Source organism: Flavobacterium algoris (genome assembly GCF_048158525.1).
GTDB classification, from domain to species: domain Bacteria; phylum Bacteroidota; class Bacteroidia; order Flavobacteriales; family Flavobacteriaceae; genus Flavobacterium; species Flavobacterium algoris.
This window is the reverse complement of sequence record NZ_JBLNKT010000007.1, coordinates 1-173,940: the sequence shown is the minus strand read 5'-3', so window position 1 is coordinate 173,940 and position 173,940 is coordinate 1. Positions and strand designations below refer to the sequence as shown.

Below are 173,940 nucleotides of genomic sequence, written 5' to 3'. Positions count from 1 at the left end.
AAGGCAATAAACAAACTTTTAGAACAATTATTAAGGCAATATTTTCAATTTTTAATAAATTTCTGCTAAATCAGGTATTCCTTAAAACAAGTAGAGGCTATCTTTTCAGACAACCTCTTGTATTTAAATAAAATTCCAAGAAAAACTATTTCCTTAACTTTTTTATTAATAAAATCAGAATATAACAAAAAATAAAGAACATTAAAAGCAGCAATAATTGCCAAGCAAAGAGACCGATTGAGAATTCTTCAAAAAATTTTCCATAACTATTTTTATATTTTGTAGTCTTTAAAAAAACCAAGTCGCCACAAAAATAGCCGTAATCACACAAATCAAATCGACTATAAGCATCGTTCCTAGTGCATAACGAGTGTTTTTAATATTTACGGAACCAAAATAAACGGCTATCACATAAAAAGTACTTTCGGCACTACATTGAAAAATACTACTCAATCTTGCCGTTAAGGAATCGGGACCAAAAGTGTTCATAGAATCAATCAAAAACCCTCTTGATCCGGCCGAACTAAAGGGACGAAGTAAAGCAACTGGCAAAGCGTCCGTAATTCCCTTACTTACTCCCATATTAGAAAAAATGAAAGCAATCCAATTGCTAATAATTTCAAATAAACCACTGTTTCTAAATAGAGAAATAGCTACTAACATACCCAACACGTATGGAAAAATAGTCACTCCGGTTTTTACACCATTGTTTGCTCCTACTACAAAACTTTCAAAAACAGTTGTAGATGCTTCTGTGAATTTTTTCTCATTTATAAACGAAAAGATCAAGGTAAAGGCAATTATTCCAATTAATATTAAAGCAGATAGATTAGCCGTAAAATAGTTTTTTCCAATTAAATCTAAATGATTTACATACATCAACAAACCTACAATTGCAGCTATTAATGTTATCAATACAATCACCAAAGAAGCACTTTTAAAATTGATTTTTTGTTTGATTCCAACAATTAGAAAGGCTGCAATCGTACCGATAAAAGAAGTGATGATACAAGGCAGCATAACATCAGCAGGATTGCTTGCATTTGCAGCAGCACGGTATCCTATTATAGAAGTAGCGATCAAAGTAAGACCCGAAGCATGCAAACACATAAACATAATTTGTGCATCACTCGCCTTGTCTTTCTCTGGATTTATTTCTTGTAAACTTTCCATGGCTTTTAGACCGAAAGGAGTTGCAGCAGAATCTAATCCTAAGAAATTGGCAGCAAAATTTAAAGTCATATAAGAAATAGAAGGATGGTTTTTGGGAATACTCGGAAACACTTTTACAAAAACAGGACTCAATGCTTTAGCTAATTTTCCTGAGGCTCCGGAAATGATTAAAAGCTCCATCAATCCACAGAAAAAAGCCAAATAAGCCATCAGCGGAAGGACTAAATCTAGCAAAGTACTTTTACACGTTGGCAATAAACCATCTGATTTTTGAACACCACTATAAATTTTTACGGTTTTGTTTTTATAAACATAAGTCGTGTCCGCATTTAGCGTATCCCGATTGATAATCATGGTTTGTTCTGGTGCTTTTTTGATGCTGTCTTTAATAAAGGCAGGAAGTTGTTCTGCAAATTTCTCAGAAATCAGAATCGGATCATCTTTCTTTCCATTCAAAACATAATCAATGGTATACGTATCGGCAGTAAACAGACTGAAAACAATAAAAATAATAGACGAAATAAAAATAACCAACCAAAATCTACTCAATACCATAATTTATAATTTTTGTAAATGTAATAAATCAATAGCAATTGCAAATGTCAATTGCAATATCAGTAACTGAATTTTCAAACTTAAAAAATTTCTTATTCAATTTCAAAAGTCAATCTCAAATAAAAAATTGATTATTGTTTTACTATTCCTTTTTCAAATTGTCATTGAATTTTGATATTGAAATTATTTTTTTTTAAACATGAATAATTTCCTCCTCAATCAACAGATCTTCTCTTCGCAATCGGAGGAAAATTTGCGCTACGGCTATCGTGTCTTTTTCACAATAGGTCACTATGCGGTCAATATCTTTATCTACATAAAAAACATGTCCCACCTGACTGCCGTCGATATCGCCTTTTGGCGAAGGAATCCCGAGAACTTTACACATTAATTTTAAAGAAGTGTAATGTTTATAATCGCCAAATTTCCACAATTCCAACGTATCCAAATGTGGAATTTCCCAAGGTTTTTTTCCAAATAGATTCAGTTTGTTGGGAATGGCAATTTGATTGATAATCATGCGTCGGGCAATGAAAGGAATATCAAATTCTTTGGCATTATGACCACACAAAACGTGCTGCGGCTGATTGAAATGATTGTTTAGCAGATTGATAAAATCGTTTAGAATTTTCTTTTCTTCACCAAAAAAAGAAGTTACCCTAAAATTCCGAATGTCGCCTTTAATCGTAAAAAAGCCGACTGAAATACAAACGATTTTACCAAACTCAGCCCAAATTCCGGCACGGTCATAAAAATCTTCGGGAGTATATTCGTCTTTGCGCTGGTATTGGGTTTTGTGTTCCCAAAGATCTTTCATTTCGGTATCCAATTCATTGTAATCAGCTGCTTCAGGAACAGTTTCAATATCAAGAAATAAAATATTATTGAGGTTGATTTTATCTATCATAATTTAGATTTTGTTAGACTTATTAGACTCCTTAGATTTTTAGACCGGCTTATAAATTTGATTAGACTTACTTAGACTCCTTTTTATCTAACTTGTCTAACCTCTAAAAATCTAAGGAGTCTCTTTTAAAACAAACTTTGTTGTGACGTTGGATTCTCATGCTCCAACAGCCATTTCTTTCGCCACAATCCGCCTGCATATCCCGTGAGTGAACCATCAGTTCCTATAACTCGATGGCAAGGAACGACAATCCAAAGCGGATTTTTTCCATTGGCGGAAGCCACAGCGCGAATGGCTTTGACATCACCTAACTTTTTGGATAAATCCATATAACTACATGTTTTCCCAAATGGAATTTCGAGCAATCCTTTCCATACTTTTTGTTGGAATTCAGTTCCTTTAGGATTTAATTTAAAATCAAAATTGATTCTTTTCCCCTCGAAATAATCGTTGAGTTGGGAGATCGCTTCTTGTAAAACAATTGGAATTATTGTTGAAACAGTTCCTTCATCGGCAACTGAAATTACCGAAACACCATTTTCATCGCCAATGATTGTTGCCATTCCTAAAGGAGTTTTGATGTAAGCTGTTTCCATATTTTAAAGATAAAAAAATTAACCACAATGTTTATGAAGAAGGCACAAAGTTCGCAAAGAAATAAAAATTGAATCGTATTAGAAATAAAAAAACCATTCGATTACACGAATGGTTCTTGTTTTATAGCCCCGATAGAAGGGAAAATCCTTTCTAGTCCTGACTTGTTTCACTGAAACAAGTTCAGGACTAGAAAGATTGGAATGATAGCGGGATTAGCTCCTTATTTCGACTATGCTAAGAATAAAAATCTATTTCAGATTTGAATACACATAAGCTTCTAATCCTTTTAACTCTTCGTCAGTCATTGTTTTTGTAAGGACAATATTTGGCTGCATTAATGCATATTGAGCTGGATCAACAATAGGTTTGCTCTCCCCTTTCAAAAAAGTAATGATGTTACCATTTTTCTCTTTGTACATTTTGGCAATGTCTTGTAAACTTGGCCCTATTAATTTTGAATCCGTTTTATGGCAAGAAACGCAAGTTCCTTTTCCTTTAAAAATCGACTCTCCTAATTGTTCCGGTGTTTGAACTTCTACTGGCATTCCTTCAGAAGGTGCAGCCTCTGTTGTAGTTGGTTCCGCTTGTTTTTCAGCTGGTATAGCTTCTTGCTTTTTACAAGAGAAAGCTAAAAATGCGATTGCAATTATTAATACTCTTTTCATTTTAGTTTTTTTAGTTTTCTCAAAAATAATTTATTTTTTGAAATTAAAATCAAAAAAAGGAATTAAAATTATTAGAATCAAAAAAATCTAAATTTATTTGTTCAAAAGTACGGCTGCTTCTTTAGCAAAATAGGTCGAAATCAAACTTGCTCCTGCTCTTTTGATACACATTAATTGTTCCATCATGATTTTGTCATGGTCGAGCCAACCTCTCTCGGCCGCGGCTTTAATCATCGCATATTCTCCCGAAACATGATATACAGTTACGGGAACATTTACCGCATTTTTGACCTCTCGAACGATGTCTAAATAGGCAATTCCTGGTTTTACCATCACCATATCGGCGCCTTCTTCTACATCCCATAACGCTTCTTTGATCGCTTCAATGCGATTGGCATAATCCATTTGATATGTTTTTTTATCTGTAGGGATATTTTCGCTATCTACCGGCGCACTATCTAATGCATCACGGAACGGTCCATAAAAAGCAGAAGCGTATTTTGCCGAATAACTCATAATACCTACATTATGAAATCCGGCAGCATCAAGACCTTCACGCAAACGCAACACGCGTCCGTCCATCATATCCGATGGCGCAACAAAATCGGCTCCGGCTTGCGCATGAGAAACGGCCATTTTTACCAAAGCATCATTAGTCGGATCATTGGCTAAATCGCCGTTTGCAATAATTCCGTCGTGGCCATAAATTGAATACGGATCCAATGCTACGTCTGGCATTACAATCATTTCCGGACAAGCTGTTTTAATGGCACGAATGGCGTTTTGCATTAATCCGTTTGGATTCCAAGCTTCCATGCCTGTATTGTCTTTTAGATTCTCGCTTACTTTTACATAAATATTGACCGCACGAATGCCTAAATCGAATAGTTCACGTATTTCTTTTACTGTTAAATCGAGCGAACGACGAAATATTCCTGGCATAGAAGGAATAGCAACCTCTACATTTTCGCCTTCTGCGATGAACATTGGGAACATAAAATCTGATGGACTTAAACTGGTTTCACGAACTAAACTTCTAATGGATTCGTTTGTTCTTAATCTTCTACCTCTGTGTAATGGGAACATATGATTTATGATTTTAGATTAGCGATTGCTGATTTATGATTCAAAACAAATTGGTGATGACAGAAAATCTGCAATCAAAAATCGTTAATCATCAATCTGCAATCCAATTTTTTGGATTTTCTAATACGTTTACTAATTTTTCTTCTTTGCTTCCGGCTTCTGCGTGATGGTCGTATACCCATTGCACATGTGGCGGCAAACTCATTAGAATGCTTTCAATTCTTCCGTTGGTTTTTAGACCAAACAAAGTTCCTTTGTCATGAACCAAATTGAACTCTACATAACGACCGCGGCGGATTTCCTGCCACGTTCTTTGCTCTGGAGTATAGGGTAAATCTTTTCTTTTTTCTACAATTGGAACATACGCTTCGAGGAAACTATTACCCACTTCGGATACAAAATTAAACCAATCTTGCATACTCATCTCTGGAGTTGCTTTGCAATAATCGAAAAACAATCCCCCGATACCGCGGGCTTCATTGCGATGCGCATTCCAGAAATAGGCATCACATTGTTTCTTATATTTTGGATAAAACTCGGAATTGTGTTTGTCACAAGTAGTTTTACAGGTTTGATGAAAATGGATTGCATCTTCTTCAAACAGATAATACGGGGTTAGATCCTGTCCGCCACCAAACCATTGCTGGATTACATTTCCGTTGTCATCGTACATTTCGAAATAACGCCAGTTGGCATGAACGGTTGGCACCATTGGGTTTTTTGGATGTAAAACCAAACTCAATCCGCAGGCAAAAAAATCAGCTTCACCTACATTGAACATCTTTTGCATGGCTTCCGGTAATTTCCCGTGGACTGCCGAAATATTAACGCCGCCTTTTTCAAAAACGGATCCGTTTTCAATCACACGGGTTCTTCCGCCGCCACCTTCCGGACGTTCCCAAAGGTCTTCACGGAATTTGGCTCGACCTTCAACGGCTTCCAATCCTTTACAGATTTGGTCTTGAAGGTTTTGTATGTATTGATAAAATTGTTCTTTCATTATAAATTTGCTTTTGCAGTAGCTATTTTACTATTGATTCCAAATGAAAATACTTTGCTTTCCTGTTGAATGTAATTGTAAATAGCAATAGCTTTTTCAGAAAAATCAAATGGATTGTCTTTCGAAGCAATCACTAAAAAATCGGCAAATTGCTCTAGCTGATTCCAGTCCAAATGACACCGTAATAAATGTGTGATTAATTCCTTTTCACTACAATCGATCAGACTTTGAATGTTAAATCCAAAGTCTTTCAATTGCTCTTCTATGTTGCTTTTATCTTCTAAATCCCAAAACTTAGGCACTAGAACTATAGAAAGCAATGTCTTTAGCACATTGTCTATTCGAATACTTTCCTGGTCTCGTAATCCTTTGTTTAGCATTGTTTAATTGTTTATTATTCAACGGATTAAAATCCGTTGCTACAAAACACGCCGTTCCTATAGAACTTTTACGTACTTGTGAGAGTCATCGGCTCGGTACATTTGGTAAGGCTGGACTTTAGTCCAGTTTTCTGAAAAATGTTTACTACTGATTGTATTCTTTCACTGCATCAATAAACGCTTTCGCATGATCCACAGGAATATTTGGTAAAATCCCGTGACCTAAATTCACAATATATTTGTCTTTTCCAAATTCGTCAATCATTTCATGAACCATTTTCTTGATAACAGGAATCGGCGATAATAATCTGGAAGGATCAAAATTTCCTTGTAACGTGATATTTCCACCAGACAAATATCTTGCATTTCTTGGAGAACACGTCCAGTCAACACCTAATGCTGATGCTCTACTTTTTCCCATTTCATTTAATGCAAACCAACATCCTTTTCCAAAAACAATAACCGGAGCATCATCTGCCAATGCTTCAATGATTTGGTTGATGTATTTCCATGAAAATTCTTGATAATCAACCGGTGAAAGCATTCCGCCCCAAGAGTCAAAAATTTGTACAGCGTTTACTCCTGCTTTTACTTTTTCTTTTAAATATAAAATAGTGGTATCGGTAATTTTTTGCAATAAAACATGCGCCGCTTCTGGATGTTGGAAACAAAATCCTTTGGCCATATCAAAGCTTTTAGAACCTTTCCCTTCCACTGCATAACACATAATTGTCCAAGGAGAACCGGCGAAACCAATTAATGGCACCTCATCATTCAGCATTTCTTTGGTCAATTTGATAGCATCAAAAACGTATCCTAATGTTTCATGAACATCTGGAACTATTACTTTCTCCACATCCTGAATCGTACGAATTGGGTTTGGCAAAAAAGGACCGAAATTTTCTTTCATCAAAACTTCAATTCCCATTGCTTGTGGAATTACCAAAATATCCGAAAACAAAATTGCCGCATCCGGAGCAATTCTTCGTATTGGTTGTACGGTGATTTCAGCAGCTAATTCTGGGGTTTGACAACGGGTAAAAAAATCATATTTATCACGCAAAGCGATAAATTCCGGTAAATATCTTCCTGCTTGACGCATCATCCAAACTGGTGGACGTTGTACTGTTTCTCCTTTTAGTGCTCTTAAAAATAGGTCGTTTTTGATCATGTATTTAAATTTTAGCAGATTGCTAGATGCTTTCCGGTGTATAATATTCAATAACTTCCTCAATCACCTCCTCGATAGTTGGTGTTTCGGCAATTACTATGTTTTTAATTTTCTTTGTTTCTAATGCTGACGCTGTTGTAGTGCCTACGCAAAAGCAAACTTCATTCTTGATTTTATTATTTGTCAAATAACTTTCAACGGCAGATGGGCTAAAAAACATGATTCCATCAAAATTTTCTTGGTCTGATATTTTAAAGGGCGCAAGTGTTGTTTGATACACTTCGATTTCATTAAAAATTATTCCTTCGCTTTTTAAGGCTTCAGGCAACGTTTCTTTACGCAAATTTCCGCTCAAAAAAGTATAGCTTTCTTTATTGTAAATTAAAGTGATTATTTCCGCTAGTTCAGAAGCGTAATCCAAATACACATCAACTGTAAAGCCATGCAATTCCAGTAATTCTTTGGTTTTGATCCCTACACAAAAAACAGGTTTCGTCTTTAAAACTTCCCAACCGTTTTGTTCTATCAAACTTAAAACAGCATTTTGGCTACTAAAAATCAAGTTGTTGTTGATTGTATTCAGTTCAAAAAGGTTGTTTTTTATTTCGATAAAATCTTGTTCTAAAAGATCAAAATTAGCATCAATAAATACTTGCCTTTGTTCTGCCGACAATGTTTTGGTGGATAAAATGCTTGTTTGGCTCATTATTTCTTCAAATTAATTTTAATTTCTCTCATCAATTCTGCTCCGCCATTCTCTAAAATTTCTTGGGCTGATGCAAATCCTAATTTTTTCCATTCTTGCAAGGGAACCGTTTTTTCTATTTCGATTTTCTGCTTGCCATCAATAGAAAATAAAACGCCCTTAAACACTATTTCATCTTCTATAAATACTGCCAAAGCGCCAATTGGTGCCGTACAACCACCTTCGAGCGTTTTTAGAAACTGTCTTTCGATGTGCGTACATACTTCAGTTTCGATATCATTCAATTCAGAAACGGCTTCTCTGCAAAACTCATCATTTGCCATGGCTACAATAACCATAGCGCCTTGAGCCGGGGCTGGAATCATCCAATCCAGATCGATATAATTGGAAGGCTTCAAGTTGATTCTTTCCAATCCTGCTGCCGCAAAAATTGCTCCATTCCAATCGCTGTCCTGCAATTTCTGCAATCTTGTATTGACGTTTCCACGCAAATCGACTACATTGTGATTGGGATATTTATTAAGCCATTGTGCCTGACGGCGCAAACTTCCTGTCGCAATTGTACCTTTTCCATTAAGAAAATCAAGATTTCCTTTGTGAACTAGGATATCTAACGTATTGGCTCTTTCCAAAACTGCTGCTTGTACAATTCCTATTGGTAAAGCCGTAGGAACATCTTTCATGGAATGCACCGCTATATCAACCTGACCGTTGATCATGGCGATATCCAGCGTTTTAGTAAAAATTCCTGTGATTCCTAATTCGTAAAGTGGTTTGTCAAGAAGAATATCTCCTTGTGATTTTACCGCTATGATTTCGGTTTTGTATCCTAAATCGTTTAATCTTTTTTCGACAGTATGGGCTTGCCAAAGCGCGAGTTCACTATCGCGGGTTCCTATGCGTATGGTTTTATTCATTATTTTGTAGTCACTCCAATTTTAAAAACTTTTTCAATCCATTCGATGCTTTCATCTACCATAGTGTCATCATCTTTCAAATGATTGGCAAAGTGAGTCGTTATTTTTTGGATGATTCGGTTGCTTATGATTTCCGCTTGCTCTTCATTGAAATTTGAAATTTTCTTACTTTGAAAATCCAATTCAGATGTTTTTATCGCATTCAACTTTGCTTTTAAAGCATTGATTGTCGGTGCAAATTTTCTGCCTTTGGTCCACGTAATAAATTCTTCTTTTATTTCTTCTATAATTGCTTCTGCTGCAGGAATGTGTTTTTTTCTGTTTTCTAAAGTTTCATCTGTTAGTTGCGACAAATAATCCATGTGAATTAGCGTAACACCTTCAATTTCTTCCACATCTTGATTCACATTTTTTGGAATGGATAAATCCAGAATCAGTAACGGTTTCTTCAAATTCAGAATTGCTTTATCGACCGTAGGGTTTTGAGCGCCGGTTGCTACCACAACAACATCTGCTTTTTGCAGTTCAAGATGCAATTCTGAATAATCTTTTACGATTAGATTCAATTTTCCGGCTAGCGCCTCTGCTTTGGCTTTGGTTCTGTTAATTAAAGTAATATGCTCGTTTTTAGTATGTTTTACTAAATTTTCACAGGTGTTTCTACCAATTTTTCCAGTACCAAATAATAGGATATTTTTATTTCCAATGTCTTCTACATTCTTAAAAATATATTGAACCGCCGCAAAAGAAACCGAAGTAGCCCCAGAGCTGATCTCCGTATCGGTTTTTATTTTTTTACTGGCTTGTATAACGGCATTCACCAATCTTTCCATAAAAGTATTGGCTAAACCCGCAGCTTTTGATTGTGCAAAACTGGATTTTATTTGAGCGATAATTTCGAAATCTCCTAAGATTTGACTGTCTAAACCGGTTCCTACACGAAATAAATGACTTATCGCTTCTTGGTTTTTATAAACAAAACCAACTTTTTGAAATGCTTCAACAGAACCTTGGCTATTCTCGCAAATTAATTTGATTAATTGAAAGGGATGTTCCGCAAAACCGTAAATTTCGGTTCGGTTACAGGTAGAAGTAACGATCAAACTCTCTATTCCTTCCGTTTTGGCCTGTTCCAGTAAACGCGTTTTTGCAGCTGCGTCTAAATTAAATTTCCCTCTAATCTCAGCATCCGCTTTTTTATAGCTCAATCCAACTGCGTAAAAATAGTGATGCTTTGATGTAATATTTTTTTCCATATTTGTACTTTTCCAGAAAGTGGGACAAAATTATCACTATAGTATTTATAAAAGTAACGCTAGAAGTTCTTTTTGTGTCGCTAAGTGATTTTTTAGTACTAAATGCTTATTTTATATTAAAAAAATCTATTTTTGTGGTGAAACCAAGTTGTTTGATACACCTTATCTAGAGTCGTTCTAAATATAATAACTTGATAAATATCATTTTCATTTAAAAAAAATATCGCTATGGGTTCTCAGGAAATTATAAAAATTGAGGATGATTTTACCCTGATTCGTTTTCAAAATGATAGTATTGATACTTTCAATGCACAACGCGAAGTGGGCAGCGGTTTGATTCAGTTCCATTTTGGATTAAAAGGAAGTGCCAAGTTCATCTTCAATCAGGGTAATTATGCTTTGGAACTGAAAGAGGAAAAATCATTGCTTTTGTACAATCCACAAAAGGAACTGCCTTTAAATCTAGAATTAGCGCCAAATTCCTGGGTGATATCGGTGATTATTTCCATCAAGAAGTTTCATGCCTTATTTTCGACAGAGGCGGATTATATTACTTTTTTAAGTGCTGACAATAAAGACAAAAAATATTACAACGAAGGCAACATCAGTCCCTCAATGGCGATTGTTTTATCGCAATTGTTTCATTACAATTTGCATCCGTCCATAAAAAATCTATATTACAAAGGCAAAGGATACGAATTATTGAGTTTGTATTTCAATAGAACCGAAGATCCAAACGCAGAACAATGTCCGTTTCTAATTGATGAGGACAATGTCATGAAGATTAAAAAAGCTAAAGAAATCATCATTACCAACATGGCCGAACCACCAGGATTACAGGAATTGGCGGATCAAATAGGTTTAAATCTTAAGAAACTAAAAATGGGTTTCAAACAAATTTATGGTGATACGGTTTACGGGTTCCTATTTGACTATAAAATGGATTTTGCCCGAAAATTACTCGATAGCGGCTCCTATAACGTAAACGAAGTGGGGTTGAAAATTGGCTACAGCACCGGAAGTCATTTCATAGCAGCATTCAAAAAGAAATTTGCCACTACGCCAAAGAAATATTTGATGTCGATAAATCCAAATATGCAGTAAACAATTGATTTCTTATATTAAACAATAAATAAAAAATAGTTAATCGCAATTTATAAAAAAGTAAGTTTATTTACTTTTGTACCAACAAAAAAAAATAACATGAAAGGTGTACTATTAGTTAATTTAGGTTCTCCCGAAAGTCCAACTCCTAAGGATGTTAAACCGTATTTAGATGAATTTTTAATGGACAAATACGTAATTGACGTTCCGTTTTTGTTACGGGCATTATTAGTTCGCGGGATAATTTTACAAACAAGACCTAAAAAATCAGCTGCCGCTTACGCAAAAATATGGTGGGACGAAGGTTCTCCTCTTGTGGTGATTTCGAAAAGAATGCACGCCAAAGTGAAGCAATTAGTTGACATTCCCGTTTCCTTAGCGATGCGTTATGGAAATCCATCTTTATTGTCTGGTTTGCAAGAATTGCATGATAAAGGTGTGAATGAAGTGTTGCTTTTTCCATTGTATCCACAACACGCTATGGCGTCTACAACTACAATTTTAGAATTAGCAGAAGAACATCGCAAAAAATATTTCCCAGAAATGAAATTTACAATAGTTCCTGCGTTTTACAACAAACCGGATTATTTAAAAAACCTTGCCGATTCTATCAAAGGTCATTTAGAAGGTTTTGATTACGATCATTTATTATTCTCCTACCACGGAATTCCGGAGCGTCACATTCGTAAAACGGATATTACTAAATCACATTGTAAAATTGACGGTTCTTGTTGCAACACGCCTTCGCCGGCTCATGAATTTTGTTACCGCCACCAATGTTATGAAACCACAAAACAAGTCGTAAAATTACTGGGAATCCCAGAAGGAAAATACAGCCAGACCTTTCAATCGCGCTTAGCGGGAGACAAATGGTTGACACCGTACACGGATGTAGAAGTGAACAAAATGCCCGAAAAAGGAATTAAAAAACTTGCCGTCGTAACCCCCGCATTCGTATCCGACTGTTTAGAGACTTTGGAAGAAATTGCCATGGAAGCCAATCATGAATTCAAAGCTCATGGCGGCGAGGAATTTTTAGCAGTACCGTGCTTAAATGACAGCGACGATTGGTGTAAAACCGTGAGTAACTGGATTACAAATTGGTCGAATGCCTCTTCATCTGTTAAAGTTGACTCTGAAAAAATAAACGCTTAAATGGCTGCTACTGCCGATGAACTAGGAACACAAGACATCAAAAGACTCTTGATAAAACAAGCAGTTCCGTCCTCTATTGGAATTTTATTCATGTCGGTTAATATTTTAATCGATACTATTTTTGTTGGACAATGGATTGGTTCTTTAGCCATAGCGGCAGTAACGGTTGTATTGCCAATTACCTTTTTGATTTCATCATTGGGAATGGCAATTGGCGTGGGCGGAGGCTCTGTTCTTTCAAGAGCTTTGGGATCTAATCAAAAAGAAAAAGCATTGCACACTTTTGGCAATCAAATTATGATGACGTTTTTATTGTCCTCTATTTTTGTGCTTTTTGGTGTGTTTTTTAGTGATGAAATGCTATTGCTTTTTGGGGCCAAAGGTGAAATAATGAAACCTGCCAAGGATTTTTTCTTTCCAATTATTCTTTCCGTTCCGTTTTTGGCACTTTGTATGATGGGCAACAATATTGTCCGTGCAGAAGGCAAAGCTAAATTTGCCATGATTGCCATGATTATTCCTGCTTTTGTAAATATTGCACTTGATGTTCTTTTTATAAAAGTAATGAATTTGGGCATGTTCGGTTCCGCAATGGCTTCAGCAATTTCCTATTTCATGTGTTTTGCATTTGTGCTGTGGTTTTTTATTTTTAAAAGTGAATTAAAGCTAAAAACAAGACATTTTAAATTTAAAATTCCCATTGTAAAAGAAATCACAGAACTGAGTTTTGTAACTTTTTCGAGACAAGGCGTAGTCAGCATTTTGGCTATAATCCTGAATCATACTTTATACATTTACGGAGGCGAACAATCTATAGCAATCTATGGTATTGTAAGTAGAATGTTGATGTTTGCTTTGTTTCCAATTCTTGGAATTACGCAAGGTTTCCTGCCCATTGCAGGCTTTAATTACGGCGCAATGAATTATGAAAGAGTCAAGGAAAGTGTCCTGCTTTCCATAAAATATGCTGCTTTTTTGGCCACGCTTATTTTTGTTGTTATTTTGTTTTTTGCCAAACCAATAGTAGCCGTTTTTACCACAGATACACTCGTAATTGCTCAAACGCCTGAAGCCTTGCGCTGGGTTTTTGCAGCATCACCCGTTATATCGATTCAATTAATCGGGGCTGCTTATTTTCAAGCGACGGGAAAGGCAAAAAAAGCATTGCTTTTGACATTAAGCAAACAAGGATTTTTCCTAATTCCATTAGTGCTGATTCTACCAAATTTTTTAGGTATTTTTGGAGTATGGATTGCATTCCCAATTGCTGATATTTTATCAACGATACTGACTGGTTATTTTCTAAAAAAAGAAATGAATACAAAATTAATTCAAACTACTGATGGACTATTATAATTACCTGAAATCTTTACACCTCATCTTTGTAATCACATGGTTTTCAGGATTATTCTATATTGTTCGCTTGTTTGTTTACCAAATTGAAGCCGCGCAAAAACCATCTCCAGAGAAAGAAATTCTTCAAAAACAATACAAAATAATGACTTATCGCTTGTGGTATATTATCACGTGGCCTTCGGCAGTTTTAGCGAGTCTATTTGCTTTTTGGATGTTGTTATTTACTGAATTAGGTCATGCATGGTTGCAAATGCCTTGGATGCAAGTAAAACTTGGCTTTGTATTTATATTGTATTTATATCATGGTAAATGCCATCAAATATTCAAACAATTGCAGAACGACGAAATAAAATACACTACAAATTTCATGCGCCTGTGGAATGAAGGGGCAACCATAATACTTTTTTCGGTGGTTTTTTTAGTCGTACTAAAAAATGCCGTGAACTGGATTTACGGGGTAATAGGAATTATTCTATTCTCTGTATTGATCATGCTTGGATTTAGATTTTACAAACGAATTCGGGAGAAAAATAGTGATTAGTGATCAGTTGTTAGTATTCAGTTGTTAAGCTGAACTCTGAATTCTGAACATTGAAAAGCTGAACACTGAACACTTATGCTAAAAAACTTCAAAATATCGATGCTTTCTTTACGAATCAGGATTTTCCTTTCGATGATTGTATTGATAGTTATGGCATCTATATTATTGGCATCTATTTCTATTATTCAATTTAAAAACGAAGCCAAAGAATACCATCAAGAACGTTTAGAACGCAAAGAAGATGCTATAAAAGAACACATCAATTATGTGCTTTCCACTACAACCTACCCTTTAACAACGAAGAATTTAGGCTTAATTTTCAAAGATAAAATTCACGAATTAGCACAAATTCACAATATTGAAATCAACATTTACAGTCTGGACGGAAAACTGTTGAAATCCTCAAAAGAATCATTTTCAGTAGATAAAGTATCCCCTCCTATACCAAAATACATTCTTAAACTAGTTCGTTCTTCCATCGAAAAAAGATACGTTGATATTAAAACAATCAATGGAATCAAGAATCGTTCTTCATACAGTCAGATTAAGGATGATAAGTTTAAACCACTTGGTATTTTGAATTTGCCTTATGTAGAAGATGACGGCTTTTATGAAAACGAATTAAATAGTTTCCTCATCCGCTTGGGACAAGTATATTCGTTTATGCTGATCGTTGCATTTGCATTAGCCTATTTCCTTTCGACTTATATCACTAAATCATTAAAAACAATTTCAGATAAGTTAAGCGAAACCAGCTTAAATCAAAAAAACGAAAAAATCGTATTAGAAGCCAGCAGCAAAGAAATTAATTTATTGATAAAAGCGTACAACGGAATGGTGGACGAATTAGAGAAAAGCGCCATAAAACTAGCCCAAAGCGAACGGGAAGAAGCTTGGCGCGAAATGGCAAAACAAGTTGCACATGAAATCAAGAATCCGCTTACGCCAATGCGACTGACAGTGCAGAGTTTTCAAAGAAAATTTGATCCTAATGATGCAGATGTAAAACAAAAAATGAAGGATTACTCCGAAACTTTGATACAACAAATCGATACAATGAGTGCCGTTGCATCGGCTTTTTCTAATTTTGCATCTATGCCGGCACAACAAAACGAAACCTTGAATGTGGTGGAGGTTGTAGAACTTGCCATGGATATTTTTAATGAAGAATATATCGATTTCCAAAGTGATTCTCCTGAAATTATTTCAAAAATTGACAGAACACAACTCATTCGAATCATCACGAATTTAGCAAAAAACGCCATCCAGTCCATTCCTGAAAATCAAGAAAAAAAATCAATACTTGTTACTATAAAAAAAGTATCCGACACTGTTTTGATTACTGTTGCCGATAATGGAATAGGGATTCAACCTAAAGACATCAGCCGCATATTCGAACCTAAATTCACCACCAAAAGTAGCGGAATGGGACTTGGTCTTGGTATTATTAAAAACATTATCGAAAATTATAAAGGAACGATTACCTTTGATACTGAATTTGGAAAAGGAACCACTTTCACGGTTTCACTTCCAATAATTAACTCCTAAAATTACACTCATGAATTACGAAAATATTTTAATTGCAAAAGAGGATAGTATCGCAACGATTACCGTTAATCGCCCTACAAAACTAAATGCTTTGAACAAAGCTACCATTACTGATTTGTATAAGGCATTCAAAACATTGGGGAAAAACAATGAAATTCGTGCTATTATTCTAACTGGAAGAGGTGAAAAAGCGTTTGTTGCAGGAGCTGATATTGCTGAATTTGCTAATTTTTCTATTGAAGAAGGAATGCAATTAGCTGCTGAAGGACAAGAAAAATTATTTGATTTTATAGAAAATCTCAAAACTCCGGTAATCGCAGCAATCAATGGTTTTGCATTGGGAGGTGGATTAGAATTAGCGATGGCCTGTCATTTCAGAGTCGCTTCTGAAAATGCAAAAATGGGCTTGCCCGAAGTTTCCCTTGGATTGATTCCCGGTTATGGCGGAACACAACGTTTGCCACAATTGATAGGAAAAGGACGTGCCATGGAAATGATCATGACCGCGGGAATGGTAACTGCTCAAGATGCTTATAGAACTGGACTGGTAAATCACGTTGTGCCTGAAGCAGAACTTTTAGATTACTGTAGTAGTCTTGCACAAAGAATAATAAAAAACTCTCCATACGCGATTGGTAAAGCTATAAAAGCTGTCAACGCCAGTTTCAAAGAAGGTAAAAATGGCTATGAAACCGAAATAAAAGCTTTTGGAAAATGTTTTGGGACTACTGATTTTAAAGAAGGAACAACGGCATTTCTAGAGAAAAGAAAAGCGGTATTTACAGGAAAATAATAACAAAAGAGAGCCAAAATAGCTCTCTTTACATTTGACTCCAATGTGAAATCATTTATAATAATCTTTCTTCAAAAAACGGATTGTTTGATTTACAAAACTTAATTTTGTAAACCCGTTTCGGAATATAATCCATCATCAAAAAATTCAACATATGTCCTTCCAACCTGTATTTGTACTTTTCTGGGAAAAGGTAAAAGAAAGTATCGAAAACCATACTTACGCTAAACTAACACTTGCCAAAACCATTGGTGATACGGAACTGAAAAATATTTATGTCCGTCCCGTTTTACTGGAAAATGACGTATTTAGTCTTTCGGTTACGGCACGTTACAAAACAGAAGAAGTAGAAAGTTTCCATACACTCGATGAAGCTTTTATTATATTGGCTCCGTATATGAATAACCCGTTTTTAACGGCTTTGTTGTTTACAACGGAGAATGATATCACCTTTAAACTCAATAAAAAAAGAGTAGGAAGCATTATTGAGCAAGCGCCAACTTTTAAAAATGCTTCGGATGTAATTATAGAAATGAAATCCAAAGGGATTTCGATTTAAGATATTTGATTAACGATTGCTGATTTTTAATTGAAAAACCAGCAATCGAAAAACCATCTGAAATTTAAAATCGTTAATCCGCAATCAAAAATCCTATTTCTCCCCTTCCCATTCTGCATAAAACTGCGAAATGAAACCTTCCATATAACGGTGTCTTTCCTTTGCAATTTGTTTCCCGGTTTCTGTATTCATTTTATCTTTTAAGAGCAATAACTTTTCATAAAAATGATTGATAGTTGGAGAATCACTTTTCTTGTATTCTTCCTTTGTCATCCTTGTGTTTGGAGCTATTTTAGGGTCATAGAGCGTTCTGTTTTTAAATCCGCCATAATTGAATGCTCTTGCAATTCCGATGGCGCCAATAGCGTCTAATCGATCTGCATCCTGCACCACATCCAGTTCTATTGAAGAGAATTTTTTTTCGAAATTGCCTCCTTTGTACGAGATGTTTTCAATGACATTCACCACATGAACGATAATCTCTTCGTCAACATTTTCTAATTCTAAAAATTCCCGAGCTATTTTTGGGCCAATAGTTTCATCTCCATTATGGAATTTACTATCTGCAATATCATGAAGCAAAGCACCGAGTTGTACAACTGTGGTATCACAAGCTTCATTTTTAGAAATCAAAATAGCATTTCGATACACTCTTTCGATATGAAACCAATCGTGTCCACCTTCGGCATTTTCTAGTTTTGTTTTTACAAAAAGAATTGTTTTACTAATTAAATCAGGGTTGTTCATTGTTATATTTTGTAAAAAAAATGTTGATTTTCAAAGACTACCTTCAAAAATCAACATCCTTATTCTTAAATCAAAAATTTAAAGTCTGGCCGGTTCTACCCATTTGAAAATATGTGACTCTTGAGGAATCACTAATCTTTCGGATATTTTTGCCATTCTGCCCGGTAATTTCATCAAATAATCACGCGCTTTCTCTGCTTCATCAGTCAAACCAGTAATTTTATCAATTTCCCATTTAACAATTAATTTTTGCATAATGTCTACATAATCCGCTGCGGTATAAACCCCAATACGTTGTGCCGAATCAGAAAACTGTTCGAAAGCAGTGCTGATTTTTTCACCGGATTCTCTCAAGAAATGCGCAGGCATAACGATTTTTGCTTTCATCATATATTGAAAAGCAAGCATCATTTCGCTAGGATCTACCTGAAAAATACGTGTTACAAATTCGCTATAGGCATGATGATGACGCATCTCGTCACCAGCAATCATTTTGCACATTTTAGACAATTTGTTATCGCCATATTTCTTAGCCATTTGTGCTACTCTGTTGTGAGAAACGTACGTGGCTAATTCTTGAAAACTGGTATACACAAAGTTTTTGTAGGGGTCTCTTCCGGTTCCAATATCAAAACCATCGTTGATAAGATGTTGCGTTGTCATTTCTACTTCGCGCATGTTTACACGACCTGATAAATACAAATATTTATTAAGCATATCACCATGACGATTTTCCTCTCCAGTCCACTGTCTGATCCATTTAGACCAACCGTTTCGCTCTACATTATCAATCCCTTCTACGTCCATTAACCAGGATTCGTAGGTTGGTAAAGCTTCTTCTGTAATGGTATCCCCTACTAAAGTCACCCAGAAATCATATGGTAAATCTTTTGCAATTTCACGTAATTCTTTGACCTCATCAAAAAAAGTATCGCTTTGAGAATTTGGCAAAAAATCGGTTGGTTGCCATATTTTTTCTACTGGAATTAGATACTGATCGACAAAGCTATCTACGTTTTTTTCTAAAAACTGCATTACTTCTAATCGAATGTTTTTTATTGACATTATATATAAATTAAATTTTTATTCCTTGAACAACTGCTGTTTCTGTTTTTTTCATTAATTCAGCAAAATCATACTCTTTAACCGCTAATGGTTTGTGTACTACAAAGGTAAGATGATTTCCTAAACCTAGGGGAAAAAATCCGTATTTAACCATTTTCCAAGAATTGTTTATGCTTATTGGAACCACGTATGCCGACGGCGCGTATTTACACAAAATTTTAAGTCCGCTTTGAGCAAACTCTTTTGGTTTCCCCGTTTTACTTCTCGTTCCTTCCGGAAAAATAACTGCCGTACGATTGTATTTTTCTATATATTCCGATAATCCTTTAATGGCTGGAATGGCTTGCTTAGGGTCTTTTCGATCAATAAGAACAGAACCACCATGGCGCAAATTAAAAGATACGCTCGGAATGCCGCTTCCCAATTCTTTCTTACTAACAAATTTACAATGAAATCGGCGGAAAAACCAAATCATAGCAATAATATCGTACATACTTTGATGATTGGACACAAAAATCAAAGGAACATTTTTAGGAACGTTTTCTATATTTTCAAATTTATAGGTGGTTCCTAAAAGATTCGTACATTTTAATAGGAAAAAATTCAGGTAATCAACACTTATTTTGTGGGCTTGGTAGCCAAAAACATGGAAGCAAACCCACTGAATTGGGTGAAAAATAACCAAGGTAATACCAAAACATAAATAATAAATTATGGATATGGGATACGAAATTAGTTTTTGCATGCTTTAAAAATTTGCCACAAAAGTAAGAAATATATTTTTAGCCCGATTTAAATCGGAAACAATATACAGGCTCAACGTTTAATCGTAACTTTGCCAATCAAAATCTATGTCTTTTTTCTATTAAAATGAACTTCACTTACCCAAAAAACGAAAAGCTAAAAAGTAAAATAACAATTGGATTATTGTTTTCTGAAGGGAAATCAGTTTCTAAATATCCATTGCGATTGGTTTATTATTCTGGCGCTTTGGGCAACCCGGAATCCCGAAGTTTCGGGACAGATGAAAAAATCAAAATGGGCGTTTCGGTTTCTAAAAAACACTTTAAGAAAGCTGTTGACCGCAACTATTTCAAACGGGTGTTGCGCGAAACCTATCGTCTCAACAAGCATTTATTAATTGATAATCTGGACCAGCCTCACGCTTTTATGTTTTTTTACCAAAGCAAGGACCGATTGAGTTATGAAGAAATCAATACCAAAACCATTCAATTGTTTGAGAAGTTTATTGCTCAAAACAATAAAAAACCTTTACCAGAAAGCGATTCAAATCTAGAAAATAAATAAGTCCAATTTTACTAAATACCGTAGAATTGCGTTTACACTTTATCTAATATAATTATTTGGTGATTTATTCTTAATTTAGTAATCTCAAATTTAGTCCAAAAGCCATGAATTCTTTTTTCCAAAAAAAAATTATAATTCCTATTGTCGCTTCAGCGTTTCTATATGTTGGCGTGAGTTTCAAAGACGATTTTTTTGAAATCGCCAAGCAAATAGAGATTTTCACCACCCTTTTCAAGGAATTGAACAAGAACTATGTCGATGAAACCAATCCTGGTGATTTAATGGACAAAGCCATCAAAGGCATGTTAGCCAGTTTAGATCCCTACACCGTTTATTTTAATGAACAGGATGTTGTGAGTTTTAAAATAAACAATACCGGAGAATATACTGGAATAGGCGCTTTACTGACCCGAAAAGACGGCAAACTCATCGTAAAAGAACAATACAAAAACTTTCCGGCTGATAAAGCGGGACTTAAAGCAGGTGATGAAATTATCCAAGTAGGAGATATTCTTTTATCTGATTTCAGAGACGATGCCTCCGAATTATTCAAAGGTGCAAAAAACACTAAAATTGACATCAAATACATCCGTCAGGGAAAACCCTACACTACCCAAATTGTTCGTGATGAAGTCGAAATAAAATCGGTTCCTTTCTTTGGCAAAATAGATGCCGAAACCGGTTATATCGTTTTGTCTCATTTCAACAACAAAGCTTCTGTAGAAACCAAAATGGCATTGGAACAATTAAAAAACGAAGGCGCTAAAAGAATTGTTTTGGACTTAAGAGGCAATCCCGGAGGACTTTTGAACGAAGCCGTAAATATTTGTAACCTTTTTGTTCCAAAAAACGAAATTATAGTCACTACAAAATCAAAGATTGAAAAATACAACAATACCTATAAAACGACTAAAGAACCCGTTGACACTGAAATTCCTTTGATCATTATTGTAAATGGAAAAAGTGCCTCGGCTTCAGAAATTGTTTCGGGAGCTTTGCAGGATTTAGATCGTGCTGTGGTTTTGGGAAGCCGAAGTTTTGGAAAAGGATTGGTACAAAAACCGGTTGATTTAACGTATGGAACCCAACTAAAAGTTACCATTTCTCGTTATTATACGCCTTCTGGCAGATGCATTCAAGCTTTGGATTATGCCCATAAAGACAAAAATGGTTTAGCTATAAAAACCGAAGAGAAGAATTACAATGCTTTCAAAACCCGGAAAGGAAGAACGGTTTATGACGGTGGAGGCATTCAGCCGGACGTGGAACTTGAAGAAACAAAACTGAGTCCAATTACAAATGCATTGGTGAAAAATGATGGAATTTTTAATTATGTAACGAGTTATTATTACAAAAACCCAACTTTAGGCACTACCATTCCAACGATTTCTGATGCGGACTATTTAGACTTTAAACAGTTTTTAAAAGCACAAAAATTCTCTTTTGACACGGATACGGAGTTGGCATTGAAAAATACTTTGGCTGTAGCCAAAAAAGAAAAAATAGACGGATCCATCACTGCCGAATACCAACAATTACTTTCTGCTTTACAAAAAAGCGAAGATGCTTTATTGGATAAAAATCAAAAAGAAATCAAGAATTTAATTTTAGAAGAAATAATTAAACGCTACCAATATCAAGAAGGTTTGTATCAATATTACATAAAAAATAATTCGGAAATTAAGAAAGCCGTAAGTATTTTGAACAATACCCCAGAATACAAATCTATTTTAAAATTGTAATGAAAAATTATTTTAAAATTGTTCTTTTTTTATTTTTCGGATACCTTTCAGCTCAAGAGAAACCAGTACAAACTGTCTATTTTGATTTTGACAAACATGCCCTTGATGATCCACAGATTAAAACCATAATCGATTTTGCAAAAAAATCAGATACCACAAAAATTGAATCCATCCAAATTTATGGCTATTGTGACGACAGAGGTGACAACGATTATAACTATGAATTATCAAAAAATCGTGTAAAAACAGTTCAGGATATCCTTACTGCAAATGGTTTCAGCAAAAATAAAATTGTAATTATCGAAGGGAAAGGACGCGTTATTTTGACCAAAGAGAATGAAGAAAACATAACTGAAATACGTTCTAAAAACAGACGCGTCGATTTATTTATTGTTGCCAAAAATAGTTTTGGAAATGGCATTTACAATTCGTTTCAGGACAATCATAAAGTTGGCGATCGCGTTTATCTAGAAAACATCTTGTTTGCGCTAGGAAGCAGTGTTTTGCCATTAGAATCTAAAAAAGAATTAGACAAAATTGCAGCAATACTTCAAAAAAATCAAAAATTGGAATTTGAAATTAGAGGACACGTATGCTGTACCCCTAGTTATTATGAGGACGCAATAGACGAACATACTCACGAAAGAAAACTTTCGTTTAATCGTGCCCGAAACGTCTATCGATACCTAATATCAAAAAAAATTAACCCGCAACGAATGTCTTACAAAGGTTGCGGGAATAGATTTCCTTTAGGAAAAGGCGATGCGCTGGACCGAAGAGTTGAATTTCTTATTTTGAAAATATAATTATACTTTCTGCATCTCTATATGCGGAATATCATCTTCTAAATACATTTCGCTGGTTTGCACAAAACCTTGGCTTTCGTAGAATTTTTTCAGGTACAATTGGGCTCCAATGGTAATTTTGCTTTCACCAAAATGAGACAAAATCCCTGCAATAGCTTCCCGCATTAAGTCATGCCCCCATTTCCTGTCGCGGTAATTTGCAGCAACGGTTACTCTTCCAATAGAAGCATTATCAAAACTGATTCCTGCTTTGAAAAGTCGAGCATGAGCCACAATTGCACCTTCAAATTCTCCAAAGAGATGCAACGCAACTTTATCTTTACCGTCAAGATCAAGATAAACACAGTTTTGTTCTACTACAAAGATCTCGCTTCTTAGTTTGAGTATGTCATATAGTTCATGAACCGTAAGCGCCTCGAAAGGCTTTATTTTCCATTCTAATACCATGGATTATTTCTTTTTTATATTAATTTTTAATTTAAAGTAATTAGACATTACCTTTTTTCAATCGCAACTGATTTTATAATGGATTCCAATTCATGCATCAGGTCTCGTTTTTCCTTTGACGGTGCATAACAAAAACCTTCCAAAACCAAAATCCTACTGTATTCCTTGTCTATAATCGCATAATTGATAAATGGACCCGCCATAAAATCATTTTTTAATTCCCAAGTTCCTTTGGTCTCATAAGCATCTTTTCCGTCAAGAGTAATCTTTGAAAGATAAGGTGCATAGGCTTCTTCAGTAATCATATTAGTTTTGGGTTCTGTCCCACTAATATATAAATTACCTATTGAATCCCGCATTTTTATGATATTGGAAATCAGATTTGGATTTTTTTTGATGTAATTCAAAGGAACCTGATAAATTAACAAACTTGTATTTCCGCCGTTGATTTCCTTTTTCAACCACATAAAATTACTTTTGTGGAGTACATACGTATAACCGGTAGGAATCTTTATCGAGATATGAAATTTATTGTCAATTACTTGTGGATTCAGTAATGATTGATTGTTAATTTTCTGGCTTTCGGCAATTTCCGCTTGCTTGATTAATTGAATCATTTGTGGGGCATTTTTTTCCAGACTGGCTATAATATCAGCACCGGTCTTTCCTGAAATATGAAACACATTTTGAGGTGATGCGTATTGATTTTTCTTTATTTCAAATTTATTTTGCGATTCTTTCTTTACCACAATAATTGCTCGGGTATCTGTCATGAAGCCTTCCAGAAGCTTGACCGGATATTGATTTATGGTAAAAAGCGGTTCTTCCTGTGGCAATCCAATGACTGGTGATGCAAACTTATTTCGAATGCTGTCCCCTATTTCACCATTCCACAACTGATCATCAATAATAACTGAAATAGTATTGATTTTTCCAGTCGTTTTACGATGCAAATCATCATTTTTCTTTGCACAAGAAAAAAACAACAGAGAAACAAGAAGCAATAAAAAATGGGTTTTATTCATTATAATTTAATTCTGAAATAAAACCCAAATTTATAGAAGTTTGTCGGATTATCCGTTTATTTTTAACTTCATTCCGGGTTTAATACCTTCACCGCGAATATCGTTCCATTTTTTAATATCTGAAATAGTTACTCCAGGATATTTTTTGGCAATACTAAATAAAGAGTCGCCTTTTTTTACATAATACTCCGCCGCCTCTTTTTTAGAAACTGAAGCTATATTTTTTTTCTTGAAAGAACTGAACGAAGCTTTATCAATAGTAATTGCAATTTCGTTTTTGGCAACAATCAAAGTAGCTCCTAGAGCAATATTATGGTCTGATAAATTATTCCATTGTTGTAAATGCGTTAAAGTTGCTCCAAACTTCTTAGCGATATTCCCTAGATTATCACCTTTTTGAACGACATATTCTATGTCCTTTCGTTCAGGATTAGAAGCTAATTCTTCTTCTTTGTTAACTTTAACCTCAGAAGTTGCTACTCTTTGATTTTCCGAAACAGTTTCAATAGGAACCTCCTCTACTTTAGGTTCTTTCTTAACCGTTCTTACAATACTTTGTTCGGTAATAATTTTTAAACTTTTACCATATGGAACTGAATTGCTTCGGAGTTTATTCCATTTCTTCAAATCAGAAACGGCGATATCATATTTATCGGCAATTTCACTCAGATTATCTCCACGTCGTACTTTGTAATAGGAAGTTTTAGGAAGTTTTATTTGTTGCAAAGCATAATTAACTGTATCTCTTTTAAAAATAGGTTTTGTAACCTGAAACGGTTTTTCCCTAAGATTTAATTCGTGGTCAGCGTAAGCATAAATTCGATCTTCATTTGAAACAAAAACAGCTATTTTTTCCTGTGGCAATCTCAAGAAATGATTTTCATCATGATAAAACGGAATCACATTTAGCTTATACGATGGATTTAATAACTGCAATTGTGCCATTGGAACATCAAGCAAATCAGATATTTGTTTGAATGTCATTTGCTTTTTAATCAGGATTGTATCCGTAGCAAAATGTTTAATTATTGCTCTGTCCGGTTTTATACCGTGCTCCTTGTGGTATTCATAAATATACATTGTTGCTAAAAAAGCAGGCACATATCCTTGCGTTTCTTTTGGAAGATTTTTTCTAATATTCCAATAATTTTGTTGACCACCAGAACGTCTGATTGCTTTAGAAACATTTCCCGGTCCAGAATTATAAGAGGCTAAAACCAAGTCCCAATCGCCAAATATTTTGTACATATTAGACATATATTGTGCTGCAGATTCAGAAGCTTTCAATACATCACTCCGTTCATCAATATAGGAATCGATTTTCAAACCATATTGTTTCCCTGTTTGATACATAAACTGCCAAAGTCCTGTAGCACCAACTCTTGAAACTGCTTTTGGGTTTAAAGCGGATTCTACCACTGCTAAATATTTTATTTCCAAAGGAACATTTTGTTTGGCTAGCGCTTCTTCAAAAAGTGGGAAGTAATATTCGGAAATACCCATCAATCGTTCAAAAGATTTCTTCCTGTATTTTAGAAATGATTTGATGATGTTTTCCAGACCTTGATTGTATTCAATATTGAAAGGTGATTTTGCATCCATCGCCGCCAGTCTTTCTTTCAAAAGTGCTGTAGGCAATTCATAATCCACTTTTTCGTCAATATTAATGTTTTTTATATCATCGGTTATATTGTTGTATAAATCTAAATTGGTCAATTCTTTCATCCACAGGCTATCAACACAAGTGGCCATGTCATCTTTCACGAAAGTTTTCTTGATAGAATCTAAATAGGATAATTTGGGTTCTATTTTTACAATGTTTTTATTTTCAACAAGTTCTTGTGAAAACACAGTTACTGACAGCAATAGAAAAAACGATAGGGTGGTATTTTTTATATTCATATTTTTATGATCAATGACCTATATTACAAATGATTACAAATGATTACAAATCTAATTTTTACAAACTTAAGAGGTTGAAACTAAAAATTTCTTTAAATATTGTTAAAAATGCAACATTTCGTTCAATTATGAAGAATTTTCCTTGATTCCATTGTAAAAACTTCTTTTAAAATACAATTCATCAAATTTTAAAACTAAAAAAACCTTAGCGACAAATAGTTCTTCGCTAAGGTTTCTTATTATTATAATTAGGTTTTATTTCTTAATCTGGATTACAGTTAAAATCAAACCATTTTGAATCAATCAATTAGTCTAATATCGCTGCAATTCCTGGCAGTACTCTTCCTTCAAGCATTTCAAGCATAGCACCTCCACCAGTTGAAACATAACTCATTTTGTCTTCTAGTCCAAATTGTTTTACAGCAGCTACTGAATCTCCACCACCTACAAGTGAGAAAGCTCCGTTTGCAGTTGATTCAGCAATGAAATTACCAAGAGCAATTGTTCCGTTAGCAAAACTCTCCATTTCAAAAACTCCTAATGGACCATTCCAAAGAATAGTTTTAGAATCCATAATTACTTTTTTGAAGTTTTCCAATGATTTTGGTCCAGCATCAAGTCCTTGCCATCCATCAGGAATTTCTTTTACGTCAACAATTTGAGTATCGGCAGTATTTGAAAAATCATTTGCTGCAACAACATCAACCGGAATGTGAATTTGAACTCCTTTTTCTTTAGCCAATCTCAAGATTTCCAATGCCAATTCTAGTTTGTCATCTTCACAAATTGAATCTCCAATTTTACCTCCTAATGCTTTCACAAAAGTAAATGTCATTCCACCACCAATAATCATGTGGTCTACCTTATCCAAAATATTCTCGATAACCGTAATTTTAGAAGAAACTTTAGATCCACCAAGAACTGCTGTTACTGGTTTTTCGCTATTTTTCAAAACTTTATTTAAACTTTCGATTTCTTTAGCCAATAATAATCCGAAGCATTTTTCCGTTGGGAAAAACTGAGCGATAATTGTAGTCGAAGCGTGTGCTCTGTGTGCTGTTCCAAAAGCGTCGTTTACATAAATATCACCAAGTGACGCTAATTCTTTTGCAAAAGCAACATCTCCAGCTTCTTCTTCGCTATGAAAACGTAAATTTTCCAATAATAAAACTTCTCCCGGTTGTAATTTTTCAGCTGCGTTTTTAGCCTCTTGACCGATACAATTTGAAACAAACTGAACAGGTACTCCAAGCACTTCTGAAGTGGTTTTCAAGATGTGTTTCAATGAATATTTTTCTTCAACACCTGATGGTCTGCCTAAATGTGACATCAAAATTACGCTTCCACCTTGAGCAAGAATAGCATCAATTGTAGGTTTTGCCGCTTCGATACGAGTAGCATCTGTTACGTTGAAATTTTCGTCCAAAGGCACATTAAAATCAACACGTATTATTGCTTTCTTAGTTGCAAAATTAAAATCGTTTAAAGTTTTCATTAAGTATATTTTTAGTTTGTTTTTTTTGAAAGAATAACAAATATAGAACTTTTCAGGAACTAAAAAATAAGAATAGTTTGAAAATTAGGGAAATCCACTAACGAAAACGTTGTAATTGTCTCAAATTATTTATTTTTTGAAATTAATTTTAAGGAACCTACTTTTATTTTTTATACTTTTAAAAGTAATTTAGCTATAAAAAAATAGCTCCTTTCATTTTGACTTTTAAAATTATGAAACATTCTTTTTTGTTTGATTTAGATGCCAGTTATATTGTGGTTTTTTTATTTTTTTTCATGCTCATAGCGATAAGAATAGGGTACACAATTGGATTCAAAAAACCGAAAAAAGATTCTGATGATTTTGGAATTTTATCCTCTTTATTAGGATTATTGGCTTTGTTATTGGCTTTTACATTTGGAATGGCGGGTTCTCGTTATGAAAACAGAAGAACAAATCTAATAAACGAAGCAAATAGTATTGGAACGGCAATTTTACGTTCGGATGTTTATCCGGATAGTTTGAAAAAGGTTTATAAAGCTGATTTTCAAACGTATTTAAACGCTAGAATCGACTATTTCGAGTCGAATAGAGATGATGATAAAATCAATTCATCGCTAAAAAAATCGGAGGAATACAGTAAAAAATTATGGAATCGAGCTAGTTTTTACGCAAAAAACAAAGATTATTTTATTCAATCTAATATGATGTTGCCAGCCTTAAATGATATGTTTGATGCCGCATCTTCTACTAATACCGTGTATAATTCGGCTGTTCCTGAATCCATCGTTTATTTATTATTGGTGTTTTCGATTATTATTTCATTTTACATTGGCTATAGTTCCGGTTCTAAAAAAGTAATGGACAAGTATTTTATCGTCGGGTTTTGCTTTCTTTCTTGTGTCGTGATTTTGGTTACTTTAGATTTAGACCGACCAAGACGCGGTTTAATTGATTTGGGAAATGAAATCAGTTTATTGAAAGAATTAAAGAGTAATTTTTAAGCATTTGGAATTTCTAAAACGATAAGAAGCGCATTTTCGGATAAGGCTTCCTATTCTAAAGAGTCAATCCCAGACAGACTTAATCCGTCTTTTGATTCTAACAATCGATTTTCAATTTCAAAAGCACCATTAATTACAAAAACAAAAACGCCGTTCGAATTGTTTTTAAGCGAATAAACCCCCTCTTTTCTTGCGTCATACATACCAATATAACCCAATGTCTTTGAAATTTCGAATAATGGAATTAATTGGTTTTTATCGGTTAAACCAAAATGAAACTGTTTGAAATTACTTTCGAAATCTTGACTTTTGGCATTGAATCCTATTTGTAAATAACTGACATTTTCTTCCTCATAAGAATTAGTAAGCTCTAAAGTCATTCCTTTTTTGGCAGAAACAATTCGGATTTGCTCGACTCCAATAAAACTTTCATTTCCTAAACTGTCTTTGTAATCTACTCCGGCAAACAGCGGCAAAATAAGCATCGTATTATTAGCTTCTAAAACCGTTTTCATCGAATGTTATGGCGCAACTATAATTTCATTCAAAAAATGTAAAATCCCGAATGGTTTTCGACTTTCTTCGAAATAACTTCCAAAATTGAAAGTAGAAAAACAGTTCTGTCCATTTGATTCCAACTTTCCTCTTGATTCAGATTTGAATATTTGTGCAGGATTTTGTTGTATCATAAAAATAGCCTTTACAATTAAACTATAAACCTGCAAAATTTTAAAATCTTACAGGTTTTGGTATTGTTTTTTATTTACTAATTCAAAAAACTTAACCCGCAACATTTATGGTGTGTTCCAAGACAAATCCTTCGGCAATACTTCCGGTAATTGTTGATAATTCATTGGCAACGCCATCTGAAAACACATTATCACTGGCATTATAAGTATAGCCCGTCATTCCTTTAGAATATCCATTGGCTGTGGATGCATTTACTAACACAACGGCACTGCTTGAACCTTCAGGAAATGCAATTTGAGTAACTAACAATGAGGTTCCCGAAGCATTATACACATGAACATCAATGTGCGTTGCTCTACCGCTATACCATCCTGGAAAAATAGATTTATAACGAACTATTCCATCGGTATTTGTAGTTTGTCTTCCTCTCAAAAAATGAACTGTTGTAAAATCGGCTGATTGCATTCCGGTTCCTCCATATTCTGAATAATAACCGTCCTTATCACAATGCCAAATATCTACAATGGCACCAGCCAAAGCAGCACAACTGGCATTGGTGTTTTTTATGGCAACATTAATGGCAAATGCTACTCCAGTTCTATCACTCACAATGTTAGTCGTTACCAATGAAGCAGGTGTTTTGGTAGGAAATGGTCCCGCTGTTTCTGAAGAAGTCACGGTACAACTTCCTGATGTAGAAGTAGAACCTGTTGAAGAATTCGCCTCATCACTGTTACAGGCCTTAATTATAGGAATGACTAAGGATCCTAATCCTATTAATCCCAATCCTTTTAAAAAATCTTTTCTTTCCATAGCAAATACCTTTTTAATATTACAATGACAAAAGTATTTAAATGTAAATAAGTGCTGAAATTTATGAGGTAACCGAAAGATTTTATGCGGTAAACAAGTAAAAACTAGATTAAATTTGTAATTTTCAACAATAACACAACAGCTTATTCTTTATGGATTGCAGCAAAAAAAGCACTTTCATAACTCGCACTTATCGGAATCTCTTCCTGATTAATGTAAATTATTTTGTTTTGCACCTTTTCAATTTTAGAAATAGGAACAATAAAAGAACGGTGTACTCTTATAAATTCGGGAACAGGTAACTTTTGAAGGGCAACAGGAAATAGATCAGAAAATAGATTCTATCGTGACCATTACTTGCTAAATTAGGTAAACTAAAAACACTTCCTGACGAAGTAAATGCATATGGCAAAAGCATAAATGCTAAGCACAAACAAAAATGCAACACATAAAAGGAAATATCTTTTTTCATAAATCAAATTAACCATTCAAATTTAAGATTCTAACCCGTAGCATTCAAATTATTACGGTGAAAACGTTAATTATTGAGGTAATTACAAATTATCTTAAACGAATGCCGTATTTGATTATGAAATTCAAACCCTTTTTAAGAATCATTTTGCAAACTTCCTAACGTGAAACTTTGCATCCTAAAATTTTAGACTAAACCATTTTCTTCTATCTTTGCTTCATGCAATTTTCAGAAATTTTAGGACAAGAACACATTAAAAGTCATTTGACAAAAAGTGCTAATTTGGGCAGAATTCCCCATGCACAATTATTTGTCGGTCCAGAAGGAAGTGGTACATTACCTATGGCAATTGCTTATGCACAATACATTATCTGCAGCAATCAAAACTCAGAAAACTCAGGTTCAAACGAAGCTTGCAATATCAAATTCCAAAAAACATCGCATCCGGATTTGCATTTTATCTATCCAACCGTAAGTACCGAAGATGTAAAAACGAAACCAAAAAGCATTGATTTTATCACAGAATGGCGGGAGTTTTTAAACCAAAATCCGTACGGAAGTTTGTTTGATTGGTATCAAATGTTAGGCGTTAAAAATAAACAAGGAGAAATAAGGGTTGACGATGCCCAGGAAATCTTGAAATCGCTCGCTTTAAAATCCTACGAAGGCGGATACAAAATAATGATTATTTGGATGGCCGATAAATTGAATATTGCCGCTTCCAATAAATTATTGAAACTATTGGAAGAGCCAACGGACAAAACGGTTTTCATCCTCATTTCAGAAAACGAAGAAGATATAATTCAAACCATTCGTTCCCGATGCCAAGTTTTGCATTTTAATGGTTTGAGCGAAAAAGTTATTTCCGAAGCCTTAATTTCAAGAGAAAATATAGAATCTAAAACGGCTATAAAAATAGCACATCAAGCACAGGGAAATTATAACAAAGCACTGCAATTATTGCAACCGGACAGTGAATCTGTTTTTTTCGAAAAATGGTTTGTTGATTGGGTTCGTGCGGCTTTTAGAGCCAAAGGAAATGCAGCTGCCATTCAGGATTTGATTCAATGGAGCGAACAAATTGCCAGTTTAGGAAGAGAAACCCAAAAGAAATTTTTACACTTTTGCATCGATATGTTCCGTCAGGCATTGTTGCTCAATTATCAAACCGCAAGTTTGGTTTACATGGAACCACAAGTGGAGAAATTCAAACTGGAGAATTTTGCCCCTTTTGTAAATGGCAACAATATAAATGATATTTTTAAAGAACTTTCGGATGCGATGTATCATATTGAACGCAACGGAAATGCAAAAATTATTTTAACCGATTTATCTATAAAACTAACCCGTTTAATTCACAAAAAATAAAAACATGAACAACATTACTTCTATTTTAATTTTGATTTTTCTGGCAATTACTTTTCTGCAATCCGGTTACGACAAGCTCTTTTATTGGAAAGATAATGTAGACTGGTTAAAAGGTCATTTTGCTAAAACCCCATTAAAAAATCAAGTGCCTTTAGCTTTATTGAATATTTTAGTTTTAGAATTAATTTCCGGTATTTTATGCATTGTTGGCTGCATCGAATTATTGATAAACAATGGAAGAATCTTTGGGTTTTACGGAGCGGTTTTCTCTTGTATCACTTTATTAATGTTGCTTTTCGGACAACGATTAGCCAAAGATTATGATGGTGCCAGAACGATTGTTATCTATTTTATTCCTGCTATAATGGCCGTTTATTGGTTAAACTAAAACCACAACTATTTTAAAAAAAACACTTACCTTTTATACAAAAAAATGACTCCAAAACATCCTTCAGAATCCCTGACGATATTAACCGATTTAGTTTTACCGAGCGAAACTAATCCTTTGAATAATCTTTTTGGTGGTGAATTATTAGCCAGAATGGATCGCGCAGCCAGTATTGCAGCCGGAAGACATTCCCGAAGAATAACCGTTACCGCATCCGTAAATCACGTAGCGTTTAACAGAGCCATTCCGCTGGGAAGTGTTGTAAATGTGGAGGCCAAAGTCTCCAGAGCTTTCAAAAGTTCAATGGAAATATATATTGACGTTTGGGTAGAAGACAGACAATCAGGAAACCGTACCAAAGCCAATGAAGCCATTTATACTTTTGTAGCTGTTGATGATACCGGAAGACCTGTAGAAGTACCACAAATAGTTCCAGAAACAGAACTGGAAAAACAACGTTTTGATGCAGCACTAAGACGCAAACAGCTCAGTTTAGTTTTAGCAGGAAAAATGAACCCTCATGATGCTACTGAATTGAAGGCATTGTTCGCGTAACAATCTTATATTAGCTTGTTATTTTTTATTACAATTTAGATTTGAAAATATTCTTGAAAGAGAAAATTTACATCAAAAAAAGAAGTATTTTTACGAAAATAAATGTTCTCACATAAACGAAATTTTCAGGATAATTAGTCATTCTGTCAGTTTCTTACAGTTATAAAATAATACAAATAGATGAAAGAAAAGGTAAAAGAGAAGATGAGTACAGAGAAAGAATCCAAATTAAAAGCGCTACAACTTACGCTTGACAAACTAGACAAAACATACGGAAAAGGAACCGTAATGAAAATGGGGGATAAAGCCATTGAGGAAGTAGAAACTATTTCTTCCGGGTCTTTAGGAATCGATTTAGCATTAGGGGTTGGAGGATATCCAAGAGGAAGAATCATTGAAATATACGGTCCGGAATCATCTGGAAAAACAACTTTGACGCTTCATGCCATTGCTGAGGCTCAAAAAGCGGGTGGAATCGCTGCTTTTATTGATGCAGAACATGCTTTCGATAGAAATTATGCAGAGAAATTAGGCGTAGATATCGAAAACCTAATCATTTCTCAACCAGATAATGGGGAACAAGCATTAGAAATTGCTGAAAACTTGATTCGTTCAGGAGCAATTGACATTGTTGTAATTGACTCCGTTGCTGCTTTGACTCCAAAAAGTGAAATCGAAGGGGAAATGGGCGATTCTAAAATGGGTCTTCATGCGCGTTTGATGTCTCAGGCATTGCGTAAATTAACAGGAACCATCAGCAAAACAAATTGTACTGTTTTCTTTATTAACCAGTTAAGAGAGAAAATTGGGGTAATGTTCGGTAATCCGGAAACTACAACGGGAGGAAATGCATTGAAATTTTACGCATCGATTCGTTTAGATATTCGTCGTTCTACTCAAATAAAAGATGGTGATAATGTACTTGGAAACAGAACCAAAGTAAAAGTGGTGAAAAACAAAGTCGCTCCGCCATTTAAAATCGCTGAATTTGACATCATGTATGGGGAAGGAATTTCAAAAACAGGAGAAATTTTGGATCTTGCAGTAGAATTTGAAATCATCAAAAAAGCGGGATCTTGGTTCAGTTATGGTGAAACTAAATTAGGGCAAGGTCGTGATGCTGTTAAGTCTTTAATAAAAGACAATCCGGAATTAGCGGATGAATTAGAAGAAAAAATTAAAGCCAGAATAAAAGAATTAGCAGAAGCATAAAAACCAAAACCCGAAATTTATTCGGGTTTTTTTTTATTTTACACGCAACCTTTTTCAAAAAATTATATCTATTAAAAAACAGCGTCAACCACATTTGATGAAGCTGAATAGTATAAATTTAAAAAATGAAAAAAATGAAAAAATTTGCTCTGTTTATTCTGTTCGTTACCACCCTGACAGGATGCTCTCTTGATAATGGCAATCAAGATACTTATACCTATGAAGTACTTCCTGTAGACAGTTATACCTTACCTGAAAAATTTACATTGGGAAATACCTATGAAATAAAATTAAAATATACAAAACCTACTGAATGTCATTTTTTTCAAGGTATTTATTACAGTAAAGAACTAAATACACGAACTATAGCCATTCAAGCTGCTGTAAAGAATGGCCAAGTTTGTACACAATCAATCCCGGCTCCGTCTGAAGCGTCTTTTAATTTTTATGTAACCAATACTGGTTCGTACATTTTTAAGTTCTATAAAGGAAAAGATGCCACTGGTAATGAGATTTTCGAAGAAGTAGAAGTTCCTGTAGTCAACTAACAACTAGAATAAATTCTGTGGGATTAGATCAAATAATTAATGACTGTAAAAAAAGTTGCTCCAAAGCTCAAGAACAATTGTATCAATTGTTTGCTAAAAAGTTTTTTGGAGTATGCTTGAAGTATTCCAGTAATTATGCTGATGCCCAAGACAATTTACAAGATGGGTTTCTAATTATCTTCAAAAAAATAGAACAGTTTAGCGGCAAAGGCTCTTTTGAAGGCTGGGCCAAAAGAATAATGATAAACAATGCGCTCCAAAAATACAAAGGGGTCCGATACATGGAGGTTATCAATGAAAATATTCCTGAAGAGGAAGTTGAAATTGACGATGAAAATATCCCGATTGAATATTTAATGCGAATCATTCAAGAATTACCTGATCAATATAGATTAGTATTCAGCCTCTACGTTCTCGATGGTTATTCTCATAAAGAGGTCGCAGAAATGCTTAAAATAGCTACAGGAACCACAAAATCGAATCTTGCTAGAGCACGGTTGATTTTAAAAGAGAAAATAGAAGCATATACAAGAATTGAAATAAAGTCATTGGCAAAATGAACGATAAAAAAAACATAGACCGACTGTTTCAAGAAAAATTCAAAGATTTTGAAGCAGAACCAAACGATCAAGTTTGGATAAACATAGAAGCCGCTTTAAAGAAAAAGGAAAAAGAGCGAAAAATAATTCCGTTTTGGATGCAGTTTTCAGGAATCGCCGCTGCCTTTATTTTAGGCTTATTTGCCTTGAACATGATCTTCAAAACAAATACTGAACCTAAAAACAGTATCGTTTTAGAACAGAAAATTTTGGATAAAAAATTAGAACAGAAGGAATCCATTCCAAATAAAATTGAAAAAAAGAGTAACCCATTCGAAATAAAAAACAGTCACCAAGTAGTAATAACTAACCCAAAAACCTTTAGAAACCATGAAAAAGAAATTACAACTTTTACTCCATCAAAATCCATTGCTGACAAAAAGAAAAATCAAAATAATACTAACCTTTATTTCTCAAAAAATAATTCACCGTTAAAACAAACAGCAACTCGTAAAGACTTGATTAATTACAGCCCATTAATTGCGGATAAAAATAAGGCGCAAAATCCAAATTCGTTTGAGAACAATCAAAATCAAACGCTGGAAAAAAAGGCACTCCAAGAAAACGAGAAAACTAAAATTGCTGCTATAGAATCTAAAAAAGAACCCTCAATTACTCCGGAATCGCCAAACGAATTAGAGGAAATTCTAAAAACGAAACAAGCCGAAAAACAAACTGTTGTTCTTAGTAACAAAAACAAATGGCAAATTATACCCAATGTTGCCGCGGTGTATCTGAATTCAAATTCAGGTGGATCTCCTATTGACCCTCAATTCTCAAAAAACGAAAAAACAGCCGATAACAGCCTAAGTTTTGGTATTGGAGTAAATTATGCTGTTTCTAAAAAAATAGCCATAAGAACAGGTATTAATAAACTTACGTTAGGATACAACACCAATAACGTTGTTTATTCATCGGGGTTATCAAACAATAATTTGGCAAATATCAATTATAGTTCAAACCAATTAATTGAAATTAAAAACGAATCTGCCCTTAATACGCTAATCACTTTTGAAAAAGACTTGCAAAAAACTAATACCGGCGCATTAAATCAAAAAATGGGTTATTACGAAGTGCCGTTGGAACTTTCGTATGCCGTTTTAAACAAGAGATTTGGCATTAACGTAATTGGCGGAATAAGCACATTATTTCTAAATCAGAATAAAATATCGTTAGTTTCTTCTGATACCAATGTAAAATTAGGAGAAGCAAAAAATTTGAACGAAATCCATTTTAGTACTAATGTTGGATTGGGATTTAAATACCAATTGGTAAAATCATTTCAAATTAATTTTGAGCCTATGGTTAAGTATCAATTGAATACCTATTCCAAAAACTCTGGAGATTATAAACCCGTTTTTATTGGACTGTATTCGGGGATTATTTATAATTTTTAATGGAATTGAAAGCAATTAATTGGGCATAAATTATTTCTCGTACTTCTTCGCGAATTTCTTTTCTATCCAATCCGGTTTTGCCTAAAGTTTCCACATGTGAATGTATTTTAACCCGCATGAGTCCGGGACTCCCACTAAAAAATTTATAAGAAAATCTTTTTTTATTGTCTGCAAAAGTAATAGGGACAATCGGAATCTCATGATCAATTGCCAATCTAAAAGCACCATCTTTAAAAGAATCCAATAGAACCGACTCATCATCCGGAACGCCACCTTCTGGGAAAATACAAATACTCAGTCCTTGATTTATTCTTTTTTGTGCCCGATTAAAAACTTCCATTTTACTTTTGGAACAACTTCTATCCACCAAAATACAGGTTCTTTTGTAGAAAAATCCAAATAAGGGAATTTTTGATAATTCTTTTTTGCCTACAAAAACAAAAGGGTTTTTAATTGTGGCAAGCATCAGCATAATATCAGCCATTGAGGTATGATTAGCAACAATCATATAGCTTTTATGCGACTCCAGTTCTTGATTTTTATCTATTTTATAATAAAAACCCATTCCAAAAAGAATACATTTTGCCCAAATACGAGCCATCTTAAAAAAATACGGATAACCACTTTCAGTCAGAATAGACAATACTAAGAAAGGAAACATTACTAGTATAGGAATGGCCATCAAAATATAAAACCATACACGCCATAACGTCCAGAAAATAATTTTTATTCCTCTCATGACATCAAAAATAAGGAATCATATGTTAATATTATTAAAAGAATTAAATTTGAAAATTATTTATAACATAAAAACTAGAAAAACCTTGCGAACTTTGCGAAAAACTTTGCAACCTTTGCGGTAAATAAAATCATAATGGCAAAAATACTTACTGGTGTTCAAAGCACAGGAACACCACATTTAGGCAACTTACTTGGAGCAATCATTCCCGCAATAGCATTATCTGACAATCCTGAGAACGAATCTTTTCTTTTCATCGCCGACTTGCATTCCATAACGCAAATAAAAAACGGGGAAACTTTAAGAGCAAACACGTATAGTACTGCTGCCGCTTGGCTGGCTTGTGGCTTGAATGTAGAAAAAGTAGTTTTCTACAGACAATCTGATGTGCCGCAAACTGCAGAATTATCCTGGTATTTGAGTTGTTTTTTCCCTTTTCAACGCTTGACATTAGCGCATTCTTTCAAAGATAAAGCAGACAGACTGGAAGATGTAAATGCTGGTTTGTTTTCCTATCCAATGTTGATGGCTGCCGATATTTTATTATACGATGCCGAGTTTGTTCCCGTAGGAAAAGACCAATTGCAACATCTTGAAATTACACGCGATGTAGCGTCGCGTTTCAACCACCAAATGGGAGAAACTTTTGTACTTCCTGAAGCCAAAATTCAAGAAGACAGCATGCTTATTCCTGGAACCAATGGTGGGAAAATGAGTAAATCTGCCAATAATATCATCAATATTTTCCTAGACGATAAAGCGTTGCGTAAACAAGTCATGAGTATTGAAACGGACAGTACGCCACTTGAAGAACCTAAGAATCCTGATACATGTAATGCTTTTGCTATTTATTCTTTATTAGCAAATGAAGAACAACTAGCGACTATGACTGCCAATTATTTGGGTGGAAATTACGGTTACGGTCACGCCAAACAAGCCTTATTTGAATTGATAACAGAAACATTCAAAACCGAAAGAGAAAAATACAATTACTACATCAACAATCTTCCTGAAGTAGACGCTTTACTCAAAAAAGGAGCCGAAAAAGCGACAGTTGTTGCCAATGGTGTTTTGAGTAGAGTGAGAGAAAAATTGGGGTTTGAAGCAATATAAAATCATTTTTTATTAAAAAAAGTCCTATTGCAATTGCATTATATTTGTAATTCACAACTTAATTTGTCACGCTGGAAGCGTCTCAATTAATTTTCTCTCGTGCATTGAGACGCTTCCAGCGTGACAAACTAAGTAGAGTGTGTTTGTTGCCCATCAATATTATTCCAACAATTTTTTTCTTGCTATTTGTCACGCTGGAAGCGTCTCTATTTTATGTTTTTTATATTCACTAAATCGCCTCAAACAATTTTCCCGGCAAAGGCCGAATCACCCCTTTCAGTTCCATATTCAAGAGCATTCCTGAGATTTTATAAATAGGAAAATCACAGCGCAAGGCAATAATATCCATTACTTCTTTTCCGGTTTTTAAAAGGTAATCATACACTTTTTGTTCCTCTTCTTCCAAAGTTACAAACAATTGTTTTTGTACTGGTTTTACTTTTTTCTCCAAGTCCCAATTCAAGATATAAATTAAATCGGCAGCACTGGTGAGCACATTTGCTTTTTGGGTTTTTATCAGGTTGTTACAACCTTGGCTGTATTTGTCCGTAACACGTCCCGGAACGGCAAAAACATCACGATTGTAATCATTCGCCATATTGGCCGTAATTAACGAACCACCTCTATCGGCTGACTCAATTACAATAGTCGCTTCGGTCATGCCGGCAACGATTCTGTTTCTTCGCACAAAATTTTCTTTATCCGGATTCGAGGAGCTCCAAAACTCCGTCATAAAACCACCGTTTTGTTCTACTTTGGCTACATACTTTTTATGCGTTTTAGGGTAAATTTGATTCAAACCATGTGCCACCACTCCTATCGTTTGTAAATTATGTTCCATTGCCAGTTGATGTGCCACGATATCAACACCGTAGGCAAAACCACTTACGATTATGGGATCCAGCGGTGCTAAATCCTCAATGAGTTTTCTACAGAATTCTATTCCATAAGAAGTGATTTGACGCGTGCCTACGATACTGATTATTTTTTTGTTTTTTAAATTGATATTCCCCGAGGTAAATAATAAAAGTGGTCCGTCGATACAATGTTTCAAACGTTCCGGATATTCTTCGTCTTGAAAATAAACGGCATTAATGTCATTTGATTTTATGTATTGAAGCTCTTGATTCGCTTTTTCGAACACTGATTTGTCTTTTAAATTTTTCAGTAACATAGAACCTACGCCATCAATGGCGGCGAGTTGCCCTGTTTTTGTATTAAAGACTTCTTCGGCACTTCCGCAATGCGTAATCAGTTTTTTGGCCATAATATCACCCACACCTTCTACTCTTTGTAATGCCAATAAATAAAATAAATCTTGTTCTAACATAATCTTTATTTGTTTGCTAGTTTAATCGTTTATTTGTTTAACCATATTGTACCCTAGACGATTAAACTAATAAATATTTTACCGATTAAACGATTTAACAAATAAACGATTAACCATTTGAAATTGAAAGCGGATTGTTAATAAAAATTGTGAATAAAATTTTGATAACTATTTTCGTTGTATAACTTTGTAAGTATGAAAATCGAACTCTACATCGCGCAGCTTTTATACCGATATCAATGTGTAACCGTTCCGGGATTCGGGGCTTTTTTGACCGAAACTCAGTCGGCTCAGTTGAATGAAAGCACGAATACATTTTCTCCTCCTAAAAAAATGATTTCTTTCAATGCGAATCTAAAGAATAATGATGGATTATTAGCAAATCATATTGCTCAAACTGAAAAAACATCTTATGAATATGCCGTAAGTGCCATTCAGTATGAGGTTTTTACTTGGAAAAAAGCATTAGAAGAAAACAACATTTTTTCTTTAAAAAACATAGGAGATTTTTGTTTGAATGCCGATAATAATTTGGTTTTCACGCCTTACGACCAAACCAATTATTTGGCAAGTTCTTTTGGTTTAGCTCCTTTTATTTCTCCTCTTGTAAAAAGAGAAATCTTCGAAAAACAATTACTAGCAATTGAAGAAAAAGAAACTATTCAATTGGTTCCTGAAACTAGAACAGCAAGTCCCTATTTAAAATATGCTGCGATTTTCGTATTAGGATTAGGTCTTACAGGAAGTGTTGGTTATTCCATTTACCAAAACCAAATCGCCTCAGAAACAATGCTTGTTGAAGCTGCTGTTCAAAAACAAGTACAAAATAAAATTCAAGAAGCTACTTTCTTTATCAAAAGTCCAGTTCCAGCTGTAACATTATCAGTTAAATCAACCGTTAAGGAAGCAAAAATGCCGTATCACATTATGGCTGGTGTTTATAGAGAAGAAAAAAATGCAACTAAGACCTTTAATCAATTAATTCATTTAGGATACAAAGCCCGTCGCATTGCTCCTAATAAACATGGATTGTTTCCTGTACTTTACGGAAGCTATTCTACTTTTGCAGAAGCGCAAAAAGCACAATCTGAGATTCAGAAAAAACATAATCCAGAAGCTTGGATATTAATTGAATCCTTATAAAATGTAAAAAACCTATTCAAATCGAATAGGTTTTTTTTAGCTTTTAATTCAAACTTGCTTTAAACATTTTTAATTCGTCCCAAGTAAACTTCTCGCCTACTTGTTCTTTCAAATTATTCAAAGATTCCTCTTTGTAGCCTCTAAAAACTTCTCCAAGTTCCCGTAGCTTATCTTCGGGTAAAACATCCGTAATGGCAATGGTTCCGGCTTGAATAAGCCGTACTAAATGCCCGTCGATGGTTTGTATCGTCAGTTTTCTGATCGAAGCGATTTCTGCAACCGAATTCTTCTCCAGCCACAATTCATAGGTTTCCTGCACCGTAGATTTCTTAGGTTCTTTTTTATCTGATTTCTTTTTTGAAGTATAACGCTCCACATCGTTATCATCATCAATCAAAGTGATATTTAATTTCTTAAATTGATTCTGGATCGCTTCCGTTTTTCGGCTGATGTAATTTTTAATTTCTGACGAAGTCAATTTCTCTTTCGAAATAGTTTCACCAGCAACAACGGTTTCAATCAATAATTTGGCTTTCATTAATCGCAAAACAGCTTTAGACTGTAATTCTTCCAAAACGATTAATTCATCATAAAAGGCTTTTACTTTCTTGATGCGTTTTACTTCTTCCAGTTTCCAAAGGATTTCAAAAACCAAATCATCCATTGGCTCCAGAAAATAACCAAATGCTGCTTGAATTCTTTCCGAAATATGGTTTAAATCGGCAGTTTCTTGGCTGAAAAGCTTATTCAATTGGGATATGAATTTTTTGGATGGATCCAAAAGTTGTTCGATGACTTCCGTTTGCTTTTTGGCCCACACCGCATGTTTGGATTTCTCTGAATTTTCTGATTTTTCCGAATAGCTGAATCTATGATTCCGCCATTCCTGAGCCAAATCGGCCCAATCGAAGCTGTTAATCAAATAATTGTGGATGAAATTTTTGGTTTCAAAGTGCAGTGCATTTTCTAAAAATGAATCCGAAGCTTTGTTGAGTGAATAATCCATCACGTCCTGGTCATTAGAAATTCCATTCATTCGCAACGGAGAAAGCAAAATAAGCCCTTCTAACGAGCGCAAACGTGATAATGCCACATATGCTTGTCCTGGAAGAAAAACTTGCGAAACATCAAGCGCGGCTTTGTCAAATGTTAATCCCTGACTTTTGTGAACCGTTATCGCCCAAGCTAATTTTATTGGATAATGAACAAAAGTTCCTAAAACCTCTTCTTCAATTTCTTTGGTCATTTCGTCTACTTTGTAGCGAATGTTTTGCCATTCGTATTTTTCGACTTCTATGGTTTTGTTTTCTTCTGGAAAATAAACTAAGATTTCATGGCTCGAAAGCGATTTGACAATCCCCATTTTTCCGTTGAAATAGTTTTTATCAAAAGACAAATCGTTTTTGACAAACATGATTTGTGCCCCTACTTTTAACTTTAATTGTTCTTCAACAGGGAATATTTTCTCTGGAAAGTCTCCCACAATTTCCGGTTTATAAACCACCAACTTTCCCTCTAAATCTTCTAAAGCCTGCGAATTCATTGAATCCGCTTTATTGTTGTGTGTAGTTAAAGTAATATATCCTTTATTGGCTTTTAAATCAAAATCCGGTTTTACGTATTGATTTAAAGTTTGTATATCTTCTTGAGAAATCTGGTTGTTTCGCAGGTTGTTTAAAACAGCAATAAAGGTATCATCAGTCTGGCGAAAAATCTTGGATAGCTCAATGTATAACGGTGGATTTTGCTGTACGACGTGCGAATGGAAAAAGAATTTTCCTTTGTAATATGTTTTTAACGTTCTCCATTCTTCATCCCGAATTACAGGAGGCAATTGTAATAAGTCCCCAATAAACAATACTTGAACGCCCCCAAAAGGGGTACTTTTTTTACGGACGGTTTGCATCATATAATCCATGGCGTCCAGTAAATCAGCGCGAAGCATACTGACTTCATCAATTACCAACAACTCCATATTGCGAATCACGGATTTCTTCAAACCGCTCATTTTGAAATGCCTGCGCAAAGTAGCTTTGGTTTCAAATTTGGTACTTTCAGAAAATTGAGGCGATGAATTATCCGGAATAAATCCTCCAAACGGCAACTGAAACATGGAATGTATCGTTACACCGCCCGCATTTAAGGCCGCAATTCCCGTAGGTGCAACAACAACGGTATTCTTGTGCGTAGTTTGGATAATTTCGCGTAAAAGGGTAGTTTTTCCAGTTCCTGCTTTTCCGGTAAGGAAAACGGATCGATGGGTTTGATTGATGAATCGTAAGGTGTAGGCGGCGGCTTCAGAAATTGTTTGCATTAGGCGTGTATATATAAAGCTAAAGTATTGAAAATAGGATTCATATTTTAATTTTTGGAAGACAATTTATATCGTGATCCACTATTTTTTAGCCCCGATAGCAGCGAAAATCCTCGAGATTTAGAAAGTGATTTTTTCTAGCCGGAAAAGAGCGACCGCAGGAAGCTCCTTTTATGGGTAAGAAAAAACGCTTTCTAAACGAGAGATTATAGCGAATAGCGGGAAATTGCTTCAAAAAAAATGCCTCCAATCTAAATTTTAGACGAAGGCATTCATTTGAATTAATATAAAAATTATTTTTTAGCTTCTTCTTTTGGAGTTGCAGATTTGTATTTGTCGTTCAATTCTTTAATGATTGCTTTTGTGATATCATATTTGTCTTCAGCATACAAGATGGAAGCTGCGTCGCCGGTTCCGTAGATGTAAGAGTATCCTTTTTCTTTACCATAGATTTTTATGAATTTTTTTACACCACTAACCAACGAATCCATTTCTTTACCGCTTTCTTGTTGCAACTCTTGTGCTAATTGTTGTTGTGCAGCACCTAATTGTTGCTCTCTTTTTTGCAATTCAGCTCCTTTTTGTTGTGCCCAAGCTTGACCGTTAGCCTGTGCTTGTGCTTGAAAACCTGCTGCTTCTTGTTTGAAACGATTAATTTCAGCTTCTAGCTGTCTTCCTTTCTCGTCTGATTTAGCTTTATATTTTGCTTCTAGATCTTTGGCTTCTGTATATTCTTTCATCAACACTGAAGTATCTACGTAAGCTGTTTTTACTTCCTTAACTTCTGCTGCTGGTTTGTTACAAGATACAAGTGAAATTGAAAGTGCGATAATTACTAATGCTTTTGTACACATATTTTTAATATTTCTTTTTTGGAATTCGTGAATCGATTTCATTTTGGTAAATTTCTAGTTTTAAGTATTGGTGACAAAAATATAAAAAAATAGATAGCATTGACATAAAGTTTGAAAATTGCAAAATATTTATGATATAAGATTTGATTATTATAATTGATAAACGTATAATTTATGACTATTAAAAATAGACTTCATATCTTTTAAATAAACGAATTAGTTTAAAAATCCGACAAAGACTTCAATTTGCCTAAAAAACGTCGTTTAAATGCGCTTAAAATGTTTTTTAGTTGTTTTTTAGGATGTAAATGTGCGAAGAATACTCAAAATCGCTCTTCGCCTCCCAATTGGATTGTAATCCGATAAAAAAGGCTTTGATGAAATTCATTTTACCAGTTTTGTATTTTTCGGAAAGCAAGCTCACATAAAAAGAGTCAAATTTCATAGGAAGTACTTTTACTAATTTCATTTCTTCTTTTTCGAAAAGCATTTTTATTGCCTTTTTAGAAAAATGCCAAAAATGAATCGGCACATCATAAGCCGCCCAAAATTTTCCGTAATGTTTTGCGTCAAATGATTTGAAGTTTGGAACCGCAATTATTAAAGTTCCGTGTGGTTTTAATAATCGTTTTAATTCTTTTAATTGCTCGTCTAAATCTGGAACATGTTCCAGAACATGCCACATCGAAATAACGTCAAAAGAATGACTTTCTAATTCGCTTGTTTCATTAACAAAGGAAACACCTTTCTGTTTTGCAATCACTTTAGCTTTATCACTTGGTTCCACTCCTATGGTATGCCAACCGTTTTCTTTGGCCACCGATAAAAAATCTCCTGTTCCTGCGCCAATGTCTAAAATGCTTCCTTTATCAGGCTGCAACGAATTAATTAAATTCAGTTTGTTTTTCAGCGCAATGCTTTTTACAAAATGATAGGCTTTTTCAAACAAGGATCGCTTACTGTCTGTATGGGAAATGTAATCCACACTTTCGTAATACTTTCCTAAATTTTCTAAACTGGGTTGCGGATGTGTGATTAACATATCCAACGCTTCGTCATGATATAAATCGAATGTTTCTTGAGAAACAGAATAATCTTTAACGGTTAAAAAATGCTTTTTGTTTGAAATATCCATAGTGTTAGTTTTCAGTTTTCAGTCGCAGTTTGCAGCTGAATCCCTTTATATAATGTAAATTTGATTTTGTTTCACGTGGAACGTATTGATTTCTGATTTTAGATTAACGAATTTTGATTGCAGATTTAAATCAAAATTCGTTAATCTAAAATCAGAAATCAAACTTACCGTCCCATATAAATCAACAACACCGAAACATCGCTTGGTGAAACGCCGCTGATCCTTGATGCTTGAGAAATGGTTACAGGACGAATCTTGCTTAATTTTTGCTTTGCTTCAATCGACATTGATTTGATTTTATCGTAATCAAAATTCTCAGGAATTTTCACATCTTCCAAGCGCGTCAATTTATCTGCGTTGTTTCTTTCTTTTTCGATATAACCAGAATACTTCACTTGAATTTCGGCTTGTTCTAAAATTTCCTGATCCAAATCGTTGGCTGCAACATAAGCAGCAACCTTTTCAAATTTCATGATATCTTCCAAATCAATTTGCGGACGCGAAAGAACCTTAAACATCTTATCGCCTTGTGTAATCAAAGCCGTATCTTTTGATTCCAAAATAGGATTTGCTTCTGCAACCGAAACACTCGTTTCTTTAAAGAAAGCTACCATTTTTTCAGATTCATTTAGTTTGTGTTCCATTCTGCGCAAACGTGCTTCAGAAGCCAAACCAATTTCATGCGACATAGGTGTTAATCTAAAATCAGCATTATCCTGACGAAGCAACGTTCTATATTCCGCACGAGAAGTAAACATTCTGTATGGCTCTTCGGTTCCTTTGGTAATTAAGTCATCAATTAAAACTCCGATATACGCTTCATCTCTTTTTAAAATTAAAGGCGCTTTTTCATGTACTTTTAAATGCGCATTTATTCCAGCCATTAATCCTTGAGAAGCTGCTTCTTCATATCCGGTTGTTCCGTTTATTTGTCCTGCAAAATACAATCCTTCAACAAGCTTTGTTTCCAAAGTATGTTTTAATTGTGTCGGCGGGAAATAATCGTATTCGATTGCATAACCTGGACGAAAGAATTTCACTTTTTCAAATCCTACTACAGAACGCAACGCTTTGAATTGAATATCCTCAGGAAGCGAAGTTGAAAAACCATTTACATAAACCTCACAGGTATTCCACCCTTCTGGCTCAACAAATAATTGATGTCTTTCTTTATCCGCGAAACGATTAATTTTATCTTCTATTGACGGACAATATCTTGGTCCAAGACTTTTTATTCTACCGTTAAACATTGGTGAACGATCAAAACCTTCTCTCAAAATATCGTGAACATCAAGAGATGTATAGGTCATGTGACAAGACTTTTGATGAACCAACGGTGAAGTTATATCCGAGTACGAAAATTTATCCGGCTTAGCATCTCCTTTTTCTTCATTCATTTTAGAATAATCCAAAGAACGTCCATCCACTCGTGGAGGCGTTCCCGTCTTCATTCTGCCTGCTTGAAAACCTGCATTCACTAAATCTTCGGTAATTCCATACGCTGCACTCTCGCCTGCTCTTCCTCCACCAAATTGTTTTTCACCAATATGAATCAAACCATTTAGGAAAGTTCCATTGGTCAACACAACCGATTTAGATCGAATCTCTACTCCTAACGAAGTGCGGATTCCTTTTATTTTTCCGTTTTCAATAATCAATCCTTTCACCATCTCCTGATAAAAATCAAGATTAGGAGTTCCTTCCAGCATCATTCTCCATTCCTCAGCAAAACGCATGCGGTCACTTTGAACACGTGGAGACCACATTGCAGGACCTTTGGATTTGTTCAGCATCTTGAACTGAATCGCAGTTCGGTCTGAAACAATACCGGAGTACCCACCCAATGCATCAATCTCACGCACAATTTGCCCTTTGGCAATTCCGCCCATCGCCGGGTTGCAAGACATCTGAGCAATGTTCTGCAAACTCATTGTCACCAATAAAGTTTTTGAACCCAAATTTGCGGCAGCGGCAGCAGCCTCTGAACCGGCATGTCCCGCACCAACAACTATCACATCATATTCATCTAGAAACATCTTTTCGTATAATTTAACCCTTCAGTTGTATTCAGGTTGTAATTTTGAAATCTATTTTTTGTTTTGTTCCACGTGAAACATTCTATTGTAAACTCTTTCGATCGCAAAAATGTTCCACGTGAAACATAACGACCCTGATATTATAAAAGCAACTTACTGTTCCACGTGAAACAACGCTAGCTTTTCATCTTCTTTACTGCGCATCAAAAGCTCGTCCGCCTCCCCTTTGTCTTTATATCCACAGTAGTGCAAAACTCCGTGAACCAAAACACGTTTCAATTCGTCTTCAAAAGGAACATTAAAATCAACCGCATTATCTTTTACTCTTTCGATAGAAACAAAAACATCACCACTCAACTCATTCCCCATCGTGTAGTCAAAACTAATGATGTCCGTTAAAGTATCGTGATTAAGATATTCTAAATTGATTTTATGTAGATATTCATCGTCGCAAAAAATGTAGTTTATCTCTCCCTCTTTCTTGTTCTCTGAAGTAATTACATTAGATAACCAAGCAGCGACTGCTTCTTCGTTGTCTAAAGCAAAGTCGGTTTCGTAATTAAAATTGATCATTTTTTATTAAAATATTCTTGAACTTTTTGATTAAAATTCGAGCGCAAAGGTAAGGATTGTCTATTTAATATTTCTATGCTATTCAAATAATCTAATAAAGCAGCGGGCAGCGCGTTAGATTGATTATTAAACTCCTTTTTATTGGTTTCTGATTGGCGTTTATTTTCTTCTCCTTGTTGCTGCAAAGCCGTATTCAATTTCAACAATTCTTGTTTCACATTTAGAATCTTTTGAAGTGTTTCGTTTTTAAATCCTTTGTTTAATAACTGCTTTTCAATTTGCTTCATTTGTTCCAAAGCATTTTGTCCATTCCCACCTAAACCTTTTTTATTTAGTTCGTTTTCCAAAGCTTCACGCAACTGCTTTTGCTCTTTGTAAATTTCCATTATTCCTTCGGCATCACCTTCATCTTGATCACCTTGTTGACTTCCGTTTTCTCCGGATTTTCCTTCCTTACCAGTCTTGCCTTTCTCGCCGTCACCCGGTTTTTGACCTTTCTTAATTCCTTCTTTCATCTTCTCGCCCAAGCCATCTTGCCTTTTAATAATGTCCGGCAATTGCATCCCTTGTCCTTGACCAGGTTTAGGTTTCCCTGAACTCATTCCGGACAATGACATTTGCATCATGTTGAGCATATCACTAAGCATGTCCGCCAATTTATTAGCAGCAGCAATTGAATATTGCTGATGGGATAAACCTTTAGGAACCTGAGCATCGGATAAACTCTCTAGAGATTTATCAATATTGTAATGTACGTTGCCTATTTCTTTAGTCACCTCTTCGGCAATTTTAGGATTTCTCAAAGACATAGCAAACAAACTATCATCAACATGTTTGAACTGCTGTTTTAAATCTTGTTGAATTTTAATATTTTTATTATACCCTGGAGAACCTGCTTTATGCCCTTTAAACTGATTCATCAAATCTTCCTGTGATAAAGAAAATGCCAATAAATTATCCAAAATTTGTCGCAACATAACAACATCTTCTTGAAGCTGCTCCTTCTCATTTCCTTCCAAAGTCTGTGCCATTTTTGCCGCCATCTCTTTCAACTTTTTCGAGGCGCTTTTTTGATTTGGCTTAGCTTTCGCTTTATTGTCTTTCTTCAATTCCTCAGAAGCTTTCTTCAAATCTTGATCGATACTTTTTTCTTTTACATCATCATTAGGAAGATCTATCGGCGATTTCAATTCCTTATTTTCTTTTTCTAAATCTTTTAAATCTTCTTGTATCTTGTCAAATTCCGAATTAATATCTTCTTGTTTATCTAGTTTGTTTTCCTTTTCATCATCGGATAATTTATCTTGTTTTTCGGAAAGCTTAACCAATTTATCCCCTAACTGTTCCGCTTTCTTTTCTACATAATACTTCTTAGTCAACTCAACTAATTGTTCTAAATTTTTAGTTTGATTTTTACTGTTTTGTTTAAATTTATCTAATTTAGAAAGTAGCTCTTCGTTTTTAATTTTGTCATTCAGTTCTTTTAATTCATCCAATAATTTTTGGTTTTTATCCAAATCTTTATCGGCTATGTCCATACGCTTTTCTAACTCTTCTTTTAGCTCATCCTTTTTATCGGTTTTGAATTTATCCAAATTATCCTTCATTTTCTCCGCAAACTGTTTCATCATTTCATCTTGTTGCTTTTGGCGTTTGATGAAATCATTTACTTTCTGCTGGTCTTTAAATTCAAGATTGTCTTTCTCTTTTCCGGTTTTTTGCAGTTTTTCAATTTCGGAAATTTGCTTGTCTTGGTTTTTTAAGGACTTCTCTAAACCGTTGATGTTATCATTTTGCAGTTGCAAAATTTCATCTTCTTTCTCTTCGTCAGTCGAAACACGATTCGAGAAAACGGAAGATTTTGTGCTTTTAAAATGATGAATGGCATCATTGTCATACACCTCAAAATAATAGTCATATGAAACTCCCTGCTCTACCGGAAGATTACTCGGGAATGAAAATACAAATTGATCAACAGCTGCTTTTTTAACAGCGATTGTTCCACGTTTAGCAGTTTGTGGTTTGTTTCTTTCATAATACACAATCTGAAGTTTAGACAATCCATAATCATCAGAGATTTGTCCCAAAACATAGTTCCGTCCTACCTTCAAACTGTCTGGCGCATTGTTTACACTAATGGCTGGAAACTGATCTTTGACAATGGTAAGCTGATAATTCAGTTTTTCGTAGTTTTTTACCTTATCATTCGAAGTAAGGATTTGATAATCTGTGTTTTGAAGTATATTTTTAGATAAAGTAAAGCTGTTTTCAGTTTTCGAAAAAGGAATATTAGACATTCCGTCAATCCAGTCTACTTTTTGTGTGGCTTGAGTATCCATATTCCAAGTAACACGAGTTCCTTCGGGAATAATGGCGTTACCAGTTCCTTTGATGTTTTCAGGTTTTTTATTCAAATAAGAAGGAAAGTTCAATTGCATTTCGAAATTAGCAATCGAAGGAACCGTAATCACTTTCAATTCATAATCCGAAGAAGAAACAGCATTTCCCTCCACGTGGAACAAAACAGCTTCAGAAGGCTTTAGAATTTTAAATTCAAACTCTCCTGCATTTGTGTTTTCCATAAAATAACTTTCGTCACCTATAAAAATCATGGCGTTCTCTGGAACAACTTTACCTACTGTTTTAACTCGAAGTATAAAATCCTTGCCTTGTTCGGTTTGCAGGTTCGAATTCAAAACCACAAACTTAAAAGGAGCTGGCGGTAAAAAAGCCGAATTGAAATGCACTACTCTATTCAGACTTTGCGAAATCACATTGCTGTTACCCGAAAAATAAAAGACGGCAAAAAACAAAATAGGAATAAATGCTAACGGTAAATATTTTTGGTTTGAATTGAAGTTTATGGCGTTGCCAAAAGGGATTGGTTGCAATGCATTGGCTTTTTGTTCAATCGATGCGAGTAACAATTCTGATTTATTTAGATGATTATCAGCATCCGCCAATTGCAGAAAATTAGTCAGCTTGTCGCTCACTTCCGTAAAATGATTTCCAATTATAGCTGAAGCCTGATTGTAATCGATTCCTTTTTGGAGTTTAAACAATTTAAATATTGGAAATAAAATAAATCTTGACAACAAATACACTTCAACTCCTACAAAAACCCAAAATAAAATCGTTCTTCCCATTGGCTTGAGCCAAAGAAAATATTCGACGAAAAGTGTAACTAGAAAATACAACAATCCTAAACCGATAAAGAAAATGATTCCCCGTATCAATTCATTGGTGTAAAACTTTCTGATAAAAGCTTCCAGTTTCCTGTAAATAATATTTGAGTGTTCCAAAATTTATAACATGTTTTTATAACCACTAAAAGTAACAATTTTTTAAATTCAGACCATGTTAAAAATATAATAATCGAAAAAAGTAGATTGCTGATTCATCATAAAGTTTACAAAGGGTTAAAAAAATTAAACCATATAAGGAATTTAAGAACATATAAGGTTTGTATCGAATTACCTTATATGCTAATTAAATAAAAAAGAACTTTGTGTCTTTGTGTCTTCGTGGCGATAAGAAGTTCTTATCTTTGCAAAAAATTTACAGCAATGTCTAAACAAGTTCGTGTGCGTTTTGCACCAAGTCCAACTGGACCTTTACATATTGGCGGAGTACGTACCGCATTATTCAATTATTTGTTTGCCAAAAAAAACAATGGTGTTTTCTTCTTACGAATTGAAGACACTGACCAAAACCGTTTTGTTCCCGGAGCCGAAGAATATATCATGGAAGCACTGGAATGGCTAGGAATTGCTCCAGATGAAACTATTGGAAAAAACGAAAAATTTGGTCCTTACCGTCAAAGCGAAAGAAAAGATTTGTACCAACAATATGCTGATCAATTAATCAATTCCGGCAATGCGTATTACGCTTTTGATACCGCAGAAGCTTTGGACGCAGAGAGAAAATTAGAAGAAGAACAAGGAAATACCTTTATATACAATCACCACAACAGAGAAAAATTAGACACTTCTTTGGCTATTTCTACTGAAGAAACTGCCAGAAGAATTGCTGATGGAGAACATTATGTAATCCGTTTTAAAACTCCGGTTAATGAAACTTTACATTTACATGACATCATTCGTGGTGACGTAAAGTTTGAAACGAGTCTTTTAGATGATAAAGTATTGTTTAAAAGCGACGGAATGCCAACCTATCACTTGGCTAATATTGTAGATGATCATTTAATGGAAACTTCTCATGTAATTCGTGGTGAAGAATGGTTGCCTTCGATGCCTTTACACGTTTTATTGTACAGAGCCTTTGGCTGGAAAGCACCAGAATTTGCACATTTACCATTGATTATGAAACCTGTTGGAAACGGAAAATTATCCAAACGTGACGGTGACAAGATGGGATTTCCAGTATTTCCACTAGATTGGAAAACTGAAGAAGGTGTTTCATCAGGGTACAGAGAAAAAGGATTTTTCCCGGAAGCAGTCGTTAACTTCTTAGCTTTATTAGGTTGGAATGATGGAACTGAAAAAGAATTATTCACGCTGGAAGAATTAGTTGAAGCATTTGATTTGAACAGAGTTCACAAAGCTGGAGCTAAATTTGATCCTGAAAAAAACAAATGGTTCAATCACCAATATTTGGTAAAACAAGAAAACATTAATTTAGCGAAATCCTTTGCTCCTATTGTAGAATCTAAGGATGTTAACCGATATTATTCTTTGGTAGAACTGACAAAAATTGTTTCTTTAATCAAAGAACGCGCTCATTTTGTTTCTGAATTTTGGGAATTAAGTGATTTCTTTTTTATGGCTCCAATATCGTATGATGAAAAAGCACGGAAAAACTGGAAAGAAGAAACGCCAACATTGATGGAAGAATTAATTTCTGTTATAGAAGAAATCACTGATTTTACTTCGATGAATATCGAAACTATTGTAAAAGATTGGATGACAAAAAACGAAATTGGAATGGGCAAAGTAATGCAACCATTTCGTTTGAGCTTGGTTGGAGCGCTGAAAGGTCCTCACCTATTTGATATCGTTGAAGTAATTGGAAAAGACGAAACAGTTAACAGAATTCAAAAAGCAATAGCTACTTTATAAAAAAAATCCTTTCAGTCCCGAAGCTTCTTGACTGAAAGGGTTAATGCTAAAAAGCTTCAAATCCAGATTAAGGATTAGAAGCTTTTTTTATGGTTATGCTTTGAAGAAAGTTACTTTATAATATTCTTCATTATCTGATTCTAGTAACCAAATTCCTTTCTCAGAAATAATAGTATTGAAAAACAATTTCTTTTTTGAATCTATATTTTTCAAATAATCTGCAACTTTTTTGTTAGTATCAATAGCAATCAAACCATCATTATCAAATACTTTCTTTTTATAACCTTCATATTCATAAAAAGAAAGGAAGAAAGCCCTATAGTCTCCTTTAAGTGTGTATATCTTATCTTCTTTATAAGAAATCTTATTTTTGTTTAAAATTTTACCCGTATTTTTATCTAAAAGACCGTAATGAACATAATCAAAAGTATTATCCGTGCCAGTTTGAAAAAGTAAATTATCATTATACATTGAAAATTTTGAAAACAAACCAACTAAATAAAATTTATGGTTAAATTCTTTTACATCATCAATTTTATTAATTGATTCCCATATTTTTTTTCCAGTTTTATCAAACTTAAAGACATAATACCCTGATGGTGTATTCATATCATTTAATTTTTCTGCTTTATTGCCAAACAAACCATAAATATATACATCTCCGGTTTTTTTATCTTCCAATAAATCATTAATTCCCATATCAGATTTAAATCTTGCCATTTCATTTGTACGACTTCGTCCAATACATACTTTACCTGTATTAGAATAAATTAAATAATCCAAAGGCAAAGAAATGCTATAATTTTTTTCGTCAATTTTTTTTCCGTCAGTATTATAAAAAGTTCTAAACAAAATAGTTGACTTATAATCTTTAGAAATGGATTTAGTAATGATTTCGAATTTATCATTGTCTATCAAATTTGCAACAAAACCTAAAGATTCTTCGGGTTTTACAGACTCTTCACCTAATAATCTATTAATATCAGGTTTTTGAATGGGTATAATCTTCTTATCTTTTGAAAAAAGATTTAAAATTTTTAAATATAGTTCATCTTTCTCATAAACAACTTTGTTTTTATCTTTTTCATCAACAATATCCAATTCATATTTATCATTAAAAAACTGATTTCCAAATGTGTAATTATGATTAAAAATACTTCCTTTAAAATTATGATAATTACGATCCTCTTCATCATCAGAAAAATTTAAAGTAGGTGTTTGTTTCCCATTAACAACATACTTATACGTTTTAGCACCTGAAAATTTTGTAAAATCAACTAATTTAAATGTATTTTCAGTTATTGAAAAAATAGATCCAGCGGTTTCAAAATTATCTGCTAAAATTTCTTTTTTTCCATTACTGTCATAACTGCTAATGTTACTTATCCTTCTGTTAATAGACATCGAAGCATATGCCCCTTTCTCGATAACAATCTTGTCACTTATGGGAAGATAATGGTATCGCATTGGAATGTTATCCTTTTCAAACTTTTCCTCTACAATCGTGGTTTGAGCATTCATATAAATGCTAGAAAGTAACACAAAATAAAAAAGTGGCTTCTTCATAAGTAAATTTAATTTTAAGTTAAAAATAGAAATCCCTCAAATGTAACACATTAGAGGGATTTTTTATAATTTTTAATATAAATTTTCTTATAAATAAAGAATCAAATCTCCATTGATAATTCCTGGATTTCCTTTGAAATTTACCCCTAAATTCTTCGTGTTCAAGTTACCCAGCATATTGTTTATTCCATATTGATAGGAAACATTAAGTCGGAAATGACGTACCCCAGCAGTTATTCCTACTGTGGGATAAAAATTAAATTTAGAAATATCCTCAATGTCTTTTGCCAATAAAGTGGTTCCTGAAATGATGTTATTTTCGTTTTGGATATCCACTTTCAATTTTCCGTTTACTTGAACTAATGGCCCAAATTCAACACTCAAATGATTTTCGATCAATTTATAACTCAACTGCAATGATATTTGACCAGAAGGCAATTTATAATTTACGTCTTCATTTGCTAAAAAAAGCGTTTTTGTGGCAACTGAAAAATTATTTTCACTAAACTGCATTGCGTAAACCATGTCCCAATTGTCATAGAAATTTCCTCGCATCGAAAGCCCGGCATTCCATCCTGTTCCTGGTTTAGTTTGGAAATTATTTGTGTTCAACGTGAATTGATTGATACCTAAACTGATACCAATTCTGTTAGAATCCCTGTATCCATATTGGGCAAAAGCAGTTATGGTAATTAAAATAAAAACCGAAGTAAGATATATCCTTTTCATAAAATTAAATTAAACAAAGACAAACCTAAAGTTTTTTTGTAATTTAACAGTAATTTTTTAAACTAAATTATTCATACTATGGACATTCCGTTGATTATTTTTCTTGTATTTGTATTATTTATTTTTCTTTCCTCCTTCTTCACGGTAAAACAACAATCCTCGATTATTATTGAACGCTTTGGAAAATTCTTAAGTGTTCGAAATTCTGGGTTGCAACTAAAAATTCCATTGATTGATCGAATTGCAGGACGTGTAAATCTAAAAATCCAACAGTTAGACGTTATCATTGAAACCAAAACCAAAGACAATGTGTTTGTAAAAATGAAAGTTTCTGTTCAATTCAAAGTGATTCAGGAAAAAGTCTACGATGCCTTTTATAAACTGGAATATCCACACGATCAGATTACGGCGTATGTTTTTGATGTAGTTCGTGCCGAGGTTCCAAAACTGAAATTAGATGATGTTTTCGAAAGAAAAGATGATATTGCAATAGCCGTAAAACGGGAATTAAACGAAGCTATGACTACTTATGGGTATGATATAATCAATACTTTAGTAACGGATATTGATCCGGATATTCAAGTAAAAAATGCCATGAATAGAATTAATGCTGCTGACAGAGAGAAAACTGCAGCTGAATTTGAAGGAGAAAGTACAAGAATAAGAATTGTAGCCAAAGCCAAAGCAGAAGCTGAAAGCAAACGTTTACAAGGACAAGGAATTGCTGATCAAAGACGTGAAATTGCTCGTGGACTTGTAGAAAGTGTAGAGGTTTTAAATCGTGTGGGAATCAACTCGCAAGAAGCATCGGCTTTAATTGTGGTTACGCAACATTACGATACGCTACAGGCCATTGGCGCCGACGCAAACTCTAATTTAATTTTATTGCCTAATTCTCCTCAAGCCGGAAGCGATATGTTGAATAACATGGTAGCCTCTTTTACAGCCTCAAACCAAATGGGGGAACTGATGAAGAAAAACAATAAAAAGGTGAAACCAAAAACAGAGGAACATCAAACAGGTCATCAAGCGCCACAACCTCCAGAAAACCCTGAAATAGAAATATAATTTTTAAATAAAAAAGAGGCTTAATTGCCTCTTTTTCTTTTTGATAACCAGTTTTTTACAAACGGAACTGCTTTATTTAGTAAAAAAGGAATCGCCGTTGATACGATAGTTCCATAAGGAATAGCGGAACTATAGGTTCCTATTAAGTCACTTACAATGTTTTGTGGTGTAAAGCTCTCTTTAGTTTTTTTAACACCATAAACCAATTTTTGATAACTGATTTCCTTTTCAATCTTTAAGATTTCCAGTTCCCTTTCTATTTGAGCATAAGAAGAGTATTTTTTAGTTTCCATAATTTTTAGTCGTTAAAAAATATTTCTGAAAATTTCTCTAAAATTGGACCTTCAACTATTTTGTCTTTAACTAAAAACAAAAGACCTGTTGCAACAAGATACGCTCCTCCTATGATTAGAAATCCAAGCGGATAACTATCTAAAGAATTGCCTATTGCCATAGCAGCCGCTACAGAGCAAAACAATAAGACCATACCGAAACATAAAAAAATCAATGAGAACTTAAGAATCATGGTAGTAGACTTCATTGCTACTTTAAAACCCCATAATTTATAATAAGCCTTGTTGTTTTTTAAATATGCCTGGATTTGTTCCTGAATATCTTCTGTATTTTCTTTTAATTCTTCAAAAGCCATATTTATTTGTTTTTAATATCAATTAGAAAATAACCAATATTATTTTTGAAGTTTAGCATTTTGTTCTTTTAAATCTGCCAACTTTGATTCTAAAAAAGAAATCACATCTTCTGTTTTATGGCTCACATTAGAAATCAATTCTTCATAAGTTTCTTGAAGTTCTTTTTTTTTGTTGTGAACAAATTTACTCTTTAACTCTTCAGATGCATTTTCAAATTTGTGTTTTAAATCTTTTATGGCATCATCATAACCATCTTTAAATTTTTCTCTTGTTTTTGTACCTTTATCTGGCGCAAACAAAATTCCAATTCCAGCTCCAATGGCTGCACCAGTTAATAGAGCCAATAATGTATTTCCTGCGTTATTCGACATGATATTCCATTTTTGATTGTTAATTATTAAAATTACGAATTTTATTAACATATCGTTGTTAACAAGCAGTTAATTTATTTTAAACAAGGCTAAAAATCGAAATAAAACGCGCTATTAAAACAAATCTTTAACAAGTATATAAGAACTCGTAAAACTTAAAAAAAGACTTTAAATCCAGTTTATTTAAGCCGTTTTTAATTAATAAATCTTATGGAAAATTAATTTTTTATATCAATTTACTATAATAAAAAAAGCGCCTTATAAAAGACGCTTTTAATCATTAAAATCTATAAGTAAGATTTAATTCTAAAATTTCAGTTCATTCAATAATTCCAAAACTTTTTCTGTTTTTTCATTCTTTTTTAATTCTGAAAGCTGCGTTTCAAAAAGACTGAAATTATTCAAATCATTTTGTAAATTTTGAATTGCCAAAATTCTAACCGCAGCCATTTGACTTTTTAACGACATCGTGTATAATTTGGTCAAAGATTCTTCTTCGATATCTTTGACTTGTACTTTATCTGAATAATGCAAAATCAAATTCGAAAATAACAAGGAGTTATTGTCATTTTTAATGTTTTTGACAATAGTCTGAATAATTAAACTGTAGTTATCAATACTTTTTATGTTATCAACAATACTGTTTAAAATTAAATTGGCATTATTTTCGTCTTTTTCCTTCACATATTTATTGATTTCTTTTTGGGTATTCATCAATAAATTTTCTTCTTTTTTGCCTTTTTCTTCCCAAGCATCTTTCAATCCTACGGTTTTATTAAAGACAATTTTATCTTCCGTCGTGTCTTTATCAACATTGAAATATCCCAAACGTTGAAACTGGAATTTTTCATCTGATTGTACCGTTGCTAAACTTGGTTCAACAAATCCTTTTACAATTTGTAATGAACTAGGATTCATAAATTCTAAGAAATTTTTCTCTTTATGACTATCTGGTGCTTCATCAATAAACAAACGATCGTACAAACGAACTTCCGCTTCTAGAGCATGTTGTATAGAAACCCAATGCAAGGTTCCGGCCACTTTTCTCTGACTGGCTTCACTCCCACTTCCACTGCGACTGTCTTCATCATAAGTCACGTGAATTTCAGTAATAGTTCCTGCTGCATCTTTTACAACACTTTCTCCTTTAATGATATAGGCATTTTTAAGACGCACTTCTCTCCCTAAACTCAATCGGAAAAATTTAGCTGGAGCTTCTTCTAAAAAGTCTTCTCTTTCAATGTATAATTCTCTTGAAAAAGGAACTTTTCTAAATCCAGCACTTTCATCTTCCTGATTATTTTCGGCTTCTAACCATTCTTCTTTATCTTCGGGATAATTCGTAATCACCATTTTTATGGGATCCAAAACCGCCATAACTCTAGGAGCTTTTTTGTTTAAATCTTCGCGCAAGCAAAATTCCAAAAGTGAAAAATCAATTATATTTTCTCTTTTGGCAACACCAATAATATCACAAAACTTACGAATAGAATTGGCTGTATAACCTCTTCTACGTAATCCTGAAATCGTTGGCATTCTAGGATCGTCCCACCCATTTACTATATTTTCCTGAACCAATTGCAATAGTTTTCGCTTGCTCATTACCGTGTAATTCAAGTTCAAACGCGCAAATTCATATTGATGTGGTCTTACTTTTGAGTCATCATAAATCTGGTCTAAAAACCAATTGTATAATTCACGGTGCATCACAAATTCAAGTGTACAAATAGAATGTGAAATTTGCTCTATATAATCACTTTCTCCGTGTGCATAATCATACATTGGATAAATATTCCAATCATTGCCTGTTCTGTGATGATGACGGTGTAAAATACGGTACATCAATGGATCACGCATCAGCATGTTTTTTGAAGCCATATCAATTTTGGCACGTAAAACATGACTTCCTTCCGGAAAATCACCTTTTTTCATTCCTTCGAATAAAGTAAGATTTTCTTCAATAGAACGGTTTCTATAAGGTCCATCAACTCCGGGTTGTGTTGGCGTTCCTTTTTGAATTGCCATGTCTTCAGAAGATTGACTGTCTATATACGCTTTACCGTTTTTAATCATGGCAAGCGCCCATTCGTATAACTGCTGAAAATAATCAGAAGAGTACAATTCTTCGGTCCAATTAAAACCCAACCATTTCAAATCTTCTTTGATTGCATCTACATATTCCTGTTCTTCTTTGGCTGGATTGGTATCATCAAAACGCAAATTAACTGGCGCATTGTATTTTAATCCTAAACCAAAATTTAAGCAAATAGATTTGGCGTGACCAATGTGTAAATACCCATTAGGCTCCGGTGGAAAACGAAAACGTAATTTATCTTGTGGAAAACCATTGGATAAACTGTCCTCAATGATTTGTTCTATAAAATGGAGTGATTTTTCTTCGGTTGACATTTTTTTGTTTAATTTTAGCAAAGATAAATAAATGGTTTAAAGTTTACTGTTTAAAGTTAAAGAGATAGCTTTAAACCTAAAAAAATTTGAACAAAAAATTAAAAAATGGGATTTATAAAATTAAAAAATATCAGAACCTACTCCTATCACGGTTGCTTGATTGAAGAAGGAAAAATTGGTTCTGATTATTCAGTTGATTTAAAAGTTAAAACAGATTTGCGACAATCATCTATTACAGATAATTTGGTTGACACAGTCGATTATGTGTTGTTAAACCAAATTGTGGTGGAAGAAATGGCAATCAGAGCCAACTTATTAGAACATGTTGCACAACGCATCATTGCCAGAATTATGAAAGAAGTTCCAGCCATTTCAAGAGTTATTCTGGGTGTTTCAAAGTTAAATCCTCCTATTGGTGGTGACGTTGAAGCGGTTACAATAGAAATGGAAGAATATAGAAGTTAAATTAAAAATGTTTCAAAGGGTTTAATAAATATTTTTTGAAATTTTTAAACTTTAAACTTTTAAACTTTAAACTTTTTAGTTACTTTTGCCATCCGTTCAACTACGGCGTCGTGGCCGAGCGGCTAGGCTGGGCTCTGCAAAAGCTCCTACTCCGGTTCGAATCCGGACGATGCCTCTAAAACCTTCAAAGCAATTTGGAGGTTTTTTTTTATGGCTAATTTTTAAGAAAAATAAAATTATAGTTCGAATCCGGACATAACTCTTATCCTTCAAAGCAATTTGGAGGTTTTTTATGTATAATTTTTAAGAAAAATTAATTAAAGTTATTGTTCGAATCCGGACATAACTCTCATCCTTCAAAGCAATTTGGAGGTTTTTTTTTATGGCTAATTTTTAAGAAAAATTAATTAAAGTTATGGTTCTAATCCAAACGAAACTCATATTCTTCAAAGCAATTTGGAGGTTTTTTTTTATGGCTAATTTTTAAGAAAAATTAAATAAAATTATAGTTCGAATCCGGACAGAACTCTTATCCTTCAAAGCAATTTGGAGGTTTTTTATGTATAATTTTTAAGAAAAATTAATTAAAGTTATTGTTCGAATCCGTCCCGAAGCTTCGGGAGATGCGGCTGAAACCTTCAAAGCAATTTGGAGGTTTTTTATGGAAAATTTTAATATAAAGATTCTCAATTGTAAACCAAAATAGCACACAGATTATACAGATTAAACGGATTAGCACAGATTCTTTGTTGGTAACAATAAGAGAAAGCATAATCATTGAAACTTAAATGAACTTATATTCCTTAAATGGTCTATAATTTTCAACATATGAGAAATATAAGTTCATATAAGAAATAGTATAATTATTCAATTTGTCAAAAAAAAAGTCTAAATCTGGATATTTCTATCGGATTTAGACTTTTTTTATTATTGAAAGAAAAACGTATTTACTTATTTATCAATCTTTTCGAATGCATCTTTAACCATTTCTTTTTCTTTTGGAAACCATCCTTGAGTGATTAAAACTATTCCGAAAATCATCATCACGATGCTGATTCCTTTCTTAATTTTAAGAATATTATTGGGTGTTAATTTTGTTTTTAATTGCTTCGCTAAAGCTATTTTAATACAATCAATCAGTAAATAAGAAAGTATTACACTGATAAAAAAAGTAATCATTCTGGAAGTTTGCATTTCTAATTTTGGTCCTACTGAAATGATAATAGCCAACCAAAAACCAAGAACGCCAATATTAATAATATTCAGAAAAAAACCTTTTATAAAAAGACTTAAATAATTCTTTTTTATAATCTCATTATCTATTGCTTCTGTATTTATTTTTTCTTCTTTTTTTAACCGGACAAAAGAAATGATACCATAAACTAACATCAATATTCCACCAAAAATAAAAAGGGCAGGTTTATCTTTTAAACTTTGAATTAATCTGTAACTGCCTAAATAAGCTATTCCGATGAATACAATATCACCTAAAACAACCCCTAAATCAAAAACTAAAGCAGCTCTAAATCCCTTTATAATACTCGTTTCAAGTAATATAAAAAACACAGGACCAACCATAAAACTCAAAAAAATTCCCCAAGGAATACCGGATAAAATATCGTTTATCATTAAAAATCAAAATTTATCAGAATAGAATGCAAAACTATTATTTTTCTATGATAGTACCACCTAACAATGTTTCTTTATTAATTTGTTTTGGTTTTCCATGAATATAAATAGAACCACCAGCTTTCACTTTTGCATCGACCAATGTAGTAGCATAGATTTCTGCCTTTCCTCCTGCAGCGACGCTTATTGATGTTTGTGCAGTATGTAAATCACTTGCTTTCAAAATTCCACCAGATGTAATGACAACATCTTGATTTAATGCTTTTCCTGAAATATCAATTATTCCTCCTGAATTTGCTTTAACATTCACTTTTTCCACATCTAAATCAATGTTTATTTCTGATCCGGCTTTTGAATTTAAATCAATACTGGTTTGTTTAAAAGTGTTCTCACTTGAAACATAACTTCCCTCGCTTGCACTGATACTTTCAATTTTTTTAAAATATAATTTAACAGTAATAGCATCACCCGATAATAATTTTGGAAAAGGCATTCTTATCTTTAATTCTCCATTTTTATTAACTATTTCAACTTCATCAGCTCTATTTCCTGTTATAATAATTTTATTTTCTGAGCCTGAGATTAATTTAACATTGATCTTATCAAATACTTTAACTGCATCAAAATCTCCTAAGTTTCTGGTTATCTGTGCATTTATTAGTTGACTTAAAAATACAAAGGCAATAATCACTAATTTTTTCATTTTTTTTATTTTATTGGTTCTTCAATTCTTCTTAAAAAATTAAAATCCAGTTGTTTTTTAACTAAATCGGCATTTTTTACTTTAACGTAAATTTCATCTCCTAATTGTAATAATTTACCCGAAGTTGCGCCAGTTAATGCATATTGTTTTTCATCAAAGGTGTAATAATCGTCTTTTATATCTCGGATTCTACACATTCCTTCACATTTATTCTCGATAATTTCTACATAAATTCCCCATTCCGTCACACCGGAAATTACTCCTAAAAATTCTTGATCCTGATGATCTTGCATGTATTTTACCTGCATGTATTTGATAGAATCACGTTCTGCATTAGTTGCTAAACCTTCCATTGTTGAAGAATGAACACATTTCGTTTCATACGTTTCTTCATCAACTGATTTTCCACCGTCAAGATAATGCTGCAACAATCGGTGCACCATTACATCAGGATAACGACGAATTGGTGAAGTAAAATGCGAATAATATTCAAAAGCCAAACCGTAATGTCCGATGTTATCCGTAGAATATTTGGCTTTACTCATACTTCTAATCGCCAAAGTATCGATTAAATTTTGTTCTTTTTTACCATTCACTTCTTCCATCAAAGCATTCAATGATTTAGAAATATCGCCTTTATTGCGGAAATCAATTTTGTAACCAAACTTGGCAATAACCGTTTGCATGGCAATTAATTTATCTTCATTTGGCTCATCATGAATCCTGTAAATGAAGGTTTTCTTTTGTTTTCCAATGAACTCTGCTACTTTTTTATTAGCCAAAAGCATGAATTCTTCGATCAGATGATTGGCATCTTTGGAAACTTTAAAATAAACACCTTGAGGCTCCCCGTTTTGATCTAAATTGAATTTTACTTCCATTTTATCAAAAGAAATGGCTCCATCAGCCATTCTTCTTTTTCTGAAAATTTTAGCTAATTCGTCCATTTTTAAAGTCGCTGAGACAATTTCTTTAGAAACTTGATACGAACTTCCAGTTATTGAAATTTCTTCCGGAATCACATCGTCCTTCGTTTCTATGATATACTGCGCTTCTTCGTATGAGAATCGTTGATCAGAGTAAATTACAGTTCGACCAAACCATTGATTGACCACTTGCGATGTTTCAGTGATTTCAAAAATAGCCGAAAACGTATATTTTTCTTCATTGGGACGCAACGAACAAGCAAAATTTGATAATACTTCCGGTAACATGGGCACTACCCTATCGACTAAATAAACGGATGTTGCTCTTTGATATGCTTCATCATCTAGGATGGTTCCTTCTTCAAGATAATACGAAACATCGGCAATATGAATACCAATTTCGTAATTGCCATTTTCTAATTTTTTAAATGATAAGGCATCATCAAAATCTTTGGCATCTTTTGGATCAATCGTAAAAGTCAACGTATCGCGCATGTCACGACGTTTGGCAATTTCACTTTCTTCTATCGAGGTATCTATTTTTTGAGCATAGGTTTCCACTTCAATAGGAAATTCTGATGGTAAACCGTATTCTGCAAGAATAGCGTGAATTTCGGTATCATGTTCTCCTGGTTTTCCTAATACTTTTATTACTTTTCCAAAAGGACTATCAGCTCTGTCTGGCCAATCTTCGATATGAACTAAAACTACATCTCCTTGCTCTGCCTCTCCTATTTTATCTTTTGGAATAAAAATATCTGTATACATTTTTGGATTGGCAGTAGAAACAAAAGAGAAATTTTTCTGGATATCGATAACACCCACAAAATCCGTTTTATTTCTTTCAATCACTTCAATCACTTCACCTTCAGGTCGTTTCCCTTTTCTTCGATTGTAAACATATACTTTTACAATATCTTTATCTAAAGCGTGATTTAAATTATTGGTGGGAATGAAAACATCTTCTTCTAGATCCGCACAAACAAAATAAGCTGTTTTACGGCCTGTCATGTCAATCTTACCTTCGTAATAGTCTTTGCTTACCGCTTTTATTAAATACTTCCCCGGTTCTGATTCTATAATTTTATCTTGAGAGGCCAGAATCTTTAAATCTTTTATAATTTGATTTCTACTTTCGGTGTCATCCAGTTCCAGCTTTGCTCCTATTTGTTTATAATTGAATGCTTTATTAGCACTTTGCGACAATATTTTTACTATTTTATCAGAGAAATCTTTCTCTTTTTTGATCGGCTTTCTTAATCTTTTACTCATACTTCTTTTCTTATTGCGCATAAAATTACGAAATAGTTAATCGTTATCAATAAACGGTTAGCAGTTTTAAAGAAAATATAACTTTACAGAATAGTTGTACCTTTATAAAAACAATTAAAATGGAAGATTTTCAAACTATTGCTATTTTTAATTATTCACATGAAATTGTTGTTCTGAAACATATTTTAGATCAAGAAGAAATTCCTTATTTTTTTGAAAATGAAACAACATTAGCTGTTGTTCCTTTCTACTCAAATGCATTAGGCGGAATTAAATTAAAAGTACACGTTAACGATTTTGAAAAGGTTCAGGAAATTTTAGATCATTTGAACAACAATCTAACCATCGTTTAATTCAATTTTTATTTTTTATTTTTTCAAAGTTGTCAACATATATTTAAATAAACAAAAAGAAAAATTAAATTTAAATTCTTTCTTGGTTGTTATTATAGCGTGTTAATAGCCACAACAAATTTATTTTAAAAGGTATTGAAATGAAGTTTAAAGTTGTTATACCGACTTATCAACAATGTTATTTTAAGGTAAAGGATTAGTTTTAAAGTATTTTTAAATTTTAATTAACAATGGTTAATAATATAAATCGAATTGATTTTGTAAATAACTACTTTTTGAGTTTTTGTTAATAAACTGTTTTTTTATAATGATAACTATTCTACAAATTCACCAAACAATATTTGGATTTCTAATGTGGGTTTTGGATTACTTATTTTTAAGTTAGAACCAAAAAAAACTTCTAATATTCTATCTAAAGTTATGAACAGGTTGTGTTAATTTAAAGTTAACTGAATATCAAGCGATTGCGTTTTGCTATTAACAATGTAAAAAATTAACATTTTAAATATAAAATGTACATTGATTCACAGTTATTTATAGATTTATTAAAATTGTTGATAACCGCTAATCAAATAGTAATCTGATAGTTATAACCGGCTATCATTTACTTTTATTTTTAAGAACTTATTTGAATTGAATTGTACCATTAAAGAATGCGAAATTTAAATTCGACAAAACTAAATTTCTTTATTTAAATTTGCACCACACAACTTAATATAGTAAAAATGAAAATATCCATAGGAAACGATCACGCTGGTCCAGAATACAAAAAAGCAATTGTTGAAATGCTTAAAGCAAAAGGGCATGAAGTAACTAATTACGGAACGGATTCAGCAGATAGCGTAGATTATCCTGATTTTGGCCATCCAGTTGCTATTGATGTTTCTGAAGGAAAAGCTGATTTTGGAATCGTTATTTGCGGAAGCGGAAATGGAATTTCAATGTCGGTTAATAAACACCAAAAAGTACGCGCCGCTTTATGCTGGATAAAAGAAATTGCAGTTTTAGCCCGTCAACATAATGATGCTAATATAATTAGTATTCCTGCGCGTTATACTTCAATTCCGCAAGCTGTTGAAATGGTAGATGCTTTCTTAAATACTGAATTTGAAGGTGGAAGACACCAAACAAGAGTAGATAAAATTTCTTGTTAGAATCTTTTTATGACAATGGTATTAGAAACGGCATTATAAATAATTTTAACCGATTGGATTCGAGAAATGATGTGGGAGATTTATGGGAAAATTATCTTGCTTCAGAAAGAGTAAAAAAGCAAAATTATCAAAAAATAAAAACAAATAATTACTTCTGGCGCACTTATGATCAGCAAGAATTAGATTGGTTAGAGGAAAAAGCGTCTACTTTAGCCGGTTTTGAGTTTAAATGGAATGAAAATAAAAAAACAAAAATTCCAACTGCTTTCGCAAAAGCCTATCCGGAAGCTACTTTTGAAGTAATCAATAAGAGTAATTATTTAGATTTTATAATGTAATTTTCATTAAAAATGTCAAAATAAAATAAAACGCCAATAATTAAAATTTGGATAAATACAATTCTGAAAAACTTAAAAAGATAGTGTTTTTTAGCAATTTTATGTCTAAAAATGTACATGGCTAATGCCGAACCAATTGTGCCGCCAACAGCAGCAAATGTTAAAAGGGTTTCTTCGGAAATCCTTTTTTTATGGGTAATGGCTAATCGTTTATCATAAGCAGTAATTATAAAAGCTAAAATATTCAAGGTTAAAAAACTATATAATAAAGTCATAAATGATATAAATTTCAAGTTTAAAGCTATTATTTTAGCTAAAAATTAATTAGACAATTTCAATTTTTTCTAATTAAACATTTTTAAAGTTAAAACATTTAAAATTATCTAATTACAGGATGACCAATATACAATTTATAGCTAAAACGGTTGCAACAGCAGCCATTAATATTCAGAAAACCGTTCAATTATTACAAGAGGATTGTACCATTCCGTTTATTTCCCGGTATCGAAAAGATACAACAGGAAATCTGGATGAAGTGCAAATAGAACAAATTGCAAAGCTTCAAAAAGAATACGAAGTGATTGTAAAACGAAAAGAAGCGATTTTAAAATCGATTACCGAACAAAATGCACTTTCGCCGGAATTAGAAAAAAAAATCGAACAAAGTTTTGATTTACAAGAACTCGAAGATTTTTATCTGCCATTCAAAAAGAAGAAAAAAACCAAAGCTGATGTTGCCCGTGAAAACGGATTAGAGCCTTTGGCAAAAATTATCATGGCGCAAAATAATGATGCTATTGATTTTATTTCTACAAAGTATTTGAATGAAAATGTCATCAATGAAGATGCCGCTTTACAAGGCGCCAGAGACATTATTGCCGAATGGATTAATGAAAATATTTATGTTCGAAAACAACTCCGAAGATTGTACGAACGCAAAGCAATCATTACCACCAAAGTAGTAAAAACTAAAAAAGACGAAGAAGCAGCACAGAAATTCAATCAATATTTTGAATGGTCAGAACCATTGACTAAAGCGCCATCCCATCGATTATTAGCGATGCTTCGTGCCGAAAATGAAGGTTTTATCAAGTTTAAAGTAGAAGTAGATATTGATGAAGCCTATGATATTATTGATACATTAATCCTAAAAAGCCAAAATAGCACAACACCTCACGTACAATTAGCCATTGAAGACAGTTACAAACGATTGTTGAATCCGGCAATTTCAAATGAAGCTTTGCAAGAGGCAAAAGCTAAGGCTGATGCCAATTCTATTCAGGTTTTTGCAAATAATCTTGGACAGTTATTATTAGCACCGCCTTTGGGCGAAAAACGAATTCTGGCAATTGATCCGGGATTTAGAAGTGGTTGTAAAATCGTTTGTCTGGATGAAAAAGGGGATTTGTTATACAATGAAACCATTTATCCGCATGCGCCTCAAAAAGAGGAAGCGATGGCGATGAAAAAAATCCGTTCAATGGTAAATTCATACAAAATTGATGCGATTTCAATAGGAAACGGAACGGCTTCACGAGAAACCGAATTCTTCATCAAGAAAATAGCTTTTGACAAACCCGTTCAAGTTTTCATCGTTTCCGAAGCCGGAGCTTCTGTTTATTCTGCTTCTAAAATTGCGAGAGAGGAGTTCCCAGATTATGATGTTACGGTTCGTGGTTCGGTTTCTATCGGGAGAAGATTGAGCGATCCATTGGCGGAATTGGTCAAAATTGACCCAAAAGCCATTGGCGTAGGCCAATACCAACACGATGTGGACCAAAATAAATTAAAAGAAGAATTGGATAACACGGTGATTCGTTGCGTGAATTCTGTTGGGATAAATATCAACACGGCGAGTAAACACTTGTTGAGTTATGTGAGTGGAATAGGAGAGAAGTTAGCCGAAAACATTGTGCAATATCGTTCTGAAAATGGCCCTTTTCAAGACCGAAAGCAACTCAAAAAAGTACCTCGTTTAGGAGAGAAAGCCTATCAGCAAGGGGTTGCTTTTATCCGAATTTCGAATGCAAAAAATCCATTGGATAATTCAGCAGTGCATCCCGAAGCTTATGGAATTGTGGAAAAAATGGCCAAAGATTTGAAATTGACGGTAAATGATTTGATTGCCAACAAAGAGAAAACAGCTTTAATAAAACCCGAAAATTACATTACGCCGGAAATAGGTTTATTGGGATTGAAAGACATTATAAAAGAACTCGAAAAACCCGGATTAGATCCAAGAAAATCAGCCAAAGTATTTGAATTTGACCCCAATGTAAAAACCATAAAAGATGTAAAATCTGGAATGATTTTGCCTGGAATTGTGAATAACATTACCAATTTTGGTTGTTTTGTGGATATTGGAGTAAAAGAAAGTGGTCTGGTGCACATTTCACAACTCAAAGCAGGTTTTGTAAGCGATGTAAACGAAGTGGTAAAATTACACCAACACGTTCAGGTAAAAGTAACCGAAGTTGATGAAGACAGAAAGAGAATTCAGTTGACGATGGTTATTTAAATCATAAAAAAAAGGCTTTTCAAATTATGAAAAGCCTTTTTTTATTTTGTTTCGTCTTCTTTTTTATCAGCTGGCTGACTGTCATCTTTGGCTGCGTTTTTGAATTCTTTAATTCCGCTTCCTAAACCTTTCATTAATTCCGGGATTTTTTTACCTCCAAAAAGTAATAAAACAACGGCCAATATAACAAGGATTTCTGTAACACCTAATCTTCCCATGATTGAATAATTTAATGCCGAAGCAAATTTGTGATAAATCTAACCACAAAGATAATTAGAATAACTTAACAGGAACTCTTTTTAAGGCAATTATTTGGTTTCAATAACGTTAAAAATTTATTAAAACAAATTTGTAGTCTTTAAAAAGGGGCAAATGGAACGGAATACTATCCATACTATAAATTGATTATATTTGTTCAATAATCAAATTGTATGTCCGCGAAAAGACAAAAAAGAAAAAAACTCAAGGAAAATCTATTCAATAAAAAACGTTTAATAATTTTAAACGAAGATACTTTTGAAGAAACATTTTCTTTAAAACTTACTTTGATGAATGTTTTTGTATTTGTCACTTTGAGTACCATTATTATTATAACAGTGACCACTTTTATCATTGCTTTTACGCCTTTGCGAGAATTCATTCCGGGATATTCTTCTTCAAAACTTAAAAAAGATGCCACCCAATTGGCTTTAAAAGCAGATTCTTTGTCGTTTGCTTTAAAGAAAAATGAAGCTTATATTAAATCCATTCAAAAAGTATTAACAGGAGAATTAGAATATGCAAAATTTAATAAAGATTCCATCCTTGCAGCAACTGAAGAAGTTTCCTCTCCGGTAAATTTATCTGCTTCAAAAAAGGAAATGGAATTAAGAGAACAAGTAGCGAAAGAAGAAAAAGAAACGATTTCTAAAAAATCAAAGTAAAAATTCACCTATCTTTTTATCTTTAATAAAGAATAAATCCAAAAAATGTCAATAAAGTCAGTTGCTGCAAAACTATTTGCACTTAAAATTTATAAAAAAACTCAGGCTTGGGTCAATAATCCTGTGGAAACCCAAAACAAAGTTTTACAACACTTAATCAAAGAAGCTAAGGAAACTCAATTTGGATTGGATCATCATTTTGATACTATAAAATCAAGTGCCGATTTTGCGAATCAGGTTCCGGTTCGGGATTATGAAGCGTTGAAACCCTATGTTGATAAGGTGGTAAAAGGTGCCGAAAATATTCTTTGGAAAGGGAAGCCCTTGTATTTTGCCAAAACATCGGGAACAACTTCCGGAGTTAAATATATTCCGTTGACCAAGGAATCCATGCCTTTTCATATTGAAGCGGCTCGAAATGCGATTTTGCATTATATTCATGAAACGGGAAAAGCGGATTTTATTGACGGGAAAATGATTTTCCTGCAAGGAAGCCCAATTCTGGAAGAAAAGTACGGGATTAAGTTTGGAAGATTATCTGGAATTGTAGCTCATTTTGTTCCAAAATACCTGCAAAAAAACCGCATGCCTTCTTGGGAAACCAATTGTATTGAAGATTGGGAAACCAAAGTGAATGCGATTGTCGAAGAGACTTTCAACGAAAACATGACGGTGATTTCAGGAATTCCATCTTGGGTGCAAATGTATTTTGAAAAATTACAGCAAAAAGGAGGGAAGCCAGTGGGAGAAATCTTCAAAAATTTCAATTTGTTTATTTACGGCGGGGTAAATTATGAGCCGTATCGCGCCAAATTTGAAAATTTAATAGGTCGAAAAGTAGACAGCATTGAATTATTTCCGGCTTCGGAAGGTTTTTTTGCGTACCAGGATTCCCAAAAAGAGCGCGGCATGTTATTGTTGTTGAACTCGGGAATTTTTTACGAATTTATAAAAAGTGACGAATTTTATACTGAAAAACCAAGCCGTTATACCATTGGCGAGGTGGAATTAAATGTGAATTATGTGTTGATTATTTCTACCAATGCAGGACTTTGGGGTTATAATATTGGTGATACAGTTCAGTTTACTTCATTAAAACCGTATCGCGTTATCGTTTCGGGAAGAATCAAGCATTATATTTCCGCTTTTGGAGAACATGTCATTGGAAAAGAAGTAGAAAGTGCGTTACAGGAAGCAATAATTGGAACTACTATTCGAATAAATGAATTTACTGTTGCGCCACAAATCACGCCAGCAGAAGGATTACCGTATCACGAATGGTTCATTGAATTTGAGAACGATCCGGAAGACAGCGTCACTTTTGCGGAAGCGATAGACAATGCCATGAGAAAGCAAAACGGATACTACGACGATCTGATTGTGGGACACGTATTGCGAAAAGTTGTGATTACAAAAGTCACTAAAAACGGTTTTCAGGAGTATATGAAATCGATAGGCAAGCTGGGCGGACAAAATAAAATCCCCAGACTTTCTAATGACAGAGCCATTGTGGATTTATTAAACAAAAAATAAAAGGGTTACATTTGAGTTTTATAAAATAGAATAATGAAAGATACGAAACATATATCACGCTCCAGAGCACAGGAATCATCGGCAGCTATTGAAAAAATGTACATCACCATGCGTCATTTGTTCAATAGAGGATTTTATAAACCAATGGGGGTTTCAGGGGATACTTTGAGGGAAGCTTTATTGGCTTTACGCCCGGAAATCTACGGTAATATTGGTGAAGAAAAAGTAGAATTGAATGGTCTTTTATACGTTATTGAGCGTTTGCCGGTAGGAATTGAAGAATGTAGATTTATCAATTTAACTTCGGATGAAGGGTATTCTAAATCCCACTTTCAAGCGATTGTTCCGCCAAAAAGACGCCGTAATTGTTATCGAATTGACGAGGAACAAATGAATGTGGAGATTACGCGTGGACGTTCGGATATTTATGATATTTTGACGCATTTAACGTTCATTTTCATCGAATCCCATAAAATAAGAAACAGGGTTTTACTAGATGATGCCGGCGAAGTTTCGCGGGATTGGTTCAAACTGGAACAAGCAGTTTCCCAAAATAAAAAACTGACTTTGGTGGAAAAAGAGAAAGCAATTTCGCATGCTTCAAATATTCTGGGAAGAACATTTGAGGAAGTTTTAGAGATATATGATGCATTTGGGTCGGTAACTGCGCCAGATCGTTTCTTGCATGTTATTTTTTGGCTGGGGAAATTAGCGATTGAGGAAGTGGTTGACAATAATAAAAGAACCATAACATTCAGCCCGATTTTGAGGGAAAGATTGGGACATCACATTCATGGTGAAATTTGGGCTACGAACATCAAGGAAGTTTTGAAAGAGAATCAGCTTCTGGACCGTCCAATTCATGTGATTAGTGCCAATATGCACAGTGTAATGAACTCTATTTTTGCTACGCCAGTTTTAAAAACCAAGTTCAAAGACAAATCAGATTTCTTTATTTATGAAGAACTGAGCAAATCTGGTGCTTATGAAGTTCGCAATCAAGTGGAAGATGTGGCATTGAAATACGGAATGATTTCGTTGCCGGATACTTCAGGAACTAATATTGATGTGCAAATTTTTGATACAGCTAAAATAGACTGGGCTAAAACCTCATTTCCAAAAGCAAATACAGGAGATAAAAAACCGGTTATAATTGTGATGGATTATGCTTTTGGCGAGCAAGCGTATGAAACGATTGACGAATTATTAAAACCGTATAAAAAAGAGACCTTATTGAATGTGGAATCAGTTTCCATCATGGGTAAAGCGGGAATTTTGGAAGGCGGAAAAGGAGATATTATGATTCCGAATGCGCACATCAATGAAGGAACGGCTGATAATTATTTTTTCCATAATGAATTGTCGGCAGAGATGTTTGAAGGTAATGATATCGCAGTTTTTGCAGGACCAATGGTTACTGTATTGGGAACATCATTGCAAAACAGGGATTTATTAAAGTTCTTTCATGAATCAACCTGGGGTGTAATTGGATTAGAAATGGAAGGTTCTTATTATCAAAAAGCTATTCAATCAGCCTCTAAAATCAGAAAGAGTGTCCCATTAGATGTAAAAGTAAGATATGCTTATTATGCTTCGGATAATCCACTGGAAACAGGAAGTACTTTAGCGTCTGGCGGATTGGGAACAACGGGTGTAAAACCTACGTATTTGATTACCATTAAAATATTGGAACAAATTTTCAACGTAAAATAAAAGAATAGCATGACTAAAAACGAACCCAATAACCAAGAGGATCAGGAGATTGATTTAACACAAATTTCTAAAAAGATAAAAAGTTTTTTTGAAGGAATTAATACTTTAATATTCAAATGCATTCAGTTTTTTGTAAAAAGAGTGATTGTGATTTCAATTTTGATACTAGTTGGAGTCGGTTTGGGAATGTTTTTAGACGAAACACATAAAACCTATGATCATCAAATTATAGTTACTCCAAATTTTGGAAGCACAGACTATTTATATTCTAAAATTAATTTGCTTGAATCTAAAATAAAAGAAAGGGATACTGTTTTTCTTAAAGAAATCGTAGGGATAAAAAAGCCGATAGAAATACTAAAAATTGAGATCAAACCCATAACGGATGTTTACAAGTTTATTGAAAATAAAACCGAAAACTTTGAATTAATCAAGTTGATGGCGGAAGGCGGGGATATAAAAAAAATCCTGGAAGATAATTTGACCAGTAAAAATTATCCCTTACATACCATTACTTTCAAAACTAAAAAGATAACAAACGATATTGAAACGGTTCAGCCTATTTTAGGCTATCTAAACCAAACGGATTACTATAAAAAAATCCAAAAAGAAACGGTAAATAATGTCCAAATAAAGATGATTCAAAATGACACTATTATTTCACAAATAAATAGTGTTTTGAATGGATTTTCTAACATGGTAAATGGAGCTCAAAAAAGTGACAAACTGGTTTATTATAATGAAAATACGCAACTAAATGATGTTATTAAAACTAAAGAGGCTTTGATTAATGAACAGGGAAATTCTAGATTAGAATTAGTTGGATTAAATAAAATTATAAAGGATAACAGTTCAACATTAAATATTGAAAACACGAACTCGGTCAATGGAAAGTTAAAATTGGTTTTACCTGTTTTGTTTCTGTTTTTATTTATTTTAATACATTTATTTATGGCTTATTATAAAAGCCAAATAAAAAAATTGATATAATTACTTTTAACCTTGTTTTAAAAGGAAACACAATCGAACAGAAATTTAATTAATTCAACCAATACAATTTTCTGAAATTTTGAAAAAAATCAATATGGATTTCAATAAAATAAAAAAAAATCCATTTGTTTTACAGAGCTTAAAAACGATGTTTTTAAGAATTATAGGGGTAATTACTCTTTTCGGGTTTTCGTTGTTTTTAACGCATAATTACGACCCAAAAATCATTGGTCAATTCGACTTTATAAGAATGGTTTTATTAGTTCTGAGCAGTATTTGCGTTCTGGGTACGGATCAATCCATATTATATTTTACGGGCATTTTAAAAAGTACAAATGAAACGGAAAAATTAAAGGCTATTTACAAAAAAATTGTAGCGCTTATTTTTATATTATGTTTATTGACATTGATTGTTTTTTTTATCATTGGTCAAAATAGAATTGCTATTTTTTTTAATGATAAAGGTACTTATTTGCTGATGGCTAAGGCAATTATTGCGTTGTTTTTCTATTCGATAACTTTATTTAATACTGAAACAATTAGAGCATTAGACAAAATTTATATTGCCGAATTATTTAGAAATACGTTTAAGTATGTTTCCGTTATTATTGGGGCGGTCGTCTTGTTTTATTATCATCAGGAAACTTATTTAATAGACACTTTTTTGATAGGATTTGTTGCACTTGCGATTATAACAACGAGTATTATTTTTCGACTTTTCAAAAAACAAAAAAAACATTCAATAATACCAAATGATATTAATCCTTTTACGTATTCCTTTATTGCTCACAAATCATATCCGATGGCTGTAAGCAATTTAGCTATTTTCTTGATGATGACTTTTGACGTGGTGTTTTTGAAAAAATTCAAAGGAGACGAAACCGTTGCCTATTATGCTGTTGCAATGAAGTTGGTTTCTATTTTGTTTATGATAAATAACTCTGTGTACATTTCGGTTTCTTTAAAAATCGCAAAACTTTATACAGACAAAAATCGCACAGAACTATTAAAAGCATTGAAACAAAGCGCCAGAATAATTGTTTTGCTAACATTACCGGTGGTTTTATTTGTTTGTTTGTTTGCCGAAAATATTTTATTTTTCTTTGGACAAAATTACACACAAGGGAAACAAGCGCTTTTGATATTAATGGTTGGTGAATTATTGGCTTCTTTTTTTGGAGTATCAGCGATATATTTGAATATGACAGGAAGGCAAAGTATTTTCCAAATCGTTTTAATTTTTGCGGTACTAGTCAATTTAATTCTAAATATTATATTAATCCCCATGTATTCAATGACAGGAGCAGCAATTGCTTTTGTTTCAAGTTTACTTTTTTGGAATATAGTTACTGCAATAATTATTTATAAAAAAGATAAGTTATTAATTGTATTTCATTAAAATAGTGGTGTTAAATAGCGCCAATTTTAATATAATCATTCACTGATAAAATGAGGTTTTCCAACAAAAAGTATTAATGAAAACACTAATAAAAAAAAACAAAGCGGTATTTTTAGGGTTGTTTTTTGGTAATTTAATCATAGCCTTATTAACACCATATATTTTACCGGAAAGATATTTTAATGATACTGTAATAATAATATTTGACAAAGGCAAAGAAATAGGCTGGTTAGGTAGTTATCCGTTTGCCATTATGTTTTATAAACTTACGGGTTTACGACATCTTCCTTTTTTTGCTATTGCCTTAATTCAATTTCCCATAGTAACTTACCTATTATATAAAATCGGTGTGCCTTCTAACTTCCATAAGTTAAATGTGAAAAATGTTTTGGTATATATTGCGCTGTTGCTTACAGGAATATACATGTCTATGCCTACTAAGGAATTTATAACCTTTTTAATGTTTTGTACCATTCCTTTTATATTTCAATCCAATAAGAAACCAAGATTTAAAATTGTTTTTTCACTAGTTTTAATCGCTTGTTTTTCATTTTTCAGACCCTATTATATATTGATGCCAATATTTGCGGTAGGGATGTATTTAGTATCGTTTATCAAATTTGAGAATAAAACATTTTCTACTATTTTTTATGGATTGCTGATTGCCATTTTTTTATCACTGAGTCATGGAGTCATAAGAGGCGAATATATTTCGAAACTAACAAGGGAAAATTATGTCATTAATAATATTAATAAAAACAATATAAATACGGCTATAGTATCGCCAATATCGCAAGATACCTGGTATGGAGAAGCATTTGGTATTGTCTATGGTTTTATGGCTGTAAACGTGCCTGTCGTCGAGGCAATTAAACATATTTTGTCTCCTCAAGTGCTCGCTTTTGTAATCTGGCAATTATTGATTTTTTATATTTTATTTGTCCGGTTTTCCAGATGTTTAAAAAACAGAAAGCAATATCAATTTGAGTTGTGGACCTTATTAATTTTATTTGCTTATTTTATCGTTCAAGGTATATTTGAACCTGATTTAGGAACTTCTATAAGACATAAAATAGGCCTTTTTCCTTTAATATATTTTGCATTGTATTATGAAAATTTCAGAAAAGACATTCAACAAAGTATTTAATTTATTTTTATTTTTAATTGCTATTACATTAATTTTCAGAAAACTCTGTACTATTTTTTTGATCGTTTTTGTGATTTTCAATTTATTGTTTTTAAAGAAAATAAAAATTTCAAAAAGCCAACTACCGATGATGTTGTTGATAGCAGCCCCATTTTTGATGGAAATGTTGTTTTTTGGAAATAATGATTCTTATGCTCTCGGTTTAAAATCATTGGAGAAAAGTCTTTCACTACTCTTTTTTCCAGTATTTATAATTGGAAATTACCAGCGGATTCAGTTTATTAAAATTTTGAAAGCCTATTGTATGGGTACAACGCTTATTATGGCATTCTTTTTTGTGCGTTTTATAATATTGTATCCTGAGCATTTTTTTAAATACCTCAATGGGATTCATCTTTGGGAAATGGGCTATGTCTTTTCCGATAGTATTGGGATTCATGCCCCGGCGCTCAATATGCACTTGGCTTTTGTAGCTTTTTCTAATCTTTATTTTTTGTTTGAAACTTCAAAAACCAATTATAGTAAATGGTCCAAAATTAGAGATTTAGCACTTTTTATTCTTTCGTTCTTTTTTGTTTTGTACGTGAACACCAGAATGGCATTATTAGCCACTTTATTTGGTTTTATGACGGTTGGTTATTTCCAAATTTCCAAAAGTTATAGTTCTAAAGTTATCTTCAAAAGGGCGATAATTATTCTGGTTTTGATTGGCTCCGTTTTATTTTTGTTCCTACAAAAGAATCCTTATATGAAAGAAAAGTATTCGACCCAGATTTTTTCGAATATGGACAAAATAGGGAAATTAGATGAAATAGATCACCCGGAAATAGCCGTTTACAGCTCGTTTGTAACCCGATTATCCATTTGGAAATCAGCGTGGGAATTGTCTCTTAAAAACCTTCCTTTTGGAGTGGGAGCTTCTGACGGGAAGATAGAATTAGTAAAGTATTTTAAAGAAACGAATCAAATATTTCTGGCAAAATATGAGTTTCCAACACACAATCAATTTTTAGATTATTTATTAAAATTTGGAATATTGGGACCTATTGTAGCCTTATTTTATATTGGATTTATTGCTTATTTAGGAATTAAGACAAAGAATACAGTTATAATTTCTTTCTTTTTTTTGTTTTTCACTTCAAACCTTACAGATGATTTCCTCCTTCGTTTTGATGGAATTGTTTTCAGCGGATTATGGATTTCTATATTTGCGAGTTATTGGCTTCAACAAAAAAGTAAGCTGATTGTTGTATAATATTTTTTAGGATGACACAAAAAAACCGCTTATTTAGCGGTTTTAATAACATCTTTTTTATATTCTAAATGGGGGTATATTTCTCCAACCTCAGGAAACTGTTTCAGTGTTTCTATTGGCACATTTTCAACTACATAATCAGGACCAGCAGGTAGTGTTTTAAGATAATCATCAGTCGCAGGAATTGAATTTGTTCTCCAACGGGCACCTTCTTTTATTAAATACCATTGCCCTGTTGAGGCATGAACTATTTTTCCTTCGTATCGATCAAAGTCAGTCAGTTCAACTTTTACTTCATTAGACGCTTTAGGCGCAACCTCTTGAATGGCATCTTGCTGTGTCGTTTCCTCTTTCTTGTTTCCACAAGACAATGAAAATAAAGCAACTAGAGTCGCAATCATAAACGTTTTTCTCATTTGAATTTATTTAAAAATGGTAAAATTAAAATTTCAGTAAATATCGTTATTTTTTCTAATCAAAGAAACTTAATAGAAGTTATATATAGTTGAATTTTTTTTAAATAGATCCTAAAGAGATAATTTAAATCAATATTTTGTAATTATTAAATTTGTGATACATTTGAGTTTTTAACAATAATTGCGCAAGTAATAAAGAACGATTATTATTATTATTATTTACATCAAATAAAATGGAAAAACTAAAGATCGTTCATTTATTACATTCCATAGGCGGAGTTGATGTGTATTTGAGACTTGTTTTAGAAAATATGAATACTGATTCGTTTGAAAACATAGTTATTCATGGAGCCAAAGACACAATTAAACCTTTTTTTGATAAAAAGGGGAATAAAGTAAAAGAATATAAAGTTTCTATTTTTAGAGATATTTCAATATTTAATGATTTTAAATCACTGGTTGAGACGTATAAAATTCTAAAAATAGAAAAGCCAAGTCTAATACACGCACATAGCGCTAAAGGGGGCATTGTAGGTCGAATTACGGGAAGATTATTAGGAATAAAAGTAATTTATACACCACACGCTTTCTCCTATTTAAGTACGCAAAATAGTCTAAAAAGAATCCTTTTTTTGAGTATTGAAAAATTTCTTGCCAATGGAAATAGTCAGCTTTTAGCAACATCACAATCTGAAAAAAAACGTGCTATTGAGGAGGTTGGTTATAAACCAAAAAATGCAATAGTATTCAATAACTGTATTGAACCAATAACTAAAATACAACCCTTAACCATTACTAAAACGTGGCCTGAAGATTATATTTGTACCGTTGGGCGTCCATCGTATCAAAAAAATATTGAGCAAATGATACGGATCTTGCACGAAGTTAATAAAGAAGCAAAAATTCATTTAATCGTAATGGGAGTTGGTCCAGTATCAGGTCAGTTAGAATCAGTTAAAAATTTGATTCAGGAGTTAGATATGGGCAATGATGTAACGCTTTTAAATTGGACTGAAAGAACCGATGTTTTTCATATAATTAATCAATCTAAGTTTTATCTTTCAACTTCCAGATATGAAGGAATGCCTTATTCTATTATTGAAAGTTTAGCATTATCTAAAGCTTGTGTAGTTAGTAATTGTGATGGAAATAAAGATTTGATTATTGATGATTACAATGGATTTGTTGTTGATAATGAAGATATAAAGGATTTTAAAAGTAAAATTTTAAAGTTATTAATCGATAAAGAATTATTGGATAAATTGTCAAAAAATGCTTTTAATTCGTATTCCGAAAACTACAACATCAAAAAAAATATTTCTGAACTGGAATCTATTTATTTGGATTAATATTGAAAAAAATAATTTTAATGTATAAAGAGTTCATCAAACAAAAGATAAAGAAAGAAAAATTTCATCCTGGGATTATTGGGTTTCTCATTAATTATAATTTTCTAATCCGAAAATCAATTCGAAGCGCTATAAAAAATAATGCGCATAAACTTGATGGCTCTTTGTTGGATTTTGGTTGTGGAACTAAACCGTATAAAAAATTATTTGTAAACGTAAAGGAATATATTGGTGTAGATTATAAAATTGAAGGAAGGGAACAAAATTATAATGAAGTAGATGAGTTTTATGATGGTAAAAAAATTCCATTTGAAAATGAACGGTTTGATTCTCTTTTGTGCACCGAGGTTTTAGAACATGTTTTTAATATCGACGAATTATTAAAGGAATTTAATAGAGTATTAAAGAAAAATGGGAAGGCACTAATTACAACTCCTTTTATGTGGGAAGAGCATGAAATGCCCTATGATTTTGCAAGATACACAACACCCGCTTTAAAACATTTGTATCAAAAAAATGGTTTTAAGGTGGTTGAGAACTTTAAAACAGGAAATTATATAGAAGTTATTTTTCAATTTAATTTAAATTACATAAAGAATATACTCCCTAATAATAAAAATGTAAGACAGGTTTTTCTAATTCCTTTTATCGTCTTTTTTAACTTTTTTGGAGTTCTGTTCAGTCTATTCTTGCCAATTGATACTACAGCTTATTTCAACAATGTATTTGTTTTAGAAAAAATAGAATAATTTGAATTGCTTCGCCAATAATTGAAAATAAAAAGTTATAAAAAAAGATTTTGCTGATATTTCTTTCACAATCCTAATGATAAGTTTATTTTTGACAGAATGCTCTTTATGACGACAAAGAGCATTGCGTTATTTGAAGTAATTTATTTACTTTTTAATAAATAAATTATTTTCATAATACCCAACCTTTAAAAATCTATATGAAAAGAATACTTATCACTGGAGCCGCTGGATTTTTAGGATCACATCTTTGTGACCGTTTTATTAAAGAAGGCTATTTTGTTATTGGCATGGATAATCTCATTACTGGAGATTTAAAAAATATAGAACATTTGTTCAAACTGGAAAATTTTGAATTTTATCATCATGATATCACCAAGTTTGTTCACGTTCCGGGTCAATTAGATTATATTTTGCATTTTGCTTCACCGGCAAGTCCAATCGATTATTTGAAAATTCCGATACAAACATTAAAAGTGGGTTCTCTTGGGACGCACAATCTTTTAGGTTTGGCACGAGTAAAAAATGCCAGAATTCTTATAGCATCCACGTCTGAAGTGTATGGAGATCCATTGGTTCATCCACAAACTGAAGAATATTACGGAAATGTAAACACAATAGGACCTAGAGGCGTTTATGATGAAGCCAAACGTTTTCAGGAATCAATAACAATGGCGTACCATACTTTTCATGGTGTAGAAACCAGAATTGTTAGAATTTTCAATACGTACGGCCCAAGAATGAGACTCAATGACGGTAGAGTTATTCCAGCATTTATAGGTCAGGCGCTTCGTGGTGAAGACTTAACTATTTTTGGTGATGGAATGCAAACACGTTCTTTCTGTTACGTTGATGATCAGGTGGAGGGTATTTTTAGATTATTACATTCTGATTATGTTCTTCCTGTAAATATTGGTAATCCGGATGAAATAACGATTAAAGATTTTGCCGAAGAAATTATAAAACTGACCGGAACCAATCAGAAAGTGGTATATTTCCCTTTACCAATAAATGATCCTTTGCAACGACAACCAGATATTACAAAAGCAAGAAAATTGCTAGGTTGGGAAGCTAAAGTAAATCGTGCCGAGGGGATGAAAATCACTTACGACTATTTTAAATCATTGTCCAAAGAAGAACTTTCTAAAGAAGAACACAAGGATTTTTCGGGTTATATTAAATAGCGAAAGGGTAGCATTTTTGAATTTATCTTTAAATTAATAGTTAGAATACATTCACTAATTATGACGGCATCACAAATAGGAAGATATTCAAAATACATACGGCCTATTAGTGTTTCAATTGATCTAATAGTTATTTCAATACTAGGTTTGTTCTTCCTCGAAGACCTCAATTTAAATATTGAGCATTATCTTATTTATCAAACAATTGGATGGATTGCAGCTGCTTTTTCTATCAAATTTTATGATGTCTATCGCTTTACAAAACCAATTGAAATTATTTCTAAAATCGTCAAACAGGGGATTTTATTTCTTTTAATAATCATTGCTTTTTTTCCGTTTTCTAAACAAGTTGTTTTTAGTGGAACAGTGATTACCCTGTTTATTTCATCAGTTATAGGATTGATTACTGTTTCAAAATTTTTATTGTTTTATTATTTAAAGGAATACAGAATAATAACTGGAAGTAATTACCGAAGCGCTGTGATTATTGGATATACACCTGAAGCAATTCGATTGAAAGATCTTTTCGAAACAAGAAATGATTATGGGTATCGTTTTTTGGGGTATTTTTCAGATAAGAAATCAAATCAAAATATTAAAGGAAAATTAGCAGATTTGAAACCTTTCGTAATTGAAAATTTTGTTGATGAAATTTATTGTTCATTGAACGAAATCTCCAACGAACATTTGAAAGATTTAATAGATTTTGCTGATGAAAATAATAAAACAATAAAATTCATTCCGGATACTAAAGAAATTTTTTCAAAAAAATTAAAAATAGATTATTACGAATTTTTCCCTGTTCTGTCTTTAAAAAAAACAATCCTGCATGATCCGGCGACTAAAGTATTTAAAAGGACATTTGATATAGTTTTCTCCATTATAATCATTGTATTTCTTTTATCCTGGTTGATTCCTTTATTAGCTATTTTGATAAAATTAGAATCTTCAGGCCCCGTTTTTTTTAAACAAGGAAGACCTGGAATTGATGAAAATGAATTTTATTGCTATAAACTTCGTTCTATGAGAATGAATAAAACAACCGAAAAAGAAGCCTCAAAAAATGACCCTCGTGTTACTAGAATCGGTAAATTTATGAGAAAAACAAGTTTAGACGAAATGCCTCAATTTATAAATGTTCTACTTGGTGAAATGTCAGTTGTAGGTCCGCGGCCTCATCTTTGGGCACAAAATAAAATTTATGGGAATAAGGTTAAGAAATATATGGTACGTCACTCTGTTAAACCTGGAATTACTGGATTAGCTCAAGTGAGTGGTTTTCGTGGTGAAATAGAAACAGATGATGATATGATTAATAGAATAAAATTTGATGTTTTTTACATTGAAAATTGGTCGCTCATATTAGATTTAAAAATAATTTCTCAAACAATAGTTAACATTTTCAAAGGCGAAGAAAAAGCATATTAAAATGGAAACACCATTAGTCTCAATTATAACACCGTCCTTTAATTCTGAAAAATTCATTGCTGAAACGATTCAATCTGTTCAGAATCAAACCTACCAAAATTGGGAAATAATTATTGTGGATGATTGTTCTTTAGATAAAACGCTTTCTATTGTTACAAAAATGGCACTTCTTGACAATAGAATCCAACTTTTTCAATCCGAAAAAAACTCAGGAACTGGTATTGCACGAAATACTGCGCTGACTAAATGTAAGGGAAGGTATATTTCTTTTTTGGATGCTGATGATTTGTGGAAACCACAAAAACTGGAGAAACAAATAGATTTTCTTAAAACCAATAATTTACCGTTTACTTTTTCTTTTTACGATTGCATCGATGAGGAGGGAAAGTCATTAAATAGAACTGTGGAAGCACCAAGAAATCTATCCTACAGACAACTATTTTTTTGTAATTATGTTGGGAATCTTACCGGTATTTATGATGTAAATTATTTCGAAAAAATTGCTATTTCTTCCATCCGTAAACGCCAAGACTGGATGTTATGGCTCACGATTCTAAAAAAAATAAAAACAGCACAGCCTCTTCCAGAAAGTTTAGCTTTTTATAGAATTAGAGAAAATTCCATTTCAGCTTCTAAATTGGACTTATTGAAGCATAATTTTGCGGTTTACAGGACTTTTCATGGATTTAATATAGTTGTTTCATTACTTTGCATGACGGGTTTTTTATTCACGCAATTAATTATTAAACCAGGTTATATTAAGAAAGTTAAATTATAACATTGAAATTTTTAATACCTAATTTTCAACCATATAAGGAACGTAAGTTCATGTAAGTTTCACTATTAATTAATTTTGACTTCAATACTTATATTTCCTTAAAGGCCTTATATGGTGTAAGTTTATGTGTCAAATCATCGATTTAAACTGTTTCAATTTTCCACTATTGCTTCTTTCTAAAGTGTCTTTTCTTGTAAATTTAAAGTTTAAATCAGGTTCCAGATATAAGGCAATAGCGACTTCTATTTTTTTAATTTGTTTAGAATTTAATTCGGTTTCACTGACATATTCAATTTCAAAAGAATCAATTTTTGTTTGTTTAATAATGAATTCTTTTACGTTTCCATCGTCTTCAATAAAGCTTTTTGTTACGTAATAAAATGTCAATCCAGGTGATTTTTTCCCGCTTGGTAAAAGGGCAACATCATTCGTTCTTCCAATTAATTTCTTGAGAATAGGTTTCTTCAACGTACTTTTTTCGTCCAGAATCCCTATATCGCCAATATCATATCGTATAAACGGATGCGCTTTGTTGAATAAAGAAGTAATCACAATTCGGCCCGAAGTACCGTTTGGAACCGCTTGATTATTGTCATCCAAAATCTCTACAAATAATGTTTCCGAATTCATTTGCCATTCATCTTGAGGATTTTGAAAAGCGATTAAATCTAGTTCCGAAGCACCGTATTCATTGACAATTGGAATTCCAAATTGTTGCTCCAAAAGAATTTTATCATCTTCAAAAAGCATTTCGGAAGTCACCATACATACTTTTAAAGTGGGACAGATTTCCTTTAAAATGATGTTTTTTTTCTTTAAATATTTGGCAAACAAAACAATTGAACTCGTGTAACCATTGATGTAATCGAATTTTTTATTCTGAAATTTTTTCAGAATGGTTTCTAATACCACATCTGACAAATCAAAAATGGAGAATCGAAACCGATGGCTCAATAAATCTTTGAAACGTTCTTTTTTGTTACCAATAAAATCCATTGGAATCCCATAAAAACGGGCCTGATACGAACAGTTAAAATCAATTCCGTACCAACCAAATCGATACATATTAGAAGCCCAAGTCAAAGCGTGACTGTATTTATCTTTGGCAAAAATAAAGGGATCACCGCTGGAACCGGACGTTTTATTCACGTAACTATTTTTTGGCGAATACCCGTTCGAAAGCCTTTCAAGCAATGGTTTTTGTAAGTTTCTTTTATTTAAAACGGGTAAATTGTCCCAATTGGTAGCATTTGAACCAACTAACTCCTGATAAAATGGATTATTCTGTAAATGAAAATGAACAATTTCTAATTTCTTATTTTCAAGAAAAGCTTCATGTTCTTTTTCGGATAAAGCGACAATTCTTCGCAATTCGGCTTTGGCTTCCTTCATCGGGAAACCATTTAGTTGCAGTGATAAGTCGAAAAGTGGAAACATTTAGGCTACTTTTTGAGTGTCAAAACGTTTTATGGATTGCAGTTCTTTTGCTTTGTGTTCTTGTTCTTCCTCAATGTCAAAATCATCCTGAAGACCAAGCCAAAATTTAGCGGAATTACCAAAATATTGACTCAAACGCAAAGCCGTGTCAGCCGTAATTCTTCGGTTTCCTTTCGTAATTTCAGAAATTCTGGTTTGTGGAATTTTCAAATCCTTAGATAATCGGTATGCTGTTATTTCCAAAGGAATAAGAAATTCTTCTAATAAAATTTCACCCGGATGTATGTTTTTTAATTTTTCCATTTCTTAACTATTTTAATGATAATCTACAATTTCTACCTGTGAAGTATTTGCATTTTCCCAAATAAAAATAATTCGCCATTGATTGTTAATTCTAATGCTACAATAGTCTTTTAAATTACCATTTAGTTTTTCTAAACGGTTGGAAGGCGGTATTTTTAAATCTGCTAAATCTTGAGAATTATTAAGCATTCTTAGTTTTCGTCTGCCTATTTGTTGAATTTCTATTGAAGGTTTCTTTACAACAATTCCATTCCATATTTTTTCAGTTTCTTTAGACCCAAATGAAATTATCATACCTTTAACGTTACTAACGTCAAAAGTAAGTAAAAAAAATTATTATTTCATCTTAAAACAAACTATTTTTGCACCACAACTAAATAAAACAACATCATGACTATTTTACTATTGGGTTCAGGCGGAAGAGAGCATGCATTTGCATGGAAAATGATTCAAAGTCCGCTTTGCGACACGCTTTTTGTAGCACCAGGAAATGCTGGAACAGCAGCAATAGCTAACAATATTGATATAAGCCCAACTGATTTTGACGCGATCAAAGCTTTTGTTCTTCAGGAAAAAGTAGAAATGGTTGTTGTAGGACCGGAAGATCCATTAGTAAAAGGGATCTATGATTTCTTTTTAAATGATGCCGAGTTAAAACATATTCCGGTTATTGGACCATCAAAAATTGGTGCTCAATTAGAAGGAAGTAAAGAATTTGCCAAAGAATTTTTGATTAAACATAATATCCCAACTGCTGCTTACGATAGTTTCACTGCTGAAACAGTGGAGAAAGGATGCGAATTTTTGGAGACACTGCAACCGCCTTATGTTTTAAAAGCAGACGGATTAGCAGCTGGAAAAGGTGTTTTGATTATTCAAGATTTGGCGGAAGCCAAAGAAGAATTAAGAAACATGTTAGTACACCAAAAATTTGGTGACGCCAGTTCTAAAGTGGTGATTGAAGAATTCCTTGACGGAATCGAATTAAGCTGTTTTGTTCTTACTGACGGAAAAAATTATAAAATCCTGCCTACTGCCAAAGATTACAAACGCATTGGTGAAGGCGACACCGGATTAAATACAGGTGGAATGGGAGCAGTTTCTCCAGTTCCTTATGTTGACGCTGTTTTGATGGAGAAAATCGAAACACGCATCGTAAAACCTACTATTGATGGTTTCCAGAAAGACGGAATTCCGTACAAAGGATTTGTTTTTATTGGATTGATTAATGTGAATAACGAGCCAATCGTAATTGAATACAATGTGAGAATGGGCGATCCGGAAACGGAAGTGGTTGTTCCAAGATTGAAAACAGATTTAGTCGAATTGTTTTTGGCTGTGGCCAATGAAAAACTAGATGAAATCACACTTGAAATTGACGAAAGAAGCGTTACTACAATTATGGTAGTTTCTGGCGGATATCCTGAAGATTTCGAAAAAGGAAAAGTGATTTCAGGATTAGAGAACATTCAAGACTCTATTGTTTTTCACGCAGGAACAAAATTAGAAAATGGAAATGTTGTTTCTAATGGTGGAAGAGTTTTAACCGTAACTTCTTATGGAAATGATTTTGAAGAGGCCATAAAAAAATCTTACCAAAACATAGATAAACTAAATTTTGATAAGATGTATTTTAGAAAAGATATTGGAAACGATTTAAAATAGTTTCCAATTATCGTTCACTTTTTTTTAAATATTATTTTAAGAAAGAGTGAGCGGTAGTATCTTGATTTTCTGTTCCGTTTTCTTCAAAAACTTTCAATTGTTTGATCCAATATACCATTGCAGACGCACAAATAATCATGAAAATCCAATTGATAGTATTAGCAGCAAACCAAGATTTAAGCTCTAATGAGCGTAAAAAATCTAGAGGAGCAAATAAAATATTTACAAATAAGTATTGTATTCCTTCGAAAAATGCTTTCATAATGTATAAAATTAATTTTATTAGTTGTTTTTAAAGAGCTCTGGATAGTAAAAAGGTCTTATTTAGTAAGAATCTTTTTGAACTTGCAGGGTTTCCTTTTTAAACAAGTATTATATTTACAAACACAAAAGTATAAAATATCCTTATGATAACAAGTGTTTTTAAAAAATCTACACCATTAAATTTTTCATTGGTTGTAATTTTAATGCTGGTTTTCTTTTTAATATACCAATTTCAAGATTTATCTTGGACTAATTCTCTTTTTTTGATTTTAAAAAAAGTAGCATTGTTCTGCATTTTATTAGCTTCAATTTTTATTACAAATTTTGTTGTAAAGAAAAACGGACTCAGTAAAGACAGTACATACACCATTTTTTTCTATTTTTTGTTGTTGCTTTTTTTTCCTTCGGTATTAGACAACACGAACCTAATTGTTTCAAATTTCTTTATTCTATTAGCCCTTCGCCGATTGATTTCATTGCAATCACTTAAAGCTTCCAAAGAAAAAATATTTGATGCTTCATTGTGGATTTTTTTAGCCTCATTATTTCATTTTTGGAGTATTATTTTTATTGTATTGGTTTTCATATCAATAATTTTCCATGTTTCCAGAGATTATAGAAACTGGTTCTTGCCGTTTATTGCCTTTTTCACTGCCGCAATTATTTTCTTGTTATATGCAGCAGTATTCAATGTAAACGTAATCGAATATATAACCAGGAGTGTAACAACGGATTTCAGAATTGATTATTTTACGAATAATTACCAAAATGCTGCTTTTTCGATCTATGCTACTATTGCCTTATTTTTCGTTATTTCAATGTTTGCAACATTGTCTAACAGACCACAGCTTTTACATGTTTCTTTCAAAAAAATAATAGCTTCCTTCTTTATTGGAATAGTAATTTTCTTGATTTCCTCCAATAAAAGTAATGATTTATTGCTATTTACCTTTGCGCCATTAGCAATCATGGCAACAAGTCATATTGAAATTGTGCAGCTAAAATTGAAACAGGAAATTGTATTGTTTGTTTTTATTCTATGCAGTCTTTTTGCTTTTTTCTCTCAATTATAGTTTCTCCCCAAAAGCTAAATCTCCTGCATCGCCAAGTCCGGGAACAATGTAACTGTGCTCATTTAGTTTTTCGTCTAATGCAGAAATCCAAAGATGACACGTATTGGGTAAATGTTGTTTAAGGTGTTCAATTCCTTCTGGGGCGGCAATTACAACTGCAATATGAATTTCCTTTGGAGTTCCTCTTTCCATTAATTTATTAAAAACAGCAACTATAGATTGTCCGGTAGCAAGCATGGGATCAATCAATAGTAAATTTTTGTTGTTTATATCAGCAATAGCTTGGTATTGAACCACAATTTCAAAATAATCATCATTATTAGGATGGTGTCTGAAGGCTGAAATAAAACCGTTTTCAGCATTGTCAAAATAATTCAAAAACCCTAAATGCAAAGGCAATCCTGCACGTAAAATGGAACATAAAACCAATTGATCTTCAATTTCGGTAGTTTTCTTGATGCCAAGAGGTGTTTGAATTTTGATGTTTTTGTAATGTAGTTCTTTACTCAATTCATAAGCCATTATTTCACCAATACGTTCAATATTTCTTCTAAAACGCATGCTGTCGTTATGAACATTTACATTTCGAATTTGTCCTAAAAAATGGTTCAGAACACTATTGTTTTCTGATAAAATATGGATTTGCATCGTTTTAATTTTGGAATTAAACTTCTAAAGTTTTTTTAATCTATAAAAGTATAAAAAAGTATCTTTGCGTTTTAATATATAAAGATATGTTTTCAAAATTAGCTTATTCAGTTTTCGAACAAAGTATTAAAGATTATCATCAATTTGATAATGTTGATCAGCCTATAAATAATCCGTTTCCGAAGGATAAATTTGAACATTTATTGTATCATAAAAACTGGATTGACACGGTGCAATGGCATTTTGAAGATATTATCCGTGATCCAAATATTGACCCGGTTGCTGCTTTGACTTTGAAAAGAAGAATCGATGCTTCTAATCAAGAACGTACGGATATGGTGGAATATATTGACAGTTATTTTCTTCAAAAATACAGCCATGTAGTAGTAAAAGAGAGTGCAAAAATCAACTCAGAAAGTCCTGCTTGGGCTTTTGACAGATTGTCGATTTTAGCTTTAAAAATTTATCATATGAATGAAGAAGCGACTCGTGCAGAAGCTTCACAAGATCACAGAGATAAATGTCAGGCAAAATTGAATATTCTTTTAGAGCAAAGAACTGATTTGTCAACCGCAATTGATGACTTAATAAAAGACATTGAAAATGGAAATAAATTCATGAAAGTGTACAAGCAGATGAAAATGTACAATGATGATGATTTGAATCCTGTTTTGTACCAAAACAAGAAGTAATTCTCATTTTTAAATTGTCCCAAAAAATCAAACATATAGCCGTCATGAGACTTTCCGCAATGGGAGATGTCGCCATGACGGTTCCTGTTTTACGCGCTTTCGTAAATCAGCATCCAGACGTTAAAATTACGATCGTTTCCAGACCATTTTTCAAACCTTTTTTCGATTTCATTCCCAACGTTTCTTTTTTTGCTTTCGATGAAAAAGAACGACACAAAGGGTTTCTGGGATTGTTGCGTTTGTTCCAAGATTTAAGAGGATTCCAAATTGATGCTTTCGCCGATTTGCATAATGTTTTACGGTCTAAAATCGTCAGAAGCCTTTTTGCTTTAAGCGGGAAAAAAGTAGCTTTAGTTGACAAAGGAAGAGCTGAGAAAAAAGCCTTGACGCAACCCGAAAATAAAGTTTTCAAACCATTGCCGACAATGTTTGAAAGACACGTAGAAGTGTTCAGGCAACTTGGTTTTAACGTTGATTTATCTCATCCAGTTTTCCCTGAAAAGCAAGCTTTAGATACTGAAATAATCAGTTTGACGGGAGAAAAAAACCAGAAATGGATAGGAATTGCTCCATTTGCACAGTATGATTCTAAAGTGTATCCGTTGGATTTGATGCAAGAAGTCATCAATCAATTAGCTAAAAATGCGGATTACAAAATACTCCTTTTTGGAGGTGGAAAAAAGGAAATCGAAATCTTAAATTCGCTTTCAGCCCACAAAAAAAATGTCATTACTATGGCAGGGAAAATTAAATTTAAGCAGGAATTACAACTCATCAGTAATCTTGATGTGATGCTTTCTATGGATTCCGGTAATGCCCATATTGCCGCTATGCTTGGCGTGAAAGTGATTACGCTTTGGGGCGCAACACATCCTTATGCCGGATTTTCACCTTTTAATCAACTATTAGAAAATGCGTTGGTTTCCGATAGAAATTTGTTTCCAAAATTACCCACTTCGGTGTATGGAAATAAAAAAGTCGAAGGATATGAAGATGCCATGCGAACGATTGCTGTAGATTCTATCGTAAAGGTTCTAAATGCCTGTAGACAAATAAATTAATATCCGTACATATATAGTTACGAGTTTTATCTCCCCAAGTGTTTATTGCCTTTGGGTAGGAATAATTTTATTAATTTTTTAACAATTGGGCTGAAAATTATTAGCATAAATAATACTATTTTTGTTTTAAGTGAGTTAGGTTTTGTAATTAAAAAATTGACTTGAGGTGAAAAACGGTCGCTTTTCAGGTTAAATTTCTTTTAGAAATCTTGAAATGCTAAAACAATAAAATAGTATTATTTATGCTAAAAATTACAGCAACAATTGCAATTTTGTTCTTATTCTCTTTTTCAGTATTTTCTCAAAAAGCAAACCTTTCGGGTGTTTTAACGGATGGTAGCGAAAAAAACCCTGTTTACAATTCAGTTGTTGCTTTATTAACCCCCATAGATTCTATTTTATACAAGTTTACCCGATCGGATAAAGAGGGGAACTTTAATCTCAAAAATGTAAAAGCAGGAAACTATATATTGATGACGGCGCATAGCCAATATGCTGATTATGTAGATGCCATAATCGTTAATGAAAATGAGAAAAACTTAGGAACAATTGCTTTGATCAGCAAAATAAAACTGCTGCGAGAAGTAATTATAAAGACGGGTTCCATTAGAATTAAAGGAGATACTACCAGTTATAGAGCAGGTGATTTTAAAGTTGATGCCAATGCCAATGTAGAAGAATTACTGAAAAAACTGCCAGGGATACAAGTAGATAAAAATGGTGTCATAAAAGCCATGGGGGAAACTGTAGAAAAAGTATTGGTTGATGGCGAAGAATTTTTTGGCGATGACCCTGGCATGGCGGTAAAAAACTTACGAGCGGATGCGGTAAAAGAAGTACAAGTTTTTGATAAGAAAAGTGATCAAGCCGAGTTTACAGGAATTGATGATGGCAACACAAAAAAAACAATTAACCTAAAATTAAAGGAAGATAAGAAGAAAGGGTATTTTGGCAAAATAGACGCTGCAAACGGACCATTAACAAATGTAGATTCCAGATACAATACTAATCTTATGTTTAGTGATTTTAAAGGTAAAAGAAAACTATCTGCTTTTTTATTAAATGGGAATACGGGTCAAGATGGACTTGGTTGGCAAGATAGCGAAAAATTTGGTGGAAGAGAGAATGATATAAGTATGAGTATGGATGATGATGGAAATGTAAATTATGAATGGACAGGAGGCAATAATGATGATGAACCTTATGTTGACACTCAAAATGGTTTTATTAAAAATACCAACGCAGGATTGCAGTACAGCAACAAGTGGAATGATAAACAAACATTGAATCTCTCGCCAAAATACAATAAGCAAATTTATAGCAACAATAATAGCAGGGTTACCCAAACACAAGTAGGGGAAACCCAACTAAACGAAAATACATCAACGATAAGCAATGTAAACAGAAGTAATTTTAAACTAAATGCTACTTACGACGTAAAATTAGATTCTATAAATTCCATAAAATTTACCGCCAAAACCAATTTTTATAATACTGATAGCGATGAATTTATAAACGGACAGACTACGGGAGATAATGGATTGTTAAAAAATAAACAGGAAAAAACATTTACTACAAAATCGGATAAGGAATCTTTGTTTGCAAGTATTTTGTATAAACATAAATTCGCCAAAGCACGTCGTACATTTTCTGTTAACAGTAGTTGGAACATTTTGAGTACAAATGCCAATAATTTTTTGAAGTCTTCCAACGAAAGTTATAATGGAGGTGTTTTTTCTTCTAGGGATGATGTGGATCAAAATAAAATAGGAGAAAAAACAAATCAAAATCTTACTGTAAACGTTGCCTATACGGAGCCTATTGGTAAGAAATTTGCATTGCAATTCGCCCATCAAATTGCTTATAATAGTGGCGAAAGCAATTATTTAACGTATGATTATTCGGACGTTACAGGCAAGTATGATTTGGTTGTAAATTCTTTGTCAAACCAGTTCAAACAGACAATAACAACAAACAAGCCCAATATAAAATTGAGTTATAATGCCAAAAAAATAAATTATAGTTTTGGAAGTGGTTTTGGTTTTACTTCGTTTGATTTGCAAGATCAAACTTTAAACAAAGAATACAAGCGCAGCTATACTAACTTTTTTCCAGCTGCAAATTTCTCCTACAAGTACAAAAGCAATAGTAATTTACGTTTCAATTATCAAGGCGCAACCAAACAGCCCACCATCGATCAATTACAGCCTTTGAGGAACAATCAAGATTTTTTCAATCAAATTATAGGTAATCCAGATTTAAAGCAATCCTTTACCAATAGTATAAACATATCAAACAATAGTTATAGTATTTTAACAGAAACACAATTTTACCAAAGTATTTCTTTTAGAACTACTACCAATTTAATTTCTTACAACAAAGATATAGATCCAGAAAGTGCTAAAACAATTACCAAACCCATAAACACAAACGGTAATTTTTCTGGAAATTTTTATTTTGGATATGGATTTAAGATAAAAAAAATAGATTTAAACGTTAACCTTAATCCATCTATTAATTATAATAAATCAGTACTTAGCATTAATAACAAAACTAACAATTCCAATACTTTAAATTCAGGATTTTCAGTTTATTTGTATAAATCAAAAGAAAAAAAATACGAATTTAGTTTAAGTAATAGTTTTTCAAATAACAGAAACAGTACTTCTCTAAATGATGAAATAAAATCATTTAACACCAATAATTTGGGTTTGGATATAGGGGTTTATTTCAGAGAAAAATGGAAATTATCCACAGACTACAATTTATACTCTCGACAAAAAACGGTCGACTTTCAAACCAATCTTACTAATCAATTGTGGAATGCAAGGCTGCAACGTACCTTCAAAAACGATGAGTTTACGGCTTATATCATGGTAAGAGATATTTTGAATCAAAATATAGGCATAAATAGATATGTTCATGAAAATGTAATAGGTGAGGAACGAAATGATAGGCTCAAAAGATATGCTATGATAGGCTTTACCTGGAATTTTAAAAACAAAGGCGAAAGAGCAAAAAAATAAATTTGTAACGGTTCTGAAATAAAACATACAAATTTGACAACGTCATTTTACTTTTTTTAAGGTAGAATAAAAGCAAAGAACGAGACAAAACGAGTTCACGGAATAACAATAAATAGTAACATATGAAATCAATACTTTTTTTTATTACTGTACTAATTTTTACAACTACATCAAAAGCACAGCAGTTTATAGATAAAGCTGTAATTGAATATGAAGTAAATACCAATCTCAAAAAAACGATGAGCAATGATAGCTGGGATGAGATGATGAAAGACAACCTGTCAGACCTAAAAATATCCTATTTTACCTATACTTTTGCAGATAATAAAAGCATATACAAATTTGACAGATGGAGCCCAAAAACAAGAATACCAAAACACGAAAAAGATGCAGATGAAGAAAACACTTGGTATTTTGATTTTAAAACAGGAAAAATGAATATGCAAAAACAAATAGTAGGAACTAATTTTGTAATAGCAGATAGCATACCAAATATACAATGGAAAATCACAAATGAACATAGAGAAATAGCCGGTTATAATTGCCGAAAAGCCGTAGGCAAAATAATGGATGACGTATATGTATTTGCTTTTTACACAGACGATATTACCATTTCTGGCGGTCCATGTTCTATAAGCGGTTTACCGGGTATGATTTTGGGACTTTCAATACCAAGATTATACACCTCATTTATCGCGACCAAAATAGATTTAAATAGCAGTACCACATCTGACATAAAACCCATTACAGCCAAAAAAACTTATGACTTAATGGGGCTAAAATCGTTAATAGAAGAAAAAATAAAGGATTGGTACACCTATGGCGAGGATAAAGAAGAAAACAAAAGGCAAAAAAATATTTTTTTGTGGAATGCTTTTTTATAATTGGTTAACTGCTTGATTTTGAATAGTGTTTTAATTTGGGACTACAACGAATAGTATTACTCCAATTCAAATTTTACGGTTATGCTTCCAGTACCTAAAGCAGAAACTAATCCTATAATATTATCAATTTTTCCAAGTCGAGTATAGCTGTAAGATGTATTTAGGTTTTCGTAAAACAATACCAAACAATTATTGCTATACAACATCAAGTCACCTGTTTGAATGTTACTACCAGTTGACGCATTGGTTGGTAAAGTTGTTGAGAAGAAATAAAATTTTTCATTCCTATTTAACTTATTCATATTAAGTGTCAACGGTAACATTGTTTTGAATGAGGCTGCTGTTGCAGTGTCATTAAGTGTGGCTGTAAAGACAGAAGTACCAGCTGTTATTTTCATTTTATTACTTGTTGGATTATTAGGGTTTCCGTTGTTGTTACTATTGTTTTGAGTAGGAGTGGCTTCATCATCTTTGTGGTAACTTGCCAAACAAAGCGTGAATGAAACTAACATCAAAACGGTTGCTACTACATATTTCATACGATTAAGTTTCAGGTAATAACAACCTACTTTAAGTGCTGTTTGAAAAATGTTTCCAACTTGTCAAATGGAACAACATCAACCTTGTCATATAAATCCACGTGAACAGCATTAGGTATAATCATCAACTCTTTTGGTTCGGAAGCCACTTTATAAATGTCTTCGCTGAAATAACGGGAGTGTGCATTTTCGCCTGCTATCAAAAGCATTGGTCTTGGTGAAATTTCTTTGATATAGGCTAAAAGCGGCATATTCATAAACGATAATGGATTGGTAGCTGTCCAAGAACCGTTTGAGTTGATAGAACGTGGATGAAAACCACGTGGAGTTTTGTAGTAGTTGTGGTATTCAGCAACAAACTGAGGTTCGTTTCCTTGTAACTTTTCAGGTAAATTATTTGATGATGGAGCAGGTGTTCCATTCTCTGCATCTTTCCAACGTTGTTGCCCTAATTGTTCCAATGTTTTCATGCGTTGTTCCAGTGTTACCACATCATTATAACCTTTTGACATAACTCGTGTCATATCGTACAAACTAGTTGTTGCCACTGCTTTTATACGTTTGTCAATAGCGGTTGCATTTAATGCCATACCTCCAAAACCACAAATACCAATAATGCCAATTTTAGTTCTATCCACATTTTTTTGTAGACCTAAAAAATCCACTGCTGCACTAAAATCTTCTGTGTTTATGTCTGGTGAAGCCAAATTACGAGGTTCGCCACTGCTTTCTCCTGTGTAAGATGGATCGAAAGCCAAAGCAATAAAACCACGTTCTGCCATCTGGTTGGCATACAATCCAGATGATTGTTCTTTCACAGCACCAAAAGGTCCGCTGATTGCCAATGCTGAAAAAGTTTTAGTTTCCGTGTTTTTGGGTAGATATAAATCGGCTGAAATGGTGATGCCGTATCGATTTTTGAAACTTACTTTTTGACGTGTTACTTTATCACCCAATTGAAAAGTATAATGTTCTACCGTTTCTGTTGTATTCATTTTTTTTGAATTTACTTTTTTTGATTTTTGACCATAAACCTGTCCCAATGTCATTAGGAATGTTATCGCTATAATTGTTATTTGCTTCATTGCTATTTTATTATTTAGAAATTGATTTGATGAATTTAGCAGGCACACCACCTACAATAGAATTGTCAGGAACATCTTTTGAAACTACTGCACCTGCTGCCACAATTGCGTTTTCGCCAATGGTTACTCCTGGTAAAATGGTTGCATTAGCTCCAATCCACGCATTTTTTTTGATGTGAATTGGTTGCGGAATGAGTGAATGTCTGTCTTCGTTCGAAATGGGATGTCCTTCTGATAATAAACTGACTTTAGGAGCAATAAGCACATTATCTTCTATAGTAATACCACCCAAATCCAAGAAAACACAGTCAAAGTTGATAAATACATTTTTACCAATTTTGGTGTGCTTTCCGTAATTGATATGAAACGGAGTAAAAACAGTTGTGCTTTCATCAATTTCGGTGTCTGTAATTTGGCTCAACAAATCCCTTATTTCTTTTGGATTTGAAGAGTTGTTCATTTGAACGAGTACTTTCTTTGTGGCAAATGAGGCTTCTATCAGTTTATAAGCTTGCGGATCGTTAGGTGATATAGTTTTACCTGTTTTTAACTTACTGAATATATTTTCTGTTGTTGTTTCTTCCATTAGTTCCTAAACTATTTGTTTACGGAACAAAATTAAAAATAAAGCCTCGCAGTAACTTTACTGCGAGGCTCAAATAATCTTTCTGAGAAGCTCAATTTTAAATTAAAAATCAAATATCTGTAGGTGAAATTCCGTATTGTTTTTTGAATGCGGTAGAAAAATGTGAAGGGTTTTTAAAACCTACTTCCACATAAACATCCTGAACTTTTTTGCCTTCGTCTTTTAGTTTAATGTATGCAGCTTCAAGCCGTCTTTTTATCAGCCATTTTTGAGGTGTATGATTGCTGATTTTCTTAAAATCTCTTTTGAATGTCGCCAAACTTCTCCCAGTAAAAGACGCAATCTGTTCCATTGTAAGTTCATCTGCATAATTTTCATTCAAAAACTCTAATATGTCCACTTTCCAAGGTTCTGCAAAGTCAAATAAGATAGGATAAAGTTGTTTATTGCTGTTCAACAAAGCATAAATTCCTTCCAATAATTTCAAATGTGTAACACCTTCAGTTGGTTTTATGTTACTATCAAAATAGGGTGTAAGCGATTGAAACAAACTTTCTATAGCCGGCGAAGGTTGTAATTTAAAAACATAATCATCTGAAACAACTATGTTCTGTGGCATTTTTGCTTTATCCATTTTACTGTAAAATTCGCGTAAAACACTTCGTTTAAACGTAAGCGAAATGCCTTTGTATAATTCTTCTCCCTTGCTGTTTTTGTACATTTTCAAACGATGGTCTCTTCTGATAAATGCACAATCACCTGCCTGTAACGTTATTTTCCTATTTCTATCTTCAATAACTTGTTCTCCCGAATACAGATAGACCAAAACGTGTTCTGGAGTTGCGTGAATACATTTTTCGCTATAATCTGAAAAGCAGGATAAAAATATACCTGAATAAGTTATGGTTTTTAAACTATCGTCCTGTTGCACATTCATAAATTTGCTGATGTTAGATTATTAACCAACAAATTTAAGTTTTTTGCTTTAGTCTGACTTTATTGCAAGGTTCATTTTGTCTTTCTGTAAGGCTCACTTTAAAATTGTGTCTGGTCAAGTTGTGCTGGTTTGCGGTGTCGCTTTACAAAACCTCCCTAAAATAAAAAAACTTCCCTTTTCAGAGAAGTTTCCGGTATCAGTTGGACTATTTGCTAAACGTCATCATAATCTACATAAATGCTTTCTGACGTTGGATGCGCTTGACAGGTTAGGATTAATCCATCGGCGATTTCTTTATCAGTAAGAATCGAGTTTTTAGTCATTTCGGCAGTTCCTGATGTAACACGAGCCAGACAACTGCTGCATATTCCGCCTTGGCAGGAATACGGAGCATCAAGACCTTGTTTTAAAGCAGCTTCAAGGATAGTTTGTTTTTGTGACATTTCAAAAGTCGTTTCATCATCATCCACCATAACAGTGATTTTCGAATGACCTTCTAATGATTTTTCGATTTTATGTTCTTTGGTTGAAGTCGTAAACAATTCGAATTTGATAGCGGATTCTTTGATATTTTTTGCTGCCAAAACACCCGAAACGGTATTAATCATTTCTTCTGGTCCGCACAAATAGAACTTATCAAATTCCAATTCCTTGTGTTTGTTATTCAAAACAAAATTCACTGCCGATTTATCTATTCGACCAAATAATGCCTGTTCTGCTTTGGCCTGACTGTAAACATAGTGTACAAAAAGGCGGCTTACATATTGCAATTGCAAATCGTGCAATTCTTGATGAAAGATCGTTTCCTCGGGAGATTTGTTTCCATAAACAAGAACAAAAGAACTTTTAGGCTCACTTTTCAATACTGATTTCAGGATAGAAAGCACGGGTGTGATTCCGCTTCCGGCCACAAAAGCCACATAATTTTTTTGTCGGTCAGCTTGTGGTTCAAAAGTAAATTTCCCTTCTGGTTTTCCTATCTCCAGCGCATCACCTGCTTTTAATTTTGTATTGGCAAATTGAGAAAAAGCACCGTTTTTTACTACTTTTACTGCAATTCGCAATTCCCCACTTTCTGGAGCGGAACAAATAGAATACGCACGACGAATTTCCTGATTGTCTAAGGTAAGTCGAAGATTGATGTATTGACCTGCAACAAAAGTATAGTTTGGTTTTAATTCCTCAGGAACATTAAAAAGTATGGAAACCGCATCTTTGGTTTCACGTTTTACTTCTTTTATTATAAGTTTTAAAAAGGATGGCATGTGATTAATTTTTTACAAAAGTAGGAAACGACAAATAAATGGGGATTATAATTGCCGATTTTTTTATATTAGATGTAACATTTCAAGAATTTTACTACCAATTACGAAACCAAACTATAAACCATGTTCAAAAAATTTATCTATCTCGAATGGAAGGCTTTCACTAGATCCGCTTCCTTCGCAACAAATTTAGGTTTAAAAATCTTGATGCTTTTTGTGGCGATTTATTTTGCTTTAGTTTTTTTGGCTTTGGGAATTGGAGCCTTTTATATTATCAAGAAAATGAATCTGGAACCATTGGTTACCGTAAATAAATTCCTGATTTACTACTTTTTATTTGATTTGATTATTCGTTTGCTCTTGCAAAAAATTCCGGTAATGAACATTCGTCCCTTCTTGGTTTTACCGTTTAAGAAACCAACAATTGTTCATTTTTCGTTGGGTAAAACCGTATTGTCTTTTTTTAATTATGGACACGCTTTTTTCTTTTTGCCATTTTCAGTAGTATTAATCATGGAAGGATATGATGTAGTGAGCGTATTGCTTTGGCATTTAGCCATGATTTCACTGATTTACATCAACAATTTTCTAAATATCGTATTGAATAATAAAGACAATTTGTTTGCCATTTTCGTGGGAATTGTGATTATTTTAGGCGGCTGTCAATATTATCATGTTTTTGATATTACTACTTATACCACCGTTTTCTTTGAGGGTTTATTCCACACAAAATGGATGTTTCTACTGCCAATTTTGGCTTTAATGGGGCTGTATTATGTTACGTTCAACTATTTCAAAAACAACTTGTATCTTGATTCAGGACTTTCAAACAAACACCAAATTGCCAAAACCGAGGATTTAACTTGGCTGAATCAGTTTGGAACATTGGGAACATTTTTGAAGAATGATATTAAACTCATAAAAAGAAACAAGCGTTCCAAAACTACGGTGATCATGAGCGTGGTGTTTTTGTTTTACGGCCTCCTGTTCTTTAAAAGTCATGCTTTATACAATCCGGTGATGCACATTTTTGCAGGCATTTTTGTTTCGGGTGGTTTTTTATTCACTTTCGGACAATTTGTACCTAGTTGGGACAGTTCTTATTATCAATTAATGATGACGCAAAATATTCCGTATCGAGGATATTTAAGTTCAAAATGGTGGCTAATTGTTATCGCGACCGTTATTTCTACGATTTTAGCTTCATTCTATTTGTATTTTGGATGGCAAGTGTATCTGACAATTGTTGTGGGTGCCATTTATAATATTGGAGTCAATTCACATTTGGTGCTTCTTGCGGGTGCTTACACAAAAACGCCAATAGATTTAGATTCCAGCAAAGGAGCTTTTGGAGATAAAAAAGCCTTTAATGTAAATACCATGTTGATTTCGTTACCCAAATTGCTGTTGCCATTGGGACTTTATTGGATTGGGTCCACTTTAATGAGCCCTAATTTAGGATTAGCAATGGTTGCCGTTGCCGGAATAATAGGTTTTGCTTTGAGAGATAAAGTTTTCACACAAATAGAAAAAATTTATAAAACCGAGAAGTACAAAACCATAGCGGCTTACAAACAAAAGAGTTAACAGTCAATTTTCATAAAGCGATTAACCAAATCAACAAATAACCGATTAAACTTTTTTAAAAATGATACAAGTAAACGATCTTTCAAAAATATATAACGGCACAACAGTTCTTAAAATCGAAAATCTGGAAATCCCAAAAGGGCAAAGTTTTGGATTGGTAGGGAATAATGGCGCCGGAAAAACCACATTTTTCAGTTTGCTATTGGATTTAATCCAACCTTCAACGGGACACATTATCAACAATGCCATTCAAGTGAATGCAAGCGAAAACTGGAAACCTTTCACCGCTTCTTTTCTGGACGAAAGCTTTCTAATTGGCTACTTAACACCCGAAGAATATTTTTATTTTATAGGTGATTTACGCGGACAAAACAAAGCGGATATTGATGCCTTGCTGGCTAAACACGAGGAGTTTTTTAATGGCGAAATCCTAAAAAATAAAAAGTATTTGCGAGATTTATCCAAAGGAAACCAAAAGAAAGTGGGAATCATCGCCACGCTTATAGGCAATCCGGAAGTGGTAATTCTGGACGAACCCTTTGCTAATTTAGACCCAACAACAGTCAATAGATTGAAAAAAATTATCAAAGAATTAGCCGAAAATCCGGATGTAACAGTGCTGGTTTCCAGTCATGATTTACTGCATACGGTGGAGGTTTGTAACAGAATTGTGGCGTTGAACAAAGGCGAAATCGTGAAAGATATTCAAACATCAGCTGAAACGTTGCAAGAACTCGAACTGTTTTTTGCAGTTTAAAATTTAACTTAACGGCTATATACAAAACAGTTTACCGCTAATTCGCCAATTGCATTTATTAATTGGAGTATTTAATTAGCGAATTAGCGGTTTATTTTTATCCTGTCAAATCAAAATTTATAGCATTCAAGCCTGGAAGAATTTAATTTGGGTGTGACCCGGAAAGAAAAATTCCGGGTCGGGCTTTTCGCTCTCAATCTTTTTTATTCTTGAAAAAAGAATAAAAAAGGATTTCCGCTGCCATCCCTCACGCAAAACCGGCAATCAAAAAGAAACCTAATAATTTCCACGATATCAAAAAGAAACGTATTTTTACAAGTCATTATACTAAAAAGTATTTTTAGAAGTTAATTGATAAAAAACGTTTACCATTGAAAACCAACACATTCAAACATATATTTTCGCTAGGATTTTTATTGTTTTTGGTAGCGTGTTCTACTAAAAAGGACACTTTTTTGGCGAGAAAATCCCATGCTTTGAGCACGAAATATAATATTTTATACAACGGGCAAATGGGGTTGGACAAAGGAGTTAATGGTATAAAAGCAAATAGTAAAGATAATTTTTGGAAGCGTTTGCCTATCGAAAGAATGCAAATGGATGAAGCCATTTCTACAGACGTAAAATCTAAAAATGCTGATTTTGAACTGGCCGAGACCAAAGCCACAAAGGCAATTCAAAAACACTCCATGAACATTGGAGGAAGAGAAAGAAACAGCCAGATTGATGAAGCCTATTTACTGCTTGGTAAATCCCGTTATTACGATCAAAGATTCGTTCCGGCACTGGATGCATTCAATTATATTTTATACAAATATCCCAACAGCAGCAGAATTTATGAAGCGAAAATTTGGCGTGAAAAAACCAATATGCGGCTTGGAAACGATGCTTTGGTAATAAAAAGCATGACCAAAATGCTGAAGGAGAAAAAGCTAAAAAAACAAGTTTTTGCGGATGCGAATGCTCTTTTATCAGAAGCTTTTTTAAACTTAGAGGAAAAAGACAGTGCTTTAGCAAAATTAAAAATAGCCGAAAAATATACCAAAGTAAAAACCGAAAGAGCGAGATACCGTTTTATTCTTGGGCAATTGTACGAGGAATTAGGCAAAAAAGACAGCGCCATTTACAGCTATGAATCCGTGATAGCTATGAATAGAAAATCCGAAAGAAAATATGTTATTCAGGCTTACGTCAAAAAAGCGCAATTATTCGATTATAAAACGGGAGATACCACTGCGTTTTTAAAAACATACAATAAACTAATTGCCGATAGAGAAAATCGACCATTTCTAGATGTAATTTATAGAGAAAAGGCGGTGTTTTATGATAAAAATAACAAACAAAAAACAGCTTTAAATTTTTACAATGCTTCGCTGAAAAAAGCAACAACGGACCAATATTTGATTGCTTCAAACTACAGGGATTTAGGTAATATGTATTTCAAAAATGCCGATTATCCAGTTGCCGCTAAGTATTATGACAGTACTTTAGTAAAGTTGGATAATAAAACCAGAGAATTCATTCACATTCAAAAAACCAGAAAAGATTTAGATGAAGTAATACAACTCGAAGCTATTGCCAAAACAAACGACAGTATTTTGCATGTGGTTGCTCTGTCAGAAAGAGAACGGGTTTCATATTTTGAAAATTATATCGACAAGTTAAAAAAGACAGATGAAGCTAAAAGAATTTTAGAAGAAAAACTAAAAGTCAAACAAGAAAATATAGAAAGAAATACTAAAACGGCTTCCATTGATGCGGCCTCTCCTAATCAGGAGCCAGGAAAACCAGCGAAGAAATCATCATTAGCACCACCTACTATGGCTAGTATTTCGGGACAGCAGTCAGCAAGTGTTTTCTATTTTTATAATCCTACGACCATTGCTTTTGGAAAATTAGAGTTTAAAAAAATATGGGGGGACCGATCTTCGAATGGGAACTGGAGAGTATCCGCCAACAAAACTGATTTTGCTGTTAATGATTCCATAGGTGGGGACAAAGCAAAATTGGAAGACAAATTAGCAGCAACAGATAAGCCGGTTGAAAAATATACCACCGATTATTACCTAAAACAGCTTCCCACAAAGCAAACCGCGATTGACAGGATTGCCAAAGAACGTAATTTTGCCTATTACCAACTTGGGATTATTTATAAAGAAAAATTCAAAGAATATCAATTGGCCAGCGCTAAACTGGAACAGTTATTAAAAAACAATCCTGAAGAAAAATTCATTCTTCCGACACTCTATAATTTATATAAAATTTATCAAATTACGGATGCTGCCAAAGCGGAGGAAATGAAAAATAGAATTTCAGCCCAGTATCCAAATTCTCGTTATGCACAAATAATAAACAATACAAATTTGGTAGCTGTAGATAATGAATCACCCGAGAAAGTCTATAACAAATGGTATAAACTGTATCAAGAGGAGCAATATACTGTAGTGTTAGCAAAAATTGACGATTTGATTAATCAGTTTTCCGGAGATGAAATAGTTCCTAAATTTGAACTGTTAAAAGCAACTACTCTTGGAAAACTTAGAGGATTAATAGCGTATAAAAATGCGTTACAGGAATTAGCGGATAATTATCCTAACAGTGAAGAAGGAAAAAAAGCAGTAGAAATCCTGACAACTCAAATTCCGTTTTTGGAAGACAAGAACTTTAGTACTGTTGATGCCAAGAATTGGAAAATTATTTATAAAGCAATATCAAGAGAAGATAAAACTACAAAAGCAATCGAAGAAAAAATCAAGTTGTTTATTGCTAGTGAAAATATTCAAAAACTAACGTATTCCTTTGATATTTATACTGAAAAGGAAAATTTTATTACCATTCACGGAATTAATTCGGAGGTTTATGCAAAAGATATTGCACAAACAATGAAAGAGAATATCAAATATAAAATTGATGAACCTGCAATAGTTGTTTCTGGTGAAAACTATAAAGTAATTCAAATCAAGAAAAACTTGGATGCGTATTTGACACCTAAAAATAAATAATCATGTTTGATAAAAAGCCAAAATCATACACGGATCTCTTAGGTAAAACCAATAGGATAGTAGAGGGAACCACCATAAAAGGGGATATTATTTCTCAGGCTGATTTTAGATTGGATGGAGAATTAATTGGTAATTTTCAATCCAGCGGGAAAATAGTTATAGGACCAGCAGGAAGTGTTACCGGTGATATAGTTTGCAAAAATGCTGATATAGAAGGAAAGTTCAACGGTAAAATTCATGTCACCGAAATATTAAACGTGAAATCGAAAGCAAGTATTCATGGCGAAGTTTCAGTAGGGAAGCTATCGGTGGAGCCGGGTGCTGATTTTAGTGCTTCTTGTAGCATGAAGACCAATATAAAAAATCTAATGTCACACGATGGACAACAAACCCAAAAAACAAGCTAGTAAGTGGCTCGCGTTGATTAATATCCCGATTCAAATGGGAGCAATCATCTTTCTGTTTTCCTATCTGGGAAATTGGTTAGACGAAAATCATCCAAGTCCTAAGGTGTATTACAATAAAATTTTAGTGATGGTTGGCGTTGCGTTAGCGTTATATAATGTGATAAGACAAGTTAACGAAATCAATAAATCACAATAATTTTTTTAAATATAAAGATCAGTACGAATCAATAGTAGACCAAATAGGTTTGTGATAAAATAACTTTGCCCGCTAGTGCCTTCTTGGCAAAAACCAAATCTAATGAATTTAAAAAATTACAAACCGCTCTTAAACCTATTGTTACTCGCCGGATTAGCTTACATCCTTCACAAAGTTGTTTTTTATGCTTTTGACATAAATGACAAAGCTTTTCACTATTCGATAGAAACCCTTTATTTACTGTTTTTAGGCTTATCAATACTAGTCTTTATTGTTTTGTTGGAAGTCAAAGAGCGTAGTTTTGACAACATAGGTATGTCGTTTCTATTAAGTACAAGTGTTAAGATGATTTTTTGCTACTTGATTCTAAGGCCTTTATTACAGGTTTCAACCCAAAATAATACAATGGAGAGGAAGAATTTTTTTGCGATGTTTATTCTCTTTTTAGCAATTGAAACCGTTCTAACGATACGCATACTAAACGAAAAGCAATAAATATGATGTTTATGTATTAAATGCTTCAAAAAATAAATTTTTATATGCTTTTGAATATTAATAAAAAATGTACATTTGCACCAAATTTCAGAAACGTAATAAATTAAGATAATTAACTGTTATGGTGATTTCAAACAAACCACTTAGATTTATATTAGTAGCTTTAGTAGCATGTCTTCCATTAATTAGTTTTGCAAATCCTGAAGTGGATACTGTGAAAGTAAAAACAGAAGAAGCTCATGAGGTGTCAGAAGAAGCTCATGCTGAACCAACAGATGTAAAATCTAAAATTAAAGCATTTATAGGTCATCACGTTTTAGATTCCCATGACTTTACATTTTTTTCAGATGAAGTAGAAGGAAAACACTACGGTTTTTCTTTACCTGTAATTCTTTGGGACAATGGATTACACGTTTTTTCTTCAGCTAAATTTGAGCACGGTGAAGCTGTGGCAGAATCGAATGGAAATTTCTACAAAATAAACCACCACGACGGTAAAATATACAAAACGGACGCTTCAGGTACAATAACTGAAGACGAGAAAACAGGTTTCCCAACTAATGTTCGTCCTATAGATTTTTCTATAACAAAAACAGTTTTGTCTATAATGATTGCTTCATTATTAATGTTTTTAATATTTGCTGGTTTAGCAAAATCGTATGCTAAAAATAAAGGAATTGCTTCTGGAGTAGGAAGAATATTCGAACCGGTTGTTTTATATATCCGTGACGAAATCGCTATCCCAAACATTGGCGAAAAGCACTACAAGAAATACATGAGTTATTTATTGACTATATTTTTCTTCGTTTTATTCTTAAATATATTTGGTTTAATGCCATTTGGAATCAATGTAACCGGAAATTTAACCATTACATTTTCATTGGCAATCTTAACATTTTTGATCACTAACCTTACAGCCAACAAAAATTACTGGGGACACATTTTTTGGATGCCTGGTGTGCCTAAAGCAATGCGAATCGTTTTAGCGCCTATTGAACTGTTAGGGATTTTTATTAAACCTTTTTCATTGATGATACGTTTATATGCAAATATTTTTGCAGGACATATTGTATTGATGAGTATTATTGGTTTAATGTTTATCTTTAAAAGCTGGTTAGGAAGTAGTTTATCATTTGGATTGTCATTTGTACTTTCTATTCTTGAAATACTGGTAGCTTTTTTACAAGCGTATATTTTTACCATGTTATCTGCTTTGTACTTTGGTTCAGCGGTAGAGGAACATCATCATGAGGAAGCTCATTAATAAATTGAATGTTTAATTTTTAATATATATATTATGCAAATTCCAACTATTGTAGGAGCAGGGTTAATTGTTATCGGAGCAGGTTTAGGTATTGGTAGAATTGGTGGTTCAGCAATGGACGCTATTGCTCGTCAACCAGAAGCTTCAGGAAAAATCCAAACAGCAATGCTTATCGCAGCTGCACTTATTGAAGGTATTGGTTTCGCTGCGTTATTCGCATCTTAATTAAAACTCAAAAAACAATAGTTGCAACGGTTGGTTGTAACTATTGTTTTTAAAATTAAAACATTACAAATTGCTTTTTTATGAGCAATTAAAAAATCATAATTTAAAATTTATAATTATATATAATGGATAAGTTAATAAATCAGTTTGAGTTAGGTTTGTTCGTTTGGCAAGTATTAATATTTGTTGGATTAATATTCTTATTGAAAAAATTCGCTTGGAAACCAATTCTTGATGCAGTTAATGATAGAGAAGAAGGAATCAAAAATGCATTACTTTCTGCTGAAAACGCAAGAAAAGAAATGCAAAATCTTCAAGCTGACAATCAACGTATTTTACAAGAAGCAAGATTAGAGCGTGACAATATGCTTAAAGATGCTCGTGAAATGAAAGAGAAAATGGTTGCTGATGCTAAAAATGAAGCGCAAGTTCAAGGTCTGAAAATGATCGAACAAGCTAAATTAGCAATCGAAGGTGAAAAAAATGCAGCTATGGCTGAATTGAAATTACAAGTTTCTACTTTGTCATTGAGTATTGCAGAAAAATTATTGAAAGACGAATTGTCTAACAAGGAAGCTCAAACTAAATTAGTTGAGAAAATGTTAGGTGACGTAAAATTGAACTAATTATGGCAAGTACAAGAGCAGCAATTCGTTATGCAACAGCAATTTTAGATTTAGCAACCTCAAAAGGTGTTGCCGAAGTTGTGAATAACGATATGAAATTGATTGCTTCAACAATCAACGGAAACTTGGAATTAAGCACTTTTATTCAAAATCCAACGTTAAAAGTTGAGGTTAAAGAAAAAGCACTTTTAGAAGTTTTTGCTGGTATTGATGCAGTTACTAAAGGATTATTTCATTTGTTATTTGAAAACAAAAGATTCGAAATTCTTGAAGCAATTGCCGAAGAATACAGTAAATTATCTGATGTTATGAATGGTGTTGAAGTAGCGAAAGTTACAACAGCTGTTCCTATGGATGCAGCTTTAGAAGCTAAAGTTTTAGCTAAAATCGCAACACTTTCAGATAAAAAAATTACAATAGAAAATATAGTAGATGCTTCAATTATTGGAGGATTTATTCTAAGAATAGGTGACAAGCAATACAACGCTTCAGTAGCCAACAGATTACAAGTATTAAAAAGAGAGTTAAGTAATTAGTTTTATTGCACATTTAAGTGTCTAAATTATAAATTAAGATGGCGGAAATCAAACCTGCTGAAATTTCAGCAATATTAAGAAAGCAAGTAGAAGGTTTTGAATCTGGTGCTACACTAGAAGAAGTAGGAACTGTGCTTCAAGTTGGAGATGGTATTGCTCGTGTTTACGGGCTTTCGAATGTTCAATATGGAGAGTTAGTTGAATTTGACAATGGATTAGAAGCTATTGTTTTGAATCTTGAAGAAGACAATGTGGGTGTGGTCCTTTTAGGACCCTCTACAGGAATCAAAGAAGGTTCAATCGCAAAAAGAACACAACGTATTGCTTCTCTTAAAGTAGGAGAACAAATGGTAGGTCGTGTAGTAAACACACTTGGTTTTCCAATTGATGGAAAAGGACCAATCGGTGGAGATTTATACGAGATGCCTTTGGAAAGAAAAGCTCCTGGAGTTATCTTCCGTCAACCAGTTACTGAGCCATTACAAACAGGTATTAAAGCAGTAGATGCAATGATTCCAGTAGGTCGTGGACAACGTGAGCTAGTTATTGGTGACCGTCAAACAGGTAAATCAACTGTTTGTATCGATACCATCTTAAATCAAAAAGAATTTTATGATGCTGGGAAACCAGTATTTTGTATATATGTTGCCATTGGACAAAAAGCGTCAACTGTAGCAGGAATTGCTAAAATGTTAGAAGAAAAAGGCGCAATGGCATATACCATTATTGTTGCGGCTAATGCTTCTGATCCAGCTCCAATGCAAGTGTATGCTCCTTTCGCAGGTGCTGCGATTGGAGAATATTTTAGAGATTCAGGTCGTCCGGCTTTAATTGTTTATGATGATTTATCTAAACAAGCTGTTGCGTATCGTGAGGTTTCTCTTTTATTAAGAAGACCACCGGGACGTGAGGCATATCCTGGAGACGTTTTCTACCTTCACAGTAGATTATTAGAACGTGCTTGTAAAGTAATTGCAGATGATGGAATTGCTAAAAACATGAACGATTTACCAGATTCATTGAAATCAATTGTAAAAGGTGGTGGTTCATTGACTGCTTTACCAATTATTGAAACTCAGGCTGGTGACGTTTCTGCATACATCCCAACAAACGTAATTTCGATTACAGATGGTCAAATTTTCCTTGATGGAGATTTGTTTAACTCGGGGGTTCGTCCGGCAATTAACGTAGGTATTTCGGTATCTCGTGTTGGAGGAAATGCACAAATTAAATCAATGAAAAAAGTGGCTGGTACATTAAAACTGGATCAAGCACAATTCCGTGAATTGGAAGCGTTTGCTAAATTTGGTTCTGATCTTGATGCCGTTACTTTGAACGTAATTGAAAAAGGAAGAAGAAACGTTGAGATCTTGAAACAAGGTTTGAACGATCCTTATACTGTTGAAGATCAAGTTGCAATTATCTATGCTGGTTCTAAAAACTTATTGAGAAATGTTCCTGTGAATAAAGTAAGAGAATTTGAGAAAGATTTCTTGGATTTCTTGAACAACAAACACAGAGCGACTCTTGATGCTTTGAAAGCAGGAAAATTAACAGATGAAATTACAGATGTAATCGAAACTGTAGCAAAAGAATTATCAGCAAAATATAACTAAAAAAGTTTTAAATTTTAAGCAGTAAGGTTTTCTTTATTACTTACTACTTAACAATTACTACTTAATACTTACAAAACAATGGCAAATTTAAAGGAAATCCGTAATAGAATTACTTCCGTTTCATCTACGATGCAAATTACATCGGCAATGAAAATGGTTTCTGCAGCAAAGCTAAAGAAAGCACAAGATGCAATCACAGCAATGCGCCCTTATGCCGAAAAATTAACGGAATTATTGCAAAATCTTTCTGCTACACTGGAAGGTGATGCAGGTGGAGAGTTTACAACGCAACGTGAGATCAAAAAAGTGTTAGTGGTAGCCATAACTTCTAATAGAGGTTTATGTGGTGCTTTTAATACGAATGTGATTAAGGAAGCTAAAAGCCGAGCAGTATTTTATGCAGGAAAGCAAGTTGATATTTTTGCTATCGGTAAAAAAGGAAATGATGTTTTGAGTAAAACACTTTCGGTTGTTGAAAATCAAAGTACTGTTTTTGATGCATTGACTTTTGATAATGTTGCTAAAATTTCAGATATGTTGACTGAGAAATTCGTTTCAGGTGAATATGATAAAATTGAGTTGATTTACAATCAATTTAAAAATGCTGCGACACAAATCGTTCAAACAGAACAATTTTTGCCATTAGCACCAATAAAATCTGATCTTAGAGTTTCAACTGGTGATTATATATTTGAACCTTCAAAAGAAGAAATTGTGTTGACTTTGATTCCAAAATCATTGAAAACGCAATTGTATAAAGGGATTCGTGATTCATTTGCTTCAGAGCACGGAGCGCGTATGACAGCCATGCACAAAGCAACGGATAACGCAACTGAATTGAGAAATCAATTGAAATTGACTTATAATAAAGCACGTCAGGCTTCTATTACTAATGAGATCTTAGAGATTGTTGGTGGTGCGGAAGCATTGAATGGATAATAAATTATTGATTCAAAATATATTCTAAGAGCCAACCCTGTGTTGGCTCTTTTTTTGTTTAATTTTATAGTTTAAAACACAGTAGGAAGAATGCAATTAGAAATTAGAGAACTGACCACGTTAGACGAAATGCTTAGTAATATCGAAGTAATGCGATTTTTATATCCCACATTTACTTTAGAAAAATATGGAGCCTATCTGGTTGAGATGATTCCACATAATTACAAGCAAGTAGCCGTTTTTGAAAATGAAGTTTGTGTGGCTGTTTCAGGATTTTGGTCGGGAACAAAACTTTGGTCGGGAAAATACATCGAGATAGACAATTTTATTGTTCATCCCAAACATCGCTCTAAAGGTTTGGGGAAAATGATGACAGATTATATAGATGCAAAAGCCAAAGAGACGGGTTGTACCATGATTGTTTTGGATGCTTTTACGGGAAATTTTACTGCACATCGCTTTTATTACAACCAAGGATATGTCCCAAAAGGTTTTCATTTTCTTAAAATTTTAAACGAAGAAGGATTAAGTTAAATCCCAAAAAGATGAAACGATGTAAAAGAATGGTGCTCTTTTTTATACTGACAATCAGCTTAACTTTTTGTGCTATGAAACAAGAACTTCAAACGGAATTTCCAGAAGAAATCAAATCAGTTTATTTTCAGAAATGGATTGATGGACAGGAAGAAACCGGAAGCGGAACTGATTTTTATATTGAATTCAAAAAACGGCTTTCTAAGGAGATTAAGTTGGAGAAAATCTATTTTAGAAATCAGGAATCAAATTTTGAAAGAGTTGCTGGAAATACTTTTGTAGCACATTTTCACCAACAAAATAGCATTCCAGATTTAATCCTGAATAGTGATTCCTTAAAAGAATATGGGAACAAAGCCCCCGTTATCATAAAACCCAAATTCGATTTAAAACCTAACGAAGCAGTATTGGAATATAAGAAAATGGATCAAACCCTTTTTTTTAAAATAGTAAATCCCAAAGAAAAGCCAATGATTGCGTATCCATCGGTGAATAAACCAAAGAATTAGTTATTTTTGTTTTTATAAATATAAACAGATAAATCATTTTGGGATTATATAAAAGCCTTTTCAAACAAACAGCAATTTATGGACTAGCTACGGTTATACCTAGAATGTTCAGTTTTTTACTAGTTCCACTTTACACTGATTTATTGCCAAAAGCCGAGTATGGAAAAGTCTCCATAATTTTCGCTTGGATGATTTTTTTCAATGTTATTCTTGCTTACGGAATGGAAACCGCTTTTTTTAGGTTTTATAATAATGAAATAAACAAGAAGTCCGTTGTAGAGACTACTATGGTTTCGATTTTTTGGACCTCCATTTCTTTTCTATTTGTTGGGCTTTTATATCGAAATACCTTGTCTCAATGGTCAGGGATAGATGCGCAATACATCACCTATACCATTTGGATTTTAGCATTGGATGCTTTAGTGATTATTCCGTTTTCAAAATTGAGAGCTTACCAAAAACCGATGGTTTATGCTGCAATCAAAATTGGAAATGTTTTAATTAATCTTTCTTTAAGCATTTTCTTTTTACTCTTTTTACCCAAAATTGCGGAATCCCATCCAAATGGATTTTTAGGTTCTTTGTATGTTGAAAATTTCCAGATTGGCTATATCTTTTTAGCCAATATTATTGCCAGTTTATTGACATTTGTAGTGTTGTCACCAGATTACATCTTGCTTAAATGGAAGTTTGATGCTGCTCTTTGGAAACGAATGATGCGTTACGGATTGCCTATAATGATCGCCGGAATTGCATTTGCCATCAACGAGCAATTTGATAAAATTCTATTAGGGAAATTATTACCGGTAAATATTGCCGAAGCTGAGGTTGGAGTGTATTCCGCTTGTTATAAATTAGGGTTATTCATGGTTTTGTATAGAACGGCTTATACTTTAGGAATTGAACCATTTTTTTTCAGCCATGCTTCTAATGCTAATGCACCGCAAACGTATGCCACAGTTACTAAATATTTTGTCATTTTTGGCTCTTTTATCTTATTGGGAGTAATCGTTTTTGCCGATGTTTTAAAACAGCTTATGATTCGGGATACTTCCTATTGGGAAGCCATGAAAGTCGTTCCGCTGATTATTCTAGCCAATTTTTTCCTCGGAATTTACACGAATCTTTCCGTTTGGTACAAACTCATCGACAAAACCTATATTGGGGCTTATATCTCCATTGTTGGCGCAATTGTGACATTAGCGTTAAATTACCTGCTTATCCCAACGATGAGTTATTATGGATCAGCAATCGCAACAATAGCTGCTTATGGAAGTATGATGTTTATCTCCTATTATTTAGGGAATAAATACTACCCAATACCGTATGATGCAAAAAAAATAGGTGGATATCTTGGTCTTTCAATAGGATTTTCGGCCATTTCATTTTATGGTTTTAGAGAAAATTATTTTGTTGGAATTCCATTACTACTCGCATTCATGTATTTCATATATTACAACGAAAAAGAAATGTTAACCCGAATTTTGAACCGAAAAAATAACTAAAGTTATGTCAGGTACATTTTCTCAAATTTATATACAGATAGTTTTTGCGGTAAAAGGCAGACAATCTTTAATTAACAATAGTTGGGAAGAAGAACTATATAAGTACATCACAGGTATTGTTCAAAATAAAGGGCAAAAAATGTTAGCTATAAATGGAATGCCGGATCACATCCATATATTTATAGGAATGAAACCTTCGTGTTGCTTATCTGATTTAGTTAGAGAGGTAAAAAAATCTTCAAATGAATTTATAAAGGATAAGAAATTTTGTTCTAGAATTTTTAGTTGGCAAGAAGGTTACGGGGCATTTTCATATAGTCATTCTGCATTAGACAATGTTATTGCCTATATTATGGATCAAAAGGAACATCATCATGTAAAAACTTTCGAGGAAGAATATTTAAACATGTTGAAAATTTTTGAAATAGAATTCAAAGATGAATATTTGTTTGAATGGATTCAGGATGAATAATTTTTAGTGTAAAAAGATATCATATTAGACCCCAACGGGGTCAAATGTTTATAAAAATTAATGCGTTACATGGGTTCGACCCCGAAGGGGTCGTACAATCTCGGAAATCATGTTTTCTATAAACATGAAATCCCTTCGGGATTAGGAATCAATAGCAACATCATCAAGGGAAAACTTTCAAGGAAGAATATTTAAAGATGTTGAAAATTTTTGAAATAGAATTCAAAGATGAATATTTGTTTTAATAGATTGAGAATGAATATTTTTCGTGAAAAAAGATATCATATTAGACCCCAACGGGGTCAAATATTTATAGAAATAAATGCGTTACACGGGTTCGACCCCGAAGGGGTCGTACAATCTTTAAAAATCATGTTTTCTATAAACATAAAATCCCTTCGGGATGAGGAAACAAAATAATATAAAAATAAAAAAATGAACATAAAAATTATCAATAAATCGCAACATGCTTTGCCAAACTATGAAACCATAGCTTCGGCAGGAATGGATTTAAGAGCAAACCTAACAGAATCAATAACCCTAAAACCATTGGAAAGAGCCATTGTAAAAACAGGTCTTTTCATAGAATTACCAATAGGGTACGAAGCACAGGTTCGCCCAAGAAGTGGTTTGGCTGCCAAAAAAGGAATCACCGTTCTCAATTCTCCTGGAACAGTTGATGCGGATTATCGAGGAGAAATAGGAGTGATTTTAGTAAATTTATCGAATGAAGCTTTTGTGGTCGAAAATGGGGAACGCATCGCTCAACTCATCATCGCACAACACGAACGTGCGGAGTGGATAGAAGTTCAGGAATTAAGCAAAACTTCAAGAGGCGAAGGCGGTTTTGGAAGTACAGGAGTGAAGTAATAATCAGTGTTCAGTCGCAGTTAGCAGTTGTGAAACGAGATGATATTTCGCAACAAATTTCAAATAAAAAGCCGTTTAATCTGTGGCCAAATAATATAAAAAGACCTTCGTTAACTTTGCAGATAACCCTGCAAACTTCGCGGTTAAAAAAAATTGAATTAATAAGAGGATGGATTGCTTCGTTCCTCGCAATGATAAAACAAATGAAAATAATAGTACCAATGGCTGGGCGAGGTTCCAGATTAAGACCACACACATTAACCATTCCTAAACCATTAATTCCTATTGCTGGCAAACCTATTGTACACCGTTTGGTAGAAGATATTGCAGCTGTTTTGAATCAAGATATTGAAGAAATTGCCTTTATTATTCATGAAAGTTTTGGAGCAAAAGTGGAAGAGGATTTAATCGAAATCGCTCAGAAGTTAGGTGCCAAAGGAACTATTTATTATCAAAACGAGGCGCTTGGAACTGGTCATGCCATTATGTGCGCTAAAGATTCTTTGAGCGGACCAGCTGTTATCGCTTATGCCGATACTTTAATTCGTGCCGATTTCGATTTAGATCAAAATGCGGACAGTGTTATTTGGGTAAAACAAGTAGATCATCCGGAAGCTTTTGGGGTGATAAACCTAAACGATGCGAATGAAATAGTAGAACTGGTGGAGAAACCCAAGGAGTTTGTTTCGGATCTTGCGGTTATTGGAATTTACTATTTTAAAGATGTTGCCGTTTTAAAAAATGAACTTCAATTAGTATTAGATAATAATATTATTCACGGTGGAGAATATCAAATTAACGATGGAATAAAGCAAATGATGGCAAAAGGCATGGTATTTGTTCCCGGTAAAGTAGCCGAGTGGATGGATTGTGGAAACAAAGATGTTACTGTGGAAACGAATTCCAGAATGTTAGGATTCCTGCACAACGATGGAATACATTTAGTAGACTTTGATGTTAAGTTAGAAAATTCAACCATCATTCCGCCTTGTTATATTGGTGAAGATGTGGTTTTGATTAATGCAACCGTGGGGCCTAATGTGTCATTAGGAAAAGGATGTCATGTGTCAAACAGTACTATAAAAAACAGTTTGGTACAAACCCATTCCCATATTAAAAATGCAAATCTGGATAATGCCATGATAGGGAATCATGCCAGTTTTGACGGTAATTTTACAAGCATCAGTATTGGGGATTATTCGGTATTGGAATAATTGAATCCAAAGTAATGAAATATACGGCAAGAAACATTCGATGAAAAAAGGAGCTTTCATAATTCTGTTTTTGGTTTTGCAATGCAATTCAACTATGCTATTGGCGCAAACCGAACCGGAAGAAATTAAGCAGGAAAAAGATCAGTTTCAGGAATTTTTTTATGAAGCGTTGCTTCAAAAGGGGATTGAGAATTATGACAAAGCAATTAAAGTTTTGGAACAATGTGTAAAACTTCAACCCAATAATGCCACGGTCTATTTCGAATTAGGAAAAAATTATCTGGCATCAAAGGATTATGGAAATGCATACAGTTCATTTGAACACGCCACACAAATTGATTCAAAAAACAGATGGTTTTGGGTGGGAATGTATGATGTGAGTTATGAAACCAGCAATTATAATCAAGCGCTGATTGCCATCAATAAATTAATACCATTTGATGAGAAGTATAAAGAGGATTTAACATCGCTTTATATGGGAACTAAGCAATTTGACAAAGCGCTTGATCTCATCAATGAATTGAATGCCACTTTTGGAAAATCGGAAAGAAGGGAATTATATAAAATGCAGATTTTATCGGAAGGGAAATTTCAAGATGTTGAAGAGTCTAATTTAATAGCACAAATTGATAAAAACCCAAAAGAAGAATCCAACTATATCGCGTTGATTAATTTGTATTCCAAGAATAATGAAACACAGAAGGCATTTGAAATAACCAAAAAGTTAGCGGCTGCAATTCCAAATTCTGAATGGGCGCAAGTGAGTTTGTTTAAAGTTTATTTGGATAATAATGAAGCTCCAAAAGCTATAAATGCGATGAATATTTCTTTGGCCAGCGCCAAAATAGATTCAAAGATAAAACACAGAATGCTGAATGAGTTTTTGATTTTTGTGGATAAAAATCCTCAATATTCCTCGGATTTAGAAAAAGCAATTGCCTATTTCGATAGTGATGCTACAGTTGATGTTGCCAAAGAAATTGGAAAATATTATCATAGTAAAAAGCAATGGGATAAAGCCATTACGTTTTATGAACGTGCTTTAAAGAATGGTTCTGCTGAAGATATCGAAACGAATTTGCTTTTGCTTCAAGCGTATGCCGAAGTAAAGCAGTTTGATTTGGTTGCCAAAAAAGCCATGACAATGATTGAAACATTTCCTACGCAACCGCAGTTTTATTATTATTCGGGTTTAGCGAACAATCAATTGGGGCAATTTAAAAAAGCCAAAGACATTCTGGAAATGGGATTGGATTATCTAGTCAACGACATAACATTAGAAACAAATTTCAATATCCAGCTTGGAGAGGCATATAACGGTTTGGGAGATTTCAAGAAAAAAGAAGTGTATTTCTCCAAAGCCAACGAATTATTAAAACAAAAAAAACAATGAAAAAAATTTCAATATTACTAGTACTTACAGTCTTTATGGCTTCGTGTAAATCGAAAGCTATTGTGGCCGAGGCTAGTATAAAATCAAACTATTTGACTGCTGATAAAATAATAGAAAATCATTACAACAATAAAAACAATTTTTCTACATTATATATTAAGTCCAACGCAAGATATGCTGATGAGAAACAAACTCAAAATGTTACTGCCGAAATAAAAATAAAGAAAGACCAACAAATCTTGATTAGTATTCGGTTTTTGGGAATTACTATGGCAAAAGCATTGATTACGCAAACTGCAGTAAACTATTATGAAAAAATAAATGGCAGTTATTTTGAAGGGGATTTCAGAGGATTGAGTCAATGGCTGGGAACTGATTTAGATTTTAATAAGATCCAAAATATGTTATTGGGCGATGCAATTGATGATTTGAATAAAGGAAAATATACCGAGTCATTGGTGGAACAAACCTATAGATTGGATGATGTTTCGAATAACAATACGAAAAAATCTTTCTTTTTTGATACGGAGAAGTTTTTGGTCAAAAGACAGGAAATAAAACAAACTGCTGAAGATAGAATGATTCAAGTAGCTTATTCAGATAACAAGGTGTACAATGAAGCGACATTGCCTTCAAATGTTTCTATAAATACGTTTCAAAAGAAAGGTAAAACGGAAATTAATTTAGATTATAACACAATAACATTCAATGAGGAACTTTCTTTTCCTTATAGTGTTCCAAATGGGTACAAAAGAATTATAATTAAGTAAATTTGCAAAAAATATTTTTTTAATATGCCAAAATTTCTCCTAAGCCTAATTTTTATAAGCATGACTTCATTACTATGGAGCCAGGAAACACAACAAGAAAAATTAGAAGAACGAAAAGCCCAGATTCAAAAAGAAATTCGCGAAAATGAAAAGCTATTACAAACCGTAAAGAAAAAAGAAAAAACGGCTGTAAATGTAATTGTTATTCAAAGCAATAAAATAAAGCTTAAAGAAAAACTGATCAATACTACTGAAAAGCAAACTAAGCTTTTGGGTAATGATATGTATATTAATCAGGTGAAAATTAATAAACTCAAAAAAGAACTGGTAATCCTAAAGGAAGATTACGCTGAGATGATTGTAAAGTCTTATAAAAGTCGTTCTGAGGAAAGTAGAGCGATGTTCTTATTGTCTTCCGAGAATTTCTTGCAAGCTTATAAAAGGGCACAGTATATGAAGCAGTATACGAATTACAGAAAAATGCAAGGCGAAGAAATAAAGACGAAAACAGGGGAACTTGTCAATTATAATGGAAAGCTGAATGTACAAAAAACGGCGAAACAAAAACTTATTGCTGAAAATGAAAAAGAGCGTTTGTCATTAGAAAAAGAAAGACAAGAGCAAGAAAAATTAGTCAAATCCATTAAGAAAGATAAAAGTAAGATTCTTGCCGAAATCAAGAAAAAACAACAAGAGTCGAGACAAATCGATAAACAAATTGACCGATTAATTCGTCAAGCAATTGCTGAGGCAAATAGAAAAGCGGCAATGGAAAGGGCTATGGAAAAAGCAAAAGCAGAATCAAAAGCAGATGCAAAAACAGAAACAAAAGCCGAAATAAAAACACGAGCTAAAGAAATTGCAGCTACGTCTTCAGTATCTTCATCAAAAATTGAACTAACCGCAGAAACCAAATTAATTGCTGATAACTTTAGAGCCAATAGAGGGAAATTGCCATGGCCGGTAGAAAAAGGATTTGTGTCATTGGGATATGGAGATCAGGCACATCCTGTTTATAAAACCTTAGTTATTCATAATAGTGGAGTGGAGATTACAACTGATGCTGGGTCTAGTGCAAGAGCCGTTTTTGGAGGGGAAGTAACCAGTGTAATTGTTTTATCACCTATAAATAAAGCGGTAATGATACAACACGGGGATTTCTTTACGGTTTATCAGAATTTAAGTTCTGTGTTTGTCAACAAAGGGGATAAAGTAAGCACTAAACAAAGCCTTGGGAAAGTAAGAACCAATAGCGAAGGTAAAACGATAATTAAATTTTTAATTCTTCAAAACACTACGTATAACAATCCACAAAGTTGGTTGTTTAATATGTAATGATGGATTGGAACTGAAGTAGTTTTAGTTCTTATATTTAGCTAAAAAAGCGAATCAAATTATTATTTTTGATTCGCTTTTTTTATACAAAACAATTTGATTATTGTTGCTTTTGTTGCTGCTGAAGTAGCTCTATGTAATCCAATTGTTCCTGGAGTTCAATGGAAACTTCTTCGAGTTGCACATCATTTATATCTTCAAATTGTCTTCCGTCCTCGTAGCCTATCGAAACGCATACAGAAAGCGTTTGTCTGGAAAGTCCCTTTTACCGGCGTGCAATCATAGAAATTACTACCTACTGACAGTTTCACGTGATTGTCCATCGTCCAGATATTATTAGTAGGATCAAGACCAAGCCAGCTTTGTTTTGGAGTATAAATTTCTACCCAAGCGTGTGTGGCGCCTTCGCCTCTGAGTCCGCTTTCGTTAGGGCAAATGTAACCGCTCACATAGCGCGAAGGAATTCCTGCCATCCGTAAAAGTTGTAATAGTACATGCGCAAGGTCTTGGCAAACGCCTTTTCTAATTTCTAAAATCTCATCGACCGTAGTTTCTATATTGGTGATTCCTTTGGTGTACTTAAAATTTGTAAAAATGTATTGATTGCATTGTTGCGCAATTTCTATAATGGGTTTGTCAATACAGTTTATTTAGTCCAGAATTGCACTGATTTCGTTTTGCTTTTTGATGGTTTCGGGATAACTAAGGCGCAATAAAAGAATGCTCTTTTCTTTTTCTTTTGCAAAATCCTTTACTGTAGTATGATCTATTTCAGGGATTTTTAGTGAATGATTGACACGAACTAACATTCTGGATTCGATAGTCATTTCAGTATGCGCTTCCAATGTATTAAAGTTGCCTACTTGATTACTGAAGTAATCCTGAGAAATTTCGACCTCGGGATTATTTGTTATTAAAAGTTGGTATTGAAGCACATCTTGGTTGTCAAAATGGTGTGGGAATAAACGAATCTCATTTATACTTTCTTTTATGGGCCAGTTGTATTGGTATTTTGTAAGGTGGACTATTTTGAAAATCGCCATTTTTTATTAGGTGTAAGAGAAAAATAATTTAGAAAAATCGGTTGAAAACTGTATCAATTGTGTTCTGGTATTGTTGAGTAAGTCTTCTAATTCTTGGTTGGTAAGGTGATGATAATCAGTAAATTCGACAGAACTTTTTAGTCTTCCAAATTGGTTGTGCAAGGTTCGTGCTTCGCTCAAATTATTGTCTTCCAATACATAAAACTCTCCTTTTGCTCCCCGAATCAAATCTATCCCTGCAATATGCACATGGATGTTGTGAGGTACTTTAATACCATGAACTTCTTGGATATAATGCGGACAAGAGGTGATTAATGAAGCCGGAATAATACCTTCTTTTATAATAAGCTGTTCGTTATAGATGTCTTCCAAGAATAAATTGAGTGCTTTTAGCCTTTGTTTTATTCCTGATTCTACTTCGTTCCAGTCTTGTTGGGTAATGATTCTTGGAATAATATCAAAAGGAAAAATCCTTTCAATGCCTTGATTGTCGTCACTATAAACGGTAAAAGTAATCCTTTGATTCATAAAAAAATCATAAGCCTGCCTATGCTTATCATTCAGTTTTTCGGGATTTAAACTTTGTAATGTTTGCAATACTTGACGGTAAGATTCCCGAACTCCTTCATTAGAAAACATTTCGTCCCAACCATTTGGGTTTAAATTAGGCATCAATTTCATCATAACACATATTGTTAAAAAATTAAACTTTTCTGTGTTTTGTTATAAAAAATACACCTTTAAAGCTAAAATGCTAATTTAATTTTCATGTAAATAAGTATTACGTGACTATTTAATAATTTTTATAGCATTATTTTTTTGACAATTATTTTGTTTTGCAATGTTGTTTTTTTTGATTTCGCAGTAGAATAAATATTTTTTGATTGATAAACCCCGTAAAATATAGCACTTGAGGATTTGTTATTTAAAAAAATGAATATATAGTTTGTAAAAAAGAAGGGTGTGAAAATAAAAATAGAAAAGAGTAGTTTCTATTTGCGAAAAAGAATGGTCAATTTTAGACTGTAAATTGAACGGTAGTTTTTAATTCGAATCAAAAGAAAAATCCCAGTTATAATTAGATTTAATAACTGGGATCAGAATTTATTTTATGTAAATAACCGTGTTTCGATTATTTATTGAAAGAAGATTTTATAGCTTTCATTACACTTGGAGTTGACCATTGACCAGCCACAATAATACGTCTGATGGTGTATAGCGGATCAATTGAATCTCTTTTGGTAGACAGGATAAATGCCATTTGGTAGCCGCTCTTTTTTATTTCGGGTATCGCTTCTTTGTTCCACAAACCAAAAGGATAAGCAAAATAAGTTACTGGTTTACCAATGATGTCTTCTAATTTCTTTTTGGGTTTTACCAATTGAGTCTCCCAGTCTTCTCCAGCGTATTTAGTCACCATATGATGATCCCAAGTATGTGCTGCAACTGTATTCCCGCTGTCAGATAAACTTTTAATTTGCTCTTTTGTCAAATAGTTAGGGCGGTTAATGGAAACGGTCATCACAAAGAATACTCCTTTGAAACCGTATTTTTTCATTTCGGCAGCACCTAAACTGTATTGTTCTCCTCTTGTATCGTCAAATGTGATCATGATTGGATTTGTTGGTAACGGAGCATCATGAACTAAATATTCATACAATTGATTGGGTAAAATGCTATGATATCCTTCGTCTGACAACGCTTTCATTTGTTGTGCAAAATTAGCTGGAGTCACCGTATAGGTTTTTGTCATTTCACCTGCATTGGCGCTAAGCTCCTTAATGTTATGATAACATAATATAGGTACTTCTTTTTTGGAAAGAATGGTTGCCAAGTCAGCCATTTCTTTTTTGGGAGCAACTTTTTGAACGGGTGTATTTACTTCGGTTGTCTCTTTTTCTATTTTAGTTGGTTTAGAGTTGCAACCAACTAATAGAAATAAACCTATAGAAACTAAAAATAAGATATTTTTCATAATTGAAAAGCGAATTATTGGTATTGAATGTAGATAGGTTTAGGAGTAAATTTCATTAGCTCTTCCGGAGTGTACATTACCCAATTTTTTTTAATGTCATTTTTATAAAACAATTTAAAACCGGTAAATTGAACCGGTTCTCTATAAATATAACTTAGATAAGTAGATCTTTTCAAGATTCTGTCGCCAAAACCATCCATATCCATTACAATCTGTACTTCAGGCACTTTTTTTATATTTTTATAGTTAGTTACCATCCCTTGTGTAAAACGGTGTACTACTAGTATTTTTGGAGTCAGCTTGTTTTTACGGACTACATTTGCCAAAATATCAATAGCATCATTGATATCATCAGCATCGAAAGTACCTATTTTTGAGCCGGGGCGATGCCCACCCTTCATCGAAAATTCAGGGTCAATTCCTAAATGGACATTAGGCATTGATAGGTATTTTTCTAATGTTGTCACTTCATCTTTTACATTACTATGACCTACTTGGATGTCTAGAAATACCAAGGCATCTATAGGTTTTGCCCAACTTAAAATCGTATCAATTTGTTTAAAAGGCATACGCATTCTGTGTTTGTTGTCTTTTCCAGGTGCGCCTTGGGCAGTGATGGCAATATAATGCAAAGCAGGAATTGTTTTCACGGAAGGATCTACCGCCTGCCATTTGGCGACTTCACCTTGTAATTTTTTAATCATTTCGTTTCTTGGAAGTTCGCCTAAAATCCCCATTCTTTTGGAATATAAATTTCCGTAATAGGCAATGATTCGATTGTATGGCAAAAGTGCTCCTGGCAAAGGATAAGGCGTTTTTACTGGCCATTTCCCTGTAGTATCATTATTGCTTAAGGCCAACATTCTTTTATTATAATCAAGAGTGTCAATGGTAAGAGCTGTTTTTTTGACTAAGGTATCAGGCTGTTTTGTTACTGTTTTTTCTTCTCCGTTTACTGTATCAGCGGCTTTCCCGCGATTACAACTGGACACAAAAAATAAAAAGGGAAGTATAAGTAATGCGAGAGCTGGCTTTTTCATAAATAAACGGTGTTTAGTTTTCAATGCAAATATAAAGTATTTTGTGCGTGGCTTGTCAATTATAATACCGCCTAAAGGCTATATTTTTTACATAATTCACGGATTCAGATTGCGAATTTAAGGTTGCCTGAATTTTAACAGGAATTGGTTGGTAAAGATTTTTTTTTTTATATTAAACGTATAAATTTCTTTTTTATGCGCTTCTTGAATCTTAAATTGAAATTAAAAATGATTTATTAATATTTACATAACAAGATTTTTACAGAATAATTAGTTGTTTTTAAAACGTATTTATATAAATTGCGAATTACAATTAATTAGAGGAATATGTCAGAAATAGATGCAGAACGGGCGCGGCTAAAATTAAGGAAAGATAATAAAGGCTGGAAAAAGTGGGGACCTTATTTAACAGAAAGACAATGGGGAACGGTTCGGGAAGATTATTCCCAAAACGGGGATGCCTGGAATAATATTACCCATGATATGGCACGTTCAAAAGCATATCGCTGGGGAGAAGAAGGTATTGGTGGAATTTCTGATAATAAGCAACATATTTGTTTTGCTTTCGCTTTTTGGAACCATAAAGACCATATTCTAAAAGAACGGTTTTTTGGCTTGACCGGAAATGAATCAAATCATGGTGAAGATGTTAAAGAATTGTATTTCTACCAAGATGCTACGCCTACCCATTCGTACCAAAAGATGCTTTACAAGTATCCTCAAGCTGCTTTTCCTTATGAAAAATTGGTTAACGAAAGCAAAAAACGAACACGTCTTCAACCGGAATATGAATTACTTGACACAGGGATTTTTGATAAAGATGCCTATTTTGATATTTCTATTGAATACGCAAAAGCCGATGAACAGGATATATTAATTAAAGTTACAGTTGAAAATAGATCAAATGTTGCTGCTCCCATGACGGTTTTGCCAACGCTTTGGTTTAGGAATACGTGGTGTTGGGGGTATGAAAAATATAGTCATAAACCAATATTAACGGGTATTGGAAACTCTATTATTGAAGTAAGTCATCGTTTGGTAGGGCATTTTAAATTATACGCTGAAAAGGCAAAGGAAGTTTTATTCTGCGATAATGAAACAAATTTTGAGCGATTATATAATTCTCCCAATCCAACGCAATACACCAAAGATGGTATAAATGACTATATTGTCAATAAACGCAAAGAGGCTGTAAATCCGAATCATATTGGTACTAAAGCTTCGGTAAAATTTGAGGACGTAATTCCTGCGAATGGTAAAAAGGTCTATCGCATGCGATTTACGAATCAAACTCCGAGTGATGCTTTTGCCGATTTTGATACTATTTTTGAAAAACGACTTGTTGAAGCTGATGGGTTTTATGCCAGTCTCCAAAAAGGAATTGAAGAAGAAAAATTAAGGTCTGTACAACGCCAAGCGTATGCAGGGATGCTTTGGACGAAACAATGGTATTATTATAATGTATTTGAATGGATAAAAGGAGATCCATCGATGCCAAAACCTGATTTGAACAGGAAGAATGGACGAAACAGTTCTTGGAAACACTTATATACTTCCAATATCCTATCGATGCCAGACAAGTGGGAATATCCTTGGTTTGCCGCATGGGATTTAGCATTTCATACGTTGCCTTTGGCTCGTCTTGATCCTGATTTTGCAAAAAGACAATTGTCAGTAATCTTGAGGGAATATTATATGCATCCAAATGGTCAAATACCGGCTTACGAATGGTCCTTTTCCGATGTAAATCCGCCAGTACATGCTTGGGCAACTTGGAAGGTTTATGAAATTGACAAGGAAATGAATGGCGGAAAAGGAGACATTGTTTTCTTGGAACGCATTTTCCATAAACTGCTATTAAATTTCACTTGGTGGGTGAATTTGAAAGATGAAGGCGGCAATAACATTTTTGGGGGTGGATTCCTTGGAATGGATAATATTGGAGTTTTTGACCGTTCAGCGGCTTTGCCAACCGGTGGTCATTTAGAGCAAGCTGATGGAACAGGTTGGATGGCGATGTACAGCTTAAATATGTTGCGTATAGCTTGTGAAATCTCTCTTGAAAATCCTGTTTATCAGGATATGGCTTCTAAATTTTTTGAGCACTTTTTACACATTGCTGGAGCCATGCAATCCATTGGTGGTGATAAATTAAATCTTTGGGACGAAGATGACCAGTTTTATTACGACATGCTTCACAAAGAAAATGGAGATGCCGAGCTTTTAAAAGTACGTTCCATGGTGGGGTTAATTCCTTTATTTGCGGTCGAAGTTTTAAATGCAGAATTGCTAGAAAAATTACCCGATTTTAAACGCCGTGTCGAATGGGTATTGAATAACCGTCCTGATTTAGCCAGTTTAATCTCCAGTTGGTATCATCCCGGAAAAGGCGAAACCCGTTTGCTTTCCATCCTTCGAGGTCATCGAATGAAAATGATCATGAAGCGAATGTTTGATGAAACAGAGTTTTTATCCGATTTCGGAATTCGTTCGTTGTCCAAATATCATAAAGAGCATCCTTATAAATTTAATTATGAAGGAGGAACGGTTCAAGTCGATTATACACCAGCCGAGGCTACGGGTGATATGTTTGGCGGAAATTCAAATTGGAGAGGTCCTATTTGGTTTCCAATGAATTATTTGATTTTAGACTCTTTAGAAAAATTCTCGAGTTATTACGGAAACGACTATGAAGTTGAATTCCCTACAAACTCAGGGCAAATGATGAATATAAAACAAGCTGCAGAAGGAGTTTCTAAGCGATTATTATCTCTATTTATCCCGGATGAGAATAAGAAAATTCCAATGTATGGTGAATACGAGAAGTTTCAAAATGACCCTGTTTTCAACAAAAACCACTTGTTTTTTGAATACTTTGACGGAGATACCGGTAAAGGATTAGGTGCCAATCACCAAACTGGTTGGACCGGACTAATCTCAGAAATTATCCGACAGTTATATGTGAAATAAAAACGAATCTATTTATTAAAAACAAAAAGACCATCAGCAATGATGGTCTTTTTTATGTACGGTTTAATTTATTTCTTAACGCTGTATTTTTCAGTTCTGGCATCTTTGATTACCCCTTTCCAGTTTAATCCGAAACCAAAATCATACATATTCCCATTAGCATCTATATAAGGAGTCATGTCGTGAGGTACGTCTTCCATTTGTTTTTCAACCGTAGACATATTCAATGGCATTTGTAAAGGCAACAATCCAGAAGGCTCTGTTTTTCCAGAAATAATATCCATTAAAGCTTCTACTTGTACACCAAATTCACCCACTATTGCATCAACTTCTTTTTCAAATTCACCAAAAACCATTGGGTTTGAAATATTTACAGATACCAGTACCGGCTTGCCATTCATTGCTTTTTTAGTTTCCAGAATCGTATTTAAATCCGGATACGAATTTGATTTAGACGTTTTATTCAAATACGAGCGGTTTGTAATCGTTGGATCAATCACAGGATCTCCGGCAGCAATACTTTGCGCTCTGGCATCTACTGCCGTATACTCTTTTAATTGCAAACTGATTGGAACATATCCATTTCCACCGGCCTCTCTATCGGCTCTGCTGTATCCGCCACTGATGGGGCTTTTGATAAATACGATGGCAAAATCAGCTTTAGCAGGATCATCCGTTACGGTATAATATTTTTTAATCAATTCTAAATTAATCGGATATTCAATTTTTTCAGGAGAAGGTTGACCAAAAAAGTTGATTCCTGCAGGAGTAACTCTTTTCGGGATATATACGGTCTTTCCCTTTGCGATTGGCAAAGTTTTGTTTTGATTTTTAATCATCACAATAGATTTTAATTGTGTGTCATAACCCGCTTTCATAAATTCAGGTTGACCTACAATTGCTTTGGTCTCATTAGCATCTAAATAAGCATTTTCGAATAATCCCACTCTAAAAATGTTCAAAAGTAAACGAACCGCTGATTGCTCAAAACGTTTGCGCATAAACGTTTCGCCATGTTCTTTAATACCCATTTGGTATGCTTCAAGCACAGGCTTAATGTCATTATTTCCACCAAATTGATCCACCCCGGCCATCATAACTTTGTAATGTCTTTCCGCAACATTTAATTTTTCAACACCCCATGATTTACCTGCAAAGACATCAGGTGTAGGTCCTTCGTTTGCTGTAATTAGCCAATCGGTACATACCACTCCGTCATAACCGTATTTATTTCTCAATAAATCAGTAACGATGTATTTACTAAATCCGTTTCCAACATTCTCGCCGTATTTTTTATCCTGACCATACGAAATCGTATAATACGGCATCACTGCCGATGCTTTTTTAGTTTTTCCTTTCAATTTAAAAGCGCCTTCTAAAAAGGTTTTTAAATGAGTTTCAAAATTATTACCTGGATACACGGCAAATTTTCCATAAGCAAAATGTCCATCACGACCTCCTTCTTCCGGGCCTCCACTTGGCCAATGTTTTACCATTGCGTTGACACTTTGATTCCCCCATCCCTCATAAACAGCAATTGATTTGGGTGAGGTTTGAAATCCATCTACATAGGCTCTTGCCATATCCGTGGCTAATTTTGGGTCTTCGCCAAAAGTACCTACAAAACGATTCCATCTTGGTTCTGTCGCTAAATCAATTTGTGGAGATAAGGCTGTAGTAATTCCTAAGGCTCTGTATTCCTTGGCCGCAATAGATCCGAATTTCTCTGTAATTGATGGGTCAAATGTTGCTGCCAATCCTAATTCCTCAGGCCATTGTGATATGGAACCGCCTGATCCTGCATTGTATTCAGAATCTTTATTGGCTCCATTTCTTGGGTCAGAACTGTTATTGGATGGAATTCCCATTCCAATCCCTTCCACTAATGCTTGTATGTTGTTATTCCATTGTGCCGCAATTATCGGGCTTTGAACCGAAGTCATTAGCACATGGCGTAAATTATCTTTGGTTAAAAATGCAATTTGTTGATCGGACAAATCGGAAGGTTTTGCGCCACTTTTAGAAAATGGTTTTTCATTATATGTTCCGGTAAACATTCCTGCTTCCTGCGCCGGGACAGATTGATGCCTGCTATATAACATTAATCCGGCCATTTGCTCTACTGTCATTTTGGTGGCAAGATCTTTGGCACGTTCCGCTACCGGTTTTCTCCAATCTTCATAGATATCTAATTTGCCATTTTTATTCAAGTCTTTAAAAGCTAAACCGTCTACTTGTATGATTTTAACTCCCGATTTGGGTGAATATCCTAATGTTTGGCCTCCTCTATTTTGAACAATAGTGTGAGAGTCTTTAGGTATTTCCGTCCATTTTTTTTGAGCATAAGTTTGCGTTCCAACAAGTAAAATTAACGCAGGTAATATTATTTTTCTTTTCATATTTTGGTTGTTGTATTTGGTATGTAAATAGCTTTATTATATTGGTTTAATACTTTGTTATCCTATTTTTGACGGAGAAAATCGGTGTCAACTGTCCGCCTTATTTCTATTCGATTTACGAAAACGATTTCAAATATAATAAATAATGCGTCACTTCAACACAATGAAATAAAAATATTTTTAAAAAAATATTCAGAACTAACTAAAAATAAACATTTTAAGAATACTTTGTGTGAAATAAAAGTACTCTTTTAGAGCATGCGACAAACAAAAAACCTATTATTACAAAATGTCGTAACCAAAAGGAGTATTTAAAAACAGGTATTCCGTTAAACTGGTTTTTTAGTTATTTTTACATCATTCTAATCAACCAAAAATGAATAAATTTTCAGCTTTACTTATCGCATTGATATTGCCCATTTTTCTTTTTGGTCAAGTTAAAAACGATTCATTATTAAAAGAACTAGATAATACCGTCAATGAATATGGGTTGTATTTAAATCGAAAAGAGGCCGATATAAATAAGCTTCAAGGGCTTTTACACTATACTGCTACAGACTTGCAAAAATTCGATATTTATGGCAAATTGTATGTTCAATACAAAGCATACCAGTCGGATTCAGCATTAATTTACGCTAGAAAGAGCCTGCTGATTTCTCAAAAATTAAAAAATCCTGACAAAGTAAACGAAGCAAAATTAAACGTTGCCTCGATAATGGGAACTTTAGGAATGTATAAGGAATCCCTTGATATATTGGAAACAATAAACATCCATTTGACGCCAAATCTAATGGGAACGTATTATTGGACGAATCGGATTATCTATGGTTATTTGAATGATTATGCCACTTCCAGTCAAGAAAAAAAGGAATATGATGCATTGACAAAAAAATACAGAGATTCGGCAATGCTTTATTTCCCCTCAAAATCAATACAATTTTGTATCGCCAAATCAGACCAATTATTGGAGCATGGGCATCCGGATAAAGCGATTGAATTGCTGCGTGTATTCTTTTCAAAAACAGCAAAACAAGATCCGGATAGAGCCGTTATTGCTTATATTATTTCGGAAGGGTATCGATTGAAAAAAAACAAAGAACAGGAAGAAAAGTGGTTGATTGTCTCTGCAATATCGGATTTACAATTGGTAAAAAAAGAAAATATTTCTTTGCGTAAATTGGCTTTCATCTTATATGAACAAGGCGATATAGACCGGGCCTATAAATACACCAAAAGATCACTAGAAGATGCTCTTTTTTGTAATGCCAAATTGAGAACCTACGAAATATCAAAAATGTTGCCCATTATCAATGAGGCTTATGAGAATAAAAATGAAACCAATAGAACGCAGTTAATCATTTTTTTAATTTGTGCCAGCATCTTATCCTTGTTCTTATTAGTTGTTTTGATTCTGCTTTTTAAACAAATGAAAAAATTGGCGAATGCCCAAAAAGAAATAAGTTTAGCCAATACTAAACTGTCGGTATTGAACAAGGAATTAAATGAAATCAATGAAAAGTTGAATCAAACCAATGCGACACTTGCCGAAGCGAGTTTGTTGAAAGAAATTTATATTGGCCGCTACATGGATCAATGTTCGGATTACATTGCAAAACAGGAGGAATACAGACGAAAATTGAATGTAATGGCTACCGCAGGGAAAATGAATGAACTCGTAAAAGCAGTGAAGTCAAATACTCCTATTGAGAAAGAATTAAAAGAATTTTATACTAATTTTGACCAAACCTTTTTACAATTATTCCCCAATTTCATTGCTGAGTTTTCGAAATTGTTAGTAGACAAAGAGCTGCTTCATTTGAAACAAGGGGAGCTTCTAAACACAGAGTTAAGAATCTTTGCATTAATCCGTTTAGGCATTAAAGACAGTACAAAAATCGCAGAATTTTTAAGGTATTCCCTATCGACGATTTACAATTATCGTTCCCAAATAAAAAACAAATCGGTAGGACCCAGGGAAGAATTTGAATCCAAAGTCCTTTTAATTGGGTCATCCGGCAAAAACTAAAACCGTTTACCTCACTAGTACTAGTTGAAAAAGAGTATTTATTGCATTTTTATTTTATAAATCTACTACTTTTTTTGTATGTAAATTAGTTTTAAATTATTGATTTATAGTTAATTATAAAAAATATAATTTACTTTTTTTCTGCCTTTAAAATTTTAAGTAAGTAAAGAATCTACTTTTACTATATCGAAATTTTTGAAATATAAGGCAGTACTCAAATGTGTTTAATAAATCGATTTCGTTCAAAAAACCATTAACTAAAAAATTTAAAATGAAAGTAGCATTATCAAAGGGAATGGCCATTGCATTGTTTTGCTTTGGACTAGTATCAACAAACCCATCTGTAGCGCAGGAAAAAAAACCGACAATTGAGCGCAAATGGTGGAAGGAAGCCGTTGTGTATCAAATTTATCCAAGAAGTTTCAAAGACACTGATGGAGATGGAGTAGGAGATTTGAAAGGGATTATTCAAAAATTAGATTACATCAAAAGTTTAGGAATAGATGTGGTTTGGTTAAATCCAATTTACAGTTCGCCAAATGCGGATAACGGATACGATATTTCGGATTATCAATCTATCATGAAAGAATTTGGAACCATGGAAGATTTTGATACATTATTAAAAGGAATGCATGAAAGAGGTTTGAAATTAGTAATGGATTTAGTTGTCAATCACAGTTCAGATGAGCATAAATGGTTTCAGGAAAGTAGAAAATCCCGAGACAATCCATACCGAGATTATTACCATTGGTGGCCAGCCGAAAAAGGAAAACCAGCTTTCCGCCCTGGTGCTTTTGAAGTAGATGGTAGCGGTTGGAGATATGATAAACAAACGGATTCTTATTATTTACATTACTTCAGCTATAAACAACCAGATTTGAATTGGGAAAATCCAAAATTGCGTCAGGAAATTTATAGTATGATGAATTGGTGGTTACAAAAAGGGATTGATGGATTCCGTATGGACGTGATTCCATTTATCGCAAAAGACACGACTTTTCCGGTAATCACTCAAGCTGATTTAGATAAAAACTACCAAGGACGTTGGGATGTTTTTATGGCCAGCGGACCTCATTTACACGATTATTTAAAAGAAATGAATAAAGAAGTTTTAAGTAAATATGATGTAATGGCATTAGCAGAGGGTTCTGGAATGACGCTTAAATCAGCTCACGATTTTGTGGATGCCGATAGAAAAGAATTGGATATGGGGTATCATTTTGAAGGCACCAACTTAGGATATATTCCTGGTTATTTCACAAAGATGAATCCAAATTGGAGTTTAGTTGATTTCAAAAAAATCTATTCTGACTGGGATGCTGTTTACGACCAAAAAGGATGGGGTACCATTTATTTAGGGAACCACGATCAACCTAGAATGACTTCTCGTTGGGGAAATGACGCACCGGAATTTAGAGCTGTTTCATCAAAAATGTTAACCACTTTTTTACTTTCGATGAAAGGAACGCCCTATTATTATAATGGAGACGAAATAGGAATGGTAAATGCCAAATTCAATAAAATTGAAGATTATAGAGATATCGAAACGATTGCAGAATATGAAAAAGTAAAAATTGCCGGGGGTGATTTAAAACAATTTATCGAAGATCAAAAAACAGGTGGGGCAAGAGACAACGGAAGAACTCCTTTTCAATGGGATAGCTCTAAAAATGGAGGTTTTTCAACAGCGGAACCTTGGTTAAAAGTAAATGAAAATTACACTGTTTTGAACGCAGCGGCACAAGAAAAAGATCCAAATTCAGTATTGAATTACTTTAGAAAAATGACGAAACTTCGCAAATCGAATCCCGTTTTAGTTTATGGAAAATACACCCTTTTAGACAAAAACAATCCTAATGTGTATGCGTACACCAGAGAATTAGAGGGTAAAAAAGTATTGGTGTTATTAAATTTTTCTGCAAAAAATGCAGTAGCAAATACTGGAATTAATTTAAAAAACGCAAAAGTGTTGATTAATAATTATGCAACGGTATCAAAAAAAGCAACACTAAGACCTTATGAGGCTCTTGTTTTAGAGTTGAAATAAGCGACATAATTTTACTAATAATTTACTATATTGTCTATGTTTTACATTTAAAAAAGGACGATATAGTAAATTGTTTTAATAAAAAACTTCCTTTAAGTTAAGAGGAAGTAAATCCAAAGCTTTGCTCAAATCTTGCGGATAGAAAAGGTTACAAGATTTATTTCCTGAAACCATAATTTTAATGACTTTGGATTGATTACACCATCTTCTTCAATTCCTATACATCTATAGCGTCATAAACAACTACTTTTTCCCATAAATGAGAACAGTTCTTTATAAAAGCTTGATGAATTGGGTGGTCCTGATATATTTTCTGCCCGGCTTCATCATCAAAAAACATGAGTTCTGAAACACTCCAAGAAGTGTCTACTACTTCACGCTTTTCCGTTGAAGCTATAATTCCTATATGAATTTGGCGAATAGTTGGAATGGCTGCTAAGGTTTTTAAACCGGAAATCAATTGCTGTTTATCAGCCTCGGATTGGGGGTTCTTTAACCAAAAAAACACATGGTGCAACAAGGGTTTTTTCTTTGGACGCATTGCAAAGCCCATAATACCTGCAACTCCAAATAAAGCTGCAGAACCAATAAATCTTCTACGTATCATCAATTTATTTATTTTAAAAGGTAAATATCGAAATTTAAAAAATAAAAAAAGACAAAATGACCCCTTAATATTTTATTCCTAAATTTTTTAAAACAATTAATTCCCCAATTCTTTTTCGTCGTGCCAGTCAAATATTGATTTACGCTTAGTAATCAGTTCAAGAATGCTTTCAGCTGTTCCGTTTTGTGAGAGTTAGGATTTAAATGAACCATGCCATTTTACACCTATTTTCAAACAAAAAGAAGGCTATACCCTAAATGAATATGCAATAATGAATTAATTAGACCTTCTGGAGAATAGTTGTAACCAGCCTTCCTTTTTTTAATTATTTTTATACGGTTTTAACAAAGAAGAAATGGAAGCAATTTTAAGAAGACAAATTGAGAAAATAATAAAATTAACGGATGATGAATTTCAATTGGTACTCTCGTACTTTTCGGTAGGTACATATAAAAAACATCAATACATTGTGCAACAGGGAAATTCCGTTCCGGATGTTCATTTCGTAGTAAAGGGCCTCTTAAAATCTTTTTATATAGATAAATCGGGTAAGAACCATATTCTGCAATTTGCCATGGAAGATTGGTGGATAACTGATAATCAAGGTTTTTATAATAAAGAGAATGCCACGCTCAATATTGACTGCTTAGAAGATGCACAAACCTATTCTATCACTCTTGAAAACAGAGAAAAGTTGTGTGTCGAGTCACAGAAAATGGAATTTTTCTTTTTGCAAAAAATGACTGCCGGTAATATTGCGCTTCAAAACCGAATTCTCTCGCTTATGAGCAAGAATTCAGAGGAACGATACACGCAATTTATCCAATTATATCCGCATTTGATTCACCGTATTCCTAAAACTTTAATAGCATCCTATCTGGGTATTTCAAGAGAAACATTGAGCCGTTTGTCTCATTGACGTGATATAGGTCACAAATTTTCTGTGAGGTATGTCCTTTATAATCCATCGAATGTTTTCGAATTTTGTAATTCATAAAATTTTAAAATTATAGATATGGAAAATATAGCGTTAGTAGTTGGAGCGACCGGAATAACGGGTAGCAATCTCGCAGAAAGACTTATTGCTAAAGGCTGGACAACTTTCGGTTTAGCCAGAAACCCACGAAAAGATATAGAAAACCTTCAGCCTGTTGCTGCAGATCTTTTGGATTTGGAGAATTTAAAAACAGCTTTAAAAGACATTTCTCCCACACACATTTACATTACAAGTTGGATGCGCCAGGATTCTGAAGCCGAAAACATACGAGTAAACAGCTTGATGGTCAGAAATCTTCTGGAGGCATTATCTTCTAAAAAATCAGTGAAACACGTAGCGCTTGTTACGGGACTGAAACATTATCTTGGACCGTTTGAGGCTTACGCCAAAGAAGGGTTTTTACCGGAAACGCCCCTTAGGGAAGAGCAACCCCGTCTTGAGATAGAAAATTTTTACTATGCCCAAGAAGATGAAGTTTATGCCGCTGCAGCGCGAGATGGTTTTACATGGAGTATCCACCGACCGCATACGGTTATAGGCAAAGCGGTGGGCAATTTAATGAATCTTGGCACTACGCTCGCGGTGTATGCCAGCATTTGTAAAGAAACAGGTAAGCCGTTTCAGTGGCCGGGTTCAGGAGCACAATGGGATGGACTTTCAGACGTAACGGATGCCAGAGTATTGGCAGAACATTTAATATGGGCTTCCACTACAGAAACGGCTCGTAATGAAGCTTTCAACGTGGTAAATGGAGACTTTTTTCGCTGGAAATGGCTGTGGAAAAAATTAGCAGAATCGTTCGGGATTGATGCAATAGGCTTTGATGGTACGATACATCCACTTGAGGAACAAATGGTAAATGATGCTCCGGTTTGGAAAAACATAGCCGTTCAACATGCTCTTGCAGAGTCTGATTTAAGCAGACTGGCATCTCCTTGGCATACTGATCTTGACTTGGGACGCCCAATAGAAGTGATGACTGATATGTCTAAAAGCCGTACACTTGGCTTCACTGTTTTTCAAAGAACGGAAGACTCATTTTACGATTTGTTTGAACAGCTTCGGGTGGAACGATTGATTCCGTAATGGAAGTTTTCTTTTAGCTATTTATGAAATCTTACAAAAAAAGGTTTCAAGATATTCTCTTGAAACCTTTTATAGTGTTGCTCTACTTACTATTGTCTTATTTCATTGCAGGCATACCTCCCTGATTGTTTTGATCTCCTTCTTTAAGGTCATCATTACTAACCCCTTTCTTCCTGGCTCCGGTGAACTTCATTGAACCAAAATTATAGCTGAATGTAACTCCAAAAGAGCGTATTGGAAATTTAAAGATACTGGTTTGACTGAATCCCTGTCCACTTGAATTCTGTTTAAATTCTAAATCCTTTTTGAATGGTGATACCATGTTAACTCCCAATGATGCTGCTTTGTTCCAAAACTGTTTTTTGACTCCAAATACCATTAGATTAAAAGCGGGACTGGTACCTTGCAAGGTTTTCTTAGAAGAATTTTGGATTACAAAAGCTTCAGCTGAAATGTCCTTTTTTAATTGAAGTGTCCCACTCACGAAAGCAGAATATTGAATTGTTGTACTATTCGTGGATTGTTCCAAGTTGTATAGTCCAGTTGGATCTGGTTTGTACGTAAAGGCATTAAAGTTTCCACGTAAAGTCAATATCTTAAACGGATTTACGGAACCGAAAAAACTCATTCCAAAAGATTTATTGCTCCCAATGTTTTGATAATTGGTGATTGTTCCTGTCTCATCTGATAAAGGTGTTGCAATACCTTCAATTAGGTCTGAAGTATATTTATAATACGCCGAAATGTTCAGGCTACGCTTTTGCGAAAATGTGGAGTACCCAAATTCTACGGTTTGTGAAACTTCAGGATTAAGGGTTGGATTTCCTTGTGTTTGTGCTTGAATGTTTGATTTATTGATAAATGGATTGAGGTACGTAAAGCTTGGTCTTGAAATACGTTTGCTGTACGTCAATTTTAAAGAAGCCGATTGTGACAATGCTTTCTGTAACGTAAAGCTTGGAATAAAGGTTCCATAGTCAATTTTGAATGGGCTTAAATCGGTTTGCAGCGCATTCGTAGGATCACCTTTGATGGCTGTGTTTTCAAAACGAGCGCCTGCCATTACGGTAAAACCTTTGGGTAAAGTTAGCGTTCCTACTGTATAAAGCGACGCAACATCCTGGTCGTAATTGTATAAATTAGAACTGATAGGGTCATAAACAAATGCATTTTGTGCATCAGGAACATAATTTTGGAAATCGCTCGAAATCTTTCTGATGATAGTTTTACCTCCGGCTTCCAGTTTGAACTTTTCGGTTACCGGCAAGGTATAATCCAATTGGAGTGTGTATTCATTATTTGTTCCGTCATTATTTGCTTTTTGATTGGTATAAAAACTGGAATACATATTTTGATAATCGGTATTGACTAAACTATGGCTCCATTGTGATGAAAATGTAAGTTCGTGTCCCTCTTTTGCAAATTTATGGCTATAGTTAAGATTCCAGTCAAATCCTCCAAAAGAGTTTTTTGCACTGCTTTGTCCAGTATAAATGCTGCTGTTCGCGTTATTCAGATAATCAGTAAAGGTATTTTCACTCGTGCCTGTTCGCTTAAATCCTCCGTCGTTATATCGGAAAGTGGTGCTTAAACTGTTGAAAGTATTAAAATCATATCCAGCTGTTACAGATGCCACTACGCCACTACGTTTTACTTCGTTAGTACCTTTACTCGTTTGCAAACTGTTGGCGGTACTGTTGTTTAAAATTTGATTCGATTCGGAAGCGGACTCTTGTGGCCAGCCATTGTTGAACCCAACATTTGCCGAAAGGCTGAAACGGTTTTTATTATAATTAACATTAGCGTTAAAATTATTTTGTCTTGTGCCAATCCCACCACTTACAGAGCCACTTATACCGGAAGTGCTTTTTTGTTTAGTGATAATGTTTATGATTCCGGCGGATCCTTCGGCATCGTATTTTGCTGATGGTGAAGTAACCACTTCGATGTTTTTGATTTGGTCTGCAGGTATTGTTTTCAATACATCAGCAAGGTTAGCTGATGTAGCTCCTGAAGGTTTTCCGTTGATTAACACACGCACATTTGCGTCTCCGCGGATAGAAACATTACCGTTGATATCTACATTTACCATAGGTACTTTTTGTAATACGTCTGTAGCATTACCACCAGTTGCTGTCAAGTCTTTTTCTACGTTGTAAACAATTTTGTCAATCTTGTTCGTCACTTGTTGCGTTTTCCCTATGACTACAACTTCTGCAAGTGTATTTGTTTCAGGACTTAGAATTATTTTCCCAATTTCAAGATCCAACTTTGCATCCGTTGTAAGGATTGATTTAATAGTTTTGTCATTGTAACCAATAAATGAAATGGTAACGGTATACGTTCCGGCCTGAATTTCATTCAATTTGAAATTTCCTGCAGCATCGGTCAAAACGCCCGTTATGGGTTTAGTAGAGTTGATTTTGTAAAGACTTACCGAAGCATAATCTATGGGAGCCTTAGTTATCGAATCGATTACGGTACCAGAAATTTTTCCCTTTAAGCTATTCGTTCCGGTAAAAGTTTGCGATTTTACAGTTACAACAGCAAAAAACATTACGGTTAGAAGGATGATTTTTTTCATTTTTAAGATATTTTAAGTTCTGAATCCATTGGAATTTTTAAACAAATTCGTTTGGATTACGGGACAAAGCAACATCTTAACAGGAACAAATACCAACACATTCGACAGAGAGGCGGAGAACGTCGACGGAACTTTAGTGATTCAAAATTTTAAGCCCAATTTTGGAAAAATTTTATAAAATTGTCTTTGTATTGATCGGTTACAGCAATGGTAATTTTGTCAATTTGGACGGAGTTTTTTGTAGCGGATTTTATTTTATCCAATGAGACAATATAAGACCTGTGAATTCGCATAAATTTATTTTCAGGAAGCTTTTCTTCAAGTGATTTCATACTTGTTAGTGACAATAAAGGCCTGTCTTCGCTGAGCCGGAATACTTTCACATAATCTTTCATGCTTTCTATATAAATGATATCATCAACTGCGATTCTAACGAGCTGATATTCAAATTTCAGATAAATGTAAGCTACTTCAGTTTCGGGAATTGGCGGACTAAATTTTCGTATTTCCTGCTCTGGGTTTCGGATGAGCTCGAAATAACCAAGTGCCTTTGCTACTGATTTACTGAAATCAACAAAACTAAAAGGTTTAAGAAGGTAATCGAGCGCATCAACCTTGTAACCATCAAGCGCATACTGGTCAAAAGCTGTTGTAAATATGATTCTTAAATTCCCTTTTACACGGTATTGTTCCACAATCTTAGCCAGTTCAATTCCGTTTATGTCCGGCATTCGAATATCAAGAAAAATTAGGTCAATATCCTGTTCATGGATTGCTTTTAATGCTTCGATTGCATTCGAAAACTGTCCCACTAATGATAAGGATGGCGTTTGTTCTATATAAGAAACTATAATTTGCAACGCCAATGGTTCATCATCAACTGCGATACATTTTAATATCATGAGATTTGTAATTTTAAGATTACCGAATATTCCATTTGAAGGGTGTCTTCAGTAGTGGATAATTCATACTTGCCGGGATAAATCAAATCGAGTCTTCGGCGGGTATTGATTAAACCAATTCCGTTGCTTTCTTCTTTACTTAGGGTTTGATTTTCAAATATCGAATTGCGGACTTCAATTTGCAGTAATTTTTCGGACTGCTCAATTCCGATATAAATATAGCTTGGATAAATACCGCTTATTCCATGCTTATAGGCATTTTCGATAAATGGTAAAAACAACATTGGCGCTACTTCAACATCCTTGATATTTGTAGGCTTCTCAAATATTACCTGTACTTTATCCGTTATTCTGAGTTCCATCAATTTAAGGTAATCTTCTACAAAAGCTATTTCTTTACTTAGCGTTGTCAGATTGTTTTTAGTGTCATAAAGGACATACCGCATCATGTGCGACAACGTATATATGGCTTCCCGTGCCGGTTGGTTTTCTGTACCCGCCAAGGCATAAATGCTGTTCAGGATATTGAAAAAAAAGTGAGGATTGATTTGGGATTTCAGGAAGGATAATTCCGAAGTGACTTTTTCCTTCTCAAGATTTTGACGCACTTGGGTTTCCGCTTGCAGTTTTTTGGCAACGCTTATGACAGTGCTGGCGCCCACCATTAACAAAGTTATTATGATTTCGCTTAAATTTGATATCAAAGCACCATGCATGTTGTCTTTTTTCGAAATTTTAAAATGCTGATTTAAAATGGCATCAAGGTTTATGAGTGAGTTGAAAGTATCACTAATGTACAGAACCGATAGTGTCAGAAGGCATATCGCAATAAAGAAAAAACCGTTCCTGCCTTGAAATAAAAGGGTAGGGATGATTATTTTATAGGTAAGATAAAATACTATAATCCATATAACATACATAAACATTTGCTTTATCCAAAATTCTATTGGAAAGCTAATATTCATATATAGTGGCATACTTTGGACTATAAGCAGTCCAAAAAAGAGTATAGCTTTTGAAAAAATCGAAATATCTTTAACTGAAAATGGTTTCATCAGGTACAATTTAAAAATAAATGTACGGAATTTATTAAGTCCTAAAATCGAAATCGGCAGTTTCCTATAGAATGTCGACAGATAGCCCTAGTTCATCTGAGAAAAAATGGAAAGGCTTCATTTTGATTTAAGAATGTAGATGGATATGTGAAAAGTACAAATTTAATCTGGTCAACGAATTGGTGGAAAACATAAAAAGAAATTGTAATTTTTTAGCTATAAAAAAGCCCGACATTGCTGTCAGGTTTTTTATCCAAAAATCATCGAATTTATGAATCAATCATTTCTTCGTTACTTTCAAATCCTTAAAATATCTTACTGTTCCTATTTCAACCCAAAGGGCAATACTGCCTTTTTTAGAAGTTCCCAGCGTTTTAGTAACGATAAATGAAGGCGATTTTTAGTTATTGATATATAAAAAGGCTTTTTCCTTCTGAAATTCAATGCGCACATCAATCCATTCGTTTAATCCGATGTCAGCATAGGTTTCATACAAACCATTTGCTTCTTTCCTCAATCGGCTAAACGTATTTCCCGGATAGGAAAAATATTGAACGGTGTGGTTGTGTCTCAATTGATCATCGGCTCTACCATTACTTGGGCGAAGGTAGATAGCATCAAAATTCTTATTCTCTTGATCTACCCGATACGCTACTCCTATAAATCCCCGTGCAGCCGGAAAAGGAGAATTTTCCATGATTCGGCTTAACATTTTAACTTCAATCGTTCCATTCTCTATAGCAACATCCGTTTATTTAACGTATGTAGGGCCATCCGTAGAAGTGTCTATGTTTTTTTCGTCAAAAGGAAAAGCAATTAAATCACGCTGCACTTTTAAGACTTGAAGATCGTCCATGTTTACGATTTCTACTTTGGTATTTACGGCTTCAAATTCGTGCTTATCCCATGTGAATTTTTTAGCAAATAGTCCCGTGATTTGTATAATAAGGGTACTCAATAAAAGTGCTTTTTTCATGTTCAACGGATTTAGTTTTCGTTTATAAACGGAATTATACTTGCCACATAAACGAATTTATTATAGGTGTTGTCTTTAATTTCTAATCCTACGAGTTTTTTGATTTTGGAGAGATACTGTTTGTAATAGGAGAGAACATATTCCTTCTTTTTGATTTCTACGCCAATGTATTTATTATAGATGTTATCAAGAGTACAATTTTCACCTTGCAATTGAAAAACTAATACAATGTTGTTTATCTTGATTTGAATTTGCTCAATTTGAGCGTTAAGGAATTTGGAGTTACAATCTTGAGTGTTGACTTTTTGAAGTTTATTCTCCCAGTAATTTGGGTTTACAAAAAGTCCCGTAGTAAATTGTTTCCGTTCTTTGTTGAGAGTGATTCTACAATTAAGAGGGCATAAACCCTTTTGATTGATTTTAGTCGGACTGATTACAAATAGAATTGTAGTTTTTTCTTGGTGCATGTTTCCAATTGATTTTGAGTTAAACAATTGGTATAACAATTCGGAATTTAAAATGGGAACCTCGATATTTTAGATGGGAACCTCTATGGGAACCTTTTTTTATCAAAAAACCTGTCAAAGCTGTCAAATGACAAAATCTCCCTTTTATAATAAAACATCCTGAAGTCCCGCTTTCACTATAGCCTTAAAACAAAAAAGACCTTACATTGCTGTAAAGTCTTTTTAAAAAGCTCCCTCTCTTGGGCTCGAACCAAGGACCCTCTGATTAACAGTCAGATGCTCTAACCAACTGAGCTAAGAAGGAAACTGTATATTTTTATTCTGGTAAGGAATGAACGTTTTTGTGTGCTTATTATTGAGGTTTGTTTCACTTGTAAAGCGGTGCAAAGATAGGGCTTAATTTGATTTCTGCAAGCAAAAATAAAACTTTTTTTAATTTTTTTTACTTCCCAAGAATTGACTTGTAAATGTCGTTTCCGTTAGCAAATAGTAACAGTGTTATAAGTAATACGAAACCAACCATTTGTGCATTCTCTAGGAATTTATCACTTGGTTTTTTACCACTAACAATTTCATATAATAAAAACATTACATGGCCACCATCAAGTGCCGGAATAGGCAATAAGTTCATTACACCAAGCATTATCGATAACAAAGCGGTGATAGTCCAGAAAACTTCCCAGCTCCAAGTATTAGGAAAAATGTCAAATATGGCTTTAAAACCGCCTACTTGTTTGTAAGCTCCGGTACTTGGACTGAAAATCATTTTCAGCTGTTTTCCGTACCCTACTAATTGGTCTTTCCCTTTTGTTAATCCTACAGGGATAGATTCCAAGAAACCAAATTCTTGTTTACTTACTTTGTAGTATCCTAACTTTTCTAGAGATTCCATTCCTAAACCTCCAATTTGCACTCCTAGTTTTCCATCTTTAGAAACAATAACGGGCACTTGAACTTCTTTTTGGTCTCTTAAAACGGTAGCAGTGATCGTTTTGTTTTTATTGTTTTCTAAAACTGTTTTGGCTTCATCAAAGTATTTTGTTTTTTGACCATTAAGTGCAATAACAATATCTTTCGGTTGTAACGCAGTATTTTTAGAATCTGCAGCAACAGCTCCAATAACAAATGGCATTCTGATAGACACTAATGGGCCTTTTTCAAATTTTGATAATTGATCCACAAAATCATTTGGCATTGTTATAGACTGCTCAGTTCCATTTCTTTCAATAAGGATATGTTTTCCCATTACTACTTTGGCGTTGATTCCATTATCAAAACGTGCTACTTTTTCGCCATCGATAGAAAGGATTCGGTCACCCGTTTTGAAACCTGCATTTTGCATGGCTTTATTTTCGATCAAAAGTCCGTCTTTCAAATCGGAGTTAGCAATATAGATATCGCCGTAAGCAAATGCCATTCCGATGTAAATGATGAAGGCCAAAATGAAATTCACAGTAACACCACCCAGCATAATAATCAAACGTTGCCAAGCCGGTTTAGAACGAAATTCCCATGGTTGAGGTGGCAAAGCCATTTGCTCTTTGTCCATGCTTTCGTCAATCATTCCGGAAATTTTCACATAACCACCCAAAGGCAGCCAACCGATACCGTATTCAGTTTCGCCAATTTTCTTTTTTAGAAGAGAGTATTTAACATCAAAAAACAAGTAAAATTTTTCTACTCTGGTTTTAAACAATTTAGCAGGAATAAAATGTCCTAATTCGTGAAGTATAATAAGTAATGATAAGCTCAATAAAAATTGAGAAAGCTTTATAACTATGTCCATTTTTTAATTTTAGTTCTTTTACAACTTACAAAAGTAAGGTTTTCTATTTGTTTAATTTACAATAATTGTACCGTACCGTTTTAAATGTTTGTTAATTAATTAAAATTCAATTTTTACTTTCGGTTATGTCCCTTAACTTTACTTTTTTGAAACGGATTTTCCGTTGACTTCATTTAAAAATTTATTAAAATATATCGTATGTCTTCAAAATTATTTTCTTCACTTCTAATAAAAAATACTACGTTTAAAAATAGAATTGTTATTTCCCCAATGTGCCAATATTCGGCAACAGATGGGTTTGCTAATGATTGGCATCTCGTGCATCTGGGCAGTCGTGCCAGTGGCGGAGCAGGATTAATTATTCAGGAAGCGACTGCAGTTTCTCCCGAAGGTAGAATTTCCCCAGGGGATTTGGGACTTTGGAAAGACGAACAAATCGAAAAAATGCAAGTAATTAATCGTTTTATTGTGAGTCAAAATTCAATTCCAGGAATCCAATTGGCGCATGCTGGAAGAAAAGCCAGTGCAGCTGCGCCTTGGGAAGGAGGCAGAAAAGTAGACGAAACCCAAGGCGGTTGGGATACTGTAGCGCCAAGCGCTGTCGCCTATCATGATAATGAAAAAACGCCTATCCCATTAGACAAAGCGGGAATCGAAAAAGTAATTTCCGACTTTAAAGCGAGTACTAAAAGAGCCGTTCAAGCAGGTTTTCAAGTACTGGAAATTCATGGGGCCCATGGATATTTATTGCATCAGTTTCTTTCGCCTTTGTCTAATTTACGAACCGATGAATATGGAGGAAGCTTCGAGAACCGAATCCGTTTTACGCTGGATATTGTGGAAGCGGTACAATCGGAATGGCCGGAAAACTTGCCTTTATTCTTTAGAATTTCTGCGACTGATTGGGCAGAAGGCGGATGGAACTTGGAGGAATCGGTACAGCTTTCGAAAATATTAAAAGAAAAAGGAGTGGATTTAATCGATGTTTCTTCGGGAGGATTAGTCTCACACCAACAAATTCCGTTAGGTCCAAACTACCAAGTTCCTTTTGCGGAAAGTATAAAAAAGGAAACCGGAATGATGACTGGCGCAGTTGGCTTAATAACCGAAGCCGCTCAAGCCGAGGAAATTGTTGCTTCAGGGAAAGCTGATTTAGTATTATTCGCTAGAGAATCGCTTAGAAATCCAAATTTAGGATTGAAATTTGCCGAGGAACTTCAGGCGGATATCCAATGGCCAAAACAATACGAAAGAGCCAAAAATAAATAATTGCACCATTACCATTGAAAACACGTAGTTTTCCATGTCAAATCGAGCGGATTCGAGGTTCTTTTTAACATTTATATCGAACAAAAGGTTCAAATGGGGATCAAAAACCAATTCTTCAATAAACTTACATTCCTTATGTGTTTCAACAATTAATCATATAAGGAATGGAAGTTCGTATAAGGTTTAAATAAAAAGTTATAAATTCGTTTGCGACTAAAAAAAAGAGCACATGCAAAAAATAAGAACAGCTTTACTTTCTTACGGAATGTCGGGAAAAGTATTCCACGCTCCGTTTATATCATTTCATAAAGGATTTGAACTGATTGGTTCTTGGGAAAGAAGTAAAAAATTGATACGTGAGGATTATTCTTCGGTTAAAAGTTATGCCACATTGGAGGCTTTACTCGAAGACGATGTCGATTTAGTGATAGTAAATACGCCAGTGGAGACGCATTATGAATACGCCAAAAAAGTATTGCTTGCCGGAAAACACGCCATTGTCGAAAAAGCATTTACCACAACTGTTGCCCAAGCACAGGAATTAGCTGCTGTGGCAAAAGAGAGAGGAGTAAAGCTGGCCGTTTTCCAAAACAGAAGATGGGACAGCGATTTCAAAACCGTACAAAAAATTATTCTGGAGAAGAAATTGGGTGATATTGTAGAAGCCGAATTCCATTTTGATCGTTACAATCCGCTGTTGAGTCCAAAATCACATAAAGAAACTGCCAATTCAGGCGCAGGAATTCTTAAGGATTTAGGCCCGCATTTAATTGATCAGGCCTTGTGCTTATTTGGTTTACCTGAATCGGTTTTTGCTGATATTCGAATCACGCGAGAACATTCTTTGGTAGACGATTATCTTGATATTTTGCTTTATTATCCTGATTTTAGAGTCCGATTGAAAGCGGGATTTTTTGTCAGAGAAGCCGTTCCGTCTTTTATAATTCATGGGAAAAAAGGTTCTTTCCTGAAACCGCGTGGCGATGTACAGGAAGATGATTTGAAGCTTGGAAAAAAACCAAATTTAGACTCTTGGGGCAAAGAACCTAAGAGTAAAGAAGGCACTTTGCATACTGAAATTGATAACGACATTTTTAACGTAAAAGTGGAAACACTTCAAGGTAATTATTATGATTTTTTTGATGGTGTTTATAATTCTATTTCAAATGATGTTTCAGAGCCGGTAACGGCCCAGGACGGGGTTCATGTCATGCAAATTATTGAAGCGGCAATACAAAGTAGCGCCCAAAAGAAAGCAATTAATTTGTAGGCTTCATTCGATGAATGTAAAAATTAACCGCAATTTGCCAATTTAAAACATGCAGATGAGTTAGTAAATTTGCGGTTATCACTTTTAATTTGTAATAAATACCTTCCTTTTTTATAAACAATAACGATATATTTTTGACGGGATGCGTTGTTTAGACGTAATGAACGATTGCTTTTTGTACTTTTGACGGTATAAAACTCTAAAATCAAATCCTTTGATAGATTTAAACTTTTTAGGCAGGTTCAAAACCAAAGCAAAATTCAAAAAAACGTATAAAGATGCCAAGATTTCTTATTTGAACAGAATTCGTTGGGCGGTTTCGATGTTTTATTTTGGAATGGGTTTATGTTTTGCCACTTGGGCAAGTAGAATCCCGGATATCAAAACAGCATTGCATTTAAGTTCAGGAGAGTTAGGGTCAATATTATTTGCAGTTCCATTAGGACAATTGGTAGTTATGCCTTTTTCCGGAAAATTAGTCACCCGTTTCGGGAGTCATCGTATCCTTATATTATCGCTATTATTTTACGTTTTTAGTTTAACAAATCTTGGACTGGCTGCTCAGGCTTGGCAATTATCACTTGGATTATTTGTATTTGGGATATTTGGAAATTTGGCAAACATAGCCGTAAATACTCAGGGGGTTTATACCGAAGAACTTTTCAAGAAAACCATTATGTCTTCTTTTCATGGGATGTGGAGTTTTGCAGGATTTACTGGTGCATTAGTTGGTTTAGGAATGCTGGCACTCGAACTAACGCCGTATGAACATTTTTTAATAGTAGCTGGAATTGTACTTTTGATGATTGCTTTTAATTATAAATTCTTGATAAAAGCCAAAGAAATAATCAAAACCGAAAAGAAAAAATTATTTACAAAACCGGACAGTGCCTTAATTTGGCTTGGTATAATTGGTTTTTGCTGCATGGCCAGCGAAGGGGTTATGTTTGACTGGAGCGGTGTTTATTTCAAAGATGTTATCAAAGCACCCGGACCATTAGTGATTTTAGGCTATACTTCTTTTATGATTATGATGGCTGGAGGACGTTTTTTTGGTGACGGTCTGATACACAAATTTGGAAGAAAACCAGTAATGCAAATCAGCGGAATTATTATTTCACTGGGATTATTTACATCAGTATTTTTTCCATACCTAATTCCGTCAACTATTGCATTTATGTTTGTTGGACTTGGAGTTTCCACCATTGTTCCTACTTTATATAGCATTGCAGGAAAAAACCCAACGGTTCCTCCTGGTGAAGCTTTAACAATCGTTTCCAGTGTAAGTTTTCTGGGATTTTTAATGGGCCCTCCAGTTATAGGATACATTGCTGAATTATACAGCTTGCGATTTTCATTCGCCTTTATAGGTGTTTTTGGGTTTTTGATTGCGTTCATGGTTTCCAGAATCAAGGCAATTCAATAAGCCTTTTTTTTAGGAGCACAACCTCCCTTTTTTCATAAAAGCGTTCACACCCGCTGTACACAGTATCTTTTGTCTCGTAAAAAAACGAGAAAAAAGGATACTTGTTCCCATCGGGGCTATCAATTACGTTTTTAATTCTTTAGAACTTTTGCAATCATAATAGTTTGTAAAACGGTTTTTTAAAAATATAAGATTTATTTTATTAAAAAATATATGTTTATAGTTTTTTTCTTATATTTACAATTAGAAATTCTAAACACCACGCCTTTCAGCAGAATTTCATTCGGTATCAAATTCTAATTTCCAAAAACATTTTCCCATTATTTTATTCTTTATCTCTTTTTGGGATAAAGAATCTTTATTCATTGGCGTATTCTCATTCGCTTATAAAAGACATAATGTGCTTATGAAAAAAATTACCCTAATTCTCTTCTTTTTTGTTGCAATATCTTTTGCTTTTGCACAGCCAGAAACAGGCATTTCAGGAAAAGTTATCGATTCCAAAACCCAGCAACCACTGGCATCTGTTGTCGTTACCATTCAAAATACAAATTTAATGCAGGTGACAACAATTGACGGAAAGTTTAGATTTGAAACTGTTCCCGCAGGCGAACAATTGGTTTTATTTCACAGTCAAGGGTACAAGGATGCCTTATTTCCAGTTGAAATTATAGCGGGACAAATACTCGATTTAGACACAATACTATTAGAAGAAGACCAAACTTCTGAACAAGAAACTGGTTTAATAGCACTTTCCGAAAGTGATTTGAGCGATGACAACAGCGGTTCCGAAAGCACTTCGGGGCTTTTGCAATCCTCCAAAGATGCTTTTCAGCAAGCGGCGGCTTTCAATTGGGGGCAAGCCCGTTTTAGGATTCGAGGGTTGGATAGCGAGCATTCCACGATGATGATTAATGGCGTTTCCATGAATAAATTGTACGATGGCAGACCGCAATGGGGCGATTGGGGCGGACTCAATGATGCGCTCCGTAATCAGGAATTTTCCATAGGAACCGCTCCTTCTGATTATACTTTTGGCGGAATATTAGGTACACAGGAAATCAATACCCGCGCTTCCATTTACAGACTCGGTACCCGAATTTCATTTTCCGGTACCAATACCAATTACAGTTGGCGTATGATGGGAACCTATGCTACCGGAATGAATGCGCGAGGCTGGGCATTTGTAGTTTCGACAGGAAAGCGATGGGCACAGGAAGGTTATTTTGAAGGAGCGAATTACGATGCCAATTCCGCCTTTATAAGTGTGGAGAAAAAACTGAACGAGAATCATTCCTTAAACTTTACGGCTTTTTATACTCCAAATTCAAGAGGCAAAAATTCCCCAAATACTACCGAAGTTACCCAATTAACCAACGGGAAATACAATTCCTATTGGGGTTTTCAAGATGGGAATAAGAGAAATTCAAGAATGAAAACTATCGAGGAACCTATTGTGATGCTGAATCATTTTTTTAAAATAAACGATCATACAAATTTGAATTCCAGTTTGATGTATCAGTTTGGAAAAATCGGCAACACCAACATCGATTATCAAAATGCTAACAGTCCGGATCCGACCTATTATAGAAAACTGCCAAGTTATTACAGTTCGCATTACGATTCAGATAACGGGGAATTTTCAGGTGAATTTACACCAGATTTGGAGAATTCGGAAAAAAGCAAAGTACAGTTTTTAGCGAATCAGCAAATCGATTGGAACGCGATGTACCGAGCCAATCAAAACCCAATTGTTAATGCAAACGGAATAATTTCAGGTTACGAACCTTCCAAAAGCAAGTATGTTATATACGAAGATCGAACCGATGATAAAACAATCGTGGCGATATCAACATTCAATACCCAATTGACCGAAAATACTAGTTTAACAGCCGGAGCTTCCTTCAAAGACTTGAAATCACACAATTATCAAAAGCTTTTGGATGTATTGGGCGGTGCTTATTTTGAAGACATTGACGGGTTTTATAACGGAAACCAATCGCAATCAGACTTGAATAATCCAAACCGTCAAGTGGTTGTTGGCGACGAATACGGATACAATTATAATTATGTTGCCAATACGCTCGATGCTTTTACACAATTCAAATTCTCGTACAATAAAGTAGATTTTTATCTGGCGCAAAGTTTCTCAAGCACCAATTATCAAAGAGAAGGGTTGTACAAAAATGGAATTTACGAAACCAATTCCTTTGGAAAAAGTGAGAAAGCCACATTCGAAAATTTTGGTTTCAAAGGAGGACTGACCTATAAAATATCGGGGAGACAATTGTTGCTTTTTAACGGAGCGCATTTGAAGAAAGCCCCAACAATCAGGAATACTTTCCCGAATTCCCGATTAAATAATAGGATTGTTGATAATTTGGAAAGTGAAAACATAAGCAGTATGGATGCCAGTTATAGCTATCGTTCTCCAAGATTCAAAGCGAGACTTACCGCTTTTTATACGTTGATAAAAAATGCCACGCAAACTTCTTTCTTTTACGCTGAAGGAATTTTTGATGATGGTGCGGGATATAACAATACGAGCGCATTTGTGAGTCAGACGCTGACGCATTTGAACAAGAAGAATAGAGGCACCGAATTAAGTCTGGAATACCAAATAAACTCAACGTTGAAAACTACTTTTTCCGCAGGTTTTGGGGAATATACTTATGATAGTAATCCAAATGTAAGGGTGACCAATGATGCCGAAGCTTCCATAGAAAACACGAATCCTGTTTTCAATTTTGGAACCGCAGCATTGAAAAACTACAAACAACCGGGTTCGCCACAACAAGCTTATTCGTTGGGAATTGAATATCGGGATCCTAAATTTTGGTGGGTTGGGGTGAATCTAAATTATTTAACAAATAGTTATATTGATGTTTCTCCCATTGCCAGAACGGATCATTTTTTCATCAATCCCGCCAGTGGATTTTCCTTTCCGGAAGCCACCGAAGAAAGAGCCAAGGAATTATTACAACAGGAAAAATTTGCTCCAACAACATTGTTAAATATAGTTGGCGGAAAATCATGGAGAGTTTTCGGTAAATATGTAGGTTTTTTTGCCAGCATCAATAATGTGCTTGATGTGACCTATAAAACTGGAGGTTATGAACAGGCCAGAAACGCCAATTTCAGGCAACGCAACCAGGATGTTTCCAGTGGAACACCATCTTTTGGCAACAAATATTTTTACGGGTACGAGAGGACTTATTTCGTCAATCTTTCCATCAATTTATAAATTTGAAAACAGAAACATCATGAAACTAATTTTCAATTCCCTATTTTTTTCTATAGTAATAGCAATTGCTTTTACCAGTTGCGTAAACGATGAAGTAGCTATTCCAAAATTAATGTGTACCCAGCCAGATTTAAACGTAAACCGAACTGTCGCCGAAGTTCGGGAAAATGCTAATGTAATTGTAACTCAATATAAGTATGATGACATCATAGAAGCGTACGTTGTTTCCAGCGATGAATCGGGGAATTTTTTCAAGTCGATTTCCTTTCAAACTTTGGCAACAGCGATAACCCCAGCTATAGGTTTTAGTGTTCCTGTGGATGCTACAAACTTGTATATTGACTATAGAGTGGGCAATAAAGTATATTTAAAACTAAAAGATCAATACACTGATATTGTATTTGGTGGCATGCGCATAGGTAATATTTTTGTCAATTCTTACAATGAAGGAGGCGTGGGGCGGCTTTCCCAAAATGATTATAAAAAAGTGCTGAATGCTTCTTGTACCACAGTTAGCGAAGATGTTCTTGTGAAAACAATTTCGATGGAAGATGTATTGAATGATTCTAATTTGAATACTTTGGTTGAATTATCTGATGTTCAGTTTACGGCGGATGCTATTGGTCGCCATTATTTTGAGGAAACCAATAATGTGGGTGGCGCAACCAATTGGGGCTTGATTGATAAATTAGGGAATCAAGTGTATTTTAGAACCAGTAGTTTCGCTGATTTTTCGAGTAGTATAGTTCCAAATGGAAGTGGAAAAGTAAGAGGGGTTTTAACAAAATTTGGAACGGATTATCAACTATTACCGCGCTCCGAGAAAGATGTTGTGATGACTGGAACTAGAGCAGCTCCTTTTTTCTCTCAAGATTTTGAAACGGTTATTGATAAATCAAATTTGAGTCTTCCGGGTTGGGCAAATATTGTCCAAAAAGGAGCGCTTTCTTGGAAAGGGACCGTATATTCCGGAAACGGTTATGCCGAATTTAATATTTCAGGCGCAAAGGTAGTTTCGAATGTAGCTTGGTTAATTTCTCCAAAAATCGACATGGACAAACACACTAATGAAATCTTGACTTTTAGAGCAGCACAACATCATTTAGATGTAGACTCCTCATTGAATTCTTTGGAAGTTTATGTTTCCACTAATTTTGACGGATTGAATGTGGCTACTGCAACTTGGATTCCAGTTTTGGCAAAATTACCAAAACAAGCCACACCTTGGTATCAATTTATAGGGAGTGGTGCAATAGATTTATCTTCTTATAAAGGCAAAATCAATATTGCATTCAAATATACAGGTTCCGGGAAAAATCTGGCTTTGGACGGTGCTTTTCAAGTGGATGATGTGCAGGTCTTTGGGAATTAATATTGGACACATAGCAGTGAAAAACACAATTTATGTAGCTTGTATTTTATATATTTGCAATCTTAAAAATTAAAATTTATGAAATCTATTTTATTAGCATTAGTTTCTATACTATTTGTTTCTTGCTTATCAGATGCTGGAACATCTAAACCTGTTGATTATACCGTTCAAAATGAAAAAGAAATTGTTGATTATATCGCTAAAAATCATTTGACTGCTACAAGAACCGATTCAGGATTGTATTATTTGGTTAATGAAGCCGGTACTGGAACTCAACCTACCGCAACGTCTAATGTAACGGTGGCTTATAAAGGTTATTTTACAAACGGAAATGTATTTGATGAAAGTAAAGCGGAAGGAATTTCATTTGGATTGAATCAAGTAATAAAAGGCTGGACAGAAGGAATTCCTCACTTTAAAGTAGGAGGAAGTGGTATTCTTTTAATTCCGGCTCACTTAGGTTATGGAAGTAATGATAGCGGTCCTATTCCTGGGGGGTCTGTACTTGTTTTTGAAGTTAAACTTATTTCAGTGAATTAGGCATTTGTTTTTCTTTCCTAATAACACCAAAATAAAAAGGCTGTCTATTTCTAGACAGCCTTTTGTACTTAATTATTTTTTGGTTTCAACTATACTGATCGCATAACCTCCGCCTGGAGCACTGAACTGTGCCAGTTTTGATTTGTTGGTCACATTCATTTTACGAATCGTATAGGCTTGTGGATTTGTTTTATAATGCGCATCCTTAGCATCTGCATAAATTGTGGCTACATACGTTTTTCCTTTTTCCAAGAAATCAAATTTGATTGTTGAGGTACGAGGAGTTTCTCCGTTTACATTACCAATGAACCAATTATTAGTCACTTTTGCTTTACGCGCAACGGTAACATATTGACCCGGTTCTGCTTCAAGGTATTTACTGTCAGTCCAATCTACCGCTACATCTTTGATAAACTGAAATGCATCCGCAAATCGGTCATAATTTTCAGGTAAATCGGCTGCCATTTGCAACGGACTGTACATAGTTACATATAAAGCCAGCTGATTCGCAATCGTACTATTCACATGTGATTTATTATCAGGATTTATTTTGCTTAAATCCATTTCAAAAATACCCGGAGTATAATCCATAGGTCCTCCCACTAAACGGGTAAAAGGCAATACCGTTACATGATTTGGTTTAGAACCTCCAAAAGCTTGATATTCGGTTCCTCTCGCGGCCTCATTACCAATTAAATTTGGATACGTTCTGCAAATACCCGTTGGTCGAATAGCCTCGTGCGCATTGACCATAATTTTATACTCGGCTGCTTTTTCGACAGCATATTGATAATGATTGACAATCCACTGGCTGTAATGATTTTCGCCTCTTGGCAAAATATCACCTACATAACCACTTTTCACCGCATCATACCCATTGTCTTTCATGAATTGGTACGCTTTGTCCATATAACGCTCGTAGTTGCGAGTTGATCCTGAAGTTTCATGGTGCATAATCATCTTAATCCCTTTTGATTTTGCATATTCATGTAGCCCTTTAACATCAAAATCTGGATACGGAGTTAAAAAATCAAAAACATAATCTTTCGAATGACCAAACCAGTCTTCCCAACCTTCATTCCAACCTTCGACCAAAACCGCATCAAAACCGTTTTTGGCTGCAAAATCAATATATTTCTTTACATTGGTAGTATTCGCACCGTGTTTGCCATTTGGTTTTGCTTTTGCAAAATCAGTAACGCCAAGTTGCACCGTTGGGAATTCATCGGTGTACGCCCAGGAGCTTTTTCCGGTAATCATTTCCCACCAAACACCTACATATTTAACTGGTTTTATCCAGGAAGTATCTTCGATTTTACAAGGATCATTCAAGTTTAATGTCATTTTTGAGGCCAGAATTTCTCTTGCGTCATCACTAACGATTATGGTACGCCAAGGCGAATGACTTGGAGCCTGCATATATCCTTTGTCTCCTTTTGCATCTGGTGTCAACCAAGATTCGAATACCATGTTTTTATCATCTAGATTCAAATGCATACAAGAATAATTGATCAAGGCTGCTTCGTGTAAATTAATATACAATCCGTCACCTGTTTTTAGCATAAGCGAAGTCTGAACTCCTGTGGTAGAAAAAGACTTTTGAGAAACATTTGCAGTAGTAGCTTTTTCTGATAAGCCTCTAATTTCAGACAATTTTGAGGTGGTATAATCGTATTCTTGGGTGTCATAATCACCAGGAATCCAAAAAGCGGTATGATCGCCTGTCATTGCAAATTGGGTTCTTTCTTCTTTGATTACAAAATAAGTAAGGTTTTTTTGCGAAGGAAACTCATAACGGAATCCAAGACCATCGTCAAACAAACGGAAACGAATAACAATTTGTCTGTCGGTTTCTTTCTGGTTTAAGGTTACGGCTAATTCGTTATAATGATTGCGAATTGAGGCAACTTCTCCCCAAACTGGTTTCCAGTTTTCATCAAAAGTGGATGTCTTAGTATCAATAACAGTAAAATCATTTAACAATGATTTTTTATCATTTTTTAGCTCAAGACCTAATTTACTTGGTTTTACAACTGCTTTGCCTTTGTAATTTAAACTGTAACTAGGTGTTCCGTCATTTTGTAATGAAAAGGTCATTACAAATTTTTCATTCGGTGATTTTAACTGCTGTGCATTTGCAGTGTTAAAAAAAGCGAGCCAAAGTAAGGCTGTAAAAAGAAATTGCTTCATTTTTAAATAGAATTTAATAATTAATTTTTCAGGTTTGGTAATAGAATGTGATTTTCACGAAATCGATTTATTGAAAAACTCAAAGTTTTAATCCAAATTCCGAATTTCGAGAAAGTAAAAGTAAACCCTTTATGCGCTACATATTTTCATCATTCTAAAAAAGTAGATTGTGTTTCTATTTTAAATATGCAATATGCTGAATAACTGATTATTATGTAAATTTATTGTTTAAAAAAAGTAGTGTATTTATAATAAAAAAGAAGTCTTCTAGATTGTTTTAACCTGCAAGACCGTCTTGAAAAACAGATTTTTTCTATTTTAAACTAGTTCCTATTCGCATTACTTTTGCTTCAAATTCCTCACGTGGACCCGCTGCTTTATTTTTGAGTTGTGAACGGTAATTGTAAATTGTAGATGCCGAATAGCGAAGGAATATTGAAATTTTTGCACTGTCTTTGATGCCCAAACGGATCAGAGCAAAAATTCTTAATTCCGTATTCAGCAGTTCTCCTTCTTTCAATTGTGTTGTTTCATCATCAACCAATAAAGCTTTAAACTCTTCGATAAAATTAGGGAAGAGCTGTAGAAACGTTTTGTCGAAATTGGTATAAAATTCCTTAAGCTCATTTTCGACAAACTGTTTCGATTTTACGGCACTGATGAGGTCGTTCATTTTTCCCGTAGTTGCCATTACATTCAATTTTCGGCGGTATTCGTCTAACTTACCGATGTAGTCTGAACACTGGTCCATGTAACGGCCAATGTATATTTCCTTCAAAAGGTTGGCTTCGGTCAGCGTATAATTGGTCTCATTCAATTTTTCATTGAATGTATTTAATTCGGTATTCAGTTCAGAAAGCTTGGTATTAGCCAAACTTAAATCCTGTTTTGCTTTAGACAATTTCTTCATTTGCTTAAAAAGTAAAAAAAGCAGTACCAACAAAAACACCGATAAGATACTGGCACTTATCAAAAACAGCATTAATTGGAGTCGGTTGGTTTCATTTTGTTTTTGATACGCCTCGTTGATGATGGGCAGCATCTTAGATATTTCATAGGTCCGTAAACGCGCATTGCAAAAAAGCGCGTCTTCGAGGGACCGTTTTATATATTTATAAGCGCGGTCGATATCTCCGTTTTTATACATTAGAAAAGCCAAGGAACGCAACGAAATATATTCCTTTTTGGCCAACTGCAAATCAGAAATAGCAGAAATGGTCAACCATTTTTTCTCCTGTACAAGGTCTTTTTTTTCGCGATATGCCTGCGAAATAATATAGGAAATAACAGCTTTGTCAGGACTGTTAGGAGCAATATTTGGAAAATAATTTAGTAATAAATGTAGCGTCTCGTTATATTTTCCCGTGTCAAGAAGCGTACTGGATTTCGCCATAATATAAGCACTTGATTGCGTTGGATAAAAATTTAAGGAGGAATCACGGTACTTTTTGGTCAATAAAACATACTTTTCTTTTTCCTGAAGCGAAGCCGCATAATCAGACATATACCCATAAACCACACTATTTACAGTAAAATAATAGCCTTTTAAGTCGGGCGAAGTGTTGATGTCAATGGTGTTAAGAATATCCGTTGCTTCCTTATACATTCCTAATGTTCCCATGATGGAAGCCAGATTTAATCGGGCATCATTCCGTTTTCGGGCATCATTTAATTTTTCGGCTATTTGAAAACTCTTTCGGGCGTAAATCAATGCCGAGTCGGACTGATACAATTTATACTCCCCATACAATTTTCCGTAAATGGCATATTTTTGAAGATCGGTCGAAGTGTATTGCAGCAGTCTTTTGAGATTCTTTATTTCATTCTCTTTTTTATTCGAATACAATTGGTAATCAGCTACCCTTTGATCCAATTCATCCAACAGCGAATCGAAATTATTTTGCCCAAAAAGAAGAACGGGAAATAATGATGCAATAAGTATTGTCAGAAATCGATGCATTCAAATGGAATTAAATTCATGTAAAAATAATTAAAAATCTAAATTAACAACTAAAGTACGATGCGCAAACTCAGGAGCGTTGTTTTTTAGCCACGAATTACACTAATTTTTAAAATTAAATACTAATTCGTGGTAATTTGTGTAATTCGTGGCAAAAATTTTCTTCGTTTTTTAGCATCGGTAATGGCTGAAATTTAATAAAGCACTAAATTTATTTGCCACAGATTAGCACAGATTAATTTATCACGTAGCTTTAAAAATCTTTTTAATCCTTCCAATCTGTGGCAAAAACTCTTTTTATTAATTGGGACAGTATGTCTTTCTTGCTACAGAGTTATATGACAAAGAGAAATCCGTTTAATCGGTGCTAATCTGTGGCTGAATTTATATCATTATAGAAAGTTTTCATAAATCTATTTTTTGGCTCGACCAAAAAACTATCAATATTCACGGCTTCTAATTTTTTATAAACCCATAACTAGATAAGTCCCTGACAAATCATTAAATTTGTAGCTTATTCAAAGACATGTTAGAAAAAGAAGTAATAAATTTCGAAAAAACGGCTATTGTTGGTATTGTAACTCAAAACCAAAGTGAAGAGAAACTAAAGGAGTATCTTGACGAATTAGAGTTTTTAACTTTTACCGCAGGTGGTGAAGTTGTGAAACGTTTTTCGCAAAAAATGGAACGTCCTAATCCCAAGACTTTTGTTGGAACTGGAAAAATTGAAGAGATTCATCTTTTTGTAAAAGAAAATGATATTTCGACTTTAGTATTTGATGATGAATTATCGCCTTCACAGCAAAAAAATATATCTAAAATTATTACGGAATGTAAAATTCTGGACAGAACGCACCTTATCTTGGATATTTTTGCGCAACGTGCCGAAACTTCGTACGCAAGAACGCAAGTAGAATTAGCGCAATGCCAATATTTATTACCAAGACTTTCCGGAATGTGGACGCACCTGGAGCGTCAAAAAGGGGGAATTGGAATGCGTGGACCGGGGGAAACGGAGATTGAAACCGACAGGCGTATTGTTCGTGACCGAATCGCGTTATTGAAAGAGAAAATAAAAACTATCGACAAGCAAATGGGCGTGCAACGCGGCAATCGTGGGGCTATGGTTCGTGTGGCTTTGGTGGGATATACCAATGTTGGGAAATCAACCTTGATGAATGCCGTAGGGAAAAGTGATGTTTTTGTAGAGAATAAACTTTTTGCCACTTTGGATACGACTGTTCGAAAAGTAGTCATCAAAAACCTGCCTTTCTTACTTTCGGATACCGTAGGATTTATTCGAAAACTGCCGACACAACTGGTAGATTCTTTCAAAAGTACACTGGACGAGGTTCGCGAAGCTGATTTGTTATTGCACGTAGTTGATATTTCGCATCCTGAATTTGAAGATCATATCGCATCGGTAAACCAAACGTTATTGGATATCAAAGCCAATGACAAACCAATAATTATGGTTTTCAATAAAATTGACGCTTATAAACCGCTTACTATTGATGACGATGATTTAATGACCGAAAAAACACCGAGACATTTCACTTTGCAAGAATGGAAATCGACTTGGATGAGCCGAGTAGGAGAACAAAATGCGTTGTTTATTTCGGCAACCAACAAAGAAAATTTCGAGGAATTCAGAGAACGTGTTTACGAAGCGGTGAGACACATTCACATCACCCGTTTTCCGTACAATAAGTTTTTATATCCCGATTATAAAGATGCTGTGGAGAAAGAAGAAAAAGAAGAAATCGATTAATTTCTCCAAAATATAATGCATACAATCCCTTTTGATATTTTCAAGAGGGATTTTTTTTGGGCATGTCCCAGCTTCCTCTGCGTTACAGCTGCGTCAGGCTGTTCGCTGCAATCTTTTATTTCGCTGTGCTGCATAAAAGGATTTCCGCTACCATCCTTCATGCGGGCTCTCGTGGATATAATTGCTATTTCGGGTTTTTAGACTATTTGTAAGAAGAAATCAATATATTTGAAAACTAATAAAGTCTGACTTTTGTGATACATATCTACCTAAAATTGGGTGGCTTTGTATGAGTTTGTCATACATATATACAAGTTGGCAGTAATTTTCACAACTCACATGCAAAACACAAACCTTTTAATATAAAAAACTATGCAAATAATCGACATTAACTCTATGGACCAAGGAGCTGTTTACATGATGTATGAAATGTTTAAGTCCATAAAACAGAATCTAGAAAGTAACGGAAATTTAACAGAAGTTGAAGAGCAAAACATTATACATCTTGAAGCTCAATTAACTCACATTGAAAAATGGGCAGATGAAAAACTTAATGAAAAACTTCATTGGACAAAAGAAGATATATTAACTAATTATGGACATAAGCCAACATTGATAATTAATTTTCATCCTTCAACTGAAAGTTATAAAAAGTATGGAAATGAAATTGTTGCGAATGTTAAATTTACTGATGAAGAGCTATTAGAAATGTTTACAAATATTCAAAATAAAGCCGAAAGAAAATCAAATGTTGTAAACTTTACTCTTATTCCCACTAATATTGATGGAACTTTTGAAACGAAAGACATTTTTGAATTAGCAGGTAGAAAAATATAAAACTACCGCTAACACACGCTACAAGCAATTTGGGGATTTGGCTTAATGGAAAAATTGATTTGTATTTGGAAGACCCACTAGCGCTCGTTTGTTCACGTTCTCTGGTGCTCGTTTGCAACGAGTACCTACTTAAATTAAGAAACAAATTATAGCGTTTGCAACGCGGATCGCTAAAGAAGGAGTTTCCACTAGCGCTCGTTTGTCCACATTCTCTGGTGCTCGTTTGCAACGAGTACCTACATAAATTAAGAGACAAATTATAGCGTTTGCAACGCGGATCGCATAAAGCGGAGTGTCTTTAAATAATCTATTTTATAGTAGAGTTCCTTAAAATCAATATATTTGAAAAAAAATGTCTGAGAAATACAAAGTCATTGATAGTACAGTGCCTACTTTTATTACTATAACAATTGTAGATTGGGTAGATTTATTCGTACGACCTAATTATTGTACTATTTTAGATGAATCCTTAAATTATTGTATCAAAGAAAAAGGATTGAGTGTGCATGCTTATGTATATATGACTAGTCATATTCATTTAATTGTAACAGCATTTGATGGTGAGTTACAAAATGTTATTCGGGATTTTAAAAAATTCACTTCAAAAAAACTGATAGAAGCGATTAAAGAACATCCTGAGAGCAGGCGAGAATGGCTGTTACGTAAATTTAGTTTTGAAGCTCAAAAAACTGGAAGGGCTAAAAATTATAAAGTATGGCAAGATGGTTTTCATCCTGTTATATTGGATACTTTAGAAAAAGTAGAACAGCGTGTAAACTACATACATTATAATCCTGTTGAAGCCGAAATCGTTTTTTATGAAAGAGACTATGTAAACAGTAGTTATAGGAATTATGAAGAAGACAATACTATTTTTTGTAATGTAAATGTCGAATCTTTATGGTAATCTGTTTATAATAGCCGCGTTGCAAACGCTTTATTTAGTTCACACAAGTAAGTAGGTGTTCGTTGCAAACGAGCACCAGTGGAGGATCCTGCACTCAGCTATTTGGATAAGAAATAAAAACAACAACTTAAAAAATTATAATTATGGCACTTATCAATCCTTACATTAACTTCAACGGAAATGCCGAAGAAGCATTCAATTTTTACAAATCAGTATTTGGTGGAGAGTTCGCGAAGATTATGCGTTTTAAAGATATATCATCCCGAAACTTCGGGACTGAATATCCAGTAGCAGAAAATGAAGCAAATAAAATAATGCACATTGCTTTGCCTATTGGCCAAAATACTTTGATGGGCAATGACGTTCCAGAAAGTATGGGTCAAGTAAATGAAAATGAAAACCGATCTAAAATAGCTATTAGCGCAGAAAGTCGTGAAGAAGCCGATACGTTATTTAGCGGACTTTCAGCAGGCGGAAATATTGAAGTTCCTATTGGCGACAGTCCTTGGGGTACCTATTTTGGGATGTTTAGAGACAAATTTGGTATTGAATGGATGGTGGATTTTGACCCAAAATATAACGGAAAAGTATAAGCAGAAAACAACGAATGCCTAAAACGGAGTATTTCAGGACTAGACAAGAATAAAAATAAAAAGGACCTTTAGAAATTTCTAAAGGTCTTTTTTTATTAAAAATGTGTTTTTTTAGAAACCGTAATTAACCCCTAAGCCAAATACTTCTCTTACTTGAACGGCTTGAATCGAATTGTCATCGTAAATTGCCTGTACAGCCACATTTGCTGACAAGTATTTATTTATTCTCATGATTACATTCATTTGATAATCGACATCAATGTTTTGAGGTTTGTCTAAATAATTGGAATATAAATTCAATCTGTTTTCAATACCAACATTTGTCATTATGTTGAATTTATAATATCCCGAAATACTGGCTCCAAATTCAAATCGGGAAGAATCACCTTGTAATACTCCAAAAGAACGACCAAATTCAGTAAAATGAGGATGAACGATAATTAGTTTTGCTGTTGCAGGGGAAAAATTGACGCTTAAATGATTGTTTTTTTTCCACCACATTCCAGGTCCAACTTGAAAATAAGCCGGAGAAAAAAAATGAGAAATTTTGATGTTATTTTTATCAAAACCAGAGTCCATTTGGGTCTTGAAATTAAAAAACAAGGAATAGTACCATTCTCCTTGGGCATTTTTACCCCAAAGTGAATTCAGCTCTAAACGATCATCGGTTTTGGCTATTCTTTCGGCTCCTTTTATTTTACTCAGACCATAAGCCAGAATAAATTTATTATCCCAAACTATGTCTCCATTTTTATAGTTGAAATCATAATTCAAACCAAAATTCCCCGCCACGTTTGAAGTTCCGCCTCCCAGCCATTGTTTGTTGTAAGCGGATTGATTAAGAAGCAAAGAGATATTTCCTTTTTTGGTCCAAAGTTTTGTAGTGTCTTTTGAAGTTTCTTGCGCATGTACAGAAAGTATGGCAAAAAGAAACAGTAAAGAAAATGCTATTTTTTTCATGACTTTATCTTTTAAATTCTACTATTAAAGTATAAAATAAACGGAATACTACTCTTTTTTACTCGCTTTATATAATGGAACGGCAGAACAAGCTTCGCCATACATGATACTTCGTGCAAAAGGTTGTAGGTGATGCGCGGCTAATACGTAAGCCCGCATTGGAACCGGTTTTCTGGAACATCCTTTTATAATGACAGGTTTGTTTTCATACACCGAATAATCAATTTTAGGCAACAATTCTTCATAAAGAGAAGCGTCTAAATCTTCTAATGTCCCATTGATGATTTTCTTTGCAAATGGTGCTAATTGAATCGCAACCAAAATCGAGGCCCAAGCTGGAACAATAGCATCGGTACTGCAATTAATGGCTACATACTGATCCTGATATTGTGACCAATCCTGATTTTTCAGCTGCTCTCTAAAGTCTTTTTCTTTCAATAAAAAACCTTCCAAGAGCCATTGTGAAATGTCTACTTGCGCACGAATCCCTTTTGGATAATAATCTTCGAGATCGAAAACTTCCAAAACACTATTCGCAACTTTATTTATTATTTCTTCCATTTTTTTTAGTTTACAGTAGCAGTTGCAGTCACAGTTGTAAAACTGAAAACTGCGACTGCAAACTGAATACTTTTTAAAGCATTCCCAATTCTAATTTTGCTTCTTCGCTCATTAAATCTTTGCTCCAAGGCGGATCAAAAGTAATTTCTACTTCCGCATCTTTTACATTAGCAATTGATTTCACTTTTTCTTCTACTTCTCTTGGTAAGCTTTCCGCAACCGGGCAGTTCGGTGAAGTAAGCGTCATTAAAATTTTTACTTCATAATCCGTATTGACCATTACGTCATAAATCAATCCTAATTCGTAAATATCTACAGGAATCTCCGGATCGTAAATAGTCTTTAATATTTTTACGATTGATTCTCCTAATTCGGCAGTGTCTATTTGTTGTTCCATGTTTTTTAACAATTTATTTTTTATTATTTTTTTAAACCATATAAGAAATATAAGTTCATTAAAGGTTTTCTATTCTTCCTTTAATCTTCTGTATAATTCGTTAACGTAGGTTTTTTGTCCTTCATTGTAAATATTTACAACATTATAATTTATCATTAATCCAATTGGTGCTTCCAAAAGATTCATATAAGACATTAATTTTGCAACGTGAATTGGTAAAACCTTGTCAGAGGCTTTTAGTTCTAATACCAAGCATTTTTCAATAAATAAATCACATCTTAAATCAGATTCTAATTCTAAACCTTTGTATTCAATTGGAATTGTTAATTCAGATTGAAAATTAATTCCCCTCAAAGACAATTCCTTAATCATGCATTTATGATAAATACTTTCTAAAAGACCAGGCCCTAAATGTTTATGCACTTCTATGGCAGCTCCATTAACTCGGTAAACTAAATCTTTCAAGTATTTTTTTGTAACCATATATAAAATTTATTTTAAAAAGCAACAAAAATTTATTTGAGAGATGTTAAACCCTCTTATAAATGGTATAAACTTTTTAAGTTATTTATGATTTTCTTAAATGACCTTAAATTACTTATATGTTTAAAGGAATCTAAATGTTTTAAGATTAATTCTGCGAGTTGAATGCCAAAGCATACATTTTTATATTTTTTATCATGGATACCAATCCATTGGCCCGAGTAGGTGATAAATGTTCTTTCAAGCCTATTTCGTCAATAAAATTCATGTCGGCTTCCAGAATATCGGAGGCTTTTTGATTCGAAAAAGTACGAATTAATATAGCTATAATTCCTTTTGTCAAAATGGCATCACTATCGGCAGTGAAAACAATTTTATCGTCTTTTTTTTCTCCCTGCAACCACACTTTCGATTGGCAACCTTTAATCAAATTGTTTTCTGTTTTGAATTCTTCTTTTATCAAAGGAAGATTTTTCCCTAATTCGATGATGTATTCATAACGTTCCATCCAGTCGTCAAACATAGAAAACTCATCAACGATTTCTTCTTGTATGTCTTTAATTTTCATAGTATGCTGAATTTATTTCAGTATTATTCTTTTTTAGCGAATGAAGTTATTTTATTTACGAATTTTTTAATTTCTTTTGGTGGAAAACCATGATCAAAACTAGTCGTTTCATACGTTTTGTCTTTATAGGTAATTTTCAAATTGGCAATAGCCGCACCGTCATAAAAACGTTTTTCAGTTGGTGCTTTTAATTTTGCCAAACTATCTAATTCTATTGTTTTAAAACATTCCACTAGTTCTTTCCAGTCAGCATCAGCTATTTTTGTTGCTACCGGTTTGTCGTTTCCGCTTCTATCTTTTGTAACAGTAACCATCTGATTCTTCACCGTTATTTTTTGATAAGAACCTCTGGTATTGGCAACGTATTCAATTACAGCAGTTTCAATATCCTGTTTTTTTTGGGCTTCACACCCTTTTCCAAGAAAAATTGTCAGGAACAAAATAGATAGTATTTTCATGTGTAGCTAATTTTAAATTTTTAAGACAACATGAGTTGCGCTTTTTTAATGGCTTCCACCATAACGTCAATTTCTTCTTTGGTATTATAAAAAGCAAATGATGCCCGTATCGTTCCGGGAATACAAAAGAAATTCATGACTGGTTGCGCACAATGATGGCCTGTTCTTACGGCTATTCCTAATTTGTCAATTATCGTACCAATATCATACGGGTGAATTCCTTCAATATTGAACGAAATTACGGAAGTTTTTGCTGCGGCGGTGCCAAAAATTTTCAACCCTTTAATTTCTAATAAACGTTGGGTTCCATATTCCAATAATTCCAATTCTTGTTGTTGAATGTTTTCAAAACCAACTTCGTTCATATAATCAACGGCAGTTCCCAGAACAATTCCTCCGGCAATATTTGGTGTTCCGGCTTCAAATTTATGAGGTAATTCAGCATAAGTAGTTTTTTCGAAAGTCACTTCCTTGATCATTTCGCCCCCACCTTGATACGGCGGTAATTTATTCAACCACGCTTCTTTTCCGTATAAAATTCCAGTTCCTGTTGGACCACACATTTTATGTCCTGAAAAAGCATAAAAATCACAATCCAATTCCTGAACATCGGGTTTCAAATGTGGAACGGCTTGTGCTCCGTCAATGAAAACTGCTGCTCCAACTTCATGTGCCTTGTCAATCATGTATTTAATGGGATTGACAGTTCCAAGAGCATTCGAAATATGATTTACGGTTACGATTTTAGTTTTATCCGAAAGTAAGGTGTCGTATTCGGACATAATCAATTCGCCATCTTCATTCATCGGAATTACGCGTAAAGTCGCTCCGGTTTTTTCACACAACATTTGCCAAGGCACAATATTGCTGTGATGTTCCAATGCCGAAACTAAAACTTCATCGCCTGGTTTTAAAATCGAAGCAAATCCATTGGCAACTAAATTAATTCCATGCGTCGTTCCCGAAGTGAAAAGTACTTCGTGAGCAAATTTGGCATTGATATGATTTTGAAGTTTTCCTCGTGAATTTTCGTAGGCATCGGTTGCCAGTTGACTCAAAGTGTGAACGCCACGATGAATATTGGCATTAATTTCCTGATAATATTTTGAAATTGCATCAATCACAACTTGTGGTTTTTGCGAAGTAGCTCCGTTGTCGAAATAAACCAATGGTTTTCCGTTTACTTTCTGGGAAAGAATAGGGAAGTCGGTTCTAATTTTATTGATATCTAACATTTAATCTGCTTGTTTTTATTGTTTTTTATTGGTCAGATAGAATGCCAATAAGTACCATTTTTTAGAAAATCCAATTTGCTATTGGCGTTTCATTATTTAGAATTTTTCTAAATACAAAAGTAGTGAAATTGGAATTAATTTTTGGCAAACACTTGTTAATAAAACTTGATTTTCTTAATCCGGTTATGGTGCAAAAAAATGTGACTCTTTTTTATTAAATTGCTTCAAATTAATTGGCTATGAAAAAATTCTTCAGATTTGTTGGTTTTGCCTCTTTTATCGGAATCTTTTATTTTGGATTCACTACCTATCCAAAATTGGATTTAATCTCTGGCTTTTCAGCCAAAAGTATCGCTTCGGGACATTTTATCGATAATCGTTCCCAACAAATGATTGAGAAAGGGGACAATGATATCGATATGATTGATTTGGCAAAAAACAAAATCGATGATACCGGAAAATTTGCAGTTGCTTCCGTTTATGGTTTGAGAGAACGAAAAGCAATTTACCGCGAAGGTTTGGGTGCGACTTTAATCAACGATGATTTTGATGTGACAAAACCGTATTCAGTTCCGAAAAGAACAACATTGAACAATGATTTACCTTTTCCGTATGGAAATATAGAACCTAAAGACACGGTTTTTAATAACGTTGATTATACTAAATTGAATGCGGCTGTCGCCAATGCTTTTGATAAAAAAGGCATTGTTGACAAAAGAACGCGTTCCCTTTTAGTGATTTATAAAGACAAAATCATTGCCGAAAAATACGATACCGGTTTTGATAAAAACAGTAAAATATTGGGTTGGTCCATGACTAAAAGTATCACGAGCGCCATTTTTGGAATTCTTCAAAAACAGGGGAAATACGATATTTATAAACCCGCTCCAGTAGCAGAATGGCAAAATGATGAACGGAAAATGATCACCACAAGTGATTTGCTTCACATGAATTCAGGTTTGGAATGGGAAGAGAAATACGATAAAATTTGCGATGCCACCCAAATGCTTTTTCAATCCGAAGATATGTCACGAGTTCAACGGGAAAAATCGGCAGAATTCAAACCCAATTCACATTGGAATTATTCTTCGGGAACGACAAATTTGCTTTCCGGGATTTTGCGGAAGCAGTTCAAAACGCATCAGGAATATTTAGATTTTTGGTATTCCGCTTTGATTGATAAAATAGGGATGAACTCGATGATTGTCGAAACGGATATGGCGGGGAATTACGTAGGTTCGTCCTACGGCTGGGCAACAACACGAGATTGGTCAAAATTTGGGTTGTTGTATTTGCATAAAGGCAATTGGAACGGTGAACAAATTTTGGACGAAAGTTGGGTGAAATATACCACAACTCCCACGAATACTTCCAACGGAAGATATGGAGGACACTTTTGGCTCAATGCCAGCGGACACTTTCCGGATGTTCCAAGAGATATGTATTATTGCAGTGGTTTTCAAGGACAAATGGTAGCGATCATCCCATCATTGGATTTAGTAATCGTTCGAATGGGGTTGACCGAAGAACCTGAATTTGATTTTAATGGAATGTTGAAAGAGATTGTGGGGAGTTTGGAGAAGTAGTCTTTAAATAAATTAATAATATGAAGTTAAAAACGAAATCAAATTGAAGACATGAAAAATCTAATTCTATTTTTGCATTCATCGTTGGGTTCATAATCACTAGGTTTTACTTTAGACATATTTATCCTTTGCGTTCAAAAGAAAAAGGTTTTGAATTTGTATACATTGAAAATGACGGAACTGTTAGAGAATTAAATGAGGAAGAACAGGGATATTTATTAGAAAAATTTCAGCCAAATGATGGAGCAAGACCATTCGTTAAAACTAGATATAAACAACTTACCTCAGACGGAAAAATTTCAGGATTTATACTAAGAGTCAGAGTTCCTAAAAAAATTGAAATAAAAGAAGAAAGAATATTATAAAATAAAAAGCCCTTCCAGAGTTTAAAACTCTGGAAGGGTTACTTTGTTAACTTCTACTTAGTTTTTATTACAAATCAAATCCCAATTTCACGCCTAATTTATTGGCGATAATTGTAGTGATTCGTTTTTTAAGTTCCGGTATTTTTATGTTTTCGATAACGGCATTCGAGAACGCATACATCAATAATGCTTTAGCTTCTTTTTTAGGGATTCCGCGTTGTTGCATGTAGAACATTGCGGTTTCGTCTAATTGTCCAACGGTACAACCGTGAGAACATTTTACGTCATCAGCAAAAATTTCCAATTGTGGTTTAGCATTTATTGTCGCTTTGTCGCTCAATAGAATGTTGTTGCTTTTTTGGAACGCATTCGTTTTTTGAGCATCTTTCTCCACGTACACTTTTCCGTTGAAAACTCCTGTAGAACGATCGGAATAAATTCCTTTATAATCCTGAAAACTTTCGCAATTTGGAGTCGAATGTTTCACTAGAGTATAATGATCTACGTGTTGTTTTTCACCAATTATTGTAATCCCGTTTAAGGTACTTGTCAATCGTTCCCCAAAGTGATAAAAATTCAAGTTGTTTCTCGTTAAGTTCCCCCCAAAAGAGAAGGTATGAACGGAAACATGACTTTCTTTCTGTTGAGAAACAAATGTATTGTCGATTAAATTTGCTTCAAGCGCATCGTTTTGAATTTTGTAATAATCTACGATAGCACGTTTTTGAGAAAAAATCTCGGTAACGGAATTCGTTAACACGGGATTTTCAGTTAAACTTTGGTGGCGCTCGATAATTTGAACATGTGAATTTTCACCCACAATCACCAAGTTTCTAGGTTGAACCAAAAGTGCCGCTTCATTTCCAGTTGAGAAATACATAATCTCAATAGGCTTGTCAGCCACTTTACTTTTCGGAATGTGGATATACGCCCCTTCATTGGCGAAAGCCGTATTCAAAGACGTTAAACTTTCCTCTTTACTGGCAATTTTATTAAAATAGGTATCAATGATCATCTTGTATTTTGGTTTGGTCAATGCCGATGACATCAAACAAACATCAATTCCGTCGTGTGTTGTTGACGACAAATGTGAACTGAAAACACCATCAATGAACACTACTTTATAGGTGTCTATTTCGTGTAAAAAGTATTTTTTTACTTGGTTAAATTCAATTGCACTTTCTTGCTTTGGAAAAACGGTAAAGTCATTTTTTAGGATGGCGTTTAGCGAAGTGTATTTCCAAGCTTCGTCTTTTTTGGTTGGGAAACCTTTATTTTCAAAGTTTTTTATAGCTGAAGTTCTCACATCATGAAGTTCGGAGTGAACATCGACACGCTCTTCGAAAGCCATAAAAGACGATAGTAATTTTTCTTTCAATTCCATTTTTGGTAGTTATAAGTTATGAGTTATAAGTTATGAGTTATGCAAACTGCAAACTGTAACTGCAAACTAATTTTACGCTTCTTGTTCTTGTTTAATCCAGTCGTATCCTTTTTCTTCTAGTTCGTGCGCTAGTTCTTTTCCACCGGATTTTACAATTTTTCCGTTGTATAGTACGTGAACAAAATCAGGAACGATATAGTCTAATAATCTTTGGTAGTGCGTGATCACTACGATTGCATTTTTGTCGCTTTTTAGTTTGTTAACGCCATTAGCAACAATACGTAAGGCATCAATATCAAGTCCAGAATCAGTTTCATCAAGAATAGCTAATTTTGGTTCCAACATTGCCATTTGAAAAATTTCGTTACGTTTTTTCTCTCCACCGGAAAAACCTTCGTTTAAAGAACGAGAAAGAAATTTTCTGTCAATTTCTAATAATTCTGATTTTTCACGAATCACTTTTAGCATTTCGTTGGAAGGCATTTCTTCCTGACCGTTTGCTTTACGCGTTTCGTTGATTGCTGTTCTGATGAAGTTCGTTACCGAAACTCCTGGAATTTCTACCGGATATTGAAATGATAAGAACACACCTTTGTGTGCTCTTTCTTCTGGAGCTAATTCAGAAAGATCTTCACCGTCCAAAGAAATTTCGCCTTCGGTTACTTCGTAGTTTTCGTTTCCGGCAATGATAGAAGCGAGGGTACTTTTCCCAGCACCGTTTGGCCCCATTATTGCGTGAATTTCTCCCGCTTTTACTTCAAGATTGATTCCTTTTAATATTTCTTTGTCTCCAATGGAGGCGTGTAAATTTTTTATTGATAACATTTGTTTCTTTGTTTATTCGTAATGACCTTTTAATGACAAAATGTCTAATATTTCAATTGTGTTTTCTGCTGTAATTTTATAGATAATGCGATGTTCTTGATTTATTCTTCTTGACCATCGACCAGTCAAATGATGTTTTAATTGCTCCGGTTTTCCGATTCCTTCAAAAGGATGTAGCTGAATGTCTTCGATTAAATCGGCGATTTTTTTTAAAACATTCTTGTTTCCAGATTTAATCCAAAAATCAAGATCTTTTCTGGCTTTCGGAGTAAATACTATTTGCACAAAGCACGTATTTCTTCCATCGTCATTTTTATCCCTTTGCCGTCTTTAATACTTTGTTCGGCTTCCAAAATTTCTTTTACAAATTCTGGATTATATGGTTTTTCTTCTTCTACAATTTCAAAACCAAGCGATTTTGCCAATGATTTCAGCACTGGAAAATCTTTTTTCTTTACATTTTTTAAAACCAGATCCATAACTATTTAGATTTAAAGGGTTATCCTACAGAACCTTCCAAGCTAATTTCTAATAATTTCTGTGCTTCCACTGCAAATTCCATTGGCAACTTATTCAATACGTCTTTACTGAAACCGTTTACGATTAAGGCAATGGCTTTTTCGGTTGGAATTCCACGTTGGTTGCAATAGAAAACTTGGTCTTCGCCAATTTTACTTGTCGTAGCCTCATGTTCGATTTTTGCCGATGGATTTTTACTTTCGATGTAAGGGAACGTATGTGCACCACAATTGTTCCCCATTAACAAGGAATCGCATTGTGAAAAGTTTCTTGCATTATCTGCATTTGGTCCAATTTTAACCAAACCTCTATAGCTGTTTTGTGATTTTCCGGCAGAAATTCCTTTAGAAATAATGGTCGATTTAGTATTTTTACCTAAATGAATCATTTTAGTTCCTGTATCGGCTTGTTGGAAATTATTGGTAACAGCAATCGAATAAAACTCTCCTGTTGAATTATCTCCTTTTAAAATAACAGAAGGATATTTCCAAGTTATCGCTGAACCGGTTTCTACTTGTGTCCAAGAAATTTTTGCGTTTTTCTCGCAAATTCCTCTTTTGGTAACAAAATTGAAAACGCCACCTTTTCCTTCTTTATTTCCAGGATACCAGTTTTGTACGGTTGAATATTTTATTTCGGCACCGTCTAATGCAATTAGTTCCACTACAGCAGCGTGCAGTTGATTTTCATCACGACTTGGAGCAGTACATCCTTCCAAGTAGGAAACATAACTACCTTCATCAGCAACTAATAATGTTCTTTCAAATTGTCCTGTTCCTGCCTGATTGATTCTAAAATAAGTCGAAAGTTCCATTGGGCAACGAACGCCTTTTGGAATATAACAGAAAGATCCATCAGAGAAAACTGCCGAATTCAAAGCCGCATAAAAGTTGTCTTTTTGTGGTACAACCGTTCCTAAATATTTACGTACTAATTCTGGATGCTCTTTGATGGCTTCAGAAATACTCATAAAGATAATTCCTTTCTCCCCTAATGTTTTCTTGAAGGTAGTCGCTACTGAAACCGAATCCACTACAATATCCATCGCGACATTATTCATCATCTTTTGCTCATCGACCGAGATGCCTAACTTTTTGTACATTTCTAAAAGTTCAGGATCTACATCGTCCAATGTTTTATTAGGATCTACTGCTTTTGGAGCAGAATAGTAGGAAATGGCCTGAAAATCAGGTTTGGTATAATGCACATTTGCCCATTCTGGCTCTGTCATTTGCTCCCAAGCACGAAAAGCCTCAAGACGCCAATCGGTCATCCATTGCGGTTCTCCTTTTTTGTGTGAAATAGCCCGAACGATATCTTCATTTAAACCGATAGGAAACGTCTCTGATTCTAATTCGGTATAAAATCCGTATTCGTATTCTTTAGTTTCGAGTTCGATTTTTAAGTCGTCTTCTGTGTATTTTGACATAATTTTATTTTTTAAAACCATTAAGAAATTAAGATTTATTAAGGCTTAATTAACTTAATTTCTTAATGGTTTAAATCTGTTGTTATTTGGTTATAAAGAAAATGATTCTCCGCAACCACAGGTTCTATTGGCGTTTGGGTTATTGAAAACAAACCCTTTACCATTTATTCCTCCTGAGAATTCTAATATTGTTCCGGCTAAGTATAGAAAAGATTTTTTTTCTACAGCAATAGTGATGTCGTTGTCAATAAAAATCTTATCGTCTTCGTTTTTCGTTTTATCAAATTTTAAATCATAAGACAATCCAGAACATCCGCCGCTTTTTACACCAACTCTTACGTAGTCGATTGCAGCATCAAAACCATCATCTTTCATTAAATCGATGATTTTTTTTCTTGCAGTGTCAGAAACTTTTATCATAGCTTATATTGATTTTGTCTAAATTAAGCACAAAGATAGTGTATAAAAATCTTTTTCCATAATTGATGACATTTATATAGCTAATGCCAAAATAGAAAAAACCTATTTGAAACCGATAAAAGCGTTTGAATTCCTTAACTTTGGTTCTTCTCGAAAAAAAGAAAAATCATGAAATTATATCCTATAGAAACCGGAAATTTTAAACTGGATGGCGGCGCGATGTTTGGGGTGGTGCCCAAAACCATTTGGAACAAAACCAATCCAGCCGATGGGAATAACCTGATTGATATTGCTGCGCGCTGCCTGTTAATTGAAGATGGCGATAAATTGATTTTGATTGATACCGGAATGGGAAACAAACAATCAGAGAAATTTTTTGGGTATTATTCGCTATGGGGAACGCATTCGATGGATAAATCCTTAGCCAAATTTGGTTTCCATCGGGATGATATTACCGATGTATTTATGACGCATTTGCATTTTGACCATTGTGGCGGAAGTGTGCAATGGAATACCGACAAAACGGGCTACGAACCAGCATTTAAAAACGCCAAATTTTGGAGCAACGACAGCCATTGGGAATGGGCAACAAAACCAAATCCTAGAGAAAAAGCTTCATTCTTGTCAGAAAATATTTTACCGATGCAGGAAAGTGGTCAACTGCATTTTATCCAAAGACCAGAGGGAGATTTTCTTGAAAAATCGGAACTGGGTTTCGGTATTTTTTTTGTTGATGGTCATACCGAGAAACAAATGATTCCTTATATTCAATATCAGGATAAAACTATTGTTTTTTGTGCTGATTTATTGGCAACAGCCGGACATGTTCCTATTCCATATGTTATGGGATATGATACCAGACCTTTATTAACCATGCCGGAAAAAGCAAAATTTCTAAACGCTGCTGCTGAAAAAAATCATTATTTATTTTTGGAACATGATGCCCATAATGAAATTATAACGGTCGAAAAAACAGAAAAAGGTGTTCGGTTGAAAGAACGATTTACATGTGAACAAATCCTAACATAATGTTAACCCTGAATATTTTTGTAACAAAATAATTTATTTTAGACAAATATTTAAAACTCAACATAACAAATAATGAATAGTATTAAACCAATTTATTTATCTGCATTTGCACTATTAGTTCTGGCAGGATGTGGCGCTTCAAAACAAGTTTCTAATTCTAATGCAACTGTCTAGTCCTGAAAAAACGATACAGGATTAATAAAAAATAAAAGTACAATTTTTAAACAGTAGTAAGCTCCGGTTTACTACTGTTTTTTGTTTTATAGGTTCTCATTTTAATTAT

163 protein-coding genes, 2 tRNA genes and 1 pseudogene are annotated in these 173,940 nt (G+C 33.9%); 84 read left to right on the top strand and 82 right to left on the bottom strand.

Annotation, left to right across the window (positions count from 1 at the left end; genetic code table 11):
- Positions 1–288: 288 nt before the first annotated feature.
- From ACM55I_RS06145 to hemA, 11 genes are all read right to left on the bottom strand, one after another.
- Positions 289–1,728 (bottom strand): nucleoside recognition domain-containing protein, encoded by a 1,440-nt coding sequence (locus tag ACM55I_RS06145; protein ID WP_416845874.1) that lies wholly within the window; start codon positions 1,726–1,728, stop codon positions 289–291.
- Between the two features lie 193 nt (positions 1,729–1,921).
- Positions 1,922–2,635: a 3'-5' exonuclease gene (locus tag ACM55I_RS06140; RefSeq protein WP_416845873.1), complete on the bottom strand. Its 714-nt coding sequence runs from the start codon at positions 2,633–2,635 to the stop codon at positions 1,922–1,924.
- A gap of 125 nt (positions 2,636–2,760) precedes the next feature.
- Positions 2,761–3,231 carry a methylated-DNA--[protein]-cysteine S-methyltransferase gene (locus ACM55I_RS06135; protein ID WP_416845872.1) on the bottom strand — a complete coding sequence of 157 codons (471 nt, stop codon included), beginning with the start codon at positions 3,229–3,231 and terminating at the stop codon, positions 2,761–2,763.
- Positions 3,232–3,480: 249 nt separating this feature from the next.
- Entirely contained in the window at positions 3,481–3,897 is a 417-nt protein-coding gene (locus ACM55I_RS06130) for a c-type cytochrome (protein WP_416845871.1), read from the bottom strand.
- Between the two features lie 93 nt (positions 3,898–3,990).
- Positions 3,991–4,983, bottom strand: coding sequence for a porphobilinogen synthase (hemB, locus tag ACM55I_RS06125; RefSeq protein ID WP_416845870.1), 993 nt, complete (start codon positions 4,981–4,983; stop codon positions 3,991–3,993).
- A 91-nt stretch (positions 4,984–5,074) separates the two neighbouring features.
- The gene (gene hemF, locus ACM55I_RS06120; RefSeq protein WP_416845869.1) at positions 5,075–5,983 is read right to left on the bottom strand and encodes an oxygen-dependent coproporphyrinogen oxidase; all 909 of its coding nucleotides are present in this window, start codon (positions 5,981–5,983) and stop codon (positions 5,075–5,077) included.
- The gene (locus tag ACM55I_RS06115; protein WP_416845868.1) at positions 5,983–6,363 is read right to left on the bottom strand and encodes a hypothetical protein; all 381 of its coding nucleotides are present in this window, start codon (positions 6,361–6,363) and stop codon (positions 5,983–5,985) included. The genes hemF and ACM55I_RS06115 overlap by 1 nt, the downstream gene beginning before the upstream one ends.
- 145 nt (positions 6,364–6,508) lie before the next feature.
- Positions 6,509–7,534 (bottom strand): uroporphyrinogen decarboxylase, encoded by a 1,026-nt coding sequence (hemE, locus tag ACM55I_RS06110; RefSeq protein ID WP_416845867.1) that lies wholly within the window; start codon positions 7,532–7,534, stop codon positions 6,509–6,511.
- A 22-nt stretch (positions 7,535–7,556) separates the two neighbouring features.
- A complete protein-coding gene (locus ACM55I_RS06105) occupies positions 7,557–8,240 on the bottom strand; it encodes a uroporphyrinogen-III synthase (protein WP_416845866.1) in 684 nt (227 codons plus the stop codon).
- The gene (gene hemC / locus ACM55I_RS06100) at positions 8,240–9,160 is read right to left on the bottom strand and encodes a hydroxymethylbilane synthase (protein ID WP_416845878.1); all 921 of its coding nucleotides are present in this window, start codon (positions 9,158–9,160) and stop codon (positions 8,240–8,242) included. The genes ACM55I_RS06105 and hemC overlap by 1 nt, the downstream gene beginning before the upstream one ends.
- Complete coding sequence (gene hemA / locus ACM55I_RS06095; RefSeq protein ID WP_416845865.1) at positions 9,157–10,413, bottom strand: glutamyl-tRNA reductase; 1,257 nt, start codon at positions 10,411–10,413, stop codon at positions 9,157–9,159. The genes hemC and hemA overlap by 4 nt, the downstream gene beginning before the upstream one ends.
- A 228-nt stretch (positions 10,414–10,641) precedes the next feature.
- On the opposite strand from hemA, the gene ACM55I_RS06090 reads away from it, so the two are divergent.
- From ACM55I_RS06090 to ACM55I_RS06060, 7 genes are all read left to right on the top strand, one after another.
- Positions 10,642–11,517: a helix-turn-helix domain-containing protein gene (locus tag ACM55I_RS06090; RefSeq protein WP_416845864.1), complete on the top strand. Its 876-nt coding sequence runs from the start codon at positions 10,642–10,644 to the stop codon at positions 11,515–11,517.
- 99 nt (positions 11,518–11,616) lie between these two features.
- The gene (hemH, locus tag ACM55I_RS06085; RefSeq protein WP_416845863.1) at positions 11,617–12,672 is read left to right on the top strand and encodes a ferrochelatase; all 1,056 of its coding nucleotides are present in this window, start codon (positions 11,617–11,619) and stop codon (positions 12,670–12,672) included.
- A complete protein-coding gene (locus ACM55I_RS06080; RefSeq protein ID WP_416845862.1) occupies positions 12,673–14,028 on the top strand; it encodes an MATE family efflux transporter in 1,356 nt (451 codons plus the stop codon). It begins immediately after the preceding gene.
- Positions 14,015–14,569, top strand: coding sequence for a CopD family protein (locus ACM55I_RS06075; RefSeq protein WP_416845861.1), 555 nt, complete (start codon positions 14,015–14,017; stop codon positions 14,567–14,569). Before ACM55I_RS06080 ends, ACM55I_RS06075 begins: the two co-directional genes overlap by 14 nt.
- Positions 14,570–14,701: 132 nt before the next feature.
- Positions 14,702–16,117: a sensor histidine kinase gene (locus tag ACM55I_RS06070; RefSeq protein WP_416845877.1), complete on the top strand. Its 1,416-nt coding sequence runs from the start codon at positions 14,702–14,704 to the stop codon at positions 16,115–16,117.
- 10 nt (positions 16,118–16,127) lie between these two features.
- Positions 16,128–16,910 (top strand): enoyl-CoA hydratase/isomerase family protein, encoded by a 783-nt coding sequence (locus ACM55I_RS06065; RefSeq protein WP_416845860.1) that lies wholly within the window; start codon positions 16,128–16,130, stop codon positions 16,908–16,910.
- A 154-nt stretch (positions 16,911–17,064) separates the two neighbouring features.
- Positions 17,065–17,469: a hypothetical protein gene (locus tag ACM55I_RS06060; protein ID WP_416845859.1), complete on the top strand. Its 405-nt coding sequence runs from the start codon at positions 17,065–17,067 to the stop codon at positions 17,467–17,469.
- Between the two features lie 93 nt (positions 17,470–17,562).
- Here the strand turns inward: ACM55I_RS06060 and ACM55I_RS06055 are convergent, their stop codons facing one another.
- The 3 genes from ACM55I_RS06055 to ACM55I_RS06045 all read right to left on the bottom strand — a co-directional run bounded on the left by ACM55I_RS06055 (position 17,563) and on the right by ACM55I_RS06045 (position 20,026).
- The gene (locus tag ACM55I_RS06055) at positions 17,563–18,216 is read right to left on the bottom strand and encodes an HD domain-containing protein (RefSeq protein WP_416845858.1); all 654 of its coding nucleotides are present in this window, start codon (positions 18,214–18,216) and stop codon (positions 17,563–17,565) included.
- A 78-nt stretch (positions 18,217–18,294) separates the two neighbouring features.
- On the bottom strand, positions 18,295–19,281 hold the full coding sequence (locus tag ACM55I_RS06050; RefSeq protein ID WP_416845857.1) for an acyl-ACP desaturase: 987 nt from the start codon (positions 19,279–19,281) through the stop codon (positions 18,295–18,297).
- Between the two features lie 10 nt (positions 19,282–19,291).
- Positions 19,292–20,026, bottom strand: coding sequence for a lysophospholipid acyltransferase family protein (locus ACM55I_RS06045; protein ID WP_416845856.1), 735 nt, complete (start codon positions 20,024–20,026; stop codon positions 19,292–19,294).
- Positions 20,027–20,151: 125 nt separating this feature from the next.
- Here ACM55I_RS06045 and ACM55I_RS06040 point away from each other — a divergent pair, with 125 nt between their 5' ends.
- The 3 genes from ACM55I_RS06040 to ACM55I_RS06030 all read left to right on the top strand — a co-directional run bounded on the left by ACM55I_RS06040 (position 20,152) and on the right by ACM55I_RS06030 (position 23,137).
- Positions 20,152–20,589 carry a ribonuclease P protein component gene (locus tag ACM55I_RS06040; protein WP_416845855.1) on the top strand — a complete coding sequence of 146 codons (438 nt, stop codon included), beginning with the start codon at positions 20,152–20,154 and terminating at the stop codon, positions 20,587–20,589.
- Between the two features lie 104 nt (positions 20,590–20,693).
- Complete coding sequence (locus tag ACM55I_RS06035) at positions 20,694–22,331, top strand: S41 family peptidase (protein WP_416845854.1); 1,638 nt, start codon at positions 20,694–20,696, stop codon at positions 22,329–22,331.
- Entirely contained in the window at positions 22,331–23,137 is an 807-nt protein-coding gene (locus tag ACM55I_RS06030; protein WP_416845853.1) for an OmpA family protein, read from the top strand. Before ACM55I_RS06035 ends, ACM55I_RS06030 begins: the two co-directional genes overlap by 1 nt.
- Here the strand turns inward: ACM55I_RS06030 and ACM55I_RS06025 are convergent, their stop codons facing one another.
- The 4 genes from ACM55I_RS06025 to ACM55I_RS06010 all read right to left on the bottom strand — a co-directional run bounded on the left by ACM55I_RS06025 (position 23,138) and on the right by ACM55I_RS06010 (position 28,006).
- Positions 23,138–23,584: a GNAT family N-acetyltransferase gene (locus tag ACM55I_RS06025; RefSeq protein ID WP_416845852.1), complete on the bottom strand. Its 447-nt coding sequence runs from the start codon at positions 23,582–23,584 to the stop codon at positions 23,138–23,140.
- Between the two features lie 47 nt (positions 23,585–23,631).
- Entirely contained in the window at positions 23,632–24,609 is a 978-nt protein-coding gene (locus ACM55I_RS06020) for a DUF4837 family protein (protein ID WP_416845851.1), read from the bottom strand.
- A gap of 48 nt (positions 24,610–24,657) precedes the next feature.
- Complete coding sequence (locus ACM55I_RS06015; protein WP_416845850.1) at positions 24,658–26,511, bottom strand: LysM peptidoglycan-binding domain-containing protein; 1,854 nt, start codon at positions 26,509–26,511, stop codon at positions 24,658–24,660.
- Between the two features lie 307 nt (positions 26,512–26,818).
- A complete protein-coding gene (locus ACM55I_RS06010) occupies positions 26,819–28,006 on the bottom strand; it encodes a phosphoglycerate kinase (RefSeq protein WP_416845849.1) in 1,188 nt (395 codons plus the stop codon).
- Positions 28,007–28,239: 233 nt separating this feature from the next.
- Between ACM55I_RS06010 and ACM55I_RS06005 the strand changes: the two genes are divergently transcribed.
- On the top strand, positions 28,240–29,010 hold the full coding sequence (locus ACM55I_RS06005; RefSeq protein ID WP_416845848.1) for a bestrophin-like domain: 771 nt from the start codon (positions 28,240–28,242) through the stop codon (positions 29,008–29,010).
- A 50-nt stretch (positions 29,011–29,060) separates the two neighbouring features.
- On the opposite strand, the gene ACM55I_RS06000 is transcribed toward ACM55I_RS06005, so the two are convergent.
- From ACM55I_RS06000 to ACM55I_RS05985, 4 genes and pseudogenes are all read right to left on the bottom strand, one after another.
- Positions 29,061–29,525 carry a pirin family protein gene (locus ACM55I_RS06000; RefSeq protein ID WP_416845847.1) on the bottom strand — a complete coding sequence of 155 codons (465 nt, stop codon included), beginning with the start codon at positions 29,523–29,525 and terminating at the stop codon, positions 29,061–29,063.
- 6 nt (positions 29,526–29,531) lie between these two features.
- Positions 29,532–29,699 carry a cupin domain-containing protein gene (locus tag ACM55I_RS05995; protein ID WP_416845846.1) on the bottom strand — a complete coding sequence of 56 codons (168 nt, stop codon included), beginning with the start codon at positions 29,697–29,699 and terminating at the stop codon, positions 29,532–29,534.
- Positions 29,700–29,790: 91 nt separating this feature from the next.
- Positions 29,791–30,513, bottom strand: coding sequence for a dioxygenase family protein (locus tag ACM55I_RS05990; protein WP_416845845.1), 723 nt, complete (start codon positions 30,511–30,513; stop codon positions 29,791–29,793).
- Positions 30,514–30,656: 143 nt separating this feature from the next.
- A pseudogene (locus tag ACM55I_RS05985) lies at positions 30,657–30,809 on the bottom strand (LytTR family transcriptional regulator DNA-binding domain-containing protein); the annotation flags it as partial.
- Between the two features lie 395 nt (positions 30,810–31,204).
- On the opposite strand from ACM55I_RS05985, the gene ACM55I_RS05980 reads away from it, so the two are divergent.
- The 7 genes from ACM55I_RS05980 (at position 31,205) to ACM55I_RS05950 (ending at position 37,052) form a co-directional block, all read left to right on the top strand.
- Positions 31,205–32,353, top strand: coding sequence for a DNA polymerase III subunit (locus ACM55I_RS05980; RefSeq protein ID WP_416845844.1), 1,149 nt, complete (start codon positions 31,205–31,207; stop codon positions 32,351–32,353).
- A 4-nt stretch (positions 32,354–32,357) separates the two neighbouring features.
- On the top strand, positions 32,358–32,741 hold the full coding sequence (locus ACM55I_RS05975) for a DoxX family membrane protein (protein WP_416845843.1): 384 nt from the start codon (positions 32,358–32,360) through the stop codon (positions 32,739–32,741).
- Between the two features lie 45 nt (positions 32,742–32,786).
- Entirely contained in the window at positions 32,787–33,296 is a 510-nt protein-coding gene (locus tag ACM55I_RS05970) for an acyl-CoA thioesterase (protein ID WP_039108330.1), read from the top strand.
- A gap of 204 nt (positions 33,297–33,500) precedes the next feature.
- The gene (gene recA, locus ACM55I_RS05965; protein ID WP_091203513.1) at positions 33,501–34,508 is read left to right on the top strand and encodes a recombinase RecA; all 1,008 of its coding nucleotides are present in this window, start codon (positions 33,501–33,503) and stop codon (positions 34,506–34,508) included.
- Between the two features lie 134 nt (positions 34,509–34,642).
- Positions 34,643–35,056, top strand: coding sequence for a hypothetical protein (locus ACM55I_RS05960; RefSeq protein WP_416845842.1), 414 nt, complete (start codon positions 34,643–34,645; stop codon positions 35,054–35,056).
- 17 nt (positions 35,057–35,073) lie between these two features.
- Entirely contained in the window at positions 35,074–35,616 is a 543-nt protein-coding gene (locus ACM55I_RS05955; protein WP_416845841.1) for an RNA polymerase sigma factor, read from the top strand.
- Complete coding sequence (locus ACM55I_RS05950) at positions 35,613–37,052, top strand: hypothetical protein (protein WP_416845840.1); 1,440 nt, start codon at positions 35,613–35,615, stop codon at positions 37,050–37,052. Before ACM55I_RS05955 ends, ACM55I_RS05950 begins: the two co-directional genes overlap by 4 nt.
- On the opposite strand, the gene ACM55I_RS05945 is transcribed toward ACM55I_RS05950, so the two are convergent.
- A complete protein-coding gene (locus ACM55I_RS05945) occupies positions 37,036–37,791 on the bottom strand; it encodes a lysophospholipid acyltransferase family protein (protein ID WP_416845839.1) in 756 nt (251 codons plus the stop codon). The genes ACM55I_RS05950 and ACM55I_RS05945 overlap by 17 nt on opposite strands.
- A 135-nt stretch (positions 37,792–37,926) precedes the next feature.
- On the opposite strand from ACM55I_RS05945, the gene trpS reads away from it, so the two are divergent.
- Positions 37,927–38,904, top strand: coding sequence for a tryptophan--tRNA ligase (gene trpS / locus ACM55I_RS05940; protein ID WP_416845838.1), 978 nt, complete (start codon positions 37,927–37,929; stop codon positions 38,902–38,904).
- A 229-nt stretch (positions 38,905–39,133) separates the two neighbouring features.
- Here trpS and dprA read toward each other — a convergent pair whose 3' ends face one another.
- A complete protein-coding gene (gene dprA / locus ACM55I_RS05935) occupies positions 39,134–40,234 on the bottom strand; it encodes a DNA-processing protein DprA (protein WP_416845837.1) in 1,101 nt (366 codons plus the stop codon).
- A gap of 195 nt (positions 40,235–40,429) precedes the next feature.
- Between dprA and ACM55I_RS05930 the strand changes: the two genes are divergently transcribed.
- Positions 40,430–41,377 carry an HU domain-containing protein gene (locus tag ACM55I_RS05930; protein WP_416845836.1) on the top strand — a complete coding sequence of 316 codons (948 nt, stop codon included), beginning with the start codon at positions 40,430–40,432 and terminating at the stop codon, positions 41,375–41,377.
- 43 nt (positions 41,378–41,420) lie between these two features.
- Here the strand turns inward: ACM55I_RS05930 and ACM55I_RS05925 are convergent, their stop codons facing one another.
- The 6 genes from ACM55I_RS05925 to ACM55I_RS05900 form a co-directional block, all read right to left on the bottom strand.
- A complete protein-coding gene (locus ACM55I_RS05925) occupies positions 41,421–43,691 on the bottom strand; it encodes a helix-turn-helix domain-containing protein (protein WP_416845835.1) in 2,271 nt (756 codons plus the stop codon).
- Positions 43,692–43,984: 293 nt separating this feature from the next.
- The gene (locus ACM55I_RS05920) at positions 43,985–44,587 is read right to left on the bottom strand and encodes an OmpH/Skp family outer membrane protein (RefSeq protein WP_416845834.1); all 603 of its coding nucleotides are present in this window, start codon (positions 44,585–44,587) and stop codon (positions 43,985–43,987) included.
- A gap of 244 nt (positions 44,588–44,831) precedes the next feature.
- Positions 44,832–45,680: a class I SAM-dependent methyltransferase gene (locus ACM55I_RS05915; RefSeq protein WP_416845833.1), complete on the bottom strand. Its 849-nt coding sequence runs from the start codon at positions 45,678–45,680 to the stop codon at positions 44,832–44,834.
- Between the two features lie 164 nt (positions 45,681–45,844).
- Positions 45,845–47,716 carry a tRNA uridine-5-carboxymethylaminomethyl(34) synthesis enzyme MnmG gene (gene mnmG / locus ACM55I_RS05910; RefSeq protein WP_416845832.1) on the bottom strand — a complete coding sequence of 624 codons (1,872 nt, stop codon included), beginning with the start codon at positions 47,714–47,716 and terminating at the stop codon, positions 45,845–45,847.
- A gap of 153 nt (positions 47,717–47,869) precedes the next feature.
- The gene (gene ybeY, locus ACM55I_RS05905; protein ID WP_416845831.1) at positions 47,870–48,289 is read right to left on the bottom strand and encodes an rRNA maturation RNase YbeY; all 420 of its coding nucleotides are present in this window, start codon (positions 48,287–48,289) and stop codon (positions 47,870–47,872) included.
- Complete coding sequence (locus tag ACM55I_RS05900) at positions 48,286–51,591, bottom strand: hypothetical protein (protein ID WP_416845830.1); 3,306 nt, start codon at positions 51,589–51,591, stop codon at positions 48,286–48,288. Before ACM55I_RS05900 ends, ybeY begins: the two co-directional genes overlap by 4 nt.
- Before the next feature lie 264 nt (positions 51,592–51,855).
- On the opposite strand from ACM55I_RS05900, the gene gltX reads away from it, so the two are divergent.
- A complete protein-coding gene (gene gltX / locus ACM55I_RS05895) occupies positions 51,856–53,367 on the top strand; it encodes a glutamate--tRNA ligase (protein WP_416845829.1) in 1,512 nt (503 codons plus the stop codon).
- A 93-nt stretch (positions 53,368–53,460) separates the two neighbouring features.
- Here the strand turns inward: gltX and ACM55I_RS05890 are convergent, their stop codons facing one another.
- Together ACM55I_RS05890 and ACM55I_RS05885 are read right to left on the bottom strand one after the other, a co-directional pair.
- Positions 53,461–54,933 (bottom strand): hypothetical protein, encoded by a 1,473-nt coding sequence (locus ACM55I_RS05890; RefSeq protein WP_416845828.1) that lies wholly within the window; start codon positions 54,931–54,933, stop codon positions 53,461–53,463.
- Between the two features lie 87 nt (positions 54,934–55,020).
- The gene (locus ACM55I_RS05885) at positions 55,021–55,662 is read right to left on the bottom strand and encodes a porin family protein (protein WP_416845827.1); all 642 of its coding nucleotides are present in this window, start codon (positions 55,660–55,662) and stop codon (positions 55,021–55,023) included.
- A 78-nt stretch (positions 55,663–55,740) separates the two neighbouring features.
- Here ACM55I_RS05885 and ACM55I_RS05880 point away from each other — a divergent pair, with 78 nt between their 5' ends.
- On the top strand, positions 55,741–56,730 hold the full coding sequence (locus ACM55I_RS05880) for an SPFH domain-containing protein (RefSeq protein ID WP_416845826.1): 990 nt from the start codon (positions 55,741–55,743) through the stop codon (positions 56,728–56,730).
- Positions 56,731–56,750: 20 nt separating this feature from the next.
- Here ACM55I_RS05880 and ACM55I_RS05875 read toward each other — a convergent pair whose 3' ends face one another.
- The 4 genes from ACM55I_RS05875 to ACM55I_RS05860 form a co-directional block, all read right to left on the bottom strand.
- A complete protein-coding gene (locus ACM55I_RS05875; RefSeq protein WP_416845825.1) occupies positions 56,751–57,023 on the bottom strand; it encodes a DUF6327 family protein in 273 nt (90 codons plus the stop codon).
- Between the two features lie 5 nt (positions 57,024–57,028).
- Positions 57,029–57,379, bottom strand: a complete 351-nt coding sequence (locus ACM55I_RS05870; RefSeq protein ID WP_416845824.1) for a phage holin family protein — start codon at positions 57,377–57,379, stop codon at positions 57,029–57,031.
- 39 nt (positions 57,380–57,418) lie between these two features.
- Positions 57,419–57,751, bottom strand: coding sequence for a YtxH domain-containing protein (locus ACM55I_RS05865; protein ID WP_416845823.1), 333 nt, complete (start codon positions 57,749–57,751; stop codon positions 57,419–57,421).
- A 306-nt stretch (positions 57,752–58,057) separates the two neighbouring features.
- On the bottom strand, positions 58,058–60,160 hold the full coding sequence (locus ACM55I_RS05860) for a glutamine--tRNA ligase/YqeY domain fusion protein (RefSeq protein ID WP_416845822.1): 2,103 nt from the start codon (positions 60,158–60,160) through the stop codon (positions 58,058–58,060).
- Positions 60,161–60,265: 105 nt separating this feature from the next.
- On the opposite strand from ACM55I_RS05860, the gene folB reads away from it, so the two are divergent.
- Together folB and ACM55I_RS05850 are read left to right on the top strand one after the other, a co-directional pair.
- The gene (folB, locus tag ACM55I_RS05855) at positions 60,266–60,625 is read left to right on the top strand and encodes a dihydroneopterin aldolase (protein WP_416845821.1); all 360 of its coding nucleotides are present in this window, start codon (positions 60,266–60,268) and stop codon (positions 60,623–60,625) included.
- A 104-nt stretch (positions 60,626–60,729) separates the two neighbouring features.
- Positions 60,730–60,800, top strand: a tRNA-Cys gene (locus ACM55I_RS05850).
- Between the two features lie 776 nt (positions 60,801–61,576).
- Here the strand turns inward: ACM55I_RS05850 and ACM55I_RS05845 are convergent.
- Genes ACM55I_RS05845 through rnr form a run of 3 tightly spaced genes read right to left on the bottom strand, consistent with a single transcriptional unit; the run spans position 61,577 to position 65,155 of the window.
- Positions 61,577–62,254 (bottom strand): LysE family translocator, encoded by a 678-nt coding sequence (locus tag ACM55I_RS05845; protein ID WP_416845820.1) that lies wholly within the window; start codon positions 62,252–62,254, stop codon positions 61,577–61,579.
- A 37-nt stretch (positions 62,255–62,291) separates the two neighbouring features.
- Positions 62,292–62,957: a head GIN domain-containing protein gene (locus ACM55I_RS05840; protein WP_416845819.1), complete on the bottom strand. Its 666-nt coding sequence runs from the start codon at positions 62,955–62,957 to the stop codon at positions 62,292–62,294.
- 5 nt (positions 62,958–62,962) lie between these two features.
- Positions 62,963–65,155, bottom strand: coding sequence for a ribonuclease R (gene rnr, locus ACM55I_RS05835; RefSeq protein WP_416845818.1), 2,193 nt, complete (start codon positions 65,153–65,155; stop codon positions 62,963–62,965).
- Positions 65,156–65,274: 119 nt separating this feature from the next.
- On the opposite strand from rnr, the gene ACM55I_RS05830 reads away from it, so the two are divergent.
- The 3 genes from ACM55I_RS05830 to ACM55I_RS05820 all read left to right on the top strand — a co-directional run bounded on the left by ACM55I_RS05830 (position 65,275) and on the right by ACM55I_RS05820 (position 67,000).
- Complete coding sequence (locus tag ACM55I_RS05830) at positions 65,275–65,508, top strand: hypothetical protein (RefSeq protein ID WP_039108353.1); 234 nt, start codon at positions 65,275–65,277, stop codon at positions 65,506–65,508.
- 725 nt (positions 65,509–66,233) lie between these two features.
- Complete coding sequence (gene rpiB / locus ACM55I_RS05825) at positions 66,234–66,662, top strand: ribose 5-phosphate isomerase B (protein ID WP_416845817.1); 429 nt, start codon at positions 66,234–66,236, stop codon at positions 66,660–66,662.
- Positions 66,656–67,000, top strand: a complete 345-nt coding sequence (locus tag ACM55I_RS05820) for a DUF4143 domain-containing protein (protein ID WP_416845816.1) — start codon at positions 66,656–66,658, stop codon at positions 66,998–67,000. Before rpiB ends, ACM55I_RS05820 begins: the two co-directional genes overlap by 7 nt.
- On the opposite strand, the gene ACM55I_RS05815 is transcribed toward ACM55I_RS05820, so the two are convergent.
- On the bottom strand, positions 66,979–67,275 hold the full coding sequence (locus tag ACM55I_RS05815; RefSeq protein WP_416845815.1) for a DUF1294 domain-containing protein: 297 nt from the start codon (positions 67,273–67,275) through the stop codon (positions 66,979–66,981). The genes ACM55I_RS05820 and ACM55I_RS05815 overlap by 22 nt on opposite strands.
- Before the next feature lie 119 nt (positions 67,276–67,394).
- Between ACM55I_RS05815 and ACM55I_RS05810 the strand changes: the two genes are divergently transcribed.
- Complete coding sequence (locus tag ACM55I_RS05810) at positions 67,395–69,518, top strand: Tex family protein (RefSeq protein ID WP_416845814.1); 2,124 nt, start codon at positions 67,395–67,397, stop codon at positions 69,516–69,518.
- 41 nt (positions 69,519–69,559) lie between these two features.
- On the opposite strand, the gene tatA is transcribed toward ACM55I_RS05810, so the two are convergent.
- Complete coding sequence (gene tatA, locus ACM55I_RS05805) at positions 69,560–69,736, bottom strand: twin-arginine translocase TatA/TatE family subunit (protein WP_416845813.1); 177 nt, start codon at positions 69,734–69,736, stop codon at positions 69,560–69,562.
- Positions 69,737–69,949: 213 nt separating this feature from the next.
- On the opposite strand from tatA, the gene ACM55I_RS05800 reads away from it, so the two are divergent.
- The 7 genes from ACM55I_RS05800 to ACM55I_RS05770 all read left to right on the top strand — a co-directional run bounded on the left by ACM55I_RS05800 (position 69,950) and on the right by ACM55I_RS05770 (position 78,478).
- Complete coding sequence (locus ACM55I_RS05800; RefSeq protein ID WP_416845812.1) at positions 69,950–70,441, top strand: peptidase; 492 nt, start codon at positions 69,950–69,952, stop codon at positions 70,439–70,441.
- A gap of 45 nt (positions 70,442–70,486) precedes the next feature.
- Entirely contained in the window at positions 70,487–71,974 is a 1,488-nt protein-coding gene (locus tag ACM55I_RS05795) for a GH3 family acyl-acid amido synthetase (RefSeq protein ID WP_416845811.1), read from the top strand.
- Positions 71,975–72,007: 33 nt separating this feature from the next.
- On the top strand, positions 72,008–73,687 hold the full coding sequence (locus ACM55I_RS05790) for a DUF6909 family protein (protein ID WP_416845810.1): 1,680 nt from the start codon (positions 72,008–72,010) through the stop codon (positions 73,685–73,687).
- Positions 73,688–73,696: 9 nt separating this feature from the next.
- Positions 73,697–74,677, top strand: a complete 981-nt coding sequence (locus ACM55I_RS05785) for a hypothetical protein (protein WP_416845809.1) — start codon at positions 73,697–73,699, stop codon at positions 74,675–74,677.
- A gap of 94 nt (positions 74,678–74,771) precedes the next feature.
- Positions 74,772–76,076: an MATE family efflux transporter gene (locus ACM55I_RS05780; protein ID WP_416845808.1), complete on the top strand. Its 1,305-nt coding sequence runs from the start codon at positions 74,772–74,774 to the stop codon at positions 76,074–76,076.
- Positions 76,077–76,152: 76 nt separating this feature from the next.
- On the top strand, positions 76,153–77,223 hold the full coding sequence (locus ACM55I_RS05775; protein WP_416845807.1) for a hypothetical protein: 1,071 nt from the start codon (positions 76,153–76,155) through the stop codon (positions 77,221–77,223).
- Positions 77,224–77,350: 127 nt separating this feature from the next.
- Positions 77,351–78,478: an O-antigen ligase family protein gene (locus ACM55I_RS05770; RefSeq protein ID WP_416845806.1), complete on the top strand. Its 1,128-nt coding sequence runs from the start codon at positions 77,351–77,353 to the stop codon at positions 78,476–78,478.
- A 29-nt stretch (positions 78,479–78,507) separates the two neighbouring features.
- Here ACM55I_RS05770 and ACM55I_RS05765 read toward each other — a convergent pair whose 3' ends face one another.
- Complete coding sequence (locus ACM55I_RS05765) at positions 78,508–78,894, bottom strand: hypothetical protein (RefSeq protein ID WP_416845805.1); 387 nt, start codon at positions 78,892–78,894, stop codon at positions 78,508–78,510.
- Between the two features lie 233 nt (positions 78,895–79,127).
- On the opposite strand from ACM55I_RS05765, the gene ACM55I_RS05760 reads away from it, so the two are divergent.
- The 5 genes from ACM55I_RS05760 to ACM55I_RS05740 all read left to right on the top strand — a co-directional run bounded on the left by ACM55I_RS05760 (position 79,128) and on the right by ACM55I_RS05740 (position 84,382).
- Positions 79,128–80,243, top strand: coding sequence for a glycosyltransferase (locus tag ACM55I_RS05760; RefSeq protein ID WP_416845804.1), 1,116 nt, complete (start codon positions 79,128–79,130; stop codon positions 80,241–80,243).
- Between the two features lie 20 nt (positions 80,244–80,263).
- The gene (locus ACM55I_RS05755) at positions 80,264–80,992 is read left to right on the top strand and encodes a class I SAM-dependent methyltransferase (RefSeq protein WP_416845803.1); all 729 of its coding nucleotides are present in this window, start codon (positions 80,264–80,266) and stop codon (positions 80,990–80,992) included.
- Between the two features lie 200 nt (positions 80,993–81,192).
- Entirely contained in the window at positions 81,193–82,176 is a 984-nt protein-coding gene (locus tag ACM55I_RS05750; protein WP_416834781.1) for a UDP-glucuronic acid decarboxylase family protein, read from the top strand.
- A gap of 60 nt (positions 82,177–82,236) precedes the next feature.
- Complete coding sequence (locus tag ACM55I_RS05745; RefSeq protein ID WP_416845802.1) at positions 82,237–83,604, top strand: undecaprenyl-phosphate glucose phosphotransferase; 1,368 nt, start codon at positions 82,237–82,239, stop codon at positions 83,602–83,604.
- A 1-nt stretch (position 83,605) separates the two neighbouring features.
- The gene (locus ACM55I_RS05740; protein WP_416845801.1) at positions 83,606–84,382 is read left to right on the top strand and encodes a glycosyltransferase family 2 protein; all 777 of its coding nucleotides are present in this window, start codon (positions 83,606–83,608) and stop codon (positions 84,380–84,382) included.
- A 129-nt stretch (positions 84,383–84,511) separates the two neighbouring features.
- Here the strand turns inward: ACM55I_RS05740 and ACM55I_RS05735 are convergent, their stop codons facing one another.
- Genes ACM55I_RS05735 through ACM55I_RS05725 form a run of 3 tightly spaced genes read right to left on the bottom strand, consistent with a single transcriptional unit; the run spans position 84,512 to position 86,416 of the window.
- Positions 84,512–85,819 (bottom strand): phenylacetate--CoA ligase family protein, encoded by a 1,308-nt coding sequence (locus ACM55I_RS05735; RefSeq protein WP_416845800.1) that lies wholly within the window; start codon positions 85,817–85,819, stop codon positions 84,512–84,514.
- Entirely contained in the window at positions 85,820–86,122 is a 303-nt protein-coding gene (locus ACM55I_RS05730; RefSeq protein ID WP_416834777.1) for a HigA family addiction module antitoxin, read from the bottom strand.
- Between the two features lie 12 nt (positions 86,123–86,134).
- The gene (locus tag ACM55I_RS05725; protein ID WP_416845799.1) at positions 86,135–86,416 is read right to left on the bottom strand and encodes a type II toxin-antitoxin system RelE/ParE family toxin; all 282 of its coding nucleotides are present in this window, start codon (positions 86,414–86,416) and stop codon (positions 86,135–86,137) included.
- 96 nt (positions 86,417–86,512) lie between these two features.
- Between ACM55I_RS05725 and purD the strand changes: the two genes are divergently transcribed.
- Positions 86,513–87,787, top strand: coding sequence for a phosphoribosylamine--glycine ligase (gene purD / locus ACM55I_RS05720; protein WP_416845798.1), 1,275 nt, complete (start codon positions 86,513–86,515; stop codon positions 87,785–87,787).
- 31 nt (positions 87,788–87,818) lie between these two features.
- Here purD and ACM55I_RS05715 read toward each other — a convergent pair whose 3' ends face one another.
- Positions 87,819–88,049, bottom strand: a complete 231-nt coding sequence (locus ACM55I_RS05715; protein WP_416845797.1) for a DUF6341 family protein — start codon at positions 88,047–88,049, stop codon at positions 87,819–87,821.
- A gap of 145 nt (positions 88,050–88,194) precedes the next feature.
- Between ACM55I_RS05715 and ACM55I_RS05710 the strand changes: the two genes are divergently transcribed.
- A complete protein-coding gene (locus tag ACM55I_RS05710; protein WP_416845796.1) occupies positions 88,195–89,124 on the top strand; it encodes a DUF6427 family protein in 930 nt (309 codons plus the stop codon).
- Here the strand turns inward: ACM55I_RS05710 and upp are convergent.
- The gene (gene upp / locus ACM55I_RS05705; RefSeq protein ID WP_416845795.1) at positions 89,119–89,772 is read right to left on the bottom strand and encodes a uracil phosphoribosyltransferase; all 654 of its coding nucleotides are present in this window, start codon (positions 89,770–89,772) and stop codon (positions 89,119–89,121) included. The two genes, ACM55I_RS05710 and upp, sit on opposite strands and share 6 nt — an antisense overlap.
- Positions 89,773–89,858: 86 nt before the next feature.
- On the opposite strand from upp, the gene ACM55I_RS05700 reads away from it, so the two are divergent.
- The 4 genes from ACM55I_RS05700 to ACM55I_RS05685 all read left to right on the top strand — a co-directional run bounded on the left by ACM55I_RS05700 (position 89,859) and on the right by ACM55I_RS05685 (position 95,435).
- The gene (locus ACM55I_RS05700; RefSeq protein ID WP_416845794.1) at positions 89,859–90,464 is read left to right on the top strand and encodes a DUF4254 domain-containing protein; all 606 of its coding nucleotides are present in this window, start codon (positions 89,859–89,861) and stop codon (positions 90,462–90,464) included.
- Between the two features lie 44 nt (positions 90,465–90,508).
- Positions 90,509–91,525, top strand: a complete 1,017-nt coding sequence (locus ACM55I_RS05695; RefSeq protein WP_416845793.1) for a glycosyltransferase family 9 protein — start codon at positions 90,509–90,511, stop codon at positions 91,523–91,525.
- Between the two features lie 242 nt (positions 91,526–91,767).
- Positions 91,768–94,551 carry an outer membrane beta-barrel protein gene (locus ACM55I_RS05690; protein WP_416845792.1) on the top strand — a complete coding sequence of 928 codons (2,784 nt, stop codon included), beginning with the start codon at positions 91,768–91,770 and terminating at the stop codon, positions 94,549–94,551.
- A gap of 122 nt (positions 94,552–94,673) precedes the next feature.
- A complete protein-coding gene (locus tag ACM55I_RS05685; protein WP_416845791.1) occupies positions 94,674–95,435 on the top strand; it encodes a GLPGLI family protein in 762 nt (253 codons plus the stop codon).
- Positions 95,436–95,491: 56 nt separating this feature from the next.
- On the opposite strand, the gene ACM55I_RS05680 is transcribed toward ACM55I_RS05685, so the two are convergent.
- From ACM55I_RS05680 to ACM55I_RS05660, 5 genes are all read right to left on the bottom strand, one after another.
- A complete protein-coding gene (locus ACM55I_RS05680; protein WP_416845790.1) occupies positions 95,492–95,974 on the bottom strand; it encodes a cyclophilin-like fold protein in 483 nt (160 codons plus the stop codon).
- Positions 95,975–96,000: 26 nt separating this feature from the next.
- Entirely contained in the window at positions 96,001–97,059 is a 1,059-nt protein-coding gene (locus ACM55I_RS05675) for an alpha/beta hydrolase (RefSeq protein ID WP_416845789.1), read from the bottom strand.
- Positions 97,060–97,069: 10 nt separating this feature from the next.
- Positions 97,070–97,645, bottom strand: a complete 576-nt coding sequence (locus ACM55I_RS05670; RefSeq protein WP_416845788.1) for a sugar O-acetyltransferase — start codon at positions 97,643–97,645, stop codon at positions 97,070–97,072.
- A 109-nt stretch (positions 97,646–97,754) separates the two neighbouring features.
- Positions 97,755–98,582, bottom strand: a complete 828-nt coding sequence (locus ACM55I_RS05665) for an AraC family transcriptional regulator (RefSeq protein ID WP_416845787.1) — start codon at positions 98,580–98,582, stop codon at positions 97,755–97,757.
- A gap of 212 nt (positions 98,583–98,794) precedes the next feature.
- The gene (locus ACM55I_RS05660) at positions 98,795–99,847 is read right to left on the bottom strand and encodes a 2Fe-2S iron-sulfur cluster-binding protein (RefSeq protein ID WP_416845786.1); all 1,053 of its coding nucleotides are present in this window, start codon (positions 99,845–99,847) and stop codon (positions 98,795–98,797) included.
- Between the two features lie 123 nt (positions 99,848–99,970).
- On the opposite strand from ACM55I_RS05660, the gene ACM55I_RS05655 reads away from it, so the two are divergent.
- The 20 genes from ACM55I_RS05655 to ACM55I_RS05560 all read left to right on the top strand — a co-directional run bounded on the left by ACM55I_RS05655 (position 99,971) and on the right by ACM55I_RS05560 (position 120,099).
- Positions 99,971–101,434, top strand: a complete 1,464-nt coding sequence (locus ACM55I_RS05655) for a DUF5687 family protein (RefSeq protein WP_416845785.1) — start codon at positions 99,971–99,973, stop codon at positions 101,432–101,434.
- A gap of 61 nt (positions 101,435–101,495) precedes the next feature.
- On the top strand, positions 101,496–102,191 hold the full coding sequence (locus ACM55I_RS05650; RefSeq protein ID WP_416845784.1) for an ABC transporter ATP-binding protein: 696 nt from the start codon (positions 101,496–101,498) through the stop codon (positions 102,189–102,191).
- A gap of 371 nt (positions 102,192–102,562) precedes the next feature.
- Positions 102,563–105,193: a type IX secretion system periplasmic lipoprotein PorW/SprE gene (gene porW, locus ACM55I_RS05645; RefSeq protein ID WP_416845783.1), complete on the top strand. Its 2,631-nt coding sequence runs from the start codon at positions 102,563–102,565 to the stop codon at positions 105,191–105,193.
- Positions 105,194–105,195: 2 nt separating this feature from the next.
- Entirely contained in the window at positions 105,196–105,600 is a 405-nt protein-coding gene (locus ACM55I_RS05640) for a bactofilin family protein (protein WP_416845782.1), read from the top strand.
- Complete coding sequence (locus tag ACM55I_RS05635) at positions 105,572–105,796, top strand: AtpZ/AtpI family protein (RefSeq protein WP_416845781.1); 225 nt, start codon at positions 105,572–105,574, stop codon at positions 105,794–105,796. The genes ACM55I_RS05640 and ACM55I_RS05635 overlap by 29 nt, the downstream gene beginning before the upstream one ends.
- Positions 105,797–106,412: 616 nt before the next feature.
- On the top strand, positions 106,413–107,555 hold the full coding sequence (gene atpB / locus ACM55I_RS05630) for a F0F1 ATP synthase subunit A (protein ID WP_416845780.1): 1,143 nt from the start codon (positions 106,413–106,415) through the stop codon (positions 107,553–107,555).
- 33 nt (positions 107,556–107,588) lie between these two features.
- A complete protein-coding gene (gene atpE / locus ACM55I_RS05625) occupies positions 107,589–107,780 on the top strand; it encodes an ATP synthase F0 subunit C (protein ID WP_007136870.1) in 192 nt (63 codons plus the stop codon).
- Positions 107,781–107,905: 125 nt separating this feature from the next.
- Positions 107,906–108,406 carry a F0F1 ATP synthase subunit B gene (locus tag ACM55I_RS05620; protein ID WP_416845779.1) on the top strand — a complete coding sequence of 167 codons (501 nt, stop codon included), beginning with the start codon at positions 107,906–107,908 and terminating at the stop codon, positions 108,404–108,406.
- 2 nt (positions 108,407–108,408) lie between these two features.
- Complete coding sequence (gene atpH / locus ACM55I_RS05615) at positions 108,409–108,942, top strand: ATP synthase F1 subunit delta (protein ID WP_379852594.1); 534 nt, start codon at positions 108,409–108,411, stop codon at positions 108,940–108,942.
- A 38-nt stretch (positions 108,943–108,980) separates the two neighbouring features.
- Positions 108,981–110,558 carry a F0F1 ATP synthase subunit alpha gene (gene atpA / locus ACM55I_RS05610; protein WP_416845778.1) on the top strand — a complete coding sequence of 526 codons (1,578 nt, stop codon included), beginning with the start codon at positions 108,981–108,983 and terminating at the stop codon, positions 110,556–110,558.
- Between the two features lie 78 nt (positions 110,559–110,636).
- Positions 110,637–111,497, top strand: a complete 861-nt coding sequence (gene atpG, locus ACM55I_RS05605; protein WP_416845777.1) for an ATP synthase F1 subunit gamma — start codon at positions 110,637–110,639, stop codon at positions 111,495–111,497.
- A 90-nt stretch (positions 111,498–111,587) separates the two neighbouring features.
- Positions 111,588–112,031 (top strand): GNAT family N-acetyltransferase, encoded by a 444-nt coding sequence (locus tag ACM55I_RS05600; RefSeq protein ID WP_416845776.1) that lies wholly within the window; start codon positions 111,588–111,590, stop codon positions 112,029–112,031.
- Between the two features lie 74 nt (positions 112,032–112,105).
- Positions 112,106–112,540 (top strand): hypothetical protein, encoded by a 435-nt coding sequence (locus tag ACM55I_RS05595; protein WP_416845775.1) that lies wholly within the window; start codon positions 112,106–112,108, stop codon positions 112,538–112,540.
- Positions 112,541–112,578: 38 nt separating this feature from the next.
- Positions 112,579–114,045 (top strand): lipopolysaccharide biosynthesis protein, encoded by a 1,467-nt coding sequence (locus tag ACM55I_RS05590; protein ID WP_416845774.1) that lies wholly within the window; start codon positions 112,579–112,581, stop codon positions 114,043–114,045.
- Between the two features lie 4 nt (positions 114,046–114,049).
- Positions 114,050–114,517, top strand: coding sequence for an IS200/IS605 family transposase (tnpA, locus tag ACM55I_RS05585; protein ID WP_416845773.1), 468 nt, complete (start codon positions 114,050–114,052; stop codon positions 114,515–114,517).
- A gap of 435 nt (positions 114,518–114,952) precedes the next feature.
- Entirely contained in the window at positions 114,953–115,387 is a 435-nt protein-coding gene (gene dut / locus ACM55I_RS05580) for a dUTP diphosphatase (RefSeq protein WP_416845772.1), read from the top strand.
- A 203-nt stretch (positions 115,388–115,590) separates the two neighbouring features.
- The gene (locus tag ACM55I_RS05575; protein WP_416845771.1) at positions 115,591–116,601 is read left to right on the top strand and encodes a sugar phosphate nucleotidyltransferase; all 1,011 of its coding nucleotides are present in this window, start codon (positions 115,591–115,593) and stop codon (positions 116,599–116,601) included.
- A gap of 40 nt (positions 116,602–116,641) precedes the next feature.
- Complete coding sequence (locus tag ACM55I_RS05570; RefSeq protein WP_416845770.1) at positions 116,642–117,994, top strand: tetratricopeptide repeat protein; 1,353 nt, start codon at positions 116,642–116,644, stop codon at positions 117,992–117,994.
- Positions 117,991–118,764, top strand: a complete 774-nt coding sequence (lolB1, locus tag ACM55I_RS05565; RefSeq protein ID WP_416845769.1) for a lipoprotein insertase outer membrane protein LolB1 — start codon at positions 117,991–117,993, stop codon at positions 118,762–118,764. Before ACM55I_RS05570 ends, lolB1 begins: the two co-directional genes overlap by 4 nt.
- A gap of 60 nt (positions 118,765–118,824) precedes the next feature.
- Positions 118,825–120,099, top strand: coding sequence for a murein hydrolase activator EnvC family protein (locus ACM55I_RS05560; RefSeq protein WP_416845768.1), 1,275 nt, complete (start codon positions 118,825–118,827; stop codon positions 120,097–120,099).
- 197 nt (positions 120,100–120,296) lie between these two features.
- Here the strand turns inward: ACM55I_RS05560 and ACM55I_RS05555 are convergent, their stop codons facing one another.
- From ACM55I_RS05555 to ACM55I_RS05535, 5 genes are all read right to left on the bottom strand, one after another.
- Positions 120,297–120,665: a transglutaminase-like domain-containing protein gene (locus tag ACM55I_RS05555; RefSeq protein WP_416845876.1), complete on the bottom strand. Its 369-nt coding sequence runs from the start codon at positions 120,663–120,665 to the stop codon at positions 120,297–120,299.
- Between the two features lie 84 nt (positions 120,666–120,749).
- Entirely contained in the window at positions 120,750–121,142 is a 393-nt protein-coding gene (locus ACM55I_RS05550; protein ID WP_416845767.1) for a transglutaminase N-terminal domain-containing protein, read from the bottom strand.
- Between the two features lie 6 nt (positions 121,143–121,148).
- Entirely contained in the window at positions 121,149–121,826 is a 678-nt protein-coding gene (locus ACM55I_RS05545; protein ID WP_416845766.1) for a circularly permuted type 2 ATP-grasp protein, read from the bottom strand.
- Between the two features lie 448 nt (positions 121,827–122,274).
- Positions 122,275–123,117 carry a polysaccharide deacetylase family protein gene (locus tag ACM55I_RS05540; protein ID WP_416845765.1) on the bottom strand — a complete coding sequence of 281 codons (843 nt, stop codon included), beginning with the start codon at positions 123,115–123,117 and terminating at the stop codon, positions 122,275–122,277.
- A gap of 14 nt (positions 123,118–123,131) precedes the next feature.
- Positions 123,132–124,157, bottom strand: a complete 1,026-nt coding sequence (locus ACM55I_RS05535; RefSeq protein ID WP_416845764.1) for a hypothetical protein — start codon at positions 124,155–124,157, stop codon at positions 123,132–123,134.
- Between the two features lie 327 nt (positions 124,158–124,484).
- Here ACM55I_RS05535 and ACM55I_RS05530 point away from each other — a divergent pair, with 327 nt between their 5' ends.
- Complete coding sequence (locus tag ACM55I_RS05530; protein ID WP_416845763.1) at positions 124,485–127,127, top strand: MGH1-like glycoside hydrolase domain-containing protein; 2,643 nt, start codon at positions 124,485–124,487, stop codon at positions 127,125–127,127.
- Between the two features lie 68 nt (positions 127,128–127,195).
- Here the strand turns inward: ACM55I_RS05530 and ACM55I_RS05525 are convergent, their stop codons facing one another.
- A complete protein-coding gene (locus ACM55I_RS05525) occupies positions 127,196–129,526 on the bottom strand; it encodes a glycoside hydrolase family 3 protein (protein WP_416845762.1) in 2,331 nt (776 codons plus the stop codon).
- A 376-nt stretch (positions 129,527–129,902) separates the two neighbouring features.
- On the opposite strand from ACM55I_RS05525, the gene ACM55I_RS05520 reads away from it, so the two are divergent.
- Positions 129,903–131,552, top strand: a complete 1,650-nt coding sequence (locus ACM55I_RS05520) for a DUF6377 domain-containing protein (protein WP_416845761.1) — start codon at positions 129,903–129,905, stop codon at positions 131,550–131,552.
- A gap of 271 nt (positions 131,553–131,823) precedes the next feature.
- Entirely contained in the window at positions 131,824–133,599 is a 1,776-nt protein-coding gene (locus ACM55I_RS05515; RefSeq protein WP_416845760.1) for a glycoside hydrolase family 13 protein, read from the top strand.
- Positions 133,600–133,816: 217 nt separating this feature from the next.
- On the opposite strand, the gene ACM55I_RS05510 is transcribed toward ACM55I_RS05515, so the two are convergent.
- Entirely contained in the window at positions 133,817–134,206 is a 390-nt protein-coding gene (locus tag ACM55I_RS05510; RefSeq protein ID WP_416845759.1) for a Dabb family protein, read from the bottom strand.
- A 355-nt stretch (positions 134,207–134,561) separates the two neighbouring features.
- Between ACM55I_RS05510 and ACM55I_RS05505 the strand changes: the two genes are divergently transcribed.
- Together ACM55I_RS05505 and ACM55I_RS05500 are read left to right on the top strand one after the other, a co-directional pair.
- On the top strand, positions 134,562–135,125 hold the full coding sequence (locus ACM55I_RS05505; protein WP_416845758.1) for a Crp/Fnr family transcriptional regulator: 564 nt from the start codon (positions 134,562–134,564) through the stop codon (positions 135,123–135,125).
- A gap of 96 nt (positions 135,126–135,221) precedes the next feature.
- Positions 135,222–136,289, top strand: a complete 1,068-nt coding sequence (locus ACM55I_RS05500; RefSeq protein WP_416845757.1) for an SDR family oxidoreductase — start codon at positions 135,222–135,224, stop codon at positions 136,287–136,289.
- A gap of 97 nt (positions 136,290–136,386) precedes the next feature.
- Here ACM55I_RS05500 and ACM55I_RS05495 read toward each other — a convergent pair whose 3' ends face one another.
- From ACM55I_RS05495 to rseP, 8 genes are all read right to left on the bottom strand, one after another.
- Positions 136,387–138,873, bottom strand: a complete 2,487-nt coding sequence (locus ACM55I_RS05495) for a TonB-dependent receptor (RefSeq protein WP_416845756.1) — start codon at positions 138,871–138,873, stop codon at positions 136,387–136,389.
- 149 nt (positions 138,874–139,022) lie between these two features.
- Positions 139,023–139,775, bottom strand: a complete 753-nt coding sequence (locus ACM55I_RS05490) for a LytR/AlgR family response regulator transcription factor (RefSeq protein WP_416845755.1) — start codon at positions 139,773–139,775, stop codon at positions 139,023–139,025.
- A complete protein-coding gene (locus tag ACM55I_RS05485; RefSeq protein WP_416845754.1) occupies positions 139,772–140,830 on the bottom strand; it encodes a sensor histidine kinase in 1,059 nt (352 codons plus the stop codon). The genes ACM55I_RS05490 and ACM55I_RS05485 overlap by 4 nt, the downstream gene beginning before the upstream one ends.
- Positions 140,831–141,230: 400 nt before the next feature.
- Positions 141,231–141,527, bottom strand: a complete 297-nt coding sequence (locus ACM55I_RS05480; protein ID WP_416845753.1) for a hypothetical protein — start codon at positions 141,525–141,527, stop codon at positions 141,231–141,233.
- Between the two features lie 54 nt (positions 141,528–141,581).
- Positions 141,582–141,806 (bottom strand): hypothetical protein, encoded by a 225-nt coding sequence (locus ACM55I_RS05475; protein WP_416845752.1) that lies wholly within the window; start codon positions 141,804–141,806, stop codon positions 141,582–141,584.
- Between the two features lie 11 nt (positions 141,807–141,817).
- Complete coding sequence (locus ACM55I_RS05470) at positions 141,818–142,273, bottom strand: Arm DNA-binding domain-containing protein (protein ID WP_416845751.1); 456 nt, start codon at positions 142,271–142,273, stop codon at positions 141,818–141,820.
- A 230-nt stretch (positions 142,274–142,503) separates the two neighbouring features.
- Positions 142,504–142,577, bottom strand: a tRNA-Asn gene (locus ACM55I_RS05465).
- 138 nt (positions 142,578–142,715) lie between these two features.
- Complete coding sequence (gene rseP, locus ACM55I_RS05460) at positions 142,716–144,059, bottom strand: RIP metalloprotease RseP (RefSeq protein WP_416845750.1); 1,344 nt, start codon at positions 144,057–144,059, stop codon at positions 142,716–142,718.
- 198 nt (positions 144,060–144,257) lie between these two features.
- Here rseP and ACM55I_RS05455 point away from each other — a divergent pair, with 198 nt between their 5' ends.
- The 6 genes from ACM55I_RS05455 to ACM55I_RS05430 all read left to right on the top strand — a co-directional run bounded on the left by ACM55I_RS05455 (position 144,258) and on the right by ACM55I_RS05430 (position 153,180).
- The gene (locus tag ACM55I_RS05455; protein WP_416845749.1) at positions 144,258–145,328 is read left to right on the top strand and encodes an NADH:flavin oxidoreductase/NADH oxidase; all 1,071 of its coding nucleotides are present in this window, start codon (positions 144,258–144,260) and stop codon (positions 145,326–145,328) included.
- 229 nt (positions 145,329–145,557) lie between these two features.
- The gene (locus ACM55I_RS05450; protein WP_416845748.1) at positions 145,558–146,598 is read left to right on the top strand and encodes a Gfo/Idh/MocA family oxidoreductase; all 1,041 of its coding nucleotides are present in this window, start codon (positions 145,558–145,560) and stop codon (positions 146,596–146,598) included.
- Between the two features lie 214 nt (positions 146,599–146,812).
- On the top strand, positions 146,813–148,024 hold the full coding sequence (locus tag ACM55I_RS05445; protein WP_416845747.1) for an MFS transporter: 1,212 nt from the start codon (positions 146,813–146,815) through the stop codon (positions 148,022–148,024).
- Between the two features lie 406 nt (positions 148,025–148,430).
- On the top strand, positions 148,431–151,268 hold the full coding sequence (locus tag ACM55I_RS05440) for a carboxypeptidase-like regulatory domain-containing protein (RefSeq protein WP_416845746.1): 2,838 nt from the start codon (positions 148,431–148,433) through the stop codon (positions 151,266–151,268).
- Positions 151,180–152,640 carry a DUF5689 domain-containing protein gene (locus ACM55I_RS05435; protein ID WP_416845875.1) on the top strand — a complete coding sequence of 487 codons (1,461 nt, stop codon included), beginning with the start codon at positions 151,180–151,182 and terminating at the stop codon, positions 152,638–152,640. The genes ACM55I_RS05440 and ACM55I_RS05435 overlap by 89 nt, the downstream gene beginning before the upstream one ends.
- Before the next feature lie 78 nt (positions 152,641–152,718).
- Positions 152,719–153,180: an FKBP-type peptidyl-prolyl cis-trans isomerase gene (locus ACM55I_RS05430; protein WP_416845745.1), complete on the top strand. Its 462-nt coding sequence runs from the start codon at positions 152,719–152,721 to the stop codon at positions 153,178–153,180.
- A 72-nt stretch (positions 153,181–153,252) separates the two neighbouring features.
- Here the strand turns inward: ACM55I_RS05430 and ACM55I_RS05425 are convergent, their stop codons facing one another.
- Positions 153,253–155,370 (bottom strand): glycoside hydrolase family 97 protein, encoded by a 2,118-nt coding sequence (locus tag ACM55I_RS05425; protein WP_416845744.1) that lies wholly within the window; start codon positions 155,368–155,370, stop codon positions 153,253–153,255.
- A 313-nt stretch (positions 155,371–155,683) separates the two neighbouring features.
- Positions 155,684–157,330: a DUF6377 domain-containing protein gene (locus ACM55I_RS05420; RefSeq protein ID WP_416845743.1), complete on the bottom strand. Its 1,647-nt coding sequence runs from the start codon at positions 157,328–157,330 to the stop codon at positions 155,684–155,686.
- 526 nt (positions 157,331–157,856) lie between these two features.
- Between ACM55I_RS05420 and hflX the strand changes: the two genes are divergently transcribed.
- The 4 genes from hflX to ACM55I_RS05400 all read left to right on the top strand — a co-directional run bounded on the left by hflX (position 157,857) and on the right by ACM55I_RS05400 (position 161,438).
- On the top strand, positions 157,857–159,101 hold the full coding sequence (gene hflX, locus ACM55I_RS05415) for a GTPase HflX (RefSeq protein ID WP_416845742.1): 1,245 nt from the start codon (positions 157,857–157,859) through the stop codon (positions 159,099–159,101).
- A 372-nt stretch (positions 159,102–159,473) separates the two neighbouring features.
- On the top strand, positions 159,474–159,938 hold the full coding sequence (locus tag ACM55I_RS05410) for a hypothetical protein (protein WP_416845741.1): 465 nt from the start codon (positions 159,474–159,476) through the stop codon (positions 159,936–159,938).
- A 352-nt stretch (positions 159,939–160,290) separates the two neighbouring features.
- Positions 160,291–160,845: an REP-associated tyrosine transposase gene (locus ACM55I_RS05405; RefSeq protein ID WP_416845740.1), complete on the top strand. Its 555-nt coding sequence runs from the start codon at positions 160,291–160,293 to the stop codon at positions 160,843–160,845.
- A 143-nt stretch (positions 160,846–160,988) separates the two neighbouring features.
- A complete protein-coding gene (locus ACM55I_RS05400) occupies positions 160,989–161,438 on the top strand; it encodes a VOC family protein (RefSeq protein ID WP_416845739.1) in 450 nt (149 codons plus the stop codon).
- A gap of 111 nt (positions 161,439–161,549) precedes the next feature.
- Here ACM55I_RS05400 and ACM55I_RS05395 read toward each other — a convergent pair whose 3' ends face one another.
- The 7 genes from ACM55I_RS05395 to ACM55I_RS05365 all read right to left on the bottom strand — a co-directional run bounded on the left by ACM55I_RS05395 (position 161,550) and on the right by ACM55I_RS05365 (position 166,100).
- Positions 161,550–162,398, bottom strand: coding sequence for a DUF3078 domain-containing protein (locus ACM55I_RS05395; protein WP_416845738.1), 849 nt, complete (start codon positions 162,396–162,398; stop codon positions 161,550–161,552).
- Between the two features lie 48 nt (positions 162,399–162,446).
- Positions 162,447–162,959, bottom strand: coding sequence for a DUF2480 family protein (locus ACM55I_RS05390; RefSeq protein ID WP_416845737.1), 513 nt, complete (start codon positions 162,957–162,959; stop codon positions 162,447–162,449).
- A gap of 73 nt (positions 162,960–163,032) precedes the next feature.
- The gene (locus ACM55I_RS05385) at positions 163,033–163,356 is read right to left on the bottom strand and encodes an SUF system Fe-S cluster assembly protein (protein WP_416842278.1); all 324 of its coding nucleotides are present in this window, start codon (positions 163,354–163,356) and stop codon (positions 163,033–163,035) included.
- Positions 163,357–163,425: 69 nt separating this feature from the next.
- A complete protein-coding gene (locus tag ACM55I_RS05380; RefSeq protein WP_416845736.1) occupies positions 163,426–163,839 on the bottom strand; it encodes a GxxExxY protein in 414 nt (137 codons plus the stop codon).
- Between the two features lie 148 nt (positions 163,840–163,987).
- On the bottom strand, positions 163,988–164,407 hold the full coding sequence (locus ACM55I_RS05375; protein ID WP_416845735.1) for a SufE family protein: 420 nt from the start codon (positions 164,405–164,407) through the stop codon (positions 163,988–163,990).
- 23 nt (positions 164,408–164,430) lie between these two features.
- Positions 164,431–164,865, bottom strand: a complete 435-nt coding sequence (locus ACM55I_RS05370) for a hypothetical protein (protein WP_416845734.1) — start codon at positions 164,863–164,865, stop codon at positions 164,431–164,433.
- 20 nt (positions 164,866–164,885) lie between these two features.
- Positions 164,886–166,100, bottom strand: coding sequence for an aminotransferase class V-fold PLP-dependent enzyme (locus ACM55I_RS05365; protein WP_416845733.1), 1,215 nt, complete (start codon positions 166,098–166,100; stop codon positions 164,886–164,888).
- A gap of 239 nt (positions 166,101–166,339) precedes the next feature.
- Here ACM55I_RS05365 and ACM55I_RS05360 point away from each other — a divergent pair, with 239 nt between their 5' ends.
- Complete coding sequence (locus ACM55I_RS05360; RefSeq protein ID WP_416845732.1) at positions 166,340–167,686, top strand: serine hydrolase domain-containing protein; 1,347 nt, start codon at positions 166,340–166,342, stop codon at positions 167,684–167,686.
- A gap of 128 nt (positions 167,687–167,814) precedes the next feature.
- Positions 167,815–168,051, top strand: a complete 237-nt coding sequence (locus tag ACM55I_RS05355; protein WP_416845731.1) for a hypothetical protein — start codon at positions 167,815–167,817, stop codon at positions 168,049–168,051.
- Positions 168,052–168,118: 67 nt separating this feature from the next.
- On the opposite strand, the gene sufD is transcribed toward ACM55I_RS05355, so the two are convergent.
- The 6 genes from sufD to ACM55I_RS05325 all read right to left on the bottom strand — a co-directional run bounded on the left by sufD (position 168,119) and on the right by ACM55I_RS05325 (position 172,628).
- Complete coding sequence (gene sufD / locus ACM55I_RS05350; RefSeq protein WP_416845730.1) at positions 168,119–169,435, bottom strand: Fe-S cluster assembly protein SufD; 1,317 nt, start codon at positions 169,433–169,435, stop codon at positions 168,119–168,121.
- A 72-nt stretch (positions 169,436–169,507) separates the two neighbouring features.
- On the bottom strand, positions 169,508–170,260 hold the full coding sequence (gene sufC / locus ACM55I_RS05345) for a Fe-S cluster assembly ATPase SufC (protein WP_416842285.1): 753 nt from the start codon (positions 170,258–170,260) through the stop codon (positions 169,508–169,510).
- Between the two features lie 12 nt (positions 170,261–170,272).
- Positions 170,273–170,545, bottom strand: a complete 273-nt coding sequence (locus ACM55I_RS05340) for a Txe/YoeB family addiction module toxin (protein ID WP_416845729.1) — start codon at positions 170,543–170,545, stop codon at positions 170,273–170,275.
- Complete coding sequence (locus tag ACM55I_RS05335) at positions 170,536–170,739, bottom strand: DUF2683 family protein (RefSeq protein ID WP_416845728.1); 204 nt, start codon at positions 170,737–170,739, stop codon at positions 170,536–170,538. The genes ACM55I_RS05340 and ACM55I_RS05335 overlap by 10 nt, the downstream gene beginning before the upstream one ends.
- A gap of 20 nt (positions 170,740–170,759) precedes the next feature.
- Complete coding sequence (gene sufB, locus ACM55I_RS05330) at positions 170,760–172,208, bottom strand: Fe-S cluster assembly protein SufB (protein ID WP_416845727.1); 1,449 nt, start codon at positions 172,206–172,208, stop codon at positions 170,760–170,762.
- 90 nt (positions 172,209–172,298) lie between these two features.
- On the bottom strand, positions 172,299–172,628 hold the full coding sequence (locus tag ACM55I_RS05325) for a HesB/IscA family protein (RefSeq protein WP_066075655.1): 330 nt from the start codon (positions 172,626–172,628) through the stop codon (positions 172,299–172,301).
- Positions 172,629–172,796: 168 nt separating this feature from the next.
- On the opposite strand from ACM55I_RS05325, the gene ACM55I_RS05320 reads away from it, so the two are divergent.
- Positions 172,797–173,657 (top strand): MBL fold metallo-hydrolase, encoded by an 861-nt coding sequence (locus tag ACM55I_RS05320; RefSeq protein WP_416845726.1) that lies wholly within the window; start codon positions 172,797–172,799, stop codon positions 173,655–173,657.
- The last annotated feature ends 283 nt before the right edge of the window (positions 173,658–173,940 follow it).

Coding starts and splice junctions, on each gene's coding strand:
- ACM55I_RS05470 (WP_416845751.1), bottom strand. CDS start 142,273: ATGCACCAAGAAAAAACTACAATTCTATTTGTAATCAGTCCGACTAAA.
- ACM55I_RS06105 (WP_416845866.1), bottom strand. CDS start 8,240: ATGAGCCAAACAAGCATTTTATCCACCAAAACATTGTCGGCAGAACAA.
- ACM55I_RS05700 (WP_416845794.1), top strand. CDS start 89,859: ATGTTTTCAAAATTAGCTTATTCAGTTTTCGAACAAAGTATTAAAGAT.
- ACM55I_RS06115 (WP_416845868.1), bottom strand. CDS start 6,363: ATGCTAAACAAAGGATTACGAGACCAGGAAAGTATTCGAATAGACAAT.
- ACM55I_RS05550 (WP_416845767.1), bottom strand. CDS start 121,142: ATGGCGATTTTCAAAATAGTCCACCTTACAAAATACCAATACAACTGG.
- ACM55I_RS06075 (WP_416845861.1), top strand. CDS start 14,015: ATGGACTATTATAATTACCTGAAATCTTTACACCTCATCTTTGTAATC.
- ACM55I_RS05975 (WP_416845843.1), top strand. CDS start 32,358: ATGAACAACATTACTTCTATTTTAATTTTGATTTTTCTGGCAATTACT.
- ACM55I_RS05500 (WP_416845757.1), top strand. CDS start 135,222: ATGGAAAATATAGCGTTAGTAGTTGGAGCGACCGGAATAACGGGTAGC.
- ACM55I_RS05360 (WP_416845732.1), top strand. CDS start 166,340: ATGAAAAAATTCTTCAGATTTGTTGGTTTTGCCTCTTTTATCGGAATC.
- ACM55I_RS05785 (WP_416845809.1), top strand. CDS start 73,697: ATGACTAAAAACGAACCCAATAACCAAGAGGATCAGGAGATTGATTTA.
- ACM55I_RS06145 (WP_416845874.1), bottom strand. CDS start 1,728: ATGGTATTGAGTAGATTTTGGTTGGTTATTTTTATTTCGTCTATTATT.
- ACM55I_RS05425 (WP_416845744.1), bottom strand. CDS start 155,370: ATGAAGCAATTTCTTTTTACAGCCTTACTTTGGCTCGCTTTTTTTAAC.
- ACM55I_RS05845 (WP_416845820.1), bottom strand. CDS start 62,254: ATGATAAACGATATTTTATCCGGTATTCCTTGGGGAATTTTTTTGAGT.
- ACM55I_RS05890 (WP_416845828.1), bottom strand. CDS start 54,933: ATGAAGAAGCCACTTTTTTATTTTGTGTTACTTTCTAGCATTTATATG.
- ACM55I_RS05790 (WP_416845810.1), top strand. CDS start 72,008: ATGAAAGATACGAAACATATATCACGCTCCAGAGCACAGGAATCATCG.
- ACM55I_RS05365 (WP_416845733.1), bottom strand. CDS start 166,100: ATGTTAGATATCAATAAAATTAGAACCGACTTCCCTATTCTTTCCCAG.
- ACM55I_RS05440 (WP_416845746.1), top strand. CDS start 148,431: ATGAAAAAAATTACCCTAATTCTCTTCTTTTTTGTTGCAATATCTTTT.
- ACM55I_RS06130 (WP_416845871.1), bottom strand. CDS start 3,897: ATGAAAAGAGTATTAATAATTGCAATCGCATTTTTAGCTTTCTCTTGT.
- sufB (WP_416845727.1), bottom strand. CDS start 172,208: ATGTCAAAATACACAGAAGACGACTTAAAAATCGAACTCGAAACTAAA.
- ACM55I_RS05400 (WP_416845739.1), top strand. CDS start 160,989: ATGGCACTTATCAATCCTTACATTAACTTCAACGGAAATGCCGAAGAA.
- ACM55I_RS05920 (WP_416845834.1), bottom strand. CDS start 44,587: ATGAAATCGATTCACGAATTCCAAAAAAGAAATATTAAAAATATGTGT.
- ACM55I_RS06135 (WP_416845872.1), bottom strand. CDS start 3,231: ATGGAAACAGCTTACATCAAAACTCCTTTAGGAATGGCAACAATCATT.
- ACM55I_RS05750 (WP_416834781.1), top strand. CDS start 81,193: ATGAAAAGAATACTTATCACTGGAGCCGCTGGATTTTTAGGATCACAT.
- ACM55I_RS05780 (WP_416845808.1), top strand. CDS start 74,772: ATGGATTTCAATAAAATAAAAAAAAATCCATTTGTTTTACAGAGCTTA.
- ACM55I_RS05775 (WP_416845807.1), top strand. CDS start 76,153: ATGAAAACACTAATAAAAAAAAACAAAGCGGTATTTTTAGGGTTGTTT.
- ACM55I_RS05915 (WP_416845833.1), bottom strand. CDS start 45,680: ATGGATATTTCAAACAAAAAGCATTTTTTAACCGTTAAAGATTATTCT.
- ACM55I_RS05375 (WP_416845735.1), bottom strand. CDS start 164,407: ATGAAAATTAAAGACATACAAGAAGAAATCGTTGATGAGTTTTCTATG.
- ACM55I_RS05930 (WP_416845836.1), top strand. CDS start 40,430: ATGAAAATCGAACTCTACATCGCGCAGCTTTTATACCGATATCAATGT.
- ACM55I_RS06090 (WP_416845864.1), top strand. CDS start 10,642: ATGGGTTCTCAGGAAATTATAAAAATTGAGGATGATTTTACCCTGATT.
- ACM55I_RS05325 (WP_066075655.1), bottom strand. CDS start 172,628: ATGATAAAAGTTTCTGACACTGCAAGAAAAAAAATCATCGATTTAATG.
- ACM55I_RS05640 (WP_416845782.1), top strand. CDS start 105,196: ATGTTTGATAAAAAGCCAAAATCATACACGGATCTCTTAGGTAAAACC.
- ACM55I_RS05725 (WP_416845799.1), bottom strand. CDS start 86,416: ATGATAATTTCATTTGGGTCTAAAGAAACTGAAAAAATATGGAATGGA.
- ACM55I_RS05860 (WP_416845822.1), bottom strand. CDS start 60,160: ATGTCAACCGAAGAAAAATCACTCCATTTTATAGAACAAATCATTGAG.
- mnmG (WP_416845832.1), bottom strand. CDS start 47,716: ATGTTTCTAGATGAATATGATGTGATAGTTGTTGGTGCGGGACATGCC.
- ACM55I_RS05520 (WP_416845761.1), top strand. CDS start 129,903: ATGAATAAATTTTCAGCTTTACTTATCGCATTGATATTGCCCATTTTT.
- ACM55I_RS05690 (WP_416845792.1), top strand. CDS start 91,768: ATGCTAAAAATTACAGCAACAATTGCAATTTTGTTCTTATTCTCTTTT.
- ACM55I_RS06020 (WP_416845851.1), bottom strand. CDS start 24,609: ATGAATAAAACCCATTTTTTATTGCTTCTTGTTTCTCTGTTGTTTTTT.
- ACM55I_RS06055 (WP_416845858.1), bottom strand. CDS start 18,216: ATGAACAACCCTGATTTAATTAGTAAAACAATTCTTTTTGTAAAAACA.
- ACM55I_RS05970 (WP_039108330.1), top strand. CDS start 32,787: ATGACTCCAAAACATCCTTCAGAATCCCTGACGATATTAACCGATTTA.
- trpS (WP_416845838.1), top strand. CDS start 37,927: ATGGCAAAAATACTTACTGGTGTTCAAAGCACAGGAACACCACATTTA.
- ACM55I_RS05800 (WP_416845812.1), top strand. CDS start 69,950: ATGTCCGCGAAAAGACAAAAAAGAAAAAAACTCAAGGAAAATCTATTC.
- ACM55I_RS05870 (WP_416845824.1), bottom strand. CDS start 57,379: ATGGCTTTTGAAGAATTAAAAGAAAATACAGAAGATATTCAGGAACAA.
- ACM55I_RS05410 (WP_416845741.1), top strand. CDS start 159,474: ATGCAAATAATCGACATTAACTCTATGGACCAAGGAGCTGTTTACATG.
- ACM55I_RS05735 (WP_416845800.1), bottom strand. CDS start 85,819: ATGTTTCCACTTTTCGACTTATCACTGCAACTAAATGGTTTCCCGATG.
- ACM55I_RS05865 (WP_416845823.1), bottom strand. CDS start 57,751: ATGTCGAATAACGCAGGAAATACATTATTGGCTCTATTAACTGGTGCA.
- ACM55I_RS05925 (WP_416845835.1), bottom strand. CDS start 43,691: ATGCAAACAATTTCTGAAGCCGCCGCCTACACCTTACGATTCATCAAT.
- ACM55I_RS06080 (WP_416845862.1), top strand. CDS start 12,673: ATGGCTGCTACTGCCGATGAACTAGGAACACAAGACATCAAAAGACTC.
- ACM55I_RS05595 (WP_416845775.1), top strand. CDS start 112,106: ATGAAACAAGAACTTCAAACGGAATTTCCAGAAGAAATCAAATCAGTT.
- ACM55I_RS05995 (WP_416845846.1), bottom strand. CDS start 29,699: ATGATACAACAAAATCCTGCACAAATATTCAAATCTGAATCAAGAGGA.
- ybeY (WP_416845831.1), bottom strand. CDS start 48,289: ATGATCAATTTTAATTACGAAACCGACTTTGCTTTAGACAACGAAGAA.
- ACM55I_RS05575 (WP_416845771.1), top strand. CDS start 115,591: ATGAAAATAATAGTACCAATGGCTGGGCGAGGTTCCAGATTAAGACCA.
- ACM55I_RS05320 (WP_416845726.1), top strand. CDS start 172,797: ATGAAATTATATCCTATAGAAACCGGAAATTTTAAACTGGATGGCGGC.
- ACM55I_RS05885 (WP_416845827.1), bottom strand. CDS start 55,662: ATGAAAAGGATATATCTTACTTCGGTTTTTATTTTAATTACCATAACT.
- ACM55I_RS06010 (WP_416845849.1), bottom strand. CDS start 28,006: ATGAAAACTTTAAACGATTTTAATTTTGCAACTAAGAAAGCAATAATA.
- ACM55I_RS05980 (WP_416845844.1), top strand. CDS start 31,205: ATGCAATTTTCAGAAATTTTAGGACAAGAACACATTAAAAGTCATTTG.
- ACM55I_RS05960 (WP_416845842.1), top strand. CDS start 34,643: ATGAAAAAATTTGCTCTGTTTATTCTGTTCGTTACCACCCTGACAGGA.
- ACM55I_RS05480 (WP_416845753.1), bottom strand. CDS start 141,527: ATGGAAAATTCTCCTTTTCCGGCTGCACGGGGATTTATAGGAGTAGCG.
- ACM55I_RS05380 (WP_416845736.1), bottom strand. CDS start 163,839: ATGGTTACAAAAAAATACTTGAAAGATTTAGTTTACCGAGTTAATGGA.
- ACM55I_RS05390 (WP_416845737.1), bottom strand. CDS start 162,959: ATGGAAGAAATAATAAATAAAGTTGCGAATAGTGTTTTGGAAGTTTTC.
- ACM55I_RS05810 (WP_416845814.1), top strand. CDS start 67,395: ATGACCAATATACAATTTATAGCTAAAACGGTTGCAACAGCAGCCATT.
- ACM55I_RS05335 (WP_416845728.1), bottom strand. CDS start 170,739: ATGGATCTGGTTTTAAAAAATGTAAAGAAAAAAGATTTTCCAGTGCTG.
- purD (WP_416845798.1), top strand. CDS start 86,513: ATGACTATTTTACTATTGGGTTCAGGCGGAAGAGAGCATGCATTTGCA.
- ACM55I_RS06140 (WP_416845873.1), bottom strand. CDS start 2,635: ATGATAGATAAAATCAACCTCAATAATATTTTATTTCTTGATATTGAA.
- ACM55I_RS06035 (WP_416845854.1), top strand. CDS start 20,694: ATGAATTCTTTTTTCCAAAAAAAAATTATAATTCCTATTGTCGCTTCA.
- ACM55I_RS05635 (WP_416845781.1), top strand. CDS start 105,572: ATGGACAACAAACCCAAAAAACAAGCTAGTAAGTGGCTCGCGTTGATT.
- ACM55I_RS05880 (WP_416845826.1), top strand. CDS start 55,741: ATGGACATTCCGTTGATTATTTTTCTTGTATTTGTATTATTTATTTTT.
- hflX (WP_416845742.1), top strand. CDS start 157,857: ATGTTAGAAAAAGAAGTAATAAATTTCGAAAAAACGGCTATTGTTGGT.
- hemF (WP_416845869.1), bottom strand. CDS start 5,983: ATGAAAGAACAATTTTATCAATACATACAAAACCTTCAAGACCAAATC.
- ACM55I_RS05990 (WP_416845845.1), bottom strand. CDS start 30,513: ATGGAAAGAAAAGATTTTTTAAAAGGATTGGGATTAATAGGATTAGGA.
- ACM55I_RS05530 (WP_416845763.1), top strand. CDS start 124,485: ATGTCAGAAATAGATGCAGAACGGGCGCGGCTAAAATTAAGGAAAGAT.
- ACM55I_RS05495 (WP_416845756.1), bottom strand. CDS start 138,873: ATGAAAAAAATCATCCTTCTAACCGTAATGTTTTTTGCTGTTGTAACT.
- lolB1 (WP_416845769.1), top strand. CDS start 117,991: ATGAAAAAAATTTCAATATTACTAGTACTTACAGTCTTTATGGCTTCG.
- hemH (WP_416845863.1), top strand. CDS start 11,617: ATGAAAGGTGTACTATTAGTTAATTTAGGTTCTCCCGAAAGTCCAACT.
- ACM55I_RS05680 (WP_416845790.1), bottom strand. CDS start 95,974: ATGAAATATGTAGTAGCAACCGTTTTGATGTTAGTTTCATTCACGCTT.
- ACM55I_RS05450 (WP_416845748.1), top strand. CDS start 145,558: ATGCAAAAAATAAGAACAGCTTTACTTTCTTACGGAATGTCGGGAAAA.
- ACM55I_RS06065 (WP_416845860.1), top strand. CDS start 16,128: ATGAATTACGAAAATATTTTAATTGCAAAAGAGGATAGTATCGCAACG.
- atpA (WP_416845778.1), top strand. CDS start 108,981: ATGGCGGAAATCAAACCTGCTGAAATTTCAGCAATATTAAGAAAGCAA.
- folB (WP_416845821.1), top strand. CDS start 60,266: ATGGGATTTATAAAATTAAAAAATATCAGAACCTACTCCTATCACGGT.
- ACM55I_RS05950 (WP_416845840.1), top strand. CDS start 35,613: ATGAACGATAAAAAAAACATAGACCGACTGTTTCAAGAAAAATTCAAA.
- dut (WP_416845772.1), top strand. CDS start 114,953: ATGAACATAAAAATTATCAATAAATCGCAACATGCTTTGCCAAACTAT.
- ACM55I_RS05540 (WP_416845765.1), bottom strand. CDS start 123,117: ATGAAAAATATCTTATTTTTAGTTTCTATAGGTTTATTTCTATTAGTT.
- atpG (WP_416845777.1), top strand. CDS start 110,637: ATGGCAAATTTAAAGGAAATCCGTAATAGAATTACTTCCGTTTCATCT.
- ACM55I_RS05560 (WP_416845768.1), top strand. CDS start 118,825: ATGACTTCATTACTATGGAGCCAGGAAACACAACAAGAAAAATTAGAA.
- ACM55I_RS05770 (WP_416845806.1), top strand. CDS start 77,351: ATGATGTTGTTGATAGCAGCCCCATTTTTGATGGAAATGTTGTTTTTT.
- upp (WP_416845795.1), bottom strand. CDS start 89,772: ATGCAAATCCATATTTTATCAGAAAACAATAGTGTTCTGAACCATTTT.
- ACM55I_RS05475 (WP_416845752.1), bottom strand. CDS start 141,806: ATGAAAAAAGCACTTTTATTGAGTACCCTTATTATACAAATCACGGGA.
- ACM55I_RS05755 (WP_416845803.1), top strand. CDS start 80,264: ATGTATAAAGAGTTCATCAAACAAAAGATAAAGAAAGAAAAATTTCAT.
- dprA (WP_416845837.1), bottom strand. CDS start 40,234: ATGTTAGAACAAGATTTATTTTATTTATTGGCATTACAAAGAGTAGAA.
- ACM55I_RS06030 (WP_416845853.1), top strand. CDS start 22,331: ATGAAAAATTATTTTAAAATTGTTCTTTTTTTATTTTTCGGATACCTT.
- ACM55I_RS05740 (WP_416845801.1), top strand. CDS start 83,606: ATGGAAACACCATTAGTCTCAATTATAACACCGTCCTTTAATTCTGAA.
- ACM55I_RS05505 (WP_416845758.1), top strand. CDS start 134,562: ATGGAAGCAATTTTAAGAAGACAAATTGAGAAAATAATAAAATTAACG.
- rseP (WP_416845750.1), bottom strand. CDS start 144,059: ATGGACATAGTTATAAAGCTTTCTCAATTTTTATTGAGCTTATCATTA.
- ACM55I_RS06070 (WP_416845877.1), top strand. CDS start 14,702: ATGATTGTATTGATAGTTATGGCATCTATATTATTGGCATCTATTTCT.
- ACM55I_RS05765 (WP_416845805.1), bottom strand. CDS start 78,894: ATGAGAAAAACGTTTATGATTGCGACTCTAGTTGCTTTATTTTCATTG.
- ACM55I_RS05745 (WP_416845802.1), top strand. CDS start 82,237: ATGACGGCATCACAAATAGGAAGATATTCAAAATACATACGGCCTATT.
- ACM55I_RS05535 (WP_416845764.1), bottom strand. CDS start 124,157: ATGAAAAAGCCAGCTCTCGCATTACTTATACTTCCCTTTTTATTTTTT.
- rnr (WP_416845818.1), bottom strand. CDS start 65,155: ATGAGTAAAAGATTAAGAAAGCCGATCAAAAAAGAGAAAGATTTCTCT.
- ACM55I_RS05420 (WP_416845743.1), bottom strand. CDS start 157,330: ATGCATCGATTTCTGACAATACTTATTGCATCATTATTTCCCGTTCTT.
- recA (WP_091203513.1), top strand. CDS start 33,501: ATGAGTACAGAGAAAGAATCCAAATTAAAAGCGCTACAACTTACGCTT.
- ACM55I_RS05600 (WP_416845776.1), top strand. CDS start 111,588: ATGCAATTAGAAATTAGAGAACTGACCACGTTAGACGAAATGCTTAGT.
- rpiB (WP_416845817.1), top strand. CDS start 66,234: ATGAAAATATCCATAGGAAACGATCACGCTGGTCCAGAATACAAAAAA.
- ACM55I_RS05490 (WP_416845755.1), bottom strand. CDS start 139,775: ATGATATTAAAATGTATCGCAGTTGATGATGAACCATTGGCGTTGCAA.
- ACM55I_RS06005 (WP_416845848.1), top strand. CDS start 28,240: ATGAAACATTCTTTTTTGTTTGATTTAGATGCCAGTTATATTGTGGTT.
- ACM55I_RS05695 (WP_416845793.1), top strand. CDS start 90,509: ATGAGACTTTCCGCAATGGGAGATGTCGCCATGACGGTTCCTGTTTTA.
- ACM55I_RS05715 (WP_416845797.1), bottom strand. CDS start 88,049: ATGAAAGCATTTTTCGAAGGAATACAATACTTATTTGTAAATATTTTA.
- ACM55I_RS05815 (WP_416845815.1), bottom strand. CDS start 67,275: ATGACTTTATTATATAGTTTTTTAACCTTGAATATTTTAGCTTTTATA.
- ACM55I_RS05455 (WP_416845749.1), top strand. CDS start 144,258: ATGTCTTCAAAATTATTTTCTTCACTTCTAATAAAAAATACTACGTTT.
- ACM55I_RS06050 (WP_416845857.1), bottom strand. CDS start 19,281: ATGTCAATAAAAAACATTCGATTAGAAGTAATGCAGTTTTTAGAAAAA.
- ACM55I_RS05405 (WP_416845740.1), top strand. CDS start 160,291: ATGTCTGAGAAATACAAAGTCATTGATAGTACAGTGCCTACTTTTATT.
- ACM55I_RS05670 (WP_416845788.1), bottom strand. CDS start 97,645: ATGGAAGAAACAACAACAGAAAATATATTCAGTAAGTTAAAAACAGGT.
- ACM55I_RS05430 (WP_416845745.1), top strand. CDS start 152,719: ATGAAATCTATTTTATTAGCATTAGTTTCTATACTATTTGTTTCTTGC.
- atpH (WP_379852594.1), top strand. CDS start 108,409: ATGGCAAGTACAAGAGCAGCAATTCGTTATGCAACAGCAATTTTAGAT.
- tatA (WP_416845813.1), bottom strand. CDS start 69,736: ATGGGAAGATTAGGTGTTACAGAAATCCTTGTTATATTGGCCGTTGTT.
- ACM55I_RS06015 (WP_416845850.1), bottom strand. CDS start 26,511: ATGAATATAAAAAATACCACCCTATCGTTTTTTCTATTGCTGTCAGTA.
- ACM55I_RS05655 (WP_416845785.1), top strand. CDS start 99,971: ATGTTCAAAAAATTTATCTATCTCGAATGGAAGGCTTTCACTAGATCC.
- ACM55I_RS05675 (WP_416845789.1), bottom strand. CDS start 97,059: ATGAAGCAAATAACAATTATAGCGATAACATTCCTAATGACATTGGGA.
- hemB (WP_416845870.1), bottom strand. CDS start 4,983: ATGTTCCCATTACACAGAGGTAGAAGATTAAGAACAAACGAATCCATT.
- ACM55I_RS05795 (WP_416845811.1), top strand. CDS start 70,487: ATGTCAATAAAGTCAGTTGCTGCAAAACTATTTGCACTTAAAATTTAT.
- sufD (WP_416845730.1), bottom strand. CDS start 169,435: ATGGAATTGAAAGAAAAATTACTATCGTCTTTTATGGCTTTCGAAGAG.
- ACM55I_RS06060 (WP_416845859.1), top strand. CDS start 17,065: ATGTCCTTCCAACCTGTATTTGTACTTTTCTGGGAAAAGGTAAAAGAA.
- ACM55I_RS05525 (WP_416845762.1), bottom strand. CDS start 129,526: ATGAAAAGAAAAATAATATTACCTGCGTTAATTTTACTTGTTGGAACG.
- tnpA (WP_416845773.1), top strand. CDS start 114,050: ATGTCAGGTACATTTTCTCAAATTTATATACAGATAGTTTTTGCGGTA.
- ACM55I_RS06045 (WP_416845856.1), bottom strand. CDS start 20,026: ATGCAAAAACTAATTTCGTATCCCATATCCATAATTTATTATTTATGT.
- ACM55I_RS05435 (WP_416845875.1), top strand. CDS start 151,180: ATGTTTCCAGTGGAACACCATCTTTTGGCAACAAATATTTTTACGGGT.
- ACM55I_RS05570 (WP_416845770.1), top strand. CDS start 116,642: ATGAAAAAAGGAGCTTTCATAATTCTGTTTTTGGTTTTGCAATGCAAT.
- ACM55I_RS05510 (WP_416845759.1), bottom strand. CDS start 134,206: ATGATACGTAGAAGATTTATTGGTTCTGCAGCTTTATTTGGAGTTGCA.
- ACM55I_RS06000 (WP_416845847.1), bottom strand. CDS start 29,525: ATGAAAACGGTTTTAGAAGCTAATAATACGATGCTTATTTTGCCGCTG.
- ACM55I_RS05370 (WP_416845734.1), bottom strand. CDS start 164,865: ATGAAAATACTATCTATTTTGTTCCTGACAATTTTTCTTGGAAAAGGG.
- ACM55I_RS05660 (WP_416845786.1), bottom strand. CDS start 99,847: ATGCCATCCTTTTTAAAACTTATAATAAAAGAAGTAAAACGTGAAACC.
- ACM55I_RS05685 (WP_416845791.1), top strand. CDS start 94,674: ATGAAATCAATACTTTTTTTTATTACTGTACTAATTTTTACAACTACA.
- ACM55I_RS05515 (WP_416845760.1), top strand. CDS start 131,824: ATGAAAGTAGCATTATCAAAGGGAATGGCCATTGCATTGTTTTGCTTT.
- ACM55I_RS06025 (WP_416845852.1), bottom strand. CDS start 23,584: ATGGTATTAGAATGGAAAATAAAGCCTTTCGAGGCGCTTACGGTTCAT.
- ACM55I_RS06040 (WP_416845855.1), top strand. CDS start 20,152: ATGAACTTCACTTACCCAAAAAACGAAAAGCTAAAAAGTAAAATAACA.
- ACM55I_RS05665 (WP_416845787.1), bottom strand. CDS start 98,582: ATGAATGTGCAACAGGACGATAGTTTAAAAACCATAACTTATTCAGGT.
- ACM55I_RS05840 (WP_416845819.1), bottom strand. CDS start 62,957: ATGAAAAAATTAGTGATTATTGCCTTTGTATTTTTAAGTCAACTAATA.
- gltX (WP_416845829.1), top strand. CDS start 51,856: ATGTCTAAACAAGTTCGTGTGCGTTTTGCACCAAGTCCAACTGGACCT.
- sufC (WP_416842285.1), bottom strand. CDS start 170,260: ATGTTATCAATAAAAAATTTACACGCCTCCATTGGAGACAAAGAAATA.
- atpB (WP_416845780.1), top strand. CDS start 106,413: ATGGTGATTTCAAACAAACCACTTAGATTTATATTAGTAGCTTTAGTA.
- ACM55I_RS05710 (WP_416845796.1), top strand. CDS start 88,195: ATGATAACAAGTGTTTTTAAAAAATCTACACCATTAAATTTTTCATTG.
- hemE (WP_416845867.1), bottom strand. CDS start 7,534: ATGATCAAAAACGACCTATTTTTAAGAGCACTAAAAGGAGAAACAGTA.
- ACM55I_RS05760 (WP_416845804.1), top strand. CDS start 79,128: ATGGAAAAACTAAAGATCGTTCATTTATTACATTCCATAGGCGGAGTT.
- ACM55I_RS05395 (WP_416845738.1), bottom strand. CDS start 162,398: ATGAAAAAAATAGCATTTTCTTTACTGTTTCTTTTTGCCATACTTTCT.
- ACM55I_RS05545 (WP_416845766.1), bottom strand. CDS start 121,826: ATGATGAAATTGATGCCTAATTTAAACCCAAATGGTTGGGACGAAATG.
- ACM55I_RS05485 (WP_416845754.1), bottom strand. CDS start 140,830: ATGAAACCATTTTCAGTTAAAGATATTTCGATTTTTTCAAAAGCTATA.
- hemA (WP_416845865.1), bottom strand. CDS start 10,413: ATGGAAAAAAATATTACATCAAAGCATCACTATTTTTACGCAGTTGGA.
- ACM55I_RS05650 (WP_416845784.1), top strand. CDS start 101,496: ATGATACAAGTAAACGATCTTTCAAAAATATATAACGGCACAACAGTT.
- ACM55I_RS05875 (WP_416845825.1), bottom strand. CDS start 57,023: ATGGAAACTAAAAAATACTCTTCTTATGCTCAAATAGAAAGGGAACTG.
- ACM55I_RS05620 (WP_416845779.1), top strand. CDS start 107,906: ATGGATAAGTTAATAAATCAGTTTGAGTTAGGTTTGTTCGTTTGGCAA.
- ACM55I_RS05830 (WP_039108353.1), top strand. CDS start 65,275: ATGGAAGATTTTCAAACTATTGCTATTTTTAATTATTCACATGAAATT.
- ACM55I_RS05385 (WP_416842278.1), bottom strand. CDS start 163,356: ATGGAACAACAAATAGACACTGCCGAATTAGGAGAATCAATCGTAAAA.
- ACM55I_RS05945 (WP_416845839.1), bottom strand. CDS start 37,791: ATGAGAGGAATAAAAATTATTTTCTGGACGTTATGGCGTGTATGGTTT.
- atpE (WP_007136870.1), top strand. CDS start 107,589: ATGCAAATTCCAACTATTGTAGGAGCAGGGTTAATTGTTATCGGAGCA.
- ACM55I_RS05730 (WP_416834777.1), bottom strand. CDS start 86,122: ATGGAAAAATTAAAAAACATACATCCGGGTGAAATTTTATTAGAAGAA.